Origin of the sequence: Burkholderia sp. Bp9031, assembly GCF_003857965.1 — a bacterium.
Classification (GTDB): domain Bacteria; phylum Pseudomonadota; class Gammaproteobacteria; order Burkholderiales; family Burkholderiaceae; genus Burkholderia; species Burkholderia ambifaria_A.
In genome coordinates, this window is record NZ_QTPW01000001.1 from 343,279 (window position 1) to 573,964 (window position 230,686).

Consider the following 230,686-nt stretch of genomic DNA (forward strand, 5'->3'; position numbering starts at 1 on the left):
CCGCGAATGCAAGGCGAGCGGCAACTCGACCGCGTCCGCACGACGCAATGATGGAAATTTTCACCCTCTTTGATCTCCTGGTTAACTCAATACACGTGTCTGACGAAGCCGGCGCCGAGATTGGTCATTTCAGCGTCGCTGGACCAACGTGGATTGAAATTCCCATTGCTCTCGAGCCAAATCAATACGGTCACGTATGTGTCAATCAGCTCGAATCGAGCGGCTTCGCCGCGACATCAATTCACATCTCGAGTCCGATTCCGATGGATCAAACTCTGCTGTCTGAATCTTGAATCTCGAATGTCGTATTCGACTCCGGAAATGCTGATCGGACGGCCTGAATATCGCGAGTATTCTTCTGGACAGCTACCGCACCGAAGAGACCGAGCACAAACGCCATGGCATAGAAGCCCTTTTCGCTCAGCGCGAGCGTTGCATTGAAGAGCCCGACGCAGAGCAGCAGAATCGCGAGGATGAGCGACGTCCAGCTCAGGCCGTAGTAGATCCCGGTGACCGGAATCCCCTCGACGCGATCGCGAACGCTCTTCTGCAACGAAATCGCCGCGTAGAGTCCGTACGCCAGCACCGTGAAGTAATACCCCCGCTCGTTGAGCTGCATGTCTGAGTTCCAAAGGCCAATCAGGTATGCACATGAGCCCGCAAGCAGCGCGCCCCATGAGGCTGCAACGAATGCAAACGAAGGCTGTTGAGCTGAACGGTCGATCATCAGATTTCCTTTTTGAGGTGATTCGGTTCTTCGCGTGACCGCGCTTATGCGCGTACGCCCCACAATTCGAGCTTGAGTGACGGGAACTCCCCCGCCACGTGCAGCGCAACGCCACCATGCCGCACGACTTCCTCCCAAAGCGGCCCGCCCTGGGTCAGCTCGTAATAGATGTATCCCGCGTTGAATGGAATCTGCCGCGGCGGCACCGGCAGCGCTTGCAGGCCGATGCCCGGCAAGTGACTGCGCACGAGGCTCGGCAGCTTGTCCGACGGCCCCGCCTTCGCCTGCGCCAAGAACTGCTGCTGCAGCACATCCTGCGGTATCGCCGCATGCACGGCCAGCACCAATGCGGTGAACCCTTGCATATCAACCGGATCGACCACCGCGTTACGCATGCCGTGACCGCGATCCTCCAGCACGATGCTCTGCGCGCTGCGCACCAACACGGCGTTGAGCAGCCGGTGCGTGTCGTCGACGACCGGCTTCAGGCACACGTGCGGCGTCGTATGCTGATACGGCGGGTGCGTTTCGAGCGGCCGGCGCGTGTCGGTGCGCAAATGCGTCGATAGCTCGCCCGCCATGCCGATCAAGAGCGCATAGACATCCGCCGGCGACGTCGCCGGCACCCGCAGCAGATGCTGCAGCAGCGGCTCGTAGCGGTTGAGGATCTGCAACAGTAGGTAATCAGTAACGGTCGCCGCGCTCGCCGTCGTGTCATCGGTTCCGGCGAGCCGCTGCGCCAGCGCATTCGCGCGCAGGCGCGCGAGATCATGAATCTTCGTGGCCCAGCTCGTCAGCAGGTCGCTCGCACCGTAGCCGGATACCGGTGGCACGAGCGTATCGTCGAGCGCGATGCTGCCGTCCGCGCGGATCGTCTTCACGCACGTAAGTGCGAGACCGATCCATGCATCGCCCAGCTCTTTTTCCGGCAGCAGGCGTACTCGCAAGTTCGACAGTTGCACCGACTCGGGCGCAAGACCGATCGAGTTCGTGTCGCGCAGCTCAGTGTCGAACACCTGATAGCGTGCGAGCGAATCGGGCGTGTTGTCGAAGGTGGTCTCCTCGCAATTCGGCAACCGGACGGGCACGGCCAGATAGATGACCTGGTCGAGATGCTCCTGCCGAATCGTCAACGGCGGCGGCAACGGCGTGTTGCCCGGTGCATCGAACGGCGTACCGTCAGCGAATACACCCGCAGCCGATTTGACGATGACCTTGCCAAGCGCGAGCGCCTCGATGTCCAGCGCAAAGTGCGTAAAACCGAAAAAGAACGGCGACAGCGGCGCCGCACGCTGATGCGCGTATTTCTCGAAATAGCGATCCTGCTGCTGGAACAGCTGCGGGCGGAAGAACAGCCCTTCCTGCCAGGCGACCTTGGCATACCAGCTCATGCGTGCCGTCCGTTTTGTTGCGCGACGTGTTTCATTTCTTCGCTTCCGTGATCTTGACGGCCTTGGCCTCGAGATCGATGGTCAGTTTCAACTTCGGCGTGAACAGGCGATACCACACCTTGTCCGGCGCGGCGGGCATCGCATAGACCGCGCGCCACACCGAGTTCGGCAAGTCACGATAAGCCGCGATCACGCCGATGGTCTTCGTGGCCGGATCGGGCCGGCGTACGAACGTCCGGTGCTCGCCAGGGCGCAACTGCAACTCGTCGCGTTTCGCAACGTCGTCGGCCAGCACCGTTTTGTCCTGGGTCTGCAGCGTGAAGAAATCGGCCGTCTCGAAGGCGCCGTCGTTCTTCAGTTCGTAAATGCGCACGACGATCGGCGCAGCCCTTCCCCGGTCGTCCGGATTGACATCGGGCAGCGCGTTCACGCGCATGTCGAGCCGGATCGGCTCCTTCGACTTCGGCTCGCCACTGCTCGCGCAGGCGGAAAGCGCAAGCAAACAGGCCAGCGTGGCGACGGTCGGTATCGAACGCATGCGGCTATGAACCCTTATTCACTGTGTGGGACGCCCCACAACCGGCGGAGACGATGCGCTTGCGCCGGTTGCGAGGCATCCACTCAATTACGCTTCCTTGTTGCCCTTGATGTCGAAGCTCGCGGTCACGGCGCCACCGCTGCCGCCCTGCGCGTTCTGCACGACGTACTCTTGCTTGACCTTCGCGAACGACAGCGACACCGATTCACGGCTCTTTTCCGCGTCGTTCTTGCTGCCCGACGGCTTCACGCGCGTGACGATCACGTCGCTCATCGTGAGCTTCAGATATTCCAGCGGGTTGCCACCGGCCTTGCGCATCACCAGCGTTGCCTGGTCGATGTGCTTGCCCGTGAGCGCGTACTTCATGAGGTTCGGGCTGGCGCGGTCGATGTTGTGGTCGAACGTCAGATCCTTGACGGTCGCCTTGCCGGCACCGCCGCCGCTGCCGGCGTGCATCGTCGATTCCTGCTGGATGTCCCACTCCCAGTTCAGAACCTCGATTTCGTCCTTGTGCTTGTCGTCGAGCGATTCACCGTTGATGCCGTCGATCTTCAGGAAAATATCTTGTGCCATGCGTAGTATTCCTTTTATTAAATGATTGAAACAGGTGGATCATCGTCCACCGAAGCAATTCGATGTCCGGCCCTGCGGGACCTACCGGATGGTTAAGCCGCTTCCTTGATCGATGGCAGCTTCGTCACGAGCCGCAGCGAGACGGTCAGCCCTTCGAGCTGGAAGTGCGGGCGCAGGAAGAATTTCGAGTTGTAGTAGCCGGGGTTGCCCTCGACCTCCTCGACAACCACTTCAGCGGCCGCGAGCGGCCTGCGCGCCTTCGTCTCCTGCGACGAGTTGGTCGGATCGGCATCGACGTAATGCATGATCCATTCGTTCAGCCACCGCTGCATGTCTTCGCGCTCCTTGAACGCGCCGATCTTGTCGCGCACGATGCACTTCAGGTAGTGCGCGAAGCGCGAGCACGCGAACAGGTACGGCAGACGCGAGGACAGGTTCGCGTTGGCCGTCGCGTCCGCATCGTGATACTCGGCAGGCTTCTGCAGCGATTGGGCGCCGATGAAGGTCGCGTGATCGGTGTTCTTGCGGTGCACGAGCGGAATAAAGCCGTTCTTCGACAGCTCGGCCTCGCGCCGGTCCGAGATCGCGATTTCGGTCGGACACTTCATGTCGACGCCGCCATCGTCGGTCGGGAACGTGTGGGTCGGCAGATTCTCGACCGTGCCGCCCGATTCGACGCCGCGAATCAGCGAGCACCAGCCGTACTGCTTGAACGAACGGTTGATGTTGACGCCCATCGCGTACGCCGCGTTCGCCCAGCCATAGCGCCCATGGTCCGAACCGTTCGTGTCTTCCTCGAAATCGAATTCGTCGACCGGGTTGGTTTTCGCGCCATACGGCAGGCGCGCGAGGAATCGCGGCATCGCGAGTCCCACATAGCGCGCGTCTTCGGTGTTGCGCATCGAGTTCCACGCGGTGTATTCGAGGTTCTGCGTGAAAATCTTCGTCAGGTCACGCGGGTTCGCGAGCTCCTGCCACGACTCCATCTGCAGAACTGATGGTGCGGCGCCGGTGATGAACGGTGTGTGCGCGGCAGCCGAGACCTTCGCGATCGAGCCGAGCAGATCGACATCCGGCGGCGTATGGTCAAAGTAGTAGTCTGCAACGAGGCACCCGTACGGTTCGCCGCCGAGCTGGCCGTACTCCTGTTCGTAGATTTGCTTGAAGAGCGGGCTCTGATCCCAGGCCAGGCCCTTGTAGCGGCGCATCGTGCGATGCAGCTCGGCCTTCGAGACATCCATGAAGCGGATCTTCAGGTGTTCGTCGGTTTCGGTGTTCGACACGAGGTGATTCAAGCCGCGCCAGGCCGATTCGAGCGCCTGGTAATCCTCGTGGTGCAGGATCAGGTTGATCTGCTCGGAGAGCTTGTGATCGATCTGCGCGATGATCGCCGCGATGCTCTTGTACGCATCGTCACTGATCGTCGCCGTTTGAGCCAGCGCCTGCTCGGCGAGCGTCTGAACGGCCAGTTCGACGGCTTCGCGCGCGTCGTCGGTCTTGGGTCGGAACTCGCGCTCCAGCAGCTGAGTGAAATCGGACTCGGTGGCTGTCTGTACAACTGCGGCCCGGGCTTCCTGTTTCGCCATGATGGTCATCCTTTATCGGTTCGTCGGTCAGTTCGCGCCGTCTTGATCGGCAATTTCGTCCGCTTGCCGCTCGGGCTTCGGCGCGGCGGCCAGCGACTTGAGCAACGCCGGGTCTTGCAGCAGCTGCGTAACGAGCGCCTCGGCGCCCGACTTGCCATCCATGTAGGTCTGCAGATTGGCGAGCTGCGTACGCGCTTCCAGCAGTTGGCGCAGCGGCTCGACCTTGCGCGCGATCGCGGCGGGCGAAAAATCTTCCATGCTCTCGAAGGTCATGTCGACCATCATCTGCCCGTTGCCCGTCAGCGTATTCGGCACGGCGAACGCGACGCGCGGCCGGATCGCCTTCATGCGCTCATCGAAATTATCGATGTCGATTTCGAGAAAGCGCCGGTCTGATACCGCCGGCAGCGGCTCGACCGGATGCTTGCCCGACAGATCGGCGAGCACGCCCATCACGAACGGCAGTTCGACCTTCTTCTCCGAGCCGTAGACCTCGACGTCATACTCGATCTGCACACGCGGCGCACGGTTGCGCGCAATGAATTTCTGCGAACTGCTGGAAGCGGCCATGAATGAAGCTCCTGAACGGTGGTGGTTAGACGGCGAGCTCAGCGAACCGGCTCGTCTGAATGAAGGGCGGTCGCCTCGAACGCGAGAGCTTGCGCCGGTGCATCGGACGGGTCGACCACGCCGATCGCAATATGCGAAAGGGTCTGCTTCGACGCAAAGGCATCGAGCCACAGCGCTGACAAGCGGGGCAGCACGTGCTGCTCGATGAATCCGATCAGCACGCGTGCGCCGGTCTCCTGCACGAGACAGCGGCAAACGATGTAATCGACGACCGCGTCGTCGTACGTCAGCGCGATGTCGTGGCCGTCGGCCATACGCTTGACGACGCGCCCCAGATGCAGGCGGACGATGCTCGCGAGCGCACTGTCGGCAAGTGGCCGGTAGGGCACGACGGTCATGCGCCCGAGGAATGCCACGGGGAAAGCCTTGAGTAGTTCGGGGGGCAGTGCTTCCCGCAAGCCATCCTGATTCGGCGCGAGCGACGGATCGGCGCAGAGACTCGTGCTCAGTTCGGAACCGACATTGCTCGTGAGCAGGATCGTCGTATTGCGGAAATCGATGTAGCGGCCGTCGCCGTCCTCCATGTAGCCCTTGTCGAATACCTGGAAGAACATCTCGTGCACGTCGCGGTGGGCCTTCTCGATCTCGTCGAGCAGTACGACCGAATACGGACGGCGGCGCACCGCCTCGGTCAGGACACCGCCCTCGCCGTAGCCGACATAACCCGGTGGCGCCCCTTTCAGGCCCGAGACGGTATGTGCCTCCTGATACTCGCTCATGTTGATCGTGATCAGGTTCTGTTCGCCGCCGTACAGCGCTTCGGCCAGCGCCAGCGCGGTTTCCGTCTTGCCGACGCCCGAGGGACCGGCGAGCAGGAACACGCCGAGCGGCTTCTTCGGGTCCGTGAGGCCTGCGCGTGCGGTCTGCACACGTTCGCCAATTTGACGCAGCGCGTCGGTCTGGCCAATCACGCGTGCCTCGAGCATGTCGGGCAATCTGCGCACGGCGGCGACCTCATCGGTCACCATGCGGCCGACAGGGATGCCAGTCCAATCGGATACGATTTCCGCGACGATCGCCTCGTCGACCTCGGGAAATACGAGCGGTGCATCGCCTTGCAGCGCAGCGAGCGCGTGTTCGAGTTCGCGCAGCTTCGGAAGCGCCGCCACCTCGTCCCGTGGGGTTTCGCCGTTGTCGGGTCCAATGGACTCGCGCGCGGCCAGCAACGCCTGCGCGGCAGCCGCCTGAGCGCGCCAGCGATGCTCGACCGCAGCCTCTTCGGTCGCCAATGTATCGATGCGCGCTCGCACGCCCGTCAACGCCCTGTCGGTATCCAGACCGATACGGGCTTCCTGCACGAGCAACACTTCCTCGGCACGCGCGGCCGCGAAACGCTGACGCACGTCGTCCAGTTCGCGCGGCGCGGCATGCTGCGACAGCGCCACGCGCGCACAGGCGGTATCGAGCAGGCTGATGGCCTTGTCCGGCAACTGACGCGACGGAATGTAACGGTGCGAGAGTGTCACCGCCGCACGAATCGCTTCATCGAGTATCACGACGCCGTGATGTCGGGAAAACGTTTGCACAAGCCCGCGCACCATATCGACCGCAGCAGCCTCGGACGGCTCCGCGATCTGCAGCACCTGGAAGCGTCGCGTGAGCGCCGGATCCTTTTCGATGTGACGCTTGTACTCGGCCCAGGTCGTCGCGCCGATCGTACGGATCGTGCCACGCGCAAGCGCGGGTTTCAGCAGATTGGCGGCATCGCCCGTACCCGCCTGTCCGCCGGCACCAATCAGCGTGTGAATCTCGTCAATGAAGAGGATCACCGGCGCCGGCGATTTTGCAGCGGCTTCGAGCAGCCCTTTCAGACGCGTCTCGAACTCCCCTTTCATGCTCGCGCCGGCGAGCAATGCACCGACGTCGAGCGACAGCAGCCGCACGTCGGCAAGCTTCGGCGGCACATTGCCCGATGCAATCGCGCGCGCCAGTCCTTCCACGACGGCCGTCTTGCCGACGCCTGCCTCCCCCGTTACCAGCGGATTGTTCTGCCGACGGCGCAGCAGCACGTCGATCATCGTGCGAATCTCGAGCTCACGGCCGATGACCGGATCGATCTCGCCCGCGCGAGCGCGCGCTGTCAGGTCTGCGCAATACTGGTCGAGCGAACCACCCTTGGATGCGACTGGAATCGCGCCGGACGCCTCGCCCGGCGTTGCCGCCGAAAAGTCGCTGTGGTCGTACGGCGCATCGGCGGCTTCGGGCGAGCCATCGATCCATGCAGGCAGTTCATCGCCCAGCCCGTCGACAGGAATCTTGCCGAACGCGGGGGAGATTGACAGTAGAACGCGCCGCAACTCGGGCGTCGAAACAAGCGCAGCAACGAGCCACGCGCCGCGCACACGGCGATCACCATGACTCAGCGTTGCGAGCACCCACGCGCGTTCGATCGACGTCTCGATGTGCCACGAGAAATCGCTAATCGAACTGGCGCCGGCCGGCAGCGCGGCCAACGCTCTTGCGAAATCCCGATCCAGTGCGTCGCGATCGATGCCAGCGTGCCGCACGATGCGATGCAGGTCACTATCGGGTTGCTGCAGGAGCTGATGCAACCAGTGGACGAGCTCCACGTACGGATTGCCGCGCAGCTTGCAGAACTGTGTCGCCGATTCGATGCTGCGATAGAGCTGAACCGCGAGCTTGCCGAACAGCGCCTGGCGTGAAATCGTCATGCAAACCTTCTTGTTGTTTATCGGTATGTTCCTGGCCTTGGCCGCAGCGATCAGGAATCCTATTCAGATGGCATTGTCCTACTGCCACATTTCACACATAAAGAAAGTGAAAGCCTCTCAGGCCGCGCATTATTCCAATTAATTCGTTTCGTCGTCAACCCATTCAAACAGATAGACCCGCATCGAATCACACCTTGCCACCTTACACCATCAAAGATATTCGACCATCGCCATCCGCATCACACAAGAGTCATCCACACAAACACTACAATCCATAAGCCATTGATACAACTGACAAAATCCACCAATAATAAATGTGAACGCGCTTTTGACAATTCACCGTTGACCACCCCCATCCAGATATTCACCAAGCACAATTCAGTCACTCAATTGATTTATTATTTCGAGATTAAATCTCGATAATATTTTAAAATTGAGATAACCCATTTCAAATGGACGAATGACTCACTCCCATGGGTAAAATGCGCATTCCGTCATCACTGACTCTTCCATGCGCTCATTCCGCTTGCCATGGCACCGCCAACCCGACACCTCGCTTACCGAGCCCGAGCTGCGTAACGAGTCGTGCGGTCCCCAGAAACAGGAGGGCGGCGCCGACTCTCTCCTGTTCGAACCATCGGATCTCGCGGGCGGCAATCAGTCGATCCTCGATCTGATCGGCAGCCACGGTATGAGCGGGAATGACGTCCGGGAGAAGCTCGGCACCGGGCCGCGGGCGACGCCGTTTCCTGAGCGCACCGACGACCTCGTCGAAACGCTTCACGCGCAATACTGGCGCGCGCTGACGGACCCGCACACCGCCCTTTCCGGCTCATGGAACGAACAGCTGGATTCGCCTGCGACACCTGTTGCCTCGGTCACGCCCGATTCGCACGACGTCCGGCCGACACCGGCAGCCCCTGCTGGCCCTGGTTCCATCGAAGTGTTGCTGTCAGGCAAGCGCAACCTCGAGGACGCGTTCGGACGGCTGGGCACTGGTTTCGCTCCCGAGCTGGAGATCGAACCCATGCCGGAAGTCCTGCTCCTCTTTGCCCCTCCCGAATTCCACGCGGCGGAAATCCGCCGTGCGCCGGCGCTACCGCCCGCGCTCACCCGGCGCGAGCATCACGCACTGTCGGTCGATAGCCCGCTGGCCGCACCTGTACGCAAGGACGACGCATGACCATCCCATTTGCTGTCGGAGAGCCGTCTGGCCACGGCCTGGACGACCTGCCGATCGCCGCACGGGTCGAGCGGATCGAATCGCATATTCGCGCGCAGCCGACCTTCGCCGCCCATCGGTGGGTGCTGTTCCAGTGCCTGTGCGTAACAGGCAACTGGACACGCGCCGTGATTCAACTGCAGATGTGGGCGAAGCTTGAGCCACAACAGGCGCAGGCCGCCCAGGTTTTTCGTGACCTGATCCGGGCCGAGCGCTGGCGACAGAAGGTTGTCGCGGGACACGAACGTCCTGGATTTGTTCTCGAACCGGCCTTGTGGGTCAGGGAACTGATGGGGGCGTTGGAACTGGCTGCCGACGGACACGGCGAACTCGCCGATCACACTCGCGCAAAAGCGCTCGACGCGGCGCCACTCATTGCCGCACGCACGCCGCGTGGCATCGCAAGCTGGATCGCCGACAGCGATTCGCGTTTCGGCCCGGTGTGCGAAGTCATGACGGCCGGGCACTATCGCTGGGTACCGTTCGACGATCTCGCCGCGTGGCGCATTGCGCCGCCTGCGAACCTGATCGATCTCGTCTGGGCGCCGTGTGTGCTGACACTGAGCGACGGCAGTACCGTGCGCGGTTTCATGCCTGCCCGCTACCCCGGCTCGGAAGCCGCGACCGATGCACTGCGTCTGGGGCGCGAAACGGCCTGGCATGAGTCTGGACGTACCGCCGTCATCGCGCTCGGACGAAAAACCTGGACAACGGATCAGGGGGATTTCGGTCTCTTCGAACTGGCCCACGCGCAGTTCGGCTCGCGTATCGCGGACGGCGTCACCACCGGAGAGCCGGTCGATGACTGAACGCAAGCGGCATCCCACGCGGGGCGACTCGCTCGCCGCCCGCCCACCGCGGCGGGCAAACGCACACCTGATGCCGACCCTGCTCGACCGGCTGCGGGACGACGCGCCGCATCGACTCGTCGAAGCCCCCGAAGAGTATGCCGTCACGCGCAAGCAGATGCGCGACATCGTCCAACGCGATCTCGCCTATCTGCTCAACACGACAAGCATTGAAGACCGGATCGAGCGTGAACGCCACCCGCAGGCGGCCGCGTCAACCGTCAATTTCGGCGTGCCGCCGCTCGCCGGTACCTTCCTCGCGTCGCGCCAGTGGAACGACATCGAGCGGATGATCCGGCGGGCCATCACCGATTTCGAACCGCGGCTGATCTCCGATTCGCTGGTGGTGTCGCCCCGTCAGGGTGACGACGCCAGCGGCCATCACAATGTGCTCGCGTTCGAAGTGCGCGGCTTGGTTCACATGGACCCGTATCCGCTCGAATTCATGGTGCAGAGCTCGCTCGATCTCGAGACGAGCGAGATCCAGATCACCGGCATGCGCTCCGGGTAGGCACGGCATAACGACAACACGAGACCTTTCCGATGGACCCGCGACTACTCGACTATTACAACCACGAACTCATCTACATGCGCGAACTCGCCACCGAGTTCGCACAGGCGCACCCGAAAATCGCGCGCCGGCTCGGCATGCAGGCCGGCGAAGTGGCGGACCCCTACGTCGAGCGCCTGATCGAGTCGTTCTGCTTCATGGCCGCGCGCATGCAGCTCAAGCTCGATGCGGAGTTTCCGCGCTTCACGGGCCGGCTGCTGGAAGTGATCTACCCGAATTATGTCGCGCCCACACCGTCGATCGCGGTCGCGCGCCTGTACCCCGGTCAGGCAGAAGGCAATCTGGCCGCGGGCCACCGTATCGCGCGCGGCACGTCGTTCAAGGCGCGGGTTCCCGATGGCGAAAAAACCGCTTGCCAGTTTACGAGCGGCCAGGACGTCACGCTCTGGCCGCTCACGATCACCGATGCGCGCCTGACGGGCATTCCGCCCGACATCCCGGCGCTCGACCGCTATGTCCCGCCCGACCGACAGGTGCGCGGTGCACTGCGGCTGCGGCTGGCGACGACAGGCAACGTGCGCATCGCCGATCTGAAGGGGCTCGATCGACTGCCCGTGTATCTGGCCGGCGACGAACAGGTCGCTTCGCACCTGTTCGAGTTGCTGCACGTTGCCGGCGTCGCGTCCGTGATTGCCGCGCCGGGCGAATTCGGCGTACCGGGCCGCTCTCCCGCCGTCGTGACTCACGGTGCGGTCGAACACGAGGGTTTGCGCACCGATCAGAACTTGCTGCCACTCACGTGGACGAAGTTTCACGGGCACAACCTGCTACACGAATACTTCGCGTGCCCGGCACGGTTCTGGTTCTTCGCACTCAACGGTCTTGCGGAAGGGTTGTCTCGCGTGAACGGTCGCGAGGTCGAAATCGTCGTGCTGCTCGACCGAGCGCCGGGCCAGCTCACGAACCTCGTCGACGCGTCGCGCTTCGCGCTGTTCTGCACGCCCGTCATCAACCTCTTCAAACGGCATACCGACCGCATCGAGATTTCCCCCCGCGAGACCGAGTCTCATCTGGTACCTGCCCGGCTCGCACCGCTCGACTACGAAGTGTTCTCGGTGGAGAGCGTGCATGGACAGGTCGCAGCGACCTCGGACGAACTGGAATTCCGTCCACTCTATCAGACGCTGAACAACGACGAAGGCAATCACGGGCGGTACTTCTCGACACGGCGCGAACGGCGGCTCGTGTCCGATTCGGCACGCCGTTACGGCACACGGACCCCCTATGTCGGCACCGAAGTGTTTCTCTCGCTGGTTGATCAGAACGCGGCCCCATATGGCGAGGACATCCGTTTTCTGTCAGTCGTCGCGCTGCTGACGAACCGGGATCTCGCCACACTCGTGCCGCGCAACGGCGTGCGTGACCTGGCAACCGAGGAGTCCGCGCCAGTCGAGAGTATCGGTCTCATTCGCCCGCCGAGTCCGCCGAAAGCGCCGTATGCGGAGCGAGAGATGGCGTGGCGGCTGATCCGCCAGCTCAACTTCAACTACCTGCCGCTCGAAGGTCTCGATCACCGTGAAGGTGGTCAGGGACTACGCGACCTGCTGCGCCTGACCCTTTCGAACGACAACAACGAACATCTGCGGCAAGTCGAAAGCCTCGTCGGCGTCAAGACTCGCCCGGTAACACGCAAGCTGCCGGGCACCGGCCCGATGACGTTCGGGCGTGGCATCGAGTGTGCGGTGACGGTCGACGAGGCCGGTTTCTCCGGCGTGAGCCCCTATCTGTTCGGTACGATTCTCGAGCACTGGCTGGCACGGCACGTCTCGATCAACAGCTTCACGCAGACCGAATTGCATTCGATGCAGCGCGGCCGTATCGCACGCTGGCCCGTGCGCACCGGGACACGCGGAGTGCTGTGATGAAACGCGCCTCCCTGCCCGCGCTCGTGCGTGACAGCACGCTTTCGCCCGACCTGCTGGAAAGTCTTCAAATGGAGCCGTGGCGCTTCGGGTTCCTGTCACTGCTGCGACGCGTCGGCGCAAACCCCGCGGTCGACCCGGTCGGCACCGCGCGCCGGCCGCAGGCCGAGCCGTTCCGGCTCGGACAACAGCCGAGTCTCGCCTTTGCGCCGCGCGAAATCGCCAGCGTCCAGGAAGCGGCGGGACGGCTCAAGGTGAGGCTCTTCGGTCTCGGTATGCTCGGGCCCAACGGGCCGCTGCCGATCCACGTGACCGAATGGGCGCGCGAACGCGAAGAGGGCCGTCGCGACACGACCACGGTCGACTTCTTCGACATCTTCCATCACCGGTTCCTGACGCTGTTCTATCGCGCGTGGGCATCGGCACAGTCGACAGCCGGCCTCGACCGGAAAGACGACGAGCGGTTTTCGTTCTACATCGCGAGCCTCACGGGCCACGACATCGCCGAAATCGGGCGGCGTCCCTTGCCCTCGCACGCGCGGCTGGCGGCGTCCGCGCATCTCGTACGCGAGTCGCGCAACTCGGACGGACTGCGCGCCACACTCGAGCACTACTTCGGCGTGCCAGTGACGATCAAGGAGAACGTGTTCCACTGGATCGAGATCGACCCGGCCGATCAGGGACGCATGGGCCGGCCGGGCCCCGCCGCGACGATGGGACAAGCCGCGATGCTCGGCCGCGTGGTGCCGGACCGTCAGCACCGGTTCCGCATCGTGATCGGCCCCATCGATCTCGACGCGTATCTGCGCTTCACGCCGCAAGGCGAGGATCTGCCGCGTCTCGTCGAATGGGTGCGTGCGTTCGTCGGCTACGAACTGGAATGGGAACTCGAACTGTGCATCAAGCCCGAAAGCGCGCCACCGGCCGTCATGGGTGGCCAGCAGCGCATGGGATGGTCCGGCTGGCTTGGCCATCCGAACCCCGACCGGCCGATTACCGGCATGCGGTTCGAACCCGAACGTTATGTGAGGCATTTCGAACAGCACACTACTGAATCCGACAATCGACCATGAGCAAAAAGCAGTCACCCCGACAGGCCGTATCCGGTAAAGGCACCTCGAAGAACACGCCGCATCACGACCGGCTCGCGCCCGTCAGCGATTCCATGCCCTGCGGCCCGGACCTCGAATACGACCACGATTTCGTCGTGCTGTTCGCGAGTGCGGCGCCCAGACAGGACGTGCAGTACGGCGCGTTCGTCGGCGCCCCCGATCCCGTCAACTGGAGCGAGCTCGAGCGCGACTGCCAGCGGCTCATGCTGCGGACGAAAGATATTCGGGTCGCCGTGCTGTATACGCGATGCCGCACACGGCTCGCGGGTGCCGCCGGTCTTGCCGATGGCACCGGATTGCTGGCCGCCTGGCTCGATGCGTTTGCCGATCAGGTGCATCCACATCCCGATGTCGACGGCGGGCGCGACGCCGCACGCGAAATGCGAACGAATGCGATACAGGCGCTCGCCGATCCGGACGGACTGCTCGCCGACGTGCGCGAGATCGTTCTTTCGAAGTCAACGCTTGCGCGACTGCAGGTGCGCGACGTCGAGCGTGCCTTTGCGCACCCTCGCCCCACCGATGCCCTTGCGCCCGAGTCCGTTGTACAGCAGTTGCTGGATGTGCGCGCGCAGCAGCCGGAGGTCATGGCGAGTTTCGACGATGCGATTACGCATCTCGCTGCGATCGATGCATGGTGCACCGTGCACCTCGAAGGGTACCTGCCGGACCTGTCGTCACTCACGCGGCTCCTCGGCAAGTTGAATGTGCCCGCGTCGGTGAACACGGTCGAGCAGTCGGAGGAATCCCACGACCCCACGTCGGCCTCCGGCGAATCATCAGGAAGTGATGCGTTCGCGCAGCTCTCACCGGTGAATGACAGAACGGTTAGCGCCACCGAGCGCATCACGGCCCAACCGAGATCCGAACCGGTGGACCGCCAGGCCGCGCTCACTCTGATTCGTACGGCGCGAACGTGGTTCGAGACCCACGAACCCAGCAGCCCGATTCCCGTGTTGCTCAAACGTGCGGAGCGGTTCGTCGGCAAGCCTTACGCTGAGGTCGTCACGGCGATTCCAGCCGAGCTTCTGGCGCAGTGGGAAGAAACCGAGAGGGGCGAGTAACAACGGACAACCACTACATGGCACGATTAGGTAATACCGATGCGCGGACTGCTTGCTTCGGGTATGCCCATGCGAAAGTCCGGTCGTCACGCCTCCACCCGCTCACTGCGGCGCCGTTCGATGCCCCTAATCGACGAATGGGAAGCGCTTGCCCCCTACCCTGATCACCTCGTCCACGCCGCGCATACGGCCCACGGGGAGTCACTCGACATCTACCCGCCGTTCGGCCGCCGCGACGAGCCCGCTCAGCCTGATTCCCTCGTCGCCCGCCGCCCGCGCGGTTAGTACACGTCCCGCATGTAGCGCCGCGCCTTCGCAAGCCGCGCGACGTAGTCGTTCGCGGCTTCGTCCGACATCCCGCCGTGCTCGGCGACGACCGCCTTCAGCGCCGTATCGACGTCCTTCGCCATCCGGGACGCATCGCCGCACACGTAGAAGTGCGCGCCCTCCTCCAGCCACTTGTACAGCTCGGCGCCCTGCTCGCGCATCCGGTCCTGCACGTAGATCTTGTCGGCCTGGTCGCGCGAGAACGCGAGATCGAGCCGCGTCAGGAAGCCGCTGTCGCGCATCGCGCTTAGTTCGTCGCCGTAGTAGAAGTCGGTCTGCGCATGCTGCTCGCCGAAGAACAGCCAGTTGCGACCGCGCGCGCCGCGCGCCTGCCGCTCGTGCAGGAAGCCGCGGAACGGCGCGACACCCGTGCCGGGGCCGACCATCACGACCGGCACGTCGCCGTTCACCGGCGGCCGGAAATGCGCGGACTTCTGCACGAACACCGGCACGCGGCCGTCGTCGGCGCGATCGGCGAGGAACGTCGACGCGACGCCTTTGCGCGCACGCCGGCCGTTGTGATAACGCACGGCCGACACCGTCAGGTGGATCTCGCCCTGATGCGCGCTCGGGCTCGACGCGATCGAATACAGGCGCGGCTGCAACCGCTTCAGCATCCCGACCAGTTCCGTGCCCGACAGCTCGACCGGAAACTCGTGCAGCACGTCCGCGAGCTGTTGCCCCCACAACCATTGCTTCAGGTCGGCCTTGCGATCGTCGCCGAGCAGCGCCTTCAGCGCGCCGTTCGCGCTGCGCGATGCGATGAACGCGAGCGTGTCCGGATGCGGGCGCGTGATGTCGAAGTGGCGCGCGAGCGCATCGCCGAGGCGCACGTCGCCGATGCCCGCGACCGACACCGGGGCGTCGGCCTTCAGCGCGGTAACGGACAGCAGCTCGTCGACCAGCTCCGGACAGTTGGTCGGCCACACGCCGAGTGCGTCGCCGGTTTCGTATTCGAGGTTCGCGCCTTCGGTCGACAGCGACACGTAGCGCGTGTCCTTCGCGGCGCCCGGCCGGTTGAGCCGCAGATTCGCGACGAGCTTCGACGGCGCCGGATGCGCCTTGGTCGGCAGCAGCCCCGACGGGCTCAATCCGGCGGACGGCACCGCATGCAGCGCCGCATCCGCTTCCTTGATGCGTGCGACCACGCGTTCGAGCCACTGGTCCGCGTCGCGCTGGAATTCGACGTCGCAATCGACGCGCGCGCACAGACGCGCCGCGCCGAGTTCCGCGAGGCGCGCATCGAGCCGGCGGCCATGCCCGCAGAACTGGTCGTAGTTGCGGTCGCCGAACGCGAGCACCGCGAAGTGCACGCCGTCGAGGCGCGCGGCGCTGCCGGCCTGCAGCGCATCCCAGAACTCGCTGCCGTTGTCGGGCGCATCGCCGTCGCCGAACGTGCTCGTCATCAGCAGCACGTATTGCGCGCCGGCCAGCGACGCGACCGGATAGTCGGACATGCACGCGGTGCGGATCTCGAAGCCCGCGTTCATCAGCTGCGTCGCGTAATCCTCGGTCAGCGATTCGATGTTGCCGGTCTGCGACGCCCACAGCAGCACGACCTTCGGACGCGTGCGCACGATCCGCACACCGCCGGGCGCGGCAGCCTCGGACGGCAGCGCGGGCGCCGCGCCATCCGCCGAGTGGGCCGGCAGCGAGCGGCTGAACAGCCCCGCGAGCATCCCGTCGAGCCAGAACCGCACCGGCGGCGCGAGCGGCGCGCCGGCCGGCAGCACCGGCACGCTGCCTTCACGCCGGCCGGCGCTCGCCTTCAGCCCGCTGACGAGGCCGGCCACGTACAGGCGCTCCGCATCGGAGAGCGGCGGCGGTGCGAGATCGGCCACGCCGAGCGCGGCCGCGAAAGTGTCGAGGTCTGCCATGTCGGATTCCTGTGAAGCCGTGATCGGCGCCGCTGCCGGCGCGGGCCGCGCGTCGGCAGCGAACGCCTCGGGTTGCGCCGTGTCGTCGTCGGCGCACGCGAACGCGTCCGTGTCGACGCGCGTCAGCGCGACCGCGCAATATTTCAGTTCGGGTTGCTGCGATTCCGGATCGATCGCGTCGTTCGTCACCGCGTTGATGCACAGGTCGTCGCCGTACACGTCGTTCCAGTGCATCGGCGCGAAGCAGTTGCCGCGCTGCACGCGCTCGGTCACGACGGCCGGCAGCACCGCACGGCCACGCGCCGAACGGATCTCGACGCTGTCCTTCGTCGCGATGCCGAGCGCGCTCGCGTCGTCCGGATGCAATTCGACGAACGGGCGCGGATTGAGCTTGTTCAGCATGCCGACCTTGCCCGTCTTCGTCATCGTGTGCCATTGATGCTGCAGCCGACCGGTGTTCAGCACGATCGGGAACGTGTCGTCGGGCAGTTCGGCCGGCGCGACGTGCGGCCGCGCGAAGAAGCGCGCCTTGCCCGACGGCGTCGGGAACGCGAGGCGCGGCGCGTCGTGCCCGTCTGCGGCCGCGCGCGGCGTCTGGCTCACGCCGTCGTTCAGGTAGCGGATCGGATGCCGCTCGCGCGCGGTGCCCGGCGCGACCGGCCATTGCACCGGGCCGTCGCGCAGCGCCGCGTGGCTCGCGCCGCGCAGGTCGTAGCCGGTCGCCGGATTCGAAAAGCGCACGATCTCGTCGAACACGTCGGCCGCCGACGCATAGTCGAACGCATCGCCGAAGCCCATCGCGCGCGCGACTTCCGCGACAATGCGCCAGTCGGGCAGCGCGTCGCCGGGCGGCGCGATCGCGGCGTGCATCAGCGTCATGTTGCGCTCGGAGTTGATCATCACGCCGTCGCCCTCGGCCCATAGCGCGCCGGGCAGCAGGATGTCCGCGTAGCGGTTGGTCTCCGTGTCGAGGAACGCGTCCTGCGCGATCACGAGCTCCGCGGCCTGCAGCCCCGCGATCACGTTCTGCCGGTTCGGCACGGTCGCGACCGGATTCGTGCAGACGATCCAGCACGCCTTGATGTCGCCGGCCGCCATCCGTTCGAACAGGTCGACCGTGCCGTTGCCGGTTTCCTTGCGCAGCGTGCCGGCCGGCACGCGCCACAGGTTCTCGACGAAACGGCGATCGTCGTCGGATGCCACCGAGCGCTGGCCCGGCAGCCCGGGGCCCATGTAGCCCATCTCGCGCCCGCCCATCGCGTTGGGCTGGCCGGTCAGCGAGAACGGCCCGCTACCGATGCGGCAAATCTTGCCCGTTGCGAGATGCAGGTTGCAGATCGCGTTGGTGTTCCACACGCCGTGCGTGCTCTGGTTGAGCCCCATGGTCCAGCAGCTCATCCATTCCTGCGCGTCGCCGATCCATTGCGCGGCCGTGCGGATGTCGGCCTCCGCGAGCCCGGTGATTTCCGCGACGCGCTCGGGGGTGTAGTCGGCGAGGAACGCGGGCATCGCGTCCCAGCCTTCGGTGTATGCATCGATGAACGCGGCATCGGTGCGGCCGTTCGCGTGCAGCAGGTGCAGCAGCCCGTTGGTCAGCGCGAGATCGGTGCCCGGCCGGATCTGCAGGAACAGGTCGGCCTTGTCGGCGGTGCCGGTGCGGCGCGGATCGACGACGATCAGCTTCGCGCCGGCCTTCACGCGATCCATCATCCGCAGGAACAGGATCGGGTGACAGTCGGCCATGTTCGCGCCGATCACGAAGAACAGGTTCGCGCGATCGAAGTCCTGGTACGACCCGGGCGGGCCGTCCGCGCCGAGCGACTGCTTGTAGCCGGTGCTCGCGCTCGCCATGCAGAGGCGCGAGTTCGACTCGATGTTGTTGGTGCCGACGAAGCCCTTCGCGAGCTTGTTCACGAGGTATTGCGCCTCGATCGACATCTGCCCCGACACGTAGAACGACAGCGCATCGGGCCCGTGCGCGTCGAGCACCGCGCGCAGCCGCCGCGCGGTTTCCGCGATCGCGTCGCGCGCCGGCAGCGGCACGAGGTCGTCCTCGCGCGCGCGCCGCACGAATGCGCGATCGAGTCGCCCGGAGCGACGCAGCGCGACGTGCGCGGACGAGCCCTTCGTGCACAGCCGCCCGAAGTTGGTCGGATGGTCGGAGTCGCCGGACACCTTGACGACCTCGCCATCCTCGACGTGCAGCACCATCCCGCAGCCGACGCCGCAGTACGGGCACACGCTCTTGACGGGGGTGGCGCTCATGCGTGCTCCGGGGCGTTCAGGCGGCAATCCACACGAAACCGTCCTCGACCCGCGACGGATACGCGCTCACCGACTTCTCGGGCGACTCGAGGCATTCGCCGGTACGCAGGTCGAAATGCTGCTTGTACAGCGGCGACGCGACGACGACGCGCTCGCCGAGACTGCCGATCAGCCCGCGCGACATCACGGCCGCCTGCGACACCGGGTCGACGTTGTCGATCGCGAACACGCCGCCTTCTTCGGCGTGCGCGACGTGAAACACCGCGACCTGCTCGCCGTTGACGAGCGCGCACACGCCGGTGTTCGGCACGATGTCGTCGAGCGGGCACACGCGGGTCCAGGACAGGGGAAGACGATCGTTCATGATGGGCTCCTTGGAAAAGACGCTGGTGTCGGTCAGGGTCAGACGGTTGCGGATTCGATGGCGGATTCGGCGACGACGGGAATCGACACGGGCTTGCCGCCCACGCGCTCGTCGGGCGTCGCGGGACGGATCTGGCCGCGCGTCTCGACGAATGCGATGGTCGCGTCCGGCGCGTCGCTGTTCACGAAGTGGCGGAAGCGCTTGCGCGTTTCCGGATCGGTGACGGCCTTCTTCCATTCGCATTCGTAGGTGTCGACCACGTGCTGCATGTCGGCCTCGAGTTCGGCCGCGATCCCGAGCTTGTCGTGCACGACGACGTCGGTCAGGTAGTCGAGGCCGCCCTCGAGGTTGTCGCGCCACACGCTGGTGCGCTGCAGCCGGTCGGCCGTGCGCACGTAGAACATCAGGAAGCGGTCGATGTAGCGGATCAGCGTGGCGCGATCGAGGTCCGACGCGATCAGTTCCGCGTGGCGCGGCTTCATCCCGCCGTTGCCGCACACGTACAGGTTCCAGCCCTTCTCGGTCGCGATGATGCCGACGTCCTTGCCCTGCGCTTCCGCGCACTCGCGCGTGCAGCCCGACACGCCGAACTTGATCTTGTGCGGCGCGCGCAAGCCCTTGTAGCGGTTCTCGATGTCGATCGCGAGACCGACCGAATCGTCGACGCCGTAGCGGCACCACGTCGAGCCGACGCACGACTTCACGGTGCGCACCGACTTGCCGTACGCATGCCCCGATTCGAAGCCGGCCGCGATCAGCTCTTCCCAGATCGACGGCAGCTGCTCGACGCGCGCGCCGAACAGGTCGACGCGCTGGCCGCCCGTGATCTTCGTGTAAAGGCCGTACTTCTGCGCGACCTGGCCAACGGCGATCAGCCCTTCCGGCGTCACCTCGCCGCCCGCCATGCGCGGCACGACCGAGTACGTGCCGTCGCGCTGGATGTTCGCGAGGTAGTAGTCGTTCGAATCCTGCAGCCCCGCATGCTCCTTCTTCAGCACGAACTCGTTGAAGCACGATGCGAGGATGCCCGCGACGGCCGGCTTGCACACGTCGCAGCCGAGGCCGTGACCGTGCTTAGCGAGCAGTTCGGCGAAGGTCGTGATGCGCTCGACGCGGATCAGGTGGAACAGCTCCTGGCGCGAATGCGGGAAGTGCTCGCACAGATGGTTGTTGACCGCGAGGCCCTGCTTCTTCATCTCGGCCTTCATGATCTGCGTGACGAGCGGCACGCAGCCGCCGCACGACGTGCCCGCGCCCGTGCACGACTTCAGTGCGCCGAGGCTCGTCGCGCCGTCGGCCACCGCCGCGCAGATCTGCGACTTCGACACGTTGTTGCACGAGCAGATCTGCGCGCCTTCCGGCAGCGCGTCGACGCCGATCGCCGGCTTCGCCGCGTCGTCCGACGACGGCAGGATCAGGAATTCCGGCGACTCGGGCAACTCGATGCGGTTCAGCATCATCTGCAGCAGCGTGCCGTATTCGGCCGCGTCGCCGACCATCACCGCGCCGTGCAGGAACTTGCCGCAGTCCGACACCACCAGCTTCTTGTAGACCTGGCGGCGCTCGTCCGCGTACTGATACGTGCGGCTGCCGGCCGTCGCGCCGTGCGCGTCGCCGATGCTCGCGACGTCGACGCCCATCAGCTTCAGCTTCGTGCTCATGTCGGCACCGGCGAACGCGGCGTCGGCCGCATCGGCGACATCGCCGCCGAGCTGCTTCGCGACCACGCGCGCCATGTCGTAGCCCGGCGCGACGAGGCCATACACCATGCCGTTCCAGGCCGCGCATTCGCCGATCGCGTAGATGTCGGCGTCGCTCGTGCGGCACGCATCGTCGATCGCGACGCCGCCGCGCGGGCCGATTTCGAGGCCGCACGCACGCGCCAGTTCGTCGCGCGCGCGGATGCCGGCCGAGAACACGATCATGTCGGCGTCGAGATGCGAGCCGTCGGCGAACGCCATCCGGTGCGTGCCGTCCTCGCCGTCGACGATCTCCCGCGTGTTCTTGCCCGTATGCACGGTCACGCCGAGTGCCTCGATCTTCGCGCGCAGCATCCGGCCGCCGCCGTCGTCGACCTGCACGGCCATCAGCCGCGGCGCGAATTCGACGACGTGCGTGTCGAGTCCCATGTCGCGCAGCGCCTTCGCGCACTCGAGGCCGAGCAGCCCGCCGCCGACCACCACGCCGCGCTTCGCGTGCGTGCCGCATGCCTGCATTGCTTCGAGATCCTCGATCGTCCGGTACACGAAGCAACCCGCGCGGTCGTGGCCCGGCATCGGCGGCACGAACGGACGCGAGCCCGTCGCGAGCACCAGCTTGTCGTACGCGAGCGTCTCGCCGGAGTCGAGCGTGACCGTGTGTGCGGCGCGGTCGATCGATGCGACGCACGCGTTCAATCGCAGGTCGAACTGCGGATGCCGTTCGAAGAAGCCGGGCTCGACGAGCGACAGGTCGTCCGCCGACTTGCCCGCGAAGAATTCCGACAGGTGCACGCGGTCGTACGCCGGGCGCGGTTCCTCGCCGAGCACCGTGACCTGCAGCGCATCCGCCGTGCCGGCTTGCGCCGCGACGCATTCGAGGAGCTTGTGGCCGACCATCCCGTGGCCGATGACGATGAGTTTCATGATGACGTTTCCTTCGGTCGATCAGTTCGCGGCGTTGGCGGCGGCCAGCGCGCGATCGCGCAGCTCGGCCTCGCGTGCCTTGTGTTCTTCGCTGAAGCGCACGGCCATTGCGCACAATGCGGTCGCGGTGACGGCGAGCCCGAGCAGGCTCAGCGTGTGCTGCACGTCGCCGACGCCCTTCAGCAGGAAGGCCGCGGCCACCGCGCCGACGTTGCCGCCCGCGCCGACGATCCCCGCGACGCCGCCCAGCGCCTTGCGGTCGATGAACGGCACGAGCGCATAGGTCGCGCCGCAAGCCATGTGCGTGAAGAGGCCGAAGGTCAGCATCGCGACGAGCGCCATGCCGATGCCTTGCGCATGCGAGAACCAGAGCAGCCCGAGCCCTTCGCCGATAATCAGCGCGCACAGCAGCATCGCGCGCACGTCGAGGCTGCGGCGCGCGGCGATCTTGTCCGACAGCCAGCCGCCGAGCGCGCGGGCGAACAGCGCGAGCAGCCCGAACAGGCCGACCGCGAAGCCCGCATCCTTCAGCGACAGGTTGAAGTGGTTGACGTAGTACAGCGCGGCGATGTTGTGGATGAACACCTCGACGCCGAAGCATGCGCCGTACGTGACGAACAGCATCCACACGCGATAGTTGCCGCATGCCGTGAAGAAGCTCGCCCAGCCGCCCTTCTTGCCGCTGTCGACCGTCACGCCCTGCTTGCGCAGCGCGACGAAGTCGCCTTGCGGGCAGTCCTGCGTGAAGCGCCAGTACGCCCATGCCATCGCGAGCATCGCGACGCCCGGCACGACCAGCGCGATGCGCCACGACGCGTCGTCGCCGAAGCCGAGCATCAGGCCGGCCGCGACGAGCAGCGGCATCATCGCCTGCGTCGCGCCCGCGCCCGCATTGCCCCAGCCGGCCGTCGTCGCGTTCGCGGTGCCGACCACATTCGGCGCGAACATCACCGACGTGTGGTACTGCGTGATCACGAAGCCCGCGCCGATCGCACCGATGCCGAGGCGGCAGATCAGGAACGACAGATAGTCGTGCGTGAACGACACCGCGAACACGGGGATCGCGCCGAGCAGGAGCAGCCCGGCATATACGCGGCGCGGGCCGAAGCGGTCGCACATCGGGCCGACCAGCAGCCGCACGGCGATCGTCGCGGCCACTGCCGCGATGTTGATGTTCGCGACCTGTGCCGCGGTGAGATGGAATTCGCGCGCAATCAGCGGCATCAGCGGTGCACACGCGAACCATGCGAAGAAGCACACGAAAAACGCCATCCACGTCATGTGGAACGCGCGCATCGGCGCGCTGCGGAAGCTGAAGAGATCGATACGGGTAGCTTTGTCGGTCATGTCATCCGCCAAACGAAAAACGGCGTCCTGCGCACCGGTCTCGTCGAGACCTGATGCGTAGGACGCCGTTGCCCATGAAGCCCGTTGCCGGGCGCGTCAGTAATCGGTACTGCGGACGAATCGCCGTTGATTCGCCCGAACCAGCTAACGCAAGCGCCGTGCCATGTCCGCTCGAATCGCACCGGGCGCCCCGCCACACAAGGCGCACCGCCCGTCGCACGCGTCGCGGCGGTGCGCCGTGCGCAATGCGTCGGGATGCACCGAGGCACAGATGTGGTGCGCTGCAGCACTATCGCCGTGCGACATCGCGGTGCGCGATGACGGGGCGGGATGCACACCGATGCGGCATTGCGTGCGCCATGGCCCCGCGACCGCATGCGTGTTCGCGGCCGGCCCGGCCGTCGCGCGCCGCATGCCGCCATGTTCGCGGCACGGTTCGAGCAGGTTGGCCCGGATATTGCTGAATCCTTTGCACACACCGGCAACGGCGCCGGTGGGCAGTCCCCGCAAAGCAGGCCCGCCGTCACAGGCGGGTGCAGCAGATCTGGACAACGACGTCCCCCCGTGCGCGGCACGGCCGGATGCCGTGGTCGCTTCGACCGCCCGCCGCCGCCGCAAGCAACGACATGCAATCGACCGCCGCACGCACGCGGCACAGGAACACGACATGACGACAGGCAAAGTCACGCTGCTGGGCGCCGGCCCCGGCGATCCCGATCTCCTCACGCTGAAGGCCGTGAAGGCGCTGGCGGCCGCCGACGTGCTGCTGCTCGACGATCTCGTCGCACCCGGCATCGCCGAACTCGCCCCGCACGCGCGCGTGATCCGCGTCGGCAAGCGCGGCGGCTGCCGCTCCACGCCGCAGGCATTCATCGAGAAGCTGATGCGCCGCTACGCGCTGCGCGGCGCGCACGTCGTGCGCGTCAAGGGCGGCGACGCGCTGCTGTTCGGCCGCGCCGGCGAAGAACTCGCGACGCTGCGCGCCGCCGCGATTCCGGTGGACATCATCAACGGGATCTCGTCGGGATTCGCGGCCGCAGCCAGCCTCGGCATCTCGCTCACGCACCGCGAGCACTGCCAGGGCGTCACGTTCATCACCGCCCACCGCCAGGATCACGGCGAACCCGACTGGGCAGCGCTCGCGGCGACCGGCACCACGCTCGCCATCTACATGGGGATGAGCCGCGTCGACAGCATCGCGACGGGCCTGCTCGCCGCATTGCCGGCATCGACGCCGGCCGCCGCCGTGCAGTGGGCCGGCACGCCGCACGAGCGCCGCTGGACCGGCACGCTCGGCAGCCTCGCGCATGGCGTCGCGGCGGCCGGGCTCGGCAGCCCGGCCGTGATGCTCGTCGGCGCGGCGATCGGCGAAGCCGCCGTGCAGTGCACGGATGCCGCCAGCGAAGCAACGCTGTCCCGGGCCGCGTAATGCGCTGCGTCACGCCGTGCCGTCCGCACGCACGCTCCGTTCACCGCAGCCGCGTTCGCGCCGGCTGCCGGGCGGGCGGACGCGAGGTCCCGCATCCATCGATGTCCGTCCGCTCCCCGCAACCCCTGTTCAACCCTTGCACCGCAGCCTGTCCGCCCCCGTTCGCGTCATGAGTTCGCCTGTCCCGCCCGCACGCCTGCGCGTGCTGCTCGTCACCGATACCGACAAGCCGATCGGCGAACTCGGCGACGCGCTCGCGCGCCTCGGCTACGAGATGCTGAACGACGTCGCGACACCCGCGCGCCTGCCCGCCGCCGTCGAGGAGCAGCACCCCGACGTCGTGATCATCGATACCGATTCGCCGTCGCGCGACACGCTCGAGCAACTGGCCGTGATGCACGCCACCGCGCCGCGCCCCGTGCTGATGTTCAGCCACGATGCCGACCAGGCGCTGATTCACGCGGCGGTCGGCGCGGGCGTCAGCGCGTATCTCGTCGAAGGGCTGTCGGCCGAGCGCCTCGCGCCGATCCTCGAAGTCGCGCTCGCGCGCTTCTCGCACGACGATGCGCTGCGCCGCCGGCTCGCCGATGTCGAGCGCGAACTCGCCGAACGCAAGCTGATCGACCGCGCGAAGCGCCTGCTGATGGACCAGCGCAGGCTGTCCGAGCACGATGCGTATGCGCTGCTGCGCAAGCGCGCGATGGATCAGGGGCTGCGCATCGTCGACGTCGCGCGGCAACTGCTCGATGCGCCACCTCAATGACCGCCATGAACACTTCTCCTCCCGCCGCGCCGGAACGCGCGCATCTTCGCCTCGGGTTCGTCGCATTGAGCGACGCTGCCCCGCTGATCGTCGCGCATAAGCTGAATCTCGGTGCGCGCCACGGCCTGACGCTGGAGCTGAGCCGCCAGCCGTCGTGGGCCGCCGTACGCGACAAGCTGCTGACCGGCGAACTCGACGCCGCGCATGCGCTGTACGGGCTCGTATGCGGGCTGCAGCTCGGCATCGGCGGCCCGCAGGCCGACATGGCCGCGCTGATGGTGCTGAACCGCAACGGCCAGGCGATCACGTTCGCCCGTGGCCTCGCCGACGCGTACCGCGCAAGCGGCGACGTGCGTGCAGCGCTCGCCACGCTCGGCCGCAAGCCGCTGCTCGCGCAGACCTTCCCGACCGGCACGCATGCGATGTGGCTGAACTACTGGCTCGCGTCGCACGGCGTCGACCCGCTGCGCGACGTGCGCAGCGTCGTGATCCCGCCGCCCGAGATGGTCGCGGCGCTCGCGAGCGGCGAGCTCGACGGCTTCTGCGCGGGCGAGCCGTGGCACGCGGTGGCCGACGCCTGCGGCGCGGGCCGGACCGTCGCCGTCACGAGCGAGATCTGGCCCGATCATCCGGAGAAGGTGCTCGCGACCCGGCGCGATTTCGTCGCGCTCTATCCGGCCACCGCGCGGGCGCTGATCCGCACGCTCGTCGATGCGTGCGCGTGGCTCGACAGCGCCGCGCACCGTCGCGACGCAGCCGGCTGGCTCGCGTCGCCCGATGCACTCGGCGTGCCGGCCCGTCTGATCGCGCCGCGCCTGCTCGGCGACTACGGCGCGGGGCCGTTTGCGCAGCCGCCGCTGCCAATCCGCTTCCACGACGGCGGCACCGTGAACCGGCCGGATCCGCGCGACGGCCAGTGGTTCCTGTCGCAATACCGGCGCTGGGGCATGCTCGACGGCGCGCACGACGACGCGGGGATCGCCGCGGCGATCGCGCAGACGGCGTTGTATGATGCTGCGGTCGCCGAAGGCGGTTCAGCGGACCGGTGATCCCGATACACGGGATACCGGCACCACGGGGCCGCAGGGCTGACGCACCGCGCAACGCCTGACGCGATGTGCCGGTCCGCACCGGCCTCCGCGCTGCTCGGACGCTTTCTTGTCCGTGCCGCCAGTTCCGTCCCCGTCCAGAATCGATGCCGAAACGAACGCGCACGCCGCTCGACGTGCTGCTCACCGAAATCCGCGCGTGCCGCGCCTGCGAAGCCGACCTGCCGCTCGGCCCGCGCCCGGTCGTGCGCGCCCATCGCGATGCCCGTATCCTGATCGTCGGACAGGCGCCCGGCGCCCGCGTCCATGCGAGCGGGATCCCGTGGGACGATGCAAGCGGCAAGCGGCTGCGCGACTGGCTGGGCGTCGACGCCGACACCTTCTACGACGAGACGCGCTTCGCGATCGTGCCGATGGGTTTCTGCTACCCGGGCCGCGGCGCGAGCGGCGACAACCCGCCGCGCCCCGAATGCGCACGACTATGGATCGACCGGTTGCTCGCCGAACTGCCGTCGATCCGGCTGACGCTGCTGATCGGCCAGTACGCGCAGCGGCATTTCCTGCGCGACACGCGCAAGGCCACGCTGACCGACACCGTGCAGGCGTGGCGCGACTATGGCCCCGACGTGCTGCCGCTGCCGCATCCGTCGCCACGCAACCAGGCGTGGTTCAAACATCATCCGTGGTTCGACGCCGAGGTCGTGCCTGAACTGAGGCGGCGCGTCGCGCCACTGGTGGCGGGCTGACCCGCGCACCCCGCGGATTCCGGCCGCGCCCGGTTCGCTGTACCATCGCGGCTCAACCGCGTCACGAACAGCAGAATCCTTCATGCCCTCCACCGCCCCGCCGCGCCTGTACGGGATGCCCGAACGCAGCGACCGGCTCGATTTCTACGTCCGCGACCAGGCGTCGCGCCAGGCGATCACCGAGCCGCACCGGCACGCGTATTTCCAGATCCAGTTCAACCTCGGCGGCGACACCGAGCAGCGGATCGGCGGCGTCACGCGGCCGTTTCCGCGCGGCGCGCTCGCGTTCGTGCTGCCGCACCGCGAGCACCTGATTCCGCATCCGGAAGGCGCGCACTTCATCGTGATCAACTTCAGCCAGGCGTTCCTGCGCGCCGATCTCGACGTCGATCCGCTCGATCTCGAGGACGTCCCCGCGCACCGTTTTCCCGAGCTGACACCGTTCCGCTTCCAGGAACATCTCGACTTCATCCTGACCGGCGACGCGTTCGACGAGGCGCGCCGTCTCGCGCTGTGCATGCTCGATGCCGACCGCGTGCGCACCTTCGGCTCGACCACGCTGCTGCGCGGCTACCTGCTGCAGCTGATCGGACTCGTCTGCACGCAGTACGCGGGCGCGCTCGACAAGCTCGCGCAGCGCGGCGCCCAGCGCGCGGGCCGGCGCGACGCGCTCGCGCGCGTGCTGCGCCACGTGCGTGCGAACCTGACCCGCGAGAACCTGACGCTCGCGGCCACCGCCGAGGCCGCGTTCCTGTCGCCGAACTACCTCGCGCACCTGGTGCGCAAGGAAACCGGCAGCACCTTCACCGATCTCGTGACCGAGCGCCGGATCGCGCTCGCGCAGTCGCTGCTCGCGCATACGAGCCGGCGCATCGCGGACATCGCGCGCTCGGTCGGCTTCCGCGACGAAGGGTATTTCGCGCGGCGCTTCCGCGCACGGGTCGGCGTGTCGCCGAAAGCGTACCGGGACGCGAACGCCGCGCTGCCGGCCGCCGACGAAGTGCCGGCGGCCGGCGACGCGTAGTTTTGTCCGGTTAAAGCGCAGTTGCGTCGCATCCGGGCGCGCATGCGTCGGGTATCGTTCCATGCATGCCGGCCCGCGGCGCACTGCGCGGGCGGCGGCATCCGTCTTTCCATCGAACGAGGCCATCCGATGTCCGCATACGTCATCGACGCTTCCGAGCGTCCTTCCGTCGAAGTCGATCAATCGTCCGCGCGCTTTCCGGTGCGCCGCGTGTTCTGCGTCGGCCGCAACTACGCCGACCACGCGCGCGAAATGGGCGCAGATCCCGACCGCGAACCGCCGTTCTTCTTCACGAAGCCGGCCGACGCGATCGTCCCGGCCGGCGGCACCGTCGCGTATCCGCCGCTGACGAACGACCTCCATCATGAAATCGAACTGGTCGTCGCGATCGGCAAGGACGGCCGGTCGATCGACCCGGCCGATGCGCTGTCGCACGTATGGGGCTACGGCGTCGGCGTCGACCTCACGCGCCGCGACCTGCAGGCCGAGGCAAAGAAGCTGAGCCGGCCGTGGGACTGGGCGAAGGGCTTCGACGCATCGGGCCCCGTGACCGCGCTACGCGCAGCCACCGCCACCGGCCATCCGGCAAGCGGGCGGATCTGGCTCGCAGTCAATGGCGAAACGCGCCAGCAAGGCGATCTCGCCGACATGATCTGGGCCGTGCCGGACGTGATCGCTTATGTGTCGCGCGCGGTCGAGCTGAAGGCCGGCGACCTGATCTTCACCGGCACGCCGGCCGGCGTCGGCGCGCTGCAGCCGGGCGATCGCGTAACGGGGGGCGTCGATGGCGTGGCGTCATTCGAGTTCGTGATGGGGGCGAAGCCGTAAGGGCTTGCGCCCGCGTCGAGCCGGACCGTAATACCGACCTTTGCCCCATGCTCGCCCCCGAATGGTTCGGGGGCGTTCCTGTATGCGCACAAGACGCACGACGGCAAGGCCGTCAACGCCCTACCGCGCACGCACCGACACGAACTTGCGCGCGTTGTCGCGCTGGATCAGCACGGCGATCACGCCGCCGCGCGCTTCGAGCGCCTGCACGTCGTCCGGCGTTTCGAGCAGCGTGTCGTTGAGTTCGAGCACGACATCACCCGGCCGGATGCCCGCGCGCGCGGCTGGCCCATATACCGCATCCACCATCATTCCGACCGCGAGCCCCGTCGAACGACGTTCGGCGTCGCTCAGCGGATGCATCGTCAGCCCGAGCCGATCGCCGCCGTCAGCCGGCCGTGCGGCAGCCATCGCCACGCCGGCGGCACCGGCGGCACCGACCGTGCCCGCACTGCCGGCCGCGGTCGCGTTGTCGATCGCGTCGCCGCTCCCCGCGCCCGCCCCCGTGACCGTCAGCATCATCGGCGTGCGGTTGCGGATCAGCCGCAGCGGCGCCTTCCCGCCGGGCGGCAACGCGGCAGCCAGGTCGTTCAGCTCGGCCGACCGGCCGATCGGCTTGCCGCCGAACTGCACGATCACGTCGCCGGGCTTCACGCCGGCCGCGGCAGCCGGCGACCCGGGATCGACGCCGTTGACGAGCGCGCCGGCCGGACGCGGCAGGCCGAACGCGGCGGCCAGCCCGGCACCGACATCCTGCACGTCGACGCCCAGCACATTGCCGGAGGACGATGCGCGCTGGTCCTGCGCCTGTGCCTGCGCGTTGGCCCGCATCTGCGCCTGCACCTGCGCACGCACCTTCACGGCAAGCGCGATCGGAATCGCGAAGGTCATGCTCGCGTAGCGGTCGGCGCCGGTATAGACCTGCACCGCGATGCCGATCACGTCGCCCGCGCGATTGAACACGGGGCCGCCCGAATTGTCGGGATTGACCGCGATGTCGGTCTGGAAGAACGGAAACGGGCTGCCGTCCGGCAGCGCATGCGACGTCGCGCTGACAATGCCTGCCGTGACCGTGTTGCCCGACCCGTCGGGCGCGCCGATCGTCATCACCGGTTCGCCGGCGCGCACCCGCGCCGAATCGCCGATGCGCACGACCGGCAGCTTCGTCGCGTCGACATGCAGCACGGCGACGTCGCTCTGCGGATCGACGGCCAGCACCGTCGCCTTCAGGTCACGACGATCGGCCAATCGCACCGTGACGTCGGTCGCGTCGGCAACGACATGCGCGGACGTCAGGATCAACCCGTCGGCGCTGACGATGAAGCCCGAGCCGCTGCCCGCGATCGCGCGCGGCGACGTATCGGGCGTCGGCGCCTGCGGGCCTTGCGTCGGCATGGGCGGCAGCGGCGCGCCGCGGCGGAAGAACGCGGCGAGCGGATCGTCCGGATCGAGGATCGCGAAGGACGGGCCGCCAGCCTGCTGGTCGGGCGCGGCGGTCATGATGGTCACGACCGCCCGGCCGTAGCGGTCGACGATCGCGGGAAAGTCGGTCGGCGTCGAGTAAGGCGGTGCGGCGGGCCTGCTCTTCATGACAGGCGGTGTGGCGGGCGGCGCGAGCGTCCCGGCAACGGCTGGCGGCGGCGCAGAAAAGGCAAATACGCCCCCGATCAACGCGGTGCGAAGCACGGCGCGAGCAAGCGTCTGGCGAACCACGGTGCACCTCCCCCGGCAGTCGCGGCGCCGATCCGCGCGAGACGCGCGGACGCCCGACAAGCACCGGTACACGCCTCCATTTATAGTCCACGCCGCCTCGAGAACATACGAATCGAAACCCGCATGCCGGCCGGTCGCGCAGCGGCGGAACCGCGACAGGATTCGTTCCGGACAAAGTCCGCGGTTCGTCAATCGGAATATTCACCGCGGATTGCAGGCGATGCGCGCAGACGCGATGTGCCCGCCCCGCCGTCCGGCGCTACCAGGCCAACGCCAGAAAATTCCGCACCACCGCCGACGGATCATCGCGCCGCGACGCAATCGCAAGCCGCGCCCGCAGCGCGTTGCCCGCGACCGGCCGATACACGACGCCCGCGACCTGTACCTGCGTGATCGCGCTGGGCACGATCGACACGCCGAGCCCGGCCGCGACGAGCGTTACTGCCGATGAGATTTGCGGCGCGGGCTGCGCCATGCGCGGCTGAAACCCGGCGGCATTGCACGCGGCGACGATGTCGTCGAACAGCGCGCTGCCCGCTTCGCGCGGCACCTGCACGAACGCCTCGTCGGCCAGTTCCGCCAGATCGATCCGGCGCCGCCGCGCGAGCCGATGCGCAACCGGCATCGCGACGAACATCGGCTCCTCGTCCCAATCCGCCGCCCGCAACGAGTCCGCGATACGCCGCTCCGGACGCACGATCGCGACATCGAGCCGCCCGGCCGCCAGCGCCTCGAGCAGCACGCCGGAGGTCGCCTCCTGCAACGTCAGCTCCGTATCCGGAAACGCCTCGCGAAAACGGCGAATCAGGTCGGCCACTTTCGAATTGAAGGCCGCCGTGCCGGTAAAGCCGACGCGAAGCTGCCCGATCTCCCCGCGTGCGGCCCGTTTTGCCGCCCGTGCCGCGCGCTCCGCGTCGTCGAGCACGCGCCGCGCCTCTTCGGCGAACACCTCGCCGGCCACCGTCAATTCGGCGCCGCGTGCGGTGCGCTTGAACAGTTCCACGCCGAGTTCGCTCTCGAGCGCCTTGATCTGCTGGCTCAGCGGCGGCTGGCCCATGCCGAGCGTTTCCGCGGCCTTCGTGAAGTTCGACGTGGTGGCCACGGCCAGAAAGTATCGGAGATGCCGGAGTTCCATGCGCGATGCGATTTCGGAGTAGACGGGGGGGAGCTTCCGAGCCAGTCGCAAAACGTATGGCTACGGTTCATTTCATATATTGGACATATGTTTGAGCATCCGCAAGAATTTGGGTATTCCCTGGCACATCGGGTGCATACCATGTCTTCTCCTGCGATTTCTCCCGCCGCGACCCACGCTCCGAACGCCACGCCGGATACGCTGCCCGCCGGCGTTTCGCCGCGCTCGGCGGCCTACAAGCGCATCGCGCTGGCGCTCTTCCTGGCCGGTTTTTCGACTTTCTCGCTGCTGTACTGCGTGCAGCCGTTGCTGCCTGCGTTCGCGCGCGAATTCCGGATCGGCGCGGCATCGAGCTCGCTGTCCCTGTCGCTGTCGACCGGGATGCTGGCCGTCTCCATCCTGTGCGCCGGCGCGCTGTCCGAACGCGTCGGGCGGCGCGGGCTGATGTTCGCATCGATGACGCTGGCAGCACTGTTCAACGTACTGGCGGCAATTTCGCCGAACTGGCACCTGCTGCTGATCTGGCGCGCGCTCGAAGGGTTCGCGCTCGGCGGCGTCCCCGCGGTGGCGATGGCCTATCTTGCCGAGGAAATCGCGTCCGACGGGCTCGGCCTGTCGATGGGGCTCTATGTCGGCGGCACCGCGTTCGGCGGCATGATCGGACGGATCGGGATGAGCATGCTCGAAGAGCATTTCTCGTGGCGCACCGCGATGCTGACGATCGGCGTCGTCGATCTCGTCGCGGCCATCGCATTCGTGATGCTGCTGCCGCAGTCGCGGCGCTTCGTGAAGCGTACCGACCTGACGCTGCGTCATCACCTGCGTCTCTGGAACGCGCAGCTGCAACACACGCGCCTTCCGTTCGTGTTCGCGATCGGCTTCCTCGTGATGGGCTCGTTCGTGACCGTATACAACTACGCCGGGTTCCGTCTGATGGCCGCACCGTTCAACCTGAGCGCGACCGCATGCGGGCTGATCTTCGGCGCCTACCTGTTCGGGATGGTGTCTTCGTCGAGCGCGGGCGCCCTCGCCGATCGTCTCGGGCGCGCGCCCGTCCTCGTCAGCGGCATTCTCGTGTTCGCGGCCGGCCTCGCGCTGACGCTGTCGCATTCGCTCGTCGCGATCATCGTCGGAATCGTGCTGATCACGATCGGCTTCTTCGTCGCCCATGCGGTCGCGAGCGGCTGGGTCGGGCAGCTTGCCGGTTCGGCGAAGGGGCACGCCGCGTCGCTGTACCTGCTGTCCTACTACGTCGGGTCGAGCGTACTGGGCTCGGTCGGCGGCACGTTCTGGCAACACGGCGCGTGGGGGGCGGTTGTCGCGTATGTCGCGGTGCTGCTCGCATTGAGCCTCGTGGCCGCCCGCCGGATCATTCGCGCGGAACGCGTGCGGTAAGCGCCCTTCACGTCGCGCCGCGGCCGGCGCGCCGACTGCATGCCGCTTGCGGCTGCGCGCCGCGCCAGCTCAATCCCTCGCGACCCGATGCGCGATCGCCGACAACGTCCGCAGCATCGGCGCGAACGCATCGGCCGACGTATTGCCGAACCCGAGCACGAGCCCGTTGGCCGCCGACGTCGCGTGGATCGAAAACCCCGACAGCGGAAACGGCCCGATGCCATGCTCGCGCGCCGCTTCGACGATCGCGCGATCGCGATAGCGCGCCGGCAGCCGCAGCGCCAGATGCAGCCCGCATGGCCCGCCCTCGACCTGATGCGGCACGGTGAACGCATCGTCCAGCGCGGCGAGCAGCAGGCGTCGCCGGTCGCGATACAACCGGCGCATCCGCCCGAGATGCCGCCCGTACTCCCCCGTCTCGATGAAATCGGCAAGCGCGAGTTGCACGTGGCGCGTCCCGCCGCGCAGCATCTCCGGCAGCGCCGGCCGCACTGCGGCCAGCAGCGCGTCGGGCAGCACCAGAAAACCGATCCGCAGCGCCGGAAACATCGTCTTGCTGAACGAGCCGAGATAGACGACCGGCGAATCGGCCGCGAGCCCGTGCAACGCGCCGATCGGCTCGCCGGTGTGACGGAATTCGCTATCGTAATCGTCCTCGATGATCCAGGCGCGATGCCGGCGTGCGGCATCGATCAGCGCGAGCCGGCGCGAGATCGACAGCACCGCGCCGGTCGGGAACTGGTTCGACGGCGTCGTATAGACGAGCCGGGGCGTGCGCTCGCGCCAGTCCGCATCCTCCGCGCGCAGCCCCTCCGCGTCGACCGGCATCGGCACGACGTCGAGATCGGCCGCCTGCATCGCGGTGCGCGCGCCGCGATAGCCGGGCTCCTCGACCCAGACCGTATCGCCGGGATTCGTCAGCAGTTGCGCGCACAGCGCGATCGCGCCCTGCGCGCCTTCGGTGATCACGATCTGCTCGGGGTCGCAGCGCACGCCGCGCGTCACGGCCAGGTGGCGCGCGATCGACTCGCGCAGCGCGCGCTCGCCGAGCGGATCGCCATACGCGAGCAGGTCGCGGCCGGCGCGGCGCAGCGCGCGGTCGATCGCGTGCCGCCATGCATCGACCGGAAAATGCGACAGCGCGGGCACGCCCGGCCGAAAGGCTTCCGACTCGCGGGTGCCGATCAGGCTCGGACGAATCCGGCCGAGCCGTTGCGCGACAGCCGGCGGCGCGGCCCGCCGGCGCGGCGCCGCCGGCCGCGACAGGCCCACGACGCGCGTGCCGCGACGATCGGACTGCAGGAAGCCTTCGGCGACGAGCTGCTCGTAGACGGCTGCCGTCGTGTTGCGCGACACGCCGAGCGTCTCGGCCAGCGCGCGCGTGCCGGGCAGCCGCGTGCCGGCCGGCATCGCGCCGCCGAGAATCGCGTCGCGCACGCGGCGCAGCAATTGCCGCTGCAACGAAGGCGCACCGGCCGTGCGCGCGAGCGGTGCGTCGAGCGGCAGCGGCGGCGCGTCGCCGGAAAGAAGAGTTGTCGTCATCGGGGTATCGCGGCGTGGAGGTGTCGAGGGCATGGCGCGTCGATCGTGGCGCAATCAAGGCATCATCGAGGCACCATCACGGCACTACCGTGGCACCATAAATTTGTGCTCGTCTGGCGCTTCTCATGGTACCTCGCCAGGACTACGATCGTCTGCATGCCGGCATGTCGCCGGCCGCCAACCGAAGCGAGATCGACCTTGTCCACGCTCACCAACGACTTCCAGCAGCCCATCGGCCACCCCATTCCAGATTGGTCCGCGCGCCCGCGCCCGGAGCGCATCGTGCTCGAGGGCCGCTACTGCCGCCTCGAACCGCTCGACGCCGACCGCCATGCCGCCGACCTGTACGCCGCATACGCGCAGGCGCCCGACGGCGGCGACTGGACCTATCTCGTGCACGGTCCGTACGCCGACGAATCGGGCTACCGCGACTACGCGCGCGGTGCGGCGACGAGCGCCGATCCGCTGCACTACACGGTGATCGACCGCGCGACGAACCGCGCGGTCGGCACGCTCGCGCTGATGCGCATCGATCCGGCCAACGGCGTGATCGAGGTCGGCTCCGTCACGTTCTCGCCGCTGCTCAAGCGCACGCCGATTTCGACCGAAGCGCAGTACCTGCTGATGAAGTACGCGTTCGACACGCTCGGCTACCGGCGCTACGAATGGAAGTGCGACGACCTCAACGAACCGTCGCGCAAGGCCGCCGTCCGGCTTGGCTTCCGCTATGAAGGCACGTTCCGGCAGGCGCTCGTCTACAAGGGCCGCAACCGCGACACCGCCTGGTTCTCGATCGTCGACGGCGAATGGCCGGCCGTGCGCGCCGCGTTCGAAGCATGGCTCGCACCGGAAAACTTCGATGCCCAGGGCGCGCAGCGCGAGTCGCTCGTCGCGATCCGCCACGCGCAGGCACGTGCGCGCGACGCGGCCGGCCGCGCGAACGACGCGACGCGCGTCACGGTCCGGCCGCTCGTCGCCGCCGACGAAGCCGCGTGGCGCCCGCTGTGGCAGGGTTATCAGAAGTTCTACGAGACCGCGCTGAGCGACGCGGTGTTCACGACGACGTGGACACGCCTGATGGATCCCGCCGAACCGATGTTCGTGCTCGGCGCATTCGACGCGTCGGGCGCGCTGGTCGGTATCGTGCACGCGATCTACCACCGCTCGTGCTGGACCGAAGGGCCGTACTGCTATCTGCAGGACCTGTTCACGGCGGCCGACGCACGCGGGCAAGGCGCCGGCGGCGCGCTGATCGAAGCCGTCTACGAGCGGGCCCGCGAAGCCGGCGCGAGCCGCGTGTATTGGCTCACGCACGAAACCAATACGACCGCCCGCGCGCTGTACGACAAGCTCGCGAACAACGCGGGGTTCATCCAGTACCGGAAGGATCTCAAGTAACGCGCGGGTGCAACCGGTCGCGCTCAGCCGAGAGCGTCGACCGGATCCGCCGCCTCGCCGCAGGCTGGCGCAACGTGACGCCCGGCGCCGGCCGCGCCCGGCACCGACGCGGGGCGGATCATCTCGTCGCCGTTGACGGGCACCGGCCGCCGCACCGGCCGGTACACCGGCTCGCCCGGCTCGATCGCCTGTCCCGAGATCGCGCAGCGGCCCGCCCGCAACGCGACGCGCACGCGCCAGCGTTGCTCGCCGTAATGGCAGCGCCCGCTTTCGCTCCAGCGCACCAGCAAGCCGTCGTCGCCAGCCTCCAGGACCGTGACGAACCGTTGCGGCCGCAACGGTGATACGCCCGGCGCGACGGGCTCCGGAATCGGCGCGCGATCAGCACTCGCGGGCGGCCGGACCATCCCGGCCTCTGCCGCCGACGGCATCGCGTCCCGCTCGTCCGCTACCAGCATGTGATACGACACGTATTCGCAGATCAGGCTTTCGATGAAGTTCGGCATGCTTGACGACATTCCGTGAAGATTGAAGCGGGCCGGCGCCGCGCTCAGGGGGCGCAGCCGCCACGGGCGGTCCGGTTGTGCCCTCCTCCGGTGATACCGCCACGCACCGCACGCGATCGGACATTGCCGGAGATGATACAAATTGAAGTTAACTTCAAGTAAAGGGGGGAACGTGCGCAACGGTGCGTTTCACTCATCGGCACAATGCGCTGGCACGACCGAGGTGACAGCGGTGACGGCGACACCGACCGCGCCAAGCGTCTCGCGTCTCGCGTTTCGTCTCAAACCACTGAGACGAATGTCCCGGCGTCTCATTCGGGCCACGTCATCGCCATTGCAGCAAATTTCGCGCGTTTTTCACGCAGCACCGCCTGACGTCAACGCAAACCGCCCTGCTGCATCGCACACCACCCGCCCCGTTTCTTCACTACGCAACCGCCCATTCGAGCTGGCCCCATTCCTGCATATCGGTCGCTCGCGCAATCGCGCGACGGACGCACCGGCCTCTTGCCGAGCGTCCGACGACAACCCGATGGAGACAGCAACGTGAGCACACCGGCACTGAACACCGCCCCCAGCATGAAGGCCGCCGTCTGGCACGGCCGCAACGACATCCGCGTCGAAGAAGTTCCCGTTCCGGCACACCCGCCGGCCGGCTGGGTCCAGATCCGCGTGCACTGGTGCGGCATCTGCGGCTCCGACCTGCACGAATACGTCGCCGGGCCCGTGTTCATCCCCGTCGACGCGCCGCACCCGCTGACGGGCCTGAAGGGCCAGTGCATCCTCGGCCACGAGTTCAGCGGCGAAATCGCGGCGCTCGGCGCGGGCGTGACGGGTTTCGCGCTCGGCGACCGCGTGACGGCCGACGCGTGCCAGCATTGCGGCACCTGCTGGTATTGCAGGCACGGGCTGTACAACATCTGCGAGAACCTCGCGTTCACCGGGCTGATGAACAACGGCGCGTTCGCCGAATACGTGAACGTGCCGGCCGAGCTGCTGTACAAGCTGCCCGACAACTTCCCGACCGAGGCCGGCGCGCTGATCGAACCGCTCGCGGTCGGGCTGCATGCGGTGAAGAAGGCCGGCAACATCGTCGGCCAGACCGTCGTCGTGGTCGGCGCCGGCACGATCGGCCTGTGCACGATCATGTGCGCAAAGGCCGCGGGCGCCGGGCGCGTGATCGCGCTGGAAATGTCGGCGGCGCGCAAGCAGAAGGCGCTGGAAGTCGGTGCAACGGTCGTGATCGACCCGAAGGCGTCCGACGCGATCGCCGAAGTCAAGGCGCTGACGGGCGGTTACGGCGCCGACGTGTCGTTCGAGTGCATCGGGCACACCGCCACCGCGCAGCTCGCGATCGACGTGATCCGCAAGGCCGGCAAGTCGGTGATGGTCGGCATCTTCGAAGAGCCGACGTCGTTCAACTTCTTCGACATCGTGTCGACCGAGAAGGAAGTGATCGGCTCGCTCGCGTACAACGGCGAATTCGCGGACGTGATCCGCTTCATCGCGGACGGCCGCATCGACGTGCAGCCGCTGATCACCGGACGCATCACGCTCGGCGACATCGTCACGCACGGCTTCGAGGAACTGGTCAACCACAAGGACCGGAACGTGAAGATCATCGTCCAGCCCGCGACCGACTGACCGACTGACTGACTGACTGACCGGCGTACGACCGGGACGTGGCCGCGGTACGCCGGCCGCTCAACCGCCTGCCGGCGACCACCAGACTGTCGCCGGCGTCTCGAGCTGCACGAAATGGCCGCTCGGCACGACGCGAACGCACGCCGCCGGACACCACGCCGTCCAGCGCCGGATCTCGGTGTCGACGTCGAGCAGCGGATCGCGGTCGCCGAATATCACCCGCACGCCGCCCGCCACCCCGGCGCGGGGCAGCCGCGGTGACGTCGGCCATGCATCGGCGACGACCGCATCGAACACCTGCCGGTCGAACGCGGCCGCGCGGGTGTCCGGTCGCGCGCCCGGCGCGCTCCCCCGCAGCAGCGCGGCGCCCGCTGGCACCCGCTCGATTTCGTCGACCAGGCAGGCGAACCGGGCGAAATCGGGCCGCGCGAGAAACGACTGCATCGCGGCGCTCAGTCGTGCTTCGCCGTGTTCATGCGCGACGACGGCGGACGCCAGCCGGACGAACGCCGCGCCGAGATCGCCGATCGGCGCGAGCAGCACGAGCCGGCCCAGCCGATCCGGCATCCGAGCCGCCAGGTCGAGCGCAAGCTGCGCACCGAACGCATGGGCCACCACGTCGACCGGCGCGCCGCTGCGCTGCGCGACCAGTCGCAGCTCCGCCTCGGCGGCACCGGCCAGCGCCCCGAACGGGCGCGGATAGAGCGCGACCGAGCGCGGCTGATCCCACCAGTGGATCGGCAGCGAGCGCCCGTACATCGCCCGCTCGGCCAAGGCGGAGCCCCCGGGGCCGCCGTGCAGGAACAGCGTGCGCGCATCGCCGTGCATGGTCTTCCCCGTTCGCGGCCCGTCACGCGTGAAGACTAGCCGAGGCCCGGCCTGCCCGCCTTAGTCAATTTGAATCATGGAAGGGCCGCGCCGGCGCACCTAGCCTACGACGTACGCGAACGCGTCATGCGCCGGACCGGCAGCGTCGCCCACTCGCCATCCATGGAGAATCGATCATGAAGCCCATCCCTACCCAGGTGCGCATGGCCGTGACGGCCATCGCGGGCGCGGCAGCCCTTTGCGCATGCGGCGGCGGTGGCGACAGCGGAACGCCCGCCGCATCGCCGACGTCGTTGCAGGGCACCGTCGCGAGCGGTGCCGCAATCGCCAACGCGGCGGTCACCGCGACCGACGTCAACGGCAAGACGGCGACCGCCACGGCCGATGCCCACGGCGCGTATTCGCTCGATGTCGGCCGGCTGAGCGCACCGGTCGTCGTGGTCGCGACCGATCCGCAAGGCCGCGCGGACCCGCTCGTGTCGGTCGTCGGCTCGCTGCCCGCCGCGGGCACATCGGCGACAGCCAACGTCACGACCCTGACGACCGCGATCGGCGACCTGCTGACCGCGAGCGGAAATGCGCTGGACCTGACGGCCCCGGCCACGCTCGCATCGAACGCGCAGCCGGCCGCCGTCCAGAAGGCGTCGGGCACGCTCAACGCGGCGCTTGCCGACATCCTGAAACAGAACGGCCTCTCGCCCGCGAGCTTCGACGCGATCGCGACACCCTTCACCGCGAACCAGACCGGCGCGGACGCCGTCATCGACTCCGTGCAGCTCCTCAGCAACGGCAGCGGCACGACGCTCGTCTCGAGCGGCTCGCCCGCGCAGGGTTTGCTGTTGAACAGCCAGACAACCGCACCGTCTACGCCGCTTGCCGCGCCGCCCGTCGCCGCGAACTACCTGGGCTTCATGCAGAGCCTGCTGCAATCGTGCTTGTCGGCGCCGCTCGCGCAGCGCAGCGCGGACGCGAACTGTGCGGCAGCGTTCGATACGCACTACACCGACAACGGCTATACGAGCGTCAGCGACTACGTGCAACCGCTGCAGCTCGCCACGTCGGTCGGTGCGAGCGTCGGCCAGCCGGTCACGCTGCAGTTCTTCCAGGATGCAAGCAACGTGCAGTCGGCACTCGTGCGGATACCGTATGTCCTGACGGACGGCACCCCGGGCGCATTCGTCACGACCGTCCACCAGCTTGCGGCGCCCGTCACGCTGCCGGACGGCAGCACCGCGTCGTGGAACATCATCGGCAATCAGCTCAAGTACGATGCGCGCGCCGAATCGCGCGTCACGTTGCGCACCTTCCTCGATTCGTTCGCGGACGGCACGGGCAGCGCGGACGTGAGCCACTACGATGCCGGCATGTCGTTCATCTTCAATCCGGCCGGGCCGAACGCGTCGAACGTGAATGCCGTGCAGGTCACCGGCCCCGGCCTGCCGACCGGCGGGCTGTTCCTGTTCCGGTCGACCGCGTGCGGCACCGCGAACTACCTCGCGATTCCCGGCACGAAACCCGCGACGCTGCCGCCGACAAGCACCTTCACCGTGTCGAGCGATACCAACGAGTATCGCTGGTCATGGCAGACGGTGGCGGGCGCCGCGACGACGTTCAACCCGCCGGCGAAGTACTTCTGGGACACCTCGCAACTCGATCCGTCGAGCGTGCCGTTCTATCCGCAGTACACCTATGCGCTGTTCGACGCCAGCGGCAATCCGCTCGATTCGTTTACGGTGACCAGTCCGACGCCCGTCGTCAGCGCGAATCTCGGCGCAACGACACCGTGGGCGACGATCGGCCAGGACGTCGTCGCGAATTTCCTGACGCCCGGCGGCACGGCCGCCGCCGCGGCCGCGTCGGCCAGCGTCGACTGGACACCCGATCCGGATGCGCCGGCGCTCACCGGCGTGGCGGTCCTCACGCTCGGCAAGTCGACGGCGGGCGTCGACGGCTTTACGTCGGTGCCCGCCGGCGCGACCTCGGCCACCGTGACGGCCGGCGTCGACACGACCGGCGCACAGACCTGCAGTGGCGCGCAGTTCCTGCCGCTCACCGACGGCAATTACCGCATCGTGCAACTGCGCGCGAAAAGTGCGAATGGCACCCGGTTCTTCCAGAACATCACGTATCGGGACGGCACGAGCGCGCCCAACGCGTCTTGACGCATCATCGATCGGAACACGCCATCGGGGAGACGCCGGCCGCCAGCGATGCGGCCGGCGCACGGCCGCACCGGCTGTCAGCGTGTCGAATCTGCAACGTTTTCGTGCCGATACCGGCCGGCGGCCGCATCGGCCGGCCCGCCGAAGCCGCGCCGGCGGGCCTTTGCACGCAACTTGCTGCTGTTTCGGGGTTTCCACTCGGGCCCCGCGGCAGCGCCAGCCGACCGACGGGGCTGAACGCCAATGTCGATCGATACCGCCTTTCGAACCGCGATGGACGCGGTTCGCGCGCTGTCGGATCCCGACCCGCCGTGGGCCGCATTGCTCGATGCCGCCAGGCGTATGGTCGGCGCGGATGCCGCCGGCCTGCTGATCTTCAGCAGCGAATACGAACTCACCGCGCTCTGCCAGCAGGGGCTCGACGAGGCGGCCGAGCGCGACTACCGCGACCATTTCGCGGCAGACGACCCGATCGTCCGGGCCGGCCAGGCATCGGCCGATCGCTGGCTGGACACCGATCGCCTCAGAATCGCGCCAGGCGCTCGCCGCCATCCGTTCTACACCGACTACCTGCCGAGGCACAGCATCGGCCGGGTGCTCGCGTGCCAGCTGCTCGTCGATGCCGACACGAGGGCCGGCCTGACCTTCCTGCGTGCCACGTCGCCGGGCACACCCGCTGGCGCGGATGAAAACGCCCCCGTCCGCCGCTTCGTCCGCGCGCTGACGCAGGCGATGCACGCTCGATCGCGCGCGCTGAAGAGCCGCATGGACGCGCTCGATGCCGGCCTGTCGGGCTTCGGCGATGCAATGGCGCTGATCGCGCCCTCCGCCACGATCCTGATGCGAACCGCCAACGCGACCGAACTGCTCGTCGAGGGCCGGCTGCTGACATCGACCGGGCGCGCGCTGACGCATCCGCACCCGGCGCTCGCGGCAGGCTTGCAGCGTGCGATCGCCCGCGCGCATGCGCAGCGGCAGGCCGTGACGTTCTCGGTGCCGACCTCGTGGGGCGAGGGGCTGAGAATCGACATCGCACCGGCCCCCGCCGCCTTCACGTTCGCGAACGAACCCACGCTGATCGTGCGGATCCGCAAGAACAGCGCGTTCACCGTGCCGGGGCTCGAGGAACTGGCCGCGTTCTTCTCGCTGACGCCGGCCGAGGCCCGCGTACTGGCCGCACTGGTGGGCGGCCACTCGCCGGCCGAATATGCCGCGGCGACGGGAGTCGCCACGGCAACGGTGCGCAACCAGATCAATTCGCTGATGCGCAAGATGTCATGCAGCAGGCAATCGGAACTCGTCCGGCTCGGCACGCTGCTTTTTTGAAGGCGGCGCGGCCGACCTGCGGCGCCACGGGATACCGCAATTGTTGGATATACTTGACCGCACAACCTTCAAGCACGCCAGTCGGTCGTGCGTTCGCCCTTGCCTGCGCGGAGTTGCCCCCGTGAAACCACGAGCCGGCCTGATTCTCGAACTCGTCGTCAACCTGCTGCTGCCCTGGGTCGCGTACCGGGTCGCGCACCCGTATTTCGGCGAAACCGGCGCGCTGTACGCGTCGGCGGTTCCGCCCATCGTCTGGTCCGTCGTCGAATTCATCCGCTCGCGCCGCATCGATGCGGTGGCCGCCATCGTGCTGCTCGGCATCGCGCTGTCGATCGCCGGCATGGCGCTCGGCGGCAGCGCGCGCACGCTGCTGATGCGCGAATCGCTTGCGTCCGGCACGATCGGCATCGTGTTCCTGCTGTCGTTGTTCCGCGATCGCCCGCTGATCTTCTATCTCACCCGTGCGACGGTCGCCCGCGAGATGGCCGGCGGCGCCGCGCGTTTCGAGACGGTGTGGGCCGATCAGCCGGGGCTGCGCCAGATGCTGCGGCTGATGACCTTCGTGTGGGGCGCGTGCATGACGCTGGAGATGCTGCTGCGCCTGTGGATGGTCGTCACCTGGCCCGTCGAGCGCGTGCTCGTCGTGTCGCCGATCATGGGCTACACGGTGTTCGGCACGCTGCTGCTGTGGACCTTCTGGTACCGGCGGCGCATGCGCGAGCGCAACAGCGTCGACATCCCGACCCGCGACGGCGTCACCGAGATCGCCGGCCGCTGACTACCGGCCCCGCCCGCCCCACGCGTGCGGCCCGGCGGTACGTCACCATCGCTGGGGTATGATGCGCGGCGTCTCGTCCGACCCATGCATCGCCCCATGTCCCTTTCGCTTCTCCCCTGTGCCACGATCTGGCTCGCGCTGTTCGTGGCCGCCGCGTTCGCGTGGCAGCGCCCGCTGCACGGCGCGAGCATCGGCCTCGCCGCGCTCGGCTATGCCGGCGCGCTGGCGTTCGGCAAGCTGTCGCCGATCGTGCTCGCACCGCTCGCACTGCTCGTGGCCGCCGCCTGGGGCGTCGCGCCGGGCCGCCCGCTCGCGGTACGGATCGCCGCGCACGTCGTGTTCGCCGCGCTCGCGATCGCGCTGAGCCTGCACCTGGTTCCCGGTTTCCACAATCCGCGTGTGATCGAGCCGACGCGCTTCACGCCGGACGCCGTACCGTTCACGATGTACCTGAATTTCGACAAGCCGCTGGTCGGGCTGTGGCTGCTGTGGGTGCTGCCATGGGTCGCGCCGGACGTCCCGCCGGCGCGCGCGCTGCGCACCGGTGCCGTCGCGGGCATCGCAACGGCCGCGGCCTGCCTGGCCGGCGCGCTCGCGTTCGGGATGGTCGGCTGGGCGCCGAAATGGCCGGCGGCAGGCTGGATGTGGCTCGTCAACAACGTGCTGCTCGTCACGCTCGCCGAGGAAGCGCTGTTCCGCGGCTACGTGCAAGGCGGGCTCACGCGCATGCTCGGCCGGTTCGGCTGGGGGCCGTGGGCCGCGCTCGCGATCGGCGCGATGCTATTCGGCGCCGCGCACGCGGCCGGCGGCTGGCACTGGATCGTGCTCGGCACGGTGGCCGGCATCGGCTACGGCCTCGCATGGCGGCGCGGCGGGCTGCTCGCGTCCGCGCTCGCGCACGCGGGGCTGAACGTGATCCACTTCGGGCTGTTCACCTACCCGATGCTCGCCGCCACGCGCTGAACGCCGCGCACGGCGGCGGCATCCCGCCGGTTGCGCTCGGCGCCCGGTCGAACTCAGTTGAAACCGGCCACCGCGTGCGGCACATACGGACCTTCGAGCGCCGCGATTTCGTCGTCCGTCAGCTTCAATTGCAATGCGCCGAGCGCATCGTCGAGATGCTGCGGCTTCGAGATGCCGACGATCGGCGCGGTCACGCCGCGCTTGTGCGCAACCCACGCGAGCGCGACCTGCGCACGCGGCACGTTGCGCGCGGCGGCGATCGCCGCGACGGCCTCGACGACCGCCCGATCGGCATCGGCCCTCGCGTCGTAGAGCCGCTGGCCGACGTCGTCGCTTTGCTGGCGGCCGGTCGACTCGTCCCAGTTGCGCGTCAGCCGGCCGCGCGCGAGCGGGCTCCACGGAATCACCGCGATGCCTTCGGCCTCGCACAGCGGCAGCATTTCGCGCTCCTCTTCGCGATACAGCAGGTTCAGGTGGTTCTGCATGCTGACGAAGCGGGTCCAGCCGTTCTGCCTGGACGTGTACAGCGCCTTCGAAAACTGCCACGCGAACATCGACGACGCGCCGATGTAACGCGCCTTGCCGGCCTTCACGACGTCGTGCAGCGCCTCGAGCGTCTCCTCGATCGGCGTGCCGTAGTCCCAACGGTGGATCTGGTACAGGTCGACGTAGTCGGTGCCGAGCCGTTTCAGGCTCTGGTCGATATCGGTCATGATCGCCTTGCGCGACAGCCCCGCGCCGTTCGGCCCCGGCCGCATCCGGTAGAACACCTTGGTCGCGATCACGACGTCGTCGCGCTTCGCGAAGTCGCGCAGCGCACGGCCGACGATCTCCTCGGACGTGCCGTCGGAATACATGTTCGCGGTATCGAAGAAATTGATGCCGGCCTCGATCGCGCGCTGGATGATCGGGCGGCTTTCCGCTTCCGGCAGCGTCCACGGATGCGTGCCGCGCGACGGCTCGCCGAACGTCATGCAGCCCAGCACCAGCTTCGACACGTCCATCCCGGTCGACCCGAATTTCACGTATTCCATCGCTCGCCTCGTCATTGAAGTGGGGTTGCGGGCGGATGCGCGCCGCGGTTCGGTGCACCGGACACGAACGCCGCAGCATGCATCCGCCGGACGTCGCATGGTAGCTCGCCGCGCGCAAACGCGTATCGGTGCGCGCGCCCGCGGCCCGGCAGCAGTCGAACGGACGAATGCATCCCTCGGCCCGCACGCATGGCGCCGGGCCGGGTCGCACGTCGAAGGACGAACGGGTTACTTGATCTGGTCGGCGAGCGGCTGCAGGAACTCGGAGAACCCGGTCAGCATGATCTGCACGCCGATGCACAGCAGCAGGAAGGCGGACACGCGCTTCGCGACCTTGGTGCCTTCGCTGCCGAGGTAGCGCGACAGCAGCGCGGAGCGGCTGTAGACCTGCCAGATCACGATCGCCACCAGTATGGAGACGACGATCGACACGATGCTCGACAGCATGAACTCCGACAGCTTGTGCGTGCGGTTCGCGTTCAGTGCGATCGCGGTCGCGATCGAGCCGGGGCCGACCGTCAGCGGCATGGTCAGCGGGAAGAACGCGCGCGTCATGATCGCATTCGCGTCGATCGGCTTGACCGGTGTATCGCCGCCGCCCGCCGGGCCGTCCGGTTCGTTCAGCATCTGCCAGCCCGCGACGGCGACCGCGAAGCCGCCGCCGATCCGCAGCGCTTCCATCGAGATCCCGAAGAAATGCAGCACCGGCGTGCCGGCGAAGAACGCGACCATCAGCACGATGAACGCGTTGAATGCCACCTTCTTCGCGAGCAGGTTGCGCTCATGCTCGGTCAGCGCCTCGGTGCGCTCGAGAAACAGGAACGCAATGCCGATCGGATTGATGATGCCGATCAGGCCGGTGAAGCCGAACAGGATCTCGGAGATAAGGCGGTTGACGATCATCGGAACGAAGAAACGGTCAGGGCTGGGCCGGCGGCGCGCCGGGGGTCACGCATTGTAGAGCAAGCGCCCGCGCCCGAGACGCAAATCGCGCCCCGGGGCCCGGCGGGCCTCGCCACGGCCTCAATTCGCGCCGGGCTCCCATGCCGGCGGCCGCTTCGCGAAGAACGCGGCGAAACCCTCCTTCGCTTCCGGCGTCGCCCGCACGCGGGAGATCGTCTGCGCGGTGAACGCCGCGCGTTCGTCCGACGGCGGATACTCGCCGATCGCATCGAAAAAGCGCTTGATCTCCATCAGCGCGTTCGGGCCATTGCGGCCCAGTTCGGCGAGCGTCTTGTCGAGCGCGGCATCGAGCGCGTCGAGCGGCACGGCCTGGTGGATCAGCCCGATCGCAACGGCTTCGCCGGCCGCGAGCTGCGTCCCGGTCAGCGCGAGCCGGCGCGCCTGGCGCTGGCCGACCGCTTCGACCAGATACGGGCCGATCACCGACGGCAGGATCCCGAAGCGCGCCTCGCTGACCGAAAAGCGCGCGTGATCGCTCGCGATCACGATGTCGCAGGCCGCGCACAGGCCGACGCCGCCGCCGAACGCATGGCCCTGCACGCGCGCGACCGTCGGCTTCGGGCACTGCCGGATCGCGCGCATCATCGCGGCGAACCGCTCGGCGTCGCGCAGGTTCGCCGCCGCGTCGTTCGCGCTCGCGCGCTGCATCCACTGCAGGTCCGCGCCCGCGCAGAACGCGCGGCCGTCCGAGCGCAGCACGATCGCGCGCACGTCGTCGCGCGCGCCGAGCGCGGTGAACGCATCGGTCAGCTCGGCGATCATCGTCTCGTCGAACGCGTTGAGCACGTCGCCGCGCCGCAGCGCGACGGTCGCGATGCCGCGCGCATCGACGGCAACCGCCAGGGTCTTCAATCCATCCATCGAACAGGTTTCCTCGGGGTAGTACAGGGAACGGCGAAACTCGGCGGCGAAGTTCAGGCGGCCTGCCGGCGGTCGATCACGCGCCGGGCCTTGCCGGTCGCGCTCGCGGGAATGCCGCCCGCGGCGAGCACCGTCACGCCGGCCGACACGCCGATCATCGTCTTGATTCGGTGCTGCAACTCGCGCGCGATCGCGGCGCGATCGCCGTCGGTCACGCACGCGGCGGCCTCGGAGCGCAGCTCGACCGCAAGGTCGAGCCGGTCCATGTGGCCGTCGCGCGAGATCGTGATCTGGAACTGCCCCGACAGCTTGGTCTGCGCGACGACGATTTCCTCGATCTGACTCGGGAACACGTTCACGCCGCGCACGATCAGCATGTCGTCGGAGCGGCCCGTGATCTTCGCGAGCCGGCGCATCGCGCGCGCGGTCGGCGGCAGCAGTGCGGTGAGGTCGCGCGTGCGGTAGCGGATCACCGGCATCGCTTCCTTCGTCAGCGACGTGAACACGAGCTCGCCCTCGCTGCCGTCCGGCAGCACTTCGCCGGTCACGGGATCGATGATCTCCGGATAGAAGTGGTCTTCCCAGATCACCGGGCCGTCCTTCGTCTCGACGCACTCGCACGCGACGCCGGGGCCCATCACTTCCGACAGCCCGTAGATGTCGAGCGCGTCGATGCCCACGCGCGCCTCCACTTCCTCACGCAGCGCCTGCGTCCACGGCTCCGCGCCGAAGATGCCGATCTTCAGCGACGACTCGGCCGGGTCCATCCCCTGCCGCACCATCTCGTCGATCAGGTTCAGCATGTACGACGGCGTGACGAGGATGATCTTCGGCTCGAAATCGCGGATCAGCTGCACCTGCTTCTCGGTCTGCCCGCCCGACATCGGCACGACCATGCAGCCGAGCCGCTCCGCGCCGTAGTGAATCCCGAGGCCGCCCGTGAAGAGTCCATAGCCGAACGCGTTGTGCAGCGTGTCGCCCGGGCGGCCGCCGGCCGCACGGATCGAACGCGCGGTCACGTTCGCCCACGTGTCGATGTCGCGCGCCGTATAGCCGACCACCGTCGGCTTGCCGGTCGTGCCGCTCGACGCATGCACGCGCACGACCTGCTCGCGCGGCACCGCGAACAGCCCGAACGGATAGTTGTCGCGCAGGTCGTTCTTGGTCGAGAACGGGAATTTCGCGAGATCGGCGAGCGTCTTCAGGTCGTCCGGGTGCACGCCCGCCGCGTCGAACGTCCGACGATAGTGCGGGACGTTGTCGTACGCGTGGCGCAGCGACCACTTGAGGCGCTCGAGCTGCAGCGCCTGCAGTTCGTCGCGGCTGGCGGTCTCGATCGGATCGAGGGCGGCGGCGGGGTGCGTCGGGTGAGTCATGGGGGTGCTCCTCCAATGGAGTGATGTCGTTATCGTGATCGGGACAATGGGGCAGGCAGCTAGCGAAACGTGCGGCCGGCCGCGTGCAATGCGGCGATGCGCGGCGACACGCGATAGCGGTCCTCGCCGTAGCTCGCCGCCAGGTTCGACAGCACGCGATGCACGCGGCCGATGCCGATCGCATCGGCCCACGCGAGCGGGCCGCACGGGTAGTTCACGCCCTTCTCCATCGCGAGATCGAGATCGGCGGGCGAGCACACGCCCTGGTTGACCGTATCGGCCGCCTCGTTCGCGAGCATCGCGACGGTGCGCATCGCAACCATCCCCGGCACGTCGGCGATACCGATGACGCGCAAGCCGGCTTGCTGGAACAGGCCGACCGCATCCGCATAGGCGGCGTCGCTGCACTGGAGCGCGCGCGTCAGTGCGACGAGCCCGGCTTGCGCGTAATCGCGCGCGAGGTCGACGAGCACGAGATCGGCCACGCCGGTTTGCGCGGCGCGCACCGTCGCGGTGCGGCCGTCGGTCAGCGCGATCGACGCGCGGCCGGCCACGGCAAGCAGCGCGTCGGCATGCGCGCCGTTCTGCCGCGCGCCCGCGATGCGCTCGACGAAGCGCGCATGCAGCGCGGCGGCCGGGCCGTCCTGCGCGAACAGCGCGACGTCGGCCGGCGCGGCGCGCCGCGCCTCGAGCTCGGGCGCGGGCGGCACCGCGCCGTCCGCATACGAATAGAAGCCGCGCCCCGACTTGCGACCGAGGAAGCCCGCATTCACGAGCTCCTGCTGGATCAGCGACGGCGTGTAGCGCGGATCGTTGAAGTACGCGCGGAACACCGACTCGGTCACCGCGAAGTTCACGTCGTGGCCGATCAGGTCCATCAGCTCGAACGGCCCCATCCGGAAGCCGCCGGCTTCGCGCATCACCGCATCGATCGAAGCCGGCGTGCCGCCCTGCTCGTTCAGCACGCGCAGCGCCTCCGCGTAATACGGCCGCGCGACGCGGTTCACGATGAAGCCCGGCGTCGATTTCGCCAGCACCGGGCGCTTGCCCCACGCGGCGGCCGTGTCGTACAGCGCCTGCGCGACTTCCGGCGCGGTCGCGAGCCCGCTGACCACCTCGACCAGCGCCATCAGCGGCGCCGGATTGAAGAAGTGCAGGCCGGCCACGCGCTGCGGCACGCGCAGCCCGGCCGCGATCGACGTGATCGAGATCGACGACGTGTTGGTCGCCAGCACGCAGTTGTCATCGACATGACGCTCGAGCGTCGCGAAGATCTCGCGCTTCACGTCGAGCCGCTCGGCCGCCGCCTCGACGATCAGCGCGGCGCCCGCGAAATCGGCCAGCGCGCGCACCGCGCGGATCCGCTGGCCGGCCGCATCGGCCTGCGCCGGGTCCATCCGGCCCTTCTCCGCGAGCCGCGCGAACTGCGCGCGGATGCCGGCGAGCGCCTTGTCGCACGCCGCCTCGTTCAGGTCGTACAGCAGCACGGTATGACCGGCCGCCGCGGCGACCTGTGCGATACCCGCGCCCATCGCGCCGGCACCGATCACGCCGACGACCGCCGCCGGCGCCAGCGCGCCCGAATTCACCGAATGTGCAGAAGAAACAGCCATCGCTTGCGATCCGTCATGAAGTGGAAGTGCGAGCGATTATAAACCGACCGGTCGGTAGATTTATGTCAGGGCGAGCCCGAATTTGTCGTGCAAGAGACCGTTACGAAATCTGCAAAAACAAAAAATCGAACGATCAGGGCACTTTTTATCGACCGAAAGGTCAATGAAAGCGTTCGAATATGAGATAGCGACCCTCGAACGCCTGATAAAATTCGACAAACCGCCGGATTTCAGGGGGAAACCGCGTGTCACGCCGCCGCTGCCGCCCATCGCCCGCCGCCCTTTCGGGGTCAATTCCGAACTGTCGGGCCGCCAGCCGTCACGTCCACGCGCCCCGCCATCGGCACCGGTCGCATCGAACCGTTTCATCCAGCGACGGGCTTCGGCCCGCCCGCGCCCCTCGCCGCCTCAAAGCGGCGAACTCGAGGCAGCACCGTTGCGTGCTGCCGCCCTTCGGTTTCATCGTCCTCGTTCGGCGGATAGTACGGCCGGGCTTCGTCAACCCGTGAAGGTGCGTCGCGCGCCGTCACTCGCATAAGGAAACCCTCCATGCCGCTCTCGTCCAACCAGCTCCCGCGCTGGACCCTCGTGGCCCCGCTTGCCGCCTGGCTGGTACTCGCGCTGTCGCGCGCCGTGCCGGCCGAAGGCCTCGTCATCGCCGTGTTCGCCGCTGCGCTCGCCGGCGCCGTGTTCGCTGCAGTCCATCATGCCGAAGTCGTCGCGCACCGCGTCGGCGAGCCGTTCGGCACGCTCGTGCTCGCGGTCGCCGTGACCGTCATCGAAGTCGCGCTGATCGTGTCGGTGATGCTCGGCGCCGGCCCCGAGAAATCCGGCCTCGCGCGCGACACCGTGTTCGCCGCCGTGATGATCATCTGCAACGGCATCGTCGGCCTCTGCCTGCTGGTCGGTGCGTGGAAGCACGGCGAACAGGATTTCCAGGGGCGCGGCGCGAGCAAGGCGCTCGCGGTGCTCGCGTCGCTGTCGGTGCTGTCGCTCGTGATGCCGAACTACCTGAACGCCGCGCCGGGCCCGTTCTTTTCGAAATCGCAGCTTGCGTTCGCAGGCGTGTCGTCGCTCGTGCTGTACGGTGCATTCGTATTCGTGCAGACCGTGCGCCACCGCGACTACTTCCTCACCGAGCACGACAGCGCGAACGAATCGGTGCACGCGGCGCCGCCCAGCGGCCGCACCGCGCTGATCAGCCTCCTGCTGCTGTTCGCGAGCCTCATCGCGGTCGTGCTGCTCGCGAAGCTGCTGTCGCCGGCCGTCGAGCATGCGGTGATGAAACTCGGCGCGCCCGAAGCGGCGGTCGGCATCGTGATCGCCGCGCTCGTGCTGCTGCCAGAAGGGCTCGCGGCCGTCACCGCCGCGCGCGCGAACCGTCTGCAAACCAGCATGAACCTCGCGCTCGGTTCGGCGCTCGCGAGCATCGGGCTCACGATCCCGACCGTCGCGGCCGTGTTCATCTGGGTCGGCCAGCCGCTCACGCTCGGCATCGGCGCGATGGAAACCGTGCTGCTGTCGCTCACGCTGCTCGTCAGCACGCTGACGCTCAGCCAGGGACGCACGACGGTGCTGCACGGCGTCGTGCACCTGTCGCTGTTCGCGGCCTATCTGTTCCTGTCGATCACCCACTGATGTCCATCGGCGCGCGGCACCGCGGATCGTTTCCGCCGTGCCGCGCGCACCACTTCACCTTCCCCCCGCTGCCTTGCGCGCCGCGATCGCCGCCGCCGGCTCGACGCCGTCTCACGTTGCAATATCGCTCGGGCTTCCTGCCTGGAATCCGTATAGCACGGCCGGGTTGTCGACGAGAATCGCGCGGCCGACTGCTTCGTCCGCCGCGCATGCGTGCAACCAGCCGAGCAGACCGGCATCGTCAGGCACCGGCGACGCGTTCGGATGCGGCCAGTTGCTGCCCCACACGCAGCGTGCCGAGTGCTCGCGCGCGAGCACGGCGGCAAGCTGCGCGACGTCGTCATAACCGGGCGCGCCGGCTTGCGACGTCTCGTAAGGCGCGGACAGCTTCACCCACACATGGCCGCGATCCAGCAGGCGCCGCAACGCAACGAACGCCGGCGCATCGGGTGCAACCGGTATCAGGAACTTGCCCGTGTGATCGACCACGACGCGTGCCGGCAACGATGCCAGCATCGGCTCGACGTCGGGCAGCGTCCGGCCGTCGAGCTGCAGGTCGATGTGCCAGCCGAGCGGCGCGATCCGTGCGGCCATCCGTTCGAGCTCTTCCCATCGGGCGACGCCGCCCGACAACGTCATGAACCGCACGCCGCGGATGCCCGCCGCGTGCAGCCGCTCGAATTCGACGTCCGGCACGTCGGCCGGCAACGTCGCGACGCCGCGCGCCTGCGGGCCGAGCGCGGCCAGCGCATCGAGCGTGCAGCGGTTGTCGAAGCCATAGCCGGTCGGCTGCACGACGACCACGCGCGCGAGACCGAGCGCCTGTTGCACGCGGCGATACGCGTCCACCGGCGCGTGCGGCGGACGGAACGTCGCCGTCGGCGCGAGCGGATACGCATCGTCGTAGATGTGGATATGGCAATCGCACGCGAGCAAAGGCTGCGTACCGCCGTGGTCGCGCATCATCGTGCGCCCGGCGCGGCGGACGCATCGACCGGCCGCCAGCGTTCGAGCCGCGTCGCATGCGCGGCGTTGACCGCGCCGTTGGGCACGCGTGCGTCGAGCAGCGCGGCGAGTTGGTCGACCGTCTCCAGTGCCTGGTGCTCGACCGCCGGCCGCGTGAGCCCGCCGATATGCGGCGTGGCGATCACGCGCGGATGCGCGGCGAGTCCGGGCGTCGGCATCTGATCCGCCGCGCGGCCGACATCGAGCGCGCAACCCGCCAGCCGGCCGCCGTCGAGCGCATCGGCAAGCGCCTGCTCGTCGACAAGCTCGCCGCGCGATGCATTGATGAAGCATGCACCCGGCTTCATCGCGGCGAACGCGTGCGCATCGAACAGGTTCGCGGTGGCCGGCGTTGCCGGTGCGAGGCACACGACGTAATCCGCGTCGCGCAGCAGGGTCGCGCAATCGACCTGCTCGAGCGGCGGGGTGTCGACCCGGACGGACGGGTCGCACACGAGCACGCGCATCCCGAACGCCGTCGCGATCGGCGCGAGATGGCGCGCGATCTGTCCGTAGCCGACCACGCCCAGCGTGCTGCCGCGCAATTCGCGGCCCATCCGCGGCAGCGGCGGCGTGCCGCGGTGGTACGCATCCGCGTAGCCGCCGATCCCGCGCGCGAGCTCGATCATCGCGCCAATCACCCATTCCGCAACGGCCGGCCCGAAGCCGGGGCTCGCCTGCGTGACCAGCACGCCGAATTCACTCGCCGCACCGACATCGACGGTACGGATGTCGACCGCGCAGCGCACGAACGCGGCGAGCGCGGGCAGCCCCGCGAACAGCGCGCGCGGCGCCGGCGTCTGCCGGTACGCGATGATCGCGTCGCATCCCTGCGCGGCCGCGATCAGCTCGCCGGTGCCGAGCTCCCGGTCGTACGGATTGCACGTGACGTCCGCGATCGCCTGCAGCGCGCGCAGCGCCTTCGCGCCGAAGTAGTAATCGAACATCCCGGACGGATGAGTCACGTAGACGCGCGTCATGCGTTGCCTCCGTTCGATTCGGCCGCGCGCGGCGGCGCGACCGATGCACGCTCGACGAGCGTGACGCCCGGGAACACGCATTGCCCGGGCTCCGACAACGCGTCGCCATCGTGCCGCATCACGCGCCGCACCATCTCCGCGGCCATGTCGGTGACGGGCAGTTGCACCGTGGTCAGCGCCGGCCACGAAATCGCCGACAGGAAATGACCATCCATCCCGACGACCGACACATCGTCCGGCACGCGCAAGCCGCCGTCGCGCAGCCCGGCCATCAGGCCGAGCGCGAACAGGTCGTTGACCGCGACGATGCCGGTCGGCCGAGCCGGATCGGCCGCAAGCGCGGCACCGAGCGCACGCCCGACCTCGACGATCACCGCGTCGCCGTATTCGTTCGCCGGACCGCCGTCGAGCACCCGCGCATCTGCGCCCGCGTCGCGCGCCACCGCGAGAAAGCCGCGAATCTTGTCGCTGCGGCTCACGGTGATGCCGGCCACCGTCGCGAACGCGAGCCGCGTATGGCCCGCGGCGACGAGGCAGCCGGTCGCGAGCCGCGCGGCCGCCTCGTTGTCGGCCGTCACGTGATCGACCTTCGATTGCTCGCCGGGTGTCGCGCGGCGGTCGTAGCTGACGACCGTCATCCCGCGTTCGGCCGCACGTTCGAGGTGGCTTTCGTCGGCGAGCGACGAGATCACGATCACGCGCCGCACGCCGTGCGCGAACAGGTCGTCGAAGAACGACGCCTCCTTGCCCGCATCGCGGTACGTGTTGCCGATCAGCACGCGATGACCATACTGCTCCTGCGCGCAGGCCTCGATCTCGCGTGCGATGTAGCCGTACATCGGATTCGCCATCGACGGCACCAGCAGCCCGACGAGCGGCGTCTGCCCCGTCTTGAGCTGGCGCGCGAGCGTGCTCGGCCGGTACTGCAGCGCATCCATCGACGCCTTCACGCGCTCGAGCGTCTCCGGCTTCATCTGATCGGTGCGGCCATTGAGCACGTTCGAAACCGTGCTGACCGAAACGGCCGCATGACGGGCCACATCCTGAATCGTACTCATGTCGTCTTGCATTGAACGGGCTACAGGCCGAAATGGGCCGGCAGCCACAACGAAAACGCCGGCGCGAAGATCAGCGCCACGAGGGCGACGAACAGCACCAGCAGGTATTTCACCATCGGCCGCGCGACGCGCGCGACCTCGGTCCCCGTGATCGCGCAGGTCGTGAACAGCCCGAGGCCGACGGGCGGCGCGAACAGCCCGAGCCCCATCGCGACCACCACGACCGTGCCGAAATGCAGCGGATTGATGCCGAGCTGCAGCGCGATCGGTGCGAGCAGCGGCCCAAAGATGATCAGCGCCGGCGCGCCTTCGAGCACCGCGCCGAACACGATCATCAGCAGCGCCGCCAGCAACAGGAACGCCGTCGAGCCGTACTGATGGGCAAACGCGGTCATTGTGCCCGAGACGAGTGCCGGAATCTGTTCGATCGACAGCGCGAACGACACGCTCGACGCCGCCGCGACGATGAACAGAATACCGCTCGCCATCGACGCCGCGCGCACGAACACGCGGCCGACCGAGCGCCAGGTCAGTTCGCGAAACGCCGCCCAGCCGACCACGAGCGCATAGACCACCGCGAACGCCGACACTTCCGTCGACGTCGCGATGCCCGACGTCACGCCCTTGCCGATCATCGCGACCATGACCAGCGCGACGAGCGCGCCGCCTGCGAGCGGCAGCCACGCGCGACGCTCGACGAACACCGCGTCGATGTCGATCCGGCGTCCGCAGATCACGGTCACGACCGCCAGCGACGCGGCGAGCACGGCTGCCGGCACGATCCCCGCGAGAAACAGCCCCGCGATCGAGATATTCGCGACGAAGCCCATGATGATCATGTTCACGCACGGCGGGATCGTCTCGGCCATCACCGCGCTGCACGCGAGCAGCGCCGCGGTTTCGTCGGGGTCCTGGCGCGCGCGGCGCACGGCCGGCATCACGACGCCGCCCACCGCCGCGATGTCGGCCAGCTTCGAACCCGATACGCCGGAAAAGCACGCCGTCGCAAAGATCACGATCAGCCCGAGCCCGCCGCGCACGCGTCCGAAGATCCGCAGCAGCAATTCGACGAGCCGCGCGGACATCCCGTTCGACTCCATCAGCAAGCCGGCCAGCACGAAGAACGGCACCGCGAGCAGCACGAAGTGATCGGCGCCGGCCATCACCTGCTGCGAGTAGACGAGCAGCGGCAGCGTCGGGTCGGCGAGAAAGTACAGCAGCGCCGAGAACGCGAGCACGAAGCCGATCGGCACGCCCAGCACGAGCCCGCCGACGAAGCCGGCGATCAGCAGCGCCCCCGGCGCGATCGCATGCTCGGGCTGCAGCGCGTTCCAGCCGTACACGGCGCCCGCGAGCACCGCGCAGCATGCGAGCGTGCCGAGCACGCGGCGGCGCGGCGCGTTCAGCGCGTTCGCGAGCGCGAATACGCTCATGAACAGTGCGCCGAACATCATCGGATACACGTTGATCCAGCCCGGCAGGCCGCCGGTCGTCAACTGATCGTACGAATCGCCGAGCAGTTGCCAGGACGACGCCAGCAGGTTCAGCGACACCGCCGCGACGATCCAGTGCCCGATCTGCACGAGCGCGCCCTGCCAACGTGCCGGCAGCCAGCCGCGGAACAGGTCGATGCCGACGTGCCGGCTGCGCCCGAGCACCGTCGCCGCGCCGAAGAACACCAGCACGATCATCAGCGCGCTCGCGACCTCCTCGGCCCAGTCGACCGGGTCGTGCAGGAAATAGCGGAACACGACCGACACGAACACGACGAGCACGTCGGCGGCCAGCACCGCGGCCGACACGTATTCGATCCAGCGCATCGCCGCCTCCAGCGCGCGGGCGGCGGCGCGCACGGGACGGGCGGTGCCGGCGGCCGGCACGACGCTCGAAACGGAACCGGTATCCATCGCTCAACCCCGCGCGGCGGCGATCGCCGGGAACAGCGGCGCGGTGGCCGGATACTGCTTCGCGAATGCGACGTAGAGGCGATCGTGTATCGTCTGCCGCAGCGCCGTGCGCTCGGCGTCGGCCATCGGATGGAACGTCATCCCGTGCTGCTTCAGCGCCGCCTCCGCCTGCGTGGCCTTCTGCGTCGCGATCGCGCGCTGCTGCGCGGTCGCATCGGCCACCGCACGGTCGAACGCCGGGCGCAGGTTCGCCGGAATCCGCTCGAGCGCGCGCCGCCCCATCACGACGGCCATCGCCGCGAACACGTGATGCGATTGCCAGCACGACTTGACGATCTCGTCGAAGCGGCTCGCGAGCACGGTGGCCGGATCGTGCTCGAGCCCGTCGACGACGCCCGTCTGCACGGCCATGTACAGCTCGCCGAACGGAATCGGTGTCGGCACCGCGCCCATCAGCTTGAAGGTGTCCATGAACGCCGGTGTCGGCAGCACGCGCAGCTTCGTGCCCTTCACGCCCGGCAACGCCGTCACCGGCTGCTTCGTGAACACGCAGCGCCCGCCGAAGTGCGAACCCCACGTCAGCACCGAGCAGCCCGCGCGTTTTTGCAGCAACGTGTTCAGGCTGGTGCCCACCGGGCCGTCGAGCACTTTCGCGACGTGCGCATAGCTGTCGAACAGATAGCCGAGATCGAGCATGCCGAACTCCGGCGCGACCGTCGCCCAGATCGAGGAGCCGGCGATCATCATGTCGATCGCGCCGATCTTGACCTGCTGCGCGACGTCGCTCTCCTTGCCGAGCTGGCTGTTCGGAAAGTAGTCGACCCGGATCGCGTCACCGACGCTCGCCTTCAGGTTCGCGGCGAGGCGCTCGTACCACACGTAGTGCGCCGCGTTCTGATCGGCCGGCATCGACGACGAGCAGCGCAGCGTCACGGTCGGCTGCGCCGCACGGGCGATCTCCGGCAGGCCGCCCGCGACCGCGAGCGTGGCAGCGGACGCCGTTTGCAGAAAGCGCCGCCGGGTGAAGGTTGTCATGGCCGTCTCCTTTGAGATTGCGCCTGCCGGCGCAACTGTATCGATTTAGTGTATCGATACAGTAATACGACGACCGACAAGGAAAAAATGGGGGTTTTCCCCCGGCAGGAGCGAAAAATGGGAGATTACGAGGCGGAATTTCCGGCCGGATGGGGTTCCGCGCCGGCCTATTTCGATCTTTCGGGGCGACGGCGCGCCTCAAGCGCGGCGGCAGATATCATCAGACAACTGATGTTTATTGAACGACGCCGCCATCCGCCCCTTCCGTCAGGAACTGCTCGACCATCGCGTTGAACACCGGCAGCGCCGGATTGTCGTTGTCCGCACGCCATGCGAGATACAGCTCGGCCGCCACGTCGACGCCCGCGAGCGGCCGGAACACCACGCCGTCGACATGCAGCTCGCGCGCCGATGCCGGCACGAGCGCCGCACCGAGCCCGGCGCGCACCAGACCGAGGATCGTGTGTGTCTGCCCGACGTAATGCAGGTAGTTCGGCAAGCGCCCGGCGCCGGCGAACATCCCCGAGATCATGTCGTGGAAGTACTTTCCCTCGTTCGGCGAATACGCGATGAACGGCTGCCGGTCGAGTTCGTCCGGGCCGATCCGTTCATACGCGGCGAGCGGTGCGCCCTGCGCGACCGCGACGAGCATCGGCTCGCGCTGCACGAGCCGGTATTCGAGCGGGTGGCGCGCGGCGCGCTGGCGCACGAAGCCCGCATCGAGCATGCGCGACGCCAGCGCGTCGATCTGCACGGTCGACACCATTTCGCGCAATTCGACATCGACATCCGGCAGCGCGTGCGCCGCATGCGCGAGCAGCACCGGAATCATTCGATACGCGCTGACGGCCGTGAAGCCGAGCGTGATGCGGCCGGCCCCGCCGTGCGCGACGCGCTGCGCGGCCTGTTCCGCCCGCGCGGAAAACTCGAGGATGTGCCGCGCATCGCGCAGGAAGCGCTCGCCGGCCGCGGTCAGCCTGACCTGCCGGCTGCTGCGTTCGAGCAGCGCGATGCCGAGCGCGTGTTCGAGCAGCTGGATCTGCCGGCTGAGCGGCGGCTGCGTCATGAAGAGCCGCTTGGCGGCGCGCCCGAAATGCAGTTCCTCGGCGACCGCGACGAAGCAGCGAAGCTGGTTCAGTTCAATCATTCAAATCTTGAATCAATCGATAGTCTTTTGATGTTAGACGCATATCAATACGATTTCTATACTCGGTTGCACCTGATGCGCGGCCCGCGCCGCGCACGACGACCGAGACTTTCATGACCACCGACATCCTGCTCACCCAGCCGCTTCCCGACATCATCGACGCCGAACTGTCCGCCCGCTATGCAGTACATCGGCTGTATGCGGCCGACCGGCCGGAGGCCCTGCTCGAGCGCATCGCGCCGCGCATCCGAGGCGTCGTCACGGGCGGCGCGAACGGGCTGTCGGCTGCGTTGATGGACCGGCTGAGCGCGCTCGAGATCGTCGCGATCAGCGGCATCGGCACCGACGCCGTCGATCTCGAGCGTGCCCGCGCCCGCGGCATCCACGTGACGACCACGCCCGACGTGCTGACCGACGACGTCGCCGACATGGCGATGGGGCTGATCCTGATGACGCTGCGCGACCTGGGCGCCGGCGAGCGCATCGTGCGCGCCGGCCGCTGGGGCAAGGTCGCGCAGCCGCTTGCGACGCAGGTGACGGGCAAGCGGCTTGGCATCGTCGGCCTCGGCCGCGTCGGCCGCGCGATCGCGCAGCGCGCGCAGGCGTTCCTGATGCCCGTCAGCTATTGCGGCCCGCGCGAACACCGCGACAGCGGCTATCGCTACGAACCCGACCTGATCGCGCTCGCCCGCGACAGCGACGTGCTCGTGCTCGCGGCATCGGCCGATCACGGCAACGTGCTCGTCACCGCCGACGTGCTCGCCGCACTCGGCAGCCAAGGATTCCTGATCAACGTCGCGCGCGGCAAGCTCGTCGACGAAGCCGCGCTCGTGCGCGCGCTCGCGGACGGCACCATCGCCGGCGTCGGCCTCGACGTATTCGTCGACGAACCGCACGTGCCGGCCGCGCTGCTCGAACTCGAGCGTGTCGTCGTGCAGCCGCACCGTGCGAGCGCCACGCACGAGACGCGCGAAGCCATGGGCCGGATCGTGCTCGCCAACCTCGCCGCGTGCTTCGCGGGACAGCGCCCGCCAACCAGCGTCACGAGCTGAGCGACGCACGCCCCGTTTTACAACATCAAACGAAACGCCTCCGCACGACGGAGGCCAGGAGACTCGCATGCCCAATCGATCCAGCGGCGGCGCTGCCGTCGCGGCCTCGTCCACCTCATCCACCGCATCGAGCACGATCGGCCGCGTCCGCTACACGGTCCTCGCGCTGATCTTCGCGGTTACCGTCGTCAACTATGCGGATCGCGCGACGATGTCGATCGCCGGCACCGGCGTCGCGCACGACCTCGGGCTGACGCCCGTGCAGCTCGGCATCGTCTTTTCCGCGTTCGCGTGGGCCTATGCGATCGGCCAGATCCCGGGCGGCTGGCTGCTCGACCGCTTCGGCGCGCGCCGCGTGTACGGCCTGAGCCTGCTGCTGTGGTCGGTCTTCACAATGCTGCAGGGCACGGTCGGCTGGTTCGCCGCCCAGGGGGCAGCCGCGACGCTCGCGCTGTTTGCGATGCGCTTCATGCTCGGGCTCGTCGAATCGCCGGCGTTCCCGGCCAATTCGCGGATCGTCGCGTGCTGGTTCCCGACCGCCGAGCGCGGCACCGCGTCGGCGCTGTTCAACTCCGCGCAGTACATGGCCGTCGTGCTGTTCACGCCCGCGATGGCGTGGCTCACGCATGCGCTCGGCTGGGAACACGTGTTCCTGTGGATGGGGCTGCTCGGCGTCGCGCTGTCGGTGCTCTGGTTCGCGTGGTATCGCGAGCCGCACGGCCATCCGCGCGTGAGCGACGCCGAACGCGACTACCTGCGTGCGCACGGCGCGCTCGTCGATCTGGAGGCGAACCGCGTCCGGCACCGGGCGCGCGTATCGTGGCGCGATGCGTCGCAACTGTTCCGCCACCGGAACCTGTGGGCGATCTATGTCGGCCAGTACTGCATCACGGCGCTCACCTACTTCTTCATCACGTGGTTCCCGATCTACCTGATCAAGGGCCGCGGGATGACGATCATGGAGGCCGGCTGGGTCGCCGCGCTGCCCGCGCTCTGCGGCTTCACGGGCGGTGTGCTCGGCGGCGCGCTGTCGGACTGGCTGATCCGGCGCGGCGTGCATCCGTCGCGCGCACGCAAGACGCCGTTCGTCGTGGGAATGGCGATGGCGACGCTGCTCGTGCTCGCGAACGGCGCATCGTCGAACGCCGTCGTGATCGCGCTGATGACGGTCGCGTTCTTCGGCAAGGGGCTCGCGGCGGTCGGCTGGGCCGTGCTCGCCGACACCGCACCGGAAGGCATGGTCGGCCTGAGCGGCGGCGTGTTCAACGGCCTCGGCAACATCGCGGGGATCGTCACGCCGCTCGTGATCGGCTACTTCGTCGCGCACACGGGCTCGTTCGCGGGCGCGCTGTGGTTCGTCGCCGCGCACGGGCTGATCGGCATCGCCGCCTATGCGTGGCTCGCCGGCCGCTTCGAGCGGATTCGCGTCACGCCGGCCGCATGACGCCCGGCGCCGCCGGGGAAGCGGCCGCCCGCGGCATCACGCGCGCTGGCGGCTGCCCGGTGTCAGCTCGATCGCGAGCCGATCGAGCTCGCACAGGTCGTTTTCCAGCGCGGGCGTGAGCGTCATACGCAGATGGTCGAGGAAGGTACGGATCTTCGCGTCGAACACGGGTTGCGAACTGGTTACCGTTAGCTGCGGCAGAAAGGGAGTACGCCAACTTCACTTGACGCCGTTATCCGATTGCAAATCGGTACGGCCCCCGATCAGATCAGCGGCTGCATCCCAGGCGTGGCCACACCTCGCGTCAGTTCCCGGCCGGTCTGCGCCGACCGAATCACAAGTTGGACGTAACTGTTCATCGGCCCGTACGGTGCGAAGAATCGTTCAAACAGCTTCGTAAATATGACCAGACTGACCTCCCGAAGTGAGGTTTCGTCGAACGACAACAGGATTTCAATACCGCGCACGAACGACGGGAACTGGCTATTCAGCGACATCCATCTGATCACAGGCTTGTAATTCAGATCGGTGATCGCGTCGATGCAGCGCTGCGCGAGCGGCGTAGTGCGCACCGCATGGAGCCGCAAGAACGTCTTCAGAGCCGACAGCCCGTTGCGTGTCAGGTCAAACGGATGCGGCGACAACGTCGACAGTACGCGCCACAACGCACCGTTGCCTCGCGCCAGCTCGGCCGTCAACGTCGGCCGCGTGATCAACTGGATCGGGCAATCCAGCGTCTTGTTCTCGAGCAGCAAATCGCCGGCCGTATTGCCGATCGGCAAGCGCGCCGGCAAGTCGAGATTGGTCACCGTCGTGACCACATCGATTTGCGGCAGCTTCGGTCGTGTCGACTGTCCGTCCAGCCCGACCAGCGACAACATCATGGTTTGCCGGCCGGGCGATCGGTCATCGCGATCGTGGAACGCGACCCAGTAGACCGCTGACGAATCAGGGCGTGGATCGTGGCTAAGGGCCTGGTATGGCCGCACCGGAATTCTGGGCCGATTGCTTTCGAGCGCTATGTCCTCGTCCTTGTCTTTTTTCTTGGACAACTCGCCCAGATAAACCGCGTCTATCGAATACACGCCCAGCGGCGCATGTTTCGCCAGTCGTACAGGCTGAACCGGATAGGCATCCTGCCCCTTCAGCACAATGGGCTGAGCGGGTTGCGAGAAAAGATTCACGACAGGCGTGCAGAACAGCTTGAACGCCGTTGTGCCGAGCGACGCAAGCGCTTGCGCGGCGAACGACTCGGCGGGCGTGTCGCGCAATACGATATGCAAGGTCAGCTCCCGAGCGTCGGGAGCGCTTGCGGCACGCCGCACGCGCCCCATGTCAAGCTCGACGAAATCGAACAGTTCCGGAAACGCGAAGTATTCCAGCAGATAACGATACGTGGTCGCAGTCCGACTGGTCGTTTGGCTATCTGGTAACAAGCGTTCGTTATCCGAGAAGCCAACCGGCGCGAACGGCACCTTCGATAGAGCCCGCCAGCGCCCGCATTGATCGACTTCAACGTACGCGGCGGCCGCGCGCAACAGCAAAGCGTCCAGCAGCGACGACACGAATGGTCGCTCGCCGGCAAGGTGGACGCGGATGGGACCATCCGGAATAGCGGCCGTGAACGGACCGGCGGCCGACGTGAAGCTGATCGACAGCACGCCTGTTGCGTCGGCGGGCAATCTCACGGCTGACGGCGCCAGCGTCGTCGGTGCATACCGTGCAGACTGTATTTGCAACGGCGAGATGGTCACATCGTAGGTCGTCCGGAATCGCACCGGGGCGTTGCGCGCGTTCAGCGTCGCGCCGCGCGGCACGACGATCGGTTCCGTCAGTTGACCGACGATCGCCCGCGGCTCGAATCGAGCGATCGCGCACGACGGCACGGTTCGCAGATAGTGCGGGTGGACAATCTCAAGCAGCGCCTCGGTGAATTCTGGATAGTCGTCGGCCAGCTTCGAATCGAGGCGCGCCGCAAGAAACGAAAAGGTCTGGATCAGACGCGCCACATGCGGATCGTCGGTCTGGCCGCTCTGGATACCGAGCCGGGTGGCGATCTTCGGATAGCGGATAGCGAAATCGCCCAGCGCTCGCGCGAACAACCCGAGTTCGTATTCGTAATGCGACAGCAGATGATCCATTCAGCTACAGCCCCAGTCGGTCGGGGCGCACGAGCGTCGGGCCGACGAAGATAAGTTTGCGCAACGCCGCTTGTGGACCGTACGGCTGCATCCGGAAGTGCGGCCGCCGCCAGTGACCGCTCACTGCGCGCTGTACGCTGTCCGATGAAACTGATCCGGCTGCCTCGGCGTCGAGAATCGCGGGACCGACGACATGTCGGTCGTAGAGTTGTTCAATTTCCGCAAGCCGTTCCATACGCTTGCGCTTGCCGAGCCCCGGAAAATGACGCGGCGCATTCGAATAAGCGCGATCATGAACGACCTGCGCGTCGCGCGCGTCGAGGTACAACAACATCTTGATCGCATAGTCCAGGGCGTTGCGCCAGAATTGCTGAGCGCCAGGCGGATCGTGCAATCCGTCAGCCGCGGGTTGTTGAAACAACTCGTCCATCAATTCACGGATCGTCTTGTCAGGGTTCTCCAGCGGCAGCGTAATCGAATCCATCGTTGCACCGTCGCCTGGGCCACCAGCCACTAACCATGTCGCGAATCCGATCGACCGGTCGTTCTTGAAGATCGCGATCGCCTCAATATCGCCCGCTTGTTTCCAGCGGGTGGGTTCGGGAATGATGCATAGCGTATCGGTCGGCATTTTGAGCATGCCGATCGGCACATCCTCCGCGATATAGGTGGCGTCGAGCAGGCGGTGCAGCGGTGGGGTCGGCTCGTAAAAAGCCCCTTGTCGTACCTCGAACGCCAGCCACACAGCGCTGTACTGGGCTACCCCGGCGAGTACGTCGGCCGAGCGGCCGTCAGCGCCGTGCGGCAAGAGGTCCCGCGTGAAGCGATCGAAATAGCGTGTCAGACGCAGGATGCCGTGCGACCGGAGCATCTCGGTCAGCGTCGGCGACGCCACGCGGTCCGTTGCGGTTCGCAGCGCGTCCCACGCGGCGAGCGCACCCGTTACCCGATAGCGAACCGGTCCAGGCAAGCGAGCGAGCTTCGGATCGGTGACGGCATCGCCCGAGCGCATCAACGCGGTAACGAGCCGCTGACGAATGTCGGCGCGCAGTGCTTGACGCTGGGCATCGGACACTAAAACGGTATTGCGTGGCGGTACGCCGGCCAATGCGATTTCCTTCATCCGATCCGTCGACTCCCTCAGACGCAATGCCGTTTACTCAAGTGATGAAATCAATTGCGCACCGCACTCGGTCAGGTCACCGTGAAAAGCAACCGGCGTACCGTGGTGATTGCGCGTGCTGTTTTGCGGAATGATCCTGAACTGGCCGCCACACTTCGGACACCATGTCAGGTGATCCTTCAAGGCAACCGGAACGCCCTGCGCCGTCAGATCGTCGCTCGCGGTGATCACTTCGCCGCCGTGGGTCGTCTTGTCGTGCAGGCGAATCACGCCGCGCCCGTTTTCGTCTTTCATGGTGACTGCATTCCTTGAGACGGCTCGGCAGCCTGGCCACGCACGGCAGCATAGAACGCGCGGAACGATATCCGATAAGCTAGGCAGATTCCGGCGAGAATAGTAATCGTCAGCATCCCGGACATCAAATTAATCGCAGCAGACACGATACCCAGTATTCGCATCGTGCCATAACCCAGCAGCAAAACAGATACCATCGCCGCGAGCGATGCCCCCAGAAAACGCCAGACGTGCAGTCGACCGAGATCCCGAGGCACCCCCAACTTCGCTCCGGCGCAGACCAACGCTGCGGGAACGACAACCGCACCGACAAAATTCAACATCACGAGATTGAAATCATCGTCATAGTAGTCGAGCATCAACGGCACCGCTTGCGTCATGAAGAACAGTAATACGCTTGCAAAAAGCCAAGCTGCGAGGCCGGCAATGCGCCACGCTGCGTTGTCTGGCGGCGCCATGGGAAATGCATCGTTGCGAAACATGCGTGTGACGAACCGCCACGCAAGCCAGGCCACAAGCGCATAAAGGGCGGCATTCAGCGGGGCGGTAATCGTCACGATGAAAGTCTGCTTGGCGGAATCGTTGGTCAAACTGACCATCAGCGTCCGGAATAACCATGTCTGTGCAACCTGCCAGACCAGCAGGCATAACCCATAGATCGTCAGCATCGGCGCAGGACGACGGAAGGCAAGCTGACCTCGACGCTCCCCGTGCCATCGAACAATCAGAAACACCAGACCGGCTCGAAACACCAGGCTCTGGATGCAATTGGCCAGTAACACAGCCAGCACGTCCGTTGCTAGCGGAAACATCGTCGACCGCACGTAGAGGCTGTATAAAAATAGGACAGCGATGACCGCCGCTGCGACGAGCGCGGCGACACCGGGTAACGAGATGGACCGAGTTTGTGAATTCATGTCGACTCCGGGGGGCGAGGAGATATTGCGGCCGCGCTCAACTTTCACGATGCATCTCGTTGCGCAACAAAAGCCATCGCGGGATTTTCTAGCCAAGCAGCCGCGTACTTGAGGCCATCCTGTTCCCCCGCCCAGTTCGACACTCGCGCATGATCGTCGTCCGGATAGTCGCCACGTTGCTGAGCCAACACCGTCGCGGCCCAGCCGACCGGCGTGCTTGCGCGCGGTTCTATGTAGGGATCATCGGGTGCAACTGTAGAGAGGCGAACAATCGCTTCCGGCCAAACCGGTGCACGGCAGGTCACATTTGCCATCATGCGCATGACCGTGAACGTCAGAACCGCCGGCATGGCGAGCAGCCGCATGAAGAGCGGCGCGTTCATGCCAAAGTTATACAGCGCAAACAAGAATGATTCGCGCGGTGTTTCATGCTGGGTATGAAACAGCATAGGCTTCGGTAGATCACGCGGGCCGTCATTCATGTACCGACACCAATAGTTCCATTGCGCCAGCGCTAACCGGGTCTGCGAACTGGTCCACTCACGACCGATCGAGAACACCCGCGTCACGTTGCCCTGGTCGTCTACCGTGTAGTGCCGGATATGAAACACCGTGCCGTAAGGCGTGACTTCTTGATGCAGGCAAAAGATCGCATCGTCCGTCCAAGGCGCTTCCCAGACCACATCGCCTTCGCCGGGCTTTGCAAAGAATCGCCGGGAGCGGATTGAGTAAAGCATGCGTGTCGCCCGGTTGAACCGGATTGGTCGATAGAGTAGGCCGAAGAACAGGCCGGGAGCGAGACGCCAGACTATCGAGCCGAAGAGCACGACTGCGAATACTGAAATAGCAATTTCGAACACACCCCCGACATCGGGGTAACGAATAAATGTCATCCAATAGATATACGGCCCGGTCCCCATTGCTAAAAATGCAATAAAGACAGCGAAAATCACCCACTGCCTATCCAACAGCGCCGGATCGATCACATCCATGTAAGTTGAATTAACACTAAAGATCGTCCCTAGATCCTTGATTTCCGGTCCGACTGGCTGGTTGATCGTCAGTCGGTGAGCCAGATCCCATTCAGGGATCGGCACACCGATACACTTCTTCATGTTCATCAAGCGCTCGTCCATACGTCAAGCCCCCATTGCGGAATTGAAGGCTTTCAGCTCTTCGTCCATTGATTGGTAGCCCGGCGCCTTACTGAATTTGCACCGTGATACCCAATCATTAATAGCAGCTGATTTGAAATACACGATCACGAAACCGATCACGATGGAAATCACCAGAATAGGCCAAAGGGGCGGCATCCACGCGGCGATGAACGGCACTGTCGAAAGAAGCGGCGAAATGGCGATGTACATCCCGAGAAGACCACCAGTGATATAGAGGCGGCCCAAATTATTTTCGTGATTTTGGAAGGCTTCTGGAGCATTTTTAAACAGGTCATATCCCGAGAGGATGACGCCGGCGACGGCCCCAGACCATCGGCCGACCTTGACGCCGATTTCAACGGTATCATGGTTAAACCAAGCCCAATGTTTCATGAGGAAAGCCGAAAGCGGGTGCTCGGGAGCCTTGGCGGCAGTTTCAGAGACCGTCTCAATGACGTTGCCAATGATCGAGACGACCGCGCCAGAAAGTTTAAGCAGGGTTTCGTTATAGTTAAAGCGATCGCTACCATCGAAATCCTTATACGCGAATCTCAGCGTGGCGAGTTGGAAGATCGCGGTGGCAATGCCCTGATTGAATGCGACGGGCGACGACGACCCAAGCCATTTGCGGGTCGCCTCCACTCCCGGAAGCTTGATCGCTTTCACTTCGCTGGCGTCCAGCGTGCCTGACTTCACCCATGCATCGGTATCGATCGCATAGGCAAAAACGGCCGGGTCTGACGGTGGTGCCGCCTTGAAGACCTCTCGACGGATATTGGCGGCAGCGGCCTGCCGTTCAAGCCGGTCGCCGTCCATATTCAAGCCCAGCGCGTCGCCTTGCTTGAACACCCAGTTACGCATCTCGGCCGGCGTGATGTGGGCGGCCTTGATCGACACGCCTGCATGCAACGACAGCCGAATCGTCGCGAATCCGATGGCCGCGCCTTTCCCGCCCTTCGCCAGCACATTGACGATCGTGTTGGCGGTCGTCACAACGAGCCGATCGCGCAGGTTTGCAGCGTTACCCAGTTTCTCGATCTGCTTGAAGGCTTCCTTGTACAGATTCAGGATGTTTTCGTACTGAATGTCCGAGCCGTGTACTTGCGCATCGGCCGCCTTCATCAAGGTTTCCTGGTTGAACATCAGCGCGCGTACGTACAAATTGCGGGCGTCAGACGCTTGGCCGTTCAACCAGTCATTGAGCACTTTCTGACACGCTTCCGTGCCGGCCGCTGCGCCGACGGACTGCGCGCATGATTCGCTGTACGCGTACCCACTGCGCAGGTCCTTCGTGTCGTGATTGCCGGCCATCCAGTCGGCAAGCAGCGGCGATTTGAGCCACTCCGCGTGCGCCTGCACAAGCGGCGCCCATTTCGGTTTGAACGCATCGAGCGCGCGGGGATACTCGTTATCGCGGAACCGTTCCAGGGCCAGGGTATCGATCACGGTCACAGGTTTGCCGTCAGGGCCAATCTGCGGCTTGCCGTCCGGCCCCTTCTTGTAATACGCGTCGTCCCATGCCTCGTTGGCGGATTCGTTCGCCGCCTCCGGTACGTTATGCGCGCGCCTATCGTCTTCGTCTGTTGCCTTCTGCAAGCTCCCAGTCTTGAACCATCCCTTCACAACCCGATACAGAAGGGCGGCGTCGACCGATTCGCCAGACATTGGAGTCGGAGGCATCTTGGAGTCATTCGCCATTTTCGCCGCTTCTGACGCAGCGTAACTAACTTTGGTCGCCATTTTCGCATTGGCCCGAATGCCCGCCTCGGCACGCTCCAAGAGCTGCGCCGACACATACTTCCAGTACATGCCCGCGTCAAATCCATTGTTCAGGTTCGGGACCGTGAGTTCGGACAGATCGTTGGTAATCCCGACTGGATCGTTAATCGCGATGACGAAACCTTTTTTGAGGGGCGATTCAGCCATCACCGCGCCGATGCGCTCGTCGGCATGACGCTGACGTAGCTTGATTTCGTCCTTGGGTGAGCGATTGCTGAAGCCGAACGCCTCTTTCATCGCACGATCGTCCATCGCGAAGTGCGCGATCTTGCTGCGCGTCGCCTGAAACTCGCCCGTGTCGGTCGCGCTGCCGGCGACCATCGCCGGAACGTTGATGCACTGCATATGCAGCTTGCGCCACGCAGCGTCGCCGATTTTGTTGAAGACCGTATCGCGCGTCCAACGTACGTTGGACCAGCCGATCCAGAAGTTCGTGGCTTCGTCGCTGCCCGGGGTATGTTGAACGCCCACGCAACGGCCGTAGGACTCGGGGGGCCATGTCACTGGACGGGCAAATATTCAGAGTCACGTTGTTTTCGGCGGCATTACCGGGCGGCGGCACGATGCTGGGGGCGAACTGATATAGCACACCGTCATCCAGCACCATGTAGGCGCGCAGCTTCTTGCGCTTTTCGTCGTACGTGTACAAGTAGCCTTGCCGCAGCGACCGCAAGGTGTACTTGGCCGTCGTGACGGCCTGCGGGGCGCGCGCGTCGATCCGGAAATTACCGGACAGCGCGGGCGCTTTGGCCGCACCGCGTGGACACGCAATTGCGTAGCGGACGGGGTAGATCAGCAGTGAGTCGCGATCGCAGATCGGACAGCCTGGGATGGTCGCCATAGTGTGATCCTTGAGCCTCGGAATATTCGTATTGGGATGCCGGTGTTATTCGGCTAACAAATCTTGGTGTACGTGCTGTACCGTGTGCTCCACCAGCGCATCGGTGCTTGGGACATCTTGATCGGCAAAAGCATGCAACGCCTGATCGATCGCGGCCGGCAGCCGTGCGGCCTGATCAAGCGTTAGCGCGGGCAGTCGCTGACGCACCTGCTCGGCAACTTCGCTGCGATCGAGGCGCGACCATTGGTCCGGGCGAGGCCAGCCGGTCGGTTGGTCCTCCGGTTCGGCCTTCGTCCCTGGTGCGTCGACCGACCAACGATGGCCCGCCCATGCGAATTGCCAAGTACTGATCGGTCCGAGCAAGGCGCGGCGCTGGTCCGGTTCGAGAACCGCGAGCGTCAGACTGAGAACGCGCGGGTCGTAATACCGCCAGAACACGGTGCGGCCGTGCTCACCGGGGCCGACCAAATGGCGGGCGATATGCTCGACGGCCGTATCGGAGCTGGCTTCGGTATCGAGCCACGCGCACACGACCGGCGGACGCTCTGTCGTGACTTCCTCTTGCCATCGAGCCAGGGCGATCTCCTGGCCTTGCGCATCGAGCGCCGCGAGATCGATCAGGTGCGGCATCAGTTCTTCACGATGGGCCAGCACACGCGGCGTACACGGACGCATATCCAGCGCTGCGAGGTCCGGCGTGTGGACAAGCATGGTCGGTTCAACCAGCAGAAAGCCCCGCGTCAGCGGCGCTGCGGATTCGTCAACGGGCAGCATGGGAGTGGCGGTGGAGTTCATCGACTTAGGAGAGCGCGACGGACGCCTGACCGCTTTGCGCGGCGTCCTGAGCAACCGGTGCGCAGAGATCGGAGCCGGGGAATTTCGCTGGAATGCTCTGCGGCCCCACCGTATCGTGGCTACCCGCATGAACCTTGTTCTCGCCGGGCGTGTAACCGACGATGCCCTTTGCACTGACTTCGAACTGGCTATTGCCGGCGGTCAGGCGGATGCCTTGCTTCGCCGTGATGTTGATCCAGTCTGTCGTGCTGATAATCGATAGGACCTTCTTCGCCAGCAATTCCAGCTCGTCGTTTTCTGCATGCACCTGGACCTTGCCGCTCGCGGCGATCAGCTTCATCCCCATCTTGTGCACGAACAGCGAGAACCTGTCGGAGACGCTGGCAAAAAACGACTTCCCGGTCGCAACCGACATGCTGTCACCGGCCGTGACGGCCACGTGCTGACCGCCTGTCACGTGCGCCGTCGCGGGCGTCGTGACGGCGATCCCGGCTGCACCGGCCAGCAGCAGATGCGCTTCGTCGAGCTCCGGGAAGTCGCCCTTGTCGCTGCTACCCGTCGCCCCCGCGCCCTGAATGCCGTCCACCTGCGACTTCAGCACGTCGGCGATCGGCGTCTGGCCAGCGCCGCTGTCCTGCGCCTGATACTGCTGCGCGAGTTTGCCAAGTTGCCCGTGTAACGTTTGCGCTTTGGTCAACCGCGATGCCGGTTCGCTCACGTCAGAGAGGTGCCCATGCGCCGCAGGACGCACCTCGGTGCTGATCACCATGCCCTTGCCGGTGCGGATCGCACCGACCTCATCGGTGCGTAGTTCGAAACCCTCTCCCCGAGCGTCCTTGCGTCCCTGCCAGTCCTCGATGCGTGTGATCTTGCCGAGCGAGAGCTGGCTGGCCGCATGGTCGGACCGGAGCTGCGCCTGAATGGCGTTCGCCGTATCGTCGAAAATCAGGTGATTGCTGCGGCCCGACGATGCGTTGCCGTCCGCACCGTTCAATTCCCGGCTACGAATACCCATCAGCGCATTCTCGTCCGGCAGCTTCCATGCCGGTACGTTGCGCGCGTTCATCACGCGGCCCGTGATGATCGGGTGGTCGGGATTGCCGTCGAGCCATTGCACGATCACTTCGGAACCGATGCGGGGCAATGCCGCCATCCCCTGGCCACCGCCAGCCCAACCGCTCGCGACTCGCACCCATGTCGAGTACTTGCCGTCGCGATCCCAATGGAATTGAACCAGGACGCGACCGTGTTCGTCGGTATGAATACTCGTACCGGATTGGCCAACAACCGTCGCTGTCTGCGGCGCGAGGATCTTCGTGTCGACGCTGTTGAAGCCGCGTCCGGGCCGCCACGGGGTCGCCCTGGGAACACACGTGAACTCGTTGCGGTATTCCGCCAGCACACCCGTGTCCTGCAGATAGTTGTTGGTCGCCACATGCCGGACCGAGACGATCAGATATTCGTCGTCGCTCGGGTCACGGCTCAGCGCCGAGCCGTAACGGTCGGTGAGCCGGAACCAGCGGCCAGGCTGCACGAAGCGATTGTTGCCCTTCGCGTCGAAGCGCTTGATCGTCGCTTCGATTTCCTCCATCCGGCGATTGGCGATCTGATACCCGTGTTCCATGTTTCGATAACCGTACGCGCCGGCGTACTCGTTCCATTCGAGTTGCGGCAGCGTGGCTTCGGGGTTCAACATGCTCGTTTGAACGTGGGTCGGCGTCGGGCTCTTGAAGTCGAAACGGGACAGTTCCGCGTGCGTCGACGTGGTCTGCTGGAACGGGGACCAACTCAGAATGCTGTCCGATTCCTCCGCACCCATGCCATTGTGGAAACGGATTTCGTGAACCCTGCCGTCGATCGCGGGCGCGGGACGCGTCGGATCGGAGACGGTCAGCGTGTGTGACGTGGCCGTATGTTCGTACCAGTACAGATAACCCGCATGTTCCCAGCGCCGATGAAGATAATTGTGGTCGTCTTCGTCGAACTGGCAGGCCATCGTCATGCGCAGATCGTCTTCAGCGACGTGCCACGCCCATTCGGGCAACACGCCGTAGTCCTGAAAAACCGTCGCCGTCTGGTCGTGCAGATTCTGGTCGAGGAACAGGCGATTGTGCTGGCTGTACTTCAGGTAGCGCAGCCACGGGCCTACGTTCGCCTCGTAGAACACCCAGCCGCCGTCCGTGCGAACGTGTCGGAACGCGAAGATATGGCCGTTGAAATAGCGTCGGCTACCGTCGCCGCGCGTCAGGCTGACCGTCACGCGCTTGCCGATGAAGTTCTTCGGCTCGAGGTGGTCGTTATCCGACAGGATTTCGATCTTGTACGCGAAATCCTTCGATAGCGATTCAACCGCCTCGAATGCATTCGGTAGCAGGATTTTGTAGGGCGCGTTGTCGTCCGGAAAGTTGATTTGCACTTGCCGGTTGTGCTGCGGCCCCAGCGCAAGGTCTCTCAGGGCTTGTGCCGTGTTCTGCATTGTTCTTATCCCTCAATCCGGGCGCGAAATGCCGATGGGCCGCCCGTGCGCCCTCTCTCTAATATGTAGACCCAAATAGGGGGCGATCAGCGCTCGAGCCCGCCCGACGTGCCGCGATAAGGTCAGACATATACCATAAAGCTCCGCGAAGGCCCACGAGGAGAATCGCCAGTTATGGTGAATATGGTGAAGACGTATTCGCGCCCCATTTTTTCTGGGGCGGTGAATATCGGATGGAATCGATCAAGAATGAGCGTTTAAGTCGACGCGAGGACAACGCACCGCCAAACAAGCCCGAATTCGCCGCCAGTGCAGGCGCCGTCGCGCATCGAACAACACCATTGCTAAACGTGAAGTTAGCAACCCTCAATCATGGAACCGCCTATGTGTGGCTCGCCGGCCGCTTCGAGCGGATTCGCGTCACGCCGGCCGCATGACGCCCGGCGCCGCCGGGCGAGCGGCCGCCCGCGGCGTCATGCGCGCTGGCGGCTGCCCGGCGTTACCTCGACCGCGAGCCGGTCGAGTTCGCGCAGGTCGTTTTCCAGCGCCGGCGTGAGCGTCGTGCGCAGATGGTCGAGGAAGGTACGGATCTTCGCGTCGAGATAGCGGCGCGTCGCATAGACCGCGTACACGCTGACCGTCTGCAGCCGGTAGTCGGGCAGCACGCGGATCAGCCGCCCTTCGCGGATGTCGTCGAGCACCGTGTACAGCGCGACGCACGCGATGCCGCGCCCCGCCCGCACCGCGACGCACAGCGCGTCCGGCACGTTGACCTGGAACGGTGCCGGCTGCAGTTCGTAGACCGTATCCTCGTCGTCGCCGCGCTCGAGCCGCCACTCGCTGGCGGGCGACGCGGGTGTATCGAGTCGCAGGCACACGTGGTTCGGCAAATCGTCCGGCGTCTTCGGCGTGCCGTGCCGCGCCAGGTACTCGCGCGATGCGACCAGCACGCTGCAGCTGGTGCCGCAGGTCTGCGCGACGTAGCCGGAATCCGGCAGCTGCGAGGCGGTCACGATCGACACGTCGTAGCCTTCCTCGACGAGGTTCGGCATCCGCTGCGCGAGCGTCAGTTCGACCGACACGTCCGGGTTGTCTTCCTGGTAGCGCACGATCGACGACACGACGTGACTCTGCCCGAGCCCCGTCATCGCATGGATGCGCATCTTGCCGCTGGGCCGCAGCAGCGCGTTGCGCGCCTCGGCGTTCGCGTAGTCGAACTCGGCGAGAATCGACTTCGCACGCTCGAAGTAGCGCTCGCCGCTTTCGGTCAGGCCGAGATGGCGCGTCGTACGATGCAGCAGGCGCGTCTGTACGTGGGCTTCGAGATTCGACACCGCGCGCGACACCTGCGCGGTGGTTGCATCGATTTCTTTGGCGACCGCGGTGAAACTGCCGGCTTCGACAACGCGCACGAACAGGCGCATGTTTTCGAGCATGTCCATTGAATTGGCTTGGGGAGTGTCGGTGGGAAAACGTCGGCGGCGCTCGCGTCAGACGGGAATCGGGACGGGCGCACCAACCACGCGCAAGCGATCACCATGCCGGGGAACGGGCGGGAGAGCGGGCATCGCGTGCGTGGTTGTGGCATATGGGGGAATTCGGTGGCCGGAATTGTACGCCGCCGCAGACAAATTTGCGCGATCGTAGGGCCTCGAGGCTTTCATCCCATGAAAGGTTTTTGCAAGCAGCCGGCGTCGCGCGCATGCAACGTGTTGATGCGGTGCGACAATTTGTATCACAACGCGATATAATTCCGCTTTTCTTGCGCTGCGTCATCCGCGCCGCCATTTTTACCGCTTACCGTCCATGTCGTCAGGCTCCTCCCCGTCGCGCCGCACGTTCAGGCAATGGCTGCACAGCTTCATTCCCCATCCGATGACGCTCGGCTGGCGCGAGCGCATGCGTTCGTGCACGGGCGCGCTCGTCGGCATCGCGACGGTCGGCGTCACGATGCGGCTGCTGCCCGGCGTGCCGGGCCTCGTGCCGCTGCTCGTCGCGCCGATGGGGGCGTCGGCCGTGCTGCTGTTCGCGGTGCCCGCGAGCCCGCTCGCGCAGCCGTGGTCGATCATCGGCGGCAACCTGGTGGCGGCGACCGTCGGCGTCGCCTGCGCGCAATGGATCGCCGATCCGATCACGGCCGCCGCGGTGGCGGTCGCCCTCGCCATCGGCGGCATGTTCGCGCTGCGCTGCGTGCACCCGCCGTCGGGCGCAGTCGCGCTGACGGCCGTGCTCGGCGGCCCGGCGATCCACTCGCTCGGCTTCAGCTTCGTGGTCGAGCCGATCGCGCTGCAATCGGCGATCCTGCTGTCAGCCGCGCTCATGTACCACGCGCTGACGGGCCACCGCTATCCGCACGGCGGCGTGCGCCCCGACGCGAAGCCGCAAGGCGGCAGTGCCACGCCGGCACGCGGCGGCTTCACGCGCGCCGATCTCGACGCGGTGCTGAAGCGCCGCGGCGAATGGCTCGACGTCGATCCGGACGACCTCGAAATGCTGCTGCGCGAAACCGAAATGCAGGCGTACGCGCGCACGTTCGGCCAGCTCACGTGCGCCGACCTGATGACAAAGAACGCGATCGAAGTCGCGCCGTCGACGTCGGTGACGGCCGCGCTGACGCTGCTCGACCGCCATCGCGTGAAGGCGCTGCCGGTCGTCGACGGCGACGATCGCCTGATCGGCATCGTCACGCGCGCCGACCTCACGCGCCAGCTGTGCCGCCCGACCCCGCTGTGGCAGCGGCTGTCCGCGCGGCTGCCGCAGTCGTTCGGCGGCCAGCCGCCGAGCGTCGCCACCCTGATGACGCGCGACGTCGCTTCCGTGCCGCAGACCATGCCGATCACCGCGCTGGTGCCGCTGTTTACGCACTCGGGGCACCATCACATTCCGGTCGTCGATGCATCGCACCGGCTCGTCGGGATCATTACGCAGACGGATCTCGTCACGGGCCTGTATCGGCAAACGCAGATGCTCGAGGCCGCGTAACCCGAACGAACGGCGCCGACGCACTGCGGAATGCAGGCCATTTCGCCGAAAATCGGCCATTTATATCATGTTGTGATATATTTCCCGCTACCGAAACCGCCTGTCCGACCGACCGACCGACCGCAATGACCGATAACCGACGCGCGCTGACCAAAAACGATTTTCAGCAACTGTCCGAGTTCCGCTACCAGATGCGCTGCTTCGAGCGCTTCTCCGAACGCGCCGCGCAAAGCGAAGGCGTGACGCCGCTGCAATACCTGCTGCTGTTGCACGTCAAGGGCTACCCGCACCGCGAATGGGCAACCATCGGAGAAATCGCCGAGCGCCTGCAGGCGCAGCATCACGGCGTCGTCGCGCTGGTGACGCGCTGCGAAGCGCTCGGGCTCGTGAAGCGCAAGACGAGCGAGGCGGACCGCCGGCAAGTCGAGGTGCACCTCGAAGAGGCCGGCGAAACGCTGCTCGCCCGCCTCGCGGCCATGCATCGCGCTGAGCTGAAATCGCTCAAGGGCGCGTTCCAGGTACCGCAAATCGATTTTTGACCCAAGCTTTACCGACCTTTCCTCACTCCGATGAACGCACCACACAAACGCGATTTCTCGACCAACGAACGCCTGCCCAGGATCGCGTTGCTAGCTGCCGGGATCGGCTTGCTCAGCACGCTGGCGGCGTTCGTGCTGTTGAGCCTGATTCACCTGTTCACGAACCTGTTCTTCTTCCAGCAGTTTTCGTTCGCCGACCATTCGCCCGCCAACAACACGCTCGGCGCATGGGTGATCGTCGTGCCGGTGATCGGCGGGCTGATCGTCGGACTGATGGCGCGCTTCGGTTCGGAGAAGATCCGCGGCCACGGCATTCCCGAGGCGATCGAGGCGATCCTGTTCGGCAAGAGCCGGATGTCGCCGAAGGTCGCGATCCTCAAGCCGCTGTCGTCCGGCGTCGTGATCGGCAGCGGCGGCCCGTTCGGTGCCGAAGGTCCGATCATCATGACGGGCGGCGCGCTCGGCTCGCTGATCGCGCAATGCGTGCACGTGACCGCCGCCGAGCGCAAGACGCTGCTCGTCGCGGGCGCGGCCGCCGGCATGACCGCCGTGTTCGGCACGCCGGTCGCCGCCGTGCTGCTTGCGGTCGAACTGCTGCTGTTCGAATGGCGTCCGCGCAGTTTCCTGCCGGTCGCGCTTGCCTGTGCGGTGGCCGGTTTCGCACGCGCCGTGTTCTTCGGCGTCGAGCCGCTGTTTCCGCTGACCACCGCATCGCCGACGCCCGTCGCGCTGCTGTCGTGCATCGTCGCGGGCCTGCTGTCGGGCATGCTCGCGTGCGGCCTGTCGGCTGCGTTGTACCGCATCGAAGACGGCTTCGCGAAGCTGCCGGTGCACTGGATGTGGTGGCCGGCGCTCGGCGCGGTCGTGATCGGCGTCGGCGGCTGGCTCGAGCCGCGCGCGCTCGGCGTCGGTTATGACGTGATCGGCGATCTGCTGCACCAGCACATCGCGCTGAAGATCGCGCTGGCGCTCTTGATCGTGAAGGCCGTGATGTGGGTGATCGCGCTCGGCTCCGGCACGTCCGGCGGTGTGCTCGCTCCGCTGCTGATGCTCGGCGCGGGCCTCGGCACCGTGCTGTCGCCCGTGCTGCCCGGCGGCGATCCCGCGCTGTGGCCGCTCGTGTGCATGGCCGCGACGCTCGGCGCCACGCTCGGCGCACCGCTCACCGCGATCGTGTTCGCGTTCGGCCTCACGCACGATGCGAACGCGCTGCTGCCGCTGCTCGCGGCGACGCTCGTCGCGCACGGCTTCGCGACGATCGTGATGAAACGCTCGATCATGACCGAAAAGATCGCGCGCCGCGGCTATCACATCTATCGCGAATATGGCGTCGATCCGCTCGAGCGGCATGACGTGGGTGAAGTGATGACGTCCGCCGACGCACTCGTCGCGATCGACGGCGCCACGACGCTCGACGCCGTCGAGTCGCAATACTTCGGCACGAAGCAGACGCACCGTGCGTATCCGGTCGTGCAGAACGGCCGCCTGCTCGGCCTCGTCGATCGCGCGACGCTCGACGCGCACCGCACGCAAGCCGGCCCCGGCGCGCTGCTCGCGAGCGCGTTCGCCGATCGCGCACCGGCCGTCGCGCAGGCACACGAGACCTGCCGCGTGGTCGCATCGCGACTCGCGATGCTCGGCCTCGAACGCCTGCCGGTCGTCGACGATCCGCAATCGCTGCGCATCACCGGCATCGTATCCCGCAGCGACCTGATCAAGCCCGCGCTCCAGCACTTCGACGACGAACAGAAGCGTGAGCGCTTCCGGCCGGTCGTGCCGGCCAACCTGCGCGATACCGGCGCCCGCAAGGTCGGCTGACCTTCGCTGCGTGCGCGGCGTTCCGGCCGCGCACCGCTCTTGTCGTCTTCCCCCGCCTTCCGAAACGGCGCGCACCCAGCGCGCCGTTTCGCATTCCGCCGCATCCGGTGTTTAAACTTCGTTGACAATTCATCGGACGAAAGTTTGTCATCATGGTGTTCATGCGACGGGGCCACCATTCAGCCATTCCACTTCGTCATCCAATAAAGAAGCGTCGCGGCGCGACATGCAGGTACATGCAGCGCGCCGCGGCCGTCAATCCGCCACACCACTGGGCAGCGAGCCGACCTCACGACGCATGACGTCGTTGCCGCATCCCGTCTTCATACGGGTCGCACGCGACGCATGCCGCAACGCGACAGAGCGCACAGCATCCGGCTTGCCGTTTGGCAAGCGCGTTAACAACTTGTTTCGGAATCGCCGGAACCGCATTTGTCCGATGCAATCTCACAGGAACGCAGTTCTGCTGCGCATCCCACTCAATCAATCACGACTCGAGGGAGATAAAACGTGAACGTGAAATACTTACCGCTCATCGCATTGACCGTGGCAATTTCTGCTCATGCAGCCGATCCAGCCATGCAGAACGTGGGACAAAGCCAGAAATCCGCCCAGGACGTCTCGGCATGCATCGCCAAGACCTGGGCCGACAAGTCGCAGCAACAAGTGGTCTCGCAGAACGTGCTCGCCAATGGCCTCGCGACCGATGTCTACGCACCGGGCCAGCAACCGCCGAACGGCGCGGCCGCAATGGTTCGCCCGTCGTTGAAGCCGGGCGCGAAGACGTGGGTCGGCGTGCGCGGCGACGCCGCTGCTGCCGGCGACATCAACGCCTGCCTGTAAGCCCGCACTGGACGGCGTTGCGCCGTCCGCATGCGACAAGCCCCGCTTCGGCGGGGCTTTTTGTTTGAGCGCGCCGACCACGCGCACGCACCGCGGCCGGTGCCTGCACGCTTACAGGTAGCTGCAGACGTAGTCGAGCGTCTCGAGCACTTCGATGTCGAAGCGGCTCTTGCCCGGCACCGAGAACGATTCGCCGGCGCCGTAGGTTTGCCATTCGCTGCTGCCGTCGAGTTTCACGCGGCACTTGCCGGCCTGCACTTCCATCAATTCGGGCGCGTCCGTGCCGAAATTGAGCGCGCACGGCAGGATCACGCCGAGCGTCTTGCGCGTGCCGTCCGGGAAGAGCACGGTATGCGACACGCACTTGCCGTCGAAATAGACGTTCGCGCGCTTGACGACCGATACGTTGTCGAATTGGGTTGCACTGGTCATGTGATGCCTCTGATTGCTGGATGCCGGATGGCGTGTTGTCGGAAGCCGGCCGGGGCGGCAGGCCGGCCGCTATGATACCGGCTCGCGGCGGGCATGCCGCAAACGGGCCTTGTCGCGGACATGCGACGAATAGTCAGGATCACTATTTGATGCGTCGCGCGACCGCGCACGAACCGGCTCATCTGAGCCCCTTGCGGCGCGCGGAATCGCGCAGGCAGTCGAGCAGCATCGCCGCGGCCGGCGTGAGCGGGCTGTCGCGGCGCGTGACAACCTGCACGGATACGCCCGGCAGCCGCTCGCGGATCGGCAGCACCGCAAGCTGGTCGCGCGCCCACTCGCCCTGCAGCAGCTGCTCGGGCATCGACGCGATCAGGTCGCAGCCCGTCATCAGGCTGTGCGCGAGCCCGAAGCTCGGGCATTCGACGACCCGCTGCGGCACCGGCAGCCCATACGCGACGAACGAATTGAACAGCACCTGGGTCGAGCTTTCGGGCGACGGATTCATCAGCCAGTCGGCCTCGACGAGATCGGCAAGCGACGTGGCCGACGCGAGCGGATGCCCCTTGCGCGCGACGATCAGCGATCGGCTCGCATAGAGTTCCGCGTGATCGAATTCGGCCGCGAGCAGTTCGGGCACGACGACGGCCACCGCGAAATCGAGCGAACCGTCGTGCAGCCGCGGCAGCGCGACACCCGGAAAGCCTTCGATCAGGTTGACGCGCGCGACCGGAAAGCGCCGCCGAAACGCGCGAAACGCATCGGGCAGGATCGTCACCGCGGCGGCCGGTGTGATCGCCGCCGCGACCGAACCCGTCATCGCGCCCTGCGCCTGTTCGATGTCGTCACGCGCACGCTGCATCTCGGCGACGATCAGCCGCGCGCGCACCTGCAGTTGCTGGCCGAACGCGGTGAGCTGCACGCCGCGCGCGGTGCGCACGACGAGCGACACGCCGAGTGCGATCTCCAGTTCCTTGACCGCCTTGGTCAGCGCCGCCGGCGACACGTTCAGGCGTCGAGCGGCCGCGCGGATGCTCCCTTCGTCCGCGACGGTGACGAACGCTTTCAGCTGATGGTATTTCATGGCGCATGCGTGATTCGTAGAAACCCTGTGCGCCGTGGCGCAAGCCGGCTCAGGGTATTCCCGAGCGGCAACCGGCGGTGTGCACCAAAGCAATTTAGCAGCTTCTGGTGCGCAAAAGAAATTTATATGCTTTCACGTCATATGCGCGTCAAACGCCCCACCGGCCCCACAGGAGACACCATGCTGCAAGCCGTGAACCCCGTCATCCCAGGCATCGCCGCGATCGCCCCCGACCTGATCGAAGTGCGCCGCCGCATCCACGCGCACCCGGAACTCGCGTTCGAGGAAACGCTGACGAGCGACCTCGTCGCCGAGCTGCTCACGGGCTGGGGCTATGAAGTGCATCGCGGCATCGGCAAGACGGGCGTCGTCGGCGTGCTGCGCGAAGGACAAGGCACGCGCACCGTCGGGCTGCGCGCCGACATGGACGCGCTGCCGCTCGCGGAAACCACCGGCCTGCCGTACGCGAGCCGCCATGCGAACAAGATGCATGCGTGCGGCCACGACGGCCACACCGCGATGCTGCTGTGCGCGGCGCGCCACCTTGCCGCCACGCGCCAGTTCTCCGGCACGCTGAACCTGATCTTCCAGCCGGCCGAAGAAAACTTCGGCGGTGCGAAATCGATGATGGACGACGGCCTGTTCGACCGCTTCCCGTGCGACGCGATCTTCGCGATCCACAACATGCCAGGCCGCGCCGCCGGCGACATGGCGTTCCGCACCGGCGCCGCGATGGCATCGGCCGACCGCGTGACGATCACGCTGCGCGGCGTTGGCGGCCACGGCGCGATGCCGCACTTCGCGCGCGACCCGATGTCGGCTGCGGGCAGCATCATGGTCGCGCTGCAGACAATCGTCGCACGCGAGGTCGATGCGCAGCATGCGGCCGTGATCACGGTCGGCAGCGTGCAGGCCGGCGAGACCTTCAACATCATTCCGGAAACCGTCACGATGAAGCTGTCGGTGCGCGCGTTGAACGCCGATGTGCGCGCGCTGCTCGCACGCCGCATCGAAGCGCTCGCGAAGGGACAGGCGGAAAGCTTCGGCGTCACTGCGGAAGTCGACTACGACTACGGCTACCCGGTGCTCGTCAACCATCCTGAACCGACCGCGTTCGCGGCCGACATCGCACGCCAGATGCTCGGCGCCGAGCGCGTCGAGACCGAGGCCGCGCCGCTGATGGGCAGCGAGGACTTCGCGTTCATGCTCGAGGCGCGCCCCGGTTGCTATGCGTTCATCGGCAACGGGCTCGGCAGCAAGGGCGGCTGCATGGTGCACAACCCCGGCTACGACTTCAACGACGACATCCTCGCGATCGGCGCGAGTTACTGGGTTCGCGTTGCCGAAGCCTGGCTCGCGGCCTGACGGCCCTTCATCACGCAGTTCCGCGCCTTAGCAGGGGAACCCCATGGAAACGTCCGCCCTTTCGTTCGCCGGTTCGCCGGCCGATGCCCGCGCCGCCGCGAAGAAACGCCGCCTGATCGCGGCCGCCGCGGTCGGCAACGCGCTCGAGTTCTACGACTTCACGGTCTACAGTTTCTTCGCGATCCTGATCGGCAAGCTGTTCTTTCCGGTGCACTCGTCGTTCGGGCAATTGATGCTCGCGGTTGCGAGCTTCGGCGTCGGCTTCGTCACGCGCCCGCTCGGCGGGCTCGTGATCGGCATGTACGCCGACCGCGCCGGCCGCAAGAAGGCGATGATTCTCACATTGCTGCTGATGGCGCTCGGCACCGCGACGATCGCGGTCGCGCCGACCTTCGCGCAGATCGGCATCGCCGCGCCGCTGCTGCTCGTGCTCGCGCGGCTGCTGCAGGGGTTCGCATCGGGCGGCGAAGTCGGCGCGTCGACGACGCTGCTGCTCGAACAGGCGCCGCAGCACCGCCGCGGCTTCTACGCGTCATTCCAGTTCTCGAGCCAGGGGCTCGCCGCGCTCGCGGGTGCGCTGACCGGCGTCGCGCTGACCTCGACGCTCAATGCCGCGCAACTCGAAAGCTGGGGCTGGCGCGTGCCGTTCATCATCGGCACGCTGTTCGTACCGGTCGGCTACTGGCTGCGCCGCACGGTCGAGGAAGTGCCGGCCACCGCGCCCGCTGCCGCTGCCACGCATGACGAGCCGGTCGCGTCGCTGCCGCTCGCCGACGTGCTGCGCCATCACGGCAAGGCCGTGTTCGCCGGCCTCGGCGTGACGATCGGCGGCACGTCGATCCACTACATCATCGTGTTCTACATGGCGATCTACGGCGTGCAGGTGCTGCACCTGCCGACCTGGCTGTCGATGACGGCCGGCTGCGTCGCCGGCGCGATCCTGATGCTCGTGACGCCGATCGGCGGTCACCTGTCGGACGTCTACGGACGCAACCGGATCGTCTGGTGGACGCGCATCGTGCTGATGCTCGCGATCTATCCCGCGTTCATCGCGTTGAACCGCTGGCCGGGCGCCACCTCACTGCTGTCGATCATCGCCGTGCTGTCGATCGTGCACGCGATCAACATCGGCGCGACGGGCGCCATGCTCGGCGAGCTGTTCCCGCGTGCGGTGCGGGCGACCGGCGGCGCGCTCGTCTACAGCGTGGGCGTCGCGATCTTCGGCGGCTTCGCGCAGTTCTTCGTCACGTGGCTGATCGCCGCGACCGGCAATCCGAATGCGCCCGCGTGGTATGCGATCGGTTGCGGCGTGTTCACGCTGCTCGCCATTCGCTGCATGGACGAGAAGGCAGGGAAAGCGCTCGACTGACTGGTGGGCGGTGCGTTGTGCATGGTGCATGACGCGTGCCATTGACGCGGCCCTCGCGCATCGTGCATGATCGCTTCATGCACAACGCCACGACCACGCTTTCGACGACCACGCGCACGACCGCCTCCGGCGGGCCCGTGCGGCGAGTGCGCGCAAGGTCGTAGCGTCACCGATTCCCGCAGGCCCCGCCGGTTCCGGACGGGGTCTCTTCGTTTCTCCGTCCGCACCGGTCATTCAGGAGAAACGCAATGTCCGAAGTCCGTTCGCCCAAACGTGCGCTGCTCGTCGTCGACATGCAGGTCGGGTTGTTTCACGGCCCCGACCGTCCGCATGACGGCGAACGCGTGCTGGCCAACATCAACCGGCTGATTCATCGCGCACATGAAGCCGGCGCACCCGTGTACGCGGTGCGCCACACCGGCCCGGCCGGCTCGCCGATTGCGCCCGACGCACCGCTCGCCGCGCTGCTGCCGGCGCTCGCGATCGATGCGCAACGCGATACCGTGTTCGACAAGACGCGGCCCAACTGCTTCGCCGGCACGCGACTCGCGGAGTGGCTGCACGCAGCCGGGATCGGCGAAATCGTGGTTGCGGGGATGAAGACGCAGTACTGCATCGATACGACCTGCCGCGCGGCCGGCGATCTCGGCTTGCGTGCGGTGCTCGTTGCCGATGCGCATACCTGCATGGACACGCTGGAGTTGCCGGCCGAGCGGATCGTCGCGCATCACAATGCGACGCTTGGCGGGCCGTTTGCGATGTTGACGACGGCGGAAGCGTGCGGGTTCTGATGCACGACGCCGCTCAGACTACGGCGCATAACGGCACGCGTCGCAACAGCGTCAGCAAAGACCGGCCGCGCGCATCGCTTCGATGCACGACGATGTGTCGCGAACTGAAGCGACCTTCCTCGAGAGCATCACGTTTGCGGATAAAAATTCGCTGAGCCGTCTCTCGAAGCAAAATGAAAACTTGATCAGATCGACGGTGTTCCGGAAGGTCTCCTTGGGCAGCTTGCCTGTCACCGTCGACCAAATGAAGCGCTTGATCAAGCGTATCGCTCTCACACTGAACGAAACCTCCACCCTCAGGATCAGCGAACATTCGGCGAGCAGCGGATACATCCGTTTGTCGTACGCACCTTCGACAAACCAGTTGCCTTGCTCGATGATCCTTTCGATGGCTTCCGCCATCGACTCATCCGATCTCTTCAAAAACTCTTCGCCGCTCCTATCCCAATACACGTCATCGAATTCGTACGTGGCGATATTGAACTTGCGCGCCAATTCCCTGGTGATCGTCGTTTTCCCAGCGCCCGACGGGCCTACAATGCAAACCTTCATGTTCCCATCTCAATTCACGTCAGTCCGATGGTGATGAATCGCATAGCCGCCCTTCGCCGCAGACTTTTCGGTCGATGAACGTCAGAGACGTGTGAACATATCGAGCACTCTCTCGGTAGCGTCATGCGGCGTGGCCGCCTCAATCAGCCATGCGAAATGTTTGAGTCGAAAAACAATACCTCCTCGGAGTCTCGACCGTCCGGCGCGCGCCGGCGGCCCGTTCACCCGATATCGATTGAAAGACGTCCAGGGCCGGTCGCGCAAAGTGCGAGCAGCCCGCCCGAAAGTCCGCGAAGCATATGGAAGTTCGGGCATCACAAGCTGGGATCGGAATGGCGATCCTTGGCCGATTCCTCTCGATGTTCACATTGCGAAACATATTCATGTCGAGATCGAAGAAGCCAAGGCCTACGCAGAATCCATCAATATGAACCACTGAATATCAATCACTTTTGGATCACCTCGGCCAGCAACCCTCGTGGACGTTTTTCAGCCTCACACGCGACTTTCCGGCCCTGTTCCCTCCTATCGACAGGCCCGGACACGAGCACCAACCGCGCACTCATGCATTTCTATACAGCCTGATCCACCGTCATATTTTAGCGTCGGACTATCGGGCGGTGGCTAACGCTGAGGATGAAGAATCGGCTACGATGACCGCACGACAATACGGCGCTCGTCGTGAACCGCAGAGACCCTACGACGTTGGATATGCACGACAAGCTGCGCGGCTACTATGAACAGGAACTGGCGAAGCTGGAAGATCAGTTCGTAATCTTCTCCAACGAGTATCCACGCGTTGCCGCTCGCCTGAGCTTTACAAGCGGGCAGACGGACGACCCACATGTCCAGCGAATGATGCAGGCATTCGCGTTGATTGCAGCCGAAATCCGGGTCAACCTCGACGACGGCGCACCGAAATTCACCGAAGCGTTGCTTCATGTCTTGCATCCGCACTACCTGCGGCCGTTCCCGGCATGCTCGATCGCTCGCCTCGATCCGGTCAAGGATTTGCCGGACAAGCCGGTCGTCTTGCCGCGTGGCATGGAACTCACGTCGCGCGGCGGGGAGGTTCGCTTTCGGACCGCCTATGACGTAACGCTTGCGCCGGTCCGTATCTCAAGCGCCCGATTCTCACGCAGTACCGTCGCACCGGCACGCGTCGCGTTGCCGCCGAACACAACCTGCTTCATCTCCATCACGATTGAGTCGACCGGCACCGCCGCGCCGCTCGAAGCGGTTTCGCCCGACGCGCTGCGCGTCCACTTCACCGGAGAACGCCAGACAGTCGTGGCAATGCTGGATACGGTCCTGCTGCGTGTCCGGGGCGCATTCGTCGAAGCGGACAACAGCGGACGCTGGATACCCATTGCCGGGATACCAGTCGCACCGGTCGGATTCGGCCCGGCCGACATGCTGCTGCCGCCATCGCGAACCTCGCCGCTGGTTCAACCACTCCTCGAATACATCGGATTTCCGGACAAGTTCGATTTCGTCGATATTCAATTACGCCGATGTCTTGAACCGGCCCAAACGCGCCGCGCGCGACGCGTAACACTGCATCTAGCGATTGGTGATGTGCACGCCGATTCGCGCATCGCGCAAGCGCTCACCCCGCTATCGGCGGACAACATCGGATTGTTCTGTACACCAATCGTGAACCTGTTTGCGCACGTGGGTGTCAAGTCGCCGCGCGGCGAAATCGTCGCGGACTATCCTCTCGTGCCGAAGCCGAATCGACCGACCATGCGTGGCATCTATTCAATTGACGCGGTTCGCGATAGGTCAGATGGAACCGTTATTCCGCCGCTGAATGCGTGGGGAGTCGGGACCGGCGAACGGTTCTGGATTGCGCGTCACGATCCCTACGCGGCAATCCATCATCCCGGACGTGAAACGTCGCTCGTGCTGCTGCGCGCGGACGGGACGGCGGCGGCGAAGATGCCGCTGCAATTGAGCGCCGACCTCACGTGCACAAACCACGACTGGCCGTCGCGGATACGGATCGGTTCGCCCACGGGCGATCTCAAAAACGAAAACGATCAAGTGCCTTGCAAGATTACCCTGTTGAAACAGCCGACACCGACCTATAGCGCGTCCCGTGAGGCGGAAGCGCAGTGGCGCGTGATTGCGCTGACGACGGCCAACCTGACGCAGTTGACACGTGAGGGGTGGCCGGACTTCATAAAGCTCATGCGCCAGCTTGCGCCGAGCGACCGACGCGCCGAACACGTCGGCGCGATTTCGTTCGTGAAGCGAAACGTCGTCGAGCGACTACTGGCGATCAAGCCGCATTCCGCCCTTGTGAGAGGCTTTGAAATCGTGATGGCGGCGGACGAGAACGCGTTCATTGAAAGCAGCATGGGCGCGCTGATCCTTCAGCTCGACCTCTACCTGTCCCGCTACGCGCCTGCCAACAGCTTTACGCAGCTCGTCGTGCTGTCGAAGAACGACGGCTCTCTGATCGTGCGGTGCCCGATGAGATCGGGCCTCGCGCCGCTGTTGTAGCGTTACGCGAGGCTCGAAATCAGGTGGCAGCCGCATGTCGCTCGATGGCCGTGTCGCGCAATCGGAATGCCGTTGTCCTTCATCGATTCGTCACCCTCCTCGATGACGTTCGGCGACACGTCGGGATGCTGCGGACACGATACCCGGTCGCCTTTGCGGGCGACATAGCGGCCATCGAATTTCATGGTCGATGAGCCCGTTTCGACTTTACCGCCGTGGTCTGTATCGTCACCCACTCGGATTAGATTCATCATATTTAAAAGCAAACAAAAAATAAATTACCTTATCCTATCCAGGACCCTAGGGGGAATTTTTTCGGAAAGTCCTTTCGCATTCATTTGGCGCTTGTACTCCCGATACTCAGGAGTCGCCAATTCTTTGGCATCAATATCCCAATATGCATCGGCCAAATTTAATCTAGCCACGGCTCGATTTGGAAATTTTTTTACCAAAGACTGCAACACCTCCACGGCATCGCCGCTCCTCTTATATTTTTCCAGATAAAACGCCAAATTATTGATATCCTCAACATTGCTTGCATCGATATACGATCCAAGCTCAGCCAAGCGAAAATCAGGCACCTCAGCGATATACTTCTCCAGCGACGACTGCTCTCGTGCAGCCTTTTTGAAATCATCCAATTCACTGCGAATTTCGCTCCGCACCTGCTCTTTTGGCTCATAAGTCAGCGAATCATTTTTCCCTATAGTCGAACAACCACTTACCCGTAAAACATCTTCCGTTGGAACTACCGTTCCAGACGTAATGTCGGATTTTTCTCCAGTAACTTGACGGATCAAGCACCAGTTTTTCTCGTTGGCACTCCACTTGTAAATGTAGCGATATATCTGCCCCCCTTGACTAGAACAGCTCCCATCAACAGTCAGCAGATTTGTATGTGGAATAATATAGATGCCCATCATGCTACATTCATCGAAGCCCTCAACCCTATACGAAAGCGATCGCTGCAACGAAGGCGAGTAATATTGAATATTCAATCCATTATTTGCAACTTCAGATGTGAAGGTGCCAAATTTCCCAACCCCCTCAAAGTCGCCAACCATTTTATTATTATTCGACAGCGCCCAGGCAGGAGAGGCACACAAAGCCAATAAGTAAAAAATTATAATGCTCAATGCATTTCTTCGATTCATGATCAGACCCTTAATTAAGATTTCATTAGCGCCGCAAGTCTCGCTTCAGCATGCGGACGCACAATGGCGATATGATACCAATTCTGATCTTTTAGCTTGCCATGCTTATCTACCGGCTTACCCGCCGCATCATCAAGATCAAGGTATCGTCTAAATCCCTTGATGGCCTCGTCTTTATCCTTGGGCGTGCCTGACACTGCCGACCCTGGATCGTGCCAATGCCCCCAACCAAATGATGCGCGCTTCTCGTTATAGGCGCGACTTTCCTCAAATCTATATACACCCGCCCGATTCAGCTTTGCGCAAGCCTCTATCCCGAGAGCTTTGATAGCGCGATTGAGATAGCTCAACCGATGGTCGTACCCATTAAAGCCACCATTTATAATACGAGTCACCCAAATCAAATCATCTTCTTCGCTAGGCTTGAGCAAGCTGACGTGAATGGCAAAAAACCAAGCCGCCGACAAAACCGAATGCGGAGCCTTCTCAACCTTCTCAATCGCCGGCATCCCGGACGTTACATCCTCGCCGGAGTAATCTTGATAGGCTTGGTAATTTTCCTGGTGCGTAAGTTGAATTAACCCCCGACCTCGCCACGGATCATACTCAAGTGGACTATTATTCTTCGACAACTCTCGGGTATATCTGAACTCGCCACTTTCCGTAAGAATTTGAGAGATGAAATAAGCGCGCTGCATACACGCGTCGATCTTGTAATCAACAAACGCCTGATTTATAGCATCAAGATACTCGTTAATTTTCGCATCACCACAGACCGTCGCAATTTTCCGCATGCTTGATAGCTCAAGTCGTGAGCCAGCGCAATTGCATCCACCACTTACCAGAAAATTCCCGATCAATCCAATCGGATGGAGGTGCCAAGGCGAAAGGTCCGAGGGAAGCCCATCAACCCCCTTGATTTGCTCCCACCATTGAAGTTTCGCGAGCCGGTCTAGTTCCGTCTTCCACATCTCGGTCTGCTTCTGCATGAGTGGGGTGAGTTCTTCCCACTTGCCGAGACCGCCGCCCCATTCGGTTTCGTTGCGCACCACAAGATGCGATATCGCTTCGGCCATCCAACGCGTTTCCAGTGCGTGTTTCAGTTCTTGTGCCGTCACCTTCCCGTCGTGATTCGTATCGATCGCCTTTTCAAGTTTCGTGATGAGTTCACCGGCGTTGACCTTCGCGGCTACCCCCATAAACTCGGTGCCGTCCTCGTCCGCCAGATATTGCTCGGTCGTATGGATGTGACGTTGGAACATATCGACAGGGCGAACGCTGCCGTTGTTGACCAATTCGAAACCCGGCCATTCCCAAGAACTCCGAAATTGTACGTGTGGGTGGTCTGTGTCGCACACCCAGCCTTTCAGCTCGGAGCCGTCCTTCGAACCAATCGTGATATTCCACCAATGATGGCCCTTGTCATCAATTGCGACGTTGCCCGCGCCAAGCGTGTCGAGTTCGGCACGACGAAGCACGTCCCGGAAATCCGCGCCCGGCCCGCTCGCCTTGGAAACGTCCAGCGGAAAGTTCTGCCAGCCCAAAACATTCGCTGTGCTGATCGTGTTCGCGAGACTGCTTTCGACCCACAGCGGTTTCCCGACATCCGTGAACGTTTGCCCAGCCTTCTGCTTGCCCTTCGCGGGCTGGGTCGTCACGCTCTTCGGCTGCACCTTGATCCAGCGCGAACCCTTCACATCGCCGATTGGCACAAGCTTCAATCCGGCTTGGGTCAGTTTCTGATCCGGCGCGGGAATCTCGCTCACCAATTTCGCCCCCGGCTCGATTTCCAGAAGCGGTTTGTTTTTGTCGTTCAGTTCCTTGGCGCGATTGCGGCTTTGGTCCATGAAATCCTTGAAATCCGAACCCGCGAACACTTCGAGATGCAACATCGGGTGGTTCGGCTGGGGCGGTATCGGACTGGCTTTCATGGGCCATTGATACTGGCCGACATGCGCGACGACGTCGCCCGCCTTGACGCGCTGCGGCTCCTTCAGGACCACGACAGTATCAAGCGGCTGCGGATCGACAACAGCATCCAGTTCCCCTTTGAACACGTAGCCCCAAGGCGCTTGAGGCGATACGGGCTGACCGACGACAGCCGACAAGATCGTCCCCGATTTGACGGTCTTGATCTTGATCCAGTCCGGGTGCGCAGGGTCGCCTTCGCCTGCAATCACTTCGGCACCATTCGGCAGCAGACCGATCACCTTGCCTTTAGGCAGGTCACGAATGTTCAACCCAGTCTCGGGAGCCGGTGGATCGACATCTTGATCGCTGTTCGCGGGCGGCGGTTCGTTCGAATTGGTGTTGTTAATCGGTAGATTATCGGCCCCATCGGTACGCGTCGCAGGCGACTGCGTAGGTGCTTTCGGCTTCGGCGCAGACTGCTTGTCCTTCGCCTTTTCACCAGCCCGATAATACCGGTCGCCTTCCCAGTACGACATTGGTGACGGGAGCGGTTGATCTGGATGCCGATCGGTTTTCGCTTGTCCCATCGCCTTCTGATAGGTCTTCCAATCCATCGTGTGCATGTACAGGCTGAAGAACACAAGGGATTTGTCGCTTGCCGGTTTGCTGCCGGGCGCTGGGTTATCGGCTGGGGCGGGTGTCGGCGCGGCGGTAGTCGATGCTGGCGCGGGAGCCGATGCGGGGGCCGACGCCGGTTTTGCGGGTTCTTTCGGTGCCGGTTTCGGCGGCAGTTTCAGTTCATGCCGGACCAGCACAAAACCGGTCGAGTAGTGCGCCAAGCCAAGGTTGTTCGGGTACGTCGTTTCCTCGTATTGCGTGTTCAGCCGGTACGCAACAATCTTGCCGTCCGCGATGGCGCGCACACCGCTGTCCTGCTTCAACATTTCGGCACTGCCTTGGGCGAAGTGCACGCCCCCATGCCACATGCCGCTGACACCCATCGGATAAAAACCGTTTTCGCACTTCGCCAGTGCATTGAAATACGTCGTCGGGTCAGTCGCGTCGGCCTTCCCGACGGGTGTAAAGGGATACGCCCAGCTCAACGGCGTGTCGGCGGGTTCCGTTGGCTTCGGTGCCGATTGCGGCGCGGCCGCTGGATGATGTTTCTTTTTGTGCGTTGTCTTGCTCATGATTCCCGACTCGGATTCGGTTTCAGAATTTTTTATGTCGTACTATACCGCCCGCGCGGCTCAACCGGAGAACACAGTAAAGCGCCCGCCCTCTGTCGATATCGGCGACGAATACAGCGGGTTTTGCAGCGAGCCGCTTGCGGCACCGGCTTTTTCCCAATCCGCGCACTTCTCAACAATCTGGCCCGACGTTGCGTTCTCGATCATGTTCGCCGTCAGCTTGATATACGAACCGTTCGCGCCGATCCAGATTTCATCCGCCGACAGGTACATCTTCTTACCCGCCGTAATCTTCACGTCCTGCGAGGCCGCCAAGCTCATCGAATCATTCTGCGCCTGTAGGTCTATCGGGCCGCTCGCTGCGTAGATTTTGACGCCAAGCTTTTCCGCAAACAGGCTAATCTGTTCCAGTACGCTTGCGAGCAACGCCCGGCCGGCCGCAAGGTTGATGTCTTCCCCGGCGACCACGTTGGTTTGCTTGTTGGCCGTGATATGCGCCGATCCTTGCGTTGACGCGGCGATGCCTTCCGGGCTGGACAGCAGCATGATCGGCTTCGCGAAGCCGTTAGCATTGCCCGTGCCGCCGCCTGCCGTGCGACCGCCCTTGCTCGTGCCTGCGACCGCATGCTGCGTGGCGTCCGTGAAGGATTTCAGCGCGTCGCGGCCGGGTTGCTGGCTTTGTGCCCGATTCGTCTGGCTCGCCTTCGAAGTCGTTTCCAGCATCGCTTCGGCGCGGGTAAGCTGTTCGGATGCAGCCGTCGTACTCAACGGCTGCGTAGCCGCCGGTTGCGTCGACACATAGAGACCTTGTTCGGCCCGCACCGCACCGTAGCCCAATGACTTGAGGTCGAAGCCATGGCCAATGAACGCGCCGCGCGTGTTGCCCGAATGCTGGATCAGGTAGCCCAGGTGGAGGTGAGAGCTATAACTCGTTGAGTACAAATGCAAGCGGTTCTGCCCGCTGGCGTCGTCCATCATCAGTTGGTTGTAACCTTCACCACCGTATTCGCGCGACAACAAACCAGAGGTCAGCCCGTGCGTATGCCATTCGGGCATGCTTTCGCCGCCGTGCATTCTGGACAGGATCACGGGACGGTCACAATCGCCGTTAATGAAGCCGACCAAGACTTCGTCGTTCTTGCGCAGCGGAAACATGCCACCACGCTTGAAACCCGCATCGGGCATCGCCGCGCGTATCCACGCCGACACGTTCTGGTCGCCGTCCTTGAGCCGATCGGATGTCAGGCGAACCTTCGCGCGCAGCATCGCGTCCGTATAGATTTCCTCGTTGTCCGGCCCGCCGATGATGCCGGTCTGAAGCTGCATGACAGGCTTCTTGTGTTCGAACGGACTACGAAATGCGACGCGACGCCGTTGCGCTTCGATTTCGACGTGGAAGAATCCAACGCCGCCATCCTCGTGGCGCACGGCCGAACCCGTGCCAGTCGCCCGCGCTTGCTCGACCTCCGCGCGCAGGCTCTTGCGAAAGCGCGTCAAGTTCTCAATACCCGGCACATTGTTTTGGATAAGCCAGTTCACCGAGAGAATCGCCATCTCTCGATCCTGCTCCGACTGCGCATCGTGCACGGGGTGCCCTGTCAGCACGCCATAGCGGCCCGGCCATGCGCAACGCAGCGCACCCACCCCGTAGAAGCGCTGCGCGCGCGAGCGCCATTCCTCTGCGATAAAGTTTGCCTGATTCTCACCCATATCGCGATCCGACCACGTATGTGACCCGGTGTATTCATACTGCTCGCCCAAGCCCGGAACGTCGTCAAGATCGAACGCAGGCATCGTGACGTGCTTGGAAAGGTCCGGGCGCTTGTAATCGAATGTGCCCGTGTCGAGTTCGGCGGACTGGATTTCTTGCGAATCGATCCACTCCCCAAGGCCGTCAAATTCCTCGTCCTGCACCGCGCCGCTGAACGAAATGGTCTTGCGCATCAACTCGGGAACCGAGAACAGATCGTCCATGATGACGACCTTGTGCGATTTGCCGTCCTGCGCGATATCGAAACGCGGAAAGAGGCCGAGTTCCTCGAATGTGCGGTGGACGTAGTTCCAGTCTGACTCCCATTGCATCCGTTGAGAATACGAGCGCAGCGCTTGGCGCACTTGCCACGTCACGTTACCGGATGCTTGCGGATACTTTCCAAGCACGTCAGATACGGTTTGCTGCGCGGGGGTCTCGATCCAGTCGCGCCGGTCGCTGCCGAGTCGAAGCAGCGCGAGGAACGAGTTGAATCGAAGCTGGTAGTAGGTGTTCGCGCCGTCCGCGCCCAAGCGACTGAACGCAGTTACATAACCGTGAATCGGCATTTCACTGCCGTCCGTTTGCCGAATCCACAGCGTCACGGATTGCCGGATCAGCGTGTTGGCCTGAATCGTTTCGAGCCGCGTCGACGTTGCGTCGATCGTGAATTCGAAGTCTCGCCCCAGACATGCGCGCCCCCGGACATAAAGCGGGACCAACCAGTCTTCACCAAGCGGCGTATCAAGGCGGACAATGCGTCCGTGTTGCACGTACTGTGCGCGCAGTGTCTTGTTCAGGAGATCGGAAACCATCGGGCTACCCCGTGCTGGGTTGTAACAAAAACAGCCGCCGGGCAGCAGATTGGTATTTTTCATCAAAACGAGAAAAGGCCCAGAATTCCAGCCGCTGCTGGGGGCCTTCAGCCTCGACGCGGTTCAAACCGCTGAATCGCGCCCAGCCGGAATTCATCATATCAAATCGTGATCTACCCCGGCATGCACTGATGATGTTTCACATTCCGTGTCGCAGCGCGTCGGAACCATGCATTCCTTACATCATGCTGTCGAGCACAACGATGTCGCGGCGAGGTGCAGCCGCGCGGATCGTCGCGCATGGCAAAAGTTGCATGGCAAAAGTTTCCAGTCCATAAACGTCAGAGAATGTGAATCCATCGAGCGCGTACTATCCGCGACGCAATGCTTGTGCACGCCCTGCGCCGCCCGCGGCGAACCGATGACCGAGCGACTTGCAGGCGGCGATATAACAACCGCCGCGGCTGGCACGACGCGTCCGAATCCGCCCGCCGACACCCATTTGTTTGCCGCGATGATCTTCGCAATCGCTGTAAACGCAAAAAGGCACGGGCCTCTCCGCCCGTGCCTTTCCCGTGAGCTATCCACCCCGCTCAGAACGTATGCATCATCCCCACATACGCGCCCGTCTGCGACTCGCCCGTCATCGGGCTCGTGCCCGACGTCGCGTCGCGCGGCGACGCGAGCAGCGAGAAATTCGAGTTGCCGCCGTTGCGCACGTAAGCGACCGTGCCATACAGGAACGTGCGCTTCGACAGGTTGTACGTGGTGCCGAGCACATACATGATCGCGTGGCCCGACGGATCGTGCGACGCATCGCCGCCGCCGTCGCCCACCTTCACGTAGTACCCGCCGCCCGTCACGGCCCACTGTGGAGTGGCCGTGTAGGTCGCGCCGAGCCAGTAATGATCGGCGCGATCGGCAACACCGGCCGGGCTGTCCGGCGCCTGGTAGTGCGTATACGCGCCCTGGATCTTGAACTTCGACACCTTCACGTTCGCACCGACGAAATACTCGCGCGACGCGGTGAAGATGTTGCTGAACTTGCCGTTGTTGTCACGCAGCTCGTCGTAGATGCCGCGCACGTCGAGCACCGGCGAGTGGTACGAGAGCATGATCCCGTCCGAGCGGCCGAAGTCGTCGGCCGCGCCGTAGTTGAAGCCGCGCGACTGGTTGCCGAATGCATACTGCGCCTGCACGTCGAAGCCGCCGAACACCGGGCTGTGATATTCGATGTTGTTGCTGCTCTGCTGCCAGTTGCGACCACGCACGAGCGATGCGGACGAAAACGCCTGCTGAACGAACGGATCGAATTCCCACACGCCGTCGCTGTCGATGAACAGATTGCGGCCGGCCTGCAGCTGGCCCCACGTGTCGCTCTTCAGCCCGACATACGCGCGGCGCGACCACATGCGTCCGCCGCCCGTGGTGCCGTTCATCACCTGGAACGCGGTTTCCAGGTTGAACACCGTCGACATCCCGCCGCCGAGATCCTCGACGCCCTTCAGGCCGAACATGCTGGTGCCCCAGTCGCCGCCTTCCGCGCTCCAGTGCGTCGAACTGCCATTCGGCGTCGCGATGTGGTTCAGGTATTCGACGCCGCCGTCGATACGGCCGTACAGCGTCACGCTGGTCTGTGCGAACGCGGCCGCCGGTGCGGCGGCCGCGATCAGCCATGCGAAGTGTTTGAGTCGCAAAATGATGCCCCTCGGAGTCTCGACCGTCCGACACGCGCCCCATGCGCGCGCCGGCGGCCTGTTCACCCGCGATCGATCGAAAAACGCCCGGGGCCCGCCGCGCAGAGCGCAAGCAGGCCGCCCGAGATCGCGATGTTCTTGTAGAAATGAATCATGTTGTTGATCTGCTCGCCGCCCGTCATCGTCCAGTAGTGGTGACCGATGATCGCGGTGCCGATCGTGTACAGCGCAAGCAGCAGCGCGAGCGGCCGCGTCTGGAAGCCAACGAGGATGGCGATGCCGACGAACAGCTCCATCACGACGGCGATCGCCGCCGAGATGATCGGCGCGGGCGCGCCCTCGCTTCCCATGAACGCGATCGTGCCGGAGAAGTCGACGATCTTCTTCCAGCCGAACATCACGAACAGGATCACGAGCAGGATTCGGGACAGCAGCAGCAGCACATCGCGCTGGGACGCGAGAAACGGTTGATTCGGTGTCATGGTGTGATCAACGAAAGCGATGCGCGAACCGCGCGCACCGGATTGCCAACGAACCAGGACAGGCGGCCGCCAGTGCCGCCCGCCCCGCTCTGCAACAACCGGCATCGGGGCCCGCCCGATGTGCTGTGCTCCTCCTCTTGTCAGTGTTGCCCTGCTTCGTGCCGCGTCGTGCGTGACATCAACGCGCCTTCGCGACGTCCTGCTCGGTCACCTTCGCGGCCGGGTTGCCGAACTGGCCGGTCAGGTAGTTCGCCAGCGCGGCGATCTGCGCATCCGACAGCTCGTTGCGGAACGCGGGCATCCCGACGTCCTCGCTGCCGGCCTTGCGCTGCACGCCGTTCAGGATCACCTGCACGAGGTTCGCCGGATTCGACGCACCCACCGTCGAGTTATGGAACAGCGACGGGTAATAGCCGTCCGGCGTGCCCTTGCCCTGCATCTGGTGGCATGTCGCGCAGTTGCCGAGATACAGCCGCGCCGGATCGATGCCCGACGACGCGAGCGCCGCGCCGCGCAGCTTCAGGCCGTCTTCCGCCGGCTTGCCCCACGACGAACGCGATTGCTTCGCGTCGCCGTTGGCGACGGCCGGCACCGTGCGGATGTACGTCGCGATCGCGCCGATGTCGGCGTCGGTCATCTTCGAGAAGCTGTGCTCGACCGCCTCGGCCATCGGACCGGCCGCCTGCGCGACGCCCGGCACGCTGCCGGTACGCAGGTACTGGACGAGCTGCTGCTGCGTCCAGCCGCCGATCCCCGCGTTCGGGTCGGACGTGATGTTGTAGCCGTCCCAGCCGGCCAGCACCGAGCCCGACAGGAAGCTGCCGCCCGTCTCGTCAAGCGACTTCTCCTGCATCGCGATGCCGCGCGGCGTGTGGCACGTGCTGCAGTGCGCGAGGCCCTGCACCAGGTACGCACCGCGGTTCCACTCGGCGCTCTGCGACGGCTTCGGCTCGTATGCACCATCCTTCAGGAACAGCCAGTTCCAGATCTTCAGCGGCCAGCGCATGCTCAGCAGCGCGGGGATCTCGTTCTTCGGCGGCGTCTGCTTGACCGGCTCGACGCCGTGCATGAAGTACGCGTACAACGCCTGCACGTCGCCGTCGTTGATCTTCGCGTACGACACGTACGGCATCGCCGGGTACAGGTTGTCGCCGTTCTTCGACACGCCGTGACGCACCGCGCGCTCGAAGTCGTCGAACGTCCAGTTGCCGATGCCCGTGTCGGGGTCCGGCGTGATGTTGCTCGTGTAGATCTTGCCGAGCATCGGCACCGGCATTCCGAGACCGCCGGCGAACGGCTTGCCGCCCTTCGCGGTGTGGCAGGCCATGCAGTCGCCCGCGACCGCGAGGTATTCGCCGCGCTTGATCTGCGCGGGATCGGCCGAATCGGCCGCGCGCACGAGACCCGGCAGCGCGAGGCAACCGGCGAGGAGGAAGGTGAGAGTAGATTTCCGCACGGTCAGACTTCCTTCTTCAGCGTGTCCGACATCCGCAGCGCCAGCGCCGCGATCGTCAGCGTCACGTTTACCGTACCGACAGTCGGCATCGTCGAGCTGCTCGAGATGAACAGGTTCGGATGGTCGAACGTGCGGCAGTCCTTGTCGACGACCGAGTCGCGTGCATCCGCGCCCATGATCGTCGCGCCCGTGATGTGGTTGTTCGGCGCGAACTCGTCGTTGAACACGACGTCCGTGCCGCCCAGCACCTTCGCGGCCGTCGCGTAGACCTCGCGCGTATGCACGGCGCCGCGCTTCACGTAGTCGTCGATCGCATACGTGATTTCCGGGCGCGGAATGCCGACCGCGTCGGTGGCCGTCTTGCTCGGCACGATGCGGTTCTCGGGCTGTGGCAGGATTTCGTGGAAGCAGTCGAACTGCACGTAGCGCGCGGAGCGATCGCGAATCTGTGCGTCGAGCTCCTCCGACTTCATCAGCTTGCCGGCCTTGAAGATCTTCTGCGTCTCCTGGTTGATGCGCGACATGTTCGACAGGTGGATCTTCTTCGCGGCTTCGGTCGCCCGGAACGAGCCGTCGCGGAAACCGATCAGCGACGTCATCTCCTGCGGGCCGCGGCCCGGCCACAGCTTGTCGCTCGCGTAGAACGACACGCCCGTGCCAGGGTGGTCCATCAGGTTGCGCCCGACCATGTCGGAGCTGTTCGCGACACCGTTCGGGAAATCGCGGTTCGCCGACATCAGCAGGATCTTCGGCGTCTCGATGCCGTTCGCGGCCACCACGAAGTACTTGCCTTCGACGCGATGGTCGGCGCCCGTCTTGTCCTTGTAGATCGCGGCGACGATGCGCTTGTCCGGACCCGTCTCGAGCTTGTAGACGACCGCGCTGTCGATCAGCTTCGCGCCGGCCTGCTCGGCCTTCTCGACGTGCACGATGCCGTTGTACATCGCGCCGATCGGGCAGATCGGCATGCAGTTGTTGTTCCCGCAACAGGTCGGCCGGCCGTCGTACGGACGGCTGTTGCGCGCGACCGGCTCGGTCACCACGTGGAACTTCGGGTCATAGCCGTTGAGCGCGCTCTTGATCGTCTGCTCGTTGAACGACAACGGCAGCGGCGGCATCGGGTACGGCTCCTTGCGCGGCGAGTACAGGTCTTCCTCGGGGCCGGGGCCCCACACGCCGAGCTCTTCCTCGGCGCGCTGGTAGTAATGCTCGAGGTCGTCGTACTGGATCGGCCAGTCGCGGCCGACGCCGTACACGGTCTTCATCTTGAAGTCGTTCGGGATGAAGCGCCACGCCGACGCGGCCCAGTGCCACGTCGTGCCGCCCACCGCGCGGATGTATTGCGAGTTGAACTTGTGCTCGCCCTTCAGGATCAGGTAGTCGTTCGGCGGGCCGTATTCCGGATGCGGCGCCCACGGGCTCGACGGGTACGGCGCCATGAAGTCCGTCTTGTCGGGCTGGTTGCGAAAGCGCTCGACGATTTCCCAGCGCGGCATGCGCGGGCCTGCTTCGAGCAGGATCACCGATTTGCCCGCCATCGCGAGCTGATGCGCGACGATCGCGCCGGCGACACCGGACCCGACGACCACGACGTCGGCTTTTTGCGTATCGGTATCGGCCATCAGGCTTGCCTCTCGATCGGTTTTTCGGCCCAGAAGCCGGGTTTGTTGGGGCAATACGAAGGGATCACGAGCGTATCGGATACGACGCTGAACATTAATGCTTCTTCGTAGGCAATCACGACGTTGTCGACGACGCCGAGATACCACGCGCCGAGAATCGACAGCGCGGATGCTTCCTGATCGGGACTCAACGAGCCGGATGCGAGCGCGCCGGCGAGTCGCGACAGGCCGTCGGCCGTCTTGAACGAGCCCTTCTGCAACGCCTGCAGGTAGCGTTCGCCGAGCACGCGGCTCAGCCCTTTCTTGCCTGTCAGTGCTTCCGACAGCGTCATGAACGTGTCGAGCGGCGCGGTGCCGGGATTATCGGCCAGGGCCCGCAACGCCAGCGAGCCGGTGAGGCCCGCCGCCGTCAGCGCCAGTGCGCCCTGCAGCCATTGACGCCGCGTGATGCCGGATGCGGCTGCGTCGTTGTCACGACGCGAGTGGGGGGTGTTGTCGTTGTGCATGTTTCCTTCTCTCGAACACCGGATTCGGGAAAACCACGCTTGATATTTCTCAAACTTTCGCGCGGCCCTGAAATGTACGCGCACAATTCGGATTGGACAATGCTTTTATAGTCCATTAAATGTTCCGCAATCCGAGACACTCGACATTGCGCGGCAATTTTGTGTCGTCGACGCGACAATTCTGCATCGGGATGCCGATGTGTCGCAACCCGACGACACGCCGCTTCCGGTCATCCGCTCACATGCCCGTCGGTTAGAATCGCGTGCAATCAAACAGAAAGCTTCCCTCCGAGGGAGACAAAAAACGCACGCAGAGCCCTATTTTAACGGTGTTTTCTGCGATCTTACGCAATTTGTACGCAAATTGTGCCCCGGGGACCTACCAAGCGCTACGGCTACGTACGATGCAGCAGAAACGATCAGGATTCCGAACCATATGGAACCAGAGACCGGGAACAACGCATCGATTGCGCGCGTTTCCGTCCATTAAAAATCGATGCTACTGGGGTTAAGGTGGGCTCGGTGGGGCTCAGGACACTTGCTTGATGGTGACGCCCGCCCTCGCGTCATATCGCGCGTGCGCGCACATGATATTGCGCGACATATTGCGCGCGCATAGCACGGCGAACGAAGGAACGCAAAACGCTTTCTTGCGCACACGGCAAATTGTTGTACTTTTGCAACGAATTGCAAAAAACTGAAGAAAGCGTTTGGAGGCGAGGCGGAGCTGTGGCATAGTCACAACCCCTGCAACGAAACACGTGCCGGACGCAAGTTCTCCGACAATCTCAGTGTACATCACAAAACACAATCGTCGGCAAAAACCCTACAGATTTAACGGGTATTCGACGAGACAAGAAACGGCACCGCCCGGTGACCGACAACCATAGAGTAGAAAAGGAACCAATATGAATACCAATCGTTTCGCAGCTATCCGCAACCGCCTCAACGCACGCGTCAACGCAGCCCTCAACGTCGCAGAGCAACGTATCGACTCGGCGGTCTCCATCGCTGAAACCGAAATCGAACAGGCAACGGTGCAGATGGAAGAACGCGTGACCACGGCCACGATTGCGGCGGTCGAACAGATCACGGCAATGGGCGAAGAGATCGCGGCAGGGATCAACGGTGACGGCACGTTTCAAGGCGATACGGAACCGGTTGAGCCTGCTACGCAAGAAGCTTTCCAAGTTGGTGACACGCTCCCCAAGCTGACGACGGTTCCGGTCACTGTCGCTTCGAACGAAGCAGCAAGCGCCCGCGCAATGCTGGGTTAATCGGGGGGACACAACTATGACGACGAAGGAACTCCCCGCATTCGTAGAACTCGACAACGTGACTTTCAACAAGGCACGGGCCGCAATCGCGATTCTGGCTGACGGCCACGAACGCCAAGGCAACGAACTGGAAGGTCTCAAGGCACTCGTTGCGCAACTCTCTGAAACGGTACGGGCGCAGGCCCAGCAGATCGCGGAAATGCGCGCCGACTTTACGGCCACAGTGCAGCAACAGGAACAGGCAGTCAATCAACAACTGTCGGACCTAGGCGCAGAACTCACGGCACTGGGCGACGAGTTGCAGGAAGCGGAAGACCGGGCACACGCCCGCATCGACGCGGCAGTGACCGCCTACGAAGCGATTGCCGCTAAACAGGAACAAGTGCAGGCCGAATCGCAACACGACAAGCCGGTACAGGTCCCCGCCCCGATCCGGAAGAACGCAGCCGACCTGCAACGCACCCGTGACCTGATCGCAAAACTGGTCTCTGCCGCGTACGTAACGGCACCGCCCCCGACACGCAACGCCCTTCGATTCATCATCAGCACACCGCCGCAGCCCCGTGTAATTGAAACACCTACGCACGAAGAACCAGCCGAATAACGGCACGCGTACAGCGGCACGCGGAACAACGAACAGGGAGTAGTGACAGTGGCAACAGCAAAATCATTCATCGGGCGCGTGATGGACGCGTTTATGCGCTCAGGTAGAACGGATAACGACTTGGCGCGTTCTGTGCAGGAAATACGCGACTTTTTGCACCAATCATCGGCCGACGCGCACCGGACAGCAGAGTACGTAACGAACCACTTGAGAAAAGCGCATGATCGCGAACTCAAGAAACAACCGCCTAACAAGCCCGGCACATTCACGCGTGCGCGTGTCGCTCAATCCGCACAACAGATGCTAGACGAGAAAATCGTACAGTCGCTGTCCCTGATCGAGCTAAACCGCAAGAAATCCGTAGAAACCACCGTATCCCGTTTCGTCGGCTGGGCCTCTTCCCTGCCCCCGGAACTGACCGTCGATCATCCACGCCAGATCATCGAAAAGATAGAGAAAGGCACTCGACGCGTTGCCAAGGCACCTATCGAGTTGATGCGCGAAGAAGAGGAACTACGTGCGGAAGGATCGCGCAAGAAGCCGAAGCCGTACAAGCTGGTACCGACGTACGAAACGCGATACGTAGAAGCGCCTCCGGGACCCGAGAAAAAGGACAGCCGCGCTATCACCCGATTGAAATCGGATCGGGAAAATATCAGCAAGGCTGCGATCAAGGCTCAGAACCGGTACGAAGCCCAGCGCGTGACACAAGATCAGGGGCACAAGCTTGCGGCCGGTATTGCCGAAACAGTGGCGGTCGCGAACTCAGCAGTAGCGGCAACGTGGGAAACACACTACACGAAGAACCCGCGCGAAAACCACGCGAAACGCGACGGCATCATCTACGTGTATCGAGACAGCCCCGCGATTCAGACCGCCATCGTCAACGGGTGGATTAAGCCCAGCTCCGTCGAATTCATTGAGGACCTGCCCGAACTCCCGGCGCAGGAAATCAACTGTCGGTGCACGTTCTCGTATATCTACACGATTTCGGCCCTGTACAGAAAGGCGTCGTACCTATTCACCGCGAAGTACGAACAGGATCGGCGCGAACGTATGACGCAGGCGGTGGGCTTGCTGTACCCTTGTCAAAATCCCGAACTTGGACCGCCGCCAGTTCGCCGGGCCGCGCCCCGATCAGCAACAGCCCGATAGCGAACTCTCGCAAGTCGTCGGCCATCACATCGAGCAGCGCCGTACGATGCTCCACGCTCAACCAACCCTTACGCTGTGAGGCAACGCCTTTATACGCCTCCACCGCGCGCCATGCGTTGTCAGTGGATACAAGATTTAGCTTGTTTTTCCCGTGGTTCAACGCGGCTTTTAGCGACTTCATTTCCCGGTTGATCGAGTCCTTAACCCGGTTGACGGATTCGGGGTCATCGGGGTTTGCTCGCTCTAGCTGCGCCTCTCGCCAATCCTCTAGCTGGCGTGTCGTCAACTTCGCGAACATCACGGCTCCGAACGGCTTGTCATAGACCCGTCTCCGGAATCGTCCTTCCGTGTCGTCGGCTGTTTTGTCCCTATTATCGGTCCGCAGCTTCTTTATGTAGGCCCGGCACACGTCCGCCACCGTCCACTCGCGGGCGTTGCGTGCGACACCCGTACCCTGTTCCTCGTTCCACTTGCGTGCCGCATTGCACGCATCGTCATATTCAAGCCCCGTCCCGAACGACTGAAATGCGTATCCACCGCCGTCAACGGCTCGCCGTCCGATCCACGTTCCATTCGCCCCGTCATGGCCCTGCGTCGGCAATCTGTACCCCACGTACAGGCCCCGTGCCAGCTTCGTCCAATACGCGTCCCTGCGCGGTTTTAGGCGTGCGCGCGCCGTTTTGGTATCTATCTTCTCGTTCATGATGTTCTATTTACTACACACGCAAGTTGCGTACACTGAGCGGCTGTCGCTGTACGCAAGTTGCGTACGCAGCAGGTCTCCGTACGTAAGTTCTACGGAAATCGCACAGAGGCCGATTCCAGCGAAAAATAATGGAAAAAGTTGAAGGTTTATAAAAATCAATAACTTAGCGGTGCGCAAAACTCACAAAAACGTGTGTTTTTTGTAGTATTCGTGCACTCCAAGGGCATCGAGCGATGAAGCAGCGCGACAAACACAACAACACGCATCAATCCAATCCCATCACACGGCCGCTCTGGCGCATCGGCGCGGTCGCCGCACTCGGGGGCGCCGCGGCACTGTCGCTGCATGCACTCGCGGCACGCACGGTGAGCGTATCGCCGCAAGGCACGGTCACCGAAGTCCGGCAGAGCGTCGTCAAGTTCGACGAACCGATGGTCGCGTTCGGCTCGGCATCCGCGCCGAATCCCGCGCGCATGACCTGCAACGATTCCGCCGCCGCACGCGGCCAGGGTCACTGGCTCGACGACAAGACCTGGGTCTACGATTTCGAGAATGACCTGCCGCCGGGCGTGCGCTGCTCGGTCGCGCTCAACGACGCGCTGCGCTCGGTCGCCGGCAATGCGGTAAGCGGCCCGCGCCGCTTCACGTTTCAAACCGGCGGCCCGTTCCCGGTGACGGTGCGTCCCGGCTCGCGCGAGATCGAGGAACGCCAGGTCTTCGTGCTGAAGCTGAACGGCCCGGCCGAGCCGCGCTCCGCGCTCGCGAACATCTGGTGCGAAGCGGCCGGCATCGGCAACCGCATCCCCGTCACGGCCGCCGACGACGACACGCGCCACGCGCTGCTCGACCACTTCGGGCTGAAGAAGGACGCCGCGCGCGTGCTGACGCTGTCGTGCGCGCAGGCACTACCCGCGAGCGCGAAGATGCAGCTCGTCTATGGCAAGGGCGTCGCAAGCCCGAGCGGCATCGCGAACGATACCGAGCGCCGCTTCGACTTCACGGTGCGCGCCCCGTTTGCCGCGAGTTTCTCGTGCGAACGCGAGAACGCGAAGGCACCGTGCACGCCGTTGCGCCCGCTGACGCTGTCGTTCAATGCGCCGATCTCGCGCAAGAACGCCGAGGCAATCAAGCTGCGCGGCCCTGACGGTTCGCTTTCACCGACCTTCGCCGCCGACGACCACAGCGACGAAGTGACGACCGTCACGTTCAATCCGCCGCTGCCCGCGCAGGCAAGCTTGACGATCGAGCTGCCGTCCGGCCTGCGCGACGTAACGGACCGCTCGCTCGCGAACGCCGACCTGTTCCCGCTCGCGACGCGCACCGCACCGATGCCGCCGCTCGCGAAATTCTCGTCGGGCACCTTCGGGATCGTCGAGCGCTTCGCCGAACCCGATACGCCCGCGCTCGTGCCCGTCACGCTGCGCAACGTCGAGGCCGACCTGCATATCGCGGGCCTCAACACGAGCGGTGCGCAATTCTCGAACCTGAAGGTCGACGACGACACCGCGATCCGTCAATGGATGCGCACCGTCGAGCGCTTCGACAACTGGTCGATGACGGCCGGCACGATCGACGAGCGCATGCCGGGCCTGCTCCGGCGCAAGGGCCAGCACCCCGTCTACGTGCCGCTCGAGGCGGGCGAGAAGATGCCCGCGCCGCAGAACCGCCGCATCGACGTGCGCTCGCTGTCGCTGCTCGCCGGCGAACCGGGTGCGCAGGCGCTGACGCTGCCGAAGGCCGATCCGAAGACGCTGCGTCCGTTCGAGGTCGTCGGCGTGCCGATCGACAACCCCGGCTTCTACGTGCTCGAACTCGCGTCGCCCGCACTCGGCCGCTCGCTGCTCGCGAAGCCGTCGAGCATGTACGTGCGCACGACCGTGCTCGTCACGAACCTCGGCGTGCACCTGAAACAGGGCCGCGAGAACAACCTCGTGTGGGTCACGACACTCGACAAGGGCAAGCCGGTGCCGAACGCGCAGATCCGCGTATCGGATTGCAACGGCGACGAGATCGCATCCGGCAAGACCGATGCGCAGGGCCTGCTGAAGATCGACGGCCCATTCGAGCCGAAACACGAATGCAGCCAGTCGGAACGCTTCGACGACTACTTCGTGTCGGCGCGCGTCGACGATCCGAAGACGGGCCCCGACATGGCGTTCGTCAGCTCGAACTGGAACCGCGGGATCGAGTCGTGGCGCTTCAACGTGCCGACCGACACCGACAGCGCACCGACCGTGCGCGCGCATACCGTGTTCGACCGCACGCTCTTGCGTGCCGGCGAAACCGTGTCGATGAAGCACTTCCTGCGCACCGAGACGCTGCAGAGTCTCGCGTTCCCGGCGCAATACCCGACGCGCGTGACGATCCGCCATCTCGGCTCGGACCAGACCTACAAGCTGCCGCTCACGTGGTCGGCCGACCACAGCGCGGATACCCGGTTCGCGCTGCCGCCCGCGGCGAAGCTCGGCGAATACAGCGTATCGCTCGAAGGCGGCCCGGACGATGCGCCGACCACCAGCTACTACAGCGGCAGCTTCCGCGTGGAGGCGTTCCGCCTGCCGGTGCTCAAGGGGACGATCAGCGCGCGCGACGCGCAGAAGAGCCCGCTCGTCGCGGTCAAGGAAGCACCGCTCGCGGTGCAGATCGACTACGTGTCGGGCGGCGGTGCATCGAACCTGCCCGTGCAGGTGTCGGCGCTGATGAAGTGGGCGTCGCCCCCGTTCGCGGATCGCTTCGAGGACTTCAGCTTCACGCCCTATCGTCCGGAGCGCAGCGACGGCAACGCCGACGACGATTCGCAGGACGGCGACAGCGCATCGGCCGCGAACAACGATCCCGATGCAACCAAGCTGATCGCGGACAAGCTGCCGCTGACGCTCGACCGCAACGGCGCGGGGTCCGTCACGCTCAAGGGCCTGCCCGACGTCGATGCGCCGAAGCGCATCGCGCTCGAAGCGACGTTCGCGGACCCGAACGGCGAAGTGCAGACGATCCGCGGCGACACGATCCTGTGGCCAGCCGCGGTGGTAGCCGGTATCAAGGCCGGCCGCTGGGTGTCGGTCGGCCAGCGCGTGCCGGTACAGGCGCTCGCAGTCGACCTGCAGGGCAAGCCGCGCGCGTCGGTGTCGATCGAAATCAAGGGCGTCGCGCACGTCACGACGTCGTCGCGCAAGCGGATGGTCGGCGGCTTCTACGCGTACGACAACAAGAGCGACACGCGCGACCTCGGCGTGCTGTGCTCGGGCAAGACCGACGACAAGGGCCGCATGGCCTGCGACGCGACGCTCGAGCAGGCCGGCAACGTCCAGTTGATCGCGGTCGCGAAGGACGGCGACGGGCGCACGTCGAACGCGTCGACGTTCGTCTGGGTCACGCGCGAGGACGAACTCTGGTTCGGCGGCGACAACACCGACCGGATCGACGTGATTCCGGAGAAGACCGCCTACGAACCGGGCGAAACGGCCCGCTTCCAGGTGCGCATGCCGTTCCGCTACGCGACCGCCCTCGTCGCGGTCGAACGCGGCGGCGTGATGGAAACGCACGTCGTGCAGCTCAATGGCAAGAACCCGACCGTCGACCTGAAGGTCGGCGAATCGTGGGGGCCGAACGTCTACGTATCGGTGCTCGCGTTGCGCGGCCGGATCCGCGAAGTGCCGTGGTACTCGTTCTTCACGTGGGGCTGGAAGGCGCCGATCGAATGGGCGCGCGCGTTCTGGCGCGAAGGCCGTCACTATGAAGCGCCGACCGCGTTCGTCGACCTGTCGAAGCCCGCGTTCCGCTACGGCCTCGGCGAAATCAAGGTCGGCACGGGCGTGCATCGTCTCGGCGTGACCGTGACGACCGACGCGACGCGCTACACGGTGCGCAGCAAGGCACAGGCGCACGTGAAGGTCACGCTGCCGAACGGCCAGCCCGCGCCCGCCGGCACGCAGATCGCGGTCGCCGCGGTCGACGAGGCGCTGCTCGAACTGATGCCGAACAACAGCTGGGACCTGCTCGACGCGATGCTGCAGCGACGCGCATACGGCGTCGAGACGGCCACCGCGCAGATGGAAATCGTCGGCCGCCGCCACTTCGGCCGCAAGGCCGTGCCGGCCGGCGGCGGTGGCGGCAGCGCGCCGACGCGCGAGCTGTTCGACACGCTGCTGCTGTGGAATCCGCGCGTGACGCTCGATGCGAACGGCAGCGCAACCGTCGAGGTGCCGCTGAACGACGCGCTCACGCGCTTCCGGATCGTCGCGATCGCGGCAGTCGGCCCCGACCGCTTCGGCACCGGCAGCACGTCGATCCGCAGCACGCAGGATCTGCAACTGATCTCCGGCCTGCCGCCGCTCGTGCGCGAAGGCGACGCGTTCCGCGCGCAGGTCACGCTGCGCAACACGACCGACCACGCGATGCAGGTCGTCGTGACGCCGCACGTGACGGGCCTCGACGTCGCGCCGCAAACCGTGTCGCTCGCAGCCAATGCGGCGACCGAGGTCGCGTGGACGATCACCGTGCCCGAGCAAGCGCTCGACGCGGCCGGCGCGCTGAACTGGCGCATCGAGGCAGCCGAGCAAGGCGGCAAGCGCGCGGCCGACGCGCTGGCCGTCGCGCAGAAGGTCGTGCCCGCGCTACCGGTGACCGTGCAGCAGGCCACGCTCGCGCAGGTCGACGGCACGCTGACGCTACCCGTGTCGGCCCCGGCCGGCGCCGTCAACAACGCGCAAGGCGCACCGCGCGGCGGCATCGCCGTGTCGCTGCAGTCGAAGCTCGCCGACGGCCTGCCCGGCGTGCGGCGCTGGTTCGAGCGCTATCCGTACAGGTGCCTCGAACAGCAGACCTCGCGCGCGATCGGCCTGCACGACGCCGCGCAATGGCAGGCGCTGGTTGCGCGCATGCCTGTCTATCTCGACAGCGACGGGCTCGCGAGCTACTTCCCGCCGTCGTCCGACGATGCGCACTACGGCAGCCCGACGCTGTCGTCGTACCTGCTCGTGGTCGCCGACGAGGCGAGCCGCCTCGACCCGCGCTTCGCGCTGCCGGAAGACCTGCGCACGCAGCTCGAGGCCGGGCTCGCGCGCTTCGTCGACGGCCGCATCGAGCGCAACGCGTGGGCGCCGCGCCAGGATCGCGACCTGCGCAAGCTCGCCGCGATCGAGGCGCTGTCGCGCTACGGCGCCGCGCAAGGCCGCATGCTCGGCTCGATCGAGATCGCGCCCAACCAGTGGCCGACGTCGGCGGTGATCGACTATCACGCGATCCTCACGCGCGTGAAGGACATCCCGCAGCGCGACGAGAAACGCGCGCAGGTCGAGCAGATCCTGCGCGCGCGCCTCACGTACCAAGGCACGCAACTCGTGTTCTCGACCGCGCGCGACGACGATCTGTGGTGGCTGATGACGAGCAACGAGACCAATGCCGCGCGCCTTGCGCTGGAATTCGCGGGCGACCCGGCGTGGAAGGACGAGATGCCGCGCGTGACGGCCGGCCTGCTCGCGCTGCAACGCCAGGGCGCATGGCAGACGACGACGTCGAACGCACTCGGCCAGCTCGCGGTCGAGCGCTTCTCGCGCACTTACGAGAGCACGCCTGTGGCCGGCACGACGAAGGTCGCGCTCGGCGGCAACGAGCGCGCGATCTCGTGGTCGCAGGCACCGGCGCCCGCCGACGCGCCCGCATCGGCCACCGCCGCGACGCGCGCCGCCACCGCACGCAGCGTGCTGATGCCGTGGCCGCGTGCATCGCAGGCGCCGGCCACGCTGTCCGTCAAGCAGGACGGCACGGGCCGCCCATGGGCGACCGTCGAGAGCCTCGCGGCCGTGCCGCTGCGCGCGCCGTTCGCGGCCGGCTACCGGATCACGAAGACCGTCACGCCCGTGTCGCCCGCCGTCAAGGGCGTGCTGACGCGCGGCGACGTCGTACGTGTGCATCTCGACATCGATGCGCAGAGCGACATGACGTGGGTCGTCGTCAACGATCCGATCCCGTCGGGCGCGACGATCCTCGGCTCGGGCCTCGGCCGCGACTCGGAAGCCGCGACGCAGGACGAGAAGCGGCCCGACGGCGCGTGGCCCGCGTTCGTCGAACGCGACTTCGACGGCTACCGCGCGTATTACGACTATCTGCCGAAGGGCAAATTCTCGGTCGAGTACACGGTGCGGCTGAACAACGTCGGCACGTTCGGACTGCCGCCGACCCGCGTCGAGGCGCTGTATGCGCCGTCCGTCTACGGCCTGTGGCCGAACCCGCCGATGACCGTGAAGCCGGCCGACGCGGGCAAGTAACGAGTACGTCATGATCGATCTGGCTTTGCCGCGGCCGGCGCGCTTCGCCGGCCGCCTCTTCGTCGCCGTGGTGCTGGCCGCGCCGCTCGTCGCGCATGCGCTGCCGAGCTACGACGACGTGCGCCGCAACTGGCGCAGCTCCGACTGGGTGCTGCTCGCGCGCGACGGCACGCCGCTGCAGCGCACGCGCGTCGATCTCACCGAGCGGCGCGGCGACTGGGTGTCGCTCGCCGACGTGTCGCCCGCGTTCCGCGAGGCGATCGTCGTGTCCGAGGACAAGCGCTTCTACGAACACAGCGGCGTCGACTGGCGCGGGATCGCAGGTGCCGCCTGGGGCAATCTGTGGAACGAGCGCACGCGCGGCGCGTCGACCGTGACGATGCAGCTCGCCGGGCTGCTCAGTGATTCGCCGCACCGTTCGGGCCAGCGCTCGCTGCCGCAAAAGGCCACGCAGGCGGTGAACGCGCTGCTGCTCGAACGCGGCTGGCGCAAGGACCAGATTCTCGAGGCCTACCTGAATCTCGTGCCGTTCCGCGGCGAGACGGTCGGGCTCGCCGCGCTGTCGCAGGTGCTGTTCGGCAAGGCGCCGTCCGGCCTCGACGCGCGCGAAGCCGCGATCGCCGCGGCGCTGGTGCGCGCCCCCAACGCGGCACCCGCGAAGGTCGCCGAGCGCGCGTGCCGGATCCTGCGCGACATGCATGCGGAACAGGCGTGCGCGTCGCTCGACGGCTACGTGCAGCTCGTGATCGCGCGCCCGGCCAACGCGGTGCGTGACGACGGTGCTGCTCTGGCGCCGCACTTCGCGCGCCGCATCGCGGCCGAGGTCAAGCCGGCGGCCGGTGCGCAGGTGCGCACGACGCTCGATGCGCCGCTGCAGCGCTTCGCGCGCGACACGCTGACGCGCGCGCTGACCGAACTCAACGCGCCCGCGCACCGTCGCAACGTGCAGGATGGCGCGGTCGTCGTGATCGACAACGCGACCGGCGAGATTCGCGCGTGGGTCGGTTCGTCGGGTGCGTTGTCGAGCGCGCGCGACGTCGACGCCGTGCTCGCGCCGCGCCAGGCCGGCTCGACGCTCAAGCCGTTCCTCTACGCGCAGGCGATCGACGAGAAGCGGCTGACGGCCGCGTCGCTGCTCGACGATGCGCCGATCAACCTCGCGGCCGGCGGCGGCCTCTACATTCCGCAGAACTACGACAAGGATTTCAAGGGCTGGGTGAGCGTGCGCACCGCGCTCGGCGGCTCGCTGAACGTGCCGGCCGTGCGCACGCTCGTGCTCGTCACGCCGCACCGCTTCGCGCGCACGCTGACCGCGCTCGGCCTGCCACTCGCGCAGGAAGGCGACTACTACGGCTTCAGCCTCGCGCTCGGCAGCGCGGACGTCACGCTGCTGTCGCTGACCAATGCGTATCGCGCGCTCGCGAACGGCGGCGTCGCGCGCAAGGTCGTCGACCTGCCCGTGCCGTCACCTGCATCCGGCGCATTGGCGCCGGGACGTCCGGATAACGGCACGCGCGTATTCAGCGAAGCGGCCAGCTTCGTCGTCACCGACATCATCTCCGACAACAACGCGCGCGTGCGCACGTTCGGTTTCGACAACCCGCTCGCGACACGCTTCTTCTCGGCGGTCAAGACCGGCACCAGCAAGGACATGCGCGACAACTGGACCGTCGGGTTCACGTCGCGCTACACGGTCGGCGTGTGGGTCGGCAATGCGGACGGCTCGCCGATGTGGGACGTGTCGGGGGTGACGGGTGCGTCGCCGGTGTGGTCTGCCGTCGTCGGCTACCTGCACCGCGACCTGCCGAGCCGCGCGCCGAGGCCGCCGGCCGGCGTCGAAACGCGCCGCATCACGTTCGAGCGCGACGTCGAGCCGTCGCGCAACGAGTGGTTCGTCGCGGGCACGGCACTCGACACGATCCGGCTCGCGGCGCCCGTCACGCCGGGCAAGGACGGTGCGCGCGCGCCGCTGACGATCGGCGCGCCGACCGACGGCACGATCTTCGCGATTGATCCGGACATTCCGCCGAAGAATCAGCGGATCTGGTTCGAGCGGTCGTCCGGGCATGCCGCGCGGTTCGCGTGGCGGCTCGACGACAAGGTGATCGGGCATGCCGACCGCATCGCGTGGATGCCGTGGCCGGGCCGGCACCGGCTGGAACTCGTCGACGCGCGCGGCAACGTCGCGGATGCGATCGGCTTCGAGGTGCGGGGAGCGTTCGCGAAGCCGGGCTCACGCAAACCGTAGCAAGCCCCCGGCCGACGGCGAACGAACCGGTAAGCAATCCCCGGATCGCAGACCTAGAATAGGAACAGTGCGCCGATGCATCGGCGCACACCGGTTGCCCTGCCGCGTCCCTTCTCCCGATCGCCCGCGACCATGAACCTTCGACATCCGCGCTTCCTCCGCCCCGCGCTGAGCACGGCCTGCGTCGCCGCCCTCGCGACGCTTGCGGGCTGCAACGGCGACGCCTGCTTCGGCGTCGACGTCTGCTTCAACGACAACAACACGCAGACCGTCGCGCTGTCCGGCACGGCGGCCACCGGCACCGCGCTCGCGAGCGCATCGGTGACGATCAGTTGCGCGCAAGGCTCGGCGACGACGCTGACCGACGGCGGCGGCAACTACCGCGTGACGGTCAACGCCGCGCTGCCGTGCGTGATTACCGTCGCGTCGGGTGGCACGAGCCTGCATTCGCTCGCCTACGCGGGCGGCACCTTCAACACGACGCCCGAGACCGAGCTGATGCTCGTCTATCTCGCCGCGCAGCTCGGCACGAACACGGCCGGGCTGATCGGCAATTTCCAGGGCAATGCACACTTCCAGCAGGTGATGGGCAGCCCGGGCAGGGTGCAGGCCGCGCAATCGGCGGTGGTGACGAACCTGCAGCAGCGCTATTCGGTCACGCTGTCGACGCCGGCCTTCCTGACGACGCCGTTCGTGGTCGGGCAACCGGGCATCGACAGCGATCTCGACGCGCTGGCCAAGGCCGGTGCGATCGATTCGAACGGGATGCCGGATCCGGCCGCCGTTTCGCTGCTGGCGCAGGCGGGCGCGGCGCAGCCGCTGTGAGCGGCCGGCGTGCCGTTGTGGCAGCCACGGACGCAGCTTCTGCGGCTTACGCCGCCTCCCCGCTTCCGCAAGCAACGCTCGCGGCCTGCTGCTGCGTCAGGTAGCGCAGCAGCTTCGTCACCATCCACACGACGATGACCGACAGCGCGACGAAGAACACCGCGAGCGGCGTCAGCACCTGCACCGACACGAAGCCGGCGAGGCCCATCATCGCGGACGACACGAGCAACAGCGCGCACCCGAGGATCGCGCTCGTCAGCCCCGCGATATGCGGAAACAGCGAGTTGCCCTTGGCCATCAGCGTCGGATACATCGCGCCCGCGCAGAAACCCATCACGAGCACCGGCGTCGCGAGCGTCCATACGCGCAGGCCGACGGTCAGCGCCAGCACGAGCATCACGACCGCCGCGGCCGCCATTACGCGCGCGCCGATGCGCAGCCGCTGCTCGGCGCTCGGCAGCCCGTGCCCGTGAATCCGGTTCGACAGTCCGCCGAGGAAATACATCAGCCCGATCCCGAGCGCGAGATAGCCGAAGAAGGTCGGCGGCTTGTGCAGCGTGGTCTGCACCATGAACGGCCCGACGATGTTGAACACCAGCAGGATGCTGTAGCACAGCCCCTGGGCAAGGAAACAGCTCTGGAACACCGGACTCGCGAGCACCTTGCCCGCGTTCGCCATCAGCGTGCGCGGCTCGAGATGGACCGGTTTCGGCAAGGTTTCCCGGTAGTGCCACAACAGCGCCCACATCACCAGCGAATACACCAGCAGGAACACGAGGCACGCGCGCCAGCCGAACCATTCCTGCAGGTGCGCGCCGATCACCGGCGCGATGATCGGTGCGAGCCCCCACGCGATCGACATGTAGGTGAACGCATGCATCAGCGCCTGGCCCGAGAACGAGTCGGTGATGATCGCCTTTGCGAGCAGGTTCGTCGTCGCGATCCCGAAACCCTGCAGGCAGCGCGCCAGCACGAACGTCTCCAGGTTCGGCGCGCCGAGCGACAGCAGGCACCCGATCGTGTAGATGACGAGCCCGAACGCGAGCACCCGCTTGCGTCCGTACGCATCGGCGACCGGGCCGAAGATCAGCTGGCCGAGCGCATAGGCGGCCATGTAGCCGGACACGCTCGACTGGATCGCCTGCGGCGTGGTCGCGAACGAACGCGCCATGTCGGGCAGCGCGGGCACGTAGATGTCGATCGCGAGCTGGCCTGCGGAGGCGAACAGGCAAATCAGGAACAACAGGAAGCGCGGCGAGTTCGATTCGCGCGCAGGAGTGAGCGAGGCGTTCATGACAACCGGGAAGGATTCGGACGGCGGCGACACGCGCCGGCTTGTTCGAATGACGAACAACGGTGCGTGGCGAAGCGCATATTGTGCCTGTTGTTGCGCGACGCGACAGGAATCCCATGGCGCGGACGAGGTTGAATGCCGATTGCGGCACATGCCGAAACGCGCTAGATGCCCGTTCAGGTTCCCCGGCGAGTCGCCTCGGGAACCCCGGCACGGCTCCGTCCGGCGGGCACTGCCCCGGCTTTAAAGCAGATGATGGCGCTGCAGCATGTCGCGCTCGCCAACGCGTTCGCGATGCCGATGCCGCAGCCCGTCGGGTTCGCGATGCCGCTGTGGGCGATGCCCGAACCGGTCGTCGTGCTCGTGCCGGCGCAGCCGTCCATGCGTTCGATGGCACCGGCCCCGGCGGCACCGGCCAGGCCGGCCGCACGCGTGCCGGAAATCAAGGCCTGACGCTCGGTTCCATCACGCGAGCGACCGGGCCGAAAACCGAAACCGCCGGCGTGTGCCGGCGGTTTTCTATCGACGATGCAACTCCACCACTATGCGTCGATCAGTACTGCGCCTGATCCGTCGGATTCCTGAACAGCTGCTTCATCTCCGGCGACAGCGGATAGTTGAGGCTCACGCCCTTCGGCGGAATCGGCTGCATGAACCACTGGTCGTAGAGCTTCTCGGCCGTGCCCGAGGTCTGCATCTTCGCGATCACGCCATCGACTACGTGCTTGAACGCCGGATCGTCCTTGCGCATCATGCACGCGTAATTTTCATGGACGAGCGGCGTGCCCGCCACCGTGTAGGCGCCCGGGTTGCGGTCCTTCGCGATCTCGCCGTACAGCAGTGGCTCGTCCATCACGAACGCGACCGCGCGCCCCGTCGTGACGTTCATGAACGCTTCGGCGTGGTCCTTCGCGCTGATGATCGTCATGTTCATCCCCTTCTCCTCGTTGAGCTTGCGCAGCAGGCGCTCGTCCGACGTGCCGGCCGTCGTCGCGACTGTCTTGCCGGCCAGGTCCTGGAAGTCCTTCACGCCCGAATCCTTGCGCGTGCTGAAGCGGATCCCGTAGAGGAAGATGCTGTTCGAGAAGGCGGCCTGCTTCTGCCGCTCCAGCGTGTTGGTCGTCGACCCGCACTCGAAGTCGATCGTGCCGTTCTGCAGCAGCGGAATCCGGTTCTGCGACGTGATCGGGATTTCCTTCACCGTCAGGTTCGGTGCCTTCAGCTCCGTCTTCAGCGTGTCGATAATGCGCGCCGCGATGTCGCGCGAGTAGCCGATGTTCTTCTGCTGGTTGTCCGAATACGAGAACGGCACCGACGATTCGCGGATACCCAGCGACACGACGCCCGTGTCCTTGATCTTCTTCAGCGTGCCGGTGAGGGCCTGCGCGTGCGCGGTGCCCGCCAGCGCGCAGGTCAGCGCGACGGCCAACCAACGGAAGCGGCGATCCATGCTTTTCTCCTGACGAAACGTTGATCGAATCGCGATCGTACGCCCGACAAAATTCGCGTCGCATCAGGGAAAGCGTAGGCAACCGTCCACCACGGCGCGCGCGGACGACGCATTTTCCGTGGCGCGCAAATACGCGTGCATCCCGCGTCGCGCCCGGGCAGCCGCGTTCGCTCGCATCCCGCCTGCCGGGTCGTCCGCTCTGGACCCGCAATCGCATTGCAACGCAGCAACGTAATCGTTTGCGGCAACCCGTTTTTTTCTCGCGAACCGCGCTCAAGAAGCGCCCGTGGCGGCCGTTACCCAGTGCATGGCGCGTCGCAACAATCTTGCGATGAATGTCAGACAAAAACGACAAGGTCCGGTGTTCCTCCGGACCAGGCACGACCGCCAGCACGACGGTTATCTATGAGGATCGAGTCTCACCATGAGAGCCAAACGTTTCAATTTCGCGCTGGCCCGCTCCGCTCATGCGCGCATGCTCGCCGGCATGCTGTCTGCCGCCGCCCTGCTTCCGCTCGCCGGCTGTGGCGGTGGGGGTGGCGGCGACGGCAGCAATCCGTCTTCCTCCAATGCTGCGCCGGCCCCCGCGCCCGCTCCGACCACCCCGCCCGCGGCCAGCGGCAGCAATGCGTGCGCGACGCAGCAGGCTGCCGTGCAGATGGCTGCCCAGACCACCGCGCCGGTCGAGCCGCCGGTCGATCACCTGATCGTCAAGCTGAAGACGCTGACGGCCACGCGCGCGATGGCCGCCCTCGACACCGGCACACGGCTCGACGCGGTGATCCGGCGCTCGATGACGCGCTGGACGGCACCGACAACGACCAGTGCCGCACATGCCTATGCCGCCGTGACGACGTCGCAGGCATCGCTGAACGTGCAGGTCGAGCGGACCCTGTCGGACGGCGCGGCCGTGCTGTCGATCGGCCAGCGCATCGCGTCCGGCGACGCGGCGGCGCTCGCGCAGGCGTTCGCGGCCGACGGCGACGTCGACCACGCGGAACCGGATCACCCGATGCAGATTCGCGACATGCCGAGCGATCCCGCATACAGCCAGCAGTGGGATCTGTCCGACGCGAGCGTCGGCATCAACGCCCCGCCCGCCTGGACGCGGACCAAGGGTTCGCCGACGGTCGTCACGGCCGTGCTCGACACCGGCTACCGGCCGCATCCCGACCTCGTCGGCAACCTGCTGCCCGGCTACAGCTTCATCTCGAACGTCAACACCAGCAACAACGGCCAGACGCGCGGCATCGACGCCACCGATCCGGGCGACTGGGTCACGCAGCAGGAACTCGACGATTCCAGCGGCCCGTACTATCACTGCGCGAGCGAACCGAGCAGCAGCAGCTGGCACGGCACGCGCGTGATGGGCGTGATCGGCGCGACCGCCAACAACGGCATCGGCGTCGCCGGCGTGTCGTGGCTCGGCCGGATCCTGCCGGTGCGCGTGCTCGGCAAGTGCGGCGGCACGACGAGCGACATCGCCGACGCGATGCGCTGGGCGGCCGGCATTCCGGTCGCCGGTGTGCCGAGCAACCCGAATCCCGCGAAGGTCATCAACCTGAGCCTGGGCGGCGTCGGCGCGTGCAGCGCGACGTTCCAGCAGGCAATCGACGACGTGAACGCGAAGGGCGTGACCGTCGTCGTCGCCGCCGGCAACGACGGCCTGTCGACCGGGCTCGACCAGCCGGCGAACTGCCGCGGCGTGATCAGCGTCGGCGCAACCGACGCGACCGGCCGCCGCGCATCGTTCAGCAACTTCGGTGTCGACGTTGCGCTGAGCGCACCCGGCGTCAACATCCTGTCGACGGCCAACAGCGGCACGACGACGCCGGGTACGGACACGTACGACACCGCGAGCGGCACGAGCCTCGCGACGCCGCAGGTGACGGGCATCGTCGGGCTGATGTTGTCGGTGAACGGCAACCTCACGCCCGCGCAGATCCAGCAGAAGCTGCAAGGCGGCGCGCGTGCGGCGATGCTGCCGACCGGCACGTCGTGCACGGCGCTGCCGGCCGGCTCCGGCATCGCCGACGCAGGCGCTGCCGTCACGGCCGCCACGCAGTAACGGGCACGTCGCCTCGACGCAACCGCGCGCATGCCTGCCCGGCGCGCGCGCGTTTTTTCATTCGCGGAGCCGGCATCGCCGCGCTAACGTTCTGCAAGAATTGCCTGAGCAACGGGTGGAAAAAGGGTTGACGCTTCGCACGACGACCCATTACCATCGCCCCCGTCTGATTACATGGAGTGTTCTGTGAACACCGATGCGAGTTGTAGTTGGTCCTCGACCAACTTGACTGCTGCCTGAGGAAACCGCGCAGAGCCTCGTCTTCTGCCGCATCCCGGGAAGCAGGATGCGGCGCCCTTCCGGCCTGACCGGCCAGAATCCCCCGCCGAATTTTTCGATATTGCCGAATGCCCGCGCAGCGCATCGATACGCTGCCGCGCGCGTGCGTTCGTGCTGCGCGCAGCGCGAACTGCGTGCGTGTTCCGTTCGCGTGCCATCCGGCCGCGCGCCTTCGTGCGTGCGCGGTTGCCGATCGCCCGTGCCCGCCACCCGAAACCGACAGGAGTGCAGATGAACTCAGACGACAGTAGTCGATTACCGCTCGCCGGTGCGACGCTGCGCATCGATTCTCCGACCGCACTCCGCGCGCCGGCGAGCGTTCCCCTCTTCACCGATCCACAGCCGATCGCGCCTGACGCGACGCGGCGGGGAGTGCTCGTGCGTCGATAACGTCACAGTCGCTCCCCGCCCGCCGCCTCGTGCGCAAGGAGCGACTCATGACACAACGCAATACCTCGCAACCGAAACAGCGCGGCTTCATCAACGCCGGCCCCGGTCAAAAGAACGAACCGCGCATCATGCGCGCCGCGCAGGAAGCGGCCCGCCCGCTCGAAGAAACCTTCAAGTCGCTGCGCACCAGCACGCGCGGCCTCACCTACGACCAGGCCGTCGACCGTCTGCAGCACCACGGTCCGAACGAAATCGCGCACGACAAGCCGCCGCACTGGACGCGCCAGTTGCTGCACGCGTTCCACAATCCGTTCGTCTACGTGCTGCTCGTGCTGGCCGCGATCAGCTTCTGCACCGACGTCTATTTCGCGGCGCCCGACGATCGCGACTATGTGGGCATGACGATCCTGCTGACGATGGTCACGATCAGCGCGCTGCTGCGCTTCGTGCAGGAATTCCGTTCGCTGCGCGCGGCCGAAAAGCTCAAGGCGATGGTCCGCACGACGGCGACCGTGCAGCGCGCGGTGACCGACACGTCCGAGCCGGCACGCCGCGAGGTGCCGATGCGCGAAGTCGTGGTCGGCGACATCGTGCATCTGTCCGCCGGCGACATGATTCCCGCCGACGTGCGCCTGCTCGCGTCGCGCGACCTGTTCATCAGCCAGGCCGTGCTGACCGGTGAAGCGCTGCCGGTCGAGAAGTACGACACGCTCGGCGCGGTCGCCGGCAAGTCGGCGAACACGGGCGCGTCGGACATGACGGGCATGGCCGGCAAACCCGGCGCGGCGAACGACGCGTCGGCGTCGACGTCGCTGCTCGATCTCGAGAACGTGTGCTTCATGGGCACCAACGTGGTGAGCGGCACCGCGACGGCCGTCGTCGTCGCGACCGGCGAGGACACCTACTTCGGTTCGCTCGCGCGCAACGTCGTGAGCCACAAGCGCATCGAGACGAGCTTCGATCGCGGTGTCGCAAGCGTGAGCTGGCTGCTGATCAAGTTCATGTTCGTGATGGTGCCGATCGTGTTCATGATCAACGGCCTGACCAAGGGCGACTGGCTGAGCGCGCTCACGTTCGCGCTCGCGGTGGCCGTCGGCCTCACGCCCGAGATGCTGCCGATGATCGTCAGTGCGAATCTCGCGCGCGGCGCGATCGCGATGGCGCGTCGCAAGGTCGTCGTGAAGCGGCTGAACTCCGTGCAGAACTTCGGCGCGATGGACGTGCTGTGCACTGACAAGACCGGCACGCTCACGCAGGACAAGATCATTCTCGAACACCATCTCGACCTGTCCGGCCACAAGAATGAGGACATCCTGCGGCTCGGCTGGCTGAACAGCTTCCATCAGAGCGGCCAGAAGAACCTGATCGATATCGCCGTGGTCGCGCGCGCCGACGAGATCGGTGACCGCGTGAAGCCGCAAGGCTACAAGAAGATCGATGAACTGCCGTTCGACTTCGTGCGTCGCCGCCTGTCGGTCGTCGTCGAGGACACGCACGGTACGCACCTGCTGATCTGCAAGGGCGCGGTCGAGGAAATGCTTGCGGTGTCGACCCATGTGCAGGACGAGGACGGCGTGCGCCCGCTCGACTTCGTCGCGCGCAAGCGGCTGCTCGAACAGGCGAACGCTTACAACGAGGATGGCTTCCGCGTGCTGGTGCTCGCGACGCGCATGATCCCGCGCGGCGACGAACGCGAGCAGTACCGTACCGCCGATGAGCGCGACCTCGTCGTGCGCGGCTTCCTGACCTTCCTCGATCCGCCGAAGGAATCGGCCGCGCCGGCGCTTGCCGCGCTGCGCGAGAACGGCGTGTCGGTGAAGGTGCTGACGGGCGACAACCCGACCGTCACGATGAAGGTCTGCCGCCAGGTCGGCCTCGAACCGGGCAAGCCGATGCTCGGCGCCGAAATCGAGGCGCTCGACGACGCGACGCTCGCGCAGGTCGTCGAACGCACGACGGTGTTCGCGAAGCTCACGCCGCTGCAGAAGGCGCGCATCGTGAAGGCGCTGCAGGCGAACGGCCACACGGTCGGCTTCCTCGGCGACGGTATCAACGATGCACCCGCGCTGCGCGACGCCGACGTCGGCATCTCGGTCGACAGCGGCGCCGACATCGCGAAGGAAACCGCCGACATCATCCTGCTCGAAAAGAGCCTGATGGTGCTCGAGGAAGGCGTGATCAAGGGCCGCGAGACGTTCGGCAACATCCTGAAATACCTGAACATGACCGCCAGCTCGAACTTCGGCAACGTGTTCTCGGTGCTCGTCGCCAGCGCGTTCCTGCCATGGGAGCCGATGCTCGCAACCCAGCTGCTCGTGCTGAACCTGATCTACGACACGTCGCAGATGCTGCTGCCGTGGGACCGGATGGATCCGGAGTTCCTCAAGAAGCCGCGCAAGTGGGAAGCCGGCAACATCGGCCGCTTCATGCTGTGGGTCGGGCCAACCTCGTCGGTGTTCGACATCACGACTTACGTGCTGATGTGGACCGTGTTCGGCGCCGGTGCGATGTATCACCTGCACGGCGGCTCGAGCGGCCAGATCGTGATGAACTCCGGCTGGTTCATCGAAAGCCTCGTGTCGCAGACGCTCGTCGTGCACCTGCTGCGCACGCAGAAGATCCCGTTCCTGCAGAGCACGGCCGCGCTGCCGGTGCTGCTGTCGACGTTCACCGCGATCGCGATCGGCTGCTGGCTGCCGTTCTCGCCGTTCGCGGAGTCGCTCGGCTTCATGCATCTGCCTGGGACCTACTGGCTGTGGCTCGCGGCGACGATGGTCGGCTACATCCTGCTCGCGCAGATCGTCAAGACGATCTATGTGCGCCGCTACAAGCAGTGGTTCTGATCTCCACCGGACAACGGCGTGCCGGCCCGCGCGGGCCGGCCGCCCACGATGCATCATGGGTGACTTGATGAAAAGAATGCTTCCGCTCGCGGCTGCGAGCGCCCTCCTCGCACCGCTGGACGCGTACGCGGCCCATCCGCTCGTCAGCGACGACACGGGCACGCAGGGCGACGCAAACTGGCAGCTCGAGTTCAATGCCGAGGAAACGTCGAAACAGGACGAAAACGGCCGCCATCAACTGTGGAACGCGACACTCACGCGCGGCTTCGGCGAACATGTCGATCTGTACGTGAACGCGCCTTATACCCATCTGCAAATGCGGACCGACGACAACGGCGCCGGCATCGGCGACGTCGAGATCGGCATGAAATGGCGCTTCGCCGAACGCGGTCCGCTATCGTTCGCGCTGAAACCGAAAGTGACGATGCCGACCGGCAACGACGATCGCGGGCTCGGCACGGGCCGCGTCGGCACCGGTGCGACGCTGCTCGCGCAAGCCGACGTCGCGCGCGTCTCGCTGCTCGCGAATGCGGGCCTCGCCTACCAGCCGAATCGCCAGGGCGACCTGCGCTCGGTCTGGGCCGTGTCGGCCGCGGCGCTCTACAAGGCGACCGACAACGTGCAGTTCGTGGCCGACATCGGTCTGTCGCGCAACACCGAAAGCACGGCCGGTGCGCATCCGGCGTTCGTGATCGCGGGTGCGATCTACTCGCCGAAGCGCTGGCTCGATCTCGACGTCGGCTACCGGCACGGGCTGAACGACCAGACCTACCGTCACTCCGTGATGGGTGGCGTGACGGCGCGGTGGTGATGCGGCCGACGCCGCGTGTCGAACCGCAATACGACGGACCGCCTTCGTGGCGGTCCGTTTTTTCATCAGGTGTCGTTCGCGCCGAACAATTGCGCGCACACGGCGCGCCCCTCCTCGGTCAACGCGGCGCTGCCGGTGCCGTCCTCGTTCAGCGTCGTCGCACTCAGGCCGGCGGCGTCGAGCCGCGTCAGCACGCGGCGCAACACACTCATCGGCAATTGCGCGCGCTTCGCGATCTTCGGCAGCGACCACGCCTTGCCGGACGGATCGCTCGCGGCTTCGTTCAGCGTCGCGAGCGTCGCAACGAGTGCGGGATCGAGCGGGGAGTCGTCGGAGTCTGGAGTCATCGGTTCGGGTTCGTGAGCCGGCGCCGGGCCGGCATTCGGGAAGGATGCAATCGCGGACACTATACGCCGCGGCTACGCGGCTACGCGGTTACACGGTTACGCGCCCTTGATTGCCGCGCGCATGAACGACACGAAACGCGTGGTCACGGGATCGTCGCGGCCGGACAGCCACGCAAGCCCGACGCGCCATTTCGCGTCCCGACCGTCGAGCGGCAGGACAGTCGCGTCGCGCAGCAGGTACTGCGCGCCCGACGGAATGAACGCGACGCCAACCCCGGCCGCGACCGACGTGAGCACCGATTGCACGTCCTCCGCCTGCTGCGTGACCTGCGGCACGAAGCGCCGCTCGACGCACCACCGGTCGATCTGCGCGGCGAGCCCGGGGCCGCGTGCGCGCTGCAGCGCGATGAAGCCGATCTCGTTGAGCACGTCGAGATCGGCGGGCACGCGCTTGAAGCCGAGGTGCGGCGGCACCGCGAGCGCAAGCGCCTCGTCGATCACCTTGAACGACGCCAACCCTTCATCGGACGGCAGACGCAGAAATCCGGCGTCGAGCTTGCCGGCACGCAGCCGGCGTGTCTGTTCGGACGACGACAGGTCGCTCAGCGTGACCGCGATACCCGGATTGCGGCGACGGAACTCCGCGACGAGTTTCGGCACGAGCGTCAGCACGGACAGGCAGATGCCGAGCCGCAGATGCCCGCGCTGTCCGCTGGACGCCTCTCGCGCCCGCGCGAGGATCTCGTCGGCGTCGCGCACGAGCGCCTGCGCGTCGGGCAGGAAGCGTTCACCGAACGGCGTCAACTCCGCGCCATGCCGCCCGCGCTCGAACAGCTTGCCGCCGAGGCTCGCCTCGAGCGCCCCGATCTGCTTGCTGAGCGCCGGCTGGCTCATGTGCAGCGCGTCGGCCGCGCGGCTGAAATGGCTGAGCTCCGTGACCGTCAGGAAGGTGCGCAGCAGTTTCAATTCCATTCTTGAAAGGAATCATATCGATCGAAACATTCATTTTACTGATCGAACGGCATGACGTTCAATACGGACATGCCCTTCATGGAATTCATTGTCATGTCCGTTGATCATCCGGCCGAGTGCCTGACCGATATCTCGTGCGACACGGTGCTCGCCGGCGAAAGCGGTATTGAGCCCGATGCGTCGGCACCCGAGCGTCGTGCCGCGCGTGTCGACGGACGCAGCCGCCGCTTTCGCTTCGGCGACGCAGTGGACGATGCACCGCCGCGCGCCGTCACGGGCTCGATCGCGATCAGCTTCGCAGTCGTGTCGCGGCGGAACTGGCCACGCTGAGCCCGCTCCTCATGCACCTTCCGTCGAACGCGCACCTTCGGCCATCTGCAAAAAACAGCGGAATTCCGCCGGCATCACACATCATTGCGTGCGCATCCATCGTCATCGCCACGCGATCGACCGTATAATTTCCCGCACCCGCTCACCGCCCACGCATTTCGCGCCGCCGCAGCGCGCGTGAAAAGGAGACTTTCGCTTGACTGGCCTCATCGCGCGCCTGCCTCGCGCCCGGACCACCCTGATCATCGCCCTCTCGTTCCTGACACTCGCGTTCGCAACGAACGCGTCGTCCGCGCAGCGCGCGCAGCCGCATCGCACAGCGTCGCCGCAAGCGCATGCGAAAGTCGTCAAGAAGCAACCCACCCATCGCAAGAACAAGGCCGTCAAGCATCGCCGCCCGCGCGCGAAGCATCATGCGGTCAGGCATCACGCGGCACCCGCACCGCAGCATCGGCGCGCGAAACGCACGAACGCGGCTCGCCCGCACCCCGCCGCGAAGCCGCGCCTGCTCGCGAGCTGCGGCTACAGCCCGCGCGCGGTGCGCGCGCTGCACTCACGCGCGGCCTACGTGCTCGACGTCGATTCGGGCACGCCGCTGCTGGCCCGCAACGCACGCACCGTGCGGCCGATCGCGTCGATCTCGAAGCTGATGACCGCCGTCGTCGCGCGCGACGCGGACCGGCCGCTGAACGGCGTGCTGCGCGTCACCTCGCGCGACCGCGACACGATCAAGTTCACCGGTTCGCGGCTGCCGATCGGCGCCGAACTGTCGCGCCGCCAGATGTTCCATATCGCGCTGATGTCGTCGGAAAATCGCGCGGCAGCCGCGCTGAGCCGCGACTATCCGGGCGGCCGCACCGCGTTCGTGAGGGCAATGAACCGCGAAGCGCGCCGCCTCGGGATGCGCCATACGCATTTCCGCGAACCGACCGGGCTGTCGCCGCATAACGTGTCGACGGCCGAGGATCTCGCGCGGCTCGTCGGCGCGGCCGCGCAGGATCCGCTGATCCGCTACTTCTCGACGGATACGTCGACCACCGTGCAGGCCGGCGACGACGAACTGCTGTACGTGAACTCCGATCCGCTCGTCCGCTACGGCCGGTTGCCGATCCGGCTGCAGAAAACCGGCTTCATCAACGAATCGGGGCACGGCGTCGTCATGCGCATGCGTGTCAAAGGCCGCCGCGAAACGATCGTGCTGCTCGGCGCACCAACGCGCGCCGGCGTGTCGAGCGACGCGCTGAAGATCCATCGCTGGCTGAGTTGCTCGATCCAATAGATTCGGAACACGGCGCACGCGGCAGGCGTGTTCATCCACGAAGGCGCGATGCCATGCACGACGAATACCGTTTCAACGCGTTCGGACGCCTGCTGGCCGTCGTGCGCTCGAACGGCCGCTGGGCCGTGTTCGATCTCGGCACCGAAGGCAAGCGGCGGCCGGCCAACCTGCAGATTCCGCCTGCGCTCGCCGCTGACGAACTCGCGCAATATCTCGGCGACCTGCTGCACGAAAATGCGTCGCCGAAGTACAACGACGTCGTGCCGGTTCCGTCGCCGCGCCGCGTGTAGCGCCCCGCCGCACACCGGCCGCATCCGGTAAACCGGTCGTTGCGTGCCAACGCGCGCTCACCCGCTCACCCGCTCACCCGCTCATACCGATCACACCGACGCACCGCGTGTCACGAACCTTCACCCAATTCGACAGCTAAACTTGCAAGTTTAACTGTCATATCCTATGATCCGCCGCATGACACCGCCACGCATGCCCGGCATTCCCGCCGACACTGTCGCCGCCGATCTGACCCTCGCGGTCGGCCAGTTGATCCGCCGGTTGCGCTCCGAAATCGAATCCGAGGGGCTCGGCATGTCGCAGACGAGCGCGCTCGCGCGGCTCGAACGGCAGGGTCCGATGACGACCGCCGATCTCGCCCGCGCGGAGGCAATGAAGCCGCAGTCGATGAAGGCGATTCTCGCGAGCCTGGAGGAAGACGGTCTCGTCGAACGCGAGCCGCATCCGACCGACGGCCGCCAGATCCTGTTCCTGCTGACCGCGGCCGGCCTGGAAGCGCGGCGCAAGCGCGACACGGCGAAGCACAAGTGGCTCGGCGCCGCGATCGAGAAGCTCGACCCTGAAGAAATCCGCACGCTCGCTGCCGCGATTCCGCTGATCCGGCGTATCGGCGAGCAATGACCTCCGCCTGCGTGCCGCGCGGCATGCGCGCGCACCCTTTCCTTCGCCCAATTCACGGAGCATCGACACCATGAGCACAACCCGTCTCGACACGAACACGGCACTCGTCGTCATCGACCTGCAGAAAGGCATCGTCGCACTGCCCACCTCCCACCCGGTCGCTCCGGTGATCGAGCGCACGCGCGACCTGCTCGACGCATTCCGCAGCCGCGGCCTGCCGGTCGTGCTCGTCAACGTCGACGGCGGTGCACCGGGCCGTACGCAGCAGCAAGTGCGTCTGGATGCCCTTCCGGCCGACTGGGCCGACCTCGTCCCCGAACTGGACCGCCAGCCGGGCGACCACGTCGTGACGAAGAAGACCTGGGGCGCGTTTACCGCCACCGATCTCGACGCGCACCTGAAGGCGGCCGGCGTCACGCAGATCGTGCTGACCGGCATCGCGACCAGCATCGGCGTCGAATCGACCGCACGCCAGGCGCACGAGCTCGGCTACAACGTGACGCTCGCGGTCGACGCGATGACCGACCTCAACGCGGACGCGCACACGAACAGCGTCGAACGGCTGTTCCCGCGTCTCGGCGAGACGGGTTCGACGCAAGAGATTCTCGCGCTGCTCGACCGGCGCGGCGCGTGAGCGACAAGCACGCCCGGCCGGTGCCGGGCCATGCGGCCGGCCGGCGCGATCCGTCGATCTGGAAGGTCAGCGCGGTCGCGACGCTCGGCTCGCTTCTGTCGCAGCTCGACGCGACGATCGTCAACGTATCGCTGTCAAGCCTCGCGACCGACCTGCACGCGAGCCTGTCGACGATCCAGTGGGTGACGAGCGGCTACCTGCTCGCGCTCACGCTGGTGTTGCCGCTGAACGGCTGGCTGGTCGACCGCATCGGTGCGAAAGCGCTGTACCTGTGGTGCTTCTCCGCGTTCACGCTGACGTCGGCGCTGTGCGGGCTCGCGTGGTCCGCGCCATCGCTGATCGCGTTCCGCGTGCTGCAAGGCGTCAGCGGCGGGCTGCTCGCGCCGATGGCGCAGATGATGATCGCGCGCGTGGCCGGCCAGCAGATGGCGCGCGTGATCGGCTACGCGGCGGTGCCCGTTCTGATCGCGCCGATCCTGGGCCCGGTCATCGCCGGCGCGATCCTGCAGCACGCATCGTGGCGCTGGCTCTTTCTCGTGAACCTGCCGGTCGGCGCGCTGGCGCTTGCGCTGGCCGTGTGGTTCCTGCCCGGCGACCGCGAGGAAACGCAGCGGCGCGAGCTCGACTGGATCGGCCTCGCGCTGCTGTCGCCAGCGCTCGTGCTGCTCCTGTACGGCGCGGAGCGGATCAACGCCGTGCCCGGTATCGCCGCAATCGCCGTTTCGGTACTGCTGCTCGCTGCCTTCCTGCGCATCGAGCGACGCCAGGGCGAGCATGCGCTGATCGATCTCGCGCTGTTCCGCTCGCGCGTGTTCGGCGCGGCCGCCGCCACGCAATTCCTGTCGAACGGCGCGATCTACGCGGGCCAGATGCTGATCCCGGTGTTCCTGATCGAGGCGTGCGGCCGCTCGCCCGGCGAGATGGGCTGGCTGCTGGCCCCGCTCGGGCTCGGCATGCTCGTCACCTATCCGTCGATGGGCGCGCTGACGAGCCGCTTCGGCGTGCGCCGGCTGGCCGCCGCCGGCGCGATGCTCGCGCTCGTCGCGACGCTGCCGTTCGTGTATCTCGCGCTGGCCGGCTACGATCCCTACGTGCTGGTGCCCGCGCTGTTTCTGCGCGGGATGGGCCAGAGCGCGATCGGCGCCCCGTCGATTTCCGCCGCGTATGCGTCGGTCGAGCGGCGCAACCTGCCGATGGCAACGACGTCGCTCAATATCGTCCAGCGCCTCGGCGGCCCGACGTTCACGACAATGTGCACGCTGTTTCTCGCGTGGCGGCTGCAGGTCGAATCGGCCACGACGAGCGGCTCGCATGGCGGCGCCTACGCATGGGCGTTCGGCCTGCTGTGTGCGCTGCATGCGGCGAGCTTCGTGACGACGCTGCGGCTGCCGCGGTGGTCGAGCGGCGCGGGCGGACGGCCGACGGGGGCTGCGCGGGCCGGCTCGCGCTGAATGCCGGAGGTGCCCGCTACACGACACCCGGCTCCTGTTGCGCCGGCGTCACGCCCGCCGCTTCCAGCGCCTGATGCAGCGTCGGGAAGATGCACGACGCACCGACGATCTCCGTGATCCGGTGGCGCTCCATGTCCGCGTGCAGGTAGCGGTTCACGCGCCCGAACAGCACGCCGATCCGGCGCGCGTGCAGCGCGTTGACGAGATCGGTGATCGTCCGCGCGGCCGAGTAATCGAGATCGGTGATCGCGCCCGCATCGACGACGAACCAGCGCAACGGAACCGGCGATGCATCGACGAGCTCGGTCACTTCGGCGGCGAACAGATGGTCGTTCGCGAAGAACAGGTCGGAGCCGAAGCGGTAGACGATCAGCCCCGGCGCCGTCATCGCGCCGGGCCGCGCGGGCACCGGCAGCCACCGTCCGCTGCCTTCGGCCGCTTCGAGCACCATCGTGTGCGGCTGGTAGCTGTGGCGCACGTGCCGCATCAGCGACAACGCGACGGCAAGCAGGATCCCCTGCTCGACGCCGACCGTCACGACGGCCGCGGCGGTGACGAGCGCGAGCGTGAATTCGCCGGGGCTTTCCTTGCGGATCGCGGCAAGGCTGCGCACGTTGATCAGCCCGAGCGCGATCGTCAATACGATGCCGGCCAGCACCGCGTGCGGCAGGTATTGCAGCGTCGAACTGAAAAACAGCAGCACCACCGCGACGACCGCGGCGAACGCCAGATGCCCGATCTGGCTGCGCACGCCTGCGCCGTCGGCCATTGCGGTCTGCGTCGGGCTGCCGTTGACGACGAACGCGCCGCCCACCGCCGCCGCCGCGTTCGCGGCCGCAAGCCCGAGGATGTCGGCATTGGTATCGACGTCCTCGCCGTACTGCTGCGCGAACACGCGGGCAGCCGCCGCGCTCTGCGCGATGATCATCACGAAGCAGGACGCCGCGACCGGCACGAGATCGAGGAACTGCTGCCACGTGACGGACGGCCAGCGCAGCGGCGGCAAGCCGCCCGCGACGGGCCCGAGCACCGCGATGCCATGCGCGGCGAAGCCGAACGAATAACTCGCGGCGATGCTGCCCGCCACGGCGATCATCGGCATCGGCATGCGCGGCAGGAAGCGCTTGCACGCGAGAATCGCGACGACGACGAGCACCGCGAGCGCGAGCGTCGGCCGATGCGCGTCGGCGGCATGCGTGACGACGTAGGCGAGCTGGGCGATGCTGCGCGACGCCGGATACGGCACGGACAAGCCGAGCATGTCGCCGAGCATCGCGATCGACACCTGCACGCCGACGCCGGCGAGAAAACCGACCAGCACCGTGCGCGACAGGAAATCGGCAAGAAAGCCGAGCTTGAAGATGCGCGCGAGCAGCAACATCGCGGCGGTCAGCAGCGCGACCATGCCGGCCAGCGCCATGTATTCGGCGCTGCCCGCCGGCGCCATCGACGACAGGCGGCTCGCGAAGATCGTCGCGGTCGCGGAGTCGGCGGCGACCACCAGATGACGCGACGCGCCGAAGCATGCGAACGCGATCAGCGGCAGGAACACGGTATAGAGGCCCGACACGGCCGGCATGCCGGCGATGCGCGCATAGCCGAGCACCTGCGGGATGTCCATCGACGCGAGCGAGAAGCCCGCGAACACGTCGCGGATCGCCGACGCGCGGCGGATCGGCAGAATGCCCTTCAGCAGCCGCACGCGTGACGGCCGGCTTTCGTTGAAATCTTGCATGCGTGAAATGCGTGGATGGCCTGAATGACGTGGAACCGTGGCTTGCGGAGCCGTTCGCGCATCGTGCCCCGAGCGGGCATTGCATGGCAAGTGCACAGTGTGTTGCGCGGCATGAACACGACGAATATCCATGCAACGGTGAGGATGTTCGGGAACCCGTGCGTCATGCATCCGCGGCATCCGGCCGGAACCCGATGGCACAATCACGGTCCCTTTCATGTGCCCTTCACCGGGCGCGCGCCGCATCGCGGCGCAGATTCAACGCACGAGAAGGACCCTGCCTGCCCTTATGACCCTGAACGAATCCTGGTTTTCGCCGCTCGTCGGCATCCTCATCCTCCTTGCCGCCGCCGGCGCGATCACGGCCGCCGTCCATTTCCTGCTGTTCCGCGTGGTCGCCCGCCTGGCGCGGCTGTCGGCCACCCGCATCGACGACGCGCTGTTCGAGTTCGGCGCATTCAAGTGGCTGAACCGCATCGTGCCGTTCGTCGTGATCAAGCTCGGGCTCGGCACGGTGCCCGGCATCCCGGCCGTCGCCATGCAGGTCGCCGACAAGGTGCTGTTCGCGCTGATCGTGTTCCTGTTGTCGATGACGATCAGCGCGACGCTGTCCGCGCTCGAACACACGCATCGCACGAGCCGTCGCGAACAGCCGCGCATGTCGCTGAAAGGCCCGATGCAGCTCGTCAAGCTCGTGATGTTCATCACGGCCGCGCTCGTCGTGATTGGCGACGCGACCGGCAAGCAGATCGGCCTGCTGCTGTCGGGCATCGGCGCGCTGTCGGCGGTGCTGATGCTGATCTTCAAGGACACGCTGCTCGGCCTCGTCGCCGGCGTGCAGCTATCGTCGAACGACATGCTGCGGATCGGCGACTGGATCACGATGCCGTCGGCCGGCGCGGACGGCACCGTCATCGACATCACGCTGAACACGGTCAAGGTCGCGAACTTCGATCACACGATCATCACCGTGCCGACCTGGAAGCTGATTACCGAGAGCTACCAGAACTGGCGCGGAATGACCGAAGCCGGCGGGCGCCGCATCAAGCGCGCGCTGTTCGTCGATGCGACGAGCGTGCGCTTTCTCGACAACGACGAGATCGAGCGGCTCGAACGCCTGACACTGCTGAAGGACTATCTGGAAGACAAGGTCGACGCGATCGCGCAATGGAACGGCACGCTCGGCGCGGCCGGCGAATGCCCGGCGAACCGCCGCCAGCTGACGAATCTCGGCACGTTCCGCGCGTACGTCGCGAACTACCTGAAGGGCCATCCGCGCATCCGTCGCGACATGACGTGCATGGCGCGCCAGCTGCCGCTGACGGCCGAAGGCATTCCGCTCGAACTGTACTGCTTCACCGACACGACGTCCTGGATCGACTACGAGACGATCCAGGCCGACCTGTTCGATCACCTGATCGCGGTGCTGCCGGAGTTCGGGCTGCGCGTGTATCAGCACCCGTCGGGCTTCGACATGCGCCGGATGGTCGGCGCGGCACAAGCCGAACTGCAGGCGCCGAACGCGCGGTAATGCATGCCGCGGCGGCCTGCAACGGGCCGCCGCACGCAACCCCGCATCGCGGCGCACGCGGCGCCGCTCACCGCCCTGCGCACTCGGACGCGAGCCGTCCCAGCACCTTCAGCGCGTCCTCGATCTGCCGCGACCACGGATAGCTGTAGTTGAGCCGGATGAAATGCCGGTAATCGGTGCTTGCCGAGAACATGTGGCCGGGCCCGACCGTGATCCCTTGCGCGAGCGCGAGCGCATACAGCTTCATCGCATCGACCTGTTTCGGCAGCTCGACCCACAGCACGTACCCGCCCTGCGGCTGCGACAGCCGCGTGCCTTCCGGGAAGAAACGCCGCACCATCGCGCTCATCAGGTTCGCCTGCTGCGCATACTGCTTGCGCATTCGCCGCAGATGGAAATCGTAGCCGTCGTGCTTCAGGTATTCGGCGATCGCGAGCTGCTCGATCGCGGGCGTCGCGAGCGTGTTCAGGAATTTCAGCTTCTCGACCTGGTCGCGATAGCGTCCCGGCATCGCCCAGCCGATCCGGTAGCGCGGCGACAGGCTCTTCGTGAACGACGCGCAATGCAGCACGAGCCCGTCGCGGTCGTACGACTTCAGCGCACTCGGCGCCGTGTCGCCGAAATGCAGCTCGTGATAGACGTCGCTCTCGATCGCGGGCACGCCGTGCTTCGCGAGCAGCTCGACGAGCGCGCGCTTGCGCGCATCGGGCATCTGGAAGCCGAGCGGGTTCTGGAAATTCGGCATCACCATGCACGCGGCGATGCGCTCGCGCTCGAGAATCCGTTCGAGCGCGTCGAGATCGATGCCGTTGCCCGGATGCGTCGCCACCTCCAGCGCACGCATGCCCATCCGCTCGATCGCGTGCAGCATCGCGTAGAACGTCGGCGACTCGACGGCGATCGTGTCGCCCGGCCGCGCGACGGCCTGCAGGCACAGGTTGATCGCCTCGGTCGCGCCGATCGTCATCACGATCTCGCCCGGCTCGACCGCGATCCCGCGCTCCGCATAGCGCCGCGCGATCTGGCGAATCAGTTCCTGGTTGCCGGGCGGCAGGTCGTCGATCACGCCCCAGCGCGTGCGGCGCCGCCCGATCGCCTGCGCGTAGCGCGCAAGACGCTGCACCGGGAACTGCGATGCGTCGGGATACGGCGAGCCGAGCGGCACCGCGTCGTCGCGCGAGATCGAGCGCAGCGTCGACAGCACGAGCCGGCTCACGTCCACCGCCGACGGCTCGGCGGCCGGCGCCGACACATGCAGCTCGGCCTCGGCCGGCGCCGTGGCCCGCGCCCGCACGAAGTAGCCCGACTGCGGCCGGCTCTCGATCAGGCCGCGGCTCTCCAGCACGAGATAGGCGCGCAGCACGGTCGTAACGCTGAGCTGCTGCTGGCGGCTCGCCTGCCGCACCGACGGAATCCGCTCGCCGGGCTGGTACACGCCGCGCTCGATCTGCGCCTGCAGATCGTCGGCCAGTTGTTCGTAACGCTTCACGCGCCTCCCTTTCAACTCCCCTTCAACAACACAGTTGCGACCCGCACTGCCTGGATGGCCGCAACTGTACTCTTTTTTGAAGACGAAAGGTGTACATACAGCTGCCGGAGCGCCGCGCGTACTCTCCACGCATCGACCCCGACACACGCATCACTGCATCATGAAAAAGAAATCCGCCGCCGCACGCATCGAACCGTATCACCACCCGGCCGCCGGCTGGGGCGCGCTGAAAGCCGTCGCGATCAACCTGATCAAGGAAAAGGTCACCGGCGGCAACTACCGCACGCTGCTGCGCCAGAACCAGCCGGACGGCTTCGACTGCCCGGGCTGCGCGTGGCCCGACCGCCAGCACGCATCGACGTTCGAATTCTGCGAGAACGGCGTGAAGGCCGTGGCCGCCGAAGCGACGAGCAAGCGCGTCACACCCGAATTCTTCGCCGCGCACACGGTCACCGAACTGCTCGAACAGACGGATTTCGAACTGGAACAGCACGGCCGCCTGACCGATCCGATGGTGTACGACGCGCAGACCGACCGCTACGTGCCGATCGCCTGGGACGACGCGTTCGCGCTGATCGCGCGCCACCTGCGTGCGCTGCCGGACCCGAACCAGGCCGCGTTCTACACGTCGGGCCGCGCGAGCAACGAGGCGGCGTTCCTGTACCAGCTGCTGGTGCGGCTGTACGGCACGAACAACTTCCCCGACTGCTCGAACATGTGCCACGAAGCGACGAGCCGCGGGCTGCCGGACTCGGTCGGCGTCGGCAAGGGCACCGTCACGCTCGACGATTTCGAGCACGCGGACTTGCTGCTGATCTTCGGCCAGAACCCGGCGACCAACCATCCGCGGATGATGGGCGAGTTGCGCGAATGCGCGAAGCGCGGCGCGACGATCGTGTCGATCAACCCGCTGAAGGAACGCGGCCTCGAACGCTTCGCCGATCCGCAAAGCCCGCTCGAGATGCTGACGATGTCCGGCACGCCAATCGCGTCGACGTTCATCCAGCCGACGATCGGCGGCGATTTCGCGCTGATCAAGGGGATGGCGAAGCGCGTGCTCGAACTCGACGATGCCGCGCGCGCCACCGGTGCGCCGCGTGTGCTCGACACCGCCTTCATCGACGAGCACACGGCCGGCTTCGACGCGTTCGCCGACGACCTGCGCAACGAAAGCTGGTCGGCACTGACGGCCGAAAGCGGCGTGCCGTACGAGCAGATCGACGGCCTCGCGCAGCGCTATGCGCGCAGCGAGCGCGTGATCGCGACGTGGGGGATGGGCATCACGCAGCACAAGCATTCGGTCGCGACCGTGCAGATGCTGACGAACCTGATGCTGATGCGCGGCAACATCGGCCGCCCCGGCGCGGGCCTGTGCCCGGTGCGCGGCCACTCGAACGTGCAGGGCAACCGCACCGTCGGCATCGAGGAAAAGCCGTCGCAGGCCTTCCTCGACCGGCTCGGCCACGTGTTCGACTTCGAGCCGCCGCGCCATCACGGCTACGACGTCGTCGAGACGATCGAAGGGATGCTTGAAGGCCACGTGAAGGTGCTGATCGGCCTCGGCGGCAATTTCGCGATGGCGACGCCCGACACGCCGCGCACGTGGGAAGGCATGCGCCGCTGCGATCTCTCCGTGCACATCACGACGAAGCTGAACCGCAGCCACCTGATCCACGGCCGCGACGCGCTGATCCTGCCGACGCTCGGCCGCACCGAGATCGACCTGCAGGACAACGTGCCGCAAGGCGTGACGGTCGAGGACTCGATGAGCATGGTCCACGTGTCGTACGGGATGAACCAGCCGGCTTCCGCGAACCTGATGTCGGAGCCGGCGATCGTCGCGCACATGGGCCATGCGCTGTTCGGCAACGGCAAGATCGACTGGCTCGCGTACAAGGACGATTACGCGAAGATCCGCGATGCGATCGAAGCGACCGTCGACGGCTTCTACGACTACAACACGCGCATCGCGCGGCCGGGCGGCTTCCACCTGCGCGTCGCGTCGCGCGACCGCGAATGGCTGACGCCGACGGGCAAGGCGAACTTCATCGCGCACGCGCTGCCGACCGACACGCCGATCCAGCGCGCCCGCGCGCTGCATGGCGAGCGCCTGATGACGCTGATGACGACGCGCTCGCACGACCAGTACAACACGACCGTCTACGGGCTCGACGACCGCTATCGCGGCGTGTTCGGCCAGCGCCGCGTGGTGTTCGTCAACCGCGACGACCTCGCGATGCTCGGCCTGAAGGCCGGCGACTGGGTCGACATGGAAACCGTGTGGCACGACGGCATCGAGCGGCGCGCGGACGGCTTCCTGCTCGTCGAATACGACATCCCGCGCGGCTGCATCGGCGCGTACTACCCGGAAACGAACCCGCTGGTGCCGCTCGACAGCGTCGGCGACGTGTGCAACACGCCGACGTCGAAGTCGGTGCCGGTCCTGCTGCATCGCGCGGCCGCGCCGGTGTCGGCTGCCGCCTGACGGAGCGCGGCGATGATCGTTCGTCCGCGCGAGCACTGGCTGCGGATGCTGCTCGTCTGGAACGGCTCGGTGCTGCCGACCATCCTGCCGCAGCTCGTGCTGACGCTCGCGATCAGCATCGTCGCGGTGTGGGGCGGCGGCCGCTTGCTCGGCGAGAAGGTGCCGCTGAACCCGACGCCGTTCACGCTGATCGGCCTCACGCTGGCGATCTTCGCGGGGTTTCGCAACAACGCGAGCTACGAACGCTACCGCGAGGGCCGGCAGCTGTGGGGCGGCGTGCTGACCGCCACGCGCACGCTGGTGTCGCAGGCGCTCTGCTACGGCGCGATCGACGACGACGATGCTGCGCGGCAGGCGTTCGTGCGCAAGGTCGTCGCGTTCGTCTATGCGCTCAAGCATCAGTTGCGCGGCACCGATCCGGCGGCGGACCTGCGCACCCTGCTCGACGACGGTACCTATACGCGCATCGTCGCTGCCCGGTTTGCACCGATCGCGATCGTTCACGAACTGCGCGAAGCCTTCGCCGCGCGCGCCAACGCGGGCCGTCTCGCCGATACGCGACTCTGGATGCTCGACGCGCGCCTCGACGATCTCGTGTCGATGGTGAGCGGCTGCGAGCGCATCGCATCGACGCCGATCCCGTTCTCGTACGACGTGCTGCTGCACCGGACCATCTATGCGTATTGCGTGCTGCTGCCGTTCGGCCTCGTCGACTCGATCGGCGCAGCGACGCCGTTCGTCACCGTGTTCGTCGCCTATACGCTGATCGCGCTCGACGCGATCGCCCATGCGATCGCCGAGCCATTCGGCGACGGGCCGAACCACCTCGCACTCGATGCGATGACGCGGATGATCGAGCGCACGCTGCTCGAACTGAACCGCGAGCCGCTGCCCGCCGAAGTGACGCCCGGCCCGGCCTATCGGCTCACCTGACGCCCCCCGCATCGCACCGGGCGATCGCGGGCGTAATAAAGACTTGCAATCGATACAGCGAGAAACGTCAACAGCCGGGGCCCGCACAGCGTTTTTTCGACAAGCGCCCATGATTCGGACGCGCAACGACAGGAGAAAACGTCATGCGAGCCCTTACCCGCCATCTCGCGATCGCCGCCACCCTGATGTCGGTGCTGACCGGCACCGCGTTCGCCGAAACGCCGTGGCAGCAGGCGCATCCGCGCCGCGAAGCGGTCAACCAGCGCCTCGCCAACCAGAATCGCCGGATCCATCACGAAGTGAGGGAAGGCGAGATGTCGCACGCCCAGGCCGCGCGCCTGCACCGTGACGACCGCAAGATCCGCCATGAAGAGCGGGACATGGCCGTGCAGGATCGCGGCCACATTACGCAGAGCGAAAAGCACGTGCTGAACCAGCAGGAAAACGCGGTCAGCCACAAGATCGGCCAGTAACGCCGGCAAGCGTCGATTCGCCATCGCTTGAAACGCCCGCTGCCGCCGCGCGACAGCGGGCGCTTGTTGTATCGAATCGTTTCAGCAGGCCTTGCGTGTCAAGTGCCGCGGGTATACTCCGACGTCAGCCGCCGCCCGTATCGACCGTCAAGAACGGCACGATTCCGGCGGTTTCGTCGCGAAGCTCCGCGTTTCGCATACCCCGCGCCCCAGCCTCGACACGAGACACACGACGATTCCGATCATGAAACGATTCCTGCTGCTCCTTCCCGCCGCCCTGCTCGCCGCGTGCGGTTCCGCGCCCTCGTCCAACTCGGCCGCATCCGGCTCGGCGCCGATGATCTACGTGTCGTCGGCGCGTCCGGCCCACGCGATCGCGAACTGCCTCGACAGCCGCCTGTCCGGCACCGAGCAGTCGCAGCACAACGGCGTGACCGACATCACCGTCGGATCGCGCTCGTACTTCGTCACGCTCACGCCGTCGGGCCACGGTTCGGTCGTCAAGGTCGTGCGCGGCTCGGGCAGCGAGCCAGCCGAGGAAGCGATGCGCTTCGCGATCGCGCGCTGCGTGATCTGAGCGCCGCCGGTGCCGGGTATCGTGCCCGGCCCGCAAGCCCCGCCGCGGGCGCTGTCATGCGCGCCTGTCGAATATTTTCATCCGGGCTGCCGTCGATGAGAGAATCGCACCACGATTCCCTTTCCACGGAGCCCGCATGAAGCACCTGCTGTCCCGGCTGTTCGTCAGCGCCGCGCTCGTCGCCCTCGTTCCGGCGCTGCCGGCGCAGGCCGCGACGCCGCCCGGCATTTTCGTTGTCGCCACCCAGCTCGGCGAATTCACGACCCTCGATCCGAGCGAAATCTACGAGCTCGTGCCGTCCGAGTACGTCGCGAACACCTACGAACGGCTCGTGCGGGTCGACCTGAAGGACCCGACGCGCTTCGACGGGCAGATCGCGCAATCGTGGACGGTCGGCGCCGACGGCATCACCTACACGTTCAAGCTGCGCCCCGGTCTCGCCTTCCACTCCGGCAACCCGGTCACCGCCGACGACGTCGCGTGGTCGCTGCAGCGCACCATCCTGCTCGACAAGGGCCCGGCCGGCGTGCTCGCCGATCTCGGCCTCACGAAGGCGAACGTGATGCAGAAGGTACGCGCGGTCGACCCGCAGACCTTCGTACTCGAAACCGACCGCAAGTACGCGCCGAGCTTCGTGCTCAACGTGCTGAGCGCATGCCCGGCGTCGGTCCTCGACAAGAAGCTGCTGCTGTCGCACCAGCAGGGCAACGATTTCGGCAGCGGCTGGCTGAAGACCAACGACGCGGGCTCGGGCCCGTACCAGCTCGTCAAGTGGACGCCGAACGAGAGCATCGTGCTGCAGCGTTTCGACAAGTACCGCGCGCCGTACCCGATGAAGCGCATCGTGCTGCGCCACGTGCCCGAGGCGTCCGCGCAGCGGCTGCTGCTGGAGAACGGCGACGTCGACGCCGCGCGCAACCTGAGCCCCGACAGCCTCGCCGCGCTGACCAAGGCCGGCAAGATCAAGGTCGCGTCGTGGCCCGTGTCCGCGCTGCTGTACCTGAGCCTGAACACGAAGAACCCGAACCTCGCGAAGCCTGACGTGCAGCAGGCGATGAAGTGGCTCGTCGACTACGACGGCATCCAGCGCAACATCGTCAGCACCACCTACAAGGTGCATGAGACCTTCCTGCCCGAAGGCTTCCTCGGCACGCTGAATTCGAACCCGTACAAGCAGAACGTCGCGAAGGCGAAGGCGCTGCTCGCGAAGGCCGGCTTGCCGAACGGCTTCGACGTGACGATGGACATGCCGAACGACTATCCGTACATCGAGATCGCGCAAGCGCTGCAGGCGAACTTCGCGCAGGGCGGCATCCGCGTGAAGCTGATCCCGGGCGATGCGAAGCAGGCGATCGGCAAGTACCGCGCACGCCAGCACGACATCTTCATCGGCGAATGGTCGCCCGACTACATGGACCCGAACAGCAACGCGCGCGGGTTCGCATGGAATCCTGACAATTCCGACCAGTCGAAGACGAAGATGCTCGCGTGGCGCAACAGCTGGGACATTCCGCAGCTGACGAAGGACACCGAGGCCGCGCTCGTCGAACCGTCGCCCGCGAAGCGCGCGCAGCGCTACGAGGCGCTGCAGAAGTCCGTGCTCGCGAACTCGCCGTTCATCATCATGTTCGAGAAGGTCGTGCAGGTCGCGACGCGCCCCGGCACGACCGGGCCGGAGATCGGGCCGATCAACGACCTCGTGTCGTACCGGACGCTGGCCAAATAAGGCCGGCCAGCCGCGGTTGCGGCCCGGTCGCCTCGGTGCGCCGTTCGCGCTGTCGGACGGCACGCCGGCGCCGTCCGACCCGGTTGCCGCCCGCATCGGATACATCACGCACCCGTCCAGTCACCATCGCCGCTGCTCGTCTACTCGCGGCAGGTGATGCGTCGGGTGCCTGCCACCCGACGTCAGGTGCGCGGCATGTCGGCGAGGCGCTGCGCGGCGAAGCGCAATCCGCCCAGAATGCGCTCGGCGATCCTCGCCGGAAACCCGGCCGGCAGCGCCGCGCCGACCGACTCGATGACGTGCGGTGTCGCAGCGACGAGCCGCTCGACGATCGGCGTCGCGATATCGCCGAGCAGACAATGTTCGGCCATCGCGCTGAAGTGCCGGCGCGTGATGTCGCGCATCGCATAGTGCTTCCGCTTGCCGTGTACGGCCATGGCAAGCTTCGCCTTGTGCCACGACCACTGGTTCGCGCCGTCTCCCTCGACCGGCCAGATCGACATCACGTCATAGAGCGGCGTCAGGCGGAAACGGCCGCGCGGCAACAGGCGCAGGCTGAAGTTCTTCGCATGCCCGTCCGGTGCGGCGAGCATCCAGAACACGACCAGCGCGGTGAACAGCGTGTCGAGGTCGGCCTGCGCCGTTTCCGACCGACGCAGGATGGCCGCAAGATCGGGCACGCCGGGGCCGCCCTGCGATTCGTATTTCAGATGCGGCGGCACGCCGAGCGCCTGGCAGAAATCCTCTTGAGGCAAGCGCAACAGCCATCCGCCGTCACGATGCAACGCACGATCGAAGCGCGCGACCGACAGCACCTTGTGTTCGCCGAAACACACGATTTCGGCATCGGCCGTCGGCAAACCGTACGCGCGCAGGATCTCCAGGCACAGCCACTCGTTTTCGACGGATGCCGTGAGATCCGCGCGCTTGTTGCCGACCAGTCCGAGCGGCAACTTGAGAATATGCGTCGTCGGCGTCGCGCCATGCGGGCGCATCCACCGCCCGTCGTGAAACAACAGCGCGGTCTTTTCCTGTGCGCCGGCCAGGGACAGACGGAAGTCGTCATCATCCTCCGCACCGCCCGCCACCCCGCGCGCCTGATCAAGCGCGCGCGCCACCTCGTCGTCCGACAACGGGGTACCATCGATCCGGCCATGACCCATCGGCATTTCGTCCTCGCCGAGCAGCTGAACAGCACCGACGCAGTCCCGTCCGAGCGCGGCAAGCAGATCGAACGGCTCGATCGTTGCCGTGCCGAACCGGGACGCGAGCCGGCGGCGAATCGCGTCGCTGTCGGGTAGCAGATTGTCGAAGTAGTGATTCACGCGCTCGCCGCGCAACGGTGCATCGCCGACGCCGAACGGCAGCGACAGCGACAGTGGGCGGCCGGCATCCGACTGCTTCCAGCCGGCGTCATACCGCAACTCCATGTCGCCGCGCGCGGGAATCCGCCAGGTTCCGACCCGCTGACCGTTGGCCCAGATCGATAGTGCGCGGGTATGCGATTTACGCCCCATCGCTTACCACTCGACGTCGCCGGTGTCGCGCCCGCCTTTCGACCGGATGCTGAGTTCGAGACCGTACAACGCGGTCAACTCGAGCAATTGGCTGAGCGACAGGCTTGCGGTGCGCGTGGTCTCGAGCGACGACAGGCGCGACTGGCCGACGCCGATGCGCGCCGCCGCCTCGGCTTGCGTCAGCCCGTTCTCCTGACGCGCAGACGACAGGATCTCACCCAGTTGCGTGGGGGTATTGACGATGAAATTCACGGCATGGAGTCCAGTAGGCAATAAACGCAGTATATCTCTGGCATACATAAACGCAAATTATTCCTGTCAGAGATATGCGCTGAATATGTCTGGCAGGAATAATTTGCCCGCTGCCGTACATAACCCCTCCTGTCGTTAGCGGAGCCTGCCCGACCCTATCACCCTGCCCCAACCATAGTTTTTATCTGCTGGCGCGAATGATTTTGGCTTTGTTAGATGGATGACACCAAATCATCAGATGACAAACATCTAACAGCTCGATGACCTGCGCGTTCGCCCATACCGTCGAATCCCGCTTTGCCGAACTGACGCCGACCGCGAAGCGCATCGCGAGCTACATGCTCGCGAACCTCGACCGGCTCGGGCTCGAGACGGCCGACCAGATCGCGCAGCAGGCCGGCACCAGCGGCATCTCGGTCGGACGCTTCCTGCGCAGCGTCGGCTACCAGAACCTCGACGACCTGAAACGCGAGCTGCGCGGCGGCAGCGACCGCCCGTGGATGATCACCGATCGCCTCGACGAATACCGCCGCACCGCAGCCGCACCCACGACCGCCGACGACGGCAACCGCAGCGACGGCACGCTGGCATCGTCGCTCGATCGCGAACTCGACGCGATCCGCCACGTGTACCGGCTCGCGGAAGAGCCGGTGTTCGCTCAGGTCGCGGACCGGATCGCGCATGCCGACGCCGTGTTCATCCTCGGTATCCAGTCGACCCGCGGCATCAGCAATGCGTTCAGCAGTTATCTCGAATACCTGCGCCCGCGCGTGTTCTATTCCGACGGCCAGTCGGGCTCGTACGTCGATTCGCTGAATTCCGAGTTCGAGCGGCCGTACTGCATCGTCACCGATACGCGCGCCTATTCGCGTAGCGCGCGCCGCTATTGCCAGGCGGCCGCCGAGCGCGGCCAGCCGTTCGCGCTGGTCACCGATCTCTATTGCCCGTGGGCGCGCGAATGGCCGGCCGACCTGCTGCAGGTGAAGACCGACGTCGGTCAGTTCTGGGATTCGCTCGCGCCGCTCACCTGCCTGTTCAACCTGTTGATCACCGCCGTGGTCGACCGCCTCGGTCCCGCGATCGACCGGCGCGTCGCGCGCAACCGCGAGCTGCAGCGCACATTCGACCAATTCGAATCCTGAGCGAACCCGAACCGCCGATGAACCGTCACCGCCTCGTCGAAATCACGCCCGCCACGCATCGCGTCGAGATCGACCTCGTCTACGCGACCGAGCGCAACCTGACCGGCAAGCCGATCTACCGGCGCGCGCACTGCCTGCTGCTCGAGCCGGCCGAAGCCGCGCTGCGTCGCGCGGTCGACGTCGCCGCGCAGGCCGGCTTCACGCTGCGCATCTACGATGCGTACCGGCCGCCGCAGGCGCAGCAGGTGCTGTGGGATTTCCTGCCCGATCCGAACTTCGTCGCCGATCTCGGCCGCGGCTCGAACCACAGCCGCGGCACCGCGCTCGACCTGACGCTCGTCGGCGCGAACGGCGAGCCGCTCGACATGGGCACCGGTTTCGACGAGATGGTGGCCGCGTCGGGCCACTTCCACGCGGGGCTGCGCGAAGCCGTGCAACGCAACCGGCTGCTGCTGCTCGGCGTGATGCATGCGGCCGGCTTCGCGCATATCGACAGCGAGTGGTGGCACTACGAGCTGCCCGGTTCGCGCGCGCTGCCGCAGATCGACAACGCGGCGAGCGGCCCGTGGCGCCTGATATAACGATGCACGTTCCCCTCACCGTTCACGTTCAACGACTTCAACGACAGATGGAGAAGCGCCCATGAAACCCCTGACCTCCCGGCTCGTCGCGGCGCTCGCCGCCGCGTCCGTCCTCGCCGCCGTTCCGCTTCGCGCCGCACACGCGGAGACGCCGAAGGACATGTTCGTGATGGCCACGCTGCTCGACGAATTCACGACGCTCGATCCCGGCGAGATCTACGAGCTGGTGCCGGAGGAATACGTCGCGAACACATACGACCGGCTCGTGCGCGTCGACCTGCGCGATCCGTCGAAATTCAACGGCGATGTCGCGCAGTCGTGGACGGTGAGCCCCGACGGGCTGACCTATACGTTCAAGCTGCGCTCGGGTCTCAAGTTCCACTCGGGCAACCCGCTGACGGCCGACGACGTCGCGTGGTCGATCCAGCGCGCGGTGCTGCTCGACAAGGGTCCGGCCGCCGTGCTGACCGGCATCGGCCTCACGAAGGCGAACGTCGCGGCGAACGTGAAGAAGCTCGACGACCAGACGGTGTCGATCACGACCGACCACAAGTACGCGCCGACCTTCGTGCTGAACGTGCTCGGCTCCTGGCCCGCGTCGGTGGTCGACAAGAAGCTGCTGCTGTCGCACCAGCAGGGCAACGATTTCGGCAACGCATGGCTGAAGACCAACGAGGCCGGCTCGGGCGCCTACAAGCTGGTCAAGTGGAGCGCCGGCGACAGCATCGTGCTGCAGCGCTTCGACGGCTACCGGCTGCCGCTCGCGATGAAGCGCATCGTGCTGCGCCATGTGCCCGAAGCGGCAAGCCAGCGGCTGCTGCTGGAAAACGGCGACGTCGACGCGGCGCGCGACCTGAGCCCCGACGATCTCGCGTCGGTCGTGAAATCCGGCAAGGCGAAGGTCGCGGCATCGCCGCAGGCGACGCTGCTGTATCTCGGCCTGAACACGAAGAACCCGACGCTCGCGAAGCCCGACGTGCAGGAAGCGCTGAAGTGGCTGGTCGACTATTCCGGTATCCAGGCCAACGTCGTGAAGACGACCTACAAGGTGCACCAGACCTTCCTGCCGGAAGGCTTCCTCGGCACGCTGAATTCGAACCCGTACAAGCTCGACGTCGCGAAGGCGAAGGCGCTGCTCGCGAAGGCCGGCGTGCCGAACGGCTTCTCGGTGACGATGGACGTGCGCAACGACTATCCGTACACGGAGATCGCGCAGGCCGTGCAGGCGAACTTCGCGCAAGCCGGCGTCAAGGTGCAGCTGATCCCCGGCGACAACAAGCAGACGCTCGCGAAATACCGCGCGCGCCAGCACGACATCTACATCGGCGAATGGTCGGCGGACTACATCGACCCGCACAGCAACGCGCAGGGTTTTGCATGGAACCCCGACAACTCCGACAAGTCGAGCTATAAAATGCTGGCCTGGCGCAACAGCTGGGACATTCCGCAACTGACGAAGGAAACCGACGCCGCACTCGCCGAGCCGACCGCCGCGCAACGCGCGCAACGGTATCAGGCGATGCAGAAGGCGCTGCTCGCGCGCTCGCCGTTCGTGATCATGTTCGAGAAAGTCGCGCAGGTCGCGACGCGGCCCGGCGTGAGCGGGCTCGAAGTCGGGCCGATCAACGATCTCGTGTCGTACCGTAACCTGAAGAAGCAATAAGATTCGCCGCATGTCGACTCCCGCCTCCTCCCTCGAAGCACTGCGCACGCTGTCCGCGCGGCACCCGGCCGTGCGCTGGGCGCTGCGCGTGCTGCGCTGGGCGCTCACGCTCGCCGTCACGTTCGCGGGGCTGCTCGCGCTGACGTTCGTGATCGGCCGCAAGGTGCCGATCGATCCCGTGCTCGCGATCCTCGGCGATCGCGCGTCGGCCGAGGCGTACGCGGCCGAGCGCATCGCGCTCGGTCTCGACAAGCCGCTCGTCACGCAATTCCTGATCTACGCGCGCGACGTGCTGCACGGCAATCTCGGCATGTCGCTGCTGACGTCGAACCCGGTGCTCGACGACATCCGGCGCGTATTCCCCGCCACGCTCGAACTCGCGACGATCGCGACCTTGATCGGCATCGCGATCGGCGTGCCGCTCGGCGTCGCGGCCGCGGTGAAGCACAACCGGCCGATCGACCACATCGCGCGCTTCGTCGGCCTGATCGGCAATTCGGTGCCGGTGTTCTGGCTCGGGCTGATGGGGCTGCTGCTGTTCTATGCGCGGCTGCACTGGGTCGGCGGCCCCGGCCGGCTCGATCCCGTGTACGACGGCATGGTCGACCCGCGCACGGGCAGCCTGCTGATCGACGCGGCACTCGCGGGCGAGTGGGACGTGTTCCGCAACGCGGTGTCGCACATCGCGCTGCCGGCCGCGATCCTCGGCTACTACTCGGTCGCGTACCTGAGCCGGATGACGCGCTCGTTCATGCTCGACCAGCTGAGCCAGGAATACATCGTCACCGCGCGCGCGAAGGGCCTGTCCGAGCGCCGCGTGATCTGGCGGCATGCGTTCGGCAACATCGCCGTGCCGCTCCTGACCGTGATCGCGCTCACGTACAGCAATCTGCTCGAAGGCTCGGTGCTGACCGAGATCGTGTTCGCGTGGCCGGGGCTCGGCTCGTACCTGACGGGCGCGCTGCTGAACGCCGACATGAATGCGGTACTCGGCGCGACGCTCGTGATCGGCGCGATGTTCATCACCGTCAACCTGCTGACCGACGCGCTGTACCGCGTGTTCGATCCGCGTGCGCGCTGAGGGCCGCATCGACATGACCGCTTCCATCGTGCTTCTTTCCCCGTCCATGCCGAAGGCCGTCCGACCATGAATGCCGAGCGTCTCACGCTGCGCGCGTGGCTTCTTTCCGACGCGCCCGCGTCGCGCTCGCAGGCCGCGTTCGGCCTCGCGTACCGCCGCTGGCGCCGCTTCGCGGTCAATCCGCTCAACCTGTTCGGGCTCGCGATCCTGGTCGCGCTGATCGTCGTCGCGATCCTCGGCCCGCTGATCATGCCGCACGATCCGCTGCACCAGGTGCTGCCCGACCGACTGCTGCCGCCCGGCTCGCCGTCGCACTGGCTCGGCACCGACCAGCTCGGGCGCGACATCCTCTCGCGAATGATCGCCGGCTCGCGGCTCACGCTCGGCATCGCGGTCCTCGTCGTCGTGATCGTCGTGCCGATCGGCCTCATGATCGGCACGACGGCCGGCTATTGCGGCGGCTTCGTCGACAGCGTGCTGATGCGCATCACCGACATCGCGCTCGCGTTCCCGAAGATCGTGCTCGCGCTCGCGTTCGCGGCCGCGCTCGGGCCCGGCGTGATCAACGCGGTGGTCGCGATCTCGATCACCGCGTGGCCCGCGTATGCGCGGCTCGCGCGTGCGGAGACGATCCGCATCGCGCAGGCCGACTACATCCATGCGGCGCGGCTGCAAGGGGCGTCGGGCCCGCGGATCCTGCTGCGCTACATCGTGCCGCTGTGCATGTCGTCGGTGATCGTGCGCGCGACGCTCGACATGGCCGGCATCATCCTGACCGTCGCGGGGCTGGGTTTCCTCGGCCTCGGCGCGCAGCCGCCGAGCCCCGAATGGGGTTTCATGGTCGCGTCCGGTCGCAACGTGCTGCTCGACGCGTGGTGGGTCGCGACGCTGCCCGGCATCGCGATCCTGCTCGTCAGCCTCGCGTTCAACCTGCTCGGCGACGGGCTGCGCGACGTCTTCGATCCGCGTCATGGAGCGTGACATGTCACTGAATTCCGTCAACGCACCCGCGCCGCTCTGCGAGATCGACGGCCTGAAAATCGGCTTTCGCGGGCACGACGGTGTCGTCACCGACGCGGTGCGCGACCTGTCGCTGACGCTTGCGCCCGGCGAACGGCTCGGCATCGTCGGCGAATCGGGTTCCGGCAAGTCGCTGACGGGCCGCGCGCTGCTCGGCCTGCTGCCCGAAGCCGCGCACTGCTCGGCCCGCACGATGCGCTTCGCGGGCCACGACCTGCTCGCGATGTCGGCGCGCGAGCGCCGGCACCTGTGCGGCAGCCAGATGGGGATGATCCTGCAGGATCCGAAGTATTCGCTGAACCCGGTAATGACCGTCGCGAAGCAGATGGGCGAAGCGTTCCGGCTGCACGAACCGGGGTTGCGCGGCCGCGCGCTGCGCGAGCGGATCGTCGATGCGCTCGCGGCCGTGCAGATCCGCGATCCGGCGCGCGTCGCCGATGCGTATCCGCACGAGCTGTCGGGCGGCATGGGCCAGCGCGTGATGATCGCGATGATGGTGTCGACCGGCCCGCGCCTGCTGATCGCCGACGAACCGACCTCCGCGCTCGACGTCGCGGTGTCGATGCAGGTGCTGGCGGTGCTCGATGCGATGATCGCGCGGCACGGCACGGGCCTGATGTTCATCAGCCACGACCTGCCGCTCGTGATGTCGTTCTGCGATCGCGTCGCGGTGATGTATGCGGGCCGCGTCGTCGAAACCTGCGCCGCGCGCGACCTGCGCGATGCGACGCATCCATACACGCGCGGGCTGCTCGCGGCGAATCCGCCGCTCGCGAACCCGCCCGACGAACTGCCCGTGCTGCGGCGCGATCCGGCGTGGCTGAATGCCGCTTCGCCCGCGCGATCCCCGAATGAACCTCAGGAGGCCGCACGATGATCGACGTCGATCACGCCTCGATCCGTTTTCCGACCCGCACGGGCCATGTCGACGCCGTGCGCGATGCGAGCTTCGCGGTACGCGACGGCGAAGTGTTCGGACTCGTCGGCGAATCGGGCTCCGGAAAGTCGACGCTGCTGCGCGCGCTGACCGGCCTCGTGCCGCTCGCGGGCGGCAGCCTGTCGATCGACGGACGGCCGGTCGGCGGCACGCCTGATCGCGCATTCCGCCGCCAGGTGCAAATGGTGTTCCAGGATCCGTACGCGTCGCTGCATCCGCGCTTCACGGTCGACCAGACGCTGCGCGAGCCGCTGTCGATCCACAAGATCGACGACGCCGACGCGCGCATCGCCCGCGCGCTGTCCGAGGTCGGGCTCGGCCCGGCGTTCCGCTTCCGCTATCCGCACCAGTTGTCGGGCGGCCAGCGCCAGCGTGTCGCGATCGCGCGCGCGCTGATCGTCGAGCCGCGCGTGCTGCTGCTCGACGAGCCGACCTCCGCGCTCGACGTGTCGGTGCAGGCGGAGATCCTGAACCTGCTGCGGCGCCTGCATCGCGAACGCAACCTGACGATGATCCTCGTGAGCCACAACCTCGCGGTGATCGGCTTCCTGTGCCAGCGCGTCGCGGTGATGCAGCATGGCGAGATCGTCGAACAGCTGCGGATCGAGGACGTGCGCGCCGGACAGGTCGCACGCGATTACACGCGCACGCTGCTGCGTGCGACCGAGGGCTATCGCCGCCTCGGCCCGGCAATCGACACGCCCGCGGCCTGACGCGCGGCGCGCATGATATTGAGGCCGCGCGCTCGCGCGAGCCTTCCCGGCATGACGTGATTGCGCCGCACGGCACACCGCACGTCCTCGCCCGCCACCCGCCCGATATTTCAATTCCCGTCCGCTTCGAATAGCGCGACCGATACAGCCGCGCCGATCGATTTCCGATGACGGGGCCGAATCGCATGCCGTTCATCAGCGGCCCCCACGCCGCTGCCCGCCTGAATGCCGATCCCGGCAAATAACAAATTTAGTACTTGTCTCATTAGAAAAATATAACGCTTCGTACTAGTCGCATTACAAATTCATTACATGACCGCCATAATTTCAACCGAAACGCGCCATTCGAATATTTAAATTCAATTTGCGCTTTCTAAAACCGACGTTTATCTGGAGATTTAAATATGAGCATCATCAAGCGCAGCGCCATTCCGTTCCTGCTCGTCGCCGCGAGCGCGGCCGTTTCGTCCGCGGCCTACGCGGCTGACGGCACCATCGACTTCCGCGGCAACGTTATCGCGTCGACGTGCAGCGTCGAAGGCGGTTCGGATCTCACCGTCCCGCTGCCGCCGGTCAGCACCACGGCACTCGCCGATGTCGGCTCCGTCGCCGGTCGCAGCGCGTTCTCGCTGGCGCTCACGGGCTGCGCGGTCGGCGATGGAAATCCGGTGAAGGTCGGCGTCATGTTCGAAAACGGCACGAACGTCGATCAGTCGAGCGGCCGACTGACGGTCGACACGGGCGCCAAGGCCGCCGAAGGTGTCCAGATCAACGTGCTGGATTCGCAACAGAAGCTGATTCCGGTTGGCGCGCAAACCGGCGCGAGCACCGAGATGGCCGCGATCGATGCCGACGGCAAGGCGAAGCTGAACTACTTCGCCGAGTACTACGCCGCGGGCGCCGTGAAGGCCGGGGACGTCAGTTCGCGTGTCGAGTACTCGCTGATCTACCAGTAAGGACGAGGCATGGAGGTTGCCGCTCCGGCAGTCTCCACGCGTCACGCCGTGCGGCGCGGAATCCGTCGATCCGCCCGCTCCCTGCCCCCACGATCCGAGTCCGCACGCCCATGAAACTGTTGAAGCTCTTCCGTACGCTGACCCTCGCCGTCGCCGCCTTCGCGTCGCAAGCCGACGCGAGCGTCGTGATCGCCGGCACGCGCGTCATCTTCCCGTCCAGCGAGCGCGAGGTCACGATCCAGCTCACGAACGACAGCAAGCGTCCGGCGCTGGTGCAGGCCTGGCTCGACGATGGCGACAGCCGCGCGCTGCCCGAGAACATCGACGTGCCGTTCACGCTGACGCCGTCGGTCTTCCGGATGGAAGCCGGCAACGGCCAGGCGCTGCGTCTCGTGCACACCGGCGAACCGCTTCCCGCCGATCGGGAATCGCTGTTCTGGCTGAACGTGCTCGAAGTGCCGCCGAAGGCGTCCGTGGCAGAAGACCGCAACCGCATCCAGCTGGCGTTCCGCTCGCGCATCAAGATCATGTATCGCCCCGCCGGGCTGGCCGGTAATGTCGACGACGCTCCCATGCAGCTCGACTGGCGCGTGGTTCGTGTCGACGGCGGCTACGCGCTCGAAGCCAGCAATCCGACGCCGTTCGTCGTCAATTTCGGCAACGTGCTGCTGAAGTCGGCCGGCCGCAAGCATGACGCGGGCATGGGCTACGTGCTGCCGCGCGGCACGCAACGGTTCCCGATCAAGGATCTCGCCGGCGCGCCCGCCGCGGGTGCAACCGTCGAATTCGGCAGCATCAACGACTGGGGGCGTGCGACCGACATCGAACGTCCGGTCAGCGTCGAACCGTAACGCGACCGACGCCGGCAGCACGCATCCACGACGCGCCGGGCGCGCCGCCTCTTTCGTCCGACGCCACTTCGGCCGTCCCGGTCAGCCCGGACAGACAACCCGGATTTGCCACTCACCGCCGCAGCGCAGCGCGTCCGCACGCCTGCGCCGGCGAAACGCGCCCGCTCGCCCCGAAACTTTCTGGAGTATTGCGCATGACCCCGACTCGACTGCCGCACCGCGGCGCGGCCGACTTGCCGCGCGTCAAGCCGATCCACCTGCTGGTGGCGGCCTGTGTCGCCGCGTGGTCCGCCGATGGCCGCGCGACGACACCGGCTGCCGCCGAACGCTCGCTCGCGCAAGTCGAGTTCGACGGCGCATTCATGCAGAATCGCCTGGGCAGGGATTTCGACGTGTCGCGCTTCGCCCGGCGCAACGTGACGGCCGCTGGCGTGTATACCGCCGACGTGCATGTCGGTCCCGACTGGATCGGCCGCTACGACGTGCGCTTCGTGGCCGCGCCGGATTCGGGCGACGCGCGTCCGTGCTTCGACCGCACGCTGCTCGAGCGTGTCGGCGTCGATTTCGGCAAGCTCGCGCCGGACGTCGTCGCGCGACTGGACGGCAACGACGCATGCCTGCGAATCGAGGAAGTCGTGCCGGGCGCCAGTGCGGCATTCGACTTCACGCGACAGACGCTGAGGCTGTCGATCCCGCAGGCGTCGCTCGCGCGCAAGGCACGCGGCTACGTGAGCCCCGATCAATGGACCTCCGGCGAAACCGTCGGTCTGCTCGGCTACAACTTCAACCTCTACACGTCGAAGGCCAGCGGCCACACCGCGCAAACGCAAGGCTATCTCGGCCTGAACGGCGGCGTGAATATCGGCAACTGGCGCTTTCGCCACGAAGGCTCCTATTCATGGTCGTCGCGCGGCGAGAGCCGGTACCAGGGCCTCGCGACCTATCTGCAGCGCGACCTGCCGTCGCTGTCGTCGCAACTCGTCATCGGCGAAAGCTACACGTCGGGCGAATTGTTCGACTCGACGCCGTTCCGCGGCGTGCGCCTGTCGACGGACGACCGGATGCTGCCCGACTCGCTGCGCGGTTATGCGCCGGTGGTGCGCGGCATCGCGAACAGCAACGCGAAGGTAACGGTCCGCCAGAACGACGTCACGATCTACGAGACGACGGTCGCGCCCGGCAATTTCGAAATCGACGACCTGTACCCGACCGGGTACGGCGGCGACTTGCAGGTATCGGTCGAGGAGGCCGACGGCTCCGTGCACACGTTCTCCGTGCCCTACGCCGCCGTGCCGATGTCGCTGCGGCCCGGCATCGGCCGCTACAGCTTCGTCGCGGGCACGCTGCGCAATCCTCGCGGCTCGAGCCAGCCGCTGTTCACGCAGGCCACCTACCAGCGCGGCCTGACCAACCTGCTGACGGGCTATGGCGGCGTCACACTCGCCGGCGGCTACGCGTCGGCGATGCTGGGCGGCGCGTTCAACACGTCGTTCGGCGCGTTCGGCGCGGACGTCACGCATGCGCTGACCGCAATCCCCGGCGCGAAGCGCTACAGCGGTTCGAGCGTGCGCGTCAGCTATGCGAAGTCGGTCGATGCGACCGGCACCGACATCGCACTCGCCGCGTATCGTTATTCGACGGACGGCTATTTCGGCCTCGACGACGCGATGCAGGCACGCGACGCCGCGCGCAACGACCGCTCGACCCACGCGGTCTGGCGTCAGCGCCATCGCGCGTCGCTCGTGCTCACGCAGCGCCTCGGCGCGACCGGCGGACGCATCAATGCCACGGCATCGGCCGTCAACTACTGGAACCGGCCCGGCTCGGACATCAACTACTCGGTCGGCTATACGAACCAGTTCCGCAACGTGTCCTACAGCCTGACGGCCACGCGGCAGCGCAATGCCGGCGGCGACATGAGCACGCTCTATTACGCCAGCGTCACGATCCCGTTCGGCCGCGAACGCCCGATGACCGTCTCGGGCAACGTGTCGCGCGACACGCTTGGCCGCACGCGCTTGCAGTCGACGCTGTCCGGATCGCTCGGCGACGACCACGCGCTGTCGTACAGCGTCAGCGCGAACCACGCGTCCGGACCGAACGCGGTCACGGACGGCAGCGGCAACGTCACGTACCGTACGCGCGTGGCCGAAGTCAACGCCAGCGCGGGCGCGAGCACGGATTTCCAGCAGGGCTCGCTCGGCGTGCGCGGCGCGCTGGTTGCACACCGCGGCGGCATCACATTCTCACAGCCGGTATCCGAGACGTTCGCGATCGTCGAGGCGCCGGGCGCGGCCGGCGCGCGCATCACGAACGCGGCGGGCGTCAAGGTCGACGGCAACGGCTATGCGGTCGTGCCGTACCTGACGCCATACAGCCTCAATACGATCGCGCTCGATCCGAAGGGCATTTCGATGGACGTCGAACTGAAGGAAACCAGCAGGCAGATCGCGCCGCGCGCCGGCGCGGTGCCGCTGATCCGGTTCGCGACCGACACCGGCCGCGCGGCGCTCGTTCAGGCGCGCCAGGCAGACGGCACGCCGCTGCCGTTCGGTGCCGCCGTGCACGACGAGAACGGCAAGGAAGTCGGCGTCGTCGGCCAGGCGAGCAAGATCTTCGCGCGCGGGCTCGCCGATAGCGGCTCGCTGACGGTTCAATGGGGCGCCGATTCCCGCTCGATCTGCCGAATCGCATATGACCTGCCCCTCGCGGAACATCGCCGGCAATCGTCGGGCATCCGGACCGTGAAGAGTATTTGCCAGCCCGACTCGACGACCGCCGACATTCAGTAAGGAATCCCTATGTCCCACTTTCGCCAATCGTCCGCATTGACCCGAGTCACGATCCCGGCAGGCACGGCGCGCAGGCGCAATGCACGTCGCTGCCTTGTCCGCCGCCCGTTTCGCCCGATCGCAGTCGCTGCGTCGCTTCTGCTCGCATGCTCAACCGGCGCGGCCGCGGCCGCAAGCTCCCTCTATGCGTTCGGGCAGGCAACCATTTCCAGCCCCGCGAACGCCGCGACCGGCACGGTCGTCGCGCGTCATTACTTCACGCCGCAGGACGTTTGCGGCGCGAGCACCTGCCAGATCACGAGCATCAAGATGTATCCGAAAGGCAGCGTGTGGACGTCCGACGGCCCCGATCTGGAAACCAACGTGTCGGGCCTGTCCACGCGCATGGTCGTCGACGGCAAGGTCGCCGTCTCGTCAACGAAGGCGACCTTGCGCAACACGCTCGAAGTCGTACTGTTTCGCGACAGCCGGCAGCCGCAGGACGGGTCGCTCAATGCCGGCACGCTCAGCGCCTACTACACCATCTACTACAAGTCCGGTCTCCTCGGCGCGTCGAACCCGGTCTTTCTTGCCGCGCAGGTCAGTTTCATCAACGGAACGTGCTCGATTCCCGACCAGACCGTCACGCTGCCGCCCGTGCAGCATCGCGTGTTCAACGGCGTCGGTTCGACCGCCGGCGCGACGGATTTCCAGGTGCAGTTGAACAACTGCCCGGCCGGCTACAACCGGATCGGCTATCAACTGGCTCCGCTGGACGACGTCGTCACCGGCACGCCCGGCGGAATGCAATTGCGCCCGGATGCCACGGCCAGCGGCATCGGCATCCAGATCGCCGACGCAGCGACCGGCCAGCCGCTGCCGCTCGGGAAGTCGCACACGGTGACGGGCTACAACCGGGCCACCGGCGGATCGTCGACGATCCGGCTCCGCGCGTCCTACCTGCAAACGGGCGCGAAAGTCGGCGGCGGTTCGGTTCATGCCGCGGCGCAGGTCCTGCTCGACTATCAATGAATGACGTCGGCGCACCTCGTCGCGACCTGACATTCGCGTGACGTGGCGGCGTGCGATACTCGGCACGCCGCGCGCCGGTTCGCCGCCGCATGGAACCCCGGCGCGCCGCGCGAGTCCATTCCTTTCGTCAACAGCTCAACAGCAATAGGGAGGCGTTCATGCTGCAATTCATCGAAACCCTGGTCGTCGGGCTCATCGTCGGCCTCCTCGCCCGCGCACTGAAGCCGGGCGACGACAAGATGGGCATCCTGATGACGGTCGTTCTCGGCGTCGTCGGCTCGCTCGTCGCGGGCTACGTCGGCCGCGCCGCCGGCTGGTATGCACCGGGCCAGGGAGCAGGCTGGATCGCGTCGATCATCGGCGCGATCGTGCTGCTCGTGATCGTCGGCGCGGTGCGCAAGCGCGCGGGGTAATCGCGCTGCCGCAAGCACGCCGCGCAAGAACGGCCGCTCGTCACACGAGCGGCCGTTTTTTCATGCGCGCGGCTTCGTCAGCGCATCGCCCTGTCGAGCCGTTGATTGCGCAACGACTCGCAGCAACGGCCAGCAGCGGCCGGCCGTGCCTCCGTCGAGCTTACGACATCGGCATTACCCTGACTTGCTATCTCGCAAATCCGGCCTAAATTGATTCTGGAAAGACCGCGTTATTTGCTTATATCCAATAATTACGATTATCCATTCAAGGGATTCGATGGAATTGCCGTTTACGCATACAGCATCGCAGCGTTGACGGACTGCCATTCGAGCGGCCCCGCTGCGACGCGCTTCCTCTCTGGAGCCTGTCATGAAGCATCGCCTGTTCGCCGCCTCGTTCGTTCTGGCTGCCTCGCTTCTGGCGCCGTCCCCATCATTTGCCGCCGGCACATCCGGCATCATCCACTTCACCGGCATGATCGTCGAACCGCCGTGCTCGTTCGCGCTCGACACGGCCGACGCCGCGCATGCGCGCGTGCGCCCCGACTGCCCGCGCCCGGCAAGCGGGCAAGTCGCGTTCGTCGACGCGGCCAGCCTGCGCACGATCAAGACCACGACCTTTACGCAGGCCTCGCGCGCAATCGTTTTACCCGACCGTCCGGGCAACGCACATGCGCCGATGATCGCCGTCGTGACGTACCAGTAAGGCCCACGGCCGGCCTCGCGCGTCAGTCGCGATGGCTGGCGATCCAGTCGCTGAACGCGCGGATCTTCTGCTGGCTGCCGATGTTCTCGGGATAGACGAAGAAATAACGGGCGCCGGTCTCGAGCACGATGTCGAACGGCCGTTCGAGCCGGCGCGCGCTGACGTCGTCGTCGACGAGCGTCACGTCGCCGATCGCGACGCCGAAGCCCTGCATCGCCGCGTTCGTCGCGAGATCGAGCGTGTCGAAGGTCGGCCCGCGCTCCGCATCGACGGTGCGCTCGCCCGCATGATCGAGCCACGCGCGCCAGTCGCGATGGTCGCGCGTCGGATGCAGCAGCGTATGGCGCGCGAGATCGCCGACCGCATCGAGCGGCGCGGCCTGCCGCAGCTCGGGTGCGCATACCGGCGTCAACCGCTCGTCGAACAGCGGCACCGCGAATACACCCGCGCCCGGCGACGTGCCGTAGACGATCGCCGCATCGAACGGCTCGGTCGAGAAATCGACGACGTGCTGCCACACGGTCGTGATCTGCACGTGGAGATCGGGATGCTCGCCCTGGAAGCGCATGATGCGCGGCAGCATCCAGCGCATCACGCAGGTCGGCACCTTCAACGCGAGATCGGTGCGCTGCCGCGTGAGCTTCATCGAGATGTCCTCGATCCGCGCGAAGCTCTCGTTGACCACCGGCAGCAATTGCTCGCCCTCCGCCGTCAGCGTAAGGCCCTTCGCGTGCCGCTTGAACAACGGAAAACCGTAGTGTGCCTCGAGCGTCTGGATCTGCCGGCTCACCGCGCCCTGCGTGAGGCACAGCTGCTCGGCCGCACGCGTGAAGCTGCGGTGGCGGGCCACCGTCGAGAAGATCTGCAGCGCGTGCAGGGGCGGAAGTCGGCGCATGACGAAGCGGGTAAACGGATCGACCGCGCCGAAGGACGGCGCGGCAAGACCGCGCGCCGACACCGGCGCGCGCTGACCGACACGATAAGCCAAACGCCGGCTTTGCGCGAGATGCGCCGAACGCTCAGGCCGTTGCGGCAAGCGCGCCCGTCGCGATGCGCGCCGCCGACGCGACGACGTCCGCGCGGGCAGCCGCATCGGCACGCGGCTGCGTGAACGACACGGCCAGCACGATCGGCGCACGCGACGGCGGCCACAGCACCGCGACGTCGGTCGTCGTGCCATAGCCGCCGGTGCCGGTTTTGTCGGCGATGCGCCAGCCGGGCGGCACGCCGGCCGCGATCCCGGTCGCGCCGCGCGCGCCGGTCATCCACTCGGTGAGCTGCGCACGCTGCGGTTCGCGCAGCGTGTCGCCCAGAAGCAGCCGCTGCAGCGTGTCGACCATCGCAACCGGTGTCGACGTATCGCGCACATCGCCGGGCGCGGCCTGGTTCAGCTCGGGTTCCCAGCGGTCGAGCCGGAACGCGGTGTCGCCGCTTTCGTGCGCGAACGACGTGACGGCCTGCGGGCCGCCGAGCACGCCCATCAGCAGGTTTCCCGCACCCTTGTCGCCGGCCTGCAGCACCGCCGCGCACAGCTGCGCGATCGTCATCCCCGTGTCGACATGGCTTTCCGTGACCGGCGAGCCGGCCACGACTTCATAACGGCGATACAGGATGCGGCGCGGCAGCAGCGACGCGTCGAGCGAACCGCGCGCGAGTATCGCGGCGGCAGCGACGACCGCATAGGTGCCGCACAGCGGGAAGCGTTCGCGCGCGTGATGCGCGATGCGCGTGCCGTTCGACGTATCGAGTGCGGCGACGCCGAGCCGGCCGTTCGATGCTTTTTCGAGCGCGGCGAGTTCGGCCTGCGCGGCATGGGCGCGCTTCTGGTCGGCGACCGGCGCCGACGAGCATGCGGCGACGAACGGCGCGGCGACGGCAGCGAGCAACAGCGAGCGGCGTGTCGGAGAGTGTTCCATGGATGTGTGGTGTTCTGTCGGAAGCGGTGGCACGGAGCAACGCACGCGCGCATCGGCGATGCACGCGCGTTCACGCCGACGGCCGGCTCGCGACGGCCTACGCCGCGCATCCCCGAAGACGTCCGTCGGCCCCGCAGCGGCGGGACTCGCATGAACATCCCCTAGCGTAGCAGCGACCGCTGCCGCGTTCCAGCGGCGTGGCCCGCTTCAGCCCTGCGACGAAGGCAGGTACGGCATCGGATTGACGGGCTTGCCGTCGCGCCGCACTTCGAACAGCAGCGCGACACGCGAGTTGTCGAGGTCGCCCATCTCCGCGATCTCGTCGCCCTGACGCACGATGTCGCCGGTCTTCACGAGCAGCTTGCGGTTGTGCGCATACGCGGTCAGGAAATCCGCGTTGTGCTGGACGATGATCAGGCTGCCGTAATCGTTCAGGCCCGTGCCCGCATACATCACGCGGCCGTCGGCCGCCGCGCGGACCGGGTCGCCCGACCGGCCGGCGATCTGGATGCCGCGGTTCTGCCCCGGCCGGAACGCGTCGACGATCCTGCCTTGCGCGGGCCACGTGAGCGACACCGCGCCCGCATGCCGCTTGGTTTCCTGCACGACCTGCCGGTCGCTCGCCGTCGACGCGCTTGCCTGCGCGGCACCCGTCGAATTGTTCGCGGCGACCTGCGTGCCGACGTTCGCAGTCCGCGCCTGCAACGGCTGCTGCCGGACGATGCGCAGCACCTGCCCCATGCGCAGCGGGCCGCGCGCGTCGAGCTTGTTCCAGGTGCGCAGGTCGGCGACGCTGCAGTCGTTCGCGGACGCGATGCCCGTCAGCGTGTCGCCGCGTTTCACCACGTACTTCTGCGCGACGAGAATCGGTGCCGGCGGCGGCGCCGCGGGCGTGACCGCCGGCGCGGCGGCGGGCTGGCCCGACGGCGATCCCGCCAGCGTGTCGCTCGGCGGAACGGACTGCGTGCCGGCACAACCGGCCATGACGAGCACGGCAGCCAGGGCAGACAGCCACGCCGACTTGCGGCAAATCTCGCGCTGCTTCATGGACGATCGACTCCGGTTTGACAATCTTTCAAGCATCTCAAAAACGGAACGGCCAACGTGTAACCGGATGCAAACAATGATGACAAACGATCACGAACCGGGCGCCGGCAGATACTTGTCACCGGTAATACGATCGAAACCGGAAAAACTTGACGGTTTTTCGGGCACGATGCGGAATAAATTTCCCATTTCGCCATTATTTCGAATGGCTTTCAATTCTCGCATCGCCGCGTCGCGCGGCCGAAGCGCCCTGCACCGGCCGCCCGCTCAACGCAGCCAGTCGACCAGCTCCGCGCACGCCCACGCGACGCCGATGCACAGGAACAGCAGGTGCAACGCGATCTTGAACGACACGCCCCACGACGAATCGACCCGCATGACGGTCTCCCCCGGTTGATATGCGGCCATGATCCGGCCTCGATCCCGCCCCGAAAATGCGGAACCGGCGAACGGGGCCTCAAGCGCAGCCTGAGACCGGCGCGGCGGTTCCTGCTAACTTATCGGCCATTCCAATCCTTACGCGCCCCAACCGACCATGCGCTTCGACCTGACCGACCTGCGGCTCTTCCTGAACATCTGCGAAGCCGGCACGATCACGAGCGGCGCCGAGCGGACCCATATCACGCTGCAGGCGGCAAGCGAGCGCATCCGTGGGATGGAGGACGAGCTCGGCGTGCCGCTGCTGCACCGGACCAAGTCGGGCACGCAGGTGACCGAGGCGGGCCGGGCGCTCGAGCACCACGCGCGCACGGTGCTGCAGCAGATCGACCACATGCGCGGCGAACTGCAGCAATACGGCCAGGGGCTGCGCGGGCATATCCGGCTGCTGTGCAACACGGCGTCGCTCAGCGAATACCTGCCCGACGCGCTCGCCGCGTATCTGCCGCATCATCCGAAACTGTCGATCAGCGTCGAGGAGCGCTCGAGCCAGGAAATCGTGCATGCGATCCGCAACAAGACGGCCGAGGTCGGCATCGTCGCCGATTCGGTCGGGCTGGGCGGGCTCGAACAGAAGCCGTTCCGCGAGGACTGGCTGATCGCGGTCGTGCCGGTCGGGCATCCGCTCGCCGCGCGCGAGAAGGTTGCGTTCGACGAAATCGCCGATGCGGATTTCATCGGGCTGACCGACGGCAGCGCGCTGCAGGTCCATCTCGCGGATCAGGCGCGTGCGCTCGGCAAGCGGATTCGCTACCGTGTGCAGTTGAAGAGTTTCGATGCGATCTGCCGCGTGATCGAAAGCGGCGTGGGGATCGGCATCGTGTCGCGCCACGCGGCCGAACGCGCGCAGCAGACGATGGACGTGCGGCTCGTCGAGCTGTCCGACGCGTGGAGTCACCGCAAGCTAACGCTCTGCGCGCGATCGTTCGACGCGCTGCCGAAATACACGCAGGCGTTCGTGTCGTACCTGTCGGGTGAAACGCCGCCACGCTGAACGTCGCGCACCATCCGGAACACCCGGTCGATACACGAGGAGACACCGCAGCCATGACCGAACCCGACCTCGCCGCACGCTACCGCGCCTACATCGACTGCCTGAACCGACAGGACTGGCCGGCACTCGGCCGGTACGTCGCCGACAACGTGATCCACAACGACCGGCCGCTTGGCCTCGCCGGTTATCACGCGATGCTGGAGCAGGATTTCCGCGACATCCCGGATCTCCGTTTCGACATCCGGCTGCTCGTATGCGAACCGCCGCGCGTCGCATGCCGGCTTCGCTTCGCCTGTGCGCCGAAAGGGACGTTCATGGGGCTCGCCGTGGACGGCACGCGCGTCACGTTCGCCGAGAACGTGTTCTACGAATTTCACGACGGCAGGATCCGGCAGGTCTGGTCGGTGATCGACAAGGCTGCGATCGAAGCGCAGTTGTAACGGTGCCGGCCGTCACGGCGCTTACCGCAGCCCCGTCACGGCCATGTACGCACCGAGCGCGATCATCCCGACGAAGAAGCAGCGCTTGAATGCCTTTTCGCTCATCACGCGCCGCGCGTATTGCCCGCCGACCATCCCGGCGAGCGCCGGCACGAGCGCCAGCACCGATACGCCGAGATCGACCGTCTGCAGCGCGCCCGTCACGTGCAACTGCAGACCGAGCGCGATCGTCGACGCGGTAAACGACAGCCCGAGCGCCTGGATCAGGTCGTCCTTCGACAGGCGCAGCGCCTGCAGGTACGGCACGGCCGGCACGACGAACACGCCGGTCGCGGCCGTCACGACGCCCGTCAGGTAGCCGACCACGGCCGACAGCCATTTTTCGTGACGCCCCGGCGCGGGCAGCCGCGCGGCGGCAAGTCCCCAGCAGCCGTATGCGACCAGCACGACGCCGAGTGCCGCATGGGTCCACGCGCTGCCGGCCGCGAGCGCGGGCAGCCCGCCCGTCAACGTGCCGATCGCCAGCCCGGCGAGCAGCGGCCACAGACGCCGCAGCAGCAGTCCGAACGACGGGCCGAGCCACAACTGCCAGACATTGGTGATGAACGACGGCACGAGCAGCAGGCTCGCGGCGGCCGATGGCGGCATCGCAAGCGTCAGCAGCCCCATCGCGATCGTCGGCAGCCCGAGGCCGATCATGCCCTTGACCGCGCCGGCCAGCAGAAAGACCAGCACGATGATCGTCAGCGTATGAATTTGCATGGCAGGCGTTCCGTCCGGTTGAATACGGCGCCGATGGTGAACCTCCGTCACGCCGCCCGCCATCTGGTTTTGCCTGAGGCTGGCTCGGGCTCGTCCGGCCGGCCTCGCCACCTCGTGATCCCGCCATGCTCGGCGCCTGAATGCACAGGCGCCATGTGCCGCCCCGTCCCTGCTCGCTGTCGAAGTGTGCCATTTCGGCGAGCGGATAACGCTCGTCGATAGCCACCCCGGCGGGAACCGCCGCTTCGATGTGAGCAAGGTCATTGACCGTTAGTTGCGATTTAACGACCCGCAGCGCGTCCTGGCGCTGGGTGCGCGTTGCGAGCGCCGATCGGCGGCACGATGTCGTCGCCGCATGACGACAGCACCGACGCGATCGCGGCGCGCGATCAACGCGAAACACCCACCCAAATCATTCGACGCTGATCAACAATGGTGGCTGTCCCGATCCGCCCACGCTCCCGCCCCGCATGGACCATCTGCATGCAATGCGCATCTTTGCGCGCGTCGCCCACCTCGGCAGCTTCACGAAAGCGGCCGAGCAGTTGCAATTGCCGCGCCCGACGGTCAGCAATGCCGTCCAGTATCTGGAGAAACACCTGGGGGTACGCCTGCTGCAGCGGACCACCCGGCGCGTCGCGCTGACCACCGAGGGCGCGACTTACTACGAGCGCTGCACGCGGCTGCTGGCCGATCTCGACGATGCCGAGACGCTGTTCGACGCCGCCGCCGCTGCCGCGCCGCGCGGCGTGATCCGCGTCGACCTGCCCGAGCGCTTCGCGCTGAACGAGGTGATTCCGGCGCTGCAGGATTTCCACGCACGCTATCCCGACCTGCGCGTGGTACTCGGCACGACCGACCGCTTCGTCGACCTCGTCGCCGACGGGATCGATTGCGCGGTGCGGGTCGGCGCGCTGTCGGACACGTCGCTGGTCGCGCGGCGCATTGGCGAACTGGCGCAGATCAACTGCGCGTCGCCCGTGTATCTCGCGCGGCACGGCACGCCGCGCTCGCCGGACGACCTGCCCGACCATGTCGCGGTCGGCTATTTCTCGAGCCGCACGGGCCGCGAACTGGACTGGGAATATGCGGACATGGATTCGGGCGCGCTGCAGACCGTGAAGATGCGCAGCATCGTCGCGGTGAACAGCTCGCAAGCGTATCTCGCGTGCTGTCTCGCGGGCCTCGGGTTGATCCAGGCGCCGCGCGAAGGGCTCGCACCGCTGCTCGAGGACGGCTCGCTGGTCGAGGTGCTGCCGGAATGGCATGCGCAGCCGCTGCCGGTGTCGGTCGTGTTTCCGAACAGCCGGCATCTGGCGCCGCGCGTGCGGATCTTCGTCGACTGGCTCGCGCAAACGCTCGGCGACACGCACCGGGCGGAATGACGGCAGCCGACGCCGGGGCGCTCAGGCTCCGGCGCGGTGACGCGCGATCAGAACTTGTGGCGGATCGCGGCGCGCACCGCGAACTGGTTCGACGACGACGACGGGCCGTCCGTCCCGACCACGTAGCCGCCGTCGGCCGCAGTGCCCGTCTTGTCGCCGGCGACCTTCTGCCATGCGCCCTGCAGATAGACGTCGGTGCGCTTGGACAGGCTGTAGTCCGCCATCAGCCCGACGGTATGGTATTTCGGCTTGAACGAACCGGTCGCGGCGTCGAACTTGCCGTCCGTGTACACGTACTGCGCGCCGAGATAGAAGTCGGGCGTGAGCTGGTACTTGCCGTTGATCTCGAAGTTCTGGAACTTGGTCGCAGTCAGCCCGAGGCCGTTGAACGTCGACGCCGGCAGGTAGACCGTCGACACCGGGTTCTTCACGTCGGTCTTCGTATAGACGAAGCCGACCGTCGCCGGGCCGAACGTATAGTTGATGCCGCCGCCGAAGATGCGCAGGCGATCGGCGACGAAATTCGCGTCGTCGGCCGCGATCGCGCCCGCGCTGCCGACGCCCGGGCTGTTCGCCTGCAGATAGGCGGCCGCGACCTGCAGCCCGGCGAGCGAATACTGCGCGCCGATGCTGTACTGGCGGTTGGTCGAGAAGCCCGTGCTGTTGCTGAAGCTGTAGGTGCCGCCGAACGACAGCCCGTTCCAGTCGGGGCTCGCGTACTTGACCGTGTTGTTGACGCGGAACGAGTTGTCCGTGTTGTCGTTGTCGAACGGATGCGAGAACAGCGTGCCGCCCCAGTTGCCGTTCGCGGTCAGCGGCGCGAGATAGTCGACGACGGAATCGTACTGGCGGCCGAAGGTCAGCGTGCCGAAACGCGACGCGCTCAGCCCGACGAACGCCTGGCGGCCGAACATCCGGCCGCCCTGATTGAGCCGGCCGTTGTTCACGTCGAAACCGTTTTCCAGCGTGAAGATCGCCTTCAGCCCGCCGCCCAGGTCCTCGCTGCCCTTCAGGCCCCAGCGGCTGCCCTGTGCATAGCCGCTCGCGAGTTGGTAATTCGCTTTTCCGACCCCATTCACGTTCACGTTGTTCGTGTAGTTGAAGCCCTCGTCGATCAGGCCGTACAGCGTCACACTGTCCTGCGCGAAAGCCGGCGCGGCGAAGGCTGCCAGCGCGGCGGCAAAAATGACGTGCTTCTTCATGACGGATCTCCGGAGCCGGTTGCCGGACAGGCGTTGCGCCCGGCGATTGTTTGGTCTGTTTTATAGGCGTGGCCCGCAGGGCGGACTGCGCGGTGTGCGGCCGCGAGGACAAAATGGTGTCACGTCGCAAAGCGCCCGTCCATCGGGGCATGGAGCCGGCGCACAAAGCGTTGCGCTCGTCCAACTGCCCCGCTCGGCCGATTGCCTGATCAGGCTTGACGGCAACGGCTGGCCAGCCTGCCATCCGCGTAAACCCGGGCGGCGTCGCATCGGTGGCACAATGCGCATCCGTTCGTCATTTCTTCGCGAAGTCATGCTTCACCCCGATTCATGCGCGGCGGGTGCCTGCCGCGCACGCGGCGCGCGCCGGGAGGCGGCCCGATGACCGCCGCAGCCCGAGCCGGCCGCTACGCCGAGCTCGACTTCTTCCGCGGCCTCGTGTTGCTTGTGATCGTCGTCGACCACATCGGCGGCAGCATCCTGTCGCGCGTGACGCTGCATGCGTACGCGCTATGCGATGCGGCCGAGGTGTTCGTGTTCCTCGGCGGCTTCGCGACCGCCATCGCGTACAACTCGCTCGCCGAACGGCACGACGAGGCCGCCGCGCGCCAGCGTTTCATTCGCCGTGCCTTCGAGATCTACCGTGCCTTCCTCGTGACGGCCGGCCTGATGCTGTTGATCACCGCCGTGCTGAACGCGTTCTCGATCGACGGTCCGAACATGCCGACCAACGATCTCGACGGCCTGCTCCACAAGCCGCTCGCGGCGCTGCGCGACATCCTGCTGTTCCGCCGCCAGCCGTATCTCGCGTCGGTGCTGCCGATGTATGCGTTCTTCGCGCTGCTCGTCCCGCTCGCGCTGCCGCTCGCGCGCACGCAGCCGTGGCTGATGCTCGCGTTCAGCGGCTCGCTCTGGTACGCGGCGCCGCACATCGCGCGCTTCCTGCCGACTGTCGGCGGCGCACCGTGGGACTTCAACCCGTTCGCGTGGCAGTTCCTGTTCGTGCTCGGCGTGATCGCGCGCTGCCAGCCGGTCTACCAGACGCTCGCGCCGAAGCCGCAGGGCTGGCTGCTGACGGCCGCGTCGCTCGCGATCGTCGCGGCCGGCGCGTACTACCGGCTGCGCATCGAACCGTTCCCGACCGATCCGTCGATCAAGCAGAACCTCGGCGCACTGCGGCTCGCGAACTTCCTCGCGATCGCGTGGCTCGCGGCCAAGCTCGTGCACCTCGGGTGGATGAAGAAGGTCGCGCATGCGATGCCCTGGATCGGCACGATCGGTCGCCAGGGGCTGCTGTGCTTCGTCGCCGGGACCGGCATCTCGCTCGCGGTCGACTCGCTGCTTTACCAGGCGACCGAAGGCTATCTAAACGTGCCGCTCGGCCTGACCGCCGACGTCGTCGCGATGGGGCTGCTGTATCTCGTCGCGAAACTCTACGCGCCGCTGGTGTCGCGGCTGCCGTTCCCGTTCCGTTCGCGGCAATGACGTGCCGCGCCGTCATGCGCCGCTGCTACGATAGCGGGCGCCTTTCCTGAAACGATTCGCCATGCGCCGACTCGCCCTTTCGTTCGCCGCCGCCCTGCTCGCCGGCTGCCTCGCCACCGCCCACGCCACGCCAGGCGGGCCCGCGGTTTCGCCGGCGTCGTCCGCGCCCGCGACCGCGACCGCGATCGTCCCGCCCGCAACGCTCGCCACGCCCGTGCCGGCCGCCCAGGAGCCGCCGGTCAACCCCGGCAGCAGCGTCGTGTTGCGCGCGTTCCGTTCGGCGTCGCTGAAGCGCGACTGGTCCTACACGGTCTACCTGCCGCCCGGCTACAACCCGGAAGGCGCGCGCTATCCGGTGTTGTACCTGCTGCACGGCAATGCCGGCAACGCGAACGACTGGGTCACGCAGGGCCGGCTGCAGGCCACGGCCGACACGCTGATCGAGCGCCACGAGATCCCGCCCGTCGTGATCGTGATGCCGCAAGGCGGCACCGACTGGTACGTCGATCGCAAGGAGAAAATGCAGAGCGCGTTCCTGAACGACCTGCTGCCGGAAGTCGAAGCGCACTTCGCGGTGTCGAACCAGCGCGCGGGCCGCGCGATCGGCGGCGTATCGATGGGCGGCTTCGGCGCACTGCGTTTCTCGCTGCTCGAACCGGGCCTGTTCTGCGGCGCGATGCTGCTGAGCCCGGCGATCTACGCGAACGAGCCGCCGCTCAATTCCGCCGCGCGCTATGTGGGCGTGTTCGGCGACCGGCAGTTCGATCCGCGCGTGTGGCACGAACTCAACTACCCGACGCTGATGCGCGGCTATTTCGCGCGCAACTGGCGCGTGCCGATGTTCATCGCGGTCGGCGACGACGACCTGACGATCCAGGCGGAATCCAGCGTGCTGTACACGCACCTGCGCCGCGCGCAGAACCCGGCCGAGCTGCGCATCGTCGACGGCGGGCATACGTGGGAAGTGTGGCGCGGGCTGCTCGGGCAAGGGTTGAAGTACGCGCTGGAGTGCGTGAAGTAACGAAAGTGCATGACGCGTCAGGCATCCGCTCACTGGCTGCCCGACGCATCAGACTCCGCTTCGCCGCGGCACACTGCGCGTATCGCGCGCTCGCACCGGATCACGCATATCGGTCACGGCTTCGCGACATCGAGCAGGTCAAGCGCGATGCACAACGGATGCCTGACTAAGCGTGATGGCCATACCGGCCGACCGGCCGGCACAAGCGCGGCCAGCATTCCCGACGACCGGCCACGCGACTGCCGCGCCGAAGCCCGACGCACTACCGCGGTTCGCACCGCACCTTTCCGCTCAAAGCCACGTACCGCCCTGCCGCTCGTTCGGCTCGTCGGCAAGCGCGTCGAAATCATGGATCCAGTCCAGGTGATGCAGCACGCTGTCGCGCTCGCCGAGACGCGCATTGCGCGCCTGCGCGGCCGGCCCATCGGGTAGATGCAGCACGTCGGCTGCGGTGATCGACGCATACTGCACCTTGCGCGTGCGGCCGCGCCGCAGCCGCTCGTACGCCTCCTGCGCCTCGCGCCAGTTGCCCGCCCCGGCCTTCGCGAGTTGCGCGGCCAGCACCATTGCATCCTCGATCGACTGATTCGCGCCCTGCCCGTGATGCGGCACCAGCGCGTGCGCGGCGTCGCCGATCAGCGTCACGCGCCCGCGGCTCCAGCGGCCGAGCGGCGGCCGGTGGAACAGCCCCCAGCGCTGGCTGATCGGCACCGCCGTGATCATCTGCACCACCGCCGGATGCCAGTCCTTGAACAGCCGCAGCTGCTCGCCTTCTTGCGCCGGCATGACCCAGTCGCGCGACTGCCACGGCGACGGATGACGCTCGACCAGCAGGAAGTTCTGGTCGCCGTTGTCGCCGATCGGATAGTGCAGCAGATGGCCGTGCGGCCCGACCCAGAATTGAATGGTCTCGGGATCGGGCAGCAGGTCCATCCGCCCGGCAGGCACCACACCGCGAAAGCCCGAGCAACCCGAATACAGCACGTCGTCGTAGCCGAGCATCCAGCGCCGCGTGATCGAACGCGCGCCGTCCGCGCCGATCACGAGATCGGCGTCGACGCGCTCGCCGTTCGCGAAGCTCAGCGTGACGCGATCCGGATGCTGCGCGAGATCGACCAATCGATGGCCGAGATGAATCTGCTCGGCACCGACCGCCTTCGACAGGATCGCCTGCAGGTCCGCGCGGTGCACGCCCCAGTACGAGCCGCCGAACTGCCGGCGATAGTCGGGCTCGCCGCGATGATGGCCGATCACCGCGCCGCTGCGCCCGTCGCGATAGACGAGACCCGGAATCTCCGCGCACACCGCGTCGAAAGCCGGACGCAATCCCATCCGTTCGTAGAAGCGCGTCGCATTGGCCGACAGCGCGACGGCCGCCCCCACCTCGCGCAGCACGTCGGTCTGCTCGTACAGCTGCGCGTCGATGCCCTGCTCGCGCAATGCGAGCGCCAGCGTCAGGCCGCCGATGCCGGCACCGACGATCGCGATCCTCAGATTCGTCTGCATGATGAACGTGTCTCCGATATTCAGATAATGAGTCGTTGAGGCCACGGCGCGCGTGACCTGTCCGGCACGCCTGTCGAATGCAGGCGCCGTATCGGTATTGTCAGCAGCGCACTCTCATCCCACAATAAAATGCCGGGAATCTGCTTCATCACTGAATGGAATGATCACCGAACCATGGAACTCAGCGAGATCGACCTCAACCTGCTGTTGCTGTTCCAGCGGCTGATGCAGGAGCGGCGCGTGTCGAGCGTCGCCGAGCAGATGAACATGAGCCAGCCGGGCGTCAGCAACGCGCTCGCGAAGCTGCGCCGCCGGCTCGGCGATCCGCTGTTCGTGCGCGGGCCGGGCGGCGTGGTCCCGACGCCGTTCGCATTGCGCCTGGCCGAGCCGGTTGCGCAGGCGCTGTCGACGCTGCATGCCGCGCTCAATCCCGAAACCGGCTTCGATCCGCTGCGCGCGTCGCGCACGATGACGATCGGGATGACCGATATCGGCGAAGTGGTGTTCCTGCCCGCGTTGCTCGAATATCTTTCGCGCGCGGCACCGGGCATCGCACTCAATACGGTGCGCAACACGAGCGTCAATCTCAGCGACGAAATGGCCGACGGCCGCGTCGATCTCGCGATCGGGCTGCTGCCGCAACTGCAGGGCGGGTTCTATCAGCGGCGGCTGTTCGATCAGCGGTACGTGTGCCTGTTCCGGCGCGGGCATCCGCTCGAAGACGCGCCGCTGACGATCGACGCGTGGCGGGACGCCGAGCATCTGGTCGTCGTGTCGGCCGGCACCGGTCACGGGCAGGTCGACGAATGGCTGAAGCGGCGCCGCGTGAAGCGCCGCGTGCGGCTGACGGTGCCGCATTTCATGAGCGTCGGCTATATCCTGCAGCGCACCGACCTGATCGCGACCGTGCCGGAACATCTTGCGCTGCAGCTCGCCGCACCGTTCTCGCTGGGCTGGCGCGCGTTGCCGGTCACGCTGCCGGGCGCGCCGATTCACATGCTGTGGCATACGCGCGTGAATCAGGACGAAGGCAACCGGTGGTTGCGGGATGTCGTAGTCAGCCTGTTCGCGGAAACCGAAACACGCGGACGGAAGTCCGCGCCGGCGCGCAGGAAATAGCGCTCGCACCGCGAAACCCGTGGTGCGCGGTACGATGTCGCGTCAATCGGCGCACGGCGAGTACATCGCCCACCCGCCGCCTCTTTCCTCACCCCAACCCGCAGGGAATCAAGCCATGTCTGCCTCGAACAAGTTCGCCGCCGTCACGGGCGCCGGCTCCGGCATCGGTCGTGCCGCGGCTATCGCGCTCGCGAACGCCGGATTTACCGTCGCGCTGATCGGGCGCAAGGAAGCATCGCTGCATGAAACGAACGAGGCGATCGCCGCCGCCCACGGCGACGCGCATGCGTTTCCGGCGGACGTCACCGATGAAGCGTCGGTCGAACACGCGTTCGCGCAGATCGCACGGCAGTTCGGCCGGCTGGATGTCCTGTTCAACAACGCCGGCCGCAACGCGCCGGCCGTTGCGCTCGACGAATACGAACTCGGCGTGTGGAACGACGTCGTCGCGACGAACCTGACGGGCGTCTTTCTGTGCGCGCGGGCAGCATGGCGCCTGATGAAAGCGCAAACGCCGCAGGGTGGCCGGATCATCAACAACGGCTCGATCTCCGCCTATACGCCGCGCCCGAACACGATCGCGTACACGGCCACCAAGCATGCGGTGGCCGGCATCACCAAGTCGCTCGCGCTCGACGGCCGCGCGTACAACATCGCGTGCAGCCAGATCGACATCGGCAATGCGGCAACGTCGCTCACCGACCGGATGACGGAAGGCGTTCTGCAGGCCGACGGACGCATGGCGCCCGAGGCACGCATGGACGTCACGCATGTCGCGAATGCGGTCGTGCAGATGGCGAATCTTCCGCTGGACACCAACATCCTGAACATGACGATCATGGCGACCACGATGCCGTTCGTGGGGCGCGGCTAGGTCGCGCCGCCGCGCCTTTTTCGGCGCGCAGGCCTGCGATATCGGTCATGCATGCCCTGCATGCCGACGAAATCGGCCTTGACAAGTTGCGAGTCGCAACTAATATTACTTGCGACTCGCAACTTTCTGTTGGGCTGGTCATGGACCTCATCGATATTCCGGCGAAGCCTCGCGAGGCGACGATCCTCGAGCTTCGCGATTTTTCCCGCAAGCTGGTTCGCGAACTGGGTTTCATGCGCGCGACATTGGCCGATAGCGATCTGGCGCCCTCTGCCGTTCACGCCGTGCTCGAAATAGGCATGGCGCCCGGCATCAGTGCAAAGGATCTGGGCAGCATGCTGCGCCTGGACAAATCGAATACGAGCAGGCAGCTTTCCCGGCTCGAAACGGCCGGCTTCGTGACGCGCCGCGTCTCCCCCGACGATGCACGTGCGACCGAGTTGTACCTGACTGCCGACGGGCAAAAACTTCGCAAGAAGATCGACCAGTTCGCGACGCGTCAGGTGTCGAACGCGTTACGCCGAATGGTTCCGGCAGACCAGCAAACCCTCGTCCGCGCCCTCGCGCTTTACAGCGATGCGCTCGCGCAGGACAACGTTGCCGGGGCGCCTTCACCGAAACCGGACGCCGCGCAGATTGTCGACGGCTACCAACCCGGCTGTATCGGCGACATAGCAAGCCTTCACGCGCGGTTCTATGCGGAGCACTGGGGGTTTGGCGCGTTCTTCGAGAAAAAGGTTGCTACCGAACTCGCGGAATTTGCCGGCACGCTGCCGGCTGAAGGCAAGGCTCTGTGGCTCCATGCGGAGAACGGCCGTGCGCTCGCCTCTGTCGCAATCGACGGGAATAAAGCCACGGGAATCGCACATTTGCGATGGTTCATCGTCGACGACGCATTGCGCGGCTCCGGTATCGGGCGGCAACTGATGACGCGCGCGATGCAGTTCGTCGACGATCAGCAGTTCGGCGAGACCTACCTGTGGACGTTCAAGGGCCTGGATTCCGCACGTCACTTATACGAATCGTTCGGCTTTACGCTGACGAGCGAATCGGAGGGCGCGCAATGGGGAACCAGCGTCATCGAGCAGCGCTTCAGCCGATACCGGCCAGGCCAATAAGCCACCGCGCGATTCAGCGTTCGTAATAGATCGCGAGCCAGACCGACTGTTGTTCCGGATGCGTCCACGCGACGCGATGCCGGCAATGCGGCTCGATCAGCACGTAGTCGCCGGGGCGCATGTCGTGCAGCGTCGCGTCCGCCTCGAACTCGAGCACGGCCGCGCCCGACAGCAGCACGACCCACTCGGCACGCGGATCGTCATACCAGAACCCGTCGGGACTCGCGTGCCCCATTGACACGATGCGCTCGACGTTCAGGCGCGGCCCCGCGACGAGTATGTCGATCCGTTCGTCGTCGCCGCGCACCGCTTCGGTGCTGAACAGATTGCCGGTTTGAAGTTGCATGGCTCGCCCCTCGCATCGCCCGTCGTTCGACGGCGGTTGACGTCCACTGTAGCGCGGCGGCCTTGGTCGCGGCGAACTTGTTTGCGGATCCCGGCACGACCGGCGCTCGAGCGGCCGCCTCGTCGTCGATATCGCGCGCCGTCGGTTCATGACGCACGATCGACGGAAACACGATCGGAGCAGCCGCACCGACCGCGACGCCCCGGAACATGTCCGTGCCGGGACGGGCTCCCAACGGATATGGATCGATGAATCGTTCGGTATGCGTCGTTAGGTCTCCGGCCGCATTCGCCTGGCAGCAGCACGCATGCGCAAGCGCGGACTTCCTCGTTACCACGTCGGTTGCGCATCCGTACTTCCGGTATCCGTCCACATTCTCGACAGCATGTGATACGTGCTCGCCGGCTGCAACAACGCTGCCATGCCGCGACGCGTCACGCCGGCGCCTGAAAGGCGGCGACCTTGTTCCGGCCGGTCGCCTTCGCGTGGTACAGCGCCTCGTCGGCAGCCTTGATCACGCTGCCGGCCTCCTCATCGTGCTCGGGCGTCCAGCTCGCAAGGCCGATACTGGCGGTGACGCGCCCATGTTCGCTGCCGACGTGCTCGAGCGCCAGTTCGTCGATTGCCGCGCGAATCCGCTCGGCAATCTGGGCGGCGCCCGTCTCGGGCGTATCGGGGAGCAGCACGACGAATTCCTCCCCGCCGTAGCGGGCTGCGGTATCGGCCGGCCGGCGGATGTTGTCGCCGATGCAGCGCGCAACCGCGGCCAGCGCGTCGTCTCCCGCCTGATGGCCATAGGCGTCGTTATAGGCCTTGAAGCGGTCGACATCGACGAACAACAACGAGAAGACCGATCGCGCTCGCCGGGCACGACGCCATTCGCGATCCAGCACTTCCGCGAAGCTGCGGCGATTGTTCAGCCCGGTGAGGCCGTCGGTGCGTGCGAGCAACACGAGTTCCGATTCGGCGCGCATCCGGCGCCGGAGTTGCGTGCCGAGCATGACCGACACCGCGATGAACGCAGCGCCGAACGTTGCCACCAGCGCGCCGATCGTCGCGGCCCGGTGCCGCCACGCCGCATAGATGTCCTGCTCCGCTTCGGCGACCATGATCATCAGCGGCAGCTTCGGCAGATGCCTGAAGTAGTAGAGACGGCGCACCCCGTCGAGCGTCGAGGTTTCCGAGAATACGCCCTCCCGCGCGGTCTGAAACCGCTTGAAGGTCGCGGCCTGGCTGATGTCGCGGCCGATGGTGCGAGCGTCGTACGGCTGACGCATCACCATGACGCCGTCGCTGCCGATCAGCGAGATCGAACCGTGCTGCCCCAGTGACAGGCCGGCAAACAGATGGTGGAAATATTCGAGGTTGACCGCGATGAGCACGATCCCGGCGAACGAGCCGTCGGGGTTCGAGATCCGCCGCGTGAGCCCGATGCTGAGCGTGCCGCTGCGCAGGCGCGACGGGTACGGGTCGCTGATATAGAGCCCTGCATCCGGATTGTCGCGATGGACGGTGAAGTAGTTGCGGTCGGCGAAATTGCCGCGGCGCGGCACGTCGTTGGCGGAATCCAGGACGATGTTGCCGGCGGCATCGAGTACCAGCATCGAGCCGAGGAATTGTGCCGTCATCGCGTTATCGAACAGCGCGGCGCGCCGCACGCTCGCGGGTGCGTCCATCAAGTCATGACGTTGAAGCCCCTGGATGACCGCCTGCAGCGACAAGTCATAGAGTTCGAGGTTGCGTTCGATGTCTCGCTCGGCGACCAGGCCGAGATTGCGGGAAGTTTCGCTCGCCCGCTCGAGCGCGTCGTTGCGGCTCTGGAACAGCTGCAGCACGCACAGCCCCATTAGCGCGCAGGCGATCACGATGCCGATCACGACGATCGTATAGGGAGCCGCCGACCTGGATTGCATGTGTCTCCTCTGTGACCAAGCTTGTGCGCAGACGCACGCTGCGCTTCCTTCATACTAAAAGACGCATGATGGCATATCAAGCGGCCCAGGCATCGATCATGGCGCGATAGGGGCGTGTCGATGCCCGCTGATGTCGCACCCGATCTTCATGCATCCGGGGCCGGAATGCTCGCCGGCAGAATCACGACCGGCGTATCGCCCGCCTCGATCCGGCACGGCGGATCCCGAGTGCGGGCGCGCGAACATCCTCGCTGCAGGAGCGAACGTCGGTTGCCGTTCCAGCCGGGCGCATGCGGCGTGGGGCCTGCAACAGGCAGGCTTGGGAGCGGTGATCGCGCCAGGCTTCGGCGAAATCTTCCATTTCAATGCGCTCGACAATCGGTTGCCGCTCGTCACGCTCGAGCCCGCCGTCGTGGCACAACTCATCGCATTGGTAGCGCATAGATGGTTGTATTGGCAACCATAACGATGGCACGACCGCACTGACCGATCACGATCGGTCCGGTCTTTGCCCAGTCGAATCACTCGGCAGGTCGATCCGGCCCGAAGCCTCTGCCTATTCCCGAAGAAGCACCCTGGATCCGGCTTCGACCAACGGGAGGAGACAAACGGTAGCTGGAATCTGCAGAAACCGCCACGCGATGTGGGCAAGGCTTGCGGTCAGAGCAAAGCGGCCAGCCATGGCTGAGCGTGACTACCTGACCATCCTTCGGCCCCCATTCCTTGTAGTAGATTTCGACGCCATCCTTGGTGGTGATCCTGTCCGAGGACCGAATCCTCGCCCCCGCCGCACCGGCAGTGGGCTTCGGTGCGCAATCCGTAGCCGCTGCCGCGGCGTTCGGCACCATGGCAGCGACGGTTGCCAGGACCCCGCCCAGCATCAGGTCTCGACGGCCTGCGTCATCGGGAGACAGGTAAGAGTCAGGTTTCATGCCATACGCTCCAGTTCCGGAAGAAATCGTCGCACTGGCCGATCAGTTGGCCACGCAACCCTATGCGTGCCGTCGGCGATCTACCGACGCGACTGAGCGCTGCAGGAAAAGCCACCGTTCCACGATCGACTGGAACGTGCGGCGACGAGCCGCTCGCGCAACGGCTTCGGTTACGCCGGCAGAAAAAACGTCGAAGACGGTTCCGCATGGTCGGTGCCGCGTCGCGCGACGCCCGGGATGCTAGTCTGCCGTGGCCGGATGCAGCGGCACCGTGAACTGGACAACAGCGCCGCGCGGTGAATTGTCACTGGCCCATAATTCGCCGCCATGAGCGTCGACAATGGAGCGGCATATCGACAATCCCATCCCCAACCCGGTGGGCTTCGTCGTGTAGAAAGGTGCGAAGACGCTTTTCGTGTTGTCCGGACCAAAACCCGGCCCCGAATCCCGTACAGTCACCCGTACGCCGCCAATCTCGGACGTCCGGGTATCGATGCGCAGTTCTCGCCGGCCATCGTCGACACCGTTCATCGCTTCGAGCGCATTGATCACCAGATTCAGCAGCACCTGCTGCAGCTCGACACGGTCGCCTTCAACGCATGGCAAGTCGTCGGCGAGCTGTATCTCCACCGAAGCGCCGTTCTTCCTTGCTTCTCCCCGGGTGAGTTCGATCACCTCGCGAATCGCGTCGTTGAGGTTCACCGGCTCCTTCCGCGGCGGGGCTTTCCTGATCAGCTGGCGAATCCTGCCCAGCACGTCCGACGCGCGATTGATGTCCTTGACGATGCGGCCGAGCGCAAGGTTAGCCTCGTTGATATCCGGCGGCTGGAGGTTTAGCCAGCGCTGCGCGGCCTGAGCATTGGTGACCGTTGCGGCAATCGGCTGATTGACCTCATGCGCGATCGAGGCTGCGAGCTGCCCCATGGTCGCCACACGATTCGCATGCGCCATTTCGGTCTGCACCTCCCGATAGCGCCGCTCGGTCTCGCGGATTTTTTCCGCGGCCTGCTTTTGCTCGGTCAGATCAAGCACGAACGCGACACCTTCATTCCGCCTGGCCTCAAAAGTCGCCAGGCCGACAATGACAGGCACGCGGGTCCCGTCCTTCCTGATGTACTCCTTCTCGAAAGGATCGACACGGCCCGTCCGCTGAAGCGCCTGCAGCCTTTCATCGGCCTCTTGTTGTGCTTCCACCGGCGTCAGATCCCTCCAGCGCAAGCGGCCCGCCAGGAGATCGTTGCGGTCATATCCCACTATGCGCAGAAATACGTCGTTGGCCTCCAGAACTTCGCCGTTGGCATTCCAGACAAGAATGCCGATGATGTTCGCATCGACAAGGCGCCGGATTTTTGCCTCCCGCTCCTCGACGTCACGATAGAGGCGGGCATTTTCCAACGAGATCGCAGCTTGCGATGCCACAAGCTTGAGCACGGCGATACGCGCCGGACTGAACACATGGGCGGCCAGATTGTTCTCGAGGTAGAGCGCGCCGGTCAACGTTGCCCGATTCATCAAAGGCAAACAAAGAATGGAACGCGCACGATGCTCGCGAATATACGGATCGTCGGCAAAGGTGGGCACAATCGCGGCATCGTCGAGAATGATGCTCTCGCGGGTACGCAAGACATGGTACAGAACCGCCTGCGGCAGCATCTCGCCGCTCACCGGCAGATCGCACAGTTGCAACTGGATAGCCGTCTCACCGGTCGTCGCCTGCGCCACGATGCTATGCTCGCCGTGCATCGGCAGGATCAGCAGACCTCGTGCCGCGCCCGCCTGCTCGACGGCCGTGCGCATGACCATGTCGATGAGTTTTTCGAGGACGATATCGCCGGACGCAGCCTGCACCACCTTGATCACGGTCGCCAGATCCAGATGTTCGACTGGCGCATCGATCGTGACCGACTGCCCGGGAGTCAGCCTGTCGGTTCGCTGGTAAGCATTCAGGTAGGGATAGTTCGCTTCGAGTTGCCGGACCTTTCCATCGGCCCCCCAGCGCAGATAGCCATAGCGGGCGTCATGCATATATACACGGGCAATTCTCCCGAGGCCGCGAGCCGCATAAAAACGCGCTGCCAGTTCATTGGCCAGCGCCTCGACGTGGATGAAACCGCTTTCCTGTGCCGAGCGAACAGCCTGTTCGTAGCACATCTCGGCGTCGGTCACACGACCTTCGAGGCGCGCGATCTCGGCACCGATCAGCGCACTGTGGCTCGCGAAATTCTCCGCGCAGAGATCCGACCAGATGCGGAGTTGCCGGTGGTGATCGTTCAGCGTGTCAAGGTGCGACGGCCACTGTTCGGGGCGGACGGCGTCGCAGTGACGGGCCAGGGTCAACGCGGCATAAAAATAGTACTCGGCCTCCTCGATGAACGCGTGCAGCGTCCAGCGTAGATCGTGTGCCTTCGCGGCGGCATGCATCGCTGCTTCGTTGTCTCCGGCGATGAAGCCAGCTTGCAGTTTCCGGACCCAATACCAGCATGCCGCAATCGAATGCGACGGCGCGGACAAGCGTTGCTCGACCTGTGCTTCGTCGAACGCCCCATCATCGAGGCAGCCAAATTTCGGTGTCGTGCCACGGAGCATCCGGATGAGTGCGAGCTGGCTTTCGATGAAATCGATGACGGCGCCGAATCGCACTTTCCTGGCATACGCGAGACCACTTTCGGCCTCTCGCTGCAGCTCGGCCAGCGGCTCACCGATAAAGAGCAGATTCGAGATGAGGCAGTTGCACGAGAATGCGCCAATGGGTACGTCACCGATCTGGTTGGCCAGGTCGAAATTGCGGCGCAACCGATCGCCGCACGTCCGTACCGGTTGTACCCAGTGAGCGACGAAAATGGAAAACGGGTGATACGTGCTGGCTTTGTAACGCTCGATCCCGCGCCGCTCGACAAGCATGCGTCCGAGATGGCCGAATCGGAATCCTGCCTCGTAGTCACCGAAAAGTCGTCCGGCGAATCTCGGAAGGTGAACATAGGCCACGCAAGAAGCATCGCCATTGCCATGCTCGAGACTCAGGGTAATTGCTTTACAGACGGTCAGACAGGCAAGGTTGCAATCCGTGCACACGGCCGGTGCCAACAGCTTGGTCAGCACTTCGACGGTTGCAAGAACGGTCGGGTCATCCATCGACGGAAGCTCGACGAGCTCTTCGATTGCCTGATCGCCGAGCAGCGACCAGATGCGATTATATTCGCTGCGTACCGGCACCGCGTCCGGGCGCGGCGACCAGTCCAGGCCCACGTGACGAAGAAACGTCAGGCAAACCGCGATCGCATTTTCGTTCTGGTCGAGGATGAGATACAGGTCTGCCCGCAGACATGCAACCCGGGCGCGCTCGACGGTCGTGGCGGCACGTTTCGACAGTTGCGCCAATCGCTCTTCGGCGGCCGACAATTGACCGGTCAGGAATTCACATTCCGCGCGGCCCAGTTCCAGCGCGAATATCAGCTCGTGTCTGCGGACCCAGCAATCGTCATTCAACAGCGACAAGCCGGTCGAGAAATAGGCGAGCGCGGACGCGTAGGCAGTCGATGCCTTGGCGCGCCGGCCGGCAAACAGGTTGAATTCTGCCAGCCGCTCTCTCTCATCGCGCTCGGTAATCAGTGCGGAGCCGCGGTTGAGCTGCCCCGCAATTTCGAAGATCGCCTCGTCACGCCGTTCCGGTGGCGTTTGCGCAGCAAGCACGCGACCGATTTGCAGATGGGCTTTGGCGCGCGCCTCTTCGGGAATCAGCGAGTACGCCGCTTCATGAACACGATCGTGAACAAACGCGTAGGCCCCTTCAGACTGCTCGACCAGTTCCTGGCGGACCGCGTCCCACAATGTCACGGGGACTGCAGATTCCGGAACGGCAAAGACACGCGACAACGTCGAAATCTCAGCGACGTTCCCAAGGCATGCGAGTTGCTGCAGTGCCTGCTGCGTTTCAACCGGCAAACGGACCAGCTTGCCGATCATCAGATCCACGACGTTGTCGGTGTATCCCTTGGCATGGATGCTGGCCGCATCCCAGATCCAGGTCGACGCATCATGATCGAAAGTCAGCAGTTCCTCTTCCGCCAGCGTCTGCAGGAACTGGATCAAGAAAAACGGGTTGCCGGCAGTCTTCTCCTCCGCCAATCGTGCCAGCGGCTCGATACACGCGCGATCGCAATGCAACGACTCCGCAATCAACTGCTCGATGTGATGCCTCGAGAGCGGCGCCAACTTGATCTCGTCGATCCTGGCACCCGCGTGCCGGATCGACCGAAGTCTGCCCGTCAATGGGTGCGTGGCATCGACTTCGTTGTCGCGGTACGCGCCGACGAGCATGAGGTAACACAGGCCGGGGTCGACAAGCAGATTCTCCAGAAGATCCAGCGTTGCCGTATCAAGCCACTGCAAGTCGTCGAGGAACAGCACGAGCGGATGCTCCGCCTTGGCGAATACGCCGATGAAACGCCGAAATACGCGCAGGAACCGCTGCTGCACCTGATGCGGTTCGAGCTTGGGAAGCGGCGGCGGCTCACCGATGATCAGCTTCAACTCGGGGATAAGGTTGGTCACGAGCGCCGCGTCGGGCTCGAGTGCGTCGCATAATGCATCGCGCCACGTCGCAAGGTCCGCGTTGGACTTGCCGAGCAGTGTGCGTACCAGACCTTGAAAAGCCTGCACAAGCGTCGAATACGGAATGTCGCGCTTGTACTGATCGAACTTGCCTGATGCGAAGAGCCCGCGAGGCGGCACCAGCACTCGATGCAATTCGTGGACGACAGAGGATTTGCCGATACCCGAATAGCCCGAGACCAGCACCAGCTCAGGTGTGCTGGTATTGAGCACGCGTTCGAACGCGGCGCACAGGATGCCGACCTCGCGCTCCCGTCCGTACAACTTCTCGGGAATCCGTAGCCGGTCCAGCGTGCCGTTCTCGTCCAGTCGAAAGTCGTCCACGCGCCGCTGACGCTCCCAATCGGTCAGGCAGCGTTGAAGATCGTGCGCGAGACCGGCGGCCGTCTGATAGCGCTCCTCCGCTGTCTTCGCGAGCAGTTTCATGATGATGTGGGACACCGTGGCCGGCACGCCAACACGTCCGCTGGGCGGCACCGGCTTTCTGGCGATATGACAATGCACCCATTCCATCGCGTCCGCTGCACTGAACGGCAGCACGCCGGTAAGCATCTGGTAGAGCGTGACACCCAGCGCATAGAGGTCGCTGCGCGAGTCGACGGAGCGATTCATGCGTCCGGTCTGTTCGGGCGCCATATACGCGAGCGTGCCGGAAATGGTCTCCGGCGGTTCAGGCGCCTGGCGCTCGCGTGGCAGCCGCGAGGCGAGGCCGAATCCGGTCAGGCGCGCTCGTCCATCGGAACAGTTCACCAGAATATGTAGCGGCTTGACGTCCTTATGGAGGAGTCCGTGCTTGTGAACGTTGACCAGCGCCGAAGCAATCGCAATAGCAACGCGCAAGAACGCCCCGGTCTCCATAGGCGCGCCAATCAGACGCGTCAGCGGCTCGCCGCCGGGGTCCTCGAACATCAGGACCGTGCGGTTATCCGCGCGCAGCAGCTTCAGCGGCCGCACCGCCCATGCACCATCGAGATGATTTTTCAGGCCGAATTCGTGAGTGAGCCGCTCTATGCTGGACGGCAATGGATGCTCGGCTGCGGGATACGCATACAGGACGCTGCCGCCACCACCCTCGCCTCGGCACGTTCCCCGGGAGACAATGCGCTCACCGTCGTCCCACAGAATCTGAAGTCTCTCACCCATCGGAACCGGAGCCTTATGAAGGTCTTGATCTGCCGCGTGCTGCCGTCGAACTTTGGTCCGTGATCACGGCTGCACCCCGCATCTCAGTGCAAAGTCGGCACCGATACACGCCGAAGCTATCTAGTCAAAAACATCTTCGCGATGACAAATCGCCGCATAAACAGGTACGCCGCCAGCATATTACCGCGCCATTTAAGATTACCGCTACCTTTCATATTTACCATTGGAAAGATTCGCCACTCGGCCGCCGGTCGTCGCGCGTATCCGCCGAATCCTGATCATGCCGATTACCCTTCCGTCGGTACGACCGGATCATCCTCGCGGCGCAGGCTGCGCTGGCGCACCCTCGCTCACCAACAGCGAATGCGCATGTTCAACGCAAACCGAGCTCCGCGTCCGCATTCGTGGCGATACTCGATCGAACGAGAGCGGTTCGCAACACTCGCTCGACTTCGTCGACGATCAGGTCCACTAATACATAGGTACTATTTCACATCTTGCAGATGAGATTTACGCTGGCTACCGTCAAAGCATAAGCCGACGCGTTCTCGCTGTGCCGCACGACGGTCCAGCGCACGCTGCTCCTTTCCCGATGTACGAGGCCGAACACTTGCGTGCCGCTCAAATAGTTTCGATAGTTGACGACGATGAAGCCTTCCGGCTTGCGACGGGTAGCCTCGTGCGCTCGTTCGGCAGGCCAACACGCCTATTCGCGTCTGCGGAGGAATTTCTTGATTCCGGTGGAATCGCCGAAACATCGTGCCTGATCTCAGACGTCATGATGCCCGGCATGTCGGGAGTCGACATGCTGATCCGGATTCAGGCACTCGGCCACACCATGCCGACCCTGTTCATCACGTCGTTTCCGACTGCCGATCTGAAAGCAAAGGCGCTGGCAATCGGCGCACTGGTCGTGCTTGGCAAACCAGCGGATCCCGATGCCATCGAACATTGGCTCAACTTCGCACTGAAAAAGCCATAGGCGGTCGACAACCGTTGGGGCAGCGCGCCGCCGGAGCCTATGCATCGTCTCTATTTCTTCAGTTGCGGAGTAGCGCCAAGCGATTCCGATTTTCTGACGAGATCGGCGACCGACCGAACCGCCATCTTCCTCATGACCTGCCCGCGATGAATCTTCACCGTGACCTCGCTGAGGTTTAATTCAAAGGCGATTTGCTTGTTTTTCAAGCCTGCCACAACGAGGCTCATGACTTCCCGCTCGCGCGGTGTCAGTGAATCATAGGCGGCGCGAACCGCCAAACCCGACTGTTCGGCTATCAGCCGTTGTCCGTCGCGCGCCAATGCATTGGCAACGGCGTCCAGCATGTCCTGATCACGAAACGGTTTCGCCAGGAAATCAACCGCGCCCGCTTTCATCGCCTTGACCGTCATAGCAATATCGCCATGCCCGGTCATGAATATGATCGGCAGACGCATGTTGCTGGTTGCTATCTGCTCCTGAAAAGCGAGACCGCTTTCTCCACGAAGCCTGACATCGAGAATCAGGCAACTCGGCACGCTGTATTTCGGGAACGCAAGAAATTCCTGCGCCGATTCAAATGTCTCGACGCGAAGCCCGATGGAGCGCAGCAGGGCATCAAGCGCCTCGCGCATTGATGCGTCGTCGTCGACCACATAGGCGACAGGGTCCTCGCGGTCGTCGTGATGCCGGGGCAACGTCGAATGCACCCGTGTGCTCATTTCCCCTCCTTGCCCTGCATTGCTGTGAGCATACGAACCGCTCGCTACCGCGCTCCAGTGTCGCCTGCCTGGTATCCCGCCGCCGAAAATCACGGCAGCCCTACGGGAACTATACGGGGCACGATTATACTGCGCCCGCCGTCGAATGGAATGTGCCATTAATCGCGACATTGAAATGCAGATATTGGACACAGTCCTATCACATCAATATTGGGCCGCGATTCGCGCCCGACGCGACTGCCGGACGATTCACCTCCTTCTTCAACCGGCCTGGTTGCCGCTGTTTACAGGCCAGCCGAACAACGTGTTCGCGCAGTCTCGGTCGCCGTTCCGCCAAGTCGATCTCGAGCGTTCATCGATTCAACTGGTGCATAACGGACAACACGATGAGTCCACCTCGCTGCCTACCGCCTCCGCTCGCCGCCCACTACGATCGTGGCACGCGGCTATTGCCGGAATCCGCGTACCGCAAGCCGGCTGGCTTCTCGCCTGAAGCGAGCCGTCGACCGACCGGCCTGCCCCGGACCATCCGGCGACCTCTTTGGAGACTTCACGATGCCTGGCGTACGAGACGTCCCATTGCGCGACGGCCGGCCCTCTGGCGATCCGGTTCCGTCATCTCATGCGCCGAAGGCGCGACATCGATCTGTCGGCTACGACAAAACGCAATGAGTGCAAGGAATTCAACAGCGGCGCCAGCACGAAGCAGCCTACGTCGTTTAATGCCATACCGACCAGAACGCCTTTGAAAGATGGTTACATCCCCCCCATCGAAATCCAGCGACTCTCGCACGCCGGCCAAACGTGCGAGCGAAGAATTGCCCAAGGAAAATACCTATCTACGTGCCGTGATGATGTACCTCAAGGAGCTCGAAACATTACTGCAGGCAAAGATGCAGACAGCACAACGGAAGCGGCACAAATAACCGAATGACCGTCGATTGTCGTGCGCTGGGCAACACGCAATTTCCACGTGGCGAGCTTCTGGAATTTCGGCGATTTCCATACGATTTACCGCATATATTTTCCGGCAAGTCGGCGGTCGAACAGATAGCCCATATTTCGCACATGACATCATATGAATCGCCTTGCGAACCGATCAAGGCACGCCATTTTTCGATCAACGCGCTCATGCGTCCTGTCGCCGCGGCCGCATTGCTGAGTATCGCCAATTCGAACGTCGCTGCAGCAGAGCTCGTCAGCTGGCATCATCCGGCCGTGCATCTCGGGTATGGTCGAGATACGAGTCACGACATCAATAAATACGAGCTTGGCATCAACTTCAACACCCCCATTCAGTATGGCAATCCGGAGGGCTGGTTGTTCAGGCTCCAGGCAGAAGCGAATATAGCCGGCTGGAATACACGCGGCGAAACGAACAAACGCGACCTGACGGAACTCGGACTCTCGCCGATACTCCGCCTCGAAAAGCACGGCGGTCATGTCGTGCCGTTCGTCGAGGGTTCGGTTGGCGTGCGCATCTTGAGCCATGCAGGCACTTCCGACCAGCACCGCATGGGCAGTGCGTTCCAGTTCTCGGATATGGTGGGGGTGGGTGTCGGCCTTGGCAAAAACGCCGCCACGGAAATTGGATTCCGCTTCCAGCATATCTCCAATGCCGGCATCAAGGAACCGAACCCGGGGAGCAATTTTTACTCGGGCTACGTACGCTATCGCTTTTGAAACCCCGTGCCGGTCGCGACGATCGGGCATCGAGGAACCTCTGGCCGCGTGCATCGATCCCGTCAATTGACCGCACCGTGCGACCTGGACACAGTCGATGCGCGAGCAACGCGTCATCCGTGCGCGCCCCTTCAGGGCGCCATCTTGCGTATCGACCATGAAGCGTTGCGTGGCAGCGTTCCCGGCCGCGACACTGCACGGCCACGCACGTCGTGATGCCGACCAAACATACGCTCGACCGGCATTCAGCCATCAATTCGACTGTCGATGGTACGTCGCGACATATCGTGCCTGGGCAATGATGTTTCCATGCATCTGATATGCGACGACCGCCGGACTCGACGTCGGCTTCACATCGACGCTCGGGACCGACAGCGCGGATACCGTGACGACATATCGATGTGATTCGCCTTGCGGCGGGCATGGCCCACCGTACCTGGACTCGCCAAAATCCGTCAACGTCTCGAGCGCGCCGGCCGGCATCAGTCGTGCGTCTCCCGATGCCCCCTTCCGAATCGCCGTTTCCGAAGGCGGGATATTGACGACATCCCAGTGCGTCCATCCGAGTCCGCCCGTCGGCGCGTCGGGATCGTAGATGGTCAGGACGATGCTTTTCGTTCCGGGCGGGATGTGCGACCACGAGACGCGGGGCGAGACGTTGTCGCCCTGACAACCGAATCCGTTGTACACCTGCGCATTCACGAACCGACCGCCCTGGTCGAGATCGTCAACCTTCACGGCAAACGGCTCGGCAAACGCCACTGTCGGCATGACTGCGAGAAGTATCGCGGAGCAGATACTCGCTCGCGTAACCATATCGAATCGCATGGGGCACTCCTTGGAGAGATTCAGTGAGATGCTTCGTACGATCGGATCGACATACGGCATGGCGCGTATGTGACGATCGTCGACGCGAATTCTAGGCCCGAGCTTCGAACCTCAGTAGCACCGCGGGCGAACTCACCATATTGCCTGGGCGACAACAATCGACAACGTGCGGAAATACAGAGACGCTCCGCATTTCGCATATCGTGCACATCGGGACGAATTCGCACATTCGACGGACTCCGGATTCATCGCTTGAGTGAATCCGGGTTTGAAGATCGACGTCGTTCGTTCCGATACGCACGCGAGATTGCAGCAAGGAGGGCCGAAGCCTCGTGAGCGTGGCATCGCTACGTCGCGTCGTTGGTGCATTTCACGCACGGCTGTATTGCCGCGCGACCCCGTCGACCATACAGCGATCGCACCCCATACTGATCATCAGCAACGATCAACCGGGTGCGGACATTGTCCGTTTCACACATGCCGTTCTCCCGACCGGATCACCGACTGCCGATGAGGAGCTCAACATGCCGCAATCCCGTGAAGGTCAACGCGTGCCCAACGTGACGTTCCGCCTATGCGAAAACAACGCATGGAGGAACGTCAGCACCGCGGAGCTGTTCGATGCCAGGACGATCGCCGTATTCTCGGTGCCGGGCGCCTTCACCCCGACGTGCTCGTCGACCCACCTACCGCGCTTCAATGAACTGGCACCTGCGTTCCATGCCGCCGGCGTGGACGCCATCCTTTGCGTGGCCGTCAACGACACCTTTGTGATGAACGAATGGGCCAGGAACCAGGAATGCCGGAATATCGTGATGATTCCGGATGGCAACGGCGAGTTCACTGACGGCATGGGCATGCTTGTCGACAAGACGGGTTTGGGCTTCGGCAAACGAAGCCGCCGCTATTCGATGCTGGTCAGGAACGGCATCGTGGACAAGATGTTCGTCGAGCCCGATGAGCCGGGCGATCCGTTCAAGGTGTCCGACGCCGACACGCTGCTCGACCATGTTGCACCGGATGCGCTGCGTCCCGACCGGATCGTCGTGTTCTCCAAGGTCGGCTGCCCTTACTGCGCGAGGGTCAGGCAGTTGCTGTTCGACCATGACATGGAATATGTCGAGGTACCGCTCGACCACAACATCCGCGCCAAGGTATTGGGCGCCGTATCCGGCAGCATGACCGCGCCGCAGGTGTTCATCAACGGCCGGCACATCGGCGGCGCCGAAGCACTGGGACTGTACCTTCAGCAATAGGTTGCCACACGAGGAAACCAACATGACTCAACTTTTCAAGCCGTTCGATCTCAACGGAATTCCACTCGCGAATCGCATCGTCATGGCTCCGATGACCCGATCCCGCGCTGCAAACAATATTGCCGACGAACGCACCGCGCTCTATTACGCGCAGCGCGCGACCGCCGGACTGATCGTGACCGAAGGAAGCCCCATCTCACGCGAGGGCCAGGGCTATCTGTTCAATCCGAGCATCTACTCGGACGAGCAGACGGCCGGGTGGCGGCTCACCACGGATTCGGTTCACGCCGTCGGCGGCAAGATTTTCGCGCAACTGTGGCACGTGGGCCGTGTATCGCACACGAGCCTTCAGCCTGACGGCAAGGCACCACGCAGCGCCACGTCGCGACTCGCAAAAGACTCGATCGTCTTTGCCTACGACGACCAAGGGCGGCCTGGGTTCGTTTCGGCGTCGACGCCGTCCGCCTTGTCGACGAGGGAAGTCGGGCGTGTGGTCGAGGATTTCGTTACCGCCGCGGCCAATGCCGTCGACGCCGGATTCGACGGCGTGGAAATCCACGCTGCCAACGGCTACCTCTTCGAGCAGTTTCTCAATCCCCTGGTCAACGATCGCACCGACCGCTATTCGGCGACGCCTGGAAATCAGTTGCGCTTCGCGCTGGAAGTCGTTGACGGCATTGCCGCACGTATAGGCTCCGGGAGGATCGGGATCCGGATCTCACCGTATGGGCTGCTGTTCGATATGCCACACTACCCGGGCATTCTCGATACCTACGGATCGCTTGCCGCTGAACTCGGCATGCGCCGCATAGCGTATATCCATGTCATGGACCAGACGAACGTCTCGGTGGCGCCCCAAGACGCCACGGCCTCGGAAGCCCGTACCATCGAGTTGCTTTCCCGTATCAGGAACGAGGCGAACCAGACTGCGATCATCCTCGCCGGAGGCATGACGGCCGAACGTGCGCGCTCGTTCATAAGCGATGGCCTGATCGATCTCGCCGCATTCGGGCAGCCGTTCATCTCCAATCCGGATCTCGTGCACCGACTGAAAACCGGACTGCCGCTCGCTACGGCCGATCGTTCGACCTACTACGGTGGCGGCCTGAACGGATATGTCGATTACCCGCCATTCGCTGCCTGAATACCGGCCGAACAACTCGAAGGCGCATCCGCGGATGCGCCTGCCACATCTGGTCCGGCGCGCGCCGGCACGAAGTCGTCCAGCCTCGCCAGCGTAAACATCGTCTCCGTGTAGCCGTCCGCTCCGCGCATCGAGCCGGTATCCGGGTTGCCAGTCGGGTTGCCGGTCGCTTGCCTCGACGCTCGCCTCTCCCGACGGATTTCTCTCAAGTTGCGCAATACCGCACTTCAGTCCAAGCGAAGGCTCTGCTCCATCGCGTAGCACCGGTCCCAGACGAAAGTGTCGAACCCGCCCAACCGGGTGCTCCATTTTGGCGTCAACGCATTGACGCAATATCCGGCCGCACGCGCCGTATAGGCGTCTGTGAGCGCGCACGGGTTTTCTGCATCGGCCGGATGAATTCCGTCCACGAAAGGAATCGTCTTCAGCGCTGCCGTTGCCGCACGCTTCACGTCGTTATCGAACCCGATCCGGGTCAGCACGTCGGCACGCGTCCCCAATCGCGCGACGTGGCCTGCTACCAGCTTGTCGAAGGGCAGCTTCGCGATCATCTCCACCTGCGCCATCCAGGCTGGCACGTCATGCGCAACGGCAAAGCGCCGGAACGGCATCCATCCCGGGAAGACAAGATCGACGACCATCAACGTCTTCTGCTCCGGCGCATAGATGAAGATGTTGCCGGGTTCGTGGCTGTCTCCGTAGTAGGCGAGTTCCAGGCGCTGGCTGCCCAGTTGCATTCGTTAGGTCTTCTTGAATACGACGGTCGGGAGAGGCCGCGCCGGACCTGCGTCGTGAAGCAGCAGTCGTTTCGTCTCTTCCTGCGCCGCGATGACAGGGTGACCGCCCAGAAGGCCCGCGCCGCCGATGAGATCGGTACGCGTGTTGCGTGAAATACACCCATCGACAACGCTCCGTTTCATCTCGAGCAGATCGAAACCACCCCCGTCGAATCACTCGAGAGCCGGCGCCGTCACGCCGGAGCTTCCAGACCATAGAGGCGGCGTACGGCGGCTTCGAACGCTGCGGGCGCCAGGCTGCGTTTCATCTCGTCGGCGTAAAGAGCCTCCTCGCCGACAGGAATGCGAGCTGGCGCATCCGGCTGCTCGATGGTGCGGAGAACGGCTTCCGCCACAGCGATCGGGTCGGGGCCCTCGTTGATGCGGTTGGCGATCACCGGCAGCAGCTTGCTGGCCACAACGGCATAGGGGGAATCAGGTGCGGTCGTGCGCGGGTTGGCGGCCAGGCCGCGAGACACGAAGCCGGTCCGAAACAATCCTGGTGCCACCGTGTGCACTCGAATGCCGAAGGGCGAGAGTTCGCACCGAAGCGATTCGGTGATTCCTTCGACCGCGTACTTGCTCGCGCTGTAGTGCGCCAGCAGCGGCAGCCCCATGTTTCCGAGAAACGATCCGACGTTCACCACGACGCCATGCCGTGCCTGCCGCATCGCGGGAACGGCCGCACGAATGAGCCTGAGCACGCCGAAGACATTGACGTCGAACTGACGGACGAACTCCTCGTCGGTGCCATCCTCGATGCTCGCCACCAGACCATAACCGGCGTTATTCACCACGATGTCCAAGCGGCCGGCCGAAATCAGCACAGCGTCGACAGCCGCCGCGACGGAAGCGGTATCCTGCACGTCGAGCGTTATCGGGGTAATTGGGAGATCGTGTTCTTTCGCCTTGCTGCGGATCGTTGCCAGCCCTTCCCTGGACCGGGCTCCCGCGAAGACACGGTATCCTCGCCGGGCCAATAGCAGCGCCGTCGATAGTCCCATGCCGGAGTTGCCGCCGGAAATCAGGACGGTTTCTTGCATTTCTGTTCTCCTTAATAGATGGGGCGCCAGGAAAGATTCATAAACACGCATTTATTGAGCATGTTTTAGGGCGTCAGCATAGATATATCCGGTGCGACAAAAGGACCTATAACGTGCCGAAAGCCCGCATGCAGATCCCTCGCCTTACCGGATCGCTGCCCTCACCGTGCATCGATCGCAGAATGCGGCGTTTCCGTAAACAGCGGTAGCTGATCCATTAAATCGGATCGACATGAAAACCCGCGGTCCGCCAAGCATCGATACCGCCCGCCAGCGGCAACGCGATTTGCGCGCCCGCAATTCGCAATCGCTTGGCCATCCAGGCGGCCGACACTTCCGCCGGACACGAGCAATAGATGACGATCGTCCGACGGGTTCCGAATTCACTGACGATTTCATGCGCCTTTCGTTCATCGGCAAAAATCGAACCGGGGATGACAAACGGGTCGATGACTCGGCGCTCGGGAGAGCGGATATCGAATATCACGGGATACGGGTTGCTTGCCAACAAGGCATGCAGCTCGCCTGCGCTCATTCGCGCTGTTTCGAGTGCTTTCTCGAGCAGCCTTCGCCGCCAGTATCGATACAGGACATAAATCGCCAAAACGGCCACGCCGACAATTAACGCCTGCCACCCAAGGCGGGCCGCCCACATGAATATGACGTCGATCTGCGCTGAAAACAGCGAACCCGCAAGCAGCCCGACGAACGCCCAAAGACATACCCCGACGCAATCGTACGAAATGAACGAAGGCAATCTGACGGCCATGGCACCGCACAACGGCACGGCAACGAGGGACAAGCCGGGCAGGAATCGTGCAACGATCATGACGCGCACGCCGTATCGTCCAAAGAACCGCTCCGTCTTTCTCACGCAAGTATCGCGAGATAGCGACAGCTTGCATATCGTTCGAAGCGTTCGCTCGCCATATCGTTTGCCTCCCTGGAACCAGACAAGATCACCCGCGACACCAGCCAGGACGGCAGCTGCAAGTATGCTCGAGAAATGCAACAAATTCGAAGCGGTTGCGTTGCTCGCAATGGCAATGCTGGCGCCGACAGTAATCAGCGTCGGAATGGCGGGCAACGGCAAACCGAGCGAAGAGCCCAGGACATTCAAAAAGACAATCAGGGCACCATATCGGGATATCAATTCATGCGATAGCATCATTCACCTCATCAACTCTTCGCTCGACCGGTCGAATTTCCCAACTTTTTTCACACGTCCTCGATGAACGCCCGAATCAGCCCATGTTCATCAAATGTGCAGGCAATGAATTCCATCCCTCTCGCCAACCGAATTTCGCAACCACCTCGGCCAAAATCATCGCCTTGGCGTTCACGGGAATAGGCCGACACATTGGCCGATATATCTCCTCTCCACATCCGATCAGTCGCCCACTGATTGCACAAACTCCGGCGTGACGCGCCCGTGTCAATCGCCACGTTTGATTTCCGAAACAACCTACAGTCGGATCGCTCCAGGCGACGGTAACCGTCGTCGAGGTCGGACGTTCTATCAAGCGTATCGATGCTCCGCGCGAGGAGCGGGCTTGAACCCTCTTCGGGCGAATTTTCTCACCACCCGCAAGGACATGCGTTCGTGCCGCAATATCGGCCTGACATGCCGCCAGCGCATTGATCGTCTGTGACCAAGGATCGATTGATAGAGTAGCCATATAACATCCGGAGATCCCGCTTTAAAAGCAACGCAATATATGGAGCCAACCAAGCCAAAGCATCGCGGAACGCTCACCTACCGCGCTCGATGACGGAATGAATCGATAATACGAAAGCACCAAGGGATTTCTTGCAGCAGATCGTAAGGCACGGCATGGCGTGCGGGTAGTACTGCAACGGTGCTTACTATGTTGTCGCCCGGACACCAGTCCGAACCTTGCTTCCATGCCACCCACTCACTGAGCGGCTAAAGCGCACGCGCAGCAAGTTCCGCGGCAACGAAGTCAAGGAAAATTCGGGCTCTGACCGGCGGACGTCGGCCAAATGCATGCACGGCCTGCACGGGTATGGATCTCAACGGAATGTCCGGCAATACCAGACGCAACCGTTCAGCGTCGAGTTCGGCCTGCACGGCCAGCCTGAGCATCTGAGCAATGCCCAGGCCATGGACAGCGGCGATTCTCATCGCCTCCCCGCTGTCGGAATCGAACGAACCGTCGCGCGGCAAGTAATCGCCGTCGGCAAACATGATCGGCGTCACTTGCCTGGCCAGCATGTACCGCACATGGCGGTGCTGCGGAAGATCCGACGCGGTGACCGGGATACCGAACCGAGCCAGGTAAGCCGGGGAAGCCACCAGAACCAGCGGCAATTCAGTCAGCGGCCTGGCGAACAGGTTGCCGTTAGCCACATGCCCAACTCGCAGCGCCACATCGAAACCGTCCCGCACGAGGTCGACATGCTGGTCGCCGAGACCGACATCGAGCTTGAGCTTGGGATGGCGTGGCATCAGTTTTGACGTGATTGCCGGCAGCAGCGTCCGGCCCAGATCGCTCGGCATGCTGACTCGAAGCGTCCCCGCTGCTGCAGACGGTGCCGTCAGCACTTCCGTGGCCTCTTCCAGCCCGCGTAGATGCAGCGCGATTCGTCCGTAATATGCCCGCCCCTCTTCGGTCAACTCGAACGAACGCGTTGATCGATGGACCAGTTTGGCGCCAAGGCGCGCCTCCAACCTGGCGACGCTCTTGGATATCGCCGATGGCGTCGTGCCGAGCAGCTTCGCAGCACCGGTAAAGGAGCCGGCCTCCACCGCGCGAACGAAGGCCGACAGGCCATGCAGACGTTCAATTGTCATTGATGACAAAGTGGCACTGATGATGCGCTCATTGTAGGACTGGTCGAAGAAATGCGCCGCGTTTAGATTCTCGAACGAATCAACTCCCAACCGACCATCTCATGAACAAGCTTGCAGGAAAGGTTGCAGTCGTCACCGGCGCAAACAGCGGCATCGGGTTCGCCATCGCCGCACGCTTTGCCGAAGAAGGCGCCAGTGTCGTCATCGTCGGCCGCCGCGCTGCCGCCGTGGACGAGGCGGCTGCACGCCTGGGCAGGAACGCCACCGGCATTACCGGCGACCTCACGGCCCTCGCGACACACGAACGCGTTGCAACATTGGTTGCCGAACGCTTCGGCAACGCGGACATCTACGTAGCCAACGCCGGCATGAACGTGATTGCGCCGTCCGATCAGGTCTCGGTCGATGAGTACGACGCACAGTTCGCAACCAATACCAAGGCAGCCTTCTTCGGTGTTCAGAAGATTGCGCCATTACTTGGCAACAACAGTTCGATTGTCCTGGTCAGCTCCATTGCCAGCGGCAAGGTGCTGGACGGACATACCGTCTACGCCGGAAGCAAGGCGGCGCTCGAAGCATTCGCACGCAACTGGGCTCTGGAGTTCAAGGAGCGCCGAATCCGCGTGAATGTCATCAGCCCGGGCCCGACAGACACCCCGATCCTCGGAAAGCTCGGCATTACAGCACAGGATCGTCCTGCTTTCGAAGCCGTCATGGCGGGCGCTGTTCCATTCGGCCGACTTGGGCGCACCGAAGAAATCGCCAATGCCGCCCTGTTCCTCGCTGGCGACGAAAGCACCTTCATCACTGGCGTCAACCTGCGAGTCGACGGGGGAATTTCACTCACCTGACCGGAAAGCGGGCCCGGAGCACTCGCGCGAAATCAATTCAATAGTTCGGCCCTCGCTCGACCGGGAATGTGGCCATACCGGGCCGGGTGGCCCGCAACACACGGTCCCGCGCGACGCCCTCTTCGCCATCAGACATTGCCCGCCTTACTTCCTGGCATGGTAGCCCCATACTTTGGTATTAGTTGTCGCCGCCCATATGGAAGGCACTACCAACCCGTTGAAGAATTGTCTTATGGCCATGCACGCGTATCCTTGAATTGCGTCGGCAGGCGTATCGCGAACGCGATTGGAATGGAACCTCGGCGGTTCTGAGTGTATTAGCTTTGGAGCCAACAATGAATCAAATGAATATGTCGCTGGGTGGCTTCCGCCCTGGCATGCCAATTCACGCCGATTACTTGTCGAATTGTTTTGCGACAAGCTACGCAGGGATCATCGTGTTCATGGCAGTCGCCACGGAGGGAAACTTCGCGAAGGCCGGCGAACGGCTTGGCATCGGACGCTCGGCCGTCTCGCGCAACGTTCAGCGGCTCGAAGAGCAGTTGAGCACACGTCTGTTCCTCCGGACGACGCGAACCACCAGCCTGACCCGGGAAGGCGAGCGTTTCTTCGAGAACTGCAAACTTGGGGTGACCCACATCGCGGAAGCAATGAACGACATGCTCGAGCTCCGTCATGGCCCCCCGAGCGGTACCCTTCGCGTTTCTTCGGCCAACGGCTTTGGTCGAAATGTCGTGGCACCACTGCTGCTGAAATTTTCCGAGGCGTACCCCGATATCTCGGTCGAGTTGCTTCTCGATGACAAGCCTGCGGATTTTGCCGCCGATCAGATCGATGTCGCATTTCGTGATGGCTATCTCGAGGACTCGAGCATCATCGCAAAGCGGCTGATACCGATGCAGATGATCGTGTGCGCTGCGCGTTCATATGCCCAGAAGCGAGGCCTGCCGACGACGCTCGATGAGCTGCGGCAACACGACTGCATCAACACGAGAGCCGCTACGGGCCGCGTAATCAATTGGGAGTTCGAGACGGCAGGCCAGATTCGAAAGTATCTGCCGACCTCCAAGCTGACTTTCAATGACGCGGACCTCGTGCTGAAAGCCGTCCTCGATGGGCGCGGCATTGCGCAGATGCCAGCCCACCAGATCTGGGGCTACGTCAGGCGCAATGAGCTCGTCATGACGCTGACGCAACATGTCGCAACAAACCGCGGTCATTACATTTGCTATCTCAGCCGACAGCATCTGCCAACACGCGTGCGCGTCTTTGTGGATTTCATGACCGAGCATGTCCGGGCGCTCGATCTGAATGACGCGGATCGGTTCACGACGGACAGCGTCATGGATTCGCCGGAACGTTGCGCTGCATAGTGCGGTAGCACGACGTCACAACACGGCAGGGAGCATTCCGGCACGTCATACAGCGCCACGTCCAACGAAATCCGACGCGCCCCGGAGTTTCCGGAGCAGGCCCTTGACCTCGACTTCGACGGAGGATTCGTGAAAGACGACGCACCGACCTTCCACGTGCTTCGCCCGCGCCTGCAAAAGATCGCGTACCGGATGCTCGGCTCCGTCGCGGATGCCGAGGACATCGTGCAGGATGTGTGGCTCCGTTGGCACGAATCGCCAAGCGACGAGATCGACAACGCCGAGGCGTGGCTCGTCGCGGTCACGACGCGGCTGTCGATCGACCGCCTGCGCGCGGCGAGGATCAGACGCGAGGACTACGCAGGTATCTGGCTGCCCGAACCCGAGCTCGGCGGCTCGCCTGCGACGCCTGAGGAAATGACCGAGCGCGCGAGCGACGTGTCGGTCGCGTTCCTGGCGCTGCTTGAACGACTGACACCGGAAGCGCGCGCGGCTTTCCTGTTGCATGAGGTCTTCGACATCGGCTACGACCGGATCGCCGATGCGATCGGCAAGACCGAAGCCGCGTGCAGACAACTTGTCAGCCGGGCCAAGACGCAACTGCGCGATGACGACCGGCCGCGCCGCAGCGTGCCGCGCGATACGCACCGCCAACTGGTGCTGGCGTTCTCCCGGGCGGCGGCACAAGGCGACTTCCCGTCGATCCAGGCACTGCTCGCCGAAGATGCAATGCTGATCGGCGACGGCGGCGGCAAGGTCCAAAGCGTCGCGAAGCCAATGCTCGGGAGCCGGCGCATCGCGCAACTGTTCTATGCGACCTGGCTGCGCTACGGCGGCGACGCAAGATCGCGGCTCGTCATCCTGAATGGCGAGTGGGGACTGCTGCGCGTCATAGGCAGTCGCCTCGAATCCGCGCAGTCGTTCGAGACCGACGGCACATCCATCTTGCGAATCTTCATGCAGCGCAACCCTGACAAACTCGCGCACCTTGCCCTTGCCGGCGTCGCCGATTGACATTCGACCGGTGCATCGGCGAATGCACTTTCGGCAGCAGGTACGCGGATCACATGTCGCGCGTGCGCGGAATAACCACTGCTTGACCATGGAGTTTTCCATTCGCGTCGAGCAGTTGCCACAGCGTTGCTTCCTCGATCATGAAACGCCGGCCCGACTTGCCGATGCGCACCCCCTTGTAACCTGACTCGTATCCGAAACGCTGTACGCGCTCGAGAAACTGTCGCCGCTCCTCGCGATCCGGGGCTTCGGCCGAGAGCCTCGACGGCAACCGGGTGATTTCATCCCAGGTATATTCAAAGCGGCGCTGCGCAGCTTTATTGCCGTAAATAAAGATCGGATCGCGATCGGTATTGTGTGCAAGCACCGCGAACGGTGCGCTCTCGTAAAGCCATTCGGTAGCCTCGACCACGGACATGGCCTGCGGGACTAACGGACGACCAAGCAGACGAGCGTAACTGTCGGCAAGGAGTTGATAGAAAGCCGGATTGCTATGGAGTGGAGTCATCTTGGGCAATACTACGGAGATCGTCGAGTCGGTGCAGGAGCAAAATATTTCCCGATACGGTGCCGCCGGGCCAGGTGCATGGCATCTGGCACCTGCGGAGGCGGTAATCGAATATCGTCGGACCGACGGCCCGGTCTTCATCGTACCCGTTTGGCCTCGCACATTTCAATCCGCCAGCCGCCGACCTAAGCATGCTCCCGTTTTTTCGCGAGACCATCGCCGGATGCCTACCGTCGACGACGCGGCCCGATATCGATCGATGCGGCCTGTATCGATACTCAGAACCCTCACACATCCGGATCCGGAATCCGCGCCGACTGAATCACGACCAGCGTATCGCCCGCCTCGATCCGGCACGGCGGATCCTCGTAGAACGACTGAATCTTCCCGCAGCGATCGAGCCCGACGATGATCGCGCCCGGCACGACGTTCGTCATGCAGCCGATCTCGTGCGGCAACGCCTCGCGCTCCAGCAGCGTCGCCCGCCCGCGCGTCGACAGCATGTCGTTCACGAACGGCACGATGTAGCGGCTATGCACCGCATCGGCGAGCAGCAGCGCACCGATCTTCGTCGACGACACGATCACGTCCGCGCCCGCCTGCCGCAACTGCCGCTGATACAGGTTCTCCTGGATCCGCACGACGATCTTCGTCTCGGGCGCGATGCTGCGCACCGACAGCGTCAGCAGGATCGCGGTCGGATCGTCGGTCACCGAGATGATCACGGCCTTCGCCGCACGCACCTGCGCCTGCTGCAGCAGGTCTTCATGCGCGGGATCGCCGAGCAGCCCCGTCACGCCGAGCGACGTCGCGGCCTCTAGCGCCTGTTGCTGCGCATCGATCACGATGATCGTCGACGGATCGACACCGCTCTCGAGCAGTTCGCGCACGGCGATCGACCCCGACAGGCCATAACCACACACGACGATGTGATCGGACAGTTGCTTCTGCAGGCGTTTCATGCGGAATTCCTCGATGACGCGCTGGATCACGAACTGATACGCCGTGCCCAGGAAGATGAACCAGATACCGATGCGGATCGGTACGATGAAGAACGCATCGATCAGACGCGCGCGCGCCGTGACCGGCACGATGTCGCCGTAGCCGACCGTCGCGACCGTGACCATCGTGAAGTACACGAGATCGGCGACGTTCATCGGCGTGCTCTTGGTCGAATCGCGCAGACCGTCGCGATCGAGATACAGCACGAGAAACGCGAGCATGCACAGCATCACGACCGCGCCGAGACGGAACAGCAGCGTGCGCCGCGGCGAGGTCGCGGGGCGCGTGAACAGCGTGCGTGCACGCGGCGCCTGCCACGGATTGCGAGCACGACGCAGGCGGGCGCGCAACGAGCGGTGTTTGGCGGAAGGCGTTGCCAACGGGGAATCTCCTGAAGGATGCGGGCTCGATTCTACGACGGGAACGCGCGGCCCCGTCCGCTACAGCATGCTGCGCGGGCGGACCATCGTTCCGTCTGCGAAACGCCGTGCACGGAACGCCGACAGATCGAGCGACGGCTCGCCCGTATCGACCCATTCGGCCAGCAGCCGCCCGACGATCGGCCCCATCGCGAAGCCGTGCCCGCAGAACCCGGTCGCGATCGCGAGCCCGGACGGCGTGCCGGGCGCGTCGATCACGGGGATCCCGTCGGGCAGCACGTCGATCAGGCCGGCCCATGCCTCGACGATCTGCGCGTCCTTCAGCGCGGGGAAAATCGCCTTCAGTTTCGCGAGCGCGCGCGGCGCATGCGCGCGATTCGGCTGTGGCTGCGGATCGCGCGGCTCGATCGGCCCGGTTGTGCCGCCGATGCGCACGCATGCATCGCGCCATGCCGCCGCATTCAGGCGCAACCGGAATTTCTCGCGCTGTGACCAGAACTCCGGCCAGAACAGGCTCAAGCCGCGCAGATGGCCGAGCGTCAGGTCGACGTCGACCTGCATGTCGTCGGCGAGATTGATCGCGCCGTTCTTGCGTTGCCGAATACCGAGGCCATGCCCCCAGATCGTCGATGCGGATACGTCGGGCAGCACGTTGGTGCGCATGCACGTGCCGCGCACGGCCTGCTGCGGCAGACGGATGCCGACACCGTCGAGCAGCCGGAAGCTGGTCGCGCCGGCTGCGCAGATCACCCGCCGCGTGCGGATCGCGCCACGCTCGGTCACGACGCCGACGACCGCGCCGCCGGCCGTCTCGATCGCCGTCACGCCGCAGCCTTCGAAGAACCGTGCGCCGGCTTCGATTGCGCGCGCCGCGAACGCGGCGGCCACGCGGCGCGGCTCGGCCTGCCCGTCGGTCGCGGTGTACAACCCGCCGAGCGTGCGCGCTTGCGTCGACAGGCCGGTCACACGCTCGTCGATCTCCGCACGCGTCAGCGTGCGCGTGTCGAGCCCGTGCTCGCGCGCGACGGCGAGCCACGCCTGGAACGACGCCCAGTCCTCTTCGTTGTCCGCCATATAAAGGCAACCGCCCTGCCGCCATTCGAGGTCGAAGCCGAGCGCCTGCTCGAGCCCCTCCCAGATCCGCATGCCGGCCATCATCAGCGGCACTTCGGCGGACTCGCGGCCCTGCTGCCGCACGAAGCCCCACGCGCGAGTGGATTGCTGACCGGCGATGCGCGACTTGTCGAGCACGACGGCCTTCAGGCCGCGCAGGCCAAGGTAGTACGCGGCCGCGCAGCCCATGATGCCGGCGCCGGCGATCACGATGTCGGCGTCGGCGGGAAACGCCGTGTCGGCGTACGTCAATGCGTCGTGCAGCGGATAGGTTGTCGTCATTGTTCTCGGTTGGCGTCGATACATCCGGCACATCCATCGACGTTCGCGATGGCGCGCACCGGATCATGCTGTGATGTTCGGAATGGAGCTGGCGAACGTGCGGAGCCGATGCACGAGCCGCAATGCCCGCTGGCAGCAGCCGCGCTGCCGGACATTACGACCGTGGGCCGTCCCCGTTTTTTCGCCTTGACGGCGCTATGTTACCGCGCGATAAACTGTACATCCATACAGTATCTCTGCGGTAAAAATGATCCTCCCCCCATTCGATCCTCCGAAGCTGAACGACCTCACCGAATGGTGGACACAGTGCACCTATGCAGACGTCCAGCGCCTGATACTCGAAGTGCAGCATCTCCGTCTGACGCTGTGGGAACTGAAGGCTCACGTCGCGGATGCATCGCGCCGGATCCGCGCGCTCGATCCAGCCATGCTCGCGCACGGCTCCGCGCTGCGGCGGCTGACTTACCTGCTCGAGAAGGAAATCGAGCGCGCGCACCCGATCGGTCGCTCGCGCGACGTGTATGCACCGTTTTCAGATGAGTGGCGCGCCCGCGAAGCGCTGCGCTGTGCGTTGCGCGTGCAGCCCGAACCCGCGGAAGCAGGTACGCTCCCGCGCGCGATTCCGGAATTTCAGCGCGTCACCTGGGCCGAGCTTCGCGATCGCTGGCGTCACCTGAGCGACAGGCAATCGAGCCGGCAGAACGTCGAGCAACGCATGGTGCTTGAGATCGCGCGTCAGCGATCCGTGATTCTCGCGCGGGCGAGGAAACTCGTCGATGCTGCGATAGCCGAAGCGGCGGCAGAAGGAAAGCAGTTGTTTGCGCTCGATCAACTCAAGCGGCTGCTGTCCGTCGAGCGGGAGGATGGCGAGCCGTTCACGTACATGCCGGCGTAAGGCGATTGCATTCGGTTGCAGAAATCGAATCGCGCGTATTGGCAGCGAATATTCGCGTCGATCTATCTATTAGCACTTCTTAAAACAAACAAATACGTTGCCCGCCATGCAATCGAGGACCTTACGTCGCTTCGCCGATTGATACCTGATCGAAGGGGAAGAAATGATGCGGTTGTCCCAGGATGGGAGCATCACAAGAACGGCTGCCGTACCCAAAGCATCCGCGCCGTCACCGGTTTTCTGGAAGCCTGCGACGCCGGACCTGCGTGACTTTTTTCGCCGTGGCCGCGCTGCAGGGGTTGCTGTCGCGAGACGTCGGCCGCAACGTGTCGACGACCGCCGACTACGAATCCAGGCGTGCGGTCACGGCTTATCGGCTCGAACTCACGTCGCTGAAGGCGCGATGATTGCAGGACGTGGTCGGAGCGATCCCGGCGTACCGGCATCCGTGTGATCAGTGTGAATAGCGCAATCTGGCGCCTGTCGCGCGGTCGTATGGCCGAAGCCGCGCAAGCTGTTCGATCGACATCGCGACGACTTCGAGCACATGCCGGGCGATTTCGTCGTCCGCCATACCGGCGTTGACGTATTGTTCGATGCTCATCGTACGCGGCGGATGGCTGCCCGCTTCGTCGTCGACGATGTAAATTCTGGCGGTACGACACTCCAGCGACAACATGACCTGGACAGTTTTACCGTGAACGGCGGTCTGCATGGACAAGGTGGTCATTCGCAGTCTCCGGTTGCGTTGCCGTCAATCGATTGCCGAACGATACCTCACAACACGGGGAATGAATCTACAAACTTCCCCGGGTATTGACAACGATCAGAGATGAATGCGGGCTGGCCGCGCATTGCTATCCGCGGATCGACCGCGTTCACGTCGCGGGACATCGCTCGACATGACGATCCAGACGTAGTAGCGATGCCAAGGCTTGATGGCGCGATGGCGCGCGCTGTCCACACAGTGCATGGGCGTCCGTCGTGTCTTTCGCTTTGAATGGCCCCCGTCCAGGGCCCGGTGGCACACAATGCGGCGCCTGCTGGTCATGCCGGCACCCGTCTTGCACGGGCGACGACGCGCTACGCGTAGCGGCTCAACCACTCTTCGGAGAATTTTTTCGCATAGGCGACGGCTTCGGCTTCCGTGTCGAATTCGCCCAGCTTGCGGAATGCCGCCTCGCGGCTGAAACCCAGCTTCGTGACTTCGACCTGGGCGGCGTACTTGCCGTCCTCCGTCACGCGCGGTTCGCAGTTCATCTCGTACCCGCGCATCACAAATTTCTTCTGCATCGCTTCAACGCTTTTTTGAGACGGGGGAATCGTAGCATGGTGCCCCGCCGCGTTCATGCCCTCTCGAAAAGGATCCGTATCAGACTCGTTAGAGATTAGAGTAAACCATCAAACGATCTGCGTATAAGATGCTGTTCCGCCCGACCCGGCGCGCGATGTCATGTAAAAATTTGTCGCCGGCGAGGCGGCACGACGCCGCAGTCCGGGACGTGTATACGCCCTGCCCTGGTGCATTCCGTCGGCCGCGCGATCCCGATTACGGGCCGCCTCGCGAGGAATCGTGTCCCGGCACCTCGCAATCCGCGCGGCAAGGTTGCAAACGGGCCAGTGGCCCCCGGCGCACGCCCCGGGGCCAGGCGTAACGTCGTGACACACCTTTCACAGAAACGCACCTTTCGCGACATGGAATGACAGCCGTTTTGCGGTAAAGTTATCTTTTCCGCGCGTGGCCGGTCGGCTCGCCACTGGACGTCGTCAAGACTGTCCGCCGAGACTGCCGCAAGGCGTCGTTCTGAACGTCACGATCCGTTCCCGTAGCATGACCACTGAAGCAATCACCACGGATTCCCTCGCGGTTGCCGAGCGCGTGCGCGAGTTGATGACCCGCAACGGCATCGGCAAGCGCCAGCAGACCACCGAGCTGTGCCGCATCCTCGACCTGAGCTTTTCGCAAGGTCACCGCAAACTGCGCGGCAGCAGCCCCTGGACGCTCGCGCAGATCAAGAAAGTCGCCGAAGCCTACGGCGAGCCCGCCGCTCAACTGTTCGGCGCGCAGACGCTCGACCCCGGCATGGTCGGCGCCTATTCGCAGGAAGCCGTCCTGTACGCCGGCGTCGCCGAAATTCCGTGCACCGTCTGGATCGGCGCGCCGCTCGAAGCCGGCGCGCGCCCCGAGTTCGTCGCATACGAACAGAACGGCCGCTGGCGCGTGCTGCGCCATACGGGCGTGCTGTACCAGAACGCATACGACGTGCACAAGATCGAGATCTATCCGCGCCGCGCGGAGAGCGACAAGCTCGTCGTCGCGGTGATCGATCCCGATCGCGTCAGCGCGACCGAGCTGTGCCGCTATCTCGAGTTGCAGGGTTTCTCGACGGCCACGTTCGACGGCCTCGCGCCGTTCGTCGACGCGCTGCAGGGCCAGGCGTTCGACGCAGTCGTCACCGAATGGCTGTTCGACGACAGCACGGCCGCCACCGCGATCAAGGCGGTGCGCACGTCCGACAATCCGAGCGCGCCGATCTTCGTGCTGACGGGCGACCTGCTCACAGGTCGCGCGAGCGAAGTGGACATCAGCGAAGTGATCCGCGCGTTCGACGTCGTCTGCTACGAAAAACCCGCGCGCATGGCGATCCTCAGCGCCGATCTCGCGAAACGGCTCGCACGCGGGTAATTCCCGCACGCCGATACGCCTCCTTCGCATCGCCGACGCTCGCTCGGCGCGGCAGTCGTGAACGGGTTCCTCAGTACAATAGCCGAACCCCGTTCACGACCGGCATCCGCCGCCCGACTCCATGGCCCGCCTCATCCCCGACGACTGGAAAAGCCTCGCCGCCACCGGCGCGGCCGAACGCGAGCGCGAGACGCTTGCCGCGCTCGAACACGCGCTGCCGGACAGCTACACCGTCTACCACGGCGTGCACTGGACGCGTGCCGAACAGGGCTTCTCGGTGTTCGGCGAAGCGGCGTTCGTCGTCGTGAGCCCGGCCGGCCGCGTGCTGCTGATCGAGCAGAAGGCCGGCTTCCTGCGCGAAACGCCGAAGGGCCTCGTGAAGGTCTACCTGCAGAAGGAGCGCAACGTCCCGATCCAGCTCGCGCGCACGCAGGAGACGCTGCACCGGCGGCTGACCGCCGCGCTCGGCGCGGGCGTCTACGGCGTCGAGGCGCTGCTGTACTGCCCCGACTACTCGATCCGCGAGACGGCGATTGCGGGCGTCGCGGCCGATCGCATCGTCGACGCGTCACGCAAGGCGCAGCTCGCGCAGGTGATTCTGCAGATCCTGCCCGAGCACGACGACGCATTGCCGAACGCCGCGAAGCTGCATCATTTCCTCGCGGACGAGCTGGCGCTCACGCCCGACACGAGCGCACTCGTCGGGCAGGCCGGCACGCTCGTCACGCGGCTGTCGGGCGGGCTCGCGGCGTGGGCGCGGCAGCTCGAGTTCGCACCATTCCGTCTGCGCGTGACGGGCACCGCGGGGTCGGGCAAGACACAGCTCGCGGTGCAGGTGATGCGCGATGCGGTCGCGGCCGACAAGCGCGTGCTCTACGTGTGTTTCAACCGGCCGCTCGCCGACTACATCGCGCGCATCGCGCCGCCCGGCGCGAAGATCGCGAACTACCATCAGCTGTGCGACTGGGTGGCCCGCGACGGCGGCTATACGCCCGACTTCGACGCGCCGGGCGCGTTCGAACGGCTCGAGGCTCGCTTTGCGGAAGCGCCGATTCCGGAACGCTGGCGCTTCGATGTGCTGATCGTCGACGAAGGACAGGATTTCCACGCGCCGTGGGCGACGGCGCTGGAGCGCCTGCTGGTGCCAGACGGCGCATGGTGGTGGCTGGAAGACCCGCTGCAGAACCTCTATCTGCGCGAGCCCGTCGCGCTGCCCGGCTGGGTCACGCTGAAGGCGATGACGAACTACCGCAGCCCACGCGATCTGCTTGAATTCGTGCGCGACGTCGTCGGCCGCGTCGAACCACTCGCGGCGGAACTACGCTCGGGCAGCCCGTTCGACGGTTCCGATCCGTCGGTGTCGTCATACGGGGAAGACGGCGCTTCCGGCGATGCGCTCGCCGAAGCCTGCATCGACGCGACCAAGCGCGCGATCACGCACGCGTTGTCGCTCGGCTTCCGCAAGCAGGACATCGCGGTGCTGTCGTATCGCGGCCGCGAAAACTCGGTGCTCGCGCGGCTCGACCAGCTCGGGCCGCACCGGGTCAAGCACTTCACCGGCAAGTACGATCTGTTCGGCAACCCGGAATATCGCGAAGGCGACGTGCTGCTCGATTCGATCTACCGCTTCAAGGGGCAATCGGCGCCGTGCGTGATCCTGACCGAGATCGACTTCGATACGCTCGATGCGCGCGCGGCACGCAAGCTGTTCGTCGGGGCAACGCGCGCGACGATGAAGCTGCTGCTCGTCGCGTCGGTGCGGTCAGCCGCTCAACTGGGCGGTTGACGCGGCAGGAAGACTGTTCAACCGCGCGGACGATCTTCCGCATCATGCTCGATGAAACAATCCGGCACATTTCTTTCTGCCCGCTACCCTTATCCACTCGCCTTTCGGGCTGTTCCGGCAACACCTGACAGTTCATCCGCTTGCAGCCTGCCATTACGATGCCAGGCCATTCGTTGCAAGCGGAATATTCGATGGCCGACGTCAAGAAGGTGCCTTACTACAAGCCGCAGAAAGGGTTGTTCGGATCGGAGTTGAAGGAATACAAGGGAGTTCAAGGATGCATTCCCCTTGATACTCAAAAAAGCGTGTCATTCGATCGGCCCGCTCCGGGGGCAAAGCCGCCGCCCGCTCATCCCGAGCCGATTTCTCGCGCGCCGAAGACTCCGCCGCAAAGTGTGGCGCCTCGATCGCTGCCGAAAACCGATCCGGCAATAGCGAAAGAATCGCCAAGGCAACCAGAGTCGGAAGTTTGCGAAAACCCGCCGCCTTTCGACCTCCAGGACGTACCCATTGCGATGGACAATCTTGGCTGGAAGGTTTCCGCCAGACTCGCGCGAATCTGGTTTGCGGGTGCAGCACATACCTACAATGACGACCCAACGTCACCTCAGCCATTAAATGACGACAGCATCACACTCGACTGGACGTTGAAATTTGGCAACATCCGGAGGAAATTCGAACATCTCCTTGCGAACGGCATTTATAGCAGGCGATCCGTAAAAACAGCGATAGATATCATCAAGCCCTTCGTCAAAAATCTCCTTCTCGAAAGAAATTCGACATTCAATTTCAATACCTCACAATCAACCGACAACTTACTCAAATTTCATAACGATTGGCAATTTCAGATGCTATCGATAAGAAACTGGGACACACTGGAAAATTTTGCCCCAACAGATCTGACGGGAGCACTGGCCAACTTCAACATCTACATCGCCGTAGGGAATGTCGAAATTACGAGTGAAAAATACTTCAAGTACGAGAAATCAGGGAACTTGTACTGCATCAATGCAGTCGGAAAAATCACGCACATCTACGCTTACGTGAAAGACAATTACTCATTCAACGGAAAGCAGTATTTGGGACATTGGAACAGGCACGGGGTCATCATTGCACCCGGCTCGCTGCTCACCAGTTCCAGCTCGCCGAAGCGGGATTCCGATATCGATATTTGGGCGAAAAGCATCAACAAACCCGTAGACACACGAAAAGGCTTGTTCAGAAATTTCAGAAAATCCGACGTTTACTTTCCAGTCTACAACGCTGACTACGACCGCTGGCGAGAGAGGCATCAACGCGGCAAGGACTTCCTGCTATATTCGAAGCCCATCTATCTAAAATTGAAGAAGCCGATCGATCTTGATCTTGGTGAGATATGCAGATTAGAACCATCAGATACGTTGGCCTAGCCATTATTGCCTATATCGGCATCGGCTTGATCATTCACCTTAATCGGCCCACCTATGGGCGTTGCGATTTTTATGATCGCCCCGAAACGCTAGACGGCGGCATAAAAAGCATGGATGGAGTTTCATACCGGTTCACAATGTGTGGCACCGGCGGAAATGATCAGAATGGAACGAATGACAAAATAGAACTGCGGGTTTTCAGTGACAATGGCGAACTCCTGGCCAGACGATATTTCTCCGTGAACTGGTATCACGGAAAGAGTTTTCATCAGCCCTTGAATTATGAGGGCAGCGTGGTTCGCTACATCGACTTGACCGATCAGTCAAACTACGACAAATACCTGACAATTCCACCAAGCAAGTGGGATTGGCTTCGTGCCAGGTTGCCTTTGTTTTGAGCGTATCGAAGTGAACGTACTCCGGGACGGGCACGTGGATGTACGTACATTGACCAGTTCGGAAAGCCCTACGGACGATACCAATCTTCTCGACCGAACCATCGCAACAGCGTGGACCAATCCCACAGTAAAGCGCATCGCAGGCGACACGCCCGAACAACCCCGCTGTCGCCCCGCCCACCCCGCTAACGATCAAGCCACCCGAAACGCCCCCACCGCGCGCCGCAGCCCGTCGGCCTGCTCCTCCAGCGACGCAGCCGCGGCCGCCGCCTGCTCGACCAGCGCCGCGTTCTGCTGCGACACCTGATCCATCTGCGACACCGCGCGGTTCACCTGCTCGATGCCGTCGCGCTGCTCGTTCGACGCGGCCGCGATCTCGGTCATGATGCCCGTCACGCGGCCGATCGCCTGCTGGATGTCCTGCATCGTCGAGCCGGCCACGCCGACCAGTCTCGACCCCGCCGCGACACGCTCGACCGACTCGCCGATCAGCGTGCGGATTTCCTTCGCGGCCGATGCCGAGCGCTGCGCGAGCGTGCGCACTTCGCCTGCGACCACCGCGAAGCCACGGCCCTGCTCGCCCGCGCGCGCGGCTTCGACCGCCGCATTCAGCGCGAGGATGTTGGTCTGGAACGCGATGCCCTCGATCGTGCCGATGATGTCGGCCACCTTCTGCGAACTCTGGTCGATCTCGTTCATCGTGCCGATCACTTCGCCGACGACCGTCGCGCCGCGCGTCGCGATCTCGCTCGCGCTGTCCGCGCACGCCTGAGCCTCGAGCGCGTGGTCGGCGTTCTGCTTCACGGTCGCGGTCAGCTGTTCCATGCTCGCTGCCGTCTCCTGCAGCGCGGATGCCTGCTCCTCGGTGCGCTGCGACAGGTCGGTGTTGCCGGCCGCGATCTGGTGCGTCGCGGTCGAGATCGCTTCGGAACCATGGCTGACCTGGCGCACCGTATCGGCGAGGCTGCGCTGCATGCCCGTCACGCCCTTGACCAGTTCGGCCATCTCGTCGCGCGACGACCAGCGCACTTCCGACGTCAGGTCACCGTCCGACAGGCGGCGGAAATGCGACAGCAGCCGGTTCACCGGCTGCGTGATCGCGAAATGCAGGCCGACGGCACAGCCGAGACACGCGGCCAGACCGAACGCAATGCCGGCGATCGCGCCCGCGCGCATCCAGCCGTAATAGGTCTGCGCGGTGTCGTACACGTCCTTGCCGCGTGCGGCCTGGTACGCATCGAGCGCATCGGTCGCCTGCGTGAGCCCGACCGACAGCGGCGGCGCAACCGTCATCAACAGCCGGTCGGCGTCGTCGCGGCGTCCCGTGCGGATCGCGTCGATCAGCGGCGTCAACGCCTGCTCGACGAGCGCCTGGCGCGCGGCGTCAAGCCGGGTCGCGAGCGGGCCTTCGTCACCGTCGTGCGGCATGGTCGCATAGGTGCGCCACGCGGCGTCGGCCTTCGCGAGATAGCTCTCGGCCTTCTTGACGAGATCCGGCACTTCCGAGGCCTCCGGATGCAGCAGCGCGCGGTCGAGCGTGGTGCGCACGATCGTCAGGTTCAGGCTGGCGGCGGACAGCGCGGTCTTCGCGGCCAGTTGGCGCGTATAGGCCTCGTCGAGCGCACGGTTCGAACTCTGCATGCCGGTGAGGCCGATCAGGCCCGACACGACGAGCAGCACGGCGACGAGACCGAGCGTGGAAAAAATCCGCGTACGGATCGAGAAACGGGAAAACAGGGCGTTCAGGTTCATGACGGCACGTGAGCGATGAAAAGTGCCGCGGCAATCGGTCCGCGGCACTCTGGATTACGGTTTGCATGCAAGAAACTTGAGCTCGGCCCTCATTCGGGCTGATCGCGATCAATTTTTTCCCGCTGGCAATCTCCCGTTACCGATGCAACAAATCGAGGCTCGGCAGAAATTGACTGGTCAACCAATCGGTTCTATATTTCGATCAATTCACTGCCATGGCAGATATATCGATGAGAACCGATACCCTCCTTGCTCCGCCGGCCGCCGAAGCGGCCCGCCGCGACGCGCCGACCGGGCTGATCGTCGCCGCGCTGCTGCTCGTCATGCTGCTATCCGCGCTCGACCAGACGATCGTGTCGACCGCACTGCCGACGATCGTCGGCGAGCTCGGCGGCCTCGACCAGTTGTCGTGGGTCGTCACCGCGTACCTGCTGTCGTCGACGGTCGTGCTGCCGCTGTACGGCAAGCTCGGCGACCTGTACGGCCGCAAGATCGTGCTGCAGGCCGCGATCGTGCTGTTTCTCGCCGGCTCCGCGCTGTGCGGCATCGCGCAGGACATGACGCAGCTGATCGTGCTGCGCGCGCTGCAAGGGCTCGGCGGCGGCGGCCTGATGGTCGTCACGATGGCCGCGATCGGCGACCTGGTGCCGCCCGAGCGCCGTGCGCGCTATCAAGGGATGTTCGGCGGCGTGTACGGCCTCGCGACGATCGTCGGGCCGCTGCTCGGCGGTTTCCTCGTCGAACACCTGTCGTGGCGCTGGATCTTCACGATCAACCTGCCGCTCGGCTTTGTCGCGCTCGCGGTGATCGGCATCGCGTTTCGGCCGCACACCGCGCACGTGAAGCACCGGATCGACTACATGGGCGCCGCGTTCCTCGCGACGGCCCTCACCTGCGTGATCCTGTTCACGAGCGAAGGCGGTTCGCTGCTGCCATGGTCGTCGCCGCAGCTATGGATGACGCTCGTGCTCGGCCTGGTCGCGGTCGGCGGCTTCGTCTACGAGGAGCGGCTCGCGGCCGAGCCGATCATGCCGCTCGCACTGTTCCGCCAGCGCACCTTCGTGCTGATGAGCCTGATCGGCTTCGTCGTCGGCATCGCGCTGTTCGGTTCGGTCACGTTCATTCCACTCTATCTGCAGGTCGTGAAGGGCTCGACGCCGTCGCAGGCCGGGATGCAGCTGCTGCCGATGATGGGCGGGATGCTCGCGATGTCGGTCGCGAGCGGCCGGCTGATCTCGCGGCTCGGCACGTATCGCCCGTTTCCGATCGCGGGGACGCTGATTGGCGGCATCGCGATGGCGCTGCTGTCGACGCTGTCGCTCGACACGCCGCTGCACACGATGTACGCGTATATGGCGCTACTCGGGATCGGGCTCGGCATGGTGATGCCGGTGCTGACGCTCGCCGTCCAGAACACGGTCGAATTCCGGCACATGGGTGTCGCGACATCGGGCGCGACGCTGTTCCGCTCGATCGGCGGCTCGCTCGGCGTCGCCGCGTTCGGCGCGCTGTTCTCGCATGGGCTGCAGTCGCGGATCGCGCAGGCGCTGCCGGCCGGCACGGAGCTGCCGCCCGCGCTCGGGCCGGCAGCCGTGCACCAGTTGCCGGATGCTGTGCGCGATGCGTACCTGCACGCGTTCGCCGGGTCGCTGCATGTGGTGTATCTGGCGGCGGCGGGCGTGATCGCGATCGCATTCGTGCTGGCGTGGTTCGTCGAAAGTACGCCGCTGCGCAAGCATCACTGATCTGCCGGGAAACGGCGGCGCGGCGGCGGCGCCCGCCTGCGGATCGACACCGCGAAGCGATCGCCGTCGTGACTTTCGATCGCCGCGCGATCCGCCGTCACGGCACCAGCACCACCCCGCCCGTCGTCTGACGCGACTCCAGCAACCGGTGCGCGTCGGCCGCCTGTTCGAGCGGCAGCCGCGCGCCGATTTCCACGTGCATCCCGTCCGCGAGCCGTTCGAGCGTCGCGCGCGCGGCTTCCCGATACCCTTCCACATCACGCGCAATAAAGCCGAGCACGCTTGGCCGCGCGAGCGCAATCGAGCGGGCCGGGCCGAGTTCGTCGAGATCGATCGTCTGCCGCGCGCCGATCGCGGCGACCTGCCCGATGCTCGCGACCATCCCGAACGGCCGGACCGCGCCGAGCGTGCGTGTCAGCACGTCGCCGCCGATCCCGTCGATCGCATAGTCGACGCCCGCGCCGCCGCCGAATGCACGCGCCGTCTGGACAAAGTCCTCCTCGCGATAGTCGACCACCGCTTCCGCTCCATGCGCGCGCACGAGTGCCCCTTTGCAGCCGAACCGACGGTGCCGATCACCCGCGCACCGAGCGCGCGCGCCCACTGCGTCGCCAGCAGCCCGACACCGCCGGCCGCCGCGTGCACGAGCACGGTGTCGCCGGCACCGACCTGCCGCACGCGGTGCAGCAGCATGTAGACGGTGATGCCTTTCAGCAGCCCGGCGGCGGCGGCGGCGTCGCTCACACCGTCGGGCATGGGCACGACACGCTCGGCAGGCAGCGTGCGCAGGCTCGCGTAGCTTCCGGTCGGCAGTCCCGCATACGCGACGCGCTGGCCGGGAACGAACGCCGTCACGCCAGGCCCGACCACGTCGATCACGCCGGCGGCCTCGACGCCGAGCGCATCCGGCAGCGCCGGCAATGGATGCGCGCCGGTCCTGAAATAGATGTCGACGAAGTTCACGCCGACGGCGGTCTGGCGAATCCGCACCTCGCCGGCACCGGGCGGCACGACGGGTGCATCGACGCGGCGCAGCACGCCGGCGTCGCCGTAGCGGTCGAGCCCGATCCGGATGGCGGTGGCAGTTTGGGTCATGACGTTCCTCGCAATCGAATGAAGTGACACGATCATCCCATCGTGCATAATCGATCGGAATTCCTGTTATTTGCCCATCTACCGTGCAAAATTCGACCGATACGACGCCATCGCCCCCGCTGCCGATGAGTTGGGACGACCTCCGCTATTTCCTCGCGGTGATACGCGGCGGCAGCCTGTCGGCCGCCGCGCGGGCGCTGCAGGTCCAGCATTCGACAGTCGCCCGGCGCATCGACGCGCTGGAGTCCTCGCTCGGCATCCGGCTGTTCGACCGGCTGCCGCGCGGCTGGCCACCGACCGACGAAGGGCTGCATCTCGCCGATCATGCCGGCCGCGTCGAAGCCGACGTGCATGCGTTCGCGCGCGCCGCGCAAGGGGCGGCGACGCTCGACGGCATGGTACGCGTGTCGGCGTCGCCGGTGTTCGCGAGCCACTTTCTCGCACCGCGGCTCGCCCGCGCGCAGCGCGCGTGGCCGGCGCTGCGGATCGACCTGATGGGCGAGATGCACGCGGCCAACCTGTACGCACGCGAAGCCGATCTCGCGGTGCGCCTGTCGCGGCCGAGCGAGCCGGGGCTGGCCGCGCGCCGGCTCGGCACGATGCGCTTCGCGCTGTGCGCGTCGCCCGACTGGGTTGCCGCGCCGCCCGATACGTGGGCGTTTCTCGGCTACGACGACGCGCTCGCGCAGATGCCGCAGCAGCAGTGGCTCGAACGCTTCGCGGCCGGTCGCCGCTTCGCGTTCATCGCGAACGATCTGGCCGCGCTGCACCGCGCGTGCGTGGCCGGTGCGGGGATTGCGTTGCTGCCGCGCTTTCTCGTCGACGATCCGGCAACGCATGCGGGCACGGAATCGCCGGCGCCGGTCGATCCGTCGTTGTCGGCCGCCACCGGGCTCGTCGAACTGACGTCCGTGCCCCGTTGCGATGTCGAGCGCGAGATCTGGCTGGTCGTCCACCCGGACGTGCGGCGCTCGCCGCGCGTGCAGCGGGTCGCGGATGCGATCGCCGACGCAGTTCGCGACGCGGACGGGCACCTGTAAGCCGGTCGCGCAGGCCTCGGACCGCCGCACGATGCGGCCGCGGCCTCGGCCAACGCCTTTACCGCGCCACCCGACGGCCGGCATAGTAGCAATTTCATCCGCCCGCTCCGCCACCATGCCCGCCGCTCCCGCCTGCGTCGTCCGCGACGCGACCGATGCCGATCTCGACGCCATTCACGCGATCTACGCGCACCACGTGCGCCACAGCGTCGCGTCGTTCGAGGAGACGCCGCCCGATGTCGACGAACTGCGCGCGCGCCGCGACGCCGTGCTGCGTCACGGGCTGCCCTATCTCGTCGCGGAATACGACGGCCGCCTGGCCGGTTACGCCTATGCGACGCCGTATCGCACGCGCAGCGCGTACCGCCACACGATCGAGGATTCGATCTACATCGACGACGCGCAGCGCGGCCGCGGCATCGGCCGCGCGCTGCTCGCGGCACTGATCGCGCGGTGCGAGGCCGGCCCGTGGCGGCAGATGATCGCGGTGATCGCCGACGGCGGCACCGGCGGCTCGACGTCGCTGCACCGTGCATTCGGTTTCGAGCCCGCAGGCGTGCTGAAGGCGGTCGGTTTCAAGCACGGCCGCTGGATCGATACCGCGCTGATGCAGCGCGCGCTCGGCGACGGCGCACGCACGCTCCCCGCCTCGCCCGAGCCTGTCGCGCCGCGCTAGAATGGCCGCATGTCAAAACAGACTCCAACCATGCCAGACGAGGCCGCAGCCGATTCCCGCAACGAGTACACGGTCGACGAACTCGCGCGCGTGTCGGACACGACCGTGCGCAACGTTCGGGCATACCAGGATCGCGGGCTGCTCGCCCCGCCCGAGAAGCGCGGGCGCGTCGGCATCTACGACGACACGCACGTCGCCCGCCTGAAGCTGATCAACCACCTGCTCGCACGCGGCTACACGCTGTCGAACATCCAGGACCTGATCATGGCGATCGACGAAGGCCACGACCTGCGCTCGATCCTCGGCCTGGAAAACGCGATCGGCGGCCGCTGGTCGCACGAACTGCCGAAAACCTATTCGCTCGCCGCGCTCGCGCAGATGTTCGGCCCGCAGACGGCGTCGCAACTGTCGCGCGTGACCGAGCTCGGGCTGCTCGAACGGCGCGGCCTGTCGTTCGTCGCGAAAAGCCCCGCGCTGCTCGAAGCAGCGGCCGCGATGACGAAGGAAGGCATCCCGCCGCGCGAACTGCTCGACGTGATCAGCGTCGCGCGGCCGCATTTCGACGCGATCGCGCGGCTGCTCGTCGATCTCGTCGTGAAGCGGCTCGACCGCTACGACGAAGGCACGCTGCCGCCGGTCAACGACGTGCCCGCGCTCGTCGATGCGATCTGGCGCCTGCGCCCGCTCGCGGCCGTGTTCGTCGAAGGCGAGACGAACCGCGCGCTCGAGAACGCGGCGAGTGCCTATCTCGGCGGACGCGTCGCGACGATCCTCGACAAGAAGCTCAGCGACGAAGCGGCGCGGCAGGCCGGTGTGAAGGCGCCGAAAGACGGCGAAGGCTAGGCCACGCTGCTGCTGCGGGTTCGCGGGCACAACACCGCGAAACGACGAGGCGCACACATCGCGATCACCAAACAGCCGGCGGCACGCAATGCCCGCCGGCTGTTCTTTTTCGATCCCGCCGCATCGGTGCGCCCCAGATCGCCGAGCCTCCGCAACCTAGAAGGATTCGCCGGTTTTCCCGCCCCCGTTCTTCCGGATAATGACCTGCAGCCGCGCCCACGACGGCGCGCCGTCCACCGCAGATAACAACCATCCGGAGACACCCGCGTTGATCGCCACGCTTCCCGCCGCCTATCGCCGGCTCTGGCCGCTCGCCGTCGCCGCCGCGCTGCTGTATGGGCTGTCGCTCGCCGCCGCGCCCTATCCCGGCCAGGCGGCCGCAAAAGCCGCGATGGGCCTCCTGCTGCTCGCGGCCGGCAGCACCTGCGCGGCACCACGCGAGCGTGCGTGGCTGTGCGCGGCGCTCGCGACGGCCGTGCTCGGCGACGTGCTGCTCGCGCTGCCCGAGTGGCCGCTGTCGTTCGTCCTCGGTCTCGGCGCATTCCTGCTCACGCATTTGTGCTACTGCACGATCTTCATGCGCTGGCGCGCGCGGCCGCACGGCTGGCGCATCGGCGCGCTGATCGGGCTATGGATCGCCGCACCGGCGTTCTACGCGGCATTCCTTCCGCACTTGGGCGAGCTGCTCGCACCGGTCGCCGTCTACATGCTCGTGCTGTGCGCGATGGCGAGCTTCGCGCTCGCGGCCCGCACGCGCGGCCCGCTGGTCGCCATCGGCAGCCTGATCTTCGTCGGCTCCGACACGCTGATCGGCGTCGGGCGCTTCCTCGGCGGCTTTCCCGGCATCGGTTACCTGATCTGGGGCCTCTACGCGCTTGCGCAGGTCACGATCGTCGCCGGGGTTTTCCATGAGGCGGCCGCCCGCTCGATCCGTCCCCGATAGTGTTTCAAACAAGCCGTCGCGCGCCGCCGGCCTCGTCTCCCGCCTCGGCCGCCCTGCCGACGGCCGTTTCCGCGCATCCCGTCATGCGGAAACCGCCCTGTTCCAAACCCCGCTCAGCCTTTTCCCGCACGGCTTCCGGCCCTTAGAGCGCCGCTTCTAGCCTCTTGCGGTTTCCAGGCTCACCCACTATCGTTACATCACACAATGTAACATTAGAAAATGAGCCAAATCGGAGACACCCGGATGAATGCTCGCACGTTGCCTTTCGGCCCGCCCGGCCACGACGGCCTGGACGAAACCACCGACATCGCCATCATCGGCACCGGCTTCGCCGGTCTCGGGATGGCCATCCGCCTGCGGCAGACAGGCGTGACCGACTTCGTCGTCCTCGAGAAGGCCGCGTCGGTCGGCGGCACGTGGCGCGACAATCATTACCCCGGGTGTGCATGCGACGTGCAATCGCACGTCTATTCGTTCTCGTTCGCGCCGAACCCGCGCTGGACGCGCATGTTCGCGCCGCAGCCGGAGATTCGCGCGTATCTGGAAGACTGCGTGCAGCGCTTCGGCGTCGGCCCGCACCTGCGCCTGAACCACGCGCTGCAGCGCGCCGAATACGACGAAGCCGCGCAACGCTGGCGCCTCACGTTCGCGAACGGCAAGCGGCTGTCGGCGCGCGTGCTGGTGTCGGGGATGGGCGGCCTGTCGCGCGCCGCGCTGCCGGCGATTCCCGGCGTCGAGAACTTCAAGGGCCGCGCGTTCCATTCGCAGCAGTGGGATCACGACTATGCGCTCGAAGGCAAGCGCGTCGCGGTGATCGGCACCGGCGCGAGCGCGATCCAGTTCGTGCCGCAGATCGCGCCGCGCGTGAAGGCACTCGCGCTGTTCCAGCGCACCCCGCCGTGGATCATGCCGAAGCCCGACCGCAACCTGACCGGGTTCGAGAAATGGCTGTTCCGCACGCTGCCGTTCACGCAGAAGGCCGTGCGCAGCAGCATCTACTGGATGCTCGAATCGCGCGTGCTCGGCTTCGCGATCCATCCGTCGCTGATGAAGAACGTGCAGAAGCTCGCGCTGCGCCACATCCGCAAGCAGATTCCCGATCCGGCGCTGCGCGAGACCGTCACGCCGAACTACACGCTCGGCTGCAAGCGCGTGCTGATCTCGAACGACTACTACCCGGCGCTGTCACGCAAGAACGTCGACGTGATCACGACCGGCATCGACCACATCGAAGCCGACGCGGTCGTGACGACCGACGGCAAGCGTCATGAAGTCGACTGCCTGATCTACGGCACAGGCTTCCAGGTTGCCGATCCGTATCCGCGCGGCGCGATCATCGGCCGCGGCGGGCTCGACATCGTCGACGCCTGGCGCGACGGCGCGCACGCGTATCTGGGCTCGACGCTGCCGGGCTACCCGAACTTCTTCATGATCGTCGGCCCGAACACGGGCCTCGGCCACAACTCGATGGTGTTCATGATCGAGTCGCAGATCGAATACATCCTCGGCGCGCTGCAGGCGATGCATCGCGAACGCGCGGATGCGATCGAGGTGCGCCCGCTCGTCGAGGCGCAGTTCAACAGCGACCTGCAGGGCAAGCTCAAGAAGGCGATCTGGTCGACGGGCGGCTGCAAGAGCTGGTACCTCGATCCGCGCACCGGCAAGAACACGACGCTGTGGCCGGGCTTCACCTGGCGCTTCCGCCAGGCGACCGCGCACTTCTCGATCGCCGATTACCACGCGTATCGCGCACCGCAACACGACACGACCGCGCGGCCCGTCGCCGCGCCCGCCGCTTCCGCTTCCGCTTCGACTTCCACGTCCGTCGAAGCGGCCTGAGCCAGACAAGGAGCCACCGACATGAGAGATTTCGCCAACAAGGTCGCCGCGATCACGGGCGCAGGCTCGGGCATGGGCCGCTCGCTCGCGCTCCAGCTCGCGCAGGCCGGCTGCCACGTGTCGCTCGCCGACAAGAACGGCGTCGGCCTCGCCGAAACCGAGCGGATCGTCCGCGCGATCGCGCCGAACGTGCGCGTATCGACGCGCGTGCTCGACGTCGGCGATCGCGACGCGATGTTCGCGTGGGCCGACGACACCGCGAAGGAACACGGCAAGGTCAACCTGATCTTCAACAACGCGGGCGTCGCGCTGTCGAGCACGATCGAAGGGATGGAATACAGCGATCTCGAGTGGATCGTGAACATCAACTTCTGGGGCGTCGTGCACGGCACGAAGGCGTTCCTGCCGCACCTGAAGGCATCGGGCGACGGCCACGTGATCAACACGTCGAGCATTTTCGGGATCTTCGCGCAGCCGGGCATGAGCGGCTACAACGCGACCAAGTTCGCGGTGCGCGGCTTCAGCGAATCGCTGCGGGAGGAGCTCGACATGATGAAGTGCGGCGTGTCCGCCACATGCGTGCACCCCGGCGGCATCCGCACCAACATCGCGCAATCGAGTCGCGTCGCGAAGAACATGGTCGGCTTCATCGTCGAGAGCGAGCAGCAAGGCAAGGACAGCTTCGAGAAGTTCTTCATCACGACCGCCGACGAAGCCGCGCGCACGATCCTCGCCGGCGTGCGCAAGAACAAGCGCCGCGTGCTGATCGGCCGAGACGCGAAAGGCGCGGACTGGATGGCGCGCATCCTGCCGGCCGCGTACCAGGCGCTCGTCGTGCTCGTGACGCGCCGCGAAGCCGCGAAGGCCCGTCGCGCGGCTGTTCGCTACGGCGCGCCCGCGGCCGCCCCGCTTCACGCCACCTACAACAACGCAGGCAATCAGGGAGGAGAACAATCATGACGACCCCGAACATGATGCCCGTGCGGCGCGACATCCGTTTCGCGCTGCCGCCCGAGCGCGCGAAGGACTGGCATGTCCAGGGCGTGCCGGTCACCCACTTCATGAACGCGCTGTCGCTGCTGTTCCCGGCCGGCGAGCGCTTCTTCATGGATTCGGTGCGCAACTACCGCGACCGCATCGAGGATCCGGCGCTGAAGAAGCAGGTGCTCGGCTTCATCGGCCAGGAAGCGATGCACACCCGCGAGCACATCGAGTACAACGATCTGCTGCAGTCGTCCGGCCTGCCCGCGCACAAGCTCGACAAGCGGCTGTGGACGATCCTCGGCTTCTTCAAGAAGACGCTGCCGCATTCGATGCAGCTCGCGATCACCATCGCGCTCGAGCATTACACGGCGATCCTCGCGAACCAGCTGCTGTCGGGCCACGAACACCGGATCGACGGGTCCGTAGAAGGCTACCAGCAGATGTGGATGTGGCACGCGATGGAGGAAACCGAGCACAAGGCGGTGTCGTACGACGTATGGAACGCAGTGACGAAGCCGGGCCTCGGCAGCTACCTGCTGCGCACCAGCACGATGCTGCTCACGACCGTGATGTTCTGGACGATCGTGTTCGACTTCCACGTGCGGCTGATGCTGTCGCACCGTCGCAAGCACGGCAGGTTCGGTGGCATGTGGCGCCTCGTGAAGTATCTGTACGGCCCGAGGACCGGCGTGTTCCCGAGCATCGCGCGCGAATGGCTCGACTACTTCCGTCCTGGCTTCCACCCGTGGGACCACGACAACCATCAGTACCTGCAGGGGCTCGACACGCTGCTCGCGAACATCGACGCGACCAACGCGCGCTACGCGGCGCAGGCCGCCCCGCGCCGCGTGCCGCTGCATCCGGTTGCCCAGGCATGACGTCATGGCGCGCGCACACGAGATGCTGACCGTCCGCTCCGGCGACGTGAAACTCGCCGTCTACGTCAGCGGCCCGCGGCGCGCGCCGCCGCTGATCCTCGTGCACGGCTATCCCGATTCGGCTGCCGTATGGGCGCCGGTTCGCGCGCGGCTCGCGAAGCGCTATCGCGTGATCGCCTACGACGTGCGCGGCGCCGGGGCATCCGATGCGCCGCGCCGCCGCGCGGACTACGCGCTCGCGCGGCTCGCGGAGGACCTGAAGGCTGTCGCCGACGCGACCTGCGGCAACCGGCCGTTTCATCTGGTCGGTCACGACTGGGGGTCGATCCAGTGCTGGGAGGCCGTGACCGATCCCGCGTTCCGCGGCCGGATCGCGTCGTACACGTCGATTTCCGGCCCCTGCCTCGACCACGTGTTCCGCGCGAAGATGCGGCTCAAGCAGAGCCTGAAGTCGTGGTACATCGCGTTCTTCCACCTGCCGGTCGTGCCGTCGCTGGTGTGGCGGCTCGGCGGCGCCGCGCTGTGGCCGCGCTGGCTGCAGTTGACCGAACGCGTGCGATCCGAGCGCGATCCGGCGCAACTGAAGAACGCGCTGAACGGGTTGCAGTTGTACCGCGCGAATTTCCTCGCACGGGCGCGAAAGCCGCGCGAGCGGTATGCGCAGGCGCCGGTGCAGATCCTCGTGCCGGTGCGCGACCGCTACGTGACGCCAGAGATGTCGGTCGGTCTCGAGCGCTGGCTCGGCGAGCACGTGCGCGAAGAAATCGACGGCGCGCACTGGATCGTCGTGCGCAATCCGGAGCTGATCGCGGCGCGGATCGACCGGTTTGCGGCGGCGCAGGAGAAGCCGGCCGTCACGGCGACGGCGACGGCAGCGGGAACGGGAACGGCAGCGACCGTTCAGCGCAACGTCGGCAGGCGCTTGAACAGCGTTTCGTAGTCGATCACGAGCCCGTCGGCGTCGATGTCCATCTCCGCCGTGAAATTCCGGAAGATGCCTTCGTAGCGATAGCGCCGGCCGGGCTCGAGGCACGCATAGGCCTGCTTGACCGGCGCGACGGTCAAATCCGGCGTCGAGATGTACGCGACGTCGATCGGCCGCCGCTCGCCGCGCGCGAGACCGAGGCGGCCGATCGGCAGCGAATTCGTGAACGGCGTCGCCGCGATGTCGATGTCGACGCAGCCATCCAGTTCCGGCAGCGCGCGGCCTGAACCGTCACGCCAGTGCCCGGCGCCGTCGCCGTGCAGTTCGAGCGTGCCGCCGCCCATCACCTTGAGCACCGCATGCCTGACCCGCCACTGCGGATCGCACTCGACCCGGTACGCGAGCCCGTACGCGCGGCCGTACCGCTGGCCGACCACGGCGCTTTCGACGACGATGCCGGCTTCACTCCGATCGAACGTCAGGTGTTCGATTCCGTCGCCCTCGAGCGACGCCCAGCGCAGTTCACGCATCGTTCCGCCTCCTCGTTGCCCCACAAAACGATAACGCGTCAGCCCGCGCACGAAAACAATAGCGATGATCCAAATTTGCTACCAAACCGCGCAGTTCTCGCGAAACCGCTAACACACGTGTTCCGAATACGCGCCGGCCGCCTCTCTGCGCCCCAATTCAGGGCACCCATCCCAAATCCTGACTATCCAGAATTCCCTATTCCGGTGCATGGGATTGTGTCCTATGCTCGCGGCACGTCCTGTTCCGCCGCTGCCATGCCAACCGCCCGCCCCGCTTCGCCGTCGATCGATCTGCGCATCCTGCTGCGCGGCATCGGACAGATCGTGCTGCAGGCGAACGCGTTCACCGGCGCGATGCTGGTTGCCGCACTCGCGCTGACCGACCTGCGGCTCGCGTGCGCGGCGCTGGTCGGCGCGGCCGCCGCCAACCTGACCGCGGTGCTGACCGGCGCGCCGCGCCGCGACGTCGAACAGGGTCTGCACGGCTTCAACGGCGCGCTCGCCGCGCTGGTGGCCGTCCTCTTTGCACCCGTCCCGCTGGCGGCGCTCGCGCTGGTGCCGCTCGCCGCGATCGGCGCCGCGCTCGTGCAGCGCGCGATGCGCACCCCGCTCGCGAAATGGCGCCAGTGCCCGTATTCGAGTCCGTGCCTCGCAGCCACCGCACTGTGGCTGCCGTTTGTCGCGGCGCAGCATGCGAGCGATGCCGCGGCGGGCGCGGCATTGACGCTTTCCTCCGTCGCCGCCGCACTGCTGTCGGGCGTCGCGCAAACCACCTTCGCACAGGGCGCGTGGGCCGGCATGCTGATCGTCGCCGGCATCGCGGCCGCCTCCGGCCGCGCGGCCGCGTTCGCGCTCGGCGGCGCGATCGTGTCGACCGTGCTGCTGGTCGCGCTCGGTGCCGACGGCGCAGTGTTCACCGACGGCCTGCTCGGCTTCAACGGCGCGCTTGCCGCGCTTGCGTTGATGTCGCGCGGCACGCGCGCGGCGCTCGCGGCGGCTGCACTGGCCGCGCTGATCCAGTGGCTCGCGATGCATGCGGGCCTCACCGCGCTCACGGCCCCGTTCGCACTCGCGTCGTGGATCACGGTAGCCGTCGCGCGCCGCTTTACCCTCGGAGAACCCGATGTCGTCATTCGCACACCGTCCTGACGCCGTGAAGCCCGGCGGCCCGATCTCGGACGCCGAGCGCCGGCTGCGCGTCGATCTCGCCGCCGCCTATCGCCTGGTCGCGCTGAACGGCTGGGACGACCTGATCTACACGCATCTTTCCGCGGCGGTGCCAGGCGAACCCGGCCATTTCCTGATCAACCCGTTCGGCCTCACGTTCGACGAAGTCCGCGCATCGAACCTCGTGAAGATCGACGTGGCCGGCAACCGGATCGGCGACAGCGAGCATGCGGTCAACGTGACGGGCTTCGCGCTGCATGCGGCCGTGCACACCGCGCGCGCCGACGCCGTCTGCGTGATGCATCTGCACAATACGGCCGGCATCGCCGTGTCGATCCAGCGCGACGGGCTGCTGCCCGCGTCGCAGCACGCGCTGCGGTTCCACGGCGACCTCGCGTATCACGACTACGAGGCGCTCGCTTTCTCGCCGGCCGAAGGCGCACGGCTGACCGCCAGCCTCGGTGCGAAATCCGCGATGCTGCTGCGCAACCACGGCACGCTGACGGTCGGCCGGACCGTCGCCGAGGCGTATGTGCTGATGGATACGCTGATCAAGGCGTGCGACATCCAGGTGCGCGCGCAGGCCGGCGGCGGACCGCTCGTGCTGCCCGAGCCGGCGGTCGCCGACCGCACCGCCGAGCAGTTGCGCGACGGCGGCGCGATCGAGGGCGAACTGGAGTGGCCGGCGCTGCTGCGCCGCCTCGACCGGATCGATCCGTCGTATCGCGACTGATCCGGCGCCGCCACCAATCTCCCGACGAATCGTTCAACCCCCAACCATCGGAGTATCCAGTCATGCCAACTTTCAATATCCAGTTGTTCGAAGGCCGCACGGTCGAGCAGAAGCGCGCATTCGTCGAAGCGATCACGCGCGTCACGTGCGAGACGCTCGGCTGCGATCCGGGCTCGGTCGACATCATTCTCGCCGACGTGAAGAAGGAGAACTGGGCGACGGCCGGGAAGCTGTGGAGCGACGAGCGCTGACGAGCGTCTCCGGGATCTGCGTGCGTCCAGAACCTGGACACGCGCTGCCCGGATAACGGTTCGCCCTCTCCTCACCGGCAATAATATGCTTGATTCATCAACTATCTCGATATATTGCCGTTGACAATTGGTCTCGTGGCAATTAGCTTTCGTAAGCGCAGGTGCATCCGGATTCTTCTGGATACAAATTCGCATAACGAATCAAATGTACTGCATCAGAATCCGAAAGAATCTAGCCAGCTGATCGCCGTCTATTGGTGCCAACGCCAGCGATGAAAACCCGGCAAAAAGAACCATGCCGATATTCAACTCATCATCGCAGGTGGACATCATGAAAACCATGACGCTCAAAGGCTATTTCGCTGCTGTACGGCTCTCATTGACCTCCTTCTCGAGCACCGGTTTCGGCAGCCCGGTGCCAACGACATCCGACGCGGGAGCGAATCCATCTTCCGGCCAGACATGGGAGGCCGTCAAAAACGGCACCGACTACAAAATCATCAAAGTTTCCGACGAACGTTTTTTAATCGTCTACGGAAACAAGAACAATATTTCAGGGTACGCTGTTTATGATCGACGAAACGGCCCAACCGGTACCGAGTATGTGCCATGGACGTCGATTTCGTCTGACATCACAATCGGAATTCAGGAGACGAGTAGTCAATCGATCGGGGTCATGCTTAGCAGCGACGGCGAAACCACGAGCTTTGTCGAGAAACCCTACCGGCCTCGGCATAACGTACGAAACGTAATCCGCCCCGGCAAATGGTCCGCAACGGTCTCCGGTACTTCGATGCAACTCCACATCGCTCCCAACCTCGTAGACGTGTCCATCGATATTGGCAAATGCAGGCTGACCGGAAAGGCAAAATCACCCAGTCAGGAAAATGCGTCTCGTGTGACGTTGTCGCCGGCGACGGCGACCTGCCCGACGACTGTAGGGCACGCATTTGACGCCGCGTTGCTATTTTCGGAGGATCTTGCTGTCGTCTACCCGATGAACCGAGAGTCGGAAAACGTTATTTTCGTCGGTTCCGAGGTCGGCTCAAGCGCACTCAACACGATGCCACAGCCCTGAAACACCTCCATTTGTGCACAATGGCGAGAAATGTGCCGAGCAAAATGTTCTGCAATGACTTTGCCCACCGGCAACTTCGGATTCAAGTTCTGGAACTGCGTCAATAGTTGTAACGCGTTGGCGGGATGCTAAAAGGGCAAACCAATGATCTCTGACAAGCAAATCGCAAGTGTCTTGAACGACATGATCCTGCAAATGGGAGCCGAACTGGATCGCTCCCTGCTGACAGTCAAGGCGTCGTGTCCGGACTCGGAATTCGTCGCCTATCGCGAATTCGTATCGCAAGTATTGACCACGATGCTGCTCGACTTCATGAATCCGCTCTACGCGCGCCACCCCGACCTGAAACCGCCGGACCTCGCTTGAGCTTCTCCTGCAACGCCGGGCACGCGCGTTGCAGGCAGCCTCCCTTCCCTGCTCCCTGTTGTGCGTTCGCACATCGCGCCGTCACGCAATCGGCGCATCAATCGGCGCATAATGCCGAACACACATGCAGCAGCCAATGGCCACCCGACCAGGAGCCCGCCATGGAAGCGAAGAACGAAGAAGTCGTCGCACACCTGCTCTCCGATGTCGTCGAATTCGCGCGCGCTCGCCTGCCCGAGGCCACGTTCCGGATCGTCGAACCGTTCCTGCGTCATTACTACGATTTCGTCGACGCCGATGATCTGCAGAATCGCGGCATCGCCGACCTGTACGGCGCCGCGATGGCCCACTGGCAGACCGCCCAGAAATTCGTGCCCGGCAGCGAGCGGCTGCGCGTATACAACCCGATCCTCGAACAGCACGGCTGGCACTCGGATCACACGGTGATCGAGATCGTCAACGACGACATGCCGTTTCTCGTCGACTCGGTGACGATGGCGGTGAACCGCCTCGGGCTCGCGCTGCACTCCGCGCTGCACCCGGTGTTCCGCATCTGGCGCGGCAGCAACGGCGGGATCGAACGCGTCGACGCAGGCGGCGCGACGCCTGGCGACGGCCAGTCGCAGCTCGCATCGTTCATCCATTTCGAAGTCGACCGCTGCGGCGACGCCGCGCTGCTCGATACGCTGCGCGACGACATCGCGCGCGTGCTCGGCGACGTGCGCGCGTCGGTCGAGGACTGGCCGAAGATCGTCGACATCGCGCGCGCGACGATCAAGGACCTGAAAGCCCGCGAATCGACCGCGGAAGACATCGAGGCACGCGCGTTCCTCGAATGGATGGCCGCCGACCACTTCACGTTCCTCGGCCAGCGCGATTACGCGCTCGTGTCGGACGGCAACGGCTTCGGGCTGCGCGGCGTCGAAGGCTCGGGCTTCGGCCTGCTGCGCGAATCGCTGCGCCCGCCCGGCGCGTCGGACGTGACACCGCTGCCGCCAGCCGCCGCCGAGATCATCACCGGTCCCTGGCCGATCTTCCTGACCAAGGCGAACTCGCGCGCGACCGTGCACCGGCCCGGCTACCTCGACTACGTCGGCGTGAAACTGGTCGGCGCCGACGGCAAGGTGAGCGGCGAGCGCCGCTTCATCGGGCTCTACACGTCGACCGCGTACATGGTGTCGAGCGCCGAGATCCCGATCGTGCGCCGCAAGTGCGCGAACATCGTGCGGCGCGCGGGCTTCCTGCCGAAGGGGCATCTCGGCAAGTCGCTGGTGACGGTGCTCGAAACCTATCCGCGCGACGAACTGTTCCAGGCCGACGAAGACCAGCTCTACGACATCGCGCTCGGCATCCTGCGCCTGCAGGAACATCAGCGCACGCGCCTGTTCGTGCGGCGCGACCGCTTCGACCGCTTCGTGTCGTGCCTCGCATTCGTGCCGCGCGACAAGTACAACACCGACCTGCGCCGCCGCATCGCGAAGCTGCTCGTCGACGCGTACAACGGCGTCAACGTCGAATTCACGCCGCTGCTGTCGGAATCGGCGATCGCGCGGATTCACTTCGTCGTCCATGCGGAACCGGGCACGATGCCGGACGTCGACACGCGCGAGCTCGAAACGCGGCTCGTGCAGGTCACGCGCCGCTGGCAGGACGATCTCGCGGACGCGCTGCTCGACGCGTTCGGCGAAGAGCAAGGCAACCGGCTGCTGCAGCGCTATGCGGATTCGTTCCCGGCCGGCTACCGCGACGACTATCCGGCGCGCACGGCCGTTCGCGACATCGAGCTGATCGAGCGCGTGAAGGAGTCGGGCCAGCTCGCGATGAACCTGTACCGCCCGATCGAGGCCGGGCCGCGCGCGTTCCGCTTCAAGGTATATCGCGCGGGCGACCCGATCGCGCTGTCGCGCAGCCTGCCGATGCTGGAACATCTGGGCGTGCGCGTCGACGAGGAGCGGCCGTACCGGATCCAGACGCAGGATGCCGCGCCCGCCTGGGTGCACGATTTCGGCCTCGAACTCGCCGACGATACCGAGTTCGACATCGAGCGCGTGAAGGGCCTGTTCGAGGATGCGTTCGACCGGATCTGGACCGGCCGGATCGAGAACGACGACTTCAACCGCCTCGTGTTGCGCGCGCACCTGAGCGCACGCGAAGTCACGATCCTGCGTGCGTATGCGAAATACCTGCGACAGGTCGGCTCAACGTTCAGCGACGCGTACATCGAGCGCGCGCTGACCGGCAACCCGGCGATCGCGCGGCAGCTCGTCGAGCTGTTCCTGGTGCGCTTCGACCCGGCCACGGGCAGCACGCGCGACGTGCAGGCCGAACGCCTGCTGAAGGCGATCGAGACGGCGCTCGACCAGGTGCCGAACCTCGACGAGGATCGGATCCTGCGCCAGTTCCTCGGCGTGATCAACGCGACCGAGCGCACCAACTATTTCCTGCACGACGCGAACGGCGAATCGAAGCCATACCTGTCGTTCAAGTTCAATCCGGCGAAGGTGCCCGGCCTGCCCGAGCCGAAGCCGATGTTCGAGATCTGGGTGTACTCGCCGCGCGTCGAGGGCGTGCACCTGCGCGGCGGGCGCGTCGCGCGCGGCGGGCTGCGCTGGTCCGACCGCCGCGAGGATTTCCGCACCGAGGTGCTCGGGCTGATGAAGGCGCAGATGGTGAAGAACGTCGTGATCGTGCCGGTCGGCTCGAAAGGCGGCTTCGTCGTAAAGAATCCGCCGTCGCCGAGCGATCGCGAAGCGTGGATGCGCGAAGGCATCGCGTGCTACCAGACATTCCTGCGCGGCCTGCTCGACCTGACCGACAATCTCGCCGGCAACGCGATCGTGCCGCCGCCCGACGTGGTACGGCACGATCCCGACGATCCGTATCTCGTCGTCGCGGCCGACAAAGGCACGGCCACCTTCTCCGACTACGCGAACGCGATCTCGCACGAATACGGCTTCTGGCTCGACGATGCGTTCGCGTCCGGCGGCTCGGTCGGCTACGACCACAAGAAGATGGCGATCACCGCGCGCGGCGCGTGGGAATCGGTGAAGCGCCACTTCCGCGAGATGGGTGTCGATACGCAGACGACCGACTTCACCGTGGTCGGTGTCGGCGACATGTCGGGCGACGTGTTCGGCAACGGGATGCTGCTGTCGCCGCATATCCGGCTCGTCGCGGCGTTCGACCACCGGCACGTGTTCCTCGACCCGAACCCCGACCCTGCGACGAGCTTCGCGGAGCGCCAGCGGATGTTCGCGCTCGAGCGCTCGAGCTGGGCCGACTACGACACGTCCGTGATCTCCGCGGGCGGCGGCGTCTACCCGCGCACCGCGAAGACGATCCCGCTGTCGCCGGCCGTGCAGGCCGCGCTCGGCATCGATGCGCACGCGCTGCCGCCGACCGAGCTGATCCGCGCGATCCTGCAGGCGCCGGTCGATCTGCTGTACAACGGCGGCATCGGCACCTACGTGAAGGCCGCGCACGAAACCCACCAGCAGGTCGGCGATCGTGCGAACGACGCGGTGCGCGTCAACGGCGCGGACCTGCGCTGCAAGGTCGTCGGCGAAGGCGGCAACCTCGGCTGCACGCAGTTCGGGCGCATCGAGTTCGCGCAGCGCGGCGGGCGCATCAACACCGACGCGATCGACAACTCGGCCGGCGTCGATTGTTCGGATCACGAAGTCAACATCAAGATCCTGCTCGGGCTCGTCGTCACGGACGGCGAGATGACCGAGAAACAGCGCAACGCACTGCTCGCGGAAATGACCGACGAAGTCGGGCTGCTGGTGCTGCGCGACAACTACTACCAGACGCAGGCGCTGTCGATCGCGGGGCGCTACAGCGTCGAGCTGCTCGACGCCGAGGCGCGCCTGATGCGCTGGCTCGAACGCGCGGGCCGCCTGAATCGCGTGATCGAGTTCCTGCCGACCGACGACGAGATCGCCGAACGGCAAACCGCCAAGCAGGGCCTCACGTCGCCGGAGCGGGCGGTGCTGCTCGCGTACAGCAAGATGTGGCTGTACGACGCGCTGCTCGAATCCGACGTGCCCGAGGATCCGCTCGTCGCCGCGATGCTCGTCGACTACTTCCCGAAGCCGCTGCAACAGCGCTTCAGCGAACCGATGCAGCGTCACCCGCTGCGCCGCGAGATTCTCGCGACGCACCTGACCAACGCACTCGTCAACCGCGTCGGCTGCGCGTTCGTGCACCGGCTGATGGAGGAAACCGACGCGAAGCCCGGCGACATCGTGCGCGCCTGCATCATGGCGCGCGACGTGTTCGATCTCGATGCGGTGTGGCGCGACATCGACGCGCTCGACAACCGCGTCGCCGACGACGTGCAAGCGCGCATGTTCGTCGACGTCGCGCGGCTGCTGGAGCGTGCGGCGCTGTGGTTCCTGCGGCACCTGCAGTCGGGCGCGGTGGCTGACGGCGGCGTCGCCGGACTGATCGCGCGCTGCCGCGACGCGGTGCAGCGCATCGCACCGCAACTGCCGTCGCTGCTGCCGGCAAGCGATCTCGAAGCGCTGTCCGAACGGCAGCGCGTATTGGTCGACGCCGGCGTCGACAGCGCACTCGCCGGGCGCGTCGCGAGCGGCGACATCTCCGTCGCGCTGCTCGACATCGCCGAAGTGGCCGCAACCTGCGATCGCAGCCTCGAACTGGTCGCGGGCGTGTACTTCTCGCTCGGCACGCTGCTGAACTACGGGTGGATCGGCGAACGCGCCGCCACGCTGCCGACCCCGACGCACTGGGACATGCTGGCACGCGCCGCTGCACTCGCGGAAGTTGCGCGGCTCAAGCGCACGCTGGCGACCAGCGCGCTTGCGGAATCGGCCGACTCGGCGGCGCCCGAGACGATCGTCCACGCGTGGCGCGAACGCCGCGAGGCGGCGCTGCAGCGCTACGAGCACCTGCTCGCCGACCTGCGTACATCGGGTGGCGCGAGCCTCGCGGTGCTGCTCGTGATCGTGCGCGAGATGGCCGTGCTGGAGCGCCCGTGACGCGTAACCGCGGGGCTACACCGTCGCGACCAGCAGCTCTTCCGCGTGATTCGGCGGACGCAGGCCATCGGTGCGATCGGCGAAGTAGCGGCGCGTGAGCGCCGCGGCCGACACATGCTCGGCCTGCGCGAAGCCGGCTTGCGTCGCGAGCGCGCGGATCTCCGCCGGCATGAAGAAGCTGATGAACGGCGTGCCGCTCGCGCGCGCGCCCTTCGCGGCCATTTCGAGCCCCGGACGCACGTCCGGATCGGCCTGCTCCAGCGGCAGCAGGAAGGTCATCGCAAACGTCGAGCCCGGCGCGAGCGATGCGACTTCGCGCAGCGCCGCCGCGTTCGCGTCGCGCGTCAGGTACATGCTGACGCCCGTGGACACCACGACCGCCGGCTTGCCCGCATCGAAGCCCGCGCGCACGAGGGCAGCGCGCCACGACTGCTTCGCCTCGAAATCGACCGGCACGAACCGCAGCCAGTCCGGCACGCCGAAGCCGAGCTCGGCGAGGCGCCGGCGTTTCCACGCCTGCGGCGCGGGCGGATCGACTTCGAACACGGTCAAGCGCGACGCCATCTCGGGCCGGCGCTGCACGAAGCTGTCGAGGCCCGCGCCGAGGATCACATACTGGCTCACGCCCTGCGCGGCCTGCTCGACGACGAGATCCTCGATGAAGCGCGCCCGCGCGACGATCGATGCGCGAAACGGCCGCGTGAACTGCGGATCCATGTCGCCGCGCTGCTGCCAGCCGGGCTCCGGCGCGAGCAGGCGCAGGCCGACTTCGTCGGCAAGCACATGCGGCGGCGCATCGAGTTCGACGTGCAGCGCGCGCCACAGCGCGACACGCGCGGCGGTGCTGTCGGGGGCGTCCTGATGGAGATCGGTCATCGCCGCGGCCTCACGCGCCTGACTTGCCCGGCGCCTGCAGGCGCCATACGCGGCCGCCGGGATCGCGCACGGTCATGTCGCGCGTGCCCCAGTGCGCATCCTCGAACGGCGTGACGACGTCGACGATGGGCTGCGGCCGAACCGACTGCTCGTCGGGCACCTTCAGCACGCCCTGCATGTCGGGTGTCTCGGTGGCCGGTACTTCGGCGATGAACAGAAACGGGCCGTCGCCGCTTCGCAGCTGGCCCGAGTGGTGACCGGTTTCGAATTCCCGCGTGAAGCCCGGCGCCTGGAAGAACTTCGCCGACTTGCCCCAGTTGTGCGTCGTCAGGTACACGGCTTCGATTCGCTCGGATGACATGTCATTCCTCCTTCGTGGACGCGTCGGCCCTCGTCAGCATTCACATCGCGTTCGTCCGCGCGGCGACCCGCGCGAACAGCGCGTCGAGATCGAAGCCGGTTGTATCGATACCGATCGTGTCGCGCAGGCATGCGCCCCACGCGGCCGCGTCGCCGAACGTGACGGTGCGCCCCACCCCCGTCGCGTCGCGCAGCGTCAGCGCGGTGTTGAACAGCGCCGCGCGGCCGTCCGGCAGCACGCGGCACGCGATCAGGTCGTTCACGAAGATCGATTCGGGATAAGTCGACGTGAACCAGTTCGCGGCATCGTAATCGATCCACTCGGCCGGTTTCAGCGAGAAGCGATAGGTCGTCTGCCAGCCGTCGGGTATCTCGAACTGCATGTCGAACTCGCCGTCGACCGGCGCGTCGACGACGCGAAATGCGCCGTGTGGCGTCAGCTGCCGCTCGCCGGGCACGAAGCGCAGCGGCGCGGTCAGCGTTGCGCTGCCGAAGCCGATGTCCGCGAGCCACGTCGCGCCGTCGAGCTCGATACGCAGCAGCATGTGCGTCTGCGCGGTGACGACCTCGGGCGGCCGCATCCAGCGCACCCGCGCGATCAGCGGCGTCACGCGAAAGCCGATCGTCGTGAGCGCGGTATAGAAGAGTTTGTTGAGTTCGAAGCAATAGCCGCCGCGGCGGCGCCCGATCACCTTGTCGACGAGCGCGGGAAGGTCTAGCGCGACACGCGCGCCGGTCAGCGGATTGAGGTTTTCGAACGGAATCGCCTGCGGGTGCAGCAAGTGCAGCCGGCGCAGCACGTCGAGCGTCGGCTCGGCCGGGCCGTCGTAGCCGATGCGGGAGAAATAGCGCGGAAGGTCGAACGAGTCAGTCATGAACCGGCACCGGGAACGGGGAACACGCCACGATAGCACCGCGCGAAATCCCCATGTTGTTCGGGGCCATCCCGGATCGCCGCGCGCGCTGCCGGCACCGCAGCGCGCGGGTGCGGCAACGTTACGGCAGCAGCTTCAGCGCGGACGACGCGACCGACGGCACCGAAATGCCCTGGCTCGTCGCGAACTGCACGGCCTGGCTGAGCGTCGTCGCGAGCGACTGCAACTGGCCCGGCGCGCTTTGCGCGATATACGACGCGGCCTGCATGTTCTGCGGATCCAGGCCCGCCTGCAGCAGCGATGCGGCGCTGGTCGACCCGAGGCTGCCAAGCCCCGACTGCAGCTGCGAATACTGCGTGAGGCCCTGCCCGAGCGATGCGAGGCCGTTGCTGAACGCCGGCTTGTCGATCGGGCCGTGTGTCGCACCGCCGCTCGCGAACGCCTGTCCGAGCGCTTGCGAGACCGACTGCTGCGCGCCGCCCATCTGCGACAGCGCGGCCGGCGTCAGCGCATTGCCGCCGCCGAGCAGGCTCGCCGCCTGCTGCGCCTGCCCGGCTGCGCCGGTGAGCCCCATCGCCGACGCGAGCGACGACTGGCCGGTCAGCACCTGCTGGTTCGCACCGACGTACGCCTGCATCAGTTGCGCGACGCCGCCCTGCGACGGTGCGGCCTGTTGCTGCGCGCCGCCGAGCAGCGACGATCCGATCGCCTGCAGGTCGAGCTGCGCATGGGCGGCGCCGCTCGCGGCCAGCAGGATGCCGAATGCGATGCCCGCCGATGCCAGGTGCTTGCCTGTCGCGCGAATGTGCTTCATCTGTTTCCCTCGTGCCCGAATTATTGAGGCCGATATTGTCGAAGCGCGTCGCGCGCCGCCGCAACGACTGAAACACATCGAAACGAAATCGCGCGCCGCGGCCGCTTGCAATTCCGCGGCCACCTCGCGTCGCCGCGCGCATTCATCCGCGTTTGCCGCGCGATCTCAGGCGCGCACCAGGATTCGTTCCTGGTCCGCATCAATAACGTTCGTTTCGGGCGGCCGGAATCGCCGCCGCAGCGTGCGTCAAGCAGCCATCCAGGCCGGCAGCCGCTGGCCGACCCAGTCGGCCGCCTGCTCGTAGCCGCGCGCGAGCTGCAGCACCGCGAGATCCGCGCGCGGCCGGCCGATCAGTTGCATCCCCATCGGCAGCCCCACGTCGTTGAAGCCGACCGGCACGCTGATCACCGGGCAGCCGGCCAGCGTCCACGGCACGACCGTTTCCATCCAGCGGTGATAGGTGTCCATCGCGCGGCCCGCGATTTCGTTCGGCCAGCGCTGGTCGACGTCGAACGGGAACACCTGGGCGGTCGGCGCCGCGATGAAGTCGTAGCGATCGAAAAAGCTCAGCACGGCCTGGTGCCACGCCGTGCGCTCGATGCTCGCGTCGAACACCTCGGCACCCTGCATCGCGAGCAGCCCTTCGACCTCGTAGATCGCCTCGGGCTTCAGCAGCGCGCGCCGCGCCGGGTCGCGATAGTGCGCGAGCAGCCCGCCGCCGGACAGCAGGTGCCGATGCGCGAGCCACAGGCGCCAGATCCGCTCGGGCGCGAATGCGGGCAGCGCCGCATCGACGTCGCAGCCGATCTCGCGCAGCGTCGCCAGGCCCTTTTCGCACTGCGCGAGCACGCCCGGCTCGGTCGCGAGATAGCCGTTCCAGTCGCCGACCCACGCGATGCGCTCGCCGCGCAGGTCCCGGTCGAGCGGCTTCGTGAACACCGCCGGATCTTCCGCGAGCGACAGCGGATCGTTCGGGTCGTAGCCGGCCTGGATCGCGAGCAGTTGCGCGACGTCGCCGACCGTGCGGCCCATCGGCCCTTCGATGCCGAGCTGCTGCATGAACACGTCGACGGCCGGCCAGCGCGGCACGCGGCCCTGTGACGGACGGAACCCGTAGATGTTGCAGAACGCGGCCGGATTGCGCAGCGAGCCGCCGAAGTCGCTGCCGTCCGCGACCGGCAGCATGCGCGCCGCGAGCGCCGCTGCCGTGCCGCCGCTGCTGCCGCCCGCACTCTTCGTCAGGTCGTACGGATTGCGCGTCGCGCCGTGGACTTCGTTGAACGTGTGCGAGCCGAGGCCGAACTCCGGCGTGTTGGTCTTGCCGATGAAGATCGCACCCGCCGCGCGCATCCGCCCAACGCCGACCGAGTCGGCCTGCGGCACGTTATCGCGAAAGATCGGCGAGCCGTAGGTCGTCCTCAGCCCTTTCGTCATCGCGAGATCCTTCGGCGCCTGCGGCATCCCGTGCAGCCAGCCGTGATACTCGCCGCGGGCGAGTGCGGCGTCCTTTTCCGCGGCTTCGGCGAGCAGCGTGGCGCGATCGCGCAGCGAGACCAGCGCGTTCACCGCGCCGTTCACGCGCTCGATGTGATCGAGATAAGCACGCATCGTCTCGACGCAGGAGACCGCCTTGCTGCGGATCGCCGATGCGAGCTCGCCGGCCGG

Annotated in this window: 192 protein-coding genes and 6 pseudogenes (2 of these 198 running past the window's edge); 104 read left to right on the top strand and 94 right to left on the bottom strand. The window is 65.6% G+C overall.

All coding sequences use genetic code 11. The features are described 5' to 3' along the window. The 8 genes from DIE15_RS01545 to tssH form a co-directional block, all read right to left on the bottom strand. Positions 1–64, bottom strand: the 5' portion of a protein-coding gene (locus tag DIE15_RS01545) for a hypothetical protein (protein ID WP_185734333.1). Its footprint begins 1,031 nt before the window's first position; the window shows 64 of its 1,095 coding nt (coding positions 1–64); its start codon is at positions 62–64; its stop codon lies beyond the left edge, outside the window. Positions 65–268: 204 nt separating this feature from the next. Further along, positions 269–727, bottom strand: coding sequence for an inner membrane protein YiaA (yiaA, locus tag DIE15_RS01550; protein WP_124832172.1), 459 nt, complete (start codon positions 725–727; stop codon positions 269–271). Positions 728–771: 44 nt separating this feature from the next. Next, positions 772–2,118 carry a type VI secretion system baseplate subunit TssK gene (gene tssK, locus DIE15_RS01555; protein ID WP_124832174.1) on the bottom strand — a complete coding sequence of 449 codons (1,347 nt, stop codon included), beginning with the start codon at positions 2,116–2,118 and terminating at the stop codon, positions 772–774. A 31-nt stretch (positions 2,119–2,149) separates the two neighbouring features. Next, complete coding sequence (gene tssJ / locus DIE15_RS01560) at positions 2,150–2,656, bottom strand: type VI secretion system lipoprotein TssJ (protein WP_124832176.1); 507 nt, start codon at positions 2,654–2,656, stop codon at positions 2,150–2,152. Between the two features lie 87 nt (positions 2,657–2,743). Beyond that, entirely contained in the window at positions 2,744–3,229 is a 486-nt protein-coding gene (locus DIE15_RS01565) for an Hcp family type VI secretion system effector (RefSeq protein ID WP_057925018.1), read from the bottom strand. Between the two features lie 92 nt (positions 3,230–3,321). Further along, entirely contained in the window at positions 3,322–4,815 is a 1,494-nt protein-coding gene (tssC, locus tag DIE15_RS01570) for a type VI secretion system contractile sheath large subunit (protein WP_124832178.1), read from the bottom strand. Between the two features lie 27 nt (positions 4,816–4,842). Beyond that, the gene (tssB, locus tag DIE15_RS01575; RefSeq protein ID WP_124832180.1) at positions 4,843–5,385 is read right to left on the bottom strand and encodes a type VI secretion system contractile sheath small subunit; all 543 of its coding nucleotides are present in this window, start codon (positions 5,383–5,385) and stop codon (positions 4,843–4,845) included. 38 nt (positions 5,386–5,423) lie between these two features. Continuing rightward, the gene (gene tssH, locus DIE15_RS01580; protein ID WP_124832182.1) at positions 5,424–8,117 is read right to left on the bottom strand and encodes a type VI secretion system ATPase TssH; all 2,694 of its coding nucleotides are present in this window, start codon (positions 8,115–8,117) and stop codon (positions 5,424–5,426) included. Between the two features lie 511 nt (positions 8,118–8,628). On the opposite strand from tssH, the gene DIE15_RS01585 reads away from it, so the two are divergent. The 6 genes from DIE15_RS01585 to DIE15_RS01610 are packed head-to-tail and all read left to right on the top strand — an operon-like array spanning position 8,629 to position 14,796. After that, complete coding sequence (locus DIE15_RS01585) at positions 8,629–9,300, top strand: TagK domain-containing protein (RefSeq protein ID WP_124832184.1); 672 nt, start codon at positions 8,629–8,631, stop codon at positions 9,298–9,300. Further along, entirely contained in the window at positions 9,297–10,148 is an 852-nt protein-coding gene (locus DIE15_RS01590; protein ID WP_124832186.1) for a type VI secretion system accessory protein TagJ, read from the top strand. The genes DIE15_RS01585 and DIE15_RS01590 overlap by 4 nt, the downstream gene beginning before the upstream one ends. Then, positions 10,141–10,698, top strand: coding sequence for a type VI secretion system baseplate subunit TssE (gene tssE / locus DIE15_RS01595; RefSeq protein ID WP_124832188.1), 558 nt, complete (start codon positions 10,141–10,143; stop codon positions 10,696–10,698). Before DIE15_RS01590 ends, tssE begins: the two co-directional genes overlap by 8 nt. A 32-nt stretch (positions 10,699–10,730) precedes the next feature. Further along, the gene (gene tssF, locus DIE15_RS01600; RefSeq protein ID WP_057925012.1) at positions 10,731–12,620 is read left to right on the top strand and encodes a type VI secretion system baseplate subunit TssF; all 1,890 of its coding nucleotides are present in this window, start codon (positions 10,731–10,733) and stop codon (positions 12,618–12,620) included. Continuing rightward, positions 12,620–13,693: a type VI secretion system baseplate subunit TssG gene (gene tssG / locus DIE15_RS01605; protein ID WP_124832190.1), complete on the top strand. Its 1,074-nt coding sequence runs from the start codon at positions 12,620–12,622 to the stop codon at positions 13,691–13,693. The genes tssF (DIE15_RS01600) and tssG overlap by 1 nt, the downstream gene beginning before the upstream one ends. Next, entirely contained in the window at positions 13,690–14,796 is a 1,107-nt protein-coding gene (locus DIE15_RS01610) for an ImpA family type VI secretion system protein (RefSeq protein ID WP_124832192.1), read from the top strand. The genes tssG and DIE15_RS01610 overlap by 4 nt, the downstream gene beginning before the upstream one ends. 281 nt (positions 14,797–15,077) lie before the next feature. Here DIE15_RS01610 and DIE15_RS01615 read toward each other — a convergent pair whose 3' ends face one another. The 4 genes from DIE15_RS01615 to DIE15_RS01630 are packed head-to-tail and all read right to left on the bottom strand — an operon-like array spanning position 15,078 to position 23,600. Next, the gene (locus DIE15_RS01615) at positions 15,078–19,265 is read right to left on the bottom strand and encodes a bifunctional nitrate reductase/sulfite reductase flavoprotein subunit alpha (protein WP_124832194.1); all 4,188 of its coding nucleotides are present in this window, start codon (positions 19,263–19,265) and stop codon (positions 15,078–15,080) included. 16 nt (positions 19,266–19,281) lie between these two features. After that, entirely contained in the window at positions 19,282–19,629 is a 348-nt protein-coding gene (gene nirD / locus DIE15_RS01620) for a nitrite reductase small subunit NirD (RefSeq protein WP_057925008.1), read from the bottom strand. A 38-nt stretch (positions 19,630–19,667) separates the two neighbouring features. After that, on the bottom strand, positions 19,668–22,253 hold the full coding sequence (gene nirB / locus DIE15_RS01625; RefSeq protein ID WP_124832196.1) for a nitrite reductase large subunit NirB: 2,586 nt from the start codon (positions 22,251–22,253) through the stop codon (positions 19,668–19,670). Positions 22,254–22,274: 21 nt separating this feature from the next. Continuing rightward, on the bottom strand, positions 22,275–23,600 hold the full coding sequence (locus tag DIE15_RS01630; protein ID WP_057925006.1) for an MFS transporter: 1,326 nt from the start codon (positions 23,598–23,600) through the stop codon (positions 22,275–22,277). 667 nt (positions 23,601–24,267) lie between these two features. On the opposite strand from DIE15_RS01630, the gene cobA reads away from it, so the two are divergent. The 6 genes from cobA to DIE15_RS01665 all read left to right on the top strand — a co-directional run bounded on the left by cobA (position 24,268) and on the right by DIE15_RS01665 (position 29,439). Further along, on the top strand, positions 24,268–25,029 hold the full coding sequence (gene cobA, locus DIE15_RS01640; protein WP_057925005.1) for a uroporphyrinogen-III C-methyltransferase: 762 nt from the start codon (positions 24,268–24,270) through the stop codon (positions 25,027–25,029). Positions 25,030–25,198: 169 nt separating this feature from the next. Further along, a complete protein-coding gene (locus tag DIE15_RS01645; RefSeq protein ID WP_057925004.1) occupies positions 25,199–25,792 on the top strand; it encodes an ANTAR domain-containing response regulator in 594 nt (197 codons plus the stop codon). 5 nt (positions 25,793–25,797) lie between these two features. Further along, positions 25,798–26,841, top strand: coding sequence for a CmpA/NrtA family ABC transporter substrate-binding protein (locus tag DIE15_RS01650; RefSeq protein ID WP_124832198.1), 1,044 nt, complete (start codon positions 25,798–25,800; stop codon positions 26,839–26,841). A 146-nt stretch (positions 26,842–26,987) separates the two neighbouring features. Then, positions 26,988–27,587, top strand: coding sequence for a uracil-DNA glycosylase family protein (locus tag DIE15_RS01655; protein WP_057925003.1), 600 nt, complete (start codon positions 26,988–26,990; stop codon positions 27,585–27,587). Positions 27,588–27,669: 82 nt separating this feature from the next. Further along, the gene (locus DIE15_RS01660) at positions 27,670–28,611 is read left to right on the top strand and encodes a helix-turn-helix transcriptional regulator (protein ID WP_124832200.1); all 942 of its coding nucleotides are present in this window, start codon (positions 27,670–27,672) and stop codon (positions 28,609–28,611) included. 129 nt (positions 28,612–28,740) lie between these two features. Continuing rightward, positions 28,741–29,439, top strand: a complete 699-nt coding sequence (locus tag DIE15_RS01665; protein WP_124832202.1) for a fumarylacetoacetate hydrolase family protein — start codon at positions 28,741–28,743, stop codon at positions 29,437–29,439. Between the two features lie 120 nt (positions 29,440–29,559). On the opposite strand, the gene DIE15_RS01670 is transcribed toward DIE15_RS01665, so the two are convergent. Both DIE15_RS01670 and DIE15_RS01675 read right to left on the bottom strand, forming a co-directional pair. Further along, on the bottom strand, positions 29,560–31,152 hold the full coding sequence (locus DIE15_RS01670) for a trypsin-like peptidase domain-containing protein (protein WP_124832352.1): 1,593 nt from the start codon (positions 31,150–31,152) through the stop codon (positions 29,560–29,562). A gap of 259 nt (positions 31,153–31,411) precedes the next feature. Continuing rightward, complete coding sequence (locus DIE15_RS01675) at positions 31,412–32,287, bottom strand: LysR family transcriptional regulator (protein WP_057924999.1); 876 nt, start codon at positions 32,285–32,287, stop codon at positions 31,412–31,414. 141 nt (positions 32,288–32,428) lie between these two features. Here DIE15_RS01675 and DIE15_RS01680 point away from each other — a divergent pair, with 141 nt between their 5' ends. Next, positions 32,429–33,682: an MFS transporter gene (locus DIE15_RS01680; protein ID WP_124832203.1), complete on the top strand. Its 1,254-nt coding sequence runs from the start codon at positions 32,429–32,431 to the stop codon at positions 33,680–33,682. 69 nt (positions 33,683–33,751) lie between these two features. Here the strand turns inward: DIE15_RS01680 and DIE15_RS01685 are convergent, their stop codons facing one another. Beyond that, entirely contained in the window at positions 33,752–35,224 is a 1,473-nt protein-coding gene (locus DIE15_RS01685; protein ID WP_057924997.1) for a PLP-dependent aminotransferase family protein, read from the bottom strand. Between the two features lie 198 nt (positions 35,225–35,422). On the opposite strand from DIE15_RS01685, the gene DIE15_RS01690 reads away from it, so the two are divergent. After that, the gene (locus DIE15_RS01690) at positions 35,423–36,622 is read left to right on the top strand and encodes a GNAT family N-acetyltransferase (protein WP_124832204.1); all 1,200 of its coding nucleotides are present in this window, start codon (positions 35,423–35,425) and stop codon (positions 36,620–36,622) included. A 23-nt stretch (positions 36,623–36,645) separates the two neighbouring features. Here DIE15_RS01690 and DIE15_RS01695 read toward each other — a convergent pair whose 3' ends face one another. Next, the gene (locus DIE15_RS01695; RefSeq protein ID WP_124832205.1) at positions 36,646–37,128 is read right to left on the bottom strand and encodes a DUF3331 domain-containing protein; all 483 of its coding nucleotides are present in this window, start codon (positions 37,126–37,128) and stop codon (positions 36,646–36,648) included. A gap of 579 nt (positions 37,129–37,707) precedes the next feature. Here DIE15_RS01695 and DIE15_RS01700 point away from each other — a divergent pair. After that, positions 37,708–38,772: a 2,3-butanediol dehydrogenase gene (locus DIE15_RS01700; protein ID WP_057924994.1), complete on the top strand. Its 1,065-nt coding sequence runs from the start codon at positions 37,708–37,710 to the stop codon at positions 38,770–38,772. 60 nt (positions 38,773–38,832) lie between these two features. Here the strand turns inward: DIE15_RS01700 and DIE15_RS01705 are convergent, their stop codons facing one another. Then, complete coding sequence (locus tag DIE15_RS01705; protein WP_124832206.1) at positions 38,833–39,600, bottom strand: alpha/beta fold hydrolase; 768 nt, start codon at positions 39,598–39,600, stop codon at positions 38,833–38,835. Between the two features lie 176 nt (positions 39,601–39,776). On the opposite strand from DIE15_RS01705, the gene DIE15_RS01710 reads away from it, so the two are divergent. The 4 genes from DIE15_RS01710 (at position 39,777) to DIE15_RS01725 (ending at position 44,829) form a co-directional block, all read left to right on the top strand. Beyond that, positions 39,777–41,762 carry a hypothetical protein gene (locus DIE15_RS01710; RefSeq protein WP_124832207.1) on the top strand — a complete coding sequence of 662 codons (1,986 nt, stop codon included), beginning with the start codon at positions 39,777–39,779 and terminating at the stop codon, positions 41,760–41,762. Between the two features lie 273 nt (positions 41,763–42,035). Then, a complete protein-coding gene (locus DIE15_RS01715; RefSeq protein ID WP_185734335.1) occupies positions 42,036–43,088 on the top strand; it encodes a helix-turn-helix transcriptional regulator in 1,053 nt (350 codons plus the stop codon). Positions 43,089–43,209: 121 nt separating this feature from the next. Further along, on the top strand, positions 43,210–43,866 hold the full coding sequence (locus tag DIE15_RS01720; RefSeq protein ID WP_057924990.1) for a VC0807 family protein: 657 nt from the start codon (positions 43,210–43,212) through the stop codon (positions 43,864–43,866). A 96-nt stretch (positions 43,867–43,962) separates the two neighbouring features. After that, complete coding sequence (locus tag DIE15_RS01725) at positions 43,963–44,829, top strand: CPBP family intramembrane glutamic endopeptidase (RefSeq protein WP_124832209.1); 867 nt, start codon at positions 43,963–43,965, stop codon at positions 44,827–44,829. A gap of 53 nt (positions 44,830–44,882) precedes the next feature. On the opposite strand, the gene DIE15_RS01730 is transcribed toward DIE15_RS01725, so the two are convergent. The 6 genes from DIE15_RS01730 to DIE15_RS01755 form a co-directional block, all read right to left on the bottom strand. After that, positions 44,883–45,863 (bottom strand): aldo/keto reductase, encoded by a 981-nt coding sequence (locus DIE15_RS01730; RefSeq protein ID WP_124832210.1) that lies wholly within the window; start codon positions 45,861–45,863, stop codon positions 44,883–44,885. Between the two features lie 228 nt (positions 45,864–46,091). Continuing rightward, positions 46,092–46,766 (bottom strand): MarC family protein, encoded by a 675-nt coding sequence (locus tag DIE15_RS01735; RefSeq protein WP_057924987.1) that lies wholly within the window; start codon positions 46,764–46,766, stop codon positions 46,092–46,094. 120 nt (positions 46,767–46,886) lie between these two features. Beyond that, complete coding sequence (locus DIE15_RS01740; protein ID WP_124832211.1) at positions 46,887–47,687, bottom strand: enoyl-CoA hydratase-related protein; 801 nt, start codon at positions 47,685–47,687, stop codon at positions 46,887–46,889. Between the two features lie 53 nt (positions 47,688–47,740). Then, on the bottom strand, positions 47,741–49,063 hold the full coding sequence (paaK, locus tag DIE15_RS01745; protein WP_057924985.1) for a phenylacetate--CoA ligase PaaK: 1,323 nt from the start codon (positions 49,061–49,063) through the stop codon (positions 47,741–47,743). 59 nt (positions 49,064–49,122) lie between these two features. After that, on the bottom strand, positions 49,123–50,676 hold the full coding sequence (locus tag DIE15_RS01750) for a 3-hydroxyacyl-CoA dehydrogenase (protein WP_057924984.1): 1,554 nt from the start codon (positions 50,674–50,676) through the stop codon (positions 49,123–49,125). A 60-nt stretch (positions 50,677–50,736) separates the two neighbouring features. After that, positions 50,737–51,045 (bottom strand): hypothetical protein, encoded by a 309-nt coding sequence (locus DIE15_RS01755; RefSeq protein WP_124832212.1) that lies wholly within the window; start codon positions 51,043–51,045, stop codon positions 50,737–50,739. A gap of 180 nt (positions 51,046–51,225) precedes the next feature. Here DIE15_RS01755 and DIE15_RS01760 point away from each other — a divergent pair, with 180 nt between their 5' ends. Continuing rightward, on the top strand, positions 51,226–52,314 hold the full coding sequence (locus tag DIE15_RS01760; RefSeq protein WP_124832213.1) for a calcium:proton antiporter: 1,089 nt from the start codon (positions 51,226–51,228) through the stop codon (positions 52,312–52,314). Between the two features lie 111 nt (positions 52,315–52,425). Here the strand turns inward: DIE15_RS01760 and DIE15_RS01765 are convergent, their stop codons facing one another. The 7 genes from DIE15_RS01765 to DIE15_RS37420 form a co-directional block, all read right to left on the bottom strand. Continuing rightward, entirely contained in the window at positions 52,426–53,280 is an 855-nt protein-coding gene (locus tag DIE15_RS01765) for an amidohydrolase (protein ID WP_124832214.1), read from the bottom strand. After that, positions 53,277–54,299, bottom strand: coding sequence for a D-isomer specific 2-hydroxyacid dehydrogenase family protein (locus DIE15_RS01770; RefSeq protein ID WP_124832215.1), 1,023 nt, complete (start codon positions 54,297–54,299; stop codon positions 53,277–53,279). The genes DIE15_RS01765 and DIE15_RS01770 overlap by 4 nt, the downstream gene beginning before the upstream one ends. Beyond that, positions 54,296–55,369 carry a LacI family DNA-binding transcriptional regulator gene (locus DIE15_RS01775; protein WP_124832216.1) on the bottom strand — a complete coding sequence of 358 codons (1,074 nt, stop codon included), beginning with the start codon at positions 55,367–55,369 and terminating at the stop codon, positions 54,296–54,298. The genes DIE15_RS01770 and DIE15_RS01775 overlap by 4 nt, the downstream gene beginning before the upstream one ends. An 8-nt stretch (positions 55,370–55,377) precedes the next feature. Next, on the bottom strand, positions 55,378–57,264 hold the full coding sequence (locus tag DIE15_RS01780; protein WP_124832217.1) for a TRAP transporter large permease subunit: 1,887 nt from the start codon (positions 57,262–57,264) through the stop codon (positions 55,378–55,380). A gap of 3 nt (positions 57,265–57,267) precedes the next feature. Continuing rightward, positions 57,268–58,299 (bottom strand): TRAP transporter substrate-binding protein, encoded by a 1,032-nt coding sequence (locus tag DIE15_RS01785; RefSeq protein ID WP_124832218.1) that lies wholly within the window; start codon positions 58,297–58,299, stop codon positions 57,268–57,270. Positions 58,300–58,534: 235 nt separating this feature from the next. After that, positions 58,535–59,446, bottom strand: a complete 912-nt coding sequence (locus DIE15_RS01790; RefSeq protein ID WP_057924978.1) for a LysR substrate-binding domain-containing protein — start codon at positions 59,444–59,446, stop codon at positions 58,535–58,537. Beyond that, a complete protein-coding gene (locus tag DIE15_RS37420; protein ID WP_260428157.1) occupies positions 59,439–59,561 on the bottom strand; it encodes a hypothetical protein in 123 nt (40 codons plus the stop codon). The genes DIE15_RS01790 and DIE15_RS37420 overlap by 8 nt, the downstream gene beginning before the upstream one ends. Here DIE15_RS37420 and DIE15_RS01795 point away from each other — a divergent pair. Next, on the top strand, positions 59,560–60,498 hold the full coding sequence (locus DIE15_RS01795; protein WP_124832219.1) for a 2-hydroxyacid dehydrogenase: 939 nt from the start codon (positions 59,560–59,562) through the stop codon (positions 60,496–60,498). The genes DIE15_RS37420 and DIE15_RS01795 overlap by 2 nt on opposite strands. Before the next feature lie 67 nt (positions 60,499–60,565). Next, positions 60,566–61,942, top strand: coding sequence for an MFS transporter (locus tag DIE15_RS01800; RefSeq protein ID WP_124832220.1), 1,377 nt, complete (start codon positions 60,566–60,568; stop codon positions 61,940–61,942). A 36-nt stretch (positions 61,943–61,978) separates the two neighbouring features. Here the strand turns inward: DIE15_RS01800 and DIE15_RS01805 are convergent. The 10 genes and pseudogenes from DIE15_RS01805 to DIE15_RS01845 form a co-directional block, all read right to left on the bottom strand. Next, positions 61,979–62,107, bottom strand: a pseudogene (locus tag DIE15_RS01805) (LysR family transcriptional regulator); the annotation flags it as partial. A 98-nt stretch (positions 62,108–62,205) separates the two neighbouring features. Then, on the bottom strand, positions 62,206–64,083 hold the full coding sequence (gene tssF, locus DIE15_RS01810) for a type VI secretion system baseplate subunit TssF (RefSeq protein WP_124832221.1): 1,878 nt from the start codon (positions 64,081–64,083) through the stop codon (positions 62,206–62,208). A gap of 4 nt (positions 64,084–64,087) precedes the next feature. Next, positions 64,088–65,206, bottom strand: a complete 1,119-nt coding sequence (locus tag DIE15_RS01815) for a hypothetical protein (protein WP_124832222.1) — start codon at positions 65,204–65,206, stop codon at positions 64,088–64,090. A gap of 33 nt (positions 65,207–65,239) precedes the next feature. After that, complete coding sequence (locus DIE15_RS01820; protein ID WP_124832223.1) at positions 65,240–65,500, bottom strand: PAAR domain-containing protein; 261 nt, start codon at positions 65,498–65,500, stop codon at positions 65,240–65,242. After that, positions 65,497–66,417, bottom strand: coding sequence for a hypothetical protein (locus DIE15_RS01825; RefSeq protein ID WP_124832224.1), 921 nt, complete (start codon positions 66,415–66,417; stop codon positions 65,497–65,499). The genes DIE15_RS01820 and DIE15_RS01825 overlap by 4 nt, the downstream gene beginning before the upstream one ends. Before the next feature lie 44 nt (positions 66,418–66,461). Beyond that, positions 66,462–67,538, bottom strand: a complete 1,077-nt coding sequence (locus tag DIE15_RS01830) for a DUF6708 domain-containing protein (RefSeq protein ID WP_244104786.1) — start codon at positions 67,536–67,538, stop codon at positions 66,462–66,464. An 18-nt stretch (positions 67,539–67,556) separates the two neighbouring features. Continuing rightward, positions 67,557–69,824, bottom strand: coding sequence for a T6SS effector BTH_I2691 family protein (locus tag DIE15_RS01835; RefSeq protein ID WP_260428158.1), 2,268 nt, complete (start codon positions 69,822–69,824; stop codon positions 67,557–67,559). Positions 69,825–69,957: 133 nt separating this feature from the next. Then, positions 69,958–70,194: pseudogene (locus DIE15_RS38000) on the bottom strand (toxin VasX); the annotation flags it as partial. Between the two features lie 45 nt (positions 70,195–70,239). Then, entirely contained in the window at positions 70,240–70,989 is a 750-nt protein-coding gene (locus tag DIE15_RS01840) for a DUF4123 domain-containing protein (protein ID WP_260428159.1), read from the bottom strand. A gap of 4 nt (positions 70,990–70,993) precedes the next feature. Then, positions 70,994–73,465, bottom strand: a complete 2,472-nt coding sequence (locus tag DIE15_RS01845) for a type VI secretion system Vgr family protein (RefSeq protein WP_124832226.1) — start codon at positions 73,463–73,465, stop codon at positions 70,994–70,996. Between the two features lie 233 nt (positions 73,466–73,698). Here DIE15_RS01845 and DIE15_RS01850 point away from each other — a divergent pair, with 233 nt between their 5' ends. Beyond that, a complete protein-coding gene (locus DIE15_RS01850; RefSeq protein ID WP_124832227.1) occupies positions 73,699–73,902 on the top strand; it encodes a hypothetical protein in 204 nt (67 codons plus the stop codon). Positions 73,903–73,938: 36 nt separating this feature from the next. Here the strand turns inward: DIE15_RS01850 and DIE15_RS01855 are convergent, their stop codons facing one another. Next, positions 73,939–74,907, bottom strand: a complete 969-nt coding sequence (locus tag DIE15_RS01855) for a LysR family transcriptional regulator (RefSeq protein ID WP_057924969.1) — start codon at positions 74,905–74,907, stop codon at positions 73,939–73,941. Between the two features lie 364 nt (positions 74,908–75,271). Between DIE15_RS01855 and DIE15_RS01860 the strand changes: the two genes are divergently transcribed. The 4 genes from DIE15_RS01860 to DIE15_RS01875 all read left to right on the top strand — a co-directional run bounded on the left by DIE15_RS01860 (position 75,272) and on the right by DIE15_RS01875 (position 79,647). Next, positions 75,272–76,447: an HPP family protein gene (locus DIE15_RS01860; protein WP_124832228.1), complete on the top strand. Its 1,176-nt coding sequence runs from the start codon at positions 75,272–75,274 to the stop codon at positions 76,445–76,447. Positions 76,448–76,572: 125 nt separating this feature from the next. Then, positions 76,573–76,986 carry a MarR family winged helix-turn-helix transcriptional regulator gene (locus DIE15_RS01865; protein WP_057924967.1) on the top strand — a complete coding sequence of 138 codons (414 nt, stop codon included), beginning with the start codon at positions 76,573–76,575 and terminating at the stop codon, positions 76,984–76,986. Positions 76,987–77,016: 30 nt separating this feature from the next. Continuing rightward, a complete protein-coding gene (locus tag DIE15_RS01870) occupies positions 77,017–78,804 on the top strand; it encodes a chloride channel protein (RefSeq protein WP_057924966.1) in 1,788 nt (595 codons plus the stop codon). Positions 78,805–79,314: 510 nt separating this feature from the next. After that, the gene (locus DIE15_RS01875; RefSeq protein ID WP_173938484.1) at positions 79,315–79,647 is read left to right on the top strand and encodes a hypothetical protein; all 333 of its coding nucleotides are present in this window, start codon (positions 79,315–79,317) and stop codon (positions 79,645–79,647) included. A gap of 111 nt (positions 79,648–79,758) precedes the next feature. Here the strand turns inward: DIE15_RS01875 and DIE15_RS01880 are convergent, their stop codons facing one another. Next, positions 79,759–80,079, bottom strand: a complete 321-nt coding sequence (locus DIE15_RS01880; protein WP_006478890.1) for a pyrimidine/purine nucleoside phosphorylase — start codon at positions 80,077–80,079, stop codon at positions 79,759–79,761. Between the two features lie 178 nt (positions 80,080–80,257). Continuing rightward, complete coding sequence (locus DIE15_RS01885) at positions 80,258–81,160, bottom strand: LysR substrate-binding domain-containing protein (protein WP_124496369.1); 903 nt, start codon at positions 81,158–81,160, stop codon at positions 80,258–80,260. Between the two features lie 180 nt (positions 81,161–81,340). Between DIE15_RS01885 and DIE15_RS01890 the strand changes: the two genes are divergently transcribed. From DIE15_RS01890 to DIE15_RS01900, 3 genes are all read left to right on the top strand, one after another. Then, positions 81,341–82,525 carry a M20 aminoacylase family protein gene (locus DIE15_RS01890; protein WP_057924965.1) on the top strand — a complete coding sequence of 395 codons (1,185 nt, stop codon included), beginning with the start codon at positions 81,341–81,343 and terminating at the stop codon, positions 82,523–82,525. A gap of 43 nt (positions 82,526–82,568) precedes the next feature. Beyond that, entirely contained in the window at positions 82,569–83,894 is a 1,326-nt protein-coding gene (locus tag DIE15_RS01895; RefSeq protein ID WP_124832229.1) for an MFS transporter, read from the top strand. A gap of 248 nt (positions 83,895–84,142) precedes the next feature. Next, entirely contained in the window at positions 84,143–84,685 is a 543-nt protein-coding gene (locus tag DIE15_RS01900) for an isochorismatase family protein (protein WP_057924963.1), read from the top strand. A gap of 51 nt (positions 84,686–84,736) precedes the next feature. Here DIE15_RS01900 and DIE15_RS01905 read toward each other — a convergent pair whose 3' ends face one another. Continuing rightward, complete coding sequence (locus tag DIE15_RS01905) at positions 84,737–85,237, bottom strand: AAA family ATPase (protein ID WP_057924962.1); 501 nt, start codon at positions 85,235–85,237, stop codon at positions 84,737–84,739. A 235-nt stretch (positions 85,238–85,472) separates the two neighbouring features. Here DIE15_RS01905 and DIE15_RS01910 point away from each other — a divergent pair, with 235 nt between their 5' ends. Then, a complete protein-coding gene (locus DIE15_RS01910; protein ID WP_124832230.1) occupies positions 85,473–85,676 on the top strand; it encodes a hypothetical protein in 204 nt (67 codons plus the stop codon). Between the two features lie 272 nt (positions 85,677–85,948). Continuing rightward, the gene (gene tssF / locus DIE15_RS01915) at positions 85,949–87,745 is read left to right on the top strand and encodes a type VI secretion system baseplate subunit TssF (RefSeq protein WP_124832231.1); all 1,797 of its coding nucleotides are present in this window, start codon (positions 85,949–85,951) and stop codon (positions 87,743–87,745) included. Positions 87,746–87,747: 2 nt separating this feature from the next. Here tssF (DIE15_RS01915) and DIE15_RS01920 read toward each other — a convergent pair whose 3' ends face one another. The 10 genes from DIE15_RS01920 to DIE15_RS01960 all read right to left on the bottom strand — a co-directional run bounded on the left by DIE15_RS01920 (position 87,748) and on the right by DIE15_RS01960 (position 100,328). Further along, on the bottom strand, positions 87,748–87,999 hold the full coding sequence (locus tag DIE15_RS01920) for a PAAR domain-containing protein (RefSeq protein ID WP_057924960.1): 252 nt from the start codon (positions 87,997–87,999) through the stop codon (positions 87,748–87,750). A 24-nt stretch (positions 88,000–88,023) separates the two neighbouring features. Then, a complete protein-coding gene (locus DIE15_RS01925; protein WP_124832232.1) occupies positions 88,024–88,899 on the bottom strand; it encodes a M48 family metallopeptidase in 876 nt (291 codons plus the stop codon). Positions 88,900–88,913: 14 nt separating this feature from the next. Then, positions 88,914–92,000: a lytic transglycosylase domain-containing protein gene (locus DIE15_RS01930; RefSeq protein ID WP_260428160.1), complete on the bottom strand. Its 3,087-nt coding sequence runs from the start codon at positions 91,998–92,000 to the stop codon at positions 88,914–88,916. A 60-nt stretch (positions 92,001–92,060) separates the two neighbouring features. Next, complete coding sequence (locus tag DIE15_RS01935) at positions 92,061–94,565, bottom strand: type VI secretion system Vgr family protein (protein ID WP_124832233.1); 2,505 nt, start codon at positions 94,563–94,565, stop codon at positions 92,061–92,063. Between the two features lie 4 nt (positions 94,566–94,569). Beyond that, positions 94,570–94,725: a hypothetical protein gene (locus tag DIE15_RS36835; RefSeq protein WP_185734337.1), complete on the bottom strand. Its 156-nt coding sequence runs from the start codon at positions 94,723–94,725 to the stop codon at positions 94,570–94,572. A 433-nt stretch (positions 94,726–95,158) separates the two neighbouring features. Next, positions 95,159–96,262, bottom strand: a complete 1,104-nt coding sequence (locus DIE15_RS01940; RefSeq protein ID WP_124832234.1) for a porin — start codon at positions 96,260–96,262, stop codon at positions 95,159–95,161. Positions 96,263–96,324: 62 nt separating this feature from the next. Beyond that, a complete protein-coding gene (locus DIE15_RS01945; protein ID WP_057924956.1) occupies positions 96,325–96,744 on the bottom strand; it encodes a DoxX family protein in 420 nt (139 codons plus the stop codon). Positions 96,745–96,922: 178 nt separating this feature from the next. Next, positions 96,923–98,200: a cytochrome c gene (locus DIE15_RS01950; protein WP_124832235.1), complete on the bottom strand. Its 1,278-nt coding sequence runs from the start codon at positions 98,198–98,200 to the stop codon at positions 96,923–96,925. Between the two features lie 2 nt (positions 98,201–98,202). After that, positions 98,203–99,822, bottom strand: coding sequence for a GMC family oxidoreductase (locus tag DIE15_RS01955; RefSeq protein WP_057924954.1), 1,620 nt, complete (start codon positions 99,820–99,822; stop codon positions 98,203–98,205). Beyond that, positions 99,822–100,328: a sugar dehydrogenase complex small subunit gene (locus DIE15_RS01960; RefSeq protein ID WP_124832236.1), complete on the bottom strand. Its 507-nt coding sequence runs from the start codon at positions 100,326–100,328 to the stop codon at positions 99,822–99,824. The genes DIE15_RS01955 and DIE15_RS01960 overlap by 1 nt, the downstream gene beginning before the upstream one ends. A gap of 908 nt (positions 100,329–101,236) precedes the next feature. On the opposite strand from DIE15_RS01960, the gene DIE15_RS01970 reads away from it, so the two are divergent. From DIE15_RS01970 to DIE15_RS01995, 6 genes are all read left to right on the top strand, one after another. Next, positions 101,237–101,605 carry a hypothetical protein gene (locus DIE15_RS01970; RefSeq protein WP_124832237.1) on the top strand — a complete coding sequence of 123 codons (369 nt, stop codon included), beginning with the start codon at positions 101,237–101,239 and terminating at the stop codon, positions 101,603–101,605. 16 nt (positions 101,606–101,621) lie between these two features. Continuing rightward, positions 101,622–102,209, top strand: coding sequence for a hypothetical protein (locus tag DIE15_RS01975; RefSeq protein WP_124832238.1), 588 nt, complete (start codon positions 101,622–101,624; stop codon positions 102,207–102,209). 48 nt (positions 102,210–102,257) lie between these two features. Next, positions 102,258–103,364, top strand: coding sequence for a phage minor head protein (locus tag DIE15_RS37425; RefSeq protein ID WP_260428161.1), 1,107 nt, complete (start codon positions 102,258–102,260; stop codon positions 103,362–103,364). Between the two features lie 939 nt (positions 103,365–104,303). Then, complete coding sequence (locus tag DIE15_RS01985) at positions 104,304–110,336, top strand: alpha-2-macroglobulin (protein ID WP_124832239.1); 6,033 nt, start codon at positions 104,304–104,306, stop codon at positions 110,334–110,336. Between the two features lie 10 nt (positions 110,337–110,346). Continuing rightward, the gene (gene pbpC / locus DIE15_RS01990; RefSeq protein ID WP_124832240.1) at positions 110,347–112,584 is read left to right on the top strand and encodes a penicillin-binding protein 1C; all 2,238 of its coding nucleotides are present in this window, start codon (positions 110,347–110,349) and stop codon (positions 112,582–112,584) included. A gap of 132 nt (positions 112,585–112,716) precedes the next feature. Beyond that, on the top strand, positions 112,717–113,409 hold the full coding sequence (locus tag DIE15_RS01995) for a hypothetical protein (protein ID WP_124832241.1): 693 nt from the start codon (positions 112,717–112,719) through the stop codon (positions 113,407–113,409). A gap of 46 nt (positions 113,410–113,455) precedes the next feature. Here the strand turns inward: DIE15_RS01995 and DIE15_RS02000 are convergent, their stop codons facing one another. Continuing rightward, positions 113,456–114,703: a multidrug effflux MFS transporter gene (locus DIE15_RS02000; RefSeq protein WP_124832242.1), complete on the bottom strand. Its 1,248-nt coding sequence runs from the start codon at positions 114,701–114,703 to the stop codon at positions 113,456–113,458. Positions 114,704–114,949: 246 nt separating this feature from the next. Between DIE15_RS02000 and DIE15_RS02005 the strand changes: the two are divergent. After that, positions 114,950–115,156: pseudogene (locus DIE15_RS02005) on the top strand (hypothetical protein); the annotation flags it as partial. A 100-nt stretch (positions 115,157–115,256) separates the two neighbouring features. On the opposite strand, the gene DIE15_RS02010 reads toward DIE15_RS02005, so the two are convergent. Next, the gene (locus tag DIE15_RS02010) at positions 115,257–116,153 is read right to left on the bottom strand and encodes a glutamate/aspartate ABC transporter substrate-binding protein (protein WP_057924948.1); all 897 of its coding nucleotides are present in this window, start codon (positions 116,151–116,153) and stop codon (positions 115,257–115,259) included. Positions 116,154–116,460: 307 nt separating this feature from the next. Between DIE15_RS02010 and DIE15_RS02015 the strand changes: the two are divergent. From DIE15_RS02015 to DIE15_RS02030, 3 genes and pseudogenes are all read left to right on the top strand, one after another. Beyond that, positions 116,461–118,221 (top strand): annotated as a pseudogene (locus DIE15_RS02015) (S8 family peptidase). Between the two features lie 716 nt (positions 118,222–118,937). Further along, entirely contained in the window at positions 118,938–121,733 is a 2,796-nt protein-coding gene (gene mgtA / locus DIE15_RS02025) for a magnesium-translocating P-type ATPase (RefSeq protein ID WP_124832244.1), read from the top strand. 67 nt (positions 121,734–121,800) lie between these two features. Then, complete coding sequence (locus DIE15_RS02030) at positions 121,801–122,544, top strand: transporter (protein WP_124832245.1); 744 nt, start codon at positions 121,801–121,803, stop codon at positions 122,542–122,544. A gap of 65 nt (positions 122,545–122,609) precedes the next feature. Here the strand turns inward: DIE15_RS02030 and DIE15_RS02035 are convergent, their stop codons facing one another. Together DIE15_RS02035 and DIE15_RS02040 are read right to left on the bottom strand one after the other, a co-directional pair. Continuing rightward, positions 122,610–122,891 (bottom strand): transcriptional regulator, encoded by a 282-nt coding sequence (locus DIE15_RS02035; protein ID WP_124832246.1) that lies wholly within the window; start codon positions 122,889–122,891, stop codon positions 122,610–122,612. A gap of 96 nt (positions 122,892–122,987) precedes the next feature. Then, positions 122,988–123,863, bottom strand: coding sequence for a LysR family transcriptional regulator (locus tag DIE15_RS02040; RefSeq protein WP_057924944.1), 876 nt, complete (start codon positions 123,861–123,863; stop codon positions 122,988–122,990). Between the two features lie 51 nt (positions 123,864–123,914). Between DIE15_RS02040 and DIE15_RS02045 the strand changes: the two genes are divergently transcribed. From DIE15_RS02045 to DIE15_RS02070, 6 genes are all read left to right on the top strand, one after another. Beyond that, complete coding sequence (locus DIE15_RS02045; RefSeq protein ID WP_057924943.1) at positions 123,915–124,193, top strand: hypothetical protein; 279 nt, start codon at positions 123,915–123,917, stop codon at positions 124,191–124,193. A gap of 196 nt (positions 124,194–124,389) precedes the next feature. Then, positions 124,390–125,472, top strand: a complete 1,083-nt coding sequence (locus DIE15_RS02050; RefSeq protein ID WP_124832247.1) for a serine hydrolase — start codon at positions 124,390–124,392, stop codon at positions 125,470–125,472. A gap of 53 nt (positions 125,473–125,525) precedes the next feature. Continuing rightward, positions 125,526–125,762: a hypothetical protein gene (locus DIE15_RS02055; RefSeq protein WP_057924942.1), complete on the top strand. Its 237-nt coding sequence runs from the start codon at positions 125,526–125,528 to the stop codon at positions 125,760–125,762. Positions 125,763–125,928: 166 nt separating this feature from the next. After that, positions 125,929–126,384: a MarR family winged helix-turn-helix transcriptional regulator gene (locus DIE15_RS02060; RefSeq protein WP_057924941.1), complete on the top strand. Its 456-nt coding sequence runs from the start codon at positions 125,929–125,931 to the stop codon at positions 126,382–126,384. Between the two features lie 70 nt (positions 126,385–126,454). Continuing rightward, positions 126,455–127,018, top strand: coding sequence for an isochorismatase family protein (locus tag DIE15_RS02065; protein ID WP_057924940.1), 564 nt, complete (start codon positions 126,455–126,457; stop codon positions 127,016–127,018). Then, positions 127,015–128,469 (top strand): DHA2 family efflux MFS transporter permease subunit, encoded by a 1,455-nt coding sequence (locus DIE15_RS02070; RefSeq protein ID WP_124832248.1) that lies wholly within the window; start codon positions 127,015–127,017, stop codon positions 128,467–128,469. Before DIE15_RS02065 ends, DIE15_RS02070 begins: the two co-directional genes overlap by 4 nt. Positions 128,470–128,485: 16 nt before the next feature. Here the strand turns inward: DIE15_RS02070 and DIE15_RS02075 are convergent, their stop codons facing one another. After that, complete coding sequence (locus tag DIE15_RS02075; RefSeq protein ID WP_057924938.1) at positions 128,486–130,204, bottom strand: SulP family inorganic anion transporter; 1,719 nt, start codon at positions 130,202–130,204, stop codon at positions 128,486–128,488. A gap of 289 nt (positions 130,205–130,493) precedes the next feature. Here DIE15_RS02075 and DIE15_RS02080 point away from each other — a divergent pair, with 289 nt between their 5' ends. Further along, the gene (locus DIE15_RS02080; protein ID WP_057924937.1) at positions 130,494–131,735 is read left to right on the top strand and encodes a mechanosensitive ion channel family protein; all 1,242 of its coding nucleotides are present in this window, start codon (positions 130,494–130,496) and stop codon (positions 131,733–131,735) included. Between the two features lie 67 nt (positions 131,736–131,802). Here DIE15_RS02080 and DIE15_RS02085 read toward each other — a convergent pair whose 3' ends face one another. Next, positions 131,803–133,224: a PLP-dependent aminotransferase family protein gene (locus DIE15_RS02085; protein WP_124832249.1), complete on the bottom strand. Its 1,422-nt coding sequence runs from the start codon at positions 133,222–133,224 to the stop codon at positions 131,803–131,805. A 160-nt stretch (positions 133,225–133,384) separates the two neighbouring features. On the opposite strand from DIE15_RS02085, the gene DIE15_RS02095 reads away from it, so the two are divergent. From DIE15_RS02095 to DIE15_RS02115, 5 genes are all read left to right on the top strand, one after another. Then, on the top strand, positions 133,385–135,709 hold the full coding sequence (locus DIE15_RS02095) for an FdhF/YdeP family oxidoreductase (protein WP_124832250.1): 2,325 nt from the start codon (positions 133,385–133,387) through the stop codon (positions 135,707–135,709). Positions 135,710–135,721: 12 nt separating this feature from the next. Beyond that, positions 135,722–136,642 carry a bestrophin family protein gene (locus DIE15_RS02100; protein ID WP_124832251.1) on the top strand — a complete coding sequence of 307 codons (921 nt, stop codon included), beginning with the start codon at positions 135,722–135,724 and terminating at the stop codon, positions 136,640–136,642. A 143-nt stretch (positions 136,643–136,785) separates the two neighbouring features. Continuing rightward, positions 136,786–137,115 (top strand): hypothetical protein, encoded by a 330-nt coding sequence (locus DIE15_RS02105; protein WP_124832252.1) that lies wholly within the window; start codon positions 136,786–136,788, stop codon positions 137,113–137,115. A gap of 244 nt (positions 137,116–137,359) precedes the next feature. Then, a complete protein-coding gene (locus tag DIE15_RS02110) occupies positions 137,360–137,692 on the top strand; it encodes a hypothetical protein (RefSeq protein WP_057925168.1) in 333 nt (110 codons plus the stop codon). Positions 137,693–137,828: 136 nt separating this feature from the next. Next, positions 137,829–139,418, top strand: a complete 1,590-nt coding sequence (locus DIE15_RS02115) for an ABC transporter substrate-binding protein (RefSeq protein ID WP_057924932.1) — start codon at positions 137,829–137,831, stop codon at positions 139,416–139,418. A gap of 182 nt (positions 139,419–139,600) precedes the next feature. On the opposite strand, the gene DIE15_RS02120 is transcribed toward DIE15_RS02115, so the two are convergent. Then, positions 139,601–140,935, bottom strand: coding sequence for a type II toxin-antitoxin system HipA family toxin (locus tag DIE15_RS02120; protein ID WP_124832253.1), 1,335 nt, complete (start codon positions 140,933–140,935; stop codon positions 139,601–139,603). A 3-nt stretch (positions 140,936–140,938) separates the two neighbouring features. Next, positions 140,939–141,187, bottom strand: coding sequence for a helix-turn-helix domain-containing protein (locus tag DIE15_RS02125; protein WP_057924930.1), 249 nt, complete (start codon positions 141,185–141,187; stop codon positions 140,939–140,941). A gap of 260 nt (positions 141,188–141,447) precedes the next feature. On the opposite strand from DIE15_RS02125, the gene sapR reads away from it, so the two are divergent. From sapR to DIE15_RS02190, 13 genes are all read left to right on the top strand, one after another. Continuing rightward, complete coding sequence (gene sapR / locus DIE15_RS02130) at positions 141,448–142,329, top strand: sap1 transcriptional regulator SapR (RefSeq protein ID WP_124832254.1); 882 nt, start codon at positions 141,448–141,450, stop codon at positions 142,327–142,329. Between the two features lie 17 nt (positions 142,330–142,346). Beyond that, positions 142,347–142,910: a D-alanyl-D-alanine dipeptidase gene (gene ddpX, locus DIE15_RS02135; protein WP_124832255.1), complete on the top strand. Its 564-nt coding sequence runs from the start codon at positions 142,347–142,349 to the stop codon at positions 142,908–142,910. Between the two features lie 61 nt (positions 142,911–142,971). After that, positions 142,972–144,573, top strand: a complete 1,602-nt coding sequence (locus DIE15_RS02140; RefSeq protein WP_124832256.1) for an ABC transporter substrate-binding protein — start codon at positions 142,972–142,974, stop codon at positions 144,571–144,573. Positions 144,574–144,583: 10 nt separating this feature from the next. Next, a complete protein-coding gene (locus DIE15_RS02145; protein ID WP_057924926.1) occupies positions 144,584–145,654 on the top strand; it encodes an ABC transporter permease in 1,071 nt (356 codons plus the stop codon). 66 nt (positions 145,655–145,720) lie between these two features. Continuing rightward, complete coding sequence (nikC, locus tag DIE15_RS02150) at positions 145,721–146,635, top strand: nickel transporter permease (RefSeq protein WP_124832257.1); 915 nt, start codon at positions 145,721–145,723, stop codon at positions 146,633–146,635. A gap of 1 nt (position 146,636) precedes the next feature. Next, positions 146,637–147,551 carry an ABC transporter ATP-binding protein gene (locus tag DIE15_RS02155; RefSeq protein ID WP_124832258.1) on the top strand — a complete coding sequence of 305 codons (915 nt, stop codon included), beginning with the start codon at positions 146,637–146,639 and terminating at the stop codon, positions 147,549–147,551. Continuing rightward, complete coding sequence (locus DIE15_RS02160; protein WP_057924923.1) at positions 147,548–148,324, top strand: ABC transporter ATP-binding protein; 777 nt, start codon at positions 147,548–147,550, stop codon at positions 148,322–148,324. The genes DIE15_RS02155 and DIE15_RS02160 overlap by 4 nt, the downstream gene beginning before the upstream one ends. 404 nt (positions 148,325–148,728) lie before the next feature. Next, entirely contained in the window at positions 148,729–149,280 is a 552-nt protein-coding gene (locus tag DIE15_RS02165) for a fimbrial protein (RefSeq protein WP_057924922.1), read from the top strand. A gap of 110 nt (positions 149,281–149,390) precedes the next feature. Next, complete coding sequence (locus DIE15_RS02170) at positions 149,391–150,131, top strand: molecular chaperone (protein ID WP_057924921.1); 741 nt, start codon at positions 149,391–149,393, stop codon at positions 150,129–150,131. A 194-nt stretch (positions 150,132–150,325) separates the two neighbouring features. Then, the gene (locus DIE15_RS02175; RefSeq protein ID WP_124832259.1) at positions 150,326–152,923 is read left to right on the top strand and encodes a fimbria/pilus outer membrane usher protein; all 2,598 of its coding nucleotides are present in this window, start codon (positions 150,326–150,328) and stop codon (positions 152,921–152,923) included. A gap of 9 nt (positions 152,924–152,932) precedes the next feature. After that, complete coding sequence (locus DIE15_RS02180) at positions 152,933–153,934, top strand: fimbrial protein (protein ID WP_124832260.1); 1,002 nt, start codon at positions 152,933–152,935, stop codon at positions 153,932–153,934. A gap of 158 nt (positions 153,935–154,092) precedes the next feature. After that, positions 154,093–154,347 (top strand): GlsB/YeaQ/YmgE family stress response membrane protein, encoded by a 255-nt coding sequence (locus DIE15_RS02185; RefSeq protein ID WP_057924918.1) that lies wholly within the window; start codon positions 154,093–154,095, stop codon positions 154,345–154,347. Between the two features lie 370 nt (positions 154,348–154,717). Next, the gene (locus tag DIE15_RS02190; protein WP_057924917.1) at positions 154,718–155,053 is read left to right on the top strand and encodes a type 1 fimbrial protein; all 336 of its coding nucleotides are present in this window, start codon (positions 154,718–154,720) and stop codon (positions 155,051–155,053) included. Between the two features lie 22 nt (positions 155,054–155,075). On the opposite strand, the gene DIE15_RS02195 is transcribed toward DIE15_RS02190, so the two are convergent. The 4 genes from DIE15_RS02195 to DIE15_RS36840 all read right to left on the bottom strand — a co-directional run bounded on the left by DIE15_RS02195 (position 155,076) and on the right by DIE15_RS36840 (position 158,424). After that, complete coding sequence (locus DIE15_RS02195) at positions 155,076–155,948, bottom strand: LysR substrate-binding domain-containing protein (RefSeq protein ID WP_057925167.1); 873 nt, start codon at positions 155,946–155,948, stop codon at positions 155,076–155,078. 124 nt (positions 155,949–156,072) lie between these two features. Then, positions 156,073–156,969, bottom strand: a complete 897-nt coding sequence (gene bla / locus DIE15_RS02200; RefSeq protein ID WP_124832261.1) for a class A beta-lactamase — start codon at positions 156,967–156,969, stop codon at positions 156,073–156,075. 207 nt (positions 156,970–157,176) lie between these two features. Further along, positions 157,177–158,016: a peptidoglycan DD-metalloendopeptidase family protein gene (locus tag DIE15_RS02205; protein ID WP_057924915.1), complete on the bottom strand. Its 840-nt coding sequence runs from the start codon at positions 158,014–158,016 to the stop codon at positions 157,177–157,179. Between the two features lie 267 nt (positions 158,017–158,283). Beyond that, complete coding sequence (locus tag DIE15_RS36840) at positions 158,284–158,424, bottom strand: hypothetical protein (RefSeq protein WP_160327437.1); 141 nt, start codon at positions 158,422–158,424, stop codon at positions 158,284–158,286. 127 nt (positions 158,425–158,551) lie between these two features. Here DIE15_RS36840 and DIE15_RS02210 point away from each other — a divergent pair, with 127 nt between their 5' ends. Together DIE15_RS02210 and DIE15_RS02215 are read left to right on the top strand one after the other, a co-directional pair. Next, positions 158,552–159,448, top strand: coding sequence for a LysR substrate-binding domain-containing protein (locus DIE15_RS02210; RefSeq protein ID WP_057924914.1), 897 nt, complete (start codon positions 158,552–158,554; stop codon positions 159,446–159,448). A gap of 53 nt (positions 159,449–159,501) precedes the next feature. Next, the gene (locus DIE15_RS02215) at positions 159,502–159,888 is read left to right on the top strand and encodes an ester cyclase (RefSeq protein ID WP_124832262.1); all 387 of its coding nucleotides are present in this window, start codon (positions 159,502–159,504) and stop codon (positions 159,886–159,888) included. A gap of 21 nt (positions 159,889–159,909) precedes the next feature. Here the strand turns inward: DIE15_RS02215 and DIE15_RS02220 are convergent, their stop codons facing one another. Together DIE15_RS02220 and DIE15_RS37430 are read right to left on the bottom strand one after the other, a co-directional pair. Continuing rightward, the gene (locus DIE15_RS02220) at positions 159,910–160,650 is read right to left on the bottom strand and encodes a sulfite exporter TauE/SafE family protein (RefSeq protein ID WP_124832263.1); all 741 of its coding nucleotides are present in this window, start codon (positions 160,648–160,650) and stop codon (positions 159,910–159,912) included. 160 nt (positions 160,651–160,810) lie between these two features. Continuing rightward, positions 160,811–161,039, bottom strand: a pseudogene (locus DIE15_RS37430) (aldo/keto reductase); the annotation flags it as partial. An 81-nt stretch (positions 161,040–161,120) separates the two neighbouring features. On the opposite strand from DIE15_RS37430, the gene DIE15_RS02230 reads away from it, so the two are divergent. Beyond that, positions 161,121–162,035 carry a LysR family transcriptional regulator gene (locus DIE15_RS02230; RefSeq protein ID WP_057924911.1) on the top strand — a complete coding sequence of 305 codons (915 nt, stop codon included), beginning with the start codon at positions 161,121–161,123 and terminating at the stop codon, positions 162,033–162,035. Positions 162,036–162,082: 47 nt separating this feature from the next. On the opposite strand, the gene DIE15_RS02235 is transcribed toward DIE15_RS02230, so the two are convergent. Further along, the gene (locus tag DIE15_RS02235) at positions 162,083–163,237 is read right to left on the bottom strand and encodes a porin (RefSeq protein WP_124832264.1); all 1,155 of its coding nucleotides are present in this window, start codon (positions 163,235–163,237) and stop codon (positions 162,083–162,085) included. 381 nt (positions 163,238–163,618) lie between these two features. On the opposite strand from DIE15_RS02235, the gene DIE15_RS02245 reads away from it, so the two are divergent. Beyond that, positions 163,619–164,722 carry an OpgC domain-containing protein gene (locus tag DIE15_RS02245; RefSeq protein WP_057925166.1) on the top strand — a complete coding sequence of 368 codons (1,104 nt, stop codon included), beginning with the start codon at positions 163,619–163,621 and terminating at the stop codon, positions 164,720–164,722. Between the two features lie 61 nt (positions 164,723–164,783). After that, positions 164,784–165,743: an esterase family protein gene (locus DIE15_RS02250; protein ID WP_057924909.1), complete on the top strand. Its 960-nt coding sequence runs from the start codon at positions 164,784–164,786 to the stop codon at positions 165,741–165,743. Between the two features lie 291 nt (positions 165,744–166,034). Here DIE15_RS02250 and DIE15_RS02255 read toward each other — a convergent pair whose 3' ends face one another. Continuing rightward, positions 166,035–167,249, bottom strand: a complete 1,215-nt coding sequence (locus DIE15_RS02255) for an NAD(P)/FAD-dependent oxidoreductase (protein WP_124832265.1) — start codon at positions 167,247–167,249, stop codon at positions 166,035–166,037. Positions 167,250–167,423: 174 nt separating this feature from the next. Between DIE15_RS02255 and DIE15_RS02260 the strand changes: the two genes are divergently transcribed. From DIE15_RS02260 to DIE15_RS02270, 3 genes are all read left to right on the top strand, one after another. Next, positions 167,424–168,368, top strand: coding sequence for a LysR family transcriptional regulator (locus tag DIE15_RS02260; protein WP_057924907.1), 945 nt, complete (start codon positions 167,424–167,426; stop codon positions 168,366–168,368). 115 nt (positions 168,369–168,483) lie between these two features. Beyond that, positions 168,484–169,242 carry an SDR family oxidoreductase gene (locus tag DIE15_RS02265; RefSeq protein WP_057924906.1) on the top strand — a complete coding sequence of 253 codons (759 nt, stop codon included), beginning with the start codon at positions 168,484–168,486 and terminating at the stop codon, positions 169,240–169,242. Between the two features lie 140 nt (positions 169,243–169,382). After that, entirely contained in the window at positions 169,383–170,360 is a 978-nt protein-coding gene (locus DIE15_RS02270; RefSeq protein WP_124832356.1) for a helix-turn-helix domain-containing GNAT family N-acetyltransferase, read from the top strand. Between the two features lie 13 nt (positions 170,361–170,373). Here DIE15_RS02270 and DIE15_RS02275 read toward each other — a convergent pair whose 3' ends face one another. Together DIE15_RS02275 and DIE15_RS02280 are read right to left on the bottom strand one after the other, a co-directional pair. Further along, positions 170,374–170,706, bottom strand: a complete 333-nt coding sequence (locus tag DIE15_RS02275) for a cupin domain-containing protein (protein ID WP_057924904.1) — start codon at positions 170,704–170,706, stop codon at positions 170,374–170,376. Between the two features lie 434 nt (positions 170,707–171,140). Then, entirely contained in the window at positions 171,141–172,619 is a 1,479-nt protein-coding gene (locus DIE15_RS02280) for a sensor domain-containing diguanylate cyclase (RefSeq protein WP_057924903.1), read from the bottom strand. A gap of 130 nt (positions 172,620–172,749) precedes the next feature. On the opposite strand from DIE15_RS02280, the gene DIE15_RS38095 reads away from it, so the two are divergent. Beyond that, a complete protein-coding gene (locus DIE15_RS38095) occupies positions 172,750–173,085 on the top strand; it encodes a 3-isopropylmalate dehydratase small subunit 2 (protein WP_082664602.1) in 336 nt (111 codons plus the stop codon). 55 nt (positions 173,086–173,140) lie between these two features. On the opposite strand, the gene DIE15_RS37345 is transcribed toward DIE15_RS38095, so the two are convergent. Together DIE15_RS37345 and DIE15_RS02295 are read right to left on the bottom strand one after the other, a co-directional pair. After that, positions 173,141–173,551 (bottom strand): alpha/beta fold hydrolase, encoded by a 411-nt coding sequence (locus DIE15_RS37345; protein WP_221624153.1) that lies wholly within the window; start codon positions 173,549–173,551, stop codon positions 173,141–173,143. Positions 173,552–173,791: 240 nt separating this feature from the next. Then, positions 173,792–179,305, bottom strand: a complete 5,514-nt coding sequence (locus DIE15_RS02295) for an AAA family ATPase (protein WP_124832266.1) — start codon at positions 179,303–179,305, stop codon at positions 173,792–173,794. Positions 179,306–179,897: 592 nt separating this feature from the next. On the opposite strand from DIE15_RS02295, the gene DIE15_RS02300 reads away from it, so the two are divergent. Then, positions 179,898–180,287, top strand: a complete 390-nt coding sequence (locus tag DIE15_RS02300; RefSeq protein WP_057924900.1) for a response regulator transcription factor — start codon at positions 179,898–179,900, stop codon at positions 180,285–180,287. 50 nt (positions 180,288–180,337) lie between these two features. On the opposite strand, the gene DIE15_RS02305 is transcribed toward DIE15_RS02300, so the two are convergent. Further along, complete coding sequence (locus tag DIE15_RS02305) at positions 180,338–181,006, bottom strand: response regulator transcription factor (RefSeq protein ID WP_124832267.1); 669 nt, start codon at positions 181,004–181,006, stop codon at positions 180,338–180,340. Positions 181,007–181,936: 930 nt separating this feature from the next. Between DIE15_RS02305 and DIE15_RS02310 the strand changes: the two genes are divergently transcribed. Then, the gene (locus DIE15_RS02310; RefSeq protein ID WP_244104782.1) at positions 181,937–182,689 is read left to right on the top strand and encodes an acyloxyacyl hydrolase; all 753 of its coding nucleotides are present in this window, start codon (positions 181,937–181,939) and stop codon (positions 182,687–182,689) included. A 252-nt stretch (positions 182,690–182,941) separates the two neighbouring features. Here the strand turns inward: DIE15_RS02310 and DIE15_RS02315 are convergent, their stop codons facing one another. Further along, positions 182,942–183,517 carry a YbhB/YbcL family Raf kinase inhibitor-like protein gene (locus tag DIE15_RS02315; RefSeq protein WP_124832268.1) on the bottom strand — a complete coding sequence of 192 codons (576 nt, stop codon included), beginning with the start codon at positions 183,515–183,517 and terminating at the stop codon, positions 182,942–182,944. Positions 183,518–184,041: 524 nt separating this feature from the next. Here DIE15_RS02315 and DIE15_RS02320 point away from each other — a divergent pair. Together DIE15_RS02320 and DIE15_RS02325 are read left to right on the top strand one after the other, a co-directional pair. Next, entirely contained in the window at positions 184,042–184,773 is a 732-nt protein-coding gene (locus DIE15_RS02320) for a glutathione peroxidase (RefSeq protein ID WP_057924897.1), read from the top strand. 22 nt (positions 184,774–184,795) lie between these two features. Beyond that, positions 184,796–185,917, top strand: a complete 1,122-nt coding sequence (locus DIE15_RS02325; protein ID WP_057924896.1) for an alkene reductase — start codon at positions 184,796–184,798, stop codon at positions 185,915–185,917. A 227-nt stretch (positions 185,918–186,144) separates the two neighbouring features. On the opposite strand, the gene DIE15_RS02330 is transcribed toward DIE15_RS02325, so the two are convergent. The 5 genes from DIE15_RS02330 to DIE15_RS02350 form a co-directional block, all read right to left on the bottom strand. Then, the gene (locus DIE15_RS02330) at positions 186,145–186,654 is read right to left on the bottom strand and encodes a hypothetical protein (protein WP_124832269.1); all 510 of its coding nucleotides are present in this window, start codon (positions 186,652–186,654) and stop codon (positions 186,145–186,147) included. A gap of 233 nt (positions 186,655–186,887) precedes the next feature. After that, the gene (locus DIE15_RS02335) at positions 186,888–187,736 is read right to left on the bottom strand and encodes an SDR family oxidoreductase (RefSeq protein ID WP_124832270.1); all 849 of its coding nucleotides are present in this window, start codon (positions 187,734–187,736) and stop codon (positions 186,888–186,890) included. Between the two features lie 217 nt (positions 187,737–187,953). Further along, positions 187,954–188,904 (bottom strand): VTT domain-containing protein, encoded by a 951-nt coding sequence (locus DIE15_RS02340; protein WP_057925164.1) that lies wholly within the window; start codon positions 188,902–188,904, stop codon positions 187,954–187,956. Between the two features lie 76 nt (positions 188,905–188,980). After that, entirely contained in the window at positions 188,981–189,415 is a 435-nt protein-coding gene (locus DIE15_RS38100; RefSeq protein WP_082664601.1) for a DUF3331 domain-containing protein, read from the bottom strand. A gap of 248 nt (positions 189,416–189,663) precedes the next feature. Continuing rightward, positions 189,664–190,641, bottom strand: a complete 978-nt coding sequence (locus DIE15_RS02350) for a LysR family transcriptional regulator (RefSeq protein WP_260428162.1) — start codon at positions 190,639–190,641, stop codon at positions 189,664–189,666. An 11-nt stretch (positions 190,642–190,652) separates the two neighbouring features. Between DIE15_RS02350 and DIE15_RS02355 the strand changes: the two genes are divergently transcribed. From DIE15_RS02355 to DIE15_RS02365, 3 genes are all read left to right on the top strand, one after another. Beyond that, positions 190,653–191,402, top strand: a complete 750-nt coding sequence (locus tag DIE15_RS02355; RefSeq protein WP_124832271.1) for an SDR family NAD(P)-dependent oxidoreductase — start codon at positions 190,653–190,655, stop codon at positions 191,400–191,402. A gap of 335 nt (positions 191,403–191,737) precedes the next feature. Continuing rightward, positions 191,738–192,775, top strand: coding sequence for a LysR family transcriptional regulator (locus DIE15_RS02360; protein WP_057924891.1), 1,038 nt, complete (start codon positions 191,738–191,740; stop codon positions 192,773–192,775). Between the two features lie 129 nt (positions 192,776–192,904). Then, on the top strand, positions 192,905–193,789 hold the full coding sequence (locus DIE15_RS02365; RefSeq protein WP_124832272.1) for an RNA polymerase sigma-70 factor: 885 nt from the start codon (positions 192,905–192,907) through the stop codon (positions 193,787–193,789). A gap of 49 nt (positions 193,790–193,838) precedes the next feature. Here the strand turns inward: DIE15_RS02365 and DIE15_RS02370 are convergent, their stop codons facing one another. The 3 genes from DIE15_RS02370 to DIE15_RS02380 all read right to left on the bottom strand — a co-directional run bounded on the left by DIE15_RS02370 (position 193,839) and on the right by DIE15_RS02380 (position 197,074). Beyond that, positions 193,839–194,297: an MEKHLA domain-containing protein gene (locus DIE15_RS02370; protein ID WP_057925162.1), complete on the bottom strand. Its 459-nt coding sequence runs from the start codon at positions 194,295–194,297 to the stop codon at positions 193,839–193,841. 287 nt (positions 194,298–194,584) lie between these two features. Continuing rightward, positions 194,585–195,679, bottom strand: a complete 1,095-nt coding sequence (locus tag DIE15_RS02375) for a TrkA family potassium uptake protein (protein ID WP_057924850.1) — start codon at positions 195,677–195,679, stop codon at positions 194,585–194,587. A 60-nt stretch (positions 195,680–195,739) separates the two neighbouring features. After that, positions 195,740–197,074, bottom strand: a complete 1,335-nt coding sequence (locus DIE15_RS02380) for an FAD-binding oxidoreductase (RefSeq protein WP_124832273.1) — start codon at positions 197,072–197,074, stop codon at positions 195,740–195,742. 247 nt (positions 197,075–197,321) lie between these two features. On the opposite strand from DIE15_RS02380, the gene DIE15_RS02385 reads away from it, so the two are divergent. Both DIE15_RS02385 and DIE15_RS37440 read left to right on the top strand, forming a co-directional pair. Next, positions 197,322–197,969 carry a hypothetical protein gene (locus DIE15_RS02385; RefSeq protein ID WP_057924848.1) on the top strand — a complete coding sequence of 216 codons (648 nt, stop codon included), beginning with the start codon at positions 197,322–197,324 and terminating at the stop codon, positions 197,967–197,969. Positions 197,970–198,235: 266 nt separating this feature from the next. Continuing rightward, positions 198,236–198,376, top strand: a complete 141-nt coding sequence (locus tag DIE15_RS37440; protein WP_260428163.1) for a hypothetical protein — start codon at positions 198,236–198,238, stop codon at positions 198,374–198,376. A gap of 47 nt (positions 198,377–198,423) precedes the next feature. Here the strand turns inward: DIE15_RS37440 and DIE15_RS02395 are convergent, their stop codons facing one another. After that, entirely contained in the window at positions 198,424–198,699 is a 276-nt protein-coding gene (locus tag DIE15_RS02395; RefSeq protein WP_057924847.1) for a hypothetical protein, read from the bottom strand. Between the two features lie 353 nt (positions 198,700–199,052). After that, positions 199,053–199,262, bottom strand: coding sequence for a hypothetical protein (locus tag DIE15_RS02400; protein WP_006759801.1), 210 nt, complete (start codon positions 199,260–199,262; stop codon positions 199,053–199,055). A gap of 538 nt (positions 199,263–199,800) precedes the next feature. On the opposite strand from DIE15_RS02400, the gene DIE15_RS02405 reads away from it, so the two are divergent. The 4 genes from DIE15_RS02405 (at position 199,801) to DIE15_RS37445 (ending at position 204,248) form a co-directional block, all read left to right on the top strand. Further along, complete coding sequence (locus tag DIE15_RS02405) at positions 199,801–200,655, top strand: helix-turn-helix domain-containing protein (protein WP_124832274.1); 855 nt, start codon at positions 199,801–199,803, stop codon at positions 200,653–200,655. Between the two features lie 121 nt (positions 200,656–200,776). Then, positions 200,777–202,441, top strand: a complete 1,665-nt coding sequence (locus DIE15_RS02410) for an ATP-dependent helicase (RefSeq protein WP_124832275.1) — start codon at positions 200,777–200,779, stop codon at positions 202,439–202,441. A 191-nt stretch (positions 202,442–202,632) separates the two neighbouring features. After that, positions 202,633–203,850, top strand: a complete 1,218-nt coding sequence (locus tag DIE15_RS02415; protein WP_185734339.1) for a DUF6402 family protein — start codon at positions 202,633–202,635, stop codon at positions 203,848–203,850. Beyond that, on the top strand, positions 203,817–204,248 hold the full coding sequence (locus DIE15_RS37445) for a hypothetical protein (RefSeq protein WP_242431915.1): 432 nt from the start codon (positions 203,817–203,819) through the stop codon (positions 204,246–204,248). Before DIE15_RS02415 ends, DIE15_RS37445 begins: the two co-directional genes overlap by 34 nt. 192 nt (positions 204,249–204,440) lie before the next feature. On the opposite strand, the gene DIE15_RS02425 is transcribed toward DIE15_RS37445, so the two are convergent. Further along, entirely contained in the window at positions 204,441–206,000 is a 1,560-nt protein-coding gene (locus DIE15_RS02425) for a methyl-accepting chemotaxis protein (RefSeq protein WP_124832276.1), read from the bottom strand. Positions 206,001–206,230: 230 nt separating this feature from the next. Here DIE15_RS02425 and DIE15_RS02430 point away from each other — a divergent pair, with 230 nt between their 5' ends. After that, positions 206,231–207,745 (top strand): MDR family MFS transporter, encoded by a 1,515-nt coding sequence (locus tag DIE15_RS02430; protein ID WP_124832277.1) that lies wholly within the window; start codon positions 206,231–206,233, stop codon positions 207,743–207,745. A gap of 97 nt (positions 207,746–207,842) precedes the next feature. Here DIE15_RS02430 and DIE15_RS02435 read toward each other — a convergent pair. After that, positions 207,843–208,840: pseudogene (locus DIE15_RS02435) on the bottom strand (quinone oxidoreductase family protein). Positions 208,841–208,965: 125 nt separating this feature from the next. Here DIE15_RS02435 and DIE15_RS02440 point away from each other — a divergent pair. From DIE15_RS02440 to DIE15_RS02475, 8 genes are all read left to right on the top strand, one after another. Next, a complete protein-coding gene (locus DIE15_RS02440) occupies positions 208,966–209,880 on the top strand; it encodes a LysR family transcriptional regulator (protein WP_124832278.1) in 915 nt (304 codons plus the stop codon). Positions 209,881–209,995: 115 nt separating this feature from the next. Further along, positions 209,996–210,556, top strand: a complete 561-nt coding sequence (locus DIE15_RS02445) for a GNAT family N-acetyltransferase (RefSeq protein ID WP_124832279.1) — start codon at positions 209,996–209,998, stop codon at positions 210,554–210,556. A gap of 9 nt (positions 210,557–210,565) precedes the next feature. Continuing rightward, positions 210,566–211,399, top strand: a complete 834-nt coding sequence (locus DIE15_RS02450) for a MerR family transcriptional regulator (RefSeq protein ID WP_124832280.1) — start codon at positions 210,566–210,568, stop codon at positions 211,397–211,399. 268 nt (positions 211,400–211,667) lie between these two features. Further along, positions 211,668–212,342 carry a lysoplasmalogenase gene (locus DIE15_RS02455; protein WP_124832281.1) on the top strand — a complete coding sequence of 225 codons (675 nt, stop codon included), beginning with the start codon at positions 211,668–211,670 and terminating at the stop codon, positions 212,340–212,342. Positions 212,343–212,585: 243 nt separating this feature from the next. Then, the gene (locus tag DIE15_RS02460) at positions 212,586–214,181 is read left to right on the top strand and encodes an NAD(P)/FAD-dependent oxidoreductase (protein WP_124832282.1); all 1,596 of its coding nucleotides are present in this window, start codon (positions 212,586–212,588) and stop codon (positions 214,179–214,181) included. Positions 214,182–214,202: 21 nt separating this feature from the next. Beyond that, positions 214,203–215,141 carry an SDR family oxidoreductase gene (locus DIE15_RS02465; protein WP_057929336.1) on the top strand — a complete coding sequence of 313 codons (939 nt, stop codon included), beginning with the start codon at positions 214,203–214,205 and terminating at the stop codon, positions 215,139–215,141. After that, positions 215,138–216,043 (top strand): metal-dependent hydrolase, encoded by a 906-nt coding sequence (locus tag DIE15_RS02470; protein ID WP_057929337.1) that lies wholly within the window; start codon positions 215,138–215,140, stop codon positions 216,041–216,043. Before DIE15_RS02465 ends, DIE15_RS02470 begins: the two co-directional genes overlap by 4 nt. Before the next feature lie 4 nt (positions 216,044–216,047). Continuing rightward, complete coding sequence (locus DIE15_RS02475; RefSeq protein WP_124832283.1) at positions 216,048–216,983, top strand: alpha/beta fold hydrolase; 936 nt, start codon at positions 216,048–216,050, stop codon at positions 216,981–216,983. Here DIE15_RS02475 and DIE15_RS02480 read toward each other — a convergent pair. Continuing rightward, positions 216,944–217,498 carry a putative glycolipid-binding domain-containing protein gene (locus DIE15_RS02480; protein WP_057929339.1) on the bottom strand — a complete coding sequence of 185 codons (555 nt, stop codon included), beginning with the start codon at positions 217,496–217,498 and terminating at the stop codon, positions 216,944–216,946. The two genes, DIE15_RS02475 and DIE15_RS02480, sit on opposite strands and share 40 nt — an antisense overlap. Before the next feature lie 255 nt (positions 217,499–217,753). On the opposite strand from DIE15_RS02480, the gene DIE15_RS02485 reads away from it, so the two are divergent. The 6 genes from DIE15_RS02485 to DIE15_RS02510 all read left to right on the top strand — a co-directional run bounded on the left by DIE15_RS02485 (position 217,754) and on the right by DIE15_RS02510 (position 226,096). Further along, positions 217,754–218,647, top strand: a complete 894-nt coding sequence (locus DIE15_RS02485) for an urea transporter (RefSeq protein ID WP_057929340.1) — start codon at positions 217,754–217,756, stop codon at positions 218,645–218,647. Beyond that, the gene (locus tag DIE15_RS02490) at positions 218,622–219,398 is read left to right on the top strand and encodes a class II aldolase/adducin family protein (RefSeq protein ID WP_057929341.1); all 777 of its coding nucleotides are present in this window, start codon (positions 218,622–218,624) and stop codon (positions 219,396–219,398) included. Before DIE15_RS02485 ends, DIE15_RS02490 begins: the two co-directional genes overlap by 26 nt. Positions 219,399–219,460: 62 nt before the next feature. Beyond that, positions 219,461–219,649 (top strand): 4-oxalocrotonate tautomerase, encoded by a 189-nt coding sequence (locus DIE15_RS02495; RefSeq protein ID WP_014898956.1) that lies wholly within the window; start codon positions 219,461–219,463, stop codon positions 219,647–219,649. Positions 219,650–219,980: 331 nt separating this feature from the next. Continuing rightward, positions 219,981–220,727 carry a hypothetical protein gene (locus tag DIE15_RS02500; RefSeq protein ID WP_124832284.1) on the top strand — a complete coding sequence of 249 codons (747 nt, stop codon included), beginning with the start codon at positions 219,981–219,983 and terminating at the stop codon, positions 220,725–220,727. A gap of 144 nt (positions 220,728–220,871) precedes the next feature. After that, a complete protein-coding gene (locus tag DIE15_RS02505) occupies positions 220,872–221,093 on the top strand; it encodes a hypothetical protein (protein WP_057929342.1) in 222 nt (73 codons plus the stop codon). 161 nt (positions 221,094–221,254) lie between these two features. After that, positions 221,255–226,096, top strand: coding sequence for an NAD-glutamate dehydrogenase (locus DIE15_RS02510; protein ID WP_124832285.1), 4,842 nt, complete (start codon positions 221,255–221,257; stop codon positions 226,094–226,096). A gap of 15 nt (positions 226,097–226,111) precedes the next feature. Here the strand turns inward: DIE15_RS02510 and DIE15_RS02515 are convergent, their stop codons facing one another. The 5 genes from DIE15_RS02515 to DIE15_RS02535 form a co-directional block, all read right to left on the bottom strand. Next, positions 226,112–226,972 (bottom strand): class I SAM-dependent methyltransferase, encoded by an 861-nt coding sequence (locus DIE15_RS02515; protein ID WP_057929344.1) that lies wholly within the window; start codon positions 226,970–226,972, stop codon positions 226,112–226,114. A gap of 10 nt (positions 226,973–226,982) precedes the next feature. Next, positions 226,983–227,333, bottom strand: coding sequence for a VOC family protein (locus tag DIE15_RS02520; RefSeq protein ID WP_124832286.1), 351 nt, complete (start codon positions 227,331–227,333; stop codon positions 226,983–226,985). A gap of 40 nt (positions 227,334–227,373) precedes the next feature. Next, entirely contained in the window at positions 227,374–228,207 is an 834-nt protein-coding gene (locus DIE15_RS02525; protein WP_057929346.1) for an arylamine N-acetyltransferase, read from the bottom strand. A gap of 121 nt (positions 228,208–228,328) precedes the next feature. Next, on the bottom strand, positions 228,329–229,021 hold the full coding sequence (locus DIE15_RS02530; protein WP_057929347.1) for a hypothetical protein: 693 nt from the start codon (positions 229,019–229,021) through the stop codon (positions 228,329–228,331). A gap of 246 nt (positions 229,022–229,267) precedes the next feature. Beyond that, positions 229,268–230,686: the 3' portion of an amidase gene (locus tag DIE15_RS02535; RefSeq protein ID WP_124832287.1), read on the bottom strand. The gene runs 66 nt beyond the window's last position; 1,419 of the gene's 1,485 nt are visible here — the last part of the coding sequence; its start codon lies off the right edge, out of view — the gene reads right to left on this strand; it ends in the stop codon at positions 229,268–229,270.

Bases quoted from the DNA above. Each gene is read 5' to 3' on its own strand.
- DIE15_RS02410 (WP_124832275.1), top strand. From the start codon at position 200,777: ATGGCCCGCCTCATCCCCGACGACTGGAAAAGCCTCGCCGCCACCGGC.
- DIE15_RS02280 (WP_057924903.1), bottom strand. From the start codon at position 172,619: ATGCAATCCAGGTCGGCGGCTCCCTATACGATCGTCGTGATCGGCATC.
- DIE15_RS02450 (WP_124832280.1), top strand. From the start codon at position 210,566: ATGTCAAAACAGACTCCAACCATGCCAGACGAGGCCGCAGCCGATTCC.
- DIE15_RS01985 (WP_124832239.1), top strand. From the start codon at position 104,304: ATGAAGCAGCGCGACAAACACAACAACACGCATCAATCCAATCCCATC.
- DIE15_RS01715 (WP_185734335.1), top strand. From the start codon at position 42,036: ATGGACGCGGTTCGCGCGCTGTCGGATCCCGACCCGCCGTGGGCCGCA.
- mgtA (WP_124832244.1), top strand. From the start codon at position 118,938: ATGACACAACGCAATACCTCGCAACCGAAACAGCGCGGCTTCATCAAC.
- DIE15_RS01750 (WP_057924984.1), bottom strand. From the start codon at position 50,676: ATGGCTGTTTCTTCTGCACATTCGGTGAATTCGGGCGCGCTGGCGCCG.
- DIE15_RS02440 (WP_124832278.1), top strand. From the start codon at position 208,966: ATGAGTTGGGACGACCTCCGCTATTTCCTCGCGGTGATACGCGGCGGC.
- DIE15_RS02400 (WP_006759801.1), bottom strand. From the start codon at position 199,262: ATGCAGAAGAAATTTGTGATGCGCGGGTACGAGATGAACTGCGAACCG.
- DIE15_RS02205 (WP_057924915.1), bottom strand. From the start codon at position 158,016: ATGAAGCAGCGCGAGATTTGCCGCAAGTCGGCGTGGCTGTCTGCCCTG.
- DIE15_RS01935 (WP_124832233.1), bottom strand. From the start codon at position 94,565: ATGGTTTCCGATCTCCTGAACAAGACACTGCGCGCACAGTACGTGCAA.
- DIE15_RS01900 (WP_057924963.1), top strand. From the start codon at position 84,143: ATGTCCGAAGTCCGTTCGCCCAAACGTGCGCTGCTCGTCGTCGACATG.
- DIE15_RS02485 (WP_057929340.1), top strand. From the start codon at position 217,754: ATGCCAACCGCCCGCCCCGCTTCGCCGTCGATCGATCTGCGCATCCTG.
- DIE15_RS01765 (WP_124832214.1), bottom strand. From the start codon at position 53,280: ATGATGCGCGACCACGGCGGTACGCAGCCTTTGCTCGCGTGCGATTGC.
- DIE15_RS01705 (WP_124832206.1), bottom strand. From the start codon at position 39,600: ATGCACGGCGATGCGCGCACGCTGTTCCTGCACGGCGGCCCCGGGGGC.
- DIE15_RS02180 (WP_124832260.1), top strand. From the start codon at position 152,933: ATGTCCCACTTTCGCCAATCGTCCGCATTGACCCGAGTCACGATCCCG.
- DIE15_RS02395 (WP_057924847.1), bottom strand. From the start codon at position 198,699: ATGACCACCTTGTCCATGCAGACCGCCGTTCACGGTAAAACTGTCCAG.
- DIE15_RS02145 (WP_057924926.1), top strand. From the start codon at position 144,584: ATGTCGACTCCCGCCTCCTCCCTCGAAGCACTGCGCACGCTGTCCGCG.
- DIE15_RS02430 (WP_124832277.1), top strand. From the start codon at position 206,231: ATGAGAACCGATACCCTCCTTGCTCCGCCGGCCGCCGAAGCGGCCCGC.
- DIE15_RS01725 (WP_124832209.1), top strand. From the start codon at position 43,963: ATGTCCCTTTCGCTTCTCCCCTGTGCCACGATCTGGCTCGCGCTGTTC.
- DIE15_RS02475 (WP_124832283.1), top strand. From the start codon at position 216,048: ATGGCGCGCGCACACGAGATGCTGACCGTCCGCTCCGGCGACGTGAAA.
- DIE15_RS02330 (WP_124832269.1), bottom strand. From the start codon at position 186,654: ATGCAACTGGGCAGCCAGCGCCTGGAACTCGCCTACTACGGAGACAGC.
- DIE15_RS02140 (WP_124832256.1), top strand. From the start codon at position 142,972: ATGAAACCCCTGACCTCCCGGCTCGTCGCGGCGCTCGCCGCCGCGTCC.
- DIE15_RS02320 (WP_057924897.1), top strand. From the start codon at position 184,042: ATGCCGCAATCCCGTGAAGGTCAACGCGTGCCCAACGTGACGTTCCGC.
- DIE15_RS02380 (WP_124832273.1), bottom strand. From the start codon at position 197,074: ATGACGACAACCTATCCGCTGCACGACGCATTGACGTACGCCGACACG.
- DIE15_RS01680 (WP_124832203.1), top strand. From the start codon at position 32,429: ATGTCTTCTCCTGCGATTTCTCCCGCCGCGACCCACGCTCCGAACGCC.
- DIE15_RS02335 (WP_124832270.1), bottom strand. From the start codon at position 187,736: ATGCAAGAAACCGTCCTGATTTCCGGCGGCAACTCCGGCATGGGACTA.
- bla (WP_124832261.1), bottom strand. From the start codon at position 156,969: ATGGAACACTCTCCGACACGCCGCTCGCTGTTGCTCGCTGCCGTCGCC.
- DIE15_RS02360 (WP_057924891.1), top strand. From the start codon at position 191,738: ATGAATCAAATGAATATGTCGCTGGGTGGCTTCCGCCCTGGCATGCCA.
- DIE15_RS02270 (WP_124832356.1), top strand. From the start codon at position 169,383: ATGGACCTCATCGATATTCCGGCGAAGCCTCGCGAGGCGACGATCCTC.
- DIE15_RS02495 (WP_014898956.1), top strand. From the start codon at position 219,461: ATGCCAACTTTCAATATCCAGTTGTTCGAAGGCCGCACGGTCGAGCAG.
- DIE15_RS02065 (WP_057924940.1), top strand. From the start codon at position 126,455: ATGAGCACAACCCGTCTCGACACGAACACGGCACTCGTCGTCATCGAC.
- pbpC (WP_124832240.1), top strand. From the start codon at position 110,347: ATGATCGATCTGGCTTTGCCGCGGCCGGCGCGCTTCGCCGGCCGCCTC.
- DIE15_RS01700 (WP_057924994.1), top strand. From the start codon at position 37,708: ATGAAGGCCGCCGTCTGGCACGGCCGCAACGACATCCGCGTCGAAGAA.
- sapR (WP_124832254.1), top strand. From the start codon at position 141,448: ATGACCTGCGCGTTCGCCCATACCGTCGAATCCCGCTTTGCCGAACTG.
- DIE15_RS01660 (WP_124832200.1), top strand. From the start codon at position 27,670: ATGCCCTCCACCGCCCCGCCGCGCCTGTACGGGATGCCCGAACGCAGC.
- DIE15_RS01770 (WP_124832215.1), bottom strand. From the start codon at position 54,299: ATGACGCGCGTCTACGTGACTCATCCGTCCGGGATGTTCGATTACTAC.
- DIE15_RS02530 (WP_057929347.1), bottom strand. From the start codon at position 229,021: ATGAAGCACATTCGCGCGACAGGCAAGCACCTGGCATCGGCGGGCATC.
- tssJ (WP_124832176.1), bottom strand. From the start codon at position 2,656: ATGCGTTCGATACCGACCGTCGCCACGCTGGCCTGTTTGCTTGCGCTT.
- DIE15_RS02165 (WP_057924922.1), top strand. From the start codon at position 148,729: ATGAGCATCATCAAGCGCAGCGCCATTCCGTTCCTGCTCGTCGCCGCG.
- DIE15_RS01790 (WP_057924978.1), bottom strand. From the start codon at position 59,446: ATGATTGAACTGAACCAGCTTCGCTGCTTCGTCGCGGTCGCCGAGGAA.
- tssF (WP_124832231.1), top strand. From the start codon at position 85,949: ATGCACGACAAGCTGCGCGGCTACTATGAACAGGAACTGGCGAAGCTG.
- DIE15_RS01730 (WP_124832210.1), bottom strand. From the start codon at position 45,863: ATGGAATACGTGAAATTCGGGTCGACCGGGATGGACGTGTCGAAGCTG.
- nirB (WP_124832196.1), bottom strand. From the start codon at position 22,253: ATGAAACTCATCGTCATCGGCCACGGGATGGTCGGCCACAAGCTCCTC.
- DIE15_RS38095 (WP_082664602.1), top strand. From the start codon at position 172,750: ATGTCGCACCCGATCTTCATGCATCCGGGGCCGGAATGCTCGCCGGCA.
- tssK (WP_124832174.1), bottom strand. From the start codon at position 2,118: ATGAGCTGGTATGCCAAGGTCGCCTGGCAGGAAGGGCTGTTCTTCCGC.
- DIE15_RS02510 (WP_124832285.1), top strand. From the start codon at position 221,255: ATGGAAGCGAAGAACGAAGAAGTCGTCGCACACCTGCTCTCCGATGTC.
- tssF (WP_124832221.1), bottom strand. From the start codon at position 64,083: ATGGATCATCTGCTGTCGCATTACGAATACGAACTCGGGTTGTTCGCG.
- DIE15_RS02340 (WP_057925164.1), bottom strand. From the start codon at position 188,904: ATGCTATCGCATGAATTGATATCCCGATATGGTGCCCTGATTGTCTTT.
- DIE15_RS02215 (WP_124832262.1), top strand. From the start codon at position 159,502: ATGACCGAACCCGACCTCGCCGCACGCTACCGCGCCTACATCGACTGC.
- nirD (WP_057925008.1), bottom strand. From the start codon at position 19,629: ATGAACGATCGTCTTCCCCTGTCCTGGACCCGCGTGTGCCCGCTCGAC.
- DIE15_RS02480 (WP_057929339.1), bottom strand. From the start codon at position 217,498: ATGCGTGAACTGCGCTGGGCGTCGCTCGAGGGCGACGGAATCGAACAC.
- DIE15_RS02275 (WP_057924904.1), bottom strand. From the start codon at position 170,706: ATGCAACTTCAAACCGGCAATCTGTTCAGCACCGAAGCGGTGCGCGGC.
- DIE15_RS02370 (WP_057925162.1), bottom strand. From the start codon at position 194,297: ATGACTCCACTCCATAGCAATCCGGCTTTCTATCAACTCCTTGCCGAC.
- DIE15_RS37445 (WP_242431915.1), top strand. From the start codon at position 203,817: ATGCAGATTAGAACCATCAGATACGTTGGCCTAGCCATTATTGCCTAT.
- DIE15_RS02255 (WP_124832265.1), bottom strand. From the start codon at position 167,249: ATGCAGACGAATCTGAGGATCGCGATCGTCGGTGCCGGCATCGGCGGC.
- DIE15_RS01590 (WP_124832186.1), top strand. From the start codon at position 9,297: ATGACCATCCCATTTGCTGTCGGAGAGCCGTCTGGCCACGGCCTGGAC.
- DIE15_RS01650 (WP_124832198.1), top strand. From the start codon at position 25,798: ATGAACACTTCTCCTCCCGCCGCGCCGGAACGCGCGCATCTTCGCCTC.
- DIE15_RS01655 (WP_057925003.1), top strand. From the start codon at position 26,988: ATGCCGAAACGAACGCGCACGCCGCTCGACGTGCTGCTCACCGAAATC.
- DIE15_RS02235 (WP_124832264.1), bottom strand. From the start codon at position 163,237: ATGAAGAAGCACGTCATTTTTGCCGCCGCGCTGGCAGCCTTCGCCGCG.
- DIE15_RS01995 (WP_124832241.1), top strand. From the start codon at position 112,717: ATGAACCTTCGACATCCGCGCTTCCTCCGCCCCGCGCTGAGCACGGCC.
- DIE15_RS01840 (WP_260428159.1), bottom strand. From the start codon at position 70,989: ATGAACTCCACCGCCACTCCCATGCTGCCCGTTGACGAATCCGCAGCG.
- DIE15_RS02045 (WP_057924943.1), top strand. From the start codon at position 123,915: ATGACGTTCAATACGGACATGCCCTTCATGGAATTCATTGTCATGTCC.
- DIE15_RS02525 (WP_057929346.1), bottom strand. From the start codon at position 228,207: ATGACTGACTCGTTCGACCTTCCGCGCTATTTCTCCCGCATCGGCTAC.
- DIE15_RS02385 (WP_057924848.1), top strand. From the start codon at position 197,322: ATGATCCTCCCCCCATTCGATCCTCCGAAGCTGAACGACCTCACCGAA.
- DIE15_RS01855 (WP_057924969.1), bottom strand. From the start codon at position 74,907: ATGGACATGCTCGAAAACATGCGCCTGTTCGTGCGCGTTGTCGAAGCC.
- DIE15_RS02315 (WP_124832268.1), bottom strand. From the start codon at position 183,517: ATGCGATTCGATATGGTTACGCGAGCGAGTATCTGCTCCGCGATACTT.
- DIE15_RS02305 (WP_124832267.1), bottom strand. From the start codon at position 181,006: ATGAGCACACGGGTGCATTCGACGTTGCCCCGGCATCACGACGACCGC.
- DIE15_RS36835 (WP_185734337.1), bottom strand. From the start codon at position 94,725: ATGATGAATTCCGGCTGGGCGCGATTCAGCGGTTTGAACCGCGTCGAG.
- DIE15_RS01630 (WP_057925006.1), bottom strand. From the start codon at position 23,600: ATGACCGACAAAGCTACCCGTATCGATCTCTTCAGCTTCCGCAGCGCG.
- DIE15_RS02295 (WP_124832266.1), bottom strand. From the start codon at position 179,305: ATGGGTGAGAGACTTCAGATTCTGTGGGACGACGGTGAGCGCATTGTC.
- cobA (WP_057925005.1), top strand. From the start codon at position 24,268: ATGACGACAGGCAAAGTCACGCTGCTGGGCGCCGGCCCCGGCGATCCC.
- DIE15_RS37420 (WP_260428157.1), bottom strand. From the start codon at position 59,561: ATGAAAGTCTCGGTCGTCGTGCGCGGCGCGGGCCGCGCATCAGGTGCA.
- DIE15_RS02160 (WP_057924923.1), top strand. From the start codon at position 147,548: ATGATCGACGTCGATCACGCCTCGATCCGTTTTCCGACCCGCACGGGC.
- DIE15_RS01830 (WP_244104786.1), bottom strand. From the start codon at position 67,538: ATGAACATGAAGAAGTGTATCGGTGTGCCGATCCCTGAATGGGATCTG.
- DIE15_RS01795 (WP_124832219.1), top strand. From the start codon at position 59,560: ATGACCACCGACATCCTGCTCACCCAGCCGCTTCCCGACATCATCGAC.
- DIE15_RS02470 (WP_057929337.1), top strand. From the start codon at position 215,138: ATGACGACCCCGAACATGATGCCCGTGCGGCGCGACATCCGTTTCGCG.
- DIE15_RS02325 (WP_057924896.1), top strand. From the start codon at position 184,796: ATGACTCAACTTTTCAAGCCGTTCGATCTCAACGGAATTCCACTCGCG.
- DIE15_RS02100 (WP_124832251.1), top strand. From the start codon at position 135,722: ATGATCGTTCGTCCGCGCGAGCACTGGCTGCGGATGCTGCTCGTCTGG.
- DIE15_RS01735 (WP_057924987.1), bottom strand. From the start codon at position 46,766: ATGATCGTCAACCGCCTTATCTCCGAGATCCTGTTCGGCTTCACCGGC.
- DIE15_RS02425 (WP_124832276.1), bottom strand. From the start codon at position 206,000: ATGAACCTGAACGCCCTGTTTTCCCGTTTCTCGATCCGTACGCGGATT.
- yiaA (WP_124832172.1), bottom strand. From the start codon at position 727: ATGATCGACCGTTCAGCTCAACAGCCTTCGTTTGCATTCGTTGCAGCC.
- DIE15_RS01885 (WP_124496369.1), bottom strand. From the start codon at position 81,160: ATGAAATACCATCAGCTGAAAGCGTTCGTCACCGTCGCGGACGAAGGG.
- tssC (WP_124832178.1), bottom strand. From the start codon at position 4,815: ATGGCGAAACAGGAAGCCCGGGCCGCAGTTGTACAGACAGCCACCGAG.
- DIE15_RS02220 (WP_124832263.1), bottom strand. From the start codon at position 160,650: ATGCAAATTCATACGCTGACGATCATCGTGCTGGTCTTTCTGCTGGCC.
- DIE15_RS02095 (WP_124832250.1), top strand. From the start codon at position 133,385: ATGAAAAAGAAATCCGCCGCCGCACGCATCGAACCGTATCACCACCCG.
- DIE15_RS02010 (WP_057924948.1), bottom strand. From the start codon at position 116,153: ATGGATCGCCGCTTCCGTTGGTTGGCCGTCGCGCTGACCTGCGCGCTG.
- DIE15_RS02035 (WP_124832246.1), bottom strand. From the start codon at position 122,891: ATGACTCCAGACTCCGACGACTCCCCGCTCGATCCCGCACTCGTTGCG.
- DIE15_RS01920 (WP_057924960.1), bottom strand. From the start codon at position 87,999: ATGATGAATCTAATCCGAGTGGGTGACGATACAGACCACGGCGGTAAA.
- DIE15_RS01610 (WP_124832192.1), top strand. From the start codon at position 13,690: ATGAGCAAAAAGCAGTCACCCCGACAGGCCGTATCCGGTAAAGGCACC.
- DIE15_RS01760 (WP_124832213.1), top strand. From the start codon at position 51,226: ATGCCGCTCTCGTCCAACCAGCTCCCGCGCTGGACCCTCGTGGCCCCG.
- ddpX (WP_124832255.1), top strand. From the start codon at position 142,347: ATGAACCGTCACCGCCTCGTCGAAATCACGCCCGCCACGCATCGCGTC.
- DIE15_RS01815 (WP_124832222.1), bottom strand. From the start codon at position 65,206: ATGAAGGAAATCGCATTGGCCGGCGTACCGCCACGCAATACCGTTTTA.
- DIE15_RS01615 (WP_124832194.1), bottom strand. From the start codon at position 19,265: ATGAGCGCCACCCCCGTCAAGAGCGTGTGCCCGTACTGCGGCGTCGGC.
- paaK (WP_057924985.1), bottom strand. From the start codon at position 49,063: ATGACTCACCCGACGCACCCCGCCGCCGCCCTCGATCCGATCGAGACC.
- DIE15_RS02105 (WP_124832252.1), top strand. From the start codon at position 136,786: ATGCGAGCCCTTACCCGCCATCTCGCGATCGCCGCCACCCTGATGTCG.
- DIE15_RS02190 (WP_057924917.1), top strand. From the start codon at position 154,718: ATGAAGCATCGCCTGTTCGCCGCCTCGTTCGTTCTGGCTGCCTCGCTT.
- DIE15_RS01850 (WP_124832227.1), top strand. From the start codon at position 73,699: ATGGAATCGATCAAGAATGAGCGTTTAAGTCGACGCGAGGACAACGCA.
- tssF (WP_057925012.1), top strand. From the start codon at position 10,731: ATGGACCCGCGACTACTCGACTATTACAACCACGAACTCATCTACATG.
- DIE15_RS01710 (WP_124832207.1), top strand. From the start codon at position 39,777: ATGAAGCCCATCCCTACCCAGGTGCGCATGGCCGTGACGGCCATCGCG.
- DIE15_RS02060 (WP_057924941.1), top strand. From the start codon at position 125,929: ATGATCCGCCGCATGACACCGCCACGCATGCCCGGCATTCCCGCCGAC.
- DIE15_RS02075 (WP_057924938.1), bottom strand. From the start codon at position 130,204: ATGCAAGATTTCAACGAAAGCCGGCCGTCACGCGTGCGGCTGCTGAAG.
- DIE15_RS37345 (WP_221624153.1), bottom strand. From the start codon at position 173,551: ATGAAACCTGACTCTTACCTGTCTCCCGATGACGCAGGCCGTCGAGAC.
- DIE15_RS02210 (WP_057924914.1), top strand. From the start codon at position 158,552: ATGCGCTTCGACCTGACCGACCTGCGGCTCTTCCTGAACATCTGCGAA.
- DIE15_RS02355 (WP_124832271.1), top strand. From the start codon at position 190,653: ATGAACAAGCTTGCAGGAAAGGTTGCAGTCGTCACCGGCGCAAACAGC.
- DIE15_RS01740 (WP_124832211.1), bottom strand. From the start codon at position 47,687: ATGGATGGATTGAAGACCCTGGCGGTTGCCGTCGATGCGCGCGGCATC.
- DIE15_RS01585 (WP_124832184.1), top strand. From the start codon at position 8,629: ATGCGCTCATTCCGCTTGCCATGGCACCGCCAACCCGACACCTCGCTT.
- DIE15_RS38100 (WP_082664601.1), bottom strand. From the start codon at position 189,415: ATGGCTACTCTATCAATCGATCCTTGGTCACAGACGATCAATGCGCTG.
- DIE15_RS02195 (WP_057925167.1), bottom strand. From the start codon at position 155,948: ATGCGCCGACTTCCGCCCCTGCACGCGCTGCAGATCTTCTCGACGGTG.
- DIE15_RS02080 (WP_057924937.1), top strand. From the start codon at position 130,494: ATGACCCTGAACGAATCCTGGTTTTCGCCGCTCGTCGGCATCCTCATC.
- DIE15_RS02115 (WP_057924932.1), top strand. From the start codon at position 137,829: ATGAAGCACCTGCTGTCCCGGCTGTTCGTCAGCGCCGCGCTCGTCGCC.
- DIE15_RS02505 (WP_057929342.1), top strand. From the start codon at position 220,872: ATGATCTCTGACAAGCAAATCGCAAGTGTCTTGAACGACATGATCCTG.
- DIE15_RS01925 (WP_124832232.1), bottom strand. From the start codon at position 88,899: ATGAATCGAAGAAATGCATTGAGCATTATAATTTTTTACTTATTGGCT.
- DIE15_RS02260 (WP_057924907.1), top strand. From the start codon at position 167,424: ATGGAACTCAGCGAGATCGACCTCAACCTGCTGTTGCTGTTCCAGCGG.
- DIE15_RS02245 (WP_057925166.1), top strand. From the start codon at position 163,619: ATGACCGCCGCAGCCCGAGCCGGCCGCTACGCCGAGCTCGACTTCTTC.
- DIE15_RS02515 (WP_057929344.1), bottom strand. From the start codon at position 226,972: ATGACCGATCTCCATCAGGACGCCCCCGACAGCACCGCCGCGCGTGTC.
- DIE15_RS01870 (WP_057924966.1), top strand. From the start codon at position 77,017: ATGAACGCACCACACAAACGCGATTTCTCGACCAACGAACGCCTGCCC.
- tssB (WP_124832180.1), bottom strand. From the start codon at position 5,385: ATGGCCGCTTCCAGCAGTTCGCAGAAATTCATTGCGCGCAACCGTGCG.
- DIE15_RS02175 (WP_124832259.1), top strand. From the start codon at position 150,326: ATGACCCCGACTCGACTGCCGCACCGCGGCGCGGCCGACTTGCCGCGC.
- DIE15_RS02520 (WP_124832286.1), bottom strand. From the start codon at position 227,333: ATGTCATCCGAGCGAATCGAAGCCGTGTACCTGACGACGCACAACTGG.
- DIE15_RS02465 (WP_057929336.1), top strand. From the start codon at position 214,203: ATGAGAGATTTCGCCAACAAGGTCGCCGCGATCACGGGCGCAGGCTCG.
- DIE15_RS01800 (WP_124832220.1), top strand. From the start codon at position 60,566: ATGCCCAATCGATCCAGCGGCGGCGCTGCCGTCGCGGCCTCGTCCACC.
- nikC (WP_124832257.1), top strand. From the start codon at position 145,721: ATGAATGCCGAGCGTCTCACGCTGCGCGCGTGGCTTCTTTCCGACGCG.
- DIE15_RS01975 (WP_124832238.1), top strand. From the start codon at position 101,622: ATGACGACGAAGGAACTCCCCGCATTCGTAGAACTCGACAACGTGACT.
- tssE (WP_124832188.1), top strand. From the start codon at position 10,141: ATGACTGAACGCAAGCGGCATCCCACGCGGGGCGACTCGCTCGCCGCC.
- DIE15_RS01675 (WP_057924999.1), bottom strand. From the start codon at position 32,287: ATGGAACTCCGGCATCTCCGATACTTTCTGGCCGTGGCCACCACGTCG.
- DIE15_RS01880 (WP_006478890.1), bottom strand. From the start codon at position 80,079: ATGACCAGTGCAACCCAATTCGACAACGTATCGGTCGTCAAGCGCGCG.
- DIE15_RS01665 (WP_124832202.1), top strand. From the start codon at position 28,741: ATGTCCGCATACGTCATCGACGCTTCCGAGCGTCCTTCCGTCGAAGTC.
- DIE15_RS01865 (WP_057924967.1), top strand. From the start codon at position 76,573: ATGACCGATAACCGACGCGCGCTGACCAAAAACGATTTTCAGCAACTG.
- DIE15_RS01775 (WP_124832216.1), bottom strand. From the start codon at position 55,369: ATGCAAGACGACATGAGTACGATTCAGGATGTGGCCCGTCATGCGGCC.
- DIE15_RS02265 (WP_057924906.1), top strand. From the start codon at position 168,484: ATGTCTGCCTCGAACAAGTTCGCCGCCGTCACGGGCGCCGGCTCCGGC.
- tssG (WP_124832190.1), top strand. From the start codon at position 12,620: ATGAAACGCGCCTCCCTGCCCGCGCTCGTGCGTGACAGCACGCTTTCG.
- DIE15_RS02120 (WP_124832253.1), bottom strand. From the start codon at position 140,935: ATGGGGCGTAAATCGCATACCCGCGCACTATCGATCTGGGCCAACGGT.
- DIE15_RS01945 (WP_057924956.1), bottom strand. From the start codon at position 96,744: ATGACACCGAATCAACCGTTTCTCGCGTCCCAGCGCGATGTGCTGCTG.
- DIE15_RS01565 (WP_057925018.1), bottom strand. From the start codon at position 3,229: ATGGCACAAGATATTTTCCTGAAGATCGACGGCATCAACGGTGAATCG.
- DIE15_RS01820 (WP_124832223.1), bottom strand. From the start codon at position 65,500: ATGAAAGACGAAAACGGGCGCGGCGTGATTCGCCTGCACGACAAGACG.
- DIE15_RS02310 (WP_244104782.1), top strand. From the start codon at position 181,937: ATGACCGTCGATTGTCGTGCGCTGGGCAACACGCAATTTCCACGTGGC.
- DIE15_RS02170 (WP_057924921.1), top strand. From the start codon at position 149,391: ATGAAACTGTTGAAGCTCTTCCGTACGCTGACCCTCGCCGTCGCCGCC.
- DIE15_RS02460 (WP_124832282.1), top strand. From the start codon at position 212,586: ATGAATGCTCGCACGTTGCCTTTCGGCCCGCCCGGCCACGACGGCCTG.
- DIE15_RS02500 (WP_124832284.1), top strand. From the start codon at position 219,981: ATGAAAACCATGACGCTCAAAGGCTATTTCGCTGCTGTACGGCTCTCA.
- DIE15_RS02110 (WP_057925168.1), top strand. From the start codon at position 137,360: ATGAAACGATTCCTGCTGCTCCTTCCCGCCGCCCTGCTCGCCGCGTGC.
- DIE15_RS02030 (WP_124832245.1), top strand. From the start codon at position 121,801: ATGAAAAGAATGCTTCCGCTCGCGGCTGCGAGCGCCCTCCTCGCACCG.
- DIE15_RS02445 (WP_124832279.1), top strand. From the start codon at position 209,996: ATGCCCGCCGCTCCCGCCTGCGTCGTCCGCGACGCGACCGATGCCGAT.
- tssH (WP_124832182.1), bottom strand. From the start codon at position 8,117: ATGACGATTTCACGCCAGGCGCTGTTCGGCAAGCTCGCGGTTCAGCTC.
- DIE15_RS02155 (WP_124832258.1), top strand. From the start codon at position 146,637: ATGTCACTGAATTCCGTCAACGCACCCGCGCCGCTCTGCGAGATCGAC.
- DIE15_RS02185 (WP_057924918.1), top strand. From the start codon at position 154,093: ATGCTGCAATTCATCGAAACCCTGGTCGTCGGGCTCATCGTCGGCCTC.
- DIE15_RS01755 (WP_124832212.1), bottom strand. From the start codon at position 51,045: ATGAAACGGTTCGATGCGACCGGTGCCGATGGCGGGGCGCGTGGACGT.
- DIE15_RS01930 (WP_260428160.1), bottom strand. From the start codon at position 92,000: ATGAGCAAGACAACGCACAAAAAGAAACATCATCCAGCGGCCGCGCCG.
- DIE15_RS01845 (WP_124832226.1), bottom strand. From the start codon at position 73,465: ATGCAGAACACGGCACAAGCCCTGAGAGACCTTGCGCTGGGGCCGCAG.
- DIE15_RS02490 (WP_057929341.1), top strand. From the start codon at position 218,622: ATGTCGTCATTCGCACACCGTCCTGACGCCGTGAAGCCCGGCGGCCCG.
- DIE15_RS36840 (WP_160327437.1), bottom strand. From the start codon at position 158,424: ATGGCCGCATATCAACCGGGGGAGACCGTCATGCGGGTCGATTCGTCG.
- DIE15_RS01905 (WP_057924962.1), bottom strand. From the start codon at position 85,237: ATGAAGGTTTGCATTGTAGGCCCGTCGGGCGCTGGGAAAACGACGATC.
- DIE15_RS01970 (WP_124832237.1), top strand. From the start codon at position 101,237: ATGAATACCAATCGTTTCGCAGCTATCCGCAACCGCCTCAACGCACGC.
- DIE15_RS01645 (WP_057925004.1), top strand. From the start codon at position 25,199: ATGAGTTCGCCTGTCCCGCCCGCACGCCTGCGCGTGCTGCTCGTCACC.
- DIE15_RS01960 (WP_124832236.1), bottom strand. From the start codon at position 100,328: ATGCACAACGACAACACCCCCCACTCGCGTCGTGACAACGACGCAGCC.
- DIE15_RS01685 (WP_057924997.1), bottom strand. From the start codon at position 35,224: ATGACGACAACTCTTCTTTCCGGCGACGCGCCGCCGCTGCCGCTCGAC.
- DIE15_RS01825 (WP_124832224.1), bottom strand. From the start codon at position 66,417: ATGAATTCACAAACTCGGTCCATCTCGTTACCCGGTGTCGCCGCGCTC.
- DIE15_RS02055 (WP_057924942.1), top strand. From the start codon at position 125,526: ATGCACGACGAATACCGTTTCAACGCGTTCGGACGCCTGCTGGCCGTC.
- DIE15_RS01895 (WP_124832229.1), top strand. From the start codon at position 82,569: ATGGAAACGTCCGCCCTTTCGTTCGCCGGTTCGCCGGCCGATGCCCGC.
- DIE15_RS01955 (WP_057924954.1), bottom strand. From the start codon at position 99,822: ATGGCCGATACCGATACGCAAAAAGCCGACGTCGTGGTCGTCGGGTCC.
- DIE15_RS02405 (WP_124832274.1), top strand. From the start codon at position 199,801: ATGACCACTGAAGCAATCACCACGGATTCCCTCGCGGTTGCCGAGCGC.
- DIE15_RS02300 (WP_057924900.1), top strand. From the start codon at position 179,898: ATGTACGAGGCCGAACACTTGCGTGCCGCTCAAATAGTTTCGATAGTT.
- DIE15_RS02000 (WP_124832242.1), bottom strand. From the start codon at position 114,703: ATGAACGCCTCGCTCACTCCTGCGCGCGAATCGAACTCGCCGCGCTTC.
- DIE15_RS02415 (WP_185734339.1), top strand. From the start codon at position 202,633: ATGGCCGACGTCAAGAAGGTGCCTTACTACAAGCCGCAGAAAGGGTTG.
- DIE15_RS02250 (WP_057924909.1), top strand. From the start codon at position 164,784: ATGCGCCGACTCGCCCTTTCGTTCGCCGCCGCCCTGCTCGCCGGCTGC.
- DIE15_RS02040 (WP_057924944.1), bottom strand. From the start codon at position 123,863: ATGGAATTGAAACTGCTGCGCACCTTCCTGACGGTCACGGAGCTCAGC.
- DIE15_RS01860 (WP_124832228.1), top strand. From the start codon at position 75,272: ATGTCGTCAGGCTCCTCCCCGTCGCGCCGCACGTTCAGGCAATGGCTG.
- DIE15_RS01890 (WP_057924965.1), top strand. From the start codon at position 81,341: ATGCTGCAAGCCGTGAACCCCGTCATCCCAGGCATCGCCGCGATCGCC.
- DIE15_RS02230 (WP_057924911.1), top strand. From the start codon at position 161,121: ATGGACCATCTGCATGCAATGCGCATCTTTGCGCGCGTCGCCCACCTC.
- DIE15_RS01785 (WP_124832218.1), bottom strand. From the start codon at position 58,299: ATGACAACCTTCACCCGGCGGCGCTTTCTGCAAACGGCGTCCGCTGCC.
- DIE15_RS01695 (WP_124832205.1), bottom strand. From the start codon at position 37,128: ATGCCGAACTTCATCGAAAGCCTGATCTGCGAATACGTGTCGTATCAC.
- DIE15_RS01780 (WP_124832217.1), bottom strand. From the start codon at position 57,264: ATGGATACCGGTTCCGTTTCGAGCGTCGTGCCGGCCGCCGGCACCGCC.